General features: G+C 41.0%; 191 protein-coding genes, 2 tRNA genes, 1 other RNA gene and 1 pseudogene (1 of these 195 running past the window's edge). 93 read left to right on the top strand and 102 right to left on the bottom strand.

What is annotated here, in order from left to right; genetic code table 11:
• Positions 1-272, bottom strand: partial view of a methionyl-tRNA formyltransferase gene (gene fmt, locus ATC1_RS07915; protein ID WP_062280048.1) — the 5' end (the start) only. Its footprint begins 655 nt before the window's first position; only the first 272 of its 927 coding nucleotides appear in the window; the start codon lies at positions 270-272; the stop codon falls past the left edge of the window.
• A 363-nt stretch (positions 273-635) separates the two neighbouring features.
• On the opposite strand from fmt, the gene ATC1_RS07910 reads away from it, so the two are divergent.
• Complete coding sequence (locus ATC1_RS07910) at positions 636-1793, top strand: IS256 family transposase (RefSeq protein ID WP_062280044.1); 1158 nt, start codon at positions 636-638, stop codon at positions 1791-1793.
• A gap of 778 nt (positions 1794-2571) precedes the next feature.
• Here ATC1_RS07910 and ATC1_RS07905 read toward each other — a convergent pair.
• The 6 genes from ATC1_RS07905 to ATC1_RS07880 all read right to left on the bottom strand — a co-directional run bounded on the left by ATC1_RS07905 (position 2572) and on the right by ATC1_RS07880 (position 11136).
• A complete protein-coding gene (locus ATC1_RS07905) occupies positions 2572-4620 on the bottom strand; it encodes an SUMF1/EgtB/PvdO family nonheme iron enzyme (RefSeq protein WP_062280041.1) in 2049 nt (682 codons plus the stop codon).
• A gap of 415 nt (positions 4621-5035) precedes the next feature.
• On the bottom strand, positions 5036-5404 hold the full coding sequence (locus ATC1_RS07900; RefSeq protein ID WP_201777260.1) for a DUF1667 domain-containing protein: 369 nt from the start codon (positions 5402-5404) through the stop codon (positions 5036-5038).
• A gap of 11 nt (positions 5405-5415) precedes the next feature.
• On the bottom strand, positions 5416-6696 hold the full coding sequence (locus ATC1_RS07895) for an NAD(P)/FAD-dependent oxidoreductase (RefSeq protein ID WP_062280038.1): 1281 nt from the start codon (positions 6694-6696) through the stop codon (positions 5416-5418).
• Complete coding sequence (locus ATC1_RS07890; protein ID WP_062280035.1) at positions 6693-8180, bottom strand: NAD(P)/FAD-dependent oxidoreductase; 1488 nt, start codon at positions 8178-8180, stop codon at positions 6693-6695. The genes ATC1_RS07895 and ATC1_RS07890 overlap by 4 nt, the downstream gene beginning before the upstream one ends.
• Positions 8181-8607: 427 nt before the next feature.
• The gene (locus ATC1_RS07885) at positions 8608-9981 is read right to left on the bottom strand and encodes a ferredoxin reductase family protein (RefSeq protein WP_062280032.1); all 1374 of its coding nucleotides are present in this window, start codon (positions 9979-9981) and stop codon (positions 8608-8610) included.
• 15 nt (positions 9982-9996) lie between these two features.
• Complete coding sequence (locus ATC1_RS07880) at positions 9997-11136, bottom strand: cytochrome c3 family protein (RefSeq protein ID WP_062280029.1); 1140 nt, start codon at positions 11134-11136, stop codon at positions 9997-9999.
• 1001 nt (positions 11137-12137) lie between these two features.
• On the opposite strand from ATC1_RS07880, the gene ATC1_RS07870 reads away from it, so the two are divergent.
• From ATC1_RS07870 to recF, 6 genes are all read left to right on the top strand, one after another.
• Positions 12138-13799: a GGDEF domain-containing phosphodiesterase gene (locus ATC1_RS07870; protein WP_172667736.1), complete on the top strand. Its 1662-nt coding sequence runs from the start codon at positions 12138-12140 to the stop codon at positions 13797-13799.
• Between the two features lie 805 nt (positions 13800-14604).
• Entirely contained in the window at positions 14605-15315 is a 711-nt protein-coding gene (locus tag ATC1_RS07865) for a CBS domain-containing protein (protein ID WP_062280018.1), read from the top strand.
• A gap of 579 nt (positions 15316-15894) precedes the next feature.
• A complete protein-coding gene (locus ATC1_RS07855) occupies positions 15895-18378 on the top strand; it encodes an ATP-dependent Clp protease ATP-binding subunit (protein ID WP_062284019.1) in 2484 nt (827 codons plus the stop codon).
• 440 nt (positions 18379-18818) lie between these two features.
• Positions 18819-19667, top strand: a complete 849-nt coding sequence (locus ATC1_RS07850) for a YdbT family protein (protein ID WP_152024266.1) — start codon at positions 18819-18821, stop codon at positions 19665-19667.
• A gap of 232 nt (positions 19668-19899) precedes the next feature.
• Complete coding sequence (gene def / locus ATC1_RS07845) at positions 19900-20448, top strand: peptide deformylase (protein WP_236688123.1); 549 nt, start codon at positions 19900-19902, stop codon at positions 20446-20448.
• Between the two features lie 17 nt (positions 20449-20465).
• Positions 20466-21668: a DNA replication/repair protein RecF gene (gene recF, locus ATC1_RS07840; RefSeq protein WP_062280006.1), complete on the top strand. Its 1203-nt coding sequence runs from the start codon at positions 20466-20468 to the stop codon at positions 21666-21668.
• A 121-nt stretch (positions 21669-21789) separates the two neighbouring features.
• Here recF and rsmG read toward each other — a convergent pair whose 3' ends face one another.
• Complete coding sequence (rsmG, locus tag ATC1_RS07835) at positions 21790-22491, bottom strand: 16S rRNA (guanine(527)-N(7))-methyltransferase RsmG (protein WP_172667735.1); 702 nt, start codon at positions 22489-22491, stop codon at positions 21790-21792.
• Positions 22492-22654: 163 nt separating this feature from the next.
• Here rsmG and ATC1_RS07830 point away from each other — a divergent pair, with 163 nt between their 5' ends.
• The 12 genes from ATC1_RS07830 to ATC1_RS07775 all read left to right on the top strand — a co-directional run bounded on the left by ATC1_RS07830 (position 22655) and on the right by ATC1_RS07775 (position 36586).
• Complete coding sequence (locus ATC1_RS07830; protein WP_062279998.1) at positions 22655-24127, top strand: serine hydrolase; 1473 nt, start codon at positions 22655-22657, stop codon at positions 24125-24127.
• A 147-nt stretch (positions 24128-24274) separates the two neighbouring features.
• Positions 24275-24345: transfer RNA gene (locus tag ATC1_RS07825), tRNA-Gly, on the top strand.
• A gap of 127 nt (positions 24346-24472) precedes the next feature.
• Entirely contained in the window at positions 24473-25333 is an 861-nt protein-coding gene (locus ATC1_RS07820) for an AraC family transcriptional regulator (protein WP_062279994.1), read from the top strand.
• A gap of 554 nt (positions 25334-25887) precedes the next feature.
• On the top strand, positions 25888-27654 hold the full coding sequence (gene ade, locus ATC1_RS07815) for an adenine deaminase (RefSeq protein ID WP_062279991.1): 1767 nt from the start codon (positions 25888-25890) through the stop codon (positions 27652-27654).
• Positions 27655-27657: 3 nt separating this feature from the next.
• Positions 27658-29778 (top strand): xanthine dehydrogenase family protein molybdopterin-binding subunit, encoded by a 2121-nt coding sequence (locus ATC1_RS07810; protein WP_152024265.1) that lies wholly within the window; start codon positions 27658-27660, stop codon positions 29776-29778.
• Positions 29779-29796: 18 nt separating this feature from the next.
• A complete protein-coding gene (locus tag ATC1_RS07805) occupies positions 29797-30798 on the top strand; it encodes a BMP family lipoprotein (protein WP_062279988.1) in 1002 nt (333 codons plus the stop codon).
• Positions 30799-30919: 121 nt separating this feature from the next.
• On the top strand, positions 30920-32461 hold the full coding sequence (locus ATC1_RS07800) for an ABC transporter ATP-binding protein (protein ID WP_152024264.1): 1542 nt from the start codon (positions 30920-30922) through the stop codon (positions 32459-32461).
• Positions 32442-33506 (top strand): ABC transporter permease, encoded by a 1065-nt coding sequence (locus ATC1_RS07795; protein ID WP_201777259.1) that lies wholly within the window; start codon positions 32442-32444, stop codon positions 33504-33506. Before ATC1_RS07800 ends, ATC1_RS07795 begins: the two co-directional genes overlap by 20 nt.
• Positions 33499-34440, top strand: coding sequence for an ABC transporter permease (locus ATC1_RS07790; protein ID WP_062279985.1), 942 nt, complete (start codon positions 33499-33501; stop codon positions 34438-34440). Before ATC1_RS07795 ends, ATC1_RS07790 begins: the two co-directional genes overlap by 8 nt.
• The gene (locus ATC1_RS07785) at positions 34437-34934 is read left to right on the top strand and encodes a hypothetical protein (RefSeq protein ID WP_062279982.1); all 498 of its coding nucleotides are present in this window, start codon (positions 34437-34439) and stop codon (positions 34932-34934) included. Before ATC1_RS07790 ends, ATC1_RS07785 begins: the two co-directional genes overlap by 4 nt.
• Positions 34935-35102: 168 nt before the next feature.
• On the top strand, positions 35103-35936 hold the full coding sequence (locus ATC1_RS07780) for an FAD binding domain-containing protein (RefSeq protein ID WP_062279978.1): 834 nt from the start codon (positions 35103-35105) through the stop codon (positions 35934-35936).
• Positions 35937-36064: 128 nt separating this feature from the next.
• Positions 36065-36586, top strand: a complete 522-nt coding sequence (locus ATC1_RS07775; protein WP_082174834.1) for a (2Fe-2S)-binding protein — start codon at positions 36065-36067, stop codon at positions 36584-36586.
• On the opposite strand, the gene ATC1_RS07770 is transcribed toward ATC1_RS07775, so the two are convergent.
• The 6 genes from ATC1_RS07770 to ATC1_RS07745 form a co-directional block, all read right to left on the bottom strand.
• The gene (locus ATC1_RS07770; protein WP_062279974.1) at positions 36516-37031 is read right to left on the bottom strand and encodes a nucleoside deaminase; all 516 of its coding nucleotides are present in this window, start codon (positions 37029-37031) and stop codon (positions 36516-36518) included. The two genes, ATC1_RS07775 and ATC1_RS07770, sit on opposite strands and share 71 nt — an antisense overlap.
• Positions 37032-37222: 191 nt before the next feature.
• Positions 37223-37939: an ABC transporter ATP-binding protein gene (locus ATC1_RS07765; RefSeq protein ID WP_062279971.1), complete on the bottom strand. Its 717-nt coding sequence runs from the start codon at positions 37937-37939 to the stop codon at positions 37223-37225.
• Positions 37932-38774: an ABC transporter ATP-binding protein gene (locus tag ATC1_RS07760; protein WP_062279968.1), complete on the bottom strand. Its 843-nt coding sequence runs from the start codon at positions 38772-38774 to the stop codon at positions 37932-37934. Before ATC1_RS07760 ends, ATC1_RS07765 begins: the two co-directional genes overlap by 8 nt.
• Positions 38764-39864, bottom strand: a complete 1101-nt coding sequence (locus ATC1_RS07755) for a branched-chain amino acid ABC transporter permease (protein ID WP_062279965.1) — start codon at positions 39862-39864, stop codon at positions 38764-38766. Before ATC1_RS07755 ends, ATC1_RS07760 begins: the two co-directional genes overlap by 11 nt.
• A complete protein-coding gene (locus ATC1_RS07750; RefSeq protein ID WP_062279963.1) occupies positions 39861-40742 on the bottom strand; it encodes a branched-chain amino acid ABC transporter permease in 882 nt (293 codons plus the stop codon). The genes ATC1_RS07755 and ATC1_RS07750 overlap by 4 nt, the downstream gene beginning before the upstream one ends.
• Before the next feature lie 328 nt (positions 40743-41070).
• Entirely contained in the window at positions 41071-42183 is a 1113-nt protein-coding gene (locus tag ATC1_RS07745; protein ID WP_407920570.1) for an ABC transporter substrate-binding protein, read from the bottom strand.
• A 951-nt stretch (positions 42184-43134) separates the two neighbouring features.
• Here ATC1_RS07745 and ATC1_RS07735 point away from each other — a divergent pair.
• The 5 genes from ATC1_RS07735 to ATC1_RS07715 all read left to right on the top strand — a co-directional run bounded on the left by ATC1_RS07735 (position 43135) and on the right by ATC1_RS07715 (position 47839).
• Positions 43135-43554 carry an OsmC family protein gene (locus ATC1_RS07735; protein WP_062279954.1) on the top strand — a complete coding sequence of 140 codons (420 nt, stop codon included), beginning with the start codon at positions 43135-43137 and terminating at the stop codon, positions 43552-43554.
• 300 nt (positions 43555-43854) lie between these two features.
• The gene (rsgA, locus tag ATC1_RS07730) at positions 43855-44907 is read left to right on the top strand and encodes a ribosome small subunit-dependent GTPase A (protein WP_062279951.1); all 1053 of its coding nucleotides are present in this window, start codon (positions 43855-43857) and stop codon (positions 44905-44907) included.
• Between the two features lie 15 nt (positions 44908-44922).
• Positions 44923-45648: an SAM-dependent methyltransferase gene (locus ATC1_RS07725; RefSeq protein WP_062284008.1), complete on the top strand. Its 726-nt coding sequence runs from the start codon at positions 44923-44925 to the stop codon at positions 45646-45648.
• A gap of 351 nt (positions 45649-45999) precedes the next feature.
• Positions 46000-46680, top strand: coding sequence for a phosphatase PAP2 family protein (locus ATC1_RS07720; protein ID WP_062279948.1), 681 nt, complete (start codon positions 46000-46002; stop codon positions 46678-46680).
• 268 nt (positions 46681-46948) lie between these two features.
• A complete protein-coding gene (locus tag ATC1_RS07715) occupies positions 46949-47839 on the top strand; it encodes a helix-turn-helix transcriptional regulator (RefSeq protein WP_082174708.1) in 891 nt (296 codons plus the stop codon).
• 292 nt (positions 47840-48131) lie between these two features.
• Here ATC1_RS07715 and ATC1_RS07710 read toward each other — a convergent pair whose 3' ends face one another.
• From ATC1_RS07710 to rpsL, 11 genes are all read right to left on the bottom strand, one after another.
• Positions 48132-49019 carry an AraC family transcriptional regulator gene (locus tag ATC1_RS07710; RefSeq protein ID WP_062279942.1) on the bottom strand — a complete coding sequence of 296 codons (888 nt, stop codon included), beginning with the start codon at positions 49017-49019 and terminating at the stop codon, positions 48132-48134.
• A gap of 187 nt (positions 49020-49206) precedes the next feature.
• Complete coding sequence (locus ATC1_RS07705) at positions 49207-50868, bottom strand: ribulokinase (protein WP_082174833.1); 1662 nt, start codon at positions 50866-50868, stop codon at positions 49207-49209.
• A gap of 95 nt (positions 50869-50963) precedes the next feature.
• Positions 50964-51947, bottom strand: a complete 984-nt coding sequence (locus ATC1_RS07700) for an ABC transporter permease (protein ID WP_062279936.1) — start codon at positions 51945-51947, stop codon at positions 50964-50966.
• Position 51948: 1 nt separating this feature from the next.
• Positions 51949-53463, bottom strand: coding sequence for a sugar ABC transporter ATP-binding protein (locus ATC1_RS07695; protein ID WP_062279933.1), 1515 nt, complete (start codon positions 53461-53463; stop codon positions 51949-51951).
• Between the two features lie 122 nt (positions 53464-53585).
• A complete protein-coding gene (locus tag ATC1_RS07690; RefSeq protein WP_062279931.1) occupies positions 53586-54512 on the bottom strand; it encodes a sugar ABC transporter substrate-binding protein in 927 nt (308 codons plus the stop codon).
• 208 nt (positions 54513-54720) lie between these two features.
• Entirely contained in the window at positions 54721-55506 is a 786-nt protein-coding gene (locus ATC1_RS07685; protein ID WP_062279928.1) for an SDR family NAD(P)-dependent oxidoreductase, read from the bottom strand.
• A gap of 784 nt (positions 55507-56290) precedes the next feature.
• Positions 56291-56599, bottom strand: coding sequence for a 30S ribosomal protein S10 (gene rpsJ, locus ATC1_RS07680; RefSeq protein ID WP_062284005.1), 309 nt, complete (start codon positions 56597-56599; stop codon positions 56291-56293).
• 16 nt (positions 56600-56615) lie between these two features.
• On the bottom strand, positions 56616-57818 hold the full coding sequence (tuf, locus tag ATC1_RS07675) for an elongation factor Tu (RefSeq protein ID WP_062279925.1): 1203 nt from the start codon (positions 57816-57818) through the stop codon (positions 56616-56618).
• Between the two features lie 27 nt (positions 57819-57845).
• Positions 57846-59921 (bottom strand): elongation factor G, encoded by a 2076-nt coding sequence (gene fusA, locus ATC1_RS07670; protein ID WP_062279922.1) that lies wholly within the window; start codon positions 59919-59921, stop codon positions 57846-57848.
• A gap of 23 nt (positions 59922-59944) precedes the next feature.
• Positions 59945-60412: a 30S ribosomal protein S7 gene (rpsG, locus tag ATC1_RS07665; protein WP_062279919.1), complete on the bottom strand. Its 468-nt coding sequence runs from the start codon at positions 60410-60412 to the stop codon at positions 59945-59947.
• A gap of 19 nt (positions 60413-60431) precedes the next feature.
• Positions 60432-60851 carry a 30S ribosomal protein S12 gene (rpsL, locus tag ATC1_RS07660; RefSeq protein WP_062279916.1) on the bottom strand — a complete coding sequence of 140 codons (420 nt, stop codon included), beginning with the start codon at positions 60849-60851 and terminating at the stop codon, positions 60432-60434.
• 762 nt (positions 60852-61613) lie between these two features.
• Between rpsL and ATC1_RS07655 the strand changes: the two genes are divergently transcribed.
• From ATC1_RS07655 to ATC1_RS07600, 12 genes are all read left to right on the top strand, one after another.
• A complete protein-coding gene (locus ATC1_RS07655) occupies positions 61614-62801 on the top strand; it encodes a branched-chain amino acid ABC transporter substrate-binding protein (RefSeq protein WP_062279913.1) in 1188 nt (395 codons plus the stop codon).
• Between the two features lie 263 nt (positions 62802-63064).
• Positions 63065-64261 carry a branched-chain amino acid ABC transporter substrate-binding protein gene (locus ATC1_RS07650; RefSeq protein WP_062279911.1) on the top strand — a complete coding sequence of 399 codons (1197 nt, stop codon included), beginning with the start codon at positions 63065-63067 and terminating at the stop codon, positions 64259-64261.
• A gap of 416 nt (positions 64262-64677) precedes the next feature.
• On the top strand, positions 64678-65781 hold the full coding sequence (locus ATC1_RS07645; RefSeq protein ID WP_062279908.1) for a branched-chain amino acid ABC transporter permease: 1104 nt from the start codon (positions 64678-64680) through the stop codon (positions 65779-65781).
• Entirely contained in the window at positions 65778-67358 is a 1581-nt protein-coding gene (locus ATC1_RS07640; protein ID WP_062279905.1) for a branched-chain amino acid ABC transporter permease, read from the top strand. Before ATC1_RS07645 ends, ATC1_RS07640 begins: the two co-directional genes overlap by 4 nt.
• Positions 67355-68188, top strand: coding sequence for an ABC transporter ATP-binding protein (locus ATC1_RS07635; protein ID WP_062279902.1), 834 nt, complete (start codon positions 67355-67357; stop codon positions 68186-68188). The genes ATC1_RS07640 and ATC1_RS07635 overlap by 4 nt, the downstream gene beginning before the upstream one ends.
• A 2-nt stretch (positions 68189-68190) precedes the next feature.
• On the top strand, positions 68191-68940 hold the full coding sequence (locus tag ATC1_RS07630) for an ABC transporter ATP-binding protein (protein WP_062279899.1): 750 nt from the start codon (positions 68191-68193) through the stop codon (positions 68938-68940).
• 293 nt (positions 68941-69233) lie between these two features.
• The gene (locus ATC1_RS07625; protein WP_062279896.1) at positions 69234-70127 is read left to right on the top strand and encodes a beta/alpha barrel domain-containing protein; all 894 of its coding nucleotides are present in this window, start codon (positions 69234-69236) and stop codon (positions 70125-70127) included.
• Positions 70128-70130: 3 nt separating this feature from the next.
• Entirely contained in the window at positions 70131-70922 is a 792-nt protein-coding gene (locus ATC1_RS07620) for an iron-sulfur cluster-binding protein (protein ID WP_062279894.1), read from the top strand.
• 277 nt (positions 70923-71199) lie between these two features.
• Positions 71200-73050, top strand: a complete 1851-nt coding sequence (locus ATC1_RS07615) for a hypothetical protein (protein WP_062279892.1) — start codon at positions 71200-71202, stop codon at positions 73048-73050.
• Between the two features lie 325 nt (positions 73051-73375).
• Entirely contained in the window at positions 73376-73930 is a 555-nt protein-coding gene (locus tag ATC1_RS07610) for an ECF-type riboflavin transporter substrate-binding protein (protein ID WP_407920569.1), read from the top strand.
• A gap of 113 nt (positions 73931-74043) precedes the next feature.
• Complete coding sequence (locus ATC1_RS07605) at positions 74044-75759, top strand: ABC transporter ATP-binding protein (RefSeq protein WP_062279888.1); 1716 nt, start codon at positions 74044-74046, stop codon at positions 75757-75759.
• Complete coding sequence (locus tag ATC1_RS07600) at positions 75747-76583, top strand: energy-coupling factor transporter transmembrane component T family protein (protein WP_062279886.1); 837 nt, start codon at positions 75747-75749, stop codon at positions 76581-76583. Before ATC1_RS07605 ends, ATC1_RS07600 begins: the two co-directional genes overlap by 13 nt.
• A 146-nt stretch (positions 76584-76729) precedes the next feature.
• On the opposite strand, the gene ATC1_RS07595 is transcribed toward ATC1_RS07600, so the two are convergent.
• From ATC1_RS07595 to ATC1_RS07585, 3 genes are all read right to left on the bottom strand, one after another.
• Positions 76730-77413, bottom strand: coding sequence for a fructose-6-phosphate aldolase (locus ATC1_RS07595; RefSeq protein WP_062279884.1), 684 nt, complete (start codon positions 77411-77413; stop codon positions 76730-76732).
• Between the two features lie 389 nt (positions 77414-77802).
• Complete coding sequence (locus ATC1_RS07590; RefSeq protein ID WP_062279882.1) at positions 77803-78138, bottom strand: hypothetical protein; 336 nt, start codon at positions 78136-78138, stop codon at positions 77803-77805.
• A 128-nt stretch (positions 78139-78266) separates the two neighbouring features.
• Entirely contained in the window at positions 78267-78506 is a 240-nt protein-coding gene (locus ATC1_RS07585) for a NifU family protein (RefSeq protein ID WP_062279880.1), read from the bottom strand.
• Between the two features lie 379 nt (positions 78507-78885).
• On the opposite strand from ATC1_RS07585, the gene ATC1_RS07580 reads away from it, so the two are divergent.
• From ATC1_RS07580 to tyrS, 3 genes are all read left to right on the top strand, one after another.
• Positions 78886-79323: a GNAT family N-acetyltransferase gene (locus tag ATC1_RS07580; RefSeq protein ID WP_062279878.1), complete on the top strand. Its 438-nt coding sequence runs from the start codon at positions 78886-78888 to the stop codon at positions 79321-79323.
• Between the two features lie 186 nt (positions 79324-79509).
• The gene (locus ATC1_RS07575) at positions 79510-80421 is read left to right on the top strand and encodes a PhzF family phenazine biosynthesis protein (protein ID WP_062279876.1); all 912 of its coding nucleotides are present in this window, start codon (positions 79510-79512) and stop codon (positions 80419-80421) included.
• 294 nt (positions 80422-80715) lie between these two features.
• Entirely contained in the window at positions 80716-82005 is a 1290-nt protein-coding gene (gene tyrS / locus ATC1_RS07570; protein WP_062279874.1) for a tyrosine--tRNA ligase, read from the top strand.
• Between the two features lie 66 nt (positions 82006-82071).
• On the opposite strand, the gene ATC1_RS07565 is transcribed toward tyrS, so the two are convergent.
• The 14 genes from ATC1_RS07565 to ATC1_RS07495 form a co-directional block, all read right to left on the bottom strand.
• A complete protein-coding gene (locus ATC1_RS07565) occupies positions 82072-83382 on the bottom strand; it encodes a UDP-glucose dehydrogenase family protein (protein WP_062279872.1) in 1311 nt (436 codons plus the stop codon).
• A gap of 57 nt (positions 83383-83439) precedes the next feature.
• On the bottom strand, positions 83440-84642 hold the full coding sequence (locus ATC1_RS07560; protein WP_062279870.1) for a coiled-coil domain-containing protein: 1203 nt from the start codon (positions 84640-84642) through the stop codon (positions 83440-83442).
• 274 nt (positions 84643-84916) lie between these two features.
• Positions 84917-86320, bottom strand: coding sequence for a proton-conducting transporter transmembrane domain-containing protein (locus ATC1_RS07550; protein ID WP_062279866.1), 1404 nt, complete (start codon positions 86318-86320; stop codon positions 84917-84919).
• Complete coding sequence (locus ATC1_RS07545) at positions 86317-86949, bottom strand: hypothetical protein (protein ID WP_152024263.1); 633 nt, start codon at positions 86947-86949, stop codon at positions 86317-86319. The genes ATC1_RS07550 and ATC1_RS07545 overlap by 4 nt, the downstream gene beginning before the upstream one ends.
• Positions 86946-88550: a hypothetical protein gene (locus ATC1_RS07540; protein ID WP_062279862.1), complete on the bottom strand. Its 1605-nt coding sequence runs from the start codon at positions 88548-88550 to the stop codon at positions 86946-86948. Before ATC1_RS07540 ends, ATC1_RS07545 begins: the two co-directional genes overlap by 4 nt.
• Positions 88551-88554: 4 nt before the next feature.
• On the bottom strand, positions 88555-89973 hold the full coding sequence (gene hydA, locus ATC1_RS07535) for a dihydropyrimidinase (protein ID WP_062279860.1): 1419 nt from the start codon (positions 89971-89973) through the stop codon (positions 88555-88557).
• 211 nt (positions 89974-90184) lie between these two features.
• Positions 90185-90685, bottom strand: a complete 501-nt coding sequence (locus ATC1_RS07530) for a hypothetical protein (protein ID WP_152024262.1) — start codon at positions 90683-90685, stop codon at positions 90185-90187.
• A gap of 188 nt (positions 90686-90873) precedes the next feature.
• Complete coding sequence (locus ATC1_RS07525) at positions 90874-92070, bottom strand: O-antigen ligase family protein (protein ID WP_062279856.1); 1197 nt, start codon at positions 92068-92070, stop codon at positions 90874-90876.
• Positions 92067-94763 (bottom strand): YfhO family protein, encoded by a 2697-nt coding sequence (locus ATC1_RS07520; protein ID WP_152024261.1) that lies wholly within the window; start codon positions 94761-94763, stop codon positions 92067-92069. Before ATC1_RS07520 ends, ATC1_RS07525 begins: the two co-directional genes overlap by 4 nt.
• Before the next feature lie 97 nt (positions 94764-94860).
• The gene (locus tag ATC1_RS07515; protein ID WP_152024260.1) at positions 94861-95331 is read right to left on the bottom strand and encodes a hypothetical protein; all 471 of its coding nucleotides are present in this window, start codon (positions 95329-95331) and stop codon (positions 94861-94863) included.
• A gap of 215 nt (positions 95332-95546) precedes the next feature.
• The gene (locus tag ATC1_RS07510; protein ID WP_062279850.1) at positions 95547-96005 is read right to left on the bottom strand and encodes an Hsp20/alpha crystallin family protein; all 459 of its coding nucleotides are present in this window, start codon (positions 96003-96005) and stop codon (positions 95547-95549) included.
• Between the two features lie 310 nt (positions 96006-96315).
• Positions 96316-97047 carry a response regulator transcription factor gene (locus ATC1_RS07505; RefSeq protein ID WP_062279848.1) on the bottom strand — a complete coding sequence of 244 codons (732 nt, stop codon included), beginning with the start codon at positions 97045-97047 and terminating at the stop codon, positions 96316-96318.
• A 150-nt stretch (positions 97048-97197) separates the two neighbouring features.
• Positions 97198-97980: a PP2C family protein-serine/threonine phosphatase gene (locus ATC1_RS07500; protein WP_062279846.1), complete on the bottom strand. Its 783-nt coding sequence runs from the start codon at positions 97978-97980 to the stop codon at positions 97198-97200.
• A gap of 18 nt (positions 97981-97998) precedes the next feature.
• The gene (locus tag ATC1_RS07495) at positions 97999-98487 is read right to left on the bottom strand and encodes an SH3 domain-containing protein (RefSeq protein ID WP_062279844.1); all 489 of its coding nucleotides are present in this window, start codon (positions 98485-98487) and stop codon (positions 97999-98001) included.
• Between the two features lie 201 nt (positions 98488-98688).
• On the opposite strand from ATC1_RS07495, the gene ATC1_RS07485 reads away from it, so the two are divergent.
• Together ATC1_RS07485 and rpe are read left to right on the top strand one after the other, a co-directional pair.
• Positions 98689-99525: a serine/threonine-protein kinase gene (locus ATC1_RS07485; protein WP_062279841.1), complete on the top strand. Its 837-nt coding sequence runs from the start codon at positions 98689-98691 to the stop codon at positions 99523-99525.
• Positions 99526-99739: 214 nt separating this feature from the next.
• Positions 99740-100414 (top strand): ribulose-phosphate 3-epimerase, encoded by a 675-nt coding sequence (gene rpe, locus ATC1_RS07480; RefSeq protein WP_201777256.1) that lies wholly within the window; start codon positions 99740-99742, stop codon positions 100412-100414.
• A 179-nt stretch (positions 100415-100593) separates the two neighbouring features.
• Here rpe and rpmB read toward each other — a convergent pair whose 3' ends face one another.
• The gene (rpmB, locus tag ATC1_RS07475) at positions 100594-100776 is read right to left on the bottom strand and encodes a 50S ribosomal protein L28 (RefSeq protein WP_062279837.1); all 183 of its coding nucleotides are present in this window, start codon (positions 100774-100776) and stop codon (positions 100594-100596) included.
• A gap of 408 nt (positions 100777-101184) precedes the next feature.
• Here rpmB and ATC1_RS07465 point away from each other — a divergent pair, with 408 nt between their 5' ends.
• Positions 101185-101739 (top strand): PadR family transcriptional regulator, encoded by a 555-nt coding sequence (locus ATC1_RS07465; RefSeq protein ID WP_062279833.1) that lies wholly within the window; start codon positions 101185-101187, stop codon positions 101737-101739.
• A gap of 13 nt (positions 101740-101752) precedes the next feature.
• On the top strand, positions 101753-102817 hold the full coding sequence (locus tag ATC1_RS07460; RefSeq protein ID WP_062279832.1) for an XdhC family aldehyde oxidoreductase maturation factor: 1065 nt from the start codon (positions 101753-101755) through the stop codon (positions 102815-102817).
• Here the strand turns inward: ATC1_RS07460 and yqeB are convergent.
• From yqeB to yedE, 7 genes are all read right to left on the bottom strand, one after another.
• The gene (gene yqeB, locus ATC1_RS07455; RefSeq protein WP_062279830.1) at positions 102753-103568 is read right to left on the bottom strand and encodes a selenium-dependent molybdenum cofactor biosynthesis protein YqeB; all 816 of its coding nucleotides are present in this window, start codon (positions 103566-103568) and stop codon (positions 102753-102755) included. The two genes, ATC1_RS07460 and yqeB, sit on opposite strands and share 65 nt — an antisense overlap.
• Before the next feature lie 157 nt (positions 103569-103725).
• Positions 103726-104502, bottom strand: coding sequence for a selenium cofactor biosynthesis protein YqeC (gene yqeC / locus ATC1_RS07450; protein WP_062279828.1), 777 nt, complete (start codon positions 104500-104502; stop codon positions 103726-103728).
• Between the two features lie 98 nt (positions 104503-104600).
• Positions 104601-105350 (bottom strand): selenium cofactor biosynthesis protein YqeC, encoded by a 750-nt coding sequence (yqeC, locus tag ATC1_RS07445; RefSeq protein ID WP_062279826.1) that lies wholly within the window; start codon positions 105348-105350, stop codon positions 104601-104603.
• Positions 105351-105832: 482 nt separating this feature from the next.
• Positions 105833-106057, bottom strand: coding sequence for a DUF3343 domain-containing protein (locus ATC1_RS07440; RefSeq protein ID WP_062279825.1), 225 nt, complete (start codon positions 106055-106057; stop codon positions 105833-105835).
• Positions 106058-106059: 2 nt separating this feature from the next.
• Entirely contained in the window at positions 106060-107229 is a 1170-nt protein-coding gene (locus ATC1_RS07435; RefSeq protein WP_062279823.1) for an aminotransferase class V-fold PLP-dependent enzyme, read from the bottom strand.
• Between the two features lie 59 nt (positions 107230-107288).
• Complete coding sequence (locus ATC1_RS07430; protein WP_062279821.1) at positions 107289-107501, bottom strand: sulfurtransferase TusA family protein; 213 nt, start codon at positions 107499-107501, stop codon at positions 107289-107291.
• Between the two features lie 8 nt (positions 107502-107509).
• Positions 107510-108634, bottom strand: coding sequence for a YedE family putative selenium transporter (gene yedE, locus ATC1_RS07425; RefSeq protein ID WP_062279819.1), 1125 nt, complete (start codon positions 108632-108634; stop codon positions 107510-107512).
• 301 nt (positions 108635-108935) lie between these two features.
• Between yedE and selD the strand changes: the two genes are divergently transcribed.
• Genes selD through ATC1_RS07405 form a run of 4 tightly spaced genes read left to right on the top strand, consistent with a single transcriptional unit; the run spans position 108936 to position 112623 of the window.
• A complete protein-coding gene (gene selD / locus ATC1_RS07420; protein ID WP_062279818.1) occupies positions 108936-109988 on the top strand; it encodes a selenide, water dikinase SelD in 1053 nt (350 codons plus the stop codon).
• A 29-nt stretch (positions 109989-110017) separates the two neighbouring features.
• Positions 110018-110590, top strand: a complete 573-nt coding sequence (locus tag ATC1_RS07415) for an RNA polymerase sigma factor (protein WP_062279816.1) — start codon at positions 110018-110020, stop codon at positions 110588-110590.
• Between the two features lie 19 nt (positions 110591-110609).
• Entirely contained in the window at positions 110610-111143 is a 534-nt protein-coding gene (locus ATC1_RS07410) for an anti-sigma factor (RefSeq protein WP_062279814.1), read from the top strand.
• Positions 111136-112623: a hypothetical protein gene (locus ATC1_RS07405; RefSeq protein WP_062279812.1), complete on the top strand. Its 1488-nt coding sequence runs from the start codon at positions 111136-111138 to the stop codon at positions 112621-112623. The genes ATC1_RS07410 and ATC1_RS07405 overlap by 8 nt, the downstream gene beginning before the upstream one ends.
• A gap of 156 nt (positions 112624-112779) precedes the next feature.
• Here the strand turns inward: ATC1_RS07405 and nadD are convergent, their stop codons facing one another.
• Positions 112780-113436, bottom strand: a complete 657-nt coding sequence (gene nadD, locus ATC1_RS07400) for a nicotinate-nucleotide adenylyltransferase (protein ID WP_152024258.1) — start codon at positions 113434-113436, stop codon at positions 112780-112782.
• On the bottom strand, positions 113424-114689 hold the full coding sequence (gene obgE / locus ATC1_RS07395; RefSeq protein WP_062284003.1) for a GTPase ObgE: 1266 nt from the start codon (positions 114687-114689) through the stop codon (positions 113424-113426). Before obgE ends, nadD begins: the two co-directional genes overlap by 13 nt.
• 340 nt (positions 114690-115029) lie before the next feature.
• Here obgE and ATC1_RS07390 point away from each other — a divergent pair, with 340 nt between their 5' ends.
• From ATC1_RS07390 to tnpC, 18 genes and pseudogenes are all read left to right on the top strand, one after another.
• Positions 115030-116874, top strand: coding sequence for a glycosyltransferase family 39 protein (locus tag ATC1_RS07390; RefSeq protein WP_062279809.1), 1845 nt, complete (start codon positions 115030-115032; stop codon positions 116872-116874).
• A 656-nt stretch (positions 116875-117530) separates the two neighbouring features.
• A complete protein-coding gene (locus ATC1_RS07385; protein WP_062279807.1) occupies positions 117531-118850 on the top strand; it encodes an ADP-dependent glucokinase/phosphofructokinase in 1320 nt (439 codons plus the stop codon).
• 17 nt (positions 118851-118867) lie between these two features.
• Positions 118868-120385, top strand: coding sequence for a xylulokinase (xylB, locus tag ATC1_RS07380; protein WP_062279805.1), 1518 nt, complete (start codon positions 118868-118870; stop codon positions 120383-120385).
• Between the two features lie 38 nt (positions 120386-120423).
• Positions 120424-121959 (top strand): sugar ABC transporter ATP-binding protein, encoded by a 1536-nt coding sequence (locus ATC1_RS07375; RefSeq protein WP_062284001.1) that lies wholly within the window; start codon positions 120424-120426, stop codon positions 121957-121959.
• A 12-nt stretch (positions 121960-121971) separates the two neighbouring features.
• Positions 121972-122949 (top strand): ABC transporter permease, encoded by a 978-nt coding sequence (locus ATC1_RS07370; protein WP_152024257.1) that lies wholly within the window; start codon positions 121972-121974, stop codon positions 122947-122949.
• 58 nt (positions 122950-123007) lie between these two features.
• A complete protein-coding gene (locus tag ATC1_RS07365; RefSeq protein WP_062279803.1) occupies positions 123008-123298 on the top strand; it encodes a type 1 periplasmic-binding domain-containing protein in 291 nt (96 codons plus the stop codon).
• Positions 123299-123313: 15 nt separating this feature from the next.
• A pseudogene (locus ATC1_RS07360) lies at positions 123314-123946 on the top strand (substrate-binding domain-containing protein); the annotation flags it as partial.
• 2148 nt (positions 123947-126094) lie between these two features.
• A complete protein-coding gene (locus ATC1_RS07345; protein ID WP_062279797.1) occupies positions 126095-126964 on the top strand; it encodes a ketose-bisphosphate aldolase in 870 nt (289 codons plus the stop codon).
• A gap of 211 nt (positions 126965-127175) precedes the next feature.
• Positions 127176-128378, top strand: coding sequence for a cupin domain-containing protein (locus ATC1_RS07335; RefSeq protein ID WP_062279793.1), 1203 nt, complete (start codon positions 127176-127178; stop codon positions 128376-128378).
• Positions 128379-129037: 659 nt separating this feature from the next.
• Positions 129038-130057: a M23 family metallopeptidase gene (locus tag ATC1_RS07330; protein ID WP_062279792.1), complete on the top strand. Its 1020-nt coding sequence runs from the start codon at positions 129038-129040 to the stop codon at positions 130055-130057.
• Between the two features lie 143 nt (positions 130058-130200).
• Complete coding sequence (locus ATC1_RS07325) at positions 130201-131151, top strand: hypothetical protein (RefSeq protein ID WP_062279790.1); 951 nt, start codon at positions 130201-130203, stop codon at positions 131149-131151.
• A 114-nt stretch (positions 131152-131265) separates the two neighbouring features.
• Positions 131266-131478: a hypothetical protein gene (locus tag ATC1_RS14715; RefSeq protein ID WP_152024256.1), complete on the top strand. Its 213-nt coding sequence runs from the start codon at positions 131266-131268 to the stop codon at positions 131476-131478.
• Between the two features lie 143 nt (positions 131479-131621).
• On the top strand, positions 131622-132578 hold the full coding sequence (locus ATC1_RS07320; protein WP_062279788.1) for a hypothetical protein: 957 nt from the start codon (positions 131622-131624) through the stop codon (positions 132576-132578).
• A gap of 200 nt (positions 132579-132778) precedes the next feature.
• Positions 132779-132907 (top strand): hypothetical protein, encoded by a 129-nt coding sequence (locus ATC1_RS15080; RefSeq protein WP_269079294.1) that lies wholly within the window; start codon positions 132779-132781, stop codon positions 132905-132907.
• A 142-nt stretch (positions 132908-133049) separates the two neighbouring features.
• Positions 133050-134039 carry a hypothetical protein gene (locus ATC1_RS07315; protein ID WP_062279786.1) on the top strand — a complete coding sequence of 330 codons (990 nt, stop codon included), beginning with the start codon at positions 133050-133052 and terminating at the stop codon, positions 134037-134039.
• Positions 134040-134740: 701 nt separating this feature from the next.
• On the top strand, positions 134741-135091 hold the full coding sequence (gene tnpA / locus ATC1_RS07310) for an IS66 family insertion sequence element accessory protein TnpA (RefSeq protein ID WP_062279784.1): 351 nt from the start codon (positions 134741-134743) through the stop codon (positions 135089-135091).
• A gap of 14 nt (positions 135092-135105) precedes the next feature.
• A complete protein-coding gene (gene tnpB / locus ATC1_RS07305) occupies positions 135106-135441 on the top strand; it encodes an IS66 family insertion sequence element accessory protein TnpB (protein ID WP_172667732.1) in 336 nt (111 codons plus the stop codon).
• A gap of 82 nt (positions 135442-135523) precedes the next feature.
• Positions 135524-137119, top strand: a complete 1596-nt coding sequence (tnpC, locus tag ATC1_RS07300; protein WP_062279780.1) for an IS66 family transposase — start codon at positions 135524-135526, stop codon at positions 137117-137119.
• A gap of 173 nt (positions 137120-137292) precedes the next feature.
• Here tnpC and ATC1_RS07295 read toward each other — a convergent pair whose 3' ends face one another.
• A complete protein-coding gene (locus tag ATC1_RS07295) occupies positions 137293-138912 on the bottom strand; it encodes a peptidoglycan DD-metalloendopeptidase family protein (RefSeq protein ID WP_062279779.1) in 1620 nt (539 codons plus the stop codon).
• A 547-nt stretch (positions 138913-139459) separates the two neighbouring features.
• On the opposite strand from ATC1_RS07295, the gene ATC1_RS14710 reads away from it, so the two are divergent.
• Positions 139460-139612 carry a hypothetical protein gene (locus ATC1_RS14710; protein ID WP_201777255.1) on the top strand — a complete coding sequence of 51 codons (153 nt, stop codon included), beginning with the start codon at positions 139460-139462 and terminating at the stop codon, positions 139610-139612.
• 115 nt (positions 139613-139727) lie between these two features.
• On the opposite strand, the gene ATC1_RS07290 is transcribed toward ATC1_RS14710, so the two are convergent.
• The 4 genes from ATC1_RS07290 to ATC1_RS07275 are packed head-to-tail and all read right to left on the bottom strand — an operon-like array spanning position 139728 to position 143687.
• Positions 139728-140447: an ABC transporter ATP-binding protein gene (locus tag ATC1_RS07290; protein WP_152024255.1), complete on the bottom strand. Its 720-nt coding sequence runs from the start codon at positions 140445-140447 to the stop codon at positions 139728-139730.
• A 22-nt stretch (positions 140448-140469) separates the two neighbouring features.
• A complete protein-coding gene (locus ATC1_RS07285; RefSeq protein ID WP_062279775.1) occupies positions 140470-141639 on the bottom strand; it encodes an ABC transporter permease in 1170 nt (389 codons plus the stop codon).
• A gap of 5 nt (positions 141640-141644) precedes the next feature.
• Positions 141645-142262, bottom strand: coding sequence for a peroxiredoxin-like family protein (locus tag ATC1_RS07280; RefSeq protein WP_062279773.1), 618 nt, complete (start codon positions 142260-142262; stop codon positions 141645-141647).
• Positions 142263-142271: 9 nt separating this feature from the next.
• Complete coding sequence (locus ATC1_RS07275; RefSeq protein WP_062279771.1) at positions 142272-143687, bottom strand: MerR family transcriptional regulator; 1416 nt, start codon at positions 143685-143687, stop codon at positions 142272-142274.
• Positions 143688-144063: 376 nt separating this feature from the next.
• On the opposite strand from ATC1_RS07275, the gene ATC1_RS07270 reads away from it, so the two are divergent.
• The 4 genes from ATC1_RS07270 to ATC1_RS07255 all read left to right on the top strand — a co-directional run bounded on the left by ATC1_RS07270 (position 144064) and on the right by ATC1_RS07255 (position 152463).
• A complete protein-coding gene (locus ATC1_RS07270) occupies positions 144064-144411 on the top strand; it encodes a hypothetical protein (RefSeq protein WP_062279769.1) in 348 nt (115 codons plus the stop codon).
• 1 nt (position 144412) lies between these two features.
• Positions 144413-145252 carry a DegV family protein gene (locus ATC1_RS07265; RefSeq protein WP_062279767.1) on the top strand — a complete coding sequence of 280 codons (840 nt, stop codon included), beginning with the start codon at positions 144413-144415 and terminating at the stop codon, positions 145250-145252.
• Positions 145253-145260: 8 nt separating this feature from the next.
• A complete protein-coding gene (locus tag ATC1_RS07260) occupies positions 145261-146049 on the top strand; it encodes a DUF1295 domain-containing protein (protein WP_201777254.1) in 789 nt (262 codons plus the stop codon).
• Positions 146050-146418: 369 nt separating this feature from the next.
• On the top strand, positions 146419-152463 hold the full coding sequence (locus ATC1_RS07255; RefSeq protein ID WP_062279765.1) for an Ig-like domain-containing alpha-2-macroglobulin family protein: 6045 nt from the start codon (positions 146419-146421) through the stop codon (positions 152461-152463).
• A 164-nt stretch (positions 152464-152627) separates the two neighbouring features.
• On the opposite strand, the gene ATC1_RS07250 is transcribed toward ATC1_RS07255, so the two are convergent.
• Together ATC1_RS07250 and scpB are read right to left on the bottom strand one after the other, a co-directional pair.
• Positions 152628-153527, bottom strand: a complete 900-nt coding sequence (locus ATC1_RS07250) for a pseudouridine synthase (RefSeq protein ID WP_062279763.1) — start codon at positions 153525-153527, stop codon at positions 152628-152630.
• A gap of 385 nt (positions 153528-153912) precedes the next feature.
• Positions 153913-154479: an SMC-Scp complex subunit ScpB gene (scpB, locus tag ATC1_RS07240; RefSeq protein WP_062279758.1), complete on the bottom strand. Its 567-nt coding sequence runs from the start codon at positions 154477-154479 to the stop codon at positions 153913-153915.
• A gap of 45 nt (positions 154480-154524) precedes the next feature.
• Here scpB and ATC1_RS07235 point away from each other — a divergent pair, with 45 nt between their 5' ends.
• The 5 genes from ATC1_RS07235 to rsmD all read left to right on the top strand — a co-directional run bounded on the left by ATC1_RS07235 (position 154525) and on the right by rsmD (position 158960).
• Positions 154525-155100, top strand: coding sequence for a hypothetical protein (locus ATC1_RS07235; RefSeq protein ID WP_062279756.1), 576 nt, complete (start codon positions 154525-154527; stop codon positions 155098-155100).
• A 9-nt stretch (positions 155101-155109) separates the two neighbouring features.
• The gene (locus ATC1_RS07230) at positions 155110-156753 is read left to right on the top strand and encodes a G5 domain-containing protein (protein ID WP_082174705.1); all 1644 of its coding nucleotides are present in this window, start codon (positions 155110-155112) and stop codon (positions 156751-156753) included.
• Positions 156754-156772: 19 nt separating this feature from the next.
• Positions 156773-157732, top strand: a complete 960-nt coding sequence (locus tag ATC1_RS07225) for a UDP-glucuronic acid decarboxylase family protein (RefSeq protein ID WP_062279752.1) — start codon at positions 156773-156775, stop codon at positions 157730-157732.
• Positions 157725-158186, top strand: a complete 462-nt coding sequence (locus ATC1_RS07220) for a GtrA family protein (protein WP_062279750.1) — start codon at positions 157725-157727, stop codon at positions 158184-158186. The genes ATC1_RS07225 and ATC1_RS07220 overlap by 8 nt, the downstream gene beginning before the upstream one ends.
• A 201-nt stretch (positions 158187-158387) precedes the next feature.
• Positions 158388-158960: a 16S rRNA (guanine(966)-N(2))-methyltransferase RsmD gene (gene rsmD, locus ATC1_RS07215; protein WP_062279748.1), complete on the top strand. Its 573-nt coding sequence runs from the start codon at positions 158388-158390 to the stop codon at positions 158958-158960.
• A gap of 77 nt (positions 158961-159037) precedes the next feature.
• Here rsmD and ATC1_RS07210 read toward each other — a convergent pair whose 3' ends face one another.
• The 17 genes from ATC1_RS07210 to ATC1_RS07130 all read right to left on the bottom strand — a co-directional run bounded on the left by ATC1_RS07210 (position 159038) and on the right by ATC1_RS07130 (position 179118).
• Positions 159038-160249: an AGE family epimerase/isomerase gene (locus tag ATC1_RS07210; RefSeq protein ID WP_062279746.1), complete on the bottom strand. Its 1212-nt coding sequence runs from the start codon at positions 160247-160249 to the stop codon at positions 159038-159040.
• Between the two features lie 10 nt (positions 160250-160259).
• Positions 160260-161246, bottom strand: coding sequence for an ROK family protein (locus tag ATC1_RS07205; RefSeq protein ID WP_062279744.1), 987 nt, complete (start codon positions 161244-161246; stop codon positions 160260-160262).
• 10 nt (positions 161247-161256) lie between these two features.
• Positions 161257-161955, bottom strand: coding sequence for an N-acetylmannosamine-6-phosphate 2-epimerase (locus ATC1_RS07200; protein WP_062279742.1), 699 nt, complete (start codon positions 161953-161955; stop codon positions 161257-161259).
• Between the two features lie 28 nt (positions 161956-161983).
• Positions 161984-162820: a carbohydrate ABC transporter permease gene (locus ATC1_RS07195; RefSeq protein WP_062279740.1), complete on the bottom strand. Its 837-nt coding sequence runs from the start codon at positions 162818-162820 to the stop codon at positions 161984-161986.
• A gap of 2 nt (positions 162821-162822) precedes the next feature.
• The gene (locus ATC1_RS07190) at positions 162823-163698 is read right to left on the bottom strand and encodes a carbohydrate ABC transporter permease (RefSeq protein WP_062279738.1); all 876 of its coding nucleotides are present in this window, start codon (positions 163696-163698) and stop codon (positions 162823-162825) included.
• 346 nt (positions 163699-164044) lie between these two features.
• Complete coding sequence (locus ATC1_RS07185) at positions 164045-165388, bottom strand: ABC transporter substrate-binding protein (protein WP_062279737.1); 1344 nt, start codon at positions 165386-165388, stop codon at positions 164045-164047.
• Positions 165389-165445: 57 nt separating this feature from the next.
• Positions 165446-166171, bottom strand: coding sequence for a GntR family transcriptional regulator (locus ATC1_RS07180; protein ID WP_062279735.1), 726 nt, complete (start codon positions 166169-166171; stop codon positions 165446-165448).
• A gap of 528 nt (positions 166172-166699) precedes the next feature.
• The gene (gene metA / locus ATC1_RS07175) at positions 166700-167617 is read right to left on the bottom strand and encodes a homoserine O-acetyltransferase MetA (RefSeq protein ID WP_062279733.1); all 918 of its coding nucleotides are present in this window, start codon (positions 167615-167617) and stop codon (positions 166700-166702) included.
• Positions 167618-167641: 24 nt separating this feature from the next.
• Entirely contained in the window at positions 167642-168943 is a 1302-nt protein-coding gene (locus tag ATC1_RS07170) for an O-acetylhomoserine aminocarboxypropyltransferase/cysteine synthase family protein (RefSeq protein WP_062279731.1), read from the bottom strand.
• Positions 168944-169405: 462 nt separating this feature from the next.
• Positions 169406-169918, bottom strand: coding sequence for an NUDIX domain-containing protein (locus tag ATC1_RS07165; RefSeq protein WP_062279729.1), 513 nt, complete (start codon positions 169916-169918; stop codon positions 169406-169408).
• Positions 169919-169921: 3 nt separating this feature from the next.
• Positions 169922-170122 carry a hypothetical protein gene (locus tag ATC1_RS07160; protein ID WP_062279727.1) on the bottom strand — a complete coding sequence of 67 codons (201 nt, stop codon included), beginning with the start codon at positions 170120-170122 and terminating at the stop codon, positions 169922-169924.
• A 64-nt stretch (positions 170123-170186) separates the two neighbouring features.
• The gene (locus ATC1_RS07155; protein ID WP_062279725.1) at positions 170187-171263 is read right to left on the bottom strand and encodes a hypothetical protein; all 1077 of its coding nucleotides are present in this window, start codon (positions 171261-171263) and stop codon (positions 170187-170189) included.
• Between the two features lie 505 nt (positions 171264-171768).
• Positions 171769-173304: a hypothetical protein gene (locus ATC1_RS07150; RefSeq protein ID WP_152024254.1), complete on the bottom strand. Its 1536-nt coding sequence runs from the start codon at positions 173302-173304 to the stop codon at positions 171769-171771.
• A 527-nt stretch (positions 173305-173831) separates the two neighbouring features.
• Positions 173832-175298 (bottom strand): ABC transporter substrate-binding protein, encoded by a 1467-nt coding sequence (locus ATC1_RS07145; protein ID WP_062279721.1) that lies wholly within the window; start codon positions 175296-175298, stop codon positions 173832-173834.
• A complete protein-coding gene (locus ATC1_RS07140) occupies positions 175295-175948 on the bottom strand; it encodes an MBL fold metallo-hydrolase (protein ID WP_062279719.1) in 654 nt (217 codons plus the stop codon). Before ATC1_RS07140 ends, ATC1_RS07145 begins: the two co-directional genes overlap by 4 nt.
• Positions 175945-177048 carry a M24 family metallopeptidase gene (locus tag ATC1_RS07135; protein WP_062279717.1) on the bottom strand — a complete coding sequence of 368 codons (1104 nt, stop codon included), beginning with the start codon at positions 177046-177048 and terminating at the stop codon, positions 175945-175947. Before ATC1_RS07135 ends, ATC1_RS07140 begins: the two co-directional genes overlap by 4 nt.
• A gap of 18 nt (positions 177049-177066) precedes the next feature.
• Positions 177067-179118 carry a hypothetical protein gene (locus tag ATC1_RS07130; protein WP_062279715.1) on the bottom strand — a complete coding sequence of 684 codons (2052 nt, stop codon included), beginning with the start codon at positions 179116-179118 and terminating at the stop codon, positions 177067-177069.
• Positions 179119-179777: 659 nt separating this feature from the next.
• Between ATC1_RS07130 and ATC1_RS07120 the strand changes: the two genes are divergently transcribed.
• The 4 genes from ATC1_RS07120 to ATC1_RS07105 all read left to right on the top strand — a co-directional run bounded on the left by ATC1_RS07120 (position 179778) and on the right by ATC1_RS07105 (position 184932).
• Entirely contained in the window at positions 179778-181409 is a 1632-nt protein-coding gene (locus tag ATC1_RS07120) for a glycoside hydrolase family 13 protein (RefSeq protein WP_062279712.1), read from the top strand.
• Position 181410: 1 nt separating this feature from the next.
• A complete protein-coding gene (locus tag ATC1_RS07115) occupies positions 181411-182832 on the top strand; it encodes a hypothetical protein (protein ID WP_062279710.1) in 1422 nt (473 codons plus the stop codon).
• A 356-nt stretch (positions 182833-183188) separates the two neighbouring features.
• Positions 183189-183950 (top strand): triose-phosphate isomerase, encoded by a 762-nt coding sequence (tpiA, locus tag ATC1_RS07110; protein ID WP_062279708.1) that lies wholly within the window; start codon positions 183189-183191, stop codon positions 183948-183950.
• Between the two features lie 157 nt (positions 183951-184107).
• On the top strand, positions 184108-184932 hold the full coding sequence (locus ATC1_RS07105; RefSeq protein ID WP_152024253.1) for a glycoside hydrolase family 25 protein: 825 nt from the start codon (positions 184108-184110) through the stop codon (positions 184930-184932).
• Positions 184933-185055: 123 nt separating this feature from the next.
• On the opposite strand, the gene ATC1_RS07100 is transcribed toward ATC1_RS07105, so the two are convergent.
• From ATC1_RS07100 to ATC1_RS07070, 7 genes are all read right to left on the bottom strand, one after another.
• Positions 185056-185128: transfer RNA gene (locus tag ATC1_RS07100), tRNA-Thr, on the bottom strand.
• Positions 185129-185393: 265 nt separating this feature from the next.
• A complete protein-coding gene (locus ATC1_RS07095; protein WP_062279704.1) occupies positions 185394-187874 on the bottom strand; it encodes a hypothetical protein in 2481 nt (826 codons plus the stop codon).
• A gap of 16 nt (positions 187875-187890) precedes the next feature.
• Positions 187891-188403: a GNAT family N-acetyltransferase gene (locus tag ATC1_RS07090; protein ID WP_062279702.1), complete on the bottom strand. Its 513-nt coding sequence runs from the start codon at positions 188401-188403 to the stop codon at positions 187891-187893.
• A gap of 184 nt (positions 188404-188587) precedes the next feature.
• A complete protein-coding gene (locus ATC1_RS07085; RefSeq protein ID WP_062279700.1) occupies positions 188588-191293 on the bottom strand; it encodes a CBS domain-containing protein in 2706 nt (901 codons plus the stop codon).
• Between the two features lie 12 nt (positions 191294-191305).
• Positions 191306-191800 (bottom strand): metallophosphoesterase family protein, encoded by a 495-nt coding sequence (locus tag ATC1_RS07080; RefSeq protein ID WP_062279698.1) that lies wholly within the window; start codon positions 191798-191800, stop codon positions 191306-191308.
• Between the two features lie 152 nt (positions 191801-191952).
• Positions 191953-192347: RNase P RNA component class A (rnpB, locus tag ATC1_RS07075), an RNA gene on the bottom strand.
• A 317-nt stretch (positions 192348-192664) separates the two neighbouring features.
• A complete protein-coding gene (locus ATC1_RS07070) occupies positions 192665-193156 on the bottom strand; it encodes a GNAT family N-acetyltransferase (protein ID WP_062279696.1) in 492 nt (163 codons plus the stop codon).
• 261 nt (positions 193157-193417) lie between these two features.
• On the opposite strand from ATC1_RS07070, the gene ATC1_RS07065 reads away from it, so the two are divergent.
• The 6 genes from ATC1_RS07065 (at position 193418) to ATC1_RS07040 (ending at position 199574) form a co-directional block, all read left to right on the top strand.
• Positions 193418-193624 carry a helix-turn-helix transcriptional regulator gene (locus ATC1_RS07065; RefSeq protein ID WP_062279694.1) on the top strand — a complete coding sequence of 69 codons (207 nt, stop codon included), beginning with the start codon at positions 193418-193420 and terminating at the stop codon, positions 193622-193624.
• Positions 193621-194025 carry a hypothetical protein gene (locus tag ATC1_RS07060; protein WP_062279692.1) on the top strand — a complete coding sequence of 135 codons (405 nt, stop codon included), beginning with the start codon at positions 193621-193623 and terminating at the stop codon, positions 194023-194025. The genes ATC1_RS07065 and ATC1_RS07060 overlap by 4 nt, the downstream gene beginning before the upstream one ends.
• A gap of 370 nt (positions 194026-194395) precedes the next feature.
• The gene (locus ATC1_RS07055) at positions 194396-195589 is read left to right on the top strand and encodes an acetate/propionate family kinase (protein ID WP_062279690.1); all 1194 of its coding nucleotides are present in this window, start codon (positions 194396-194398) and stop codon (positions 195587-195589) included.
• Positions 195590-195972: 383 nt separating this feature from the next.
• Positions 195973-196998: a recombinase RecA gene (gene recA / locus ATC1_RS07050; protein WP_062283996.1), complete on the top strand. Its 1026-nt coding sequence runs from the start codon at positions 195973-195975 to the stop codon at positions 196996-196998.
• Between the two features lie 287 nt (positions 196999-197285).
• A complete protein-coding gene (locus ATC1_RS07045) occupies positions 197286-197822 on the top strand; it encodes an NBR1-Ig-like domain-containing protein (protein WP_062279688.1) in 537 nt (178 codons plus the stop codon).
• A 258-nt stretch (positions 197823-198080) separates the two neighbouring features.
• Positions 198081-199574 (top strand): C39 family peptidase, encoded by a 1494-nt coding sequence (locus tag ATC1_RS07040; RefSeq protein WP_062279686.1) that lies wholly within the window; start codon positions 198081-198083, stop codon positions 199572-199574.
• Positions 199575-199647: 73 nt separating this feature from the next.
• Here ATC1_RS07040 and ATC1_RS07035 read toward each other — a convergent pair whose 3' ends face one another.
• Positions 199648-200640, bottom strand: coding sequence for a C39 family peptidase (locus ATC1_RS07035; RefSeq protein ID WP_062279684.1), 993 nt, complete (start codon positions 200638-200640; stop codon positions 199648-199650).
• A 281-nt stretch (positions 200641-200921) separates the two neighbouring features.
• Here ATC1_RS07035 and ATC1_RS07030 point away from each other — a divergent pair, with 281 nt between their 5' ends.
• Genes ATC1_RS07030 through ATC1_RS07020 form a run of 3 tightly spaced genes read left to right on the top strand, consistent with a single transcriptional unit; the run spans position 200922 to position 203369 of the window.
• Positions 200922-202163: a class I SAM-dependent RNA methyltransferase gene (locus tag ATC1_RS07030; protein ID WP_062279682.1), complete on the top strand. Its 1242-nt coding sequence runs from the start codon at positions 200922-200924 to the stop codon at positions 202161-202163.
• A gap of 57 nt (positions 202164-202220) precedes the next feature.
• Entirely contained in the window at positions 202221-203024 is an 804-nt protein-coding gene (locus tag ATC1_RS07025; protein ID WP_062279680.1) for a ZIP family metal transporter, read from the top strand.
• Positions 203025-203054: 30 nt separating this feature from the next.
• A complete protein-coding gene (locus ATC1_RS07020; protein WP_062279678.1) occupies positions 203055-203369 on the top strand; it encodes a CC/Se motif family (seleno)protein in 315 nt (104 codons plus the stop codon).
• 42 nt (positions 203370-203411) lie between these two features.
• On the opposite strand, the gene ATC1_RS07015 is transcribed toward ATC1_RS07020, so the two are convergent.
• Positions 203412-205769 carry a cellulase family glycosylhydrolase gene (locus ATC1_RS07015; protein ID WP_062279677.1) on the bottom strand — a complete coding sequence of 786 codons (2358 nt, stop codon included), beginning with the start codon at positions 205767-205769 and terminating at the stop codon, positions 203412-203414.
• A 527-nt stretch (positions 205770-206296) separates the two neighbouring features.
• Between ATC1_RS07015 and ATC1_RS07010 the strand changes: the two genes are divergently transcribed.
• From ATC1_RS07010 to uvrB, 3 genes are all read left to right on the top strand, one after another.
• Complete coding sequence (locus ATC1_RS07010; RefSeq protein ID WP_062279675.1) at positions 206297-206803, top strand: flavin reductase; 507 nt, start codon at positions 206297-206299, stop codon at positions 206801-206803.
• 180 nt (positions 206804-206983) lie between these two features.
• Positions 206984-208177: a DNA polymerase IV gene (gene dinB, locus ATC1_RS07005; protein WP_062279673.1), complete on the top strand. Its 1194-nt coding sequence runs from the start codon at positions 206984-206986 to the stop codon at positions 208175-208177.
• Positions 208178-208599: 422 nt separating this feature from the next.
• The gene (gene uvrB, locus ATC1_RS07000; protein WP_062279671.1) at positions 208600-210660 is read left to right on the top strand and encodes an excinuclease ABC subunit UvrB; all 2061 of its coding nucleotides are present in this window, start codon (positions 208600-208602) and stop codon (positions 210658-210660) included.
• 9 nt (positions 210661-210669) lie between these two features.
• Here the strand turns inward: uvrB and ATC1_RS06995 are convergent, their stop codons facing one another.
• The gene (locus ATC1_RS06995; protein WP_062279669.1) at positions 210670-211932 is read right to left on the bottom strand and encodes a HEAT repeat domain-containing protein; all 1263 of its coding nucleotides are present in this window, start codon (positions 211930-211932) and stop codon (positions 210670-210672) included.
• A 6-nt stretch (positions 211933-211938) separates the two neighbouring features.
• On the bottom strand, positions 211939-213072 hold the full coding sequence (locus tag ATC1_RS06990; protein ID WP_172667731.1) for a M50 family metallopeptidase: 1134 nt from the start codon (positions 213070-213072) through the stop codon (positions 211939-211941).
• Between the two features lie 393 nt (positions 213073-213465).
• Here ATC1_RS06990 and murA point away from each other — a divergent pair, with 393 nt between their 5' ends.
• A complete protein-coding gene (gene murA, locus ATC1_RS06985; protein WP_152024335.1) occupies positions 213466-214746 on the top strand; it encodes a UDP-N-acetylglucosamine 1-carboxyvinyltransferase in 1281 nt (426 codons plus the stop codon).
• 177 nt (positions 214747-214923) lie between these two features.
• Here murA and ATC1_RS06980 read toward each other — a convergent pair whose 3' ends face one another.
• Positions 214924-215739 (bottom strand): RecB family exonuclease, encoded by an 816-nt coding sequence (locus ATC1_RS06980; RefSeq protein WP_062279663.1) that lies wholly within the window; start codon positions 215737-215739, stop codon positions 214924-214926.
• Positions 215740-216172: 433 nt separating this feature from the next.
• Between ATC1_RS06980 and ATC1_RS06975 the strand changes: the two genes are divergently transcribed.
• On the top strand, positions 216173-217333 hold the full coding sequence (locus ATC1_RS06975) for an aldo/keto reductase (RefSeq protein ID WP_062283995.1): 1161 nt from the start codon (positions 216173-216175) through the stop codon (positions 217331-217333).
• 252 nt (positions 217334-217585) lie between these two features.
• Here the strand turns inward: ATC1_RS06975 and ATC1_RS14600 are convergent, their stop codons facing one another.
• The 14 genes from ATC1_RS14600 to ATC1_RS06905 form a co-directional block, all read right to left on the bottom strand.
• Entirely contained in the window at positions 217586-218371 is a 786-nt protein-coding gene (locus ATC1_RS14600) for a GNAT family N-acetyltransferase (protein WP_082174699.1), read from the bottom strand.
• A gap of 67 nt (positions 218372-218438) precedes the next feature.
• Positions 218439-219323 (bottom strand): SPL family radical SAM protein, encoded by an 885-nt coding sequence (locus tag ATC1_RS06965; RefSeq protein ID WP_062279661.1) that lies wholly within the window; start codon positions 219321-219323, stop codon positions 218439-218441.
• A gap of 7 nt (positions 219324-219330) precedes the next feature.
• On the bottom strand, positions 219331-220593 hold the full coding sequence (locus tag ATC1_RS06960) for an MFS transporter (protein ID WP_062279659.1): 1263 nt from the start codon (positions 220591-220593) through the stop codon (positions 219331-219333).
• 201 nt (positions 220594-220794) lie between these two features.
• Positions 220795-221442, bottom strand: a complete 648-nt coding sequence (hisIE, locus tag ATC1_RS06955) for a bifunctional phosphoribosyl-AMP cyclohydrolase/phosphoribosyl-ATP diphosphatase HisIE (protein WP_062279657.1) — start codon at positions 221440-221442, stop codon at positions 220795-220797.
• Positions 221411-222202: an imidazole glycerol phosphate synthase subunit HisF gene (hisF, locus tag ATC1_RS06950; protein WP_062279655.1), complete on the bottom strand. Its 792-nt coding sequence runs from the start codon at positions 222200-222202 to the stop codon at positions 221411-221413. The genes hisIE and hisF overlap by 32 nt, the downstream gene beginning before the upstream one ends.
• Before the next feature lie 4 nt (positions 222203-222206).
• A complete protein-coding gene (gene hisA, locus ATC1_RS06945) occupies positions 222207-222932 on the bottom strand; it encodes a 1-(5-phosphoribosyl)-5-[(5-phosphoribosylamino)methylideneamino]imidazole-4-carboxamide isomerase (protein WP_062279653.1) in 726 nt (241 codons plus the stop codon).
• Positions 222933-222951: 19 nt separating this feature from the next.
• A complete protein-coding gene (gene hisH, locus ATC1_RS06940) occupies positions 222952-223569 on the bottom strand; it encodes an imidazole glycerol phosphate synthase subunit HisH (RefSeq protein WP_062279651.1) in 618 nt (205 codons plus the stop codon).
• A gap of 166 nt (positions 223570-223735) precedes the next feature.
• Entirely contained in the window at positions 223736-224326 is a 591-nt protein-coding gene (gene hisB, locus ATC1_RS06935; protein WP_062279649.1) for an imidazoleglycerol-phosphate dehydratase HisB, read from the bottom strand.
• Positions 224323-225387 carry a histidinol-phosphate transaminase gene (gene hisC / locus ATC1_RS06930; RefSeq protein WP_062279647.1) on the bottom strand — a complete coding sequence of 355 codons (1065 nt, stop codon included), beginning with the start codon at positions 225385-225387 and terminating at the stop codon, positions 224323-224325. The genes hisB and hisC overlap by 4 nt, the downstream gene beginning before the upstream one ends.
• Positions 225384-226007 (bottom strand): ATP phosphoribosyltransferase, encoded by a 624-nt coding sequence (gene hisG / locus ATC1_RS06925; RefSeq protein ID WP_062279645.1) that lies wholly within the window; start codon positions 226005-226007, stop codon positions 225384-225386. Before hisG ends, hisC begins: the two co-directional genes overlap by 4 nt.
• Entirely contained in the window at positions 226004-227128 is a 1125-nt protein-coding gene (locus tag ATC1_RS06920) for an ATP phosphoribosyltransferase regulatory subunit (RefSeq protein ID WP_062279643.1), read from the bottom strand. The genes hisG and ATC1_RS06920 overlap by 4 nt, the downstream gene beginning before the upstream one ends.
• Before the next feature lie 300 nt (positions 227129-227428).
• Positions 227429-228571, bottom strand: coding sequence for an NBR1-Ig-like domain-containing protein (locus tag ATC1_RS06915; RefSeq protein ID WP_062279641.1), 1143 nt, complete (start codon positions 228569-228571; stop codon positions 227429-227431).
• Between the two features lie 451 nt (positions 228572-229022).
• A complete protein-coding gene (gene trxA, locus ATC1_RS06910; RefSeq protein ID WP_269079293.1) occupies positions 229023-229379 on the bottom strand; it encodes a thioredoxin in 357 nt (118 codons plus the stop codon).
• A 197-nt stretch (positions 229380-229576) separates the two neighbouring features.
• On the bottom strand, positions 229577-230173 hold the full coding sequence (locus tag ATC1_RS06905) for a hypothetical protein (protein WP_062279637.1): 597 nt from the start codon (positions 230171-230173) through the stop codon (positions 229577-229579).
• Positions 230174-230686: the final 513 nt, after the last annotated feature.

Genomic DNA, 230686 nt, shown 5'->3' with positions numbered 1-230686 from the left:
TAAGCCATCACCACAATCAGATCCGGATTCCATTCAGTGAGCTGTTCGATTGCCCCGGGTTCACGCAGCTTTTGTGGTTGAAATACAGGAATTCCGAACTCGGCCGCAGCTTCTTTCACAGCCGGAGCTAAAAGCTTCTTTCCCCGTCCTGCCGGACGATCCGGCTGGGTAACGACACCTACTACAGGATATGATTCAGCTAATGCATGAAATGCAGGAACCGCAATTTCGGGCGATCCCATAAAGACAATTCGTGGTAATTCATCTCTCATTTTTCCCTCTGTAACATTTTTTATCATCGCGGAATAATATTCTACCTTACATCCCTGACAATACCCGATTTAAATATAAATGGTTTTTTAAATATGGAAAGAGAAAAAATACTGATCGTGCTGTTTATACGCGGAGTACAAAGATAGCACGATCATAATTCATGTTTCCTATATTTTATATTTCTGCCTAATTCTTCAGCAATTTAAAATATAGATTGACTTTTCGAATATAGAAAAAGAATTTGTTGTTCTTATGGTTTTGCGCGGTTGGTGTAACATATTTTCTGTAAAATAAAGAACCTTAACAAAAGAGGTGAGTCAGAAGTATCCTTATAGTAACCAAACCATAAAAGGAGACTAGAAATGACTCACCCAAATAATTATACCTTTACAGAGGAAATAGCGGAAAAAGGATTGGAAGCAATTCCAGAAATGATGCGAGTGCTGATAAATAACGCCATGCAAGTAGAAAGATCAAGGTACTTACAAGCTGAACAGTACGAACGCACAAAGGATCGCAAGGGACATGCAAATGGTTTCAAACCGAAGACGATACAGACCAGGATAGGAAACATTACCTTTGCAGTTCCACAGGTTAGAGAGGGTGGTTTTTATCCCAGTGCTCTGGAAAAGGGACTGCGAAGTGAAAGAGCCCTTACGATCACACTGGCTGAAATGTATGTACAGGGAGTATCGACTCGGAAGGTAAAAACCATTACGGAACAGCTTTGTGGGATTGAGGTCTCAGCCACACAAGTCAGCCGGGCAACAGCGCAATTGGACGAAGTACTGCAAGAATGGCGTGAAAGGCCATTAGGAGAGATCAGCTATCTCTTTGTGGATGCCCGATATGAGAAGATTCGTGAAGCAGGACAAGTAAGAGATGCAGCGGTTTTGGTGGCCTCTGGCATTACGCCAGAAGGCGAACGGCAAATACTTGGGGTTTCAGTTTCGCTTAGTGAGCATGAAACACATTGGAAAGCATTTTTAAAGAGTCTAAAAGAGCGAGGGTTACACGGAATAAAGCTGATTATCAGTGATGACCATGAAGGTCTAGGGGCAGCCAGAAGAGCAGTTTTTGGCGGTATTCCCTGGCAACGGTGTCAGTTCCATCTGCAACAGAATGCCGGAGCTTATCTGCCCAGACAATCGATGAGATTGGAAGTGGCAGCAGACATCAGAGCCATATTTAATGCTCCTGATCGAAAGACAGCAGAAGAGCTCTTGCAGAGCGCCATCCAGAAGTATGCTATTTCTGCTCCGCGGCTTTCATCTTGGCTCGAAAATAACCTTTTTGAGGGTTTTTTGGTTTTTGATTTTCCATTGGAACATCGAAGAACGATACGAACAACCAATAGTCTGGAGAGGATTAATAAAGAGATTCGCAGACGGACAAGAGTGGTTGGTGTGTTTCCAAATCAAGCTTCTTGTCTCAGGTTGGTCTCGGCATTACTGATGGAGACCTGCGAAGAATGGCAGATCGGAAAACATTTTTGTACTGGCAAGTTTATGAATTCTTAAAGATCTATGGATATTTCAGACTCTAATTTACAGAAAAAGGGTTGCATAATCTTTGCGCGAAGCGTAAAACCATAAGAACAACAAACAATTCTTTTCATATTTCGAATAGCAGATGAAAGAAACTACACATCCGATTATGTAAATTGAATTCAATTTTCATAGGAATTGCTATAAGGAACCTGTCATTGCGAGCCCCGAAGGGGCGTGGCAATCTCCCCGCTACATGTAGGGCAGAGCGCCATCCGGAAAAAGATTGCTTCGTCGGGCTGACGACCTCCTCGCAATGACATATCAATTGATATTTCGAACAGCAGATGAAAGAAACTACACATCCGATAATGAAAATTGAATTCTATTTTCATAGGAATTGCTATAAGGAACCTGTCATTGCGAGCCCCGAAGGGGCGTGGCAATCTCCCCGCTACATGTAGGGCAGAGCGCCATCCGGAAAAAGATTGCTTCGTCGGGCTGACGACCTCCTCGCAATGACATATCAATTGATATTTCGAACAGCAGATGAAAGAAATTACACATCCGATTATGTAAATTGAATTCAATTTTCATAGGAATTGCTATAAGGAACCTGTCATTGCGAGCCCCGAAGGGGCGTGGCAATCTCCCCGCTACATGTAGGGCAGAGCGCCATCCGGAAAAAGATTGCTTCGTCGGGCTGACGACCTCCTCGCAATGACATATCAATTGATATTTCGAACAGCAGATGAAAGAAACTACACATCCGATAATGAAAATTGAATTCTATTTTCATAGGAACTGCTGCTTATTCTTCAGAATCAGGCATTACACAGCGAAATCCAATATAATAACTGCTGGACATGTTGACATAACCCCGATAGGTACTGCGGGTATAGCTGAGATAATTGTTTACTTCTGTCTCGGCTGCTGATCCACCACGGATCACATAGGCTGAACCTGTTTCAGCACCGGTAGGATTGTCCACAACATCCCCTTCTTCTGTATTTTTTTCACTAAGCATTTGGTAATATCCTGCATCGTAATAGGAAGATGTCCACTCCCAAACATTGCCTGCCAGATCTAAAATTCCATAAGGGCTGGCACCGTCGGGGAAACTGCCTGTTTTAAATAAACCGGGAGGAAGATTTTTTTCGCTGTCTGAATAATAAGGAATATTTGCCAGTTTATTTTCTAAAGTTGGTTCTTCTTCACCCCAGGGATAAATTCGTCCATCGCTTCCGCGAGCCGCTTTTTCCCATTCAATTTCAGTTGGAAGTCGTTTTCCTGCCCATTCACAATAGGTTTTTGCATTCTCCCAGCTTACATATGTCACAGGAAAATCAGCATAATCTGAATTGCGTAAGGTCATATAAGGGGATTCCTCACAAGTTCCCGCTTCAACACACATCAGATACTGCCGATTCGTCACTTCGGTCTTATCCATCCAAAATGCGTCCAGATATACTTCAACTTGAGGACCTTCCTCAGATCCTGCAGCATAGACATCATTGGTACCGAGAAGGAAATCGCCTGATTTCACGTACATCATTTCTGACTGATCGATTTCTGACACAATCGGTTTTTTTTCTTCGGGAACAGCTGTCGGAGCGATGACCGTACTGGTAGGTTCAAGAAGAACGGATGCCTCTGTAAAATCCGCTGGGCTTGCTTTGACCGTATCAAAATCAATAAACGCAACTGTAACGATTGCGGTCTCAGTATGGGTCGGAACAGGCGTCATCGTGGGTGTTGCAGAAAGTAATAAAATCTGTTCAGCCTGAGCTGTTTGTTGAATCGCTGCCAAAGTAGATTGCACTGGATCAATCGTATCTGTCGCAGTCGCTCGGGATCCAAATAAGGAACCTCCCAATGAAGAAGAAGAAAACCAAATGATCCCTACTGCAACAAGACAACATAACAACCCTCCAATAATATAAAGCGGAAGTTTGTCTTTTTTCACATTCTTAATTTTTGGAAATTCAATTTTTGATCGGGATTTTTGAGCGATTTCAAAATCCTTCATTTCTCTGTTTAAATCGGTTAGCACAGGAGCACTGCCTTCATTCCGTACAACAGTCTGAATATATTCTTCATCATAAATTTTAATTGCAGCAACAGATGCATCCAGTTTGCTCTCTGCCTTCAAGACAACAGCAAGTAATGCATCCACAATTTCTCGAGGAGAATCAGCCTGAACAGCTTCCAAGATTTCTTTCTTCCCAATGTACGAAGTCAATCCTTTGCTGCAAAGTAATACTACATCGTCCGGTTTAACTTCAATACCGTCATAGACGTCAATCACAATGTCTTTTTCACAACCCAGAGAATGGAGACGTGCTTCTCCTGTCTGCAAGGAGAAAGCATCCTCATTTGAAATTTCTCCTTTTTGGACTTTCTCTTCAATCGTTTCCTGGTCTTCTGTGATCTGAAAAACTTTTCCCTTACGAATAATATAAGCGCGGCTATCACCAAGATTGCCGATAACAACTTTTCCATCGGTCACAGCAGCTGCAATGACAGATGCCCCCATCATCTGTTCTTGCACCTTTGCATAGGCGAAGATTTCATTATTTGCTTCTCGTATTGCTAACGCAAGTTTATTCGCATCAACAAAATCATGACTTTTAAAATAGGAATAGATAATTTTTTTCCCGCAAAATTTTGCTGCTACTTCCGGATGCCAGGTTCCAGATAATCCATCACAGAGGACGTATACATTTGAAGCGCCGACAATTCCTTCCGGTTCTTTTTCATAAAAAGTGACAAATTCGTCGTTGATCTCATGACTTTTTCCTGTGAGAGTTCCCGCATATCCTGCAGAATAGATTTTTTTTGTCTCATGATTTTCATCCATAACATCCTCTTTTTATGATTCGGCAGTCCTCTTCAAAAAGCGAAAAGAATATCAATTCATTTTGTGCAAGATTCATGCCATTTTTTATTCTTTAAAACAGTCCGAATACGATGGAAGGAATTCTTGGGCGTGGTGAGAATCCTGTCATTGCAAGCCCTGGAGGGGCGTGGCAATCTCTCTGCCCTATTGTGGAAAGATTGCCACACAAAAAGAGATTGCTTCTCTATGATCGCATTGACAAATTGTCATGTGTGTACTCCTGAGTATCCCGATTTAGTTCCAGAAACCTCCAAATTTGAGCGTAAAAATGGACTTTTTTTCAAAAGGTAAGTAATTCAGGAAAAGCTTTTTCGATAATCCGTAATTCGAAAAATGGATTGACTATTCAAATCAATAATCGAACTGATTCATCACATTACAATTGATTCATGCTGCGGGACGCAATCACAGCAATCCCTGTGCCAAGAACATCTTCGATCAGAACATCACCCATTTTAACGGGAGCATCAATTTCGATCGATTTCAATAAAGCCATCAAATCCATAATTTTTGCTTTTGGAAAAGGAGCATTGGTGGAAACCGGAAGCATTTTGTGAATTCCTCCGTGAATTCGTACAGTAGAAGCTATCATCCGGCGCGGATCAGTCAGTTCCGCTTTTGCATATGCAGTCCCGCGTAGACAGTGATTGCCCGTGATGATCATTTGATCCTGATCGTCATACGAAACTGTCAGAGAACATCCGCGCGGACAAGTGATACAAATCAGATTTTGCGAATTCATCATTTATCCTCCCGCTATTCTTTTCGCAAGATTTGAAGCCTGATGGCATCGGAAGCCTGGATGAGATCATGGGCTGTCTTTGGAATTTGTATGGACACCATCTCTCCCGGACGAACGTAGGGAAGTGTTTTCCTGAAAATATCCCCTTGATCCGAATAAGCTCGTATTTGAACAGGATATTCCATCGGAAATGAAACCCTCATGAAGAGCTGGATTTCCGCTTCTTGCAGGGTTTCAGGACATATTTTTTGAGGTACAACATAGCGAAGAGAATCCTCTGCAATGACAGGAATCCTTTTCTGGTGTATTTTGCGATGACCCTGAATAAACCTTGCAGCTTGCTCTCCCGCGATTGTTCCGTCATGAGTGACGTAATCTACAAGATCATATACATGAACGACATTACCGGCGACAAAAATTCCCGGGGAACTGGTTTCGAAACAATTATCTGTCATTGCGCCGCCCGTTATCGGATCCATCGCTACACCAATTTTCCGCGTCAATTCATTTTCGGGAATCAGACCAACAGACAACAGTACCGTATCGCAGGGAATGATCTCCGCCGTTTCTGGTTGCACTTTGCGATTTTGATCCACGCGCACAATTTCGACAGCTTCAACACGTTTTTTCCCATAGATGTTGTTGATCGTATGATTTAAAAACAGAGGTATATCATAGTCCTGAAGGCATTGTACATAATTACGAGACAATCCATTCAAATAAGGCATGATTTCAACTACCCGATTGACATGAGCGCCTTCCAGTGTCAATCGGCGAGCCATGATCATACCGATATCTCCGGATCCTAAAATGACAAAATTTTTCCCGGGCATCAATCCTTCGACATTTACCCAACGTTGTGCCGTTCCGGCGGTAAAAACACCTGCAGGTCTAGTTCCCGAGAGGTGAATTTGGGCACGGCTCCGTTCTCTGCAGCCCATCGCCAGAACAATTGCTTTTGCCAGAAATATTTGAATTCCAAATTTTTCATTACTGACGGTTACAGAAAAATCTTTTGTAACATCCAGAACCATCGTATCCATCAAGAAATCGATATGCAGCAATTCGGCATCCTGGATATATCGCTGCGCGTAAGAAGGTCCTGGCAAATCTTCTCCAAAAGTCTCAAGCCCGAATCCGCTATGAACACATTGCAGCAAGATTCCTCCTGGCTCAACATCCCGATCAATAATCAATACAGAATCCACGCCGTTTTTTTTAGCGGAGACAGCCGCTGCAAGCCCGGCAGGACCGCTGCCAACAACGATCAGATCATAATCATGGATCGGTATCATTTCCCGCTCCCTTGATTCTTTGTCTCAGAAACAATAAATTCTGAGCCAACCCCTTTTTTATTAATTTTTTCTAGGGAGAGATTTAATTCTCTTGCCAAAATATCAACAACACGAATTAAATCAAAGCCCCCCTGACAGCGTCCTGTTCCGCACCATGTTCTGCGCTTAATCGAATCATACGTACGGGCAGCAATCGGAGCATGAATTTCCGCGACGATCTCCCCTTCTGTGACCATTTCGCAGCGACAGACAATTCTTCCATATCGTGGATCTTTTGCGATCAGTTGATTGCGTTCTTCATTGGTCAAACGCCGAAAACAAGGCCTCCGTTTCCGGAAAGGATTCCAGACCGGTTTTTCAATCATCACCAGCCCTGAATCTCGTAATAATTGCAAAACCCTTTCAGCAATAGCCGGAGATGCGGTCAATCCCGGAGACTCAATTCCAGCACAATGAATTAGTCCTTTGATCGAATCATCTGCTTCGACAATAAAATCGCCCGTATAATCCACATCACGATTTTTACACACTGCGTTTCCAGAAGCGCGTAAACCGGCAAATGATGCGATGGTCCATCGCAGATCGGCTGCAGGGATGATTTTTTTCATTTGTTCTTCAAGGTATTGTAAACCCTGAATGGATACAGCTTTATCGTCTTTACTGTCAATAAATTCTGAAGTAGGACCAACAATCGTATTGCCATGTGTCGTTTTAAAAAATAAAACCCCTTTCCCTTTTTCCGAAGGAACCGGGAACAGGACTGTGTCCAGCTGAAAACAAGCTGGATCAAAAACACAGTATTCACCTCGTCGTGGATGGATTTGAAATTCCGGATGACTGCCAGCCATATGCATTACTTCATCGGCATACAGACCAGCAGCATTGATTACCCATTTGCAACAAATATCTCCCTGATCTGTCCGAATTCCGAATATTTGATGGTTTTCCATGAGGAAAGATTCAAAACAGGTATTGAATTTGAACACAACCCCATTGGCTTGAGCGTTTTCAGCAGCTGCAATGGTTACGGCAAAAGTATCACAAATCCCGGCTGTCGGAGCATACAACGCTCCGCTGACATCATGATTTATGTTTGGAATTCTTTTCCGGATTTCATCAGGAGATAAGATTTTCAATCCAGGGACACCGTTCTGTTCACCCTGTTTTTTCAAAACAAACAATTTTTGAAATTCCTCATCTCCGATTGCAGCAACATAATCGCCACATCGTTCAAAATCAAAATCCAGTTCACCAGCAAGATCATCCCACATACTGTTCCCACGGACATTCATTGCAGCTTTTAATGTTCCTGGAACCGGATCGTAGCCAGCATGGATCAAAGCCGAGTTCGCAGAGGATGTCCCTGCACCAACATCAGACTCTTTTTCAATAACCAGAATGCGTAATTGATAACGAGATAAAAAACGGGCGGTCAGACAGCCAACGACGCCTGCTCCGATGATAACAACATCATATGAATCCATTCGATTACTCCAAAAATCGCAGCGCCTTACTCAGAATATATGAAGTCTATTCTATTGATTATATCGTTTCCTCATAAGAAACAGCGATTAAAATATAGGATTTTTGTTTCGAGGGGACAATGATAATTTCAAAATAATACATAATCACCCGCTAAACCGGTTGGTATGATTTCCATTTGACTGGAGATTGCTTCACTCATACGGGGCTCGCAATGACAAAGTTCGTTCCTTCGTGACTCGTAATAACAGGATTCAACACTATAGAGCTCACATGGCAATCTGCCATTGAGAGAAGGGCATAAGAGCCTGATGAAGCAATCGAAGCATTAAAGAAAAAAGGAGACACAATAATTTTATCTTGTGCCTCCAAATAAAAATACTACTTAATCATCGGAAAAGACTGACCCAATCGATTCACGATAATGGATCATGCCATATTGTAATATTCTTCCCAAATATTATCTTTCGGTATTCCCATCTCCTTCATCGATTTTTGGACAATTTCCAACATTGGCGCAGGTCCACAGATGAATACATCGTATCGATCTTTATTCTTTGGGAAATGACGTCTGAGCACATCCGTAGTGATATATCCTTTTTCAAATTTTGGATCATCCGTCCGTTCCAGGACATGTACAACCTCCAAATTCATTTTTTTAGAGAGGTCGGTTAATTCCTGATAAAAGCCAATACTATCGACATCACGGCTGCCGTAAAATAAGACGACTTTGCGTTTATCCCCTTTTTCAGCCATTGTCCGGACAATACTCATCGCAGGAGCAATTCCAATTCCACCGGCTATGATGACAAATCCCTCATCACCAAGTTTATCAAGATCAAATGTGCCAAAGCCACCTTCAATATAAACTCTCTCGCCTACTTTCATATCCTTGATCGTGGATGTAAAATCGCCCAATTCACGAATCGCAAATTTGACAATTTTTTGATTCACATCCGATGAAGCAATCGAGAATGGATGCTTCCGGAATGCAAAAGGTGACCGACGAACCGTAATCCAGGCAATCTGTCCTGCGCGATAAGCTACTGGTTTCTGTTTTTCTGAGCCGACAAATTCCAATGTGATTTCCGTGGTTGAATTATTCATCACACGCACATCCACAATTTTGTACGGTTTCTGTAATTCAATCAAGCCGGCATTTAATCGCAGCCAAAATATCGCACAGACTGCCAGAAAAACAAGCAACACATAGTATCCGTAAATCAATGGATTTTTAGTATAGTAATTGATTCCAAGAATGTGGATCATACCGAAAACAACCATGGCAATGGCAATCAACGAGTGTCCAATTTTCCAGAAATCATAGTTTATTTTCAATTCTTTTCGCGAATACGAAAAGTAAACCAGCAATGCTGCTGCAAAAAGCGCCAATGTACCTGCTTTTGAATAGAGAGGCAGACTGCTAAACACATTTAACAAAGATGCAATTGAGAAATTGTTGATCCACAAAATCACCAAATGAGCAGTCGCCAGCCAAAATCCGATAGTCGAAAAAGCATGATGAAATTTATACACAGAATCCATGTTAAATGAATTTGTGACATAGCGTTCGCGGGTAATTGGGATAAACGACAAAATCATTAAGGAGAGACCAAGATACCCGCAACAGGAAGCAAGGTCACGCTGCCATTCACGCCAGGTGTTATTCTGAAGATTCGTAACGAGAATTACAACAACTGGGAACAAAATGACAACAAAAAACAAAATCAACCATAAAGTCTTTTTTAATCGAATTTTTGACAGGTAAGCTCTTCTGGTAGAGCGTATCACAGCAGCATTCATGAATTCCTCTTTTTATTATGGTCGAGCAAATTTATCAAGGGCAATTGCGGAATCTCCGCTTGCAAGGTCGCTGATAGAGTCAATCAGTAATTGAGCTGAGTAAACCGGATTATGAATGTAGCCTGCTGAAGTTGATACGAACTTATAGTTGAAAGCAGCGCGCATCATCCTGGGTGTCCAATCCTTATAGCCCGCTTCCCCTTCATCCTGAGTTCCGTTTTCATTAAGATCAGCAAACCAATAAGGATAATTCGGGGTGTAACCAATTGGAGCTTTTGAAATATCTTTTGAATATTGGACAATCGCCGCTATCAATTTTTCAGTCAACCCATTAATTTCATCGTAAGTCGGTTCGGTTACATCTCCATCACCGTCATAATCCTGTTTGGTACGGCGGATTTTCTGTTGATCCGGCCATGCAGTCACTTCTGCGTGACAGGTTTGACATTTTTTGTATCCGGGGTCAGCCAGATGCAATGAGTGTGGATCATGACATTCAGTGCAGGATTGAACGCCTTCAGCATGTTCGAAATGTCCGGCGTAAGTTTTCCCTTCATACTGATAGCCGCCATTTGCCTCAGAGCCCAAATACATCGAGCCTACCGCAAGATAATGCGGATTCACAAATCCAAGACCTTCTGCCTTTGCGTCCGGCTCTGTTGATCCGATTTTCTTATCCAGATCGCCATTAATTCCTCCTTGCATACCCTGATGGCATGTCCAACAAGGAACAACGTCTGAAGCAGCTGCCATTTCAATTCCGGATGGGAATTTGACCGTCGTAGCTGTTTCGACATAACTGTTATGACAGGCAGAACAATCCACTACATTACCAATCTTTGCCGGATTATCAACAGCCATGACTGCGGTTCCGTCTAACCCGAAATAATCTTTCAGGCCAGATGATGAATGACATTTTGCGCAGGTTGGCGGGACTTTTTTGTCTTCAGTCTCATCCCAGTCACGAAAAGCTAATGACGAGGAATCAGCGTGAGCAGATGAAGCCCACTTATCGGTCATTTCACTGATCGGAAGCTGCGCAGATTCAGCAGCTTCAGGTTTTTCAACCATCTTTGTCGAATACAGATAACCTAAGACTCCGGTAGCGATTGCGAATACGAAAACTAAAATTGACAAAACAGCCGTTTTTTTCATAAGCCGATCCTCTCTAAAAATAAAAGTCAATTAACATGCTTTTTTCAAGGTTAGTTTAATTATAACGACGATAGCCTTCTTTGATAATGTCTAAATCTTATCGAACATTGTGATTATAAACACAAATTAATAAAAGAGCCATTTTTTTAAGAATAGCTATTCGGGTTCAGGGGAGGATTCTTTGTTCTTGTGTTGCGTTTGAACAGAGCGTAAAACAACACAAGAACATAATTTTCTCTAATGTTTTAAAAGGTTCATTGATATTTCGAACTGCTGAATTTCGAAAAGCCACAATCGAAAATTTGGTATTCATACAATTTTTCGAGTTCAATTTCTTACCCTCAATCAGCAAAAAGTAAATGAAATTAATTTCAAACCCCTTTATCCGTTTTAAGAAAAAAAGCTATAGAAAAAAAAAGATAATTGAATTAAAATACATAGGAAGAATTATACAACTAACATTTTTAACATTAAAATTTTCTTTTTAATAACCACGAACAATAGAATAATCGATTGAATGAGATTTCCTTTTTAACTTACCGGGCATTAATTCCATATTATGAAAAGCCTTTTGAGAAAAGAGAGAAAAAATCGTTATTATGTTGTTTTTGTACCAAGCATAAAAAACAATAAGACAATTAATCCTTACCATTCTTCGAATTGTTGCTTGCTGAATGATATGGTTGATCAGAAATCGGCACAGCAATTCGATAAAGGAAAAGAATCTTTGTTGATCTTATGGTTTCAAGCAAAACTCAAAACCATAAGATCAACAAATTTCTTCTTTTTATTCGAAGGGTTAATCCATATTTCGAATTGCTGAATTTGGGAAGGCCATGTTGATACATGGGATAATGATTGAAAATAATTACACACGCGAAATTGTTGATTCAAATCAATCCAGTCCAAATTATTGCACTGCAAATTCGTATAAACAGATTTATAGTGTTCTGATTTATTATGTTTTTTACCTATTCCGCGATATATGGAGAGATAACTACATGAAATTTATAAAAAATAAAGCTCAACGGAAACAAATCTACAGTTTACCCTCAGTGTTTTCCGCTATTTTTTTATCCTCATTTTCATTTTTTCCACAGGTAAATCAGACAGAAGAGAAAACAGTACATACCGCTTATTTTGAAACAATGATTTCTGAAATGAAAAGCATATTTTCCGCGCAGCCAAAAATCGTTTTCATCTTACTGGCTCTTACAATTTGTATCTTTTCATTGTTGCTTATTATTTATTTTATGTTCCTGCGGGAAGAAAAACATCACTTTTTTAAGATCGCTTATATCGATGAGTTGACAGGCATGCATAATCTGCACTGGTTTGAAGAAAATGTGCCCAAAATCATTGCCAGAGAACATGAGAAAAAATTTGCAGTCCTTTCCGCAAATATCAACCGCTTTGATATTATTCGAAATTGTTACGGAGAGGAAACGTCTAATAATATTCTCAATTATTGTGCCAGAATCGTCGGAGAAGAATGTCGTTCACATAACGGGTATGCGGCAAGGGCAAATTCTGATTATTTCCTCTGTTTAATTCCTTATCAGGAAAAAGAATTCCTTAAAAAGGATTTGGAAGGAATTGAAAAAAAATATGAAGGATTTTCGATAAAAAGTCAAACGCTCATTTTAAAATGGACTTTCGGAATTTGTCTTCTGCCGCAAAATTGCGCAATCGACATCAAAAAAGCCATCAATGCCGCTACCGTGGCAAGAAAGGAAGCGGATGTTAATTTTTCTCCAATAGTATTTTTTAATGAGCAGATGCTTGCTCAAATTAACTTACGGGAGTCAATTCGTAATTTTCAGGAACAGGCACTTCAACAGCAGGAATTTGAAGTCTATTTCCAGCCCAAATATCATATGAAAGACCAGTCACTGGTCGGAGCGGAAGCGTTAATACGCTGGAACAGCAAAGAAATCGGATTCTTATCACCGGCTCAATTTATTCCGATTTTCGAGAATAACGGTTTTATTTTAAAACTGGATTTTTTTGTTTTAAAAACTGTACTGTCTTTTCTTGAAAAAAGGGAAAAAGCGGGGAAACGAATTGTCCCAATTTCCGTCAATCAGTCCAGAGTTCATCTGAATGATGAAAAATATGTTGAAGATTTGCGAAAATTATTCTTGAAATTTGATCTGCCCACCGGAATGATCGAACTGGAATTAACAGAAACCGCTTTTTCGGATATTCAAAATGCACAAAAAATCATGAACGAAATTCGTCAATTAGGATTTCTGACTTCGATCGATGATTTCGGCGCAGGTTATTCCTCTTTACTGATGTTGAACGCTGTTCCGATCGATATTTTGAAATTGGATCGCTTCTTTCTGACTGATTCCTGTGATTCGGAACGGACAAGAGAAATCCTGAGCCATATCGTTTCGATGGCAAACGCTCTTAATATTCGTATCATCTGTGAAGGAGTAGAAACGAATAGTCAGGCTGAATTCCTAATGAGTGTCGGATGTAATTTCGCACAAGGATACTTGTATGGGAAACCCATGCCCCAAAAGGATTTCGAACAACTATTGGATCAAACTTCGAATTTGATGGTCAATGATTCGGATTCATTTGCCATCAAAGCAAGCGATATGATCGGAATGACTGCTTCAGAACAAATCGCCATACAAATTATCAATTTGTAATTTGGAGAAAATTCATTGTTCTTGTGAAGATTTTCCGCAATCGATTCTCAATGCAAGTCGATACTTCCAATTGCATCATAGATTTCACGCTGGTTGGTCAATTGGAAGTAGGATAAAAAGAAAGCACGTAATTCTCTCAACAGACGCTGACATTCTCATGTCATCATATCAGACAAATGGAATGAACCTGCCAGCCTTTTCACCTCTTTACTTTTTTGTTGATCTTCGGATGAAATATCCGGCTGCGATACACATGACTGCCATCAACAGACCGAGAAGAATCATTTTTTCCATCTTTTCTGCCTTCCCTCTTTAAAAAATATTCCATCTTTTCGAACAGAAATTTTTATTTACTGTATTTAAATCCATTCCAGTCAGTAACTCAAAATATCAAAAGATTTCTTTTTTGTACGTATGATTTTACGCGAAGTGAAAAATCATACGTACAATTATTAATCCTTTCCAAGCTTCGAATCACCGATAAATAAATATATACTGAAACCAAAAGTTATAATTAGGATCATTACAAAAAAATTATTCGAAATATGGAATTGCTTTTCGATTCAATCGGGGAAAAATGCTGTTGAGATGTTTTTGCACTTTACATAAAAACATCTCAACAACATTAAAAACTACCCATATCTCGAATTACTATCACAAAAGGACTATTCTGACAGGCAGCTTTTTGTAATTATTAACACTCTTCATAACATTCCTTTTCTTTCAAAAGATTCTGCAGCCGAGGATTTGAATCTTCTGGATGTTGTGAACTGATTAATCCATATCTACGATATTAGGAGAAACGATGCAGGCAGATTTATTTCTTGATCTATTCAAAAAACTGGAGCAGCTTGTTAAAGATAAATATACAGGCAATGGAAAAAGATTTGAAAGTCCTGTGGTCAATTTCAGTAATTCCCGTGAAGGGAGAGAATTCAAAGAAGATCTTGATACGATTCGTGAAATCCGTAATCTTCTGGTTCATCTTCCCATGACGAACGGCCAATATCCCATTGAACCGTCCGAAGAAGTCATAAAAACATTGATGGAGATTATCGAAAAAATCGAACATCCGCTAAAAGCGATGGATTTTGCAATAAAAATCGAAAATATCATGAAGGCGAAATTGGACGATTTGGCCTTCTCGATCATGAAAAAAATGGAAGACAATGGATATACCCATGTCCCGATTATCGACGAAGGCAAACTCTATGGAGTTTTCAGCAAGAGCACGATTTTTTCGTATATGATCGCACACAACTGCAAAGGAATCCATTTGGATATGAAAATAGGAGATTTTATTGACATCTTGCCAGTAGAAAAACATCGGAACGAATATTATGAATTTGCGCCAAAAGATGCGCTTTACATCGAAATCAGGGAATTATTTGAAAAAACTTATCAGAGAAATAACAGACGATTGGCAGTAGTCTTTCTCACTTCAGACGGCAAACCTGACGGCTGGCTTCAGGGAATGATAACCCCCTGGGATGTTTTACGGATTGGAGAAAAATAAAGAATGCTTTTCCTGAATTTATAAAGACATTTCGCCTTCGACCTGATCAGATTATCAATTTTTTTCTAATCGAAAAATAGTGTGATTTCTGGTTCTGTATTATTCAGTGAACTTATTGAAATCCAGCAATTTCAAATATAGATAGAATTAATTGTTGTTGTATTGTTTTTACGTTTCAAGCAAAAACGACCCGACAACAATCTTACTCATTAATAAAATGTCCATATTTGAAATCGTTGATCGAAAACTCTAAAATACTGAAATTCTGGTTTAAAACTTGCATTCTATGAGTTGTCTGGTTTTTCCAGAAATTCGAGATGTGGAAAGGAATCATTGTTATTGCATTGTAGCTGCGCTTTGCGCAAACACGATAACAAGATCTTTTTTTTTCAAAATATTTTTCCATGTTTTGAATTGTTGTTAGAATTGCAAATTTTTTCTAATACGGTTCTAATATGAGACCGTTAAAATAAACCTGTCGGTTTTTTTTTGAAATTAGGAAATTAAGCTCTTATGATTGAAAAAGACAAGCGGAACAAAAAAATATTCTGAGAGTTAAAGGATAATGAAAAAATTATGATGCGATTTGACCGCTTTACGGAAAAAGCACAGGACGCTGCGCAACGAGCAGTAGAAATCTTGCAGCGATATGGACAAAACCAAATAGATACAGAGCATTTCTTACTGGCGCTGATTGAACAACCAGAAGGTATCGTTTCACAAATTCTGGATGAAATGAATGTATCAACTGCAACTTTGGCTGATCGATTAGATTTTCTTCTCCGAACTACGACAAAAGCCAATATATATGGCGGAGGATCCGGACAAATTTTTATCACACCGAATGTACGTAGAATCGTAGACCAGGCATACACCGAAGCGAACCGGTTAAAAGATGAATTTACTTCAACTGAACATCTTTTCCTGGCAATTCTCAACGAAAAAGGAACTGCCGTAGCAAAACTGCTCGAGGAGTTGGGAATTACACGCGCCAAAGTTTTTGAAATCATTGTAAAAATGCGCGACGGGAAACACATTACAGAACAAGCCGGTGAAATTAAATATAAAACCCTTCAAAAATATTCGGTTGATCTGACTCAAAGAGCAAGAGAAGGAAAATTGGATCCTGTAATCGGCCGTGAAGCAGAGATTTTACGGGTTATGCAGATTCTTTGCCGCAGAACAAAAAACAATCCGGTTTTAATCGGGGAAGCTGGTGTCGGTAAAACTGCGATTGTGGAAGGATTGGCACAAAAAATCGCCATTAATGACGTCCCCGAATTACTTTCAGGCAAGAAAGTAATTTCACTTGACATGGGAGCAATGGTTGCCGGATCGAAATTTCGTGGTGAATTTGAAGAGCGTATCAAAATTATCATCGAGGAAGTACAAAAATCGAACGGTGAGATTATTCTTTTCATCGATGAGCTGCATACTGTCATCGGAGCCGGCGCCTCTCAAGGATCTATTGATGCATCCAACATGTTGAAGCCAGCCCTTTCCCGCGGTGAACTGCAATGCATCGGTGCGACTACCCTGGATGAATACCACAAATACATTGAGAAAGATACTGCTTTAGAGAGACGTTTTGCTTCTGTTTATGTGGAAGAACCTTCTGAAGCTGTTACATTGAAAATGCTGCAAGGTCTGAAAGGAAAATATGAACAACATCACAAAGTGTTATATAAACCGGAAGCATTGGAAGCAGCCGTACGATTGTCATCACGATTTGTATCCGATCGAAAACGCCCGGATAAAGCCATTGATTTGATCGATGAGGCAGCCGCAAAACTGCGGGTTGCCTTATTCAGTCTTCCGGATGATCTGAAAGCGATGAAAACGGAAATTGACAAACTGGCAGCAGAAGAAGAACAAGCCGGAGTGGAACGAGATTATGAAAAAGCGGCCAAGATCAAAGCAGAACGTCTTCGAATTCAGGATGAATTTTCTAAAAAAAGAGACGCATGGGAACAGGAACATCATCTGGATGAAGAAGTCGATGTAGATGATATCGCTCAAATTGTCGCTCTTTGGACTGGAATACCGGTCAATCAGATGCTGGAAAATGAAACAGATCGTCTGGTTCACATGGAAGAACGTTTGCATGAAAACATTATTGGACAACATGAAGCCATTCATGCTGTAGCAGATGCTATCCGACGCTCACGTTCCGGATTAAAAGATCCTAGTCGCCCAATTGGTTCATTCATATTCATTGGACCTTCCGGCGTCGGGAAAACAGAACTGGCAAAAGCGATTGCGAAATTTCTGTTTGATGATGAAGACGCTCTGGTTCGTATCGACATGAGTGAATATCGGGAACAACACACCGTTTCGCGTTTGTTTGGAGCTCCTCCAGGATATGTCGGATATGAAGAGGGCGGTCAACTGACGGAAGCAATCCGCCGCCGTCCATATCGGGTTATCCTCTTTGATGAAATCGAAAAAGCCCATCCGGAAGTATGGAATTCTCTGCTCCAGATTCTCGATGACGGAAGATTAACAGATGGACAAGGCAGACAGGTTGATTTTCGGAATACCGTACTGGTAATGACCAGCAACCTTGGCACGGAATATATCAACAAAGCCGGTACGCTTGGTTTCATTGGTTCTGAACAGGACAATGAAGATCGAGAATCAAAATTAAAGATTGATAAGGCACTGAAATCAACCTTCAGACCGGAGTTTCTAAACCGTATCGATGAAATTATCATGTTCTCAAAATTATCCATCGAAGACATGGAAAAGATTGTCGATCTTCAGATGAATGAAATACGGCAGCGTGTTAATGAAAATGGATTAGAAATCGAACTCGATCCGGAAGCAAAGAAATGGCTGGCAAAAATCGGATATGATCCTGCATTTGGAGCAAGACCACTACGCCGCGCACTGCAAAAATATATTGAAAGCCCAATCTCCATTCAATGGCTTTCCGGAACACTTAAAAAGGGTGATCATATTAAAATCGTCAAGAAAGAATCTGCGGAAGAACTGGATTTTTTGCGGATGAATGAGAAAAAAGCAGCAAACAATACAGGAATAACGCAACAATTCGAAAAATAGAGCCTTCTTTCATAGAAAGAAATTGGATTTTTATTCAGCCATTCGAAATATGGAAGGGATTCTTTGGTAATAGGATCTTTTACGCTTCGCGTAAATGATTTATATGAGGATTGTTTCATGAATTAATCTGTCATTGCGAGGAGGGCGTCAGCCCGACAAAGCAATCTATTTCGTATGGCTGCCTTTTCTCATTTTCAGGAGAGTGCTTTGCCCCCACAACAGGTTTCATTCATTCCATATGAATTGTTATCAAATCATTAGTTATATAACATCATCAATTAAGATAAAACATTTAATATTTTTAGACATATATGATTCATTTTTCTGAATTCCCATATATCGAATAGCTGTCGGATTGCTGGTTCAGATTCAGATGAGATATACTTAGATTTATAAAGGATACAATATTAATGTCCAAAATGCAGGAGAAAAAAGATTCAATGCAGAATTCTGACCTGAATCATTTACGAATACTGATCATTCAGATGCTGAAAGGAATGATCCTGTTAGCTGCTTGTCTGCTTCTATGCTGGATTCTGTTCTACAAAATCACAGCAGCTCCTGCAATAGCCAGCGCTGCAATCATCGGATTCTTTATCTATGCGATTCGTGTATGGCTGAGATGGAGGAAAGCGCCAACAAACCTGACTTCGGCTGCTGCATCCAATCCGGATCATCAATCTACTCCCCAAGATACGAAAAAAGAATTGCGGGAAGAATTGCCTAAAAAAATAATCTATCGTGCCCATTGGGCTTTTTTTGTCAATCTTGCTTATCGACCTGTTTTGATTTTTCTGGTTTTTTTGTTCTTCCTGATTGCCGGCAAAGAAGAAAACTGGCCGATTATCGCTTATCCTGGCATCGTACCGATCTGTCTCATCGTAATGGTTTGTATGTTCCTGTGGATTGTGTATAGTTTTTTTGACTGGATCAATGATTTGTACATCATCGAACCTGACAGTGTTAAGGACATCAATAAAAAACCTTTCGCGAAAAAAGACATCAACATCGCGATGATGGGAAAAATACAAAGTGTTCGTTTCCGAAAGAAAGGCATCATCCAATTATTGCTCAATTTTGGCACGCTGGTGATCGTTGTCGGAGAATCTGAAGTCGACTTTGATTTTGTTCCAGAACCTGAAAAAGTCCAGCAGCTCATTCTGCAGCGAGTGGAAGAATATGAGAGGCTCCAGAAACAATTGGAAACGGACAAACAACAATTTTTTATTCATGAGCTTGTTACTGCTCTAAAGCAATCATCCAGCCAATCGGAAGTGAAAACTGAGTAGATAGGCGATTCAAACTTTTGAGCAACTGACAGCAGACGACTCCTTCATCAATCGAGCTTTTGCACAGATGACCGACTCCACACCAGCATGAAATTATGATACTTCGATTGATCACATTGATCAGAATCCGGTATGATCGCCATCCTTTGCTAAGGTAAAATAAAAAAAAGACACTTTAATATACTCAATTGGATTTGCATCAAAAACCAATTGTAACAGGAGAAATGAAATAATGATTTTAGATATTGTCCAGCTCGGGGATCCAATTTTACGAAGAAAAGCCCATAAAATTTCGAAAGTTGACAATGAAATTCGAATTTTGGCGAACGATATGCTGGAGACGATGCGCGATAGTTTTGGAGTTGGGCTGGCGGCGCCACAGATCGGTGAATCGATTCGTCTGATTGTGGTTGAAAATTATGAAGATGAAGCGACTGAAGGCGCTGAGAAAAAAGTCTACAAGCTGATCAATCCGGAAATCGTATGGCGTTCAGAAGAAACTGTTATAGCCGAAGAAGGATGCCTTTCAATCAAAGGTCTGGTCGGACAAGTGGAAAGAGCAAAATCCATTCGAATTAAGGCGCTCAGCATCTATGGCCGCCCGATAAACCTTTCAGCCAGCGGCTGGTTGGCAAGGATTTTCCAGCATGAAATTGACCACTTGGACGGAATTTGTTACGTGGATCGTGCCACAGAAGTCCGACAAATCAATCAGGAAGAAACAGAAGACGAGGAAGCTGCTCCATCTGATAAAAACAATGAATCAAAGACTACGGTCTGATTTTTCTCATCGGACGTATGTTTCTGACCAACCTCACCCTCAGCAATTTTCGATCGTATCATCATGTGGAGACAGAAATTCCGCGCGGAATTCTGCTTTTATCTGGCGGTAATGCGCAGGGGAAAACGACGATTCTTGAAGCGCTATTTTATTGCGCCGCATTTTCTTCTCAGCTCGCTGAAAATGACCGCCAATTAATCCGATTTGAGGAATTGAAAGAACCGGTTGCTGTTGCCAGAATCGTTGCACAATTTCAAAAATCAAACACTGAACACAAACTCGAAATCAGAATTATTCAGGAAACAGCTAATTTCAACACACGTGTCCGAAAAGAAATTTTGCTGAATGGCATTAAAACCAGCGCGCAAAAAGCTATCGGCACATTTCCTGCTGTTCTGCTGATTCCGCAAATGACCGCCATCCTGGAAGGCAGCCCACAGGAAAGGCGGCGGTATTTGAATCTGACTCTTTCGCAATCGATCCCCGGTTATGCGCAAGCGTTAACCGAATATAACCAGATCATTTCACAGCGAAATGCATTATTAAAACTGATAAGCGAAAGAAAAGCTGATCCGCAGCAATTAGATTATTGGGATGATCTGATGGCAAAAAGAGCATCGTTCATCATTTATCACAGAATTCATGCACTGCTGAAGTTGGAAGAATTCGCTCAGGAAGCCCATTTGAGACTGACTGCAAACCAGGAAAAATTATGCCTCAATTATCAACCTTCATACGATCCGGCAAAGGACTCAACAGGAAATGAACCTTCCAAATATGTCATGTCGAATTGCCCAGATCGATCGAGTTTTTCCACAGACGAGATTGAAAAAGGATTTCATCATCGTCTGAATTCTATTCGTAACAAGGAAATTGAAAGAGGACTGTCAACCATCGGACCGCATCGCGATGATTTTCGCATCAACGGAAACGAAATTGATTTAGGTACTTACGGATCTCGCGGCCAAATACGTACAGCCCTGATATCCCTAAAATTGGCGGAAATCAATTGGATGCAAACAAAAACCGGTGTGTATCCACTGTTGCTGCTGGATGAGACTCTGGCAGAATTGGATCATCAACGCAGAAATGATTTACAAGAGTGGCTGAATACTTGCAATCAAGGAATACTGACGACATCGGATCTCAGCCATTTTACAGAGTCATTTATTCAAAAACATGTCGTTTGGAATGTCACCGGTGGAACGATCCAAAAATAATCTTTAGGAAAAGCCGAGAGGCGTCCTGCAAAATAGATCATTAAAGGGTAGCAATCCTCAATATGGATTGAAGTCTTTTCGTATTCCAGATTGCTGATTAACGAACCGTCTTGATATTTATTCAAAGAATTGGTTTTTGCGATGGCAGCCCCGTCCTTCGAGGGTAATTAAATGGTGTAGCGGAGGCTTTTTGGATGAGAACCAAGTACCGGCGATCCTCAAAGAATGGCATTGAAACGGAAAGAATGCTCTGATTTTTTCCTCCGAGTATTTGAATGGCTTTCTTGGATTGTGCCAGCTCATCCGCAGCTGTTTCCCCTTTTTGGGCAATCATTACACCTCCAATCTTGACCAAAGGAAGAAGATATTCGCACAGAATCGGCAATCTCGCCACCGCACGCGCCGCAACCACATCATAGCGTTCCCGATGCTCTTTGGATAAACCCATTTCCTCAGCACGGGCTTGAATTGCCCGAGAATTTTTTAATCCTAATGTTTGGATCACATGCTGACAGAAGTTCACTTTTTTCCCTGTCGCATCCGCCAATAACAGATTCATTTCAGGGAAAAGAATTTTAAGAGGGATTCCCGGAAAACCTGCGCCGGTGCCAATATCCGCCAGATTTTTTCCATTCAAATCACCCAACGCCTTTGTGCAGGTCAACGAATCGAGAAAGTGTTTAATTCGAATACCTCCGATATCGCGTACTGCGGTCAGATTAAATTTCTCATTCCATTCCAGCAGCAATTGTTCATAAACGGCAAACTGTTCCTGCTGATACACCGAAAGAGAAATATTGAGATATTCAAGAGCATATTTCACCCAAATTTCCATGAATCAAATTATACTGAAAAACGAGGATTTTTCTATGAATCCACAGTAATTCGAAATTTGGGTAGGATTCTTTATTGTTGTGATGTTTTTCATTCTATCAGATAGTAAATTTTAATTTCGAAATTCGGACACACCGGAGGATTTCACCGAGATGAACGTCTTTTATGCAAACAAATTACGACAAACGATTTTCCATGCAATGCAGATGTTTTCAACTCCAGCCGTTTCTGTCTCCGTTATTCAAAACGGAGAGATTATTTTTTCAGAAGGATTCGGTACCCGTACACTTGGGAAAAACGAATCTGTGGATGATCAGACATCCTATGCAATCGCATCGATGTCGAAATCGACCGTTTCAGCATCACTGGCAATATTACACGAGCAAAAAGCGTTTGATTGGGAAGACCCTGTGAGTAAATATCTTCCTGAATTTCGACTATACGATGATTTTGCATCGAAAGAAATCCGCGTACTTGATCTGCTGATCCATAACTGTGGTTTAAGAAGTGAAAGCGCAGGAACAATCTGGTATGGTTCCGATTATTCAAGAACAGAGATCATCCGAAAGCTGCGATTTCTTCGTCCAGTCAGTAGCTTCCGAAGCAATCAGGCGTATCAGAATGTGTGTTTTCTGGCAGCCGGTCTTATCATTCAGGCAATAACCGGACAAACCTGGGATGATTTTGTAACCCAGAATATTTTTTCTCCTTTACATATGTTGCGAACCTTTCCAAATATTGCCTCTTTGCGATTATCCGGCATCGGAAACATTGCTACACCACATGCGATGATTGATGGCAAATTATCGATCATCCCATATCGGGATCATGACAACGTCGGACCGGCTGCGTCGGTTCACTCCACCTCGCACGATCTTGCGCAATATCTGCTGATGTTCCTCAACCACGGTTCATTTGAAAACCGTAGCATTTTATCTCCGGAATCGATAGACTTTATTCACAAGCCACATATGTTATACACCCAATCTCAGGAAGAAACCATCATTCATCCACGAATGCGGTCAACATTTCCAACGTTTGGATTAGGTTGGCGAGTACAGGATTATTGCGGAATGAAAAGTGTCGGGCATTCCGGAGGCGTGGACGGTATGCGCGGACGCATGGAGATGCTGCCTGAAATAAACAGCGGCGTGGTTGTTCTGACCAACAGTGAAGATCGGAGAACGTATTACAGCACGCTTTACACAGCACTGGATATGCTTGCAGGATTCGAACCAGTTGACTGGGTTGAAGCATGGAAAAAAGATCCGGAATCCAATAAACAACTGTCTGTACCTGAAAAAATTCCGAACACCAATCCATCCCTTGCTCTGAATCAATATACAGGAATCTATCAGGACAGCGCTTATGGAGAGCTCTCTGTAAAGCAAGAAAACAACAACCTGGTGTTGCGCTTTTCACACACGCCTGCTTTTACAGCTGATCTGGAACACTGGCATTACGATACCTTCAGGATCACATGGCGTGATCCATATATTCCAAAAGGATTGGTAACATTTTTAATCGGCAGCAACGGGAAAGTAAATGCCCTGCATCTGGATCAGCCAAGACTTTTGGATGTCGATTTTTCAGAATTGGACGACGCTATTCGTAAAATTAACTGACCAGGAAGTTTTGACCAACTTTTTTGAAGAATTACTTCAATCTATTGCAATAAATTTAAATGTTGTGATAAAATAATAGCCGTTCAACGAAATTGGCCGAAGAAAAAAAGAAAGTTCAAGGTTCGGTCAATTAAGGAACAGCAAATCGCGGGCATTGTTCAGTGGCAGAACGGTAGCCTTCCAAGCTACATACACGAGTTCGAATCTCGTTGCCCGCTCAAAAACAGTCCTGATGGGCTGTTTTTTTTATACTCCTCAAGGAATATCAATCTCGCCGTTTTGTGCAAAAATTGCGAGGATAAAAAGAATTGATCCTGCTAAAATCTTGAAATCAGGAGCGAAACGATGGATTGGCTTGACAGGTTGAATAGTGCAGTCTCATATCTTGAAGAAAACCTGACAGGTGTAATTGATTATCGTCATGCAGCACAGATCGCCTGTTGTTCGGAATTTCATTTTCAACGTATATTCTCCTACATCGCCGGGATTCCGTTATCCGAATATGTGCGCAGAAGGAAAATGACCGAAGCAGCATTTGATCTGCAGCATACAGACATGAAAGTAATCGATACAGCTCTCAAATTTGGATACGAGAGCCCTACTGCATTCAATCGAGCATTTCAGAATGTCCATGGAATTGCACCTTCCAATGCTCGGGCTGAAGGTGTGAATCTGAAAGCATATCCACGTATTCGATTTCAATTATCTGTTACTGGAGGATCAGAAATGAATTATCGTATTGAAAAAAAAGCTGCTTTCAAAATTGCAGGAATCAAAAAACGCCTGCCGGTGAACGTTGAAGAAAATTTTACAGAGATTCCGCAATTTTGGAATCAATTCATGCAATCGGGTCTGTCTGAGAAACTTTGCGCCATCATGAATTCCGAACCCTCAGGGATTTTAGGCGTCTGTGCGATGGAAAATGATGGAAAAGAATTCGATTATTATATTGCCGCAGCTACCGCCAAAGAAATTCCGGATGAATTCTGCTCTTATATGGTTCCTGAGTCCCTATGGGCAATCTTTGAATGTATCGGAGCAATGCCGGATGCGATCCAGGAATTGGAAAAAAGAATTCTGACTGAATGGCTGCCAACATCAGGATATGAATATTCCAATGGACCAGATATCGAAGTTTATCCGGAAGGTGATATCAATTCTCCACTGTATAAAAGTGAAGTATGGCTCCCAATTCAAAAAAAGTAAAAAGGATCCTGACAGCCAACAAAAAAGTTTTACATTCTGAAATGTAAAACTTTTTGTTATTAAGAAACAGTTCCTTTCAATAATCAGTGATTCGAAATATGGAAAGGAATAATTGTTGTTATGTTGTATTTACGCTTTGCGTCTTACATTTTTATGATGAATGATTGATGGATTGATCTGCAATTGCGAGAAGGACATAAACCCGACTAAGCAATCTTTCTTCATGTGGTAAAAGATTGTTTCACCCACTACAGGGTAATAACAATGACAGGTTTCATCCATTCCATTCGACTTGTTTTCAAATCATTTCATGTAGATCATCATTCATTAAGGTAAAAGCCTTCAATAATTTCTGAGAATTTTTATTCGTTTCTCCGATTTTCCAAAAATCGAAATACTGATTTTGAATCGTTATAAAAGATTATTCTTTAGGTAGTGTATAATTTTCTTGAAGAAACTTATCCACGCCGTACTGCTTTATTTTAATAAATTTACTCCTTAATGCCTTTTTTCAAACCAGAACAGGTATCCTAATTTAAAAAAAGAGACCCGCGATGCAATATGATCTATCTGAATTCAAAAGAGAATTAGAGGCGGCAAGCGGAATGCAGGAAGCCGATCTTATTCTTGAAAACATCCGTTTGGTGGATGTCTACACCAATGAAATACGCCCTGCCTCCCTGGCAATTTATCATGGCCGCATAATTGCCATTAACCCTCAGCAGAATCATCCGGCAAAAAAACGTATAGACGGGGAAAATCAATTCGCCATTCCAGGATTTATCGATACACATATCCATATCGAAACGACCTTATTGACTCCGGAAGCGCTTTCGGAAGTCATCGTTCCATGGGGAACCACAACGCTTTTTGTGGATGCAATGGAAATCGCGAACGTTGCCGGAATCGATGGGCTGCTGGCTCTCATTAAAGATTCAGATAAGCTGCCATTTCGGATTTATCTGGAAGTACCATCCCGCGTTCCAACAGCCCCGGGACTTGAAACAGCCGGAGCTGTCCTGGGAGTTGAGGAAGTCAAAACACTGTTGAAATTGGATGAAACGCTCAGTCTGGGTGAATTAGATCCATCAAAAGTGCTCGGAATGCGTGAGGAATATCTTGAAAAAATCCTGGCCACACTGGAATCCCGCCGTATTTGCAACGGACATGCAATCGGATTATCTCCTGCCGAATTAAACATCTATGCAGCAGGTCATCTGGCTGATGATCACGAATGTGTCACTTTTGAAGAATTAAGGGACAGGCTGCGGGTAGGAATTTGCGCCCTGATACGTGAAGGAAGCAGCGAACGGAATACCGAACGATTGATGAGAGGTGTCATTGAAAACGGTTTGCCCACTGAAAATCTGATGTTCTGTACCGATGATAAACATGTCAATGATATTGTTCAGGAAGGTCACATCAGCTATAACATTCAGAAATCCATCGATATAGGGCTGGATCCGGTCGAGGCAATAAAGATGGCAACGATTAACGCGGCAAAACATTTTCATGTTGAGGCGATGTTGGGATCGCTCACACCAGGCCGTTACGCCGACATTGTCTTGCTTGAAGATATTCGATCCATTAAACCGGCACGGGTGTTTAAAGGCGGACAATTGGTTGCAGAAAATGGAATTGCCTTTCCGGCTCCTATAAAACCATACCCTGCCGACTTATTTGATACGGTGAAACTTTCCGCTTCGCTTTCCGCAGAAAACTTTCAAATACCTGCATCCGGGAAACGTGCCCTTTGTCGAATTATTACGCTCATTCCGGATCAGATCATTAATCGGGAAGATCACGAATGGATGCCTATACACAATGAGCAGATCGAAGCTGATCCTGGTCGGGATATTCTAAAACTATCAGTCATTGAACGGTATGGAAAGAATGGACACGTTTCAACCGCATTGGTTAGGGGATTCGGACTAAAAAAGGGCGCCCTTGCCTCATCGGTCTCTCATGATCATCACAACATTGTCATCGTTGGCTGTAACGATCAGGATATGCTGTTTGCTGCAAAAACACTGCGTGACATGAAAGGCGGTTTTGCTGCTGTCTGTGATGGTCAAATTGTCAACGCATTGCCTTTGCCGCTTGCAGGCCTGATGTCTATCCTTCCAGCGCGAGAAGTGATGGAACGCATGAATCAGTTAAATGAAGCAGCTTATCGTTTGGGCATTACGATGGCAGCTCCTTTTATGACACTATCTTTCATTTCTCTGCCGACAGTACCGGAATTGGGTTTAACTGATTTCGGACTGATCAACGTACATGACCATTGCATTACGAATCTGATACTACAAAAAGAGGATTGACTATTGGACGATCCAAATCTGTCAAATTATGTCGGAAAAAGGCTTGGCAGGGTTGACGGTTGGGAAAAAGTAACCGGAAAAGCCAGGTACGCCGGAGATTACTCGATGCCCGGAATGCTGGAATTAGCCGTCATCCGCTCAAGCGAACCGCATGCAATGATTACCGCACTGGATACCAGCAGCGTTTCGGATGACGTTTATGTCTTTACTGCTGCGGATCTTTCCGAAAATATCATTGAGGATATCATTAATGACCAGCCAGTTCTGGCCTCGGATCGAGTGCGTTTCTTTGGTGAACCGATCGCCATTGTCGCCGCTGATTCAAGAGAAGCAGCGCAACAGGCAGCCCGATCAGTTGTAATATCCTACCAAAAATTACCAGTTGTTGACAACCCGCGTGAAGCAATTCTTCCAAATTCAGAAAAATTATTTGATCAAGGGAACCTTTTAAGTGAATTTCATCATACAAAAGGGGATCCGGATGATTCATTTGCTGCATGTGACCTGATTCTCGAGGATGATTTTTCTCTTCCGGTTCAAGATCATGGATATCTGGAACCCGATGCAGCCTTTGCTTATATGGACGGCGATATCTTAAGAATGCTGACATCCAGCCAGAATGTCTTCCACGATCGGCGCATAATTGCCCGTGCGCTTGGCCTCCCGCTTGATAAGATACAGGTCCAAGCGGCAACTGTCGGCGGAGGATTTGGCGGCAAAGATGGACATATTAATCAGGTTTTTGCTGCGCTGGTAACACTGAAGACTGGAAAACCGGCCAAAATTGTTTTTGATCGCACAGAAGTTATTATCGGAACGTATAAACGTCATGCCGCAGATATCCACATCAAGTTCGGATTCACACAAGATGGATTTTTTAAAGCTTTTGAAGGCAAAGCTTGGCTCGATACCGGAGCATATGCGGGTCTTGGTCCGGCTGTAATGGGATTGTTCAGCGAACATTTTGGAGGTCCATATCAGATTCCAAATGTCAAACTGGATGTGTATCTGGCATATACCAACAAACCGCCGGCACATGCCATGCGCGGATTTGGTGCGCCACAGGGAGCGTTCGCAACGGAAACACTGATCAGCCGTGCTGCCCGTCAATTAGGAATCGATCCGCTGGAAATCCGACGAAAAAATGCGCTGACAGAGGGATCCATCGGCACGCTTGGTCAGAAAATGGAACATGTCGTCGGACTGCGCGAAGCATTGACAGCAGTTGAAAATTCACAATTATGGCAGGAACACAAACAGAATCAAGATCCAGCCATCGGATATGGCGTTGCAGCCGGTTACCTAAGCTGCGGCTTGGGAAAAGGAATTCCCGATTCTGCAAAAGTCGAGATTTCTGAAAACGAGAAAGGCCATTATGTGATCCGAATCGGTCTGGTAGATATCGGACAGGGCAGCAAGACCGCACTCACAGCGATCGCAGCCGATGTATTAGATTGTCGAATGGAAAATGTAACAATAATCATGGCAGACACCAATACCACCTATGACTGCGGATCTACTGCCGGATCACGATCAGTTTTTATTGCAGGGAATGCAATCATCGCCGCAGCTAAAGAATTTCGCAGAAAAAAAGAAGAGAAGGCAGACAATCCCAAAGCCATCGGATCTGCGACTTTTCCAGAATCCAGTTTTTCTTTTCCGAATCCTGGTTTTCCGCATGCAATGTATACGTTTATTGCCCAGGCAGTAAAGCTGCAAATCAATCCGGTGAGTGGTCAGATCAGGCTGCTTGACATCTTCGCAGCGACCGAAGCAGGACACATAATTAATCCGCTTTCCATGGATGGGCAGATTCAAGGCGGAATCGTCATGTCACTCGGATATACTTTCGGTGAAGGAATGCAATATCAAGCCGGTATTCCGCAGCATCAAAGTTTTACCAATTATATTATGCCCACTGCAATGGATGTCCCGCCGATCAGGAACATTTCAGTAGACTCATACGAAAAATCGGGCCCAATGGGGGCGAAAGGAGCAGCCGAAGTGGCAACCGTTGTGATTGCACCGGCCATCAATGCAGCAGTCGAATCGATTAGCGGAGCAAAGTTAAACGCTCTGCCGTTAGATAATGAGAGTGTCTTAGCAGCTCTCAAAAACAAATAATTTTTCATGGAGGAACATATGAAGAAAACTGTAAAAGTGTTGTTTGTGCTATTGGTGTTATCGCTCCTTGTTACTGCTTCTGTTTCCGCTGCCGATGAGAAACTGAAAGTCGCTCTGATTCTGCCAGGTCAGGCTGATGACATGAGCTTCAATCAGGCCATGTACGATGCAATGATGCAAGTCGCGGATGAATATGCCGATAAAATCGAAGTGACCGTTGTTGAGAAAGTCTATGAAGTTGCAGATATCGAACCAGCGCTGATGGATTTTGCCAGTCAGGGTTATGACATCATTTTTGGGCATGGTTTTCAATTCCAGGAACCTTTAATTGCAGTTGCCGAAATGTTCCCTGAAACAGCTTTCTGTCTGGGCACTGGTTATTTGACGCTGCCGAATACGGCTGTATATGATGTCGAACTGGACACCGGCGGATATTTGATGGGTGTTCTGGCCGGCCTGATGAGTGAAACCGGGAAAATCGGCGTCGTGGGTGGAGCAGATGTCTCTGAAATCTTCCGCGGACATGAAGGTTATAAATATGGCGCTAAATCAGTCAATCCGGATATTGTGATTGAAGAAGTTTATACCGGTGACTGGAATGATTCTGCAGCCGCAAAAGAAGCTGCAATCAGTATGTATGATGATGGTGTCGATATCATCTGGCATTCCGGCGATGGTATCGGTCTCGGTGTCCTTGAAGCGGCAAAAGAAAAAGGTAAATTTGCACTTGGCAATGTCGCCGATCAGCATACGCTTGCCCCGGACAATGTCTTATCCGGCGTTGTTTATCAATGGGCTCCGATTATCAAAAACATCATCGATGATGTCATCAGCGGTGCATTCTTTAAAACCGATCCGCTTTTCTATTGGATCAATATTCCGAATGGCGGTTTAACCTATGCGCCTTTCTATGAACTTTCCGATAAGGTTCCTGCAGATGTTCAAGCACAGGTTCAACAGACGTATCAGGACTTAAAAGACGGAAAGATTGAACTGCCGGATTTCGAAGCTGCAAAATAATCGAAAACGACAATATTCTATGAAATAAGGCGGAAGTTTGAAAGCGCTGTTTTACGGATAATATTCGTTGATAAAGTCTTTCAAATTTCCGCTTCCGATATAAAGAAAAAGATGAGGCGATTTGGAAAAATTCGCGGTTGAAATGCGGAATATTACGAAAATCTTCGGCCATCTCAAAGCCAATGATGCCGTTGATTTTAAGTTGAGGGAAAACTCAATTCATGGACTTCTCGGAGAAAACGGAGCCGGGAAAACGACGTTAATGAACGTTCTCTACGGGTTATACCGTCAGGAAGAAGGAGAAATCTACATCCATGGACAAAAAACGGATATCGTTTCACCTTTAAAAGCAATCTCGTCCGGAATCGGCATGGTTCATCAGCATTTTATGCTTGCTCGTCCTTTAACGGTGGTCGAAAATATCATGCTCGGACGAAAATCCAGCCGCGGGATATTCCTTGACACCCGAAAAGTAGCCGCGGAAATCAGAGAGCTTTCAGACAGATATCATCTGATGGTAGATCCTTATGCCCGGATCTGGCAGCTTTCTGTCGGACAACAGCAGCGTGTCGAGATTTTAACGACAATTTACCAGGGAGCGAATATCCTGATTCTTGATGAACCAACGGCAGTCTTAACACCCCAGGAAGCGGAAACGCTATTTTCCATCTTGCGGCAAATGCGGGATGATGGAAAATCTATGATCCTGATCACGCATAAACTCGAGGAAATCTTATCCGTAGTGGATGATGTTACCATCCTGCGAGATGGAAAAATGATCAGTTCTTTCAAAGTCACACCCGCTACAACGAAAGAGGAACTTTCCCGTTTAATGGTAGGACGGGATGTTCTGTTTGATTTCAATCCGGCTGCCGTAAAACCAGGTAAAGAACGATTGGGTATGAAAGATCTCAGGGTCAAAAACGACAAAGGACTTCCTGCAGTAAATAACTTTTCACTTTCTGTCTCAGAGGGAGAAATTGTCGGTTTGGCAGGAGTTGACGGAAACGGTCAGAAAGAATTGGCTGAGGCGCTGACTGGACTGCGTCCGGCTGAAGGCGGAAAAATTTTCATCAACGGAATAGAAGCCGAAAATAAACCACCTGCGTTTTTTATCCATCAAGGTGTTGCTCATATTCCGGAAGACCGGCAAAACATGGGCTTAGCGATGGGATTCTGCGTCAGCAAAAACCTGATCATCAAACGATTCTGCCAGCAGCCCTATGCAAAAAATGGATTGATGAATTACAAAAACATAAAAAATCATGCCCAAAAGATGATCCAGGATTTTCAGATCAAGACGAATTCCACGGAAGATATTACCAGAGATCTCTCCGGTGGCAATCAGCAAAAAGTGATATTAGCCCGTGAACTTGCTGATGAGCCTTCCGTTCTGATCGCGAACCAGCCCACGCGTGGTTTGGATGTCGGAGCGACAGAATATGTGCGCTCACGTCTGCTCGAAGCACGCAGCAAAGGGGCAGCAATATTATTGATTTCAGCCGATATTGAAGAAATCATACAATTGTCAGATCGCATCGCTGTTATTTATAACGGCGAGCTAATGGGTATATTGCCAAAAGGATCACAACCGGAAACGATCGGATTGTTAATGATGGGGAAACGACAGGGGGAAAACACCGGTGTCAAAGAAAATCAATAAAATAATTCAGGCAATTTTTCCCGCTTTGTTGATGGTCTCAGGAGCCTTGCTGACTGGCGCAATTTTGATCATCATCTCAGGGAATGATCCAATTGCGGCATACGCTGCATTATTGGAAGGAGCCTTCAGCAACTCATACCGGATATCGGAAACGTTTGTGAAAGCCATCCCGCTGATGCTGATGGCTCTGGGAGTATCGATTGCATTCAAAAATCAGATTTGGAACATCGGTGCCGGCGGCCAGTTCACAATCGGTACAATTCTTTCCGTCATTGTCTGCCTTTATTTTAAATTACCACCGATCCCGACGATAATTCTTTCTTTTATTTTTGCATTTATTGGTGGTGCACTCTGGGGAGGTCTGGCTGGCTGGTTAAAGGCTCGGTTTAACGCGAATGAAGTCATCACAACACTCATGCTGGATTATATTGCCACTTACCTGCTTGCCTATTTGGTCTACGGTCCGATGATGGATCCGAACGGTTTCGGTTATCCGCAATCTGCGGTGATCGAGAAGGTTTTGCGTCTGCCAAAATTGATCGTCGGCGGCAGGCTGCATACCGGCATATTCGTAGCTATCGCAATTCTATTCTTGATGCTCCTGTTTTGGCGATCTACGCTCGGTTTTAAAATTGAATTAGCCGGTCAGGGAAATGACGTATCACGATATGCGGGTATTGATAACAAGAAGATTATCGTCATCACGATGTTGCTTTCAGGAGGACTTTCCGGAATCGCCGGATGGAATGAAATCCATGGAATCCACTTACGATTGATGACCGATTTGGCCGGCAGTTATGGATCGATCGCAATTGTCATTGCCTTGCTTGGAAACCTGAATCCGCTGGGAATCGCAATTTCGGCTTATTTCTTTTCAGTTCTGATTGTCGGCGGTAATACGATGCAGAATCTGACCGGAATTCCTTATTCGCTGGTTGATATTATTCAGGGACTGATTGTTGTTTTTGTGATTACCCGAACTGCATTTAGAACCGAAAGCATCCAAACCTTTTTCAGAAAACGCAGGTATCAACACAATGGATAACATCTTTACCGCTACTTTCTTCGTCAGTATATTTGCCAGTACCATCCGCCTTGCCACACCAATTTTATTGACGGCGCTTGGAGAAATCTACACGCAAAGATCCGGAATCTTGAACCTCGGGCTGGAAGGAACGATGACCATGAGCGCGATGGCCGGTTTTGTCTGTGCCTATTTCTCAAAAAACCTTTTCATTGGATTTCTTGGCGGGATTATCGTCGGGATGATTTGCAGTGCCTTCATGGCATTTCTCAGCATCACAGTCCGGGCAAACCAGGTGATTGCCGGAACAGCGCTGACCATTTTAGGCATCGGTTTTTCCTCATTCATATACCGGATCATTTTCGGAATTCAGAAACTTCCGCCGCAGGTTGAATCACTGACGAAATTCGACATTCCGTTATTGAGCAGTATTCCTTATATTGGAACGATATTTTTTCAGCACAATCTGATCGTATATCTTGCCTATATCCTGGCAGTCTTTTCCTGGATTGTCCTTGAAAAAACCACATTCGGCCTGAATGTGAAAGCTGTCGGCGAACATCCGCGGGCAGCCGATTCCAAGGGAATTAATGTTTCAAAAGTACGATACACAGCGGTAATAATCGGTGGTGCATTTGCCGGATTATCGGGCGCTTTTATGTCGATTGCCTATATGAATTCTTTTTCGGATACAATGATTGCCGGACGTGGTTTCATTGCCGTTGCCGTTGTAGTCTTTGCCCGCTGGAATCCGCTGCGGGCGATGGTAGGTTCCCTGCTGTTTGGAATAGCCAGCGCCTTACAAATTCGCTTTCAGGCAATCGGTGTACCGATCCCGAATCAATTTCTTCTCATGCTTCCGTACCTGGTAACTATTATCGCTTTGATTACCGTCTCTAAAAAGGCTGAATTTCCCAGCGCATATACGAAACCCTATTCGAGAATGGAACGATGAACAAACGGCAGAAAATTGTAAAAAGAATTTTACTGATCGTTGGCGCAGGGATTCTTCTGGGACTTTCCGGATTCCTGTTTCAGCATGGTTTCAATTTTCCATCGAAAAGCGCTGCCGAAAAACGGGCTAGAGCTTTCGCTGAGGAAATCAATCATCATTATTCAAAACCGGAAGGAATCTATTCTTTTCTCACACAAGATTACCGGAAAACGATCACAGAAAAAGAATTTGTTGAAGCATTTCTGAAAGAACGTTCCTATCCATATCTGACGCCATTATGGATCAATTTCAAGCGGATTGAGATGGCTGAGGACAACCTGAGCGGCACGGCATATTACGATCAGGCTGCCCGATTAAAAGGGATGGTTTATGAAGTACCGTTTGTCTACGAAAATTTCAATTACTACATGATTGATTTTGAAGAGTTTCCAGACGGGAGTTACTTAGAAAAATTTGATCATATTCCGAATTATCTGATCAATGGATGGGATTAATTCGAAATTTCGAATAAAGAGAGAAAACTTGTTGTTGCTTTTTTTTCGCAAAGTTGAAAAATAAATACAACAAGAAGTAATCCTCCTCATATTTCGAATCAGAAGAATATTTGTTTTTTAAATTAGAGCTTTTGTTTACAAAAAGAAGAACACATAGGAGAAAATCCGATGGATGTATTGTCAGTCAGCAGTATGGAAGAAGCAGTCAGTTTGTTGCATTCGAAGAGGAACGCAGCCATTATCGCCGGCGGCACCGATTTACTGGTAAAAAGAGCGCGCAACAAACTATCTGCCGATCCATTGATTGATATATGCGGAATATCGATTCTTAAAGGTATTTCTCATGAGGAGAATTGCCTCCGGATTGGCGCATTGACAACATTCGCGATGCTGGAACAAGAATTGGACGCCTATCCTTTTTGTGCTGCTCTGAAACAAGCGGCGTATGAAATGGGCGCGCCGCAGATCCGCAATCGAGCAACTATCGGCGGTAATGTAGTCACCGGTTCTCCTGCCGGAGATGGCATCGTCGCATTGTTGGCTTTGGACGCAAAAGTGGAACTGGTAAGTGAATCAGGGAAACGATGGATTGCACTATGTGATTTCTTTACAGGCCCGGGGAAAACAATCATCAAACCGGACGAAATCCTAACCGCATTGATCATCCCGCAGCAATCAGGAAAATCCTGCTTCTACAAAGTTGGGAAACGAAACGCATTGGCGATCGCGATACTCAGTGTAGCGGTTTATGCGGAAATCCGGGAAAGGAAATTTGAAACGATCCGTATTTCAGTCGGATCAGCCGCACCGATACCCATGCGGGCACTTCGAACCGAACAATTTCTTCTGAATCATGAAATGGAGGAAACCGCAGTCCATGAAGCTATCCGGTTAATCCGGAAAGAAATTTCACCGATTGATGATGTGCGCGCAACTGCAGCGTACCGTCATGAGTTAGCCGGGAACATTCTTCAATTCTTATTACAGCGATTGGGAATGTAGGTCAGGAAATTAGATCCATCGGGAAAAATTGATGGAATAGCGTTTTTCGCAAAAAAAACATCAAGGATTCTCGTTTATATTTCGATTTTATGGCTTGTAAGAATTTCAAGATGAATTCGGGGGAATCAATGGCATTAAGGAAAATTTCATGCCGGGTCAACGGCATCACAGTTCAAAAAGAGATTCGCAGTGAGCTGCGGCTGATCGATTTTCTGCGGGAAAATCTCCAGCTTACCGGTGTAAAAGAAGGATGCGGAGAAGGAGAATGCGGAGCTTGCACCGTCTTGTTGAATGGAAATCCGATAAACTCCTGCCTCGTCCTGGCCGTTCAAGCCGAAGGTGCAGACATCCTCACCATCGAGGGACTGGCTGCAAAAGGAGAGTTAAGTCGACTGCAGCAGGCTTTTATCGATTACGGAGCCGTTCAATGCGGGTTCTGCACACCGGGGATGATCTTGTCTGCGAAAGCGCTGCTGGATAAAAATCCGCATCCGACTGAAGAAGAAATCAGGCGGGCAATTTCCGGGAATCTCTGCCGTTGTACCGGTTATCAGGCAATTGTGGATGCCGTGCAGGCTGTCAGCTCCAATATCCCTCATGCGCAGCCGCAGCCTCTTTCACCAGTTCAGGAAAAGGACCGACTACAATAATCTTTTTTTGGCCATGGGCAAGGATTGATCGGCAATCGCTGTCAAAAGTCGGGTTTTGTTCATGACTTCCAGTCAGACCTAACAATTCCTTTTCGGTCATCGCGTAAACAATCCGGCCAACATTCGCCCAGTAAATTCCACCGGTGCACATTGCGCAAGGTTCACAAGATGTATACAGAGAACAGTTCCACAAGAATTCTTTCGGGTACATCTGAGAAGCTGCTCGTACCAGCCCCAATTCGGCGTGCATCGTGCAATCATGCGTTGTAATTTCCATATTCGGCTGTTCTAAAAGGACATTACCCATTGAATCCACCAGGATGGCGCCAAATGGAGTGTTTCCATCCTTTCTGGATTGAAATGATACAGCAATTGCCCTCCGAAGAAAAGCGATATCACGATCATACGTAAAAAAGTCAAACCGTTCGTTATCATTTGTTTCCATATATTTTTTTGTCCATCCATATAATTCATTAGTAATTAATGAGAATTCCCAAGAGAATTTCAAAAGGCTGGTTTATATTCCAAATAGCAGAACTCGTATAGCCTTCCATACGCAACTGAATAATCAAAAAAGGGTATTGTCTTGCTAAAAGTCGGTCAACAATACCCTTTTAAAATCCGAATTGAAATCCGTCACTTCTTCTTTTTCTTGCCTAAATAGGCGGCTCTGATTTCTTCATTCTCCAATAATTCTTTGCCGGTCCCATGCATCGTAATATGCCCGGTCGCAAGGACATAACCGAAATCAGCAGTCCGCAGCGCCATGTTGGCATTCTGTTCAATCAATAAGATTGTGACGCCATCCTGATTGATTTTCCGAATAATTGAGAAGATCTCTTGAACGACGATCGGTGCCAAACCCAGGGAAGGTTCATCCATCATCATTAATTTCGGACGGCTCATTAACGCCCTGCCAACCGCCAGCATCTGCTGTTCACCGCCGGATAAGGTACCGGCTTGCTGCCAGTGACGTTCTTTGAGTCGGGGAAAAATGGAATAGATCCAATCGATATCTTCCTGAATCTGAGATTTATCGGTTCGCAGATAAGCCCCGATTTTCAAGTTTTCCAAAACAGTCATATCGGGAAACGTACGGCGTCCTTCCGGAACCAGCGCAATCCCCTGTCCGACAATCTTATTGGTTGGCAAGCCGACGATATTGGTATCGTTATAAAGGATTTCTCCGCTGTCAGTTTTGACTAATCCAATGATCGAGCGTAATGTGGTACTCTTGCCGGCTCCATTTGCACCAATCAAAGTAACGATTTTCCCCGCCGGAACTTCAAATGAAATATCATTTAAAGCCTTAATTCCGCCATAAGAGACTTTTAAGTGATTGATCTTAAGCATTTTCTTCCACCCCAAGGTACGCTTGAATGACACGATCATTGTTTTGAATATCGGCAGGCAAACCATGTGCGATCATTTTACCAAAATCGAGCACATAAATCCGGTCAGAAATACCCATCACCAGGTCCATATGATGTTCAATCAGAAAAACTGTCAGATTAAAATCCTCTTTCGTTTTTTTGATAAAAGCTGCCAGCTCATCGGTTTCCTGCGGATTCATCCCGGCAGCCGGTTCATCCAGAAGCAATAATGTCGGATTAGTCGCAAGTGCACGAGCAATTTCCAAATGACGCTGTTGCCCATAGGGTAAGGAAGAAGCAATGTCGTTCCGATATGCAGCAAGATTCTGCATTTCCAATAATTCCATAGCTTCTTTCCGCATTTGAATCTCTTCTCTGTAATTCAAATGCATCGCAGTTTTTAGCAGTCCGGATTTTGCATGCATATGCTTTGCGATCAGAACATTTTCAAAAACGGTTAATGCTTTAAACAAACGAATATTTTGAAACGTCCGTGCAATTCCCAGTTTGGTGATCTGATCTGGAGTTTTTCGAACGATTTTTTCACAAATCTGATCCGGATCGCCTTTATATAGTTTTTTCATTTTTCCAGCCGGATGATTAGCCACCATCAGTTCATCATGGAAAAAGACCTTACCATTTGTTGGCTCATAAACACCTGTTACAAAGTTGAATGCAGTTGTTTTTCCGGCGCCGTTCGGTCCAATTAATGCCACAATTTCGTGTTCGTTGACTTCCATTGAAAAGTTATCGACGGCAACGACACCACCGAACTGCATGGTACAGTGCTCGAGTCTTAAAACATTATTTCCCATTCGAAACACCTCCATTCAATTTTTGTTTGCGCGTGAATAAATTTTTGAAAAATCTCACAAGGCCTTCCCAACTGAATTCTTTGGATCCCATTAATCCTTTCGAATAGAAGAGAACCACAACCATTAATAGAACCGAGAAAACAACCATCCGGAATCCCGTTCGAAACAGAGGAACCTGCCAATTTCCTACTTTAAGCGGTTGATCAAAGAATCGCAACCATTCACGGCCTGCCGTGACCAAAAACGAACCTAAAATACTTCCTGTCACGCTTCCCATTCCACCCAACACAACGATCAGTAATATATCGTAAGTCAGGGTTATCTTAAAGGTACCGGAATCAATCGTTCCCATATAGCTGGCCAGCAAACCGCCTGCGACTCCGGTAAAGAATGAACTGATCATGAACGAGGTCAGTTTGTGTTTAAAAAGATTAATTCCCATTGCTTCGGCTGCAGTTTCATCCTCACGAATCGCTTTGAAAGCGCGTCCATAGGAAGAATTAATCAGCAGAACAATAATAAGAATACACAAACAACATAGAGCTATTGGGACAAATATCGATGAAAAACGGGGTATCTTTTTCAGTCCATACGAACCGTTTGTAATCATATTCAACTGCGGGCTTGCAATAATCGATCGAATAATTTCCGAGAAACCTAACGTAGCAATCGCCAGATAATCGCTTTTTAACCGCAACACCGGGATTCCGATTAACCCAGCCAGGATTGCAGCAAATAATCCTCCCAACAGTAAAGCCGGAATGAATGGCAATTCAATTTTCGACAGGAATTCGTTCATACCTGTGACATAAAAAACGCCAGCTCGTGCTTCGACAGGAATTGTCAAAAGCGCCACAGTATAAGCGCCGATCGCCATAAAACCAGCTTGACCTAAGGAGAATAGCCCGGTAAACCCGTTGGTTAAATTCATGGCAACCGCAGCAACTGCATAGATCATACTTCTTTCAATGATGGAGATATCATAGCTGAATTTGCGTTTATTCATCTCTAAAAAAATCAGAATTGCAAGGATTATTGAAACCGCTATGATATTGAAGAGTGTCTTGGTTGATTTTTTCATAGATACTATACCTTCTCCGTAGCTTTTTCACCAAATAATCCGGTAGGCTTTACTAACAACATGACAATCAGCAATATGAATGTAAACGCATCACTAAATGTCGAGAATCCCAGCGCGACTAAAAACGTTTCACCAATTCCAAGTATAAAACCACCGATCATTGCACCAGGGATGCTTCCGATTCCTCCTAATACTGCGGCGACAAAACATTTAAGACCAGGAAGTGATCCGCTGAATGGATTTACCGACATTCGATCCGTAAAATATAAGATCGATCCGATAGCTGCCAACAAAGATCCTATTGCAAATGTAAAACTGACGACAGAATTAATCTTTATTCCCATGATCTCAGCAGTTTCATAATCTTTTGAAACTGCTCTCATCGCCATACCGATTTTTGTTTTATTGATCATCATCACCATGAGAAAAACGAGTACCATGGTTAAGATCGGTGTGAGAAAAGTTACAAAAGATGCCGAAAGAGTGCCAAATTGGAAAATTCGTTTTAAATAGGGAATTTCAGGATAACCTCTTGGAAGTGCAGTAAACAAATATGTCGCAAGATTCTGCAATAATAACGAAACGCCAATCGCTGAGATCATGATCGACATACGCGGAGCAGATCGCAGCGGTTTATAAGCCAATCGTTCAATCACAATTCCAATAACGACTGTTCCAATTAATACAATCGGTATTGCAATATACCATGGAAAATCGGCCAATGTAAAAATCATCAGATATCCGGCAATCATAAAAAGATCGCCATGAGCAAAGTTTATCAACCTCAAAATCCCGTAGACCATCGTGTAACCAATTGCAATTAAAGCATATGCACCGCCTAAAGAGATTCCGGTCAGACAATGTTGCAAAAAAGTAGCTAAACTCATAGAATCAACTTCTCCTTTTCAGCTAAGACTCGCTTACACTATCATTGATTCGAAATATGAGAAAGCTTATTGGTTGTGGTGTAGTTTTTGCTTTGTAGACAAAACAAGACCGAAACAAACGCTTTCTCTCAATAAAAGATATTTCTAAATCTTAAATTACTGGTTCGCTATGGTAGTCATTGCAGAATCTTTCGCATGGAAGAATATCGTAATCAATACCTAAAAAGGTGCCTGTGGCACCTTTTTATCTCGCTGGATAATTCTGTGTTGCCCAGAAACTTAAAGAAAGCGAGTCCAGGCAACACCATTTTCCCAACATAGTTACAAATTATTCTGCAACCGTCACTGTCTGCAAGAATTTGAATGCGCCGCCTTCGACTGTCTTAATTACTGCCAGTTGTTTTACAGCGTCACCATTCTCATCGAATGAAATTTGACCAGTTACACCGTTAAATTCGGTTGTTACCAATGCATCGCGAATGGCAACTGAATCAACTGAATCGGCATTTTTGATTGCTGTTAAAATCGCCAGATAAGCATCATATCCAAGAGCAGAAACTGCCGGAATCACGTCTGGTTGATTATTCTTGACAAGATATTCTTTAAATCCGGGAACGAATTTCTTCGCTTCATCGGTAGCAGGATCTGCTTCATCAAAGAATGTGGAAAGAACAATACCTTCGGCATCTGCACCAGCATTTTCGATAATGGTCACATTTTCCCATGTATCGCCACCCATAATTTTTGCGGTAATTCCTAATTCACGAGCCTGTTTGATAATCAACGGAGCTGTGGCAATGGATGATGGAGCAAAAATTACATCCGGATTGGCTGCTTTTACGTTGGTAAGGATTGCCTTGAAATCGGTTTGATTGGTCTGGAATTGTTCCTGAGAAACGACAGAACCTTCACCAGCCAATTTTGTAAACGCGTTCACAAAGAAGCTTCCCAAACCTGAGGAATAATCATCGCCGAGTTGTGTAATGACAGCTGCAGTCTTGGCGCCATTCTGAAATGCATAGTTTGCCATAACAGTACCCTGGAAAGGATCCAGGAAAGCAACGCGGAAATAGTAATCATTGCCTAATGTAACCTGAGGATTGGTACAAGATGCGCCCATCGCAGGAATCTGTGCTTCAGCAAAGATTTCACCCGCAGCAATCGAAACACCGGAACCATAGGAACCAACTACTGCCTTAACACCCTGGCTAACGAGGTTTTGAGCAGCGGTTACTGCTTCAGTCTTATCACTCTTGTTGTCAACCTCAAAAAGCTTTATGTTATAGGTCTTTCCACCGACTTCGACTGTTGGATAGACTTCATTTGCATAGCGGATACCAAGGACTTCCTGGAAACCGCCACCGCCGTTTTCGCCAGTTACAGGTTCAAAAACGCCGATGGTAATCTCGTCATCCGCTGCGTATGCAAAGCCAGTCAGCATTGCTGCAAAAACAACTACAAGAACAAATAATGAAGCAAACTTTTTCATATTCCTCCCTTATATTTATGCCAAAACGATGAACCGTCTGGCGTTTAAAACAATATAGCGCATTGATGTGTTTGTACCTGAAAAATTATAGCATGCAAGATCAGGATTGACAATATTTTCATCAATTCGAAATTTGCGTGAACAGAAATAGTAAATGCAACTTGGAATAAAGAAAAAGGGAAACCTGTTTGGGGGTAGCGATCGTTTTTTCACTTTTTTTTTTGCATTAAACACTTACGGTACTTTTTTTCATAGAATCACCCTGTTGTTTGCCATTCCAACATTACATCCGTTGCAGAGGCGAAGCGTCCGACAACCGTCTCGATCTTCACCATGAATCGCTCATGTCGGATGCTTCGCCCTTACGATACGAGACCCTGACGATAGATTAGATAAACAGCTAATTTCCCGCCGCTACGGGATTCAATCTCACGCGGAATATTCAAGGACAATGGGACTATTCACGGCAAAGTTCCCGGATACTTCTCCTCCTTTTATGGGCTTTGAGTGTGCGGATGATTTGTTCTTCTGTATACCGTTCCCGTATGTCGTCGCTCCTCCTAATCTTCTATGCGACTAACATTCGTAACAGTACATTTTTCGGGAAGCAGATCATTTCGAATTGCAATTGCAATTAATTTCGGTTCCAATGATAAACTTATTAAATCAATAGAAAGCAGTCCGCTTCAGCAATTCAAAATATGGATTGCTCTATCGAATAAAGGATGGAAATAGGTTGTTCTTATGCTTTTTTTACTTCACGTAAAAGCATAAGAACAATAAAGAATTAATTCCGTATTACGGATCGCTGCTAATCAATTGAGTACGATTGCCTCTATTGTAATTTTGCTCATATTGAATTGCTTAGTACACTTTTCTAATTATTGAAAGAAGGAGATTATCATGACCGTGAGATCTGCCCATGCCGAATGGAAAGGCACATTAAAAGAAGGTCGGGGAACGATGAAATTAGGAAGCGGAGCTTATGAAGGTTCCTATTCATTTTCTTCCCGATTTGAAGAAGCGCCGGGAACGAATCCGGAAGAATTGATCGGCGCAGCTCATGCAGGCTGTTTTACCATGTTCCTATCTGCATTACTCACAGATGCCGGTTTTCCGCCAAAACAACTGCATACTACTGCAAAGGTGCATTTAAAAGCCGGTCCGATTATCGCAGCGATTGATTTAACGACAGAAGGAATTGTCCCAGGTATTCAGGAATCTGAATTCCTCAAATTAGCTGAATCTGCAAAGAAGGATTGTCCAGTATCCAAGGCGCTTTCTGCAGTAGAAATTAACCTTTCTGCAAAACTAATCGTATAAGGGGAAGCTGTTTTCCAATCTGGATTCTTGTTGTAGATCCAAGGAACTCTTTTTCAAAGCATCGATCAGATTTTATGTATCGTTGCCATAATTCATAAGATACTCAAACGGAAGAAAATCGAAAATCTCGGTTTTCTTCCGTTTCTACGAATCGAACTATTGACCAGCGATTCGACATTTGGGGAAAAAATTGCTTTTGTTTCTATTTTTTACGATTATTTTGAGAAAAAAAATGATGACGATTATTATCATTAACCACATCGAACAAATTTCAGACTCACTCCTAAACGAGGCCATTTTATGAGCACGATCGACCTGGCAAAATATGGTCTGACCGATCGATATGAAACCTTGATGCGCCAATATCCGGAATATTCTGTCGGACGCATCGTGTCACAGGAAAAAGGGTTTTATCGAGTCATTACATCATGCGGTGAACAGATCGCGGAAATCTCAGGCAAGTACCGTTACCAGATTAATACTCCTTCAGAATACCCTGCTGTAGGAGATTTCGTCATGCTCAACAGCATCGAAAACAGCAATCGTGCAGTCATTCATCAAATTTTGCCGAGGAAAAGTGTTTTCATGCGGAAAAATGCCGGAACCAATTTCACGGAACAGGTTGTAGCTGCCAATATTGATACGTTATTTATCTGCATGTCCCTGAACAATGATTTCAATTTGAGACGCCTGGAACGCTTCCTCTCCATCGGATGGAACAGCGGCGCTGTTCCAGTGATTGTACTGACGAAAGCCGACCTTTGTGATGATGTCAAGAGCAAACAATACGAGGTTGAGCTGACAGCAAACGGCGCCGATGTGCTGATTACATCGAGTATGGGAAAAGACGGATATCAAAAAATTCTGCCATATCTCAAAGAAGGAGTAACAACAGCAATGCTTGGATCCTCTGGTGTTGGAAAATCCACTTTGATCAATCTGCTACTTGGTAAAAACCATCAGGATACCCAAGAAATCCGCGGTGACGATAAAGGCCGTCATACAACAACGCGCCGAGAATTGATATTGTTGCCATCAGGCGGAATGATCATAGACACTCCCGGCATCCGTGAACTTGGAATGTGGGATTCAGCGAGTGGTTTGGAAAAGACTTTTACTGATATTGAAGCGATTATAAATGATTGCCGCTACAAAGATTGCACCCATACTTGTGAACCGGGTTGTGCCGTCCTTTCTGCAATCCAAAACGGGAATCTTTCTGCTGAACGATGGAAATCGTATCAGAAATTGCAGTCGGAAAACGCTTTCATGGAAGATGCGAAAGATTACTTCACAAAGAAGGAAAAAAAATATAAAGAAATCGCTAAACTGAATAAATCACTTCGAAAATAAACCGGAGAGAGAATGATCCTATATACAAAAAGCAGAAAATATGAAACATCTGAATTTATGACAAAAATTATGGGACCAAATCCGATAAAAATTTTAGAGGAATTATTACTCAATCATCAAATCCCTGTTGGCAGTCTTGTCTGCGATTTGGGCTGCGGGCAAGGATTAACCAGCTTGTTTCTGGTGAAAGAATACAATTTCAATGTTTGGGCGGCAGATCTCTGGAGTAATCCAGAAGAAAACCGTCATTTTTTTGAAGAGCATGGGCTGTCAGACCAGAAAATACATCCTGTCAAAATGGATGCGCTCCATCTGAATTTCGAAAAAGATTTTTTTGATGCTGTCGTAAGCATTGATTCTTACCATTATTTTGGGCATGATCCAAAATATCTTGATGAAAAGTTATTGCCATTTCTGAAACCTGGCGGATATGTGTACATAGCGATACCTGGGATGAAGAAAGATTGTCATCAGAACTTACCGAAAGCGTTGCTTTTGTCATGGACACCAGAACAATTGGATACCATTCACGATACCATCTATTGGGAAAATATCGTTCACCAAAGCCGCTCTGCAGAAGTCATTTCTGTACATGAAATGGAGAGCAATGAGGAAGTTTGGGCAGATTGGTTAAAACAAAACAATCCGTATGTGATCGAAGATCGAGCATCGATGAACGCTGGCGGTGGAAAATACATGAATTTTGTCGCAATGATCCTTCGAAAACGGGTAAATTCTTAAAACTGGCGATAAATTACTTCTTCAAAGCAATTCAAATAATCGTGAAGATTCGTTGTTATTGGGATGATTTTGCGCAAAGCGAAAATCATCCCAATAACAAATTTACTCCGATGGATTCGAATAGCAATTCGATATTTCGATTTAGTTTCGAAAAATAAACAACCAATCTGATTCCCATCAGTTTTTTTTTACAAATACCAGGTTCTTATTGCCATCACAGCTTTTTCATGAGATGATACGAAACGTATCGTTATCGTGAAAGCCCGTTTCTTGTTTGATTTCACTTTCCAAAAGAGAATACGAATGCAATCCGGAATTGCATAGTATCTAAGAAAGAAGGTTAATCAAACGATGGAATTTACATGGATAGCAACATGGTTGAATACTGCATTCGCCAGCTTTGATTTTGCTATCATGAATGCAATGCATTCACTGGCACAGACAACCGGCGGGATCTTATCTCCGGTGATGAAAGGAATCAGTCTGATTGGAGAAAAAGGGTTGCTGATTTTCCTGACAGCAGCAATTTTGATGTGTTTTTCAACAACTCGGAAAACCGGGATTTGTCTTTTTGGTGCAGTTTGTTGCGGAGCACTGATTTCGAATGTCCTTATAAAAGATGAGGTAGCCCGATTAAGACCGTTTGAATCGGGAACGATATTCAAAAGCTGGTGGCAGTATATTGGCGCACCATTCGAAGAAGATTTTTCATTTCCTTCCGGACATGTTACCGCTGCAATGTCCGGGATGATGGCGCTTTATTTTGCAAGGGGAAAGAAATTTCTCATCCCGGCTGTTGTTTATGTTTTGCTGATGAGTATTTCCCGGATTTATCTGATGGTGCATTACCCTTCCGATGTCATTGCAGCATTGCTGATCGGACTTTTTTCAGCAGGAATCGCGTATACAATCACCCGTAATACGTATAAAATTCTTGTTAAATATCAGAAAATACGTTTCTGTTCCTTTGTATTAAAATTCGATTTGAGACATCTTATTAGCCATTTATTGATGTCCGATTCAATCCAATAAAAAACAATAAATCGGATTGCTGCCGTTTTTTCACCCGATAGTTTTTTTAAACAACAGCAATCCTTTTCAGTTTTTGGTGAAATGAAATCATCAACTGGTTCAGTATCTTTTTCAATAATATCAAAAAGAATTCCGAAATTTAAGAAGGTTTATTTGATCTTAAACACCTGCACACGAAAGGAGCAAATTCAATTTTCGAAAAATAGCAAAGAAAGTCGAGAAGCATTCATTTTCTGGCTTTAGAATGATGATGTTTGGAGATGAAAAGATGCAGGAACAAATTTTGGCTGTACAGAAAATGCAGGATTACATCGACACCCATCTGCAAGATGAGATCACGATGGCTGATCTATCTCGGGTATCGTTCTTTTCGCCATGGTATTCTTATCGCTTATTTCAACAGTATACCGGTCTGACACCGTCTGCATACATCCGCCGTTTACGCCTCTCAAAATCCGCATTGTATTTGAAAAATCATGGTTTACGGATTGCTGATGTCGCATTTGAACTTGGTTTCGGAAGTGTAGATGGGTATCAGAGAGCATTTTTTCGAGAATTTGGCTGTAATCCCAGTGAATACGTCAAAGAATCGATTCCGATCATCCTTTTCAATCCATATGGTGTTAAATTCAGAGAAGTCAGAAAGGAACCTGTTACTATGGAAAACTTACAATGTGTTTTTGTGCAGGCGATCCGAAAACCGGAACGCAAAGTCCTTGTCAAACGTGGTCTTCAGGCAGAAGATTACTTTTCTTACTGCGAGGAGGTAGGTTGCGACGTGTGGAATCTTCTATTGAGTATGAATTCATTAGATGGTGAACCGGTTTCAATGTGGTTGCCGGAATTTTATAAGAAACCGCATACCTCAACCTATGTGCAGGGTGTCGAAGTGACTCCCGATTATCATGGTGTTATACCGGAAGGATTTGACGTTATTATCCTTCCGGAAAAAGAATATCTTATGTTTCAGGGGGAACCATTCGAAGAAGAGAAATATTGCGAAGCCATTCAAGCAGTGCAACAGGCGATGGACCGATACGATCCTTCCATCATTGGTTTTGAATGGGATGATTCAAGTCCACGCATCCAATTGGAACCACGAGGAATCCGCGGTTACATCGAACTTCGTGCTGTTAAAAGAAAAAATGGAATAGCCTGAATGTACTAAAAAGGTTTTAATTACAGAAGATTTCAATAATTATTAAATTGATTTTTAAACAATTTTTTTTCAGGATTATTGATTTGTTTTCTGGAAACGGTATGTGTTTGTTCATGCCGTTTCGATTTTTTTTTAATTTTCCTTTAATATTAAGAATTTCAAATTTCTTGGAAGCAAATATGTTCGAAAGGTCGAATAATATTTTAAGTTAATTAAATAAATCTTGCGTATTCATCCTTATTTCGCAGAAATTGAGATTTTCTTTAATCAGCATTGTTTATAAATGTTATCATTAATGTTTTTTCTGATAACCCGAAGGAGAACAATGAATTACTCTTCGAAACATTTCAGAAAAATAACAAGAATTTCCAAATCCAACCTTTTCGGCTATCTGAGTAATCGTAAAATTTTTTGACAAAATTAGAGGAATACTCTTTTGGATCCGATAATCAATCAGATAACCAACCGGTGATTGCTTCATCACTTTTTTAAACAATCTGCAGCATTCACTTTTGCTAACATTCGCCGATTCAGCGATATCTTCCAAGGTCAATTTTTCAGTGTAATTATCCTGTATAAAGGCAAGCATCCGCTTCATCTGCTGTATATTTTTTGCTTCAAAGAGTTTTCGATTCTGTAAAAAAGGAAATGTTCCGTTATAAAAGATTGACCAGAATTCACATAATTTTCCTTTAATGGTCAAGTCGTAACCAATTTCGTGTTTCTGGTAAATCTGACTGATTTTTTCAAGAATCTCCAAAAGCGAATTCTGCCAATCGACCTCGGGATCAAATAAGAAAGAAGGAAAATCATTCGAATCGGTTAACTCATCGATGTAATGATTCAATTTGCTATTTTCATGGCTCAAAATGAGAATTGGGTTAAAGACGATTGAATAAAAAACGCAATCTCGATCAGGATAAGGGCGCGCTGTATGTAAACTTTTCGAATTTACAAAAACACCCGAACCTGCTTTTAATTCATAAATTTTATCATTTACCTGATATTCCATTTCACCGTTTTGAACAATCGTTAATTCCAATTCTGAATGCCAGTGTGGATCAACAAATCCATGTTCAAATATGGAAAGAATATTATAAAAAATTTCTAATGGAAATGAATAATCTCCAAAAACACGTTCTTCCATCAGGTTTTCATTTCGAATGATAAAATTTGCCATCAATCCTTCAATCTGTTTTCTGAATTAAACTATTAACTTTTTATTCAGTAATTCGAAATTCAGAATGCCTTTTCAAATATGAAGAAGTAATTTATTTTTATTTTTTTCCCTGAAACGGGTGAAATATACAAAAAATATTTCGAATTGCCTGTTATCATTCTCGTTTTTACTACAAAACATTCTTAAATCAAAATTGTTCAATAAAAGATCCAAACTCGCAATACCGATGATATGCCTTATTCAAGGCATCTTTTTTTGAATGGTCTGGATAATATGTTTTCTCAAATCCCTCACAGATTTGTTTCTGAGCTTGTTGAATTGTTGAATATAAACCACCGGCAACTGCAGCATAAATTGCTGCTCCGGTAGCACAAGTCTGGTCCGAAGAAGCAATATTGATTGGATATGAAAGGACGTCTGCCATTAATTGCATTACATATGCGGATTTTTTTGCAATTCCTCCAACTGCAATCATCTGATCGATCCTTAAACCTTCATTTGTCCAGCTTTCTACAATTCTTCTGAGTCCAAAAATTGTCCCCAAGACTAACGATTGAAAAATCAAAGGAGCATCTGAAGACAGGGAGAGTCCGCAAATAGCTCCCTTAACATATTCGTTGGAATAAGGATATCTCCTACCATTAAACCAATCCAACGCTGTCATTGCGCCAGTTATTTCAAGATTACCAGCATTATATGCCAGTTCATCAATGAGTTTTTCATTGAGTTCATTTATCAATAATTGTTTTTGATTTTCCAAAATAACTGATGAACGATTCAATAAATTCGATAAAGGCCACATCAGTAAACTTGTAAACCAAGCATAGATATCACCGAATGCCGCCTGACCTGCTTCGATACCAACAAGTCCTGGCAAAATCGAATCTTCTGCTTGTCCGCTTGCGTAAACTATATTCTTCCCTTTTAATTGTTCCGGATCACTAACCATCATGTCAACGGTGGAGGTTCCAACATTTGTAACGAATATATTTCTGTCAATCCCAGCGCCAACTGCACCAGCATGGGCATCAATAGAACTTCCTCCAATAATCGTATCGATTGACAAACCCAATCGATCAGCCCATTCTGCACAAATGTATCCCACTTTTTGATCAGAAGGTTTCGGTTCCTGTCCATAGTTTTCATGAATCTTTGCTAAATATGGATCAATTTGATTCAGACACTCACGGTCTGGTAATCCATGCCATTCGCTATGCCACAAAGCTTTATGGCCTGCAGCACAGGAACATCGATACATTAATAAAGGATCTGCTTGCCCTGACAAAATTGCAGGAATCCAATCACAATGTTCAACCCACGAAAAAGACGCCTCTTTTACTTTTGGGTCGACTCGATATGTATGCAGAATTTTTGCCCAAAACCATTCCGAACTGTAAGTTCCCTGGTATTTCGTATAATTAATTCCTCGAAAATTTGAAAAAGCTTTATTAATTTCAAGAGATTCTTCAATTGCAGAATGATCTTTCCATAGATGAAACATCGCATTTTCATTTTCAGAAAATTCTTCAAGCATCGCTAGAGGAACACCTTGTCGATTGACTGGGCATGGAGTTGAGCCTGTCGCATCAATTGAAATACTTAAAACTTGTTCTCGAACCGTTGCTCCAGCTTGGTCAAGAGCATTCTTGATGCATATTTCCATGCTTTCAAGATAATCCAAAGGATGTTGCCTGAATATTTTCATCTCAGCGTTCTGATATAATCCGCTTTTCCAGCGTGGGTATCTACATTCACCCGTTCCTAATTTTTCTCCGTTTTTACCATTGATGACAACAGATCTGACTGAATCACTTCCGAAATCAACTCCGATCACAACATTTTTTTCCATAAGGTTCCCGATATTGCAAAGTTTCATAATTATTTTTAAAAATTTATCAGATCTATTCAACAATAAAGATCTCGTAAAATCATAGATAAATTTAATTATTTTGAATTATTTCGATTTTTAAACAGGTCAATTCCGACTGCCATAATAATGACGATACCTTTGATCACCATTTGAACATAAGATGAAATATGAAGCAGGTTCAAACCATTGCTTAAGACTCCGATTACCAATGCACCTATTAATGTTCCACTAATTGTACCTATTCCACCGGTAAAGCTTGTTCCACCCAAAACTGCCGCTGCAATAGCATCGGATTCATATCCTTGTCCGGCAGTTGGTTGACCGGAATACATCCGGGATGCAAGTATAATACCAGCCAATGCTGAAAGCAGTGCAGAAATAATATAGACGCGAACAACTAAACCATTGAGTTTGATACCTGTAAACTTTGCAGCAGTTGCGTTTCCTCCGATTGCATACATACGTCTTCCGAATCTTGTGCGATATAGAATCACAGAAATTACCAGCATTACAACAACAACTATATAAATCGGAACTGGGATCCCAACAAGGTAACTGTTGCCTATCGTCGTGAAAACTTTATTCGTACTGGCAACGGATCTTCCATCTGTAATAATGTAAGCAATTCCACGAACTACACCCTGCATGGACAATGTCACTATAAATGCCGGCATTCCAGTATAAGCAACAATAACTCCATTTATCAAACCGACAAGACCTCCTAAAAATAAGGCCAGTAAAACTGCTAATGCAATTGGAAATCCAGCTTCAATCAACATAACAACTGCTACACCGCTTGCTCCAACAACTGAGCCAACCGTTAAATCAATTCCACCTACGATTAATACAAATGTCATTCCAAATGCCAATAAGACATTAATACAAATTTGTCGTAATACAGTCAGAAGATTTTTACCGGTCATAAAATAATCAGTTGTAAATGTCAAAACAACACATAAGGCTAACAAACCGATTAGAATTCCTAAATTATTCTTAACAAAAGTCGAAACTGGATTCTTCTTTAAATAATTACTATTTACACCAATACTTTTGTTCATGCTATCCATTTCCTCCGGCCGCAAGCCACATGATTCTTTCCTGAGACAACCGATCTATTTCTGAATTTTCAAGTTCTCCAGTAATTTCACCTTCATGCATAACTATCACTCTGTTGCATAAATTGACTATTTCATCCATTTCAGAAGAAATCAGGATAATTGCTATGCCTTTTTGCGCCAACCGATTAATTAAATGATAGATTTCACTTTTAGATCCGATATCAATTCCGCGTGTCGGCTCATCCAAAATCAGAATACTCGGTTCAGTAGTAAGCCATTTTGAAACCAGGACTTTTTGTTGGTTTCCACCTGATAAAAACATAACTTCTTGATCTGCAGAAACCATTTTAATATCAAGAAATTTCGTAAAGTTATCAACGATTGATTTTTCCTTTTTTCTATTTACATGAATAAATTGGATAAATTTTTCCAAAATAGTTATGGAGATATTGTATCGAATTGTATTATTTAGAAATAATCCTTCTGTTTTTCGATTTTCAGGAACATAACCGATACCGCAATTGATCGCATCCATCGGATGTTTTATTTCGATTTTTTTCCCTTTAATAAAGATTTCTCCGGAAGAAATTTTATCTATGCCAAAAATTGCTCTGGCTAATTCAGTCCTGCCTGCTCCGATTAAACCGGCAAATCCCAATATTTCTCCTTTCCGAAGCGAAAATTTGATATTTCTTAATTTCTTATTACTCAAATTTGTTACTGATAGAAATTCCGGTCCCGGTATGATTTGCTTATCGCTACTGTAAATTTCTGAGATTTCGCGGCCTACCATCATCGAGATAATTTGATGTTCGGACAAATCGGAGGTTTTATGAGTTCCAATCAGATTTCCATCGCGTAAGATTGTGATGGAATCAGAAACTCGGAAAATTTCAGGAAGTCGATGAGAAATATAAATAATTGCTATTCCTGCTTGTTTCAATTGGTCAATTTGGTAAAAAAGTTGAACTATTTCATTGCTTGTTAAGGATGAGGTTGGTTCATCCATAACAATCAACCTGGCATTTGTTAACAATGATCTTGAAATTTCCACCATCTGTTGTTTTGCAATACTTAACGATCCGACTTTTTCTGTGACGTCGATATCAACTCCCATCTCGTCCATAATTTTTTGAGATTGGAAGATCATTTCTTTGTCGTTCAAGAAAATGTTGTTTCGGGTCATTAATTCTGCGCCCATAAACAAATTGTCAGCAACCGACATATTATCCGCCAGACTGATTTCCTGATGGATGATACATATACCATATTTTTTGGCTTCCTCAACTGAATTGATTTCTACGGTCTCACCATTAATTTTTATCAAACCATCGTCATTATCCTTCTTATAGATACCGCCTAGTATTTTAATCAGGGTTGATTTCCCGGCTCCATTTTCTCCGACAAGAGCACGTATTTCACCAGGCTTTATCTTCAACGATATATCATTTAGGACCTTTGCTCCCGGAAAAGTTTTATTAATATGGAACATTTCCAAGAAATATTCGCAATCCATTCTCGTCTCCATCGGATAAAATCATCCATATCAAACTCTGCATAGTCTGACAGCCTTAGGATAATCAAAAACCTAAGGCTGTCTACTTTAAGATTTACTGATTCATCGGAATAACAAATTTTTTATTTATTCCAATTATCGATGTTAACTAATTCTACAGGAACTTTCACATCTGCTTCAACTTTTTCTCCACCGATGATCTTATAAGCGGTCTCAATGCTGAGGCTGCCGATTTCAACTGGGTGTTGTGCTGCAGATGCAAGCATTTTACCTTCAGAAATTGCAGTTTTCCCTTCGTCCGAACCATCCACGCCCACAATTTTTATCTGGTCCAGTAAACCAGCACTCTCAACTGCAGCAGCACAACCAATTGCTGATGGATCATTCAGCGCAAAAACACCATTCAAATCCGGATAAGCCTGAAGCATATTTTCCATCACAGGGAGTGCGGTATCAACACCAGGCTGAATTTCCTGAGAATCAACGATTTTGATATCAGGATACTTTGAAACAGCATCAATAAATCCATCAGCGCGATCAAGACAGACTTGAGCAACATTATAGGTCAACATGACTACATTGCCTTTCTTATCCATAGCCTGTGCAAGTGCCTCACCAATCAATTGACCTGCCATAAAGTTGTCAGATGCGACATTAGAAACAACCGATTCTTTATCTTCAACTGGTGAATTATAGGTTATGATCGGAATGTTTGCAGCTTTACAAGCTTCCAATGCAGCTTGAATACCTTTAGAGTCTACTGGATCGATTAACATGACATCGACATCCTGCTGGATCATATCTTCAATATCGGAAATTTGTTTTGCTGGATCAAATGCAGCATCCATCACAACCAATTCATCACCGTCCTTTAATGCGTTTTTCATACCATCTAAAATATCGATATAAAAAACGTTTGACTGATCAGCAACCGATACACCGATTTTCACTTTTGCATCAACCGCGTTCACTGAAGCAAAAGCTCCGGCTAAAGAAGCCATAACTACTAAAATACTGAGTAAAACCATTTTACGACTTATCTTTTTCATTTTTTTCTCCTTCAAAATATATGTTCTATTTGATTCAATTTGAGAATCAAACAAAATTTATAAATTAATCAAAAAAATCAACAATGATTATGAACCAGAAATTTGAAACATAAGCAGGATATTTTGTTTTATTGTCGGTATTCAATAAATCACCTATAACCCGAATTACTGCGTATGCATTTCTGGATCGAATTTTCCGGATTTATTATCACCATGCCGTATAACCACCATCAACTAAAAATGTTGAACCAGTAACAAAACTTGATGCATCTGAAGCCAAATAAACAGCAATTCCTTTCAATTCATCGGCAGTACCAGATCGCCCCATTGGTGTCATAGCAAACCATCGTTCTATCGCAGGATCTTTCTTTTGATAACGATCTTCACTCATTTCAGTCCGCATATAACCAGGACAAATGGCATTTACTCGTACTCCTCTCTGCGCCCATTCTGTTGCCATTGATTTTGTCAGCATAATCAATCCGCCTTTTGATGCATTATATGCACATTGATTTTGAGGAGTATTTACGATCATACCGGACATGGATGCAATATTGATGATGCTTCCTTTTCTCTGCGAAAGCATAACTTTGCCAACTTCGCGAGAAATAATAAAGGGACCTGTCAAATTTATATCTATAACTTCTTTCCAATCTTCAGTAGTTACTTTTTCTGCATCGTCACCGCGCCAGGTACCGGCATTGTTAACCAGAATATCAATCCTTCCGAATTTTTCCATCATAAAATCAACCATATTCTTTACGTCAATTTCATTACGAACGTCCATCTTAACAACACTACAATCGAAATTTTTTGATTCGAGAAATTTTTGGGTTTCATATGCACTCTCTGTCCGCCTTGCAGCAATAACAATCTTCGCGCCAGCTTCAGCAAGTCCGATCGCCATTTGTTTCCCTAGTCCCTGACCACCGCCGGTCACAATCGCGATACGATTCTTTAACGAAAATTGGTCCATGACATTTTCTGTACTCATTTTTTTATTCCTTCTCTCTTATTAAAGAGTTTATATATAGTTCTTTATCCGAAAATCTAATATGATTGTTTATAAAATAATTTCGTACAACTCGATATTATTAAAAAAAACAGGAGTTTCAATAAATGATTCAAATCACATGGTTTTCAAAAAAATAAATCTCCAGCTAAATATGTACCGATTACCCATAATCACAAAATACTAATATTTCAAATAAATTCAATATAGAGTTCCGGACAGAAAAGTACCTTTAAAATTTTTTCTATATGGTACATTTTTATTTTTGAATATTGTTTGTTTAATTTTTTAGTATCTAAACAATCAATAAATCATCAATAAAATAATTTTGTTATAGGAATAATTTATTCTGCTTATGAGAATCCAATAAATAAATTCTTTGTTTCTTTTTGATTATGTTAAAAATATACTAATACAATAGCGAAATTCCTATAACTATATACGCAATTTATATAACAAAATAATCGTCATAATATTTTGCTAAAAAATAAAATATTTATTCATATCGATAATATTGTGGGGAATTTATGGAAAAGAAAACTGAAAATTATTTACAAGAATCTCAACAACACAATCCAAAAAATCTTCTAATAACCGTGATGTTTGGAAATATATTTACAGAATAATTGTTAAAATAAATTCCATAAATGAGATTTAATGATTAATACTTTACTGTAAGAGTTCCAGAATAGGATTCGCCATGTGTTATTAACAAAAAAACGGTATGAAAAGTTACATACCGTTTTTTTGTTATTGTTCTTTATGATTAGATCTTAATTTCAATATCCACGCCTGCAGGCAAGTTGAGCCGCATGAGCATATCAATTGTTTTTGAATCAGGATCCAGGACATCGATCATTCGGTTATGAGTCCGAATTTCAAAATGTTCATGGGAATCCTTATCAATGAAGGAAGACCGCCGAACAGTGAATCTTTCCAGTTTTGTCGGCAGAGGTACCGGTCCGACTACATGAGCACCGCTTCGTTCAGCAGTATCCACAATACGTTTTGCAGATTGATCCAAAATCCGATGATCAAATGCCTTCAATCGGATACGAATTTTTTGTTTTGCCATTTTATGACTGCCTTTATTATCCAAGAATCTCAGTAATCACACCAGCGCCCACAGTCAGACCGCCTTCGCGAATCGCGAATTTCGAACCCTGTTCCAATGCGACCGGTATAATTAATTCGACGCTCATATCAACATTATCGCCCGGCATCACCATTTCGACGCCTTCCGGTAATCCAATGTTTCCTGTTACATCCATTGTCCGGATGTAGAATTGCGGCCGATATCCATTGAAGAATGGTTTATGGCGTCCGCCTTCTTCACGTTTCAACACATACACACGCGCCTTGAATTTGGTATGCGGCTTGATGCTTCCCGGTTTCGCTACTACCATTCCGCGTTCTACGTCTTCACGTTCAATTCCGCGCAACAGAATTCCCAGGTTATCTCCTGCCATACCTTCATCCACGATCTTGTGGAACATTTCGACGCCCGTACATACACTGTTCATGCTCTTTTCGCGCAGTCCAACGATTTCTACCGGATCTGATACTTTGATGTGCCCGCGATCAACTCTTCCTGTCACCACGGTGCCGCGCCCTTTGATTGAGAACACGTCTTCAATCGGCATCATGAACGGTTTTTCAATTTCCCGTACCGGTGTCGGTATATAGCTGTCTACCGCTGCCAGCAATTCTTTGATGCAGGCATATTCCGGCGCATTCGGATCTGTGCTGGTGCTCTCCAGCGCTTTCAATGCTGATCCGCGAATAATCGGTGTTTCGTCTCCCGGGAATCCGTATCCGGTCAACATGTCGCGCAGTTCCATCTCCACCAGTTCCAGCAGTTCCGGATCATCCATCTGGTCTGTCTTATTCAAGAAGATCAGAATGCTCGGTACTTCCACCTGCCGCGCCAGCAATACATGCTCTTTGGTCTGCGGCATCGGCCCGTCCGGCGCTGCCACAACCAGGATCGCTCCATCGACCTGCGCCGCTCCGGTAATCATGTTCTTAATATAGTCACGATGTCCCGGCATATCCACGTGCGCATAATGGCGATTTTCTGTTTCGTATTCGACGTGCGCAATATTGATCGTAATTCCACGAGCTTTTTCTTCCGGCGCATTATCGATCTGATCGTACGCTTTGAAATCTGCTTCACCTAACATCGCGCAATACTTTGTGATTGCAGCGGTTAATGTCGTTTTACCATGATCAATGTGCCCCATGGTTCCCACGTTTACGTGAGGTTTTGATCGGTCAAAATGTTGTTTTGCCATAAAACAAATTCTCCTTAAGAAAACTTATTATACATTTAATATTTTTTGTGCAGTCGCATCGGCAACTGCTGAATAATGGTCAAATTCCATTGAAAAAACACCACGTCCCTGGGTAGCTGACCGTAAGGTCGTTGCATATCCAAACATTTCACCCAATGGTACCATGGCATGGATGACCTGAGTTTTTCCGGTATGAATATCAGTTCCCTGGATTTCTCCTCTGCGAGAGCTGAGCTGACCCAGAACATCTCCTAAGTATTCCTCAGGGATAGTTACTTCGACCTTCATGATCGGCTCCAGCAGAACCGGATCTGCTTGTTCAACACCTTCTTTAAAAGCAAGACTGCCTGCCAGTTTGAAAGCCATTTCACTGGAATCAACTTCGTGAAATGAACCGTCGATCAGGGTAACTTTAACATCTGTCATCGGGAATCCGCCAAGTACGCCTGACTCCGATGCTTCCATGACGCCTTTTTCCACAGCAGGAATGTATTCTTTCGGGATTGCACCGCCAATAATCTTATTTTCAAACAATATTCCCTTGCCGGAATCATTCGGTTCTAAAGTAAACACGACATGGGCATATTGTCCATGGCCGCCTGTTTGTTTTGAATATTTATAATTCAATTTTGGAACCGTTTTTCGAATCGTTTCTTTATATGCGACACGTTCTTTACCGACATTGGCTTTGACTCGGAATTCACGCATCATGCGATCTACAATAATCGAAAGATGCAATTCACCCATCCCAGAAATAATTGTCTGACCCGTATTTTCATCCGATCGAACGCGGAAAGTTGGATCTTCTTCAGATAATTTTTGTAATGCGATTCCGATTTTTTCCTGATCTGCTAGTGTTTTGGGCTCAACAGCCACGGAAATCACCGGCTCCGGAAAACTGATTGATTCCAGCACAAAAGGTTTATGCTGTTCACATAAAGTATCCCCGGTGAAAGTGTCCTTTAATCCAAGTACTGCTGCGATATCGCCAGCGTAGACTTCATTGACATCATCGCGGCGGTCAGCGTACATGCGGATTAAACGGCCGATTCGTTCTTTCTTCCCTTTAACAGGATTCAGCAACATTTGACCTTGTTTGACTGTTCCAGAATAAACACGAAAATATGCTAATCGGCCTACGTATGGATCCGTAACAATTTTAAAAACTAAAGCGCCGACTGGCTCGTTATCATCTGCGTGTAACAAAATCTCTTTCGATTCATCATCGATCTGATGAGCTTTTGTCGCCGAAATATCCAAAGGAGAAGGCAACAAATCAACAACTGCATCGAGTAAAGGTTGTACACCTTTATTTTTAAGAGAAGTTCCCGCATAACACGGATTGCACTTACCGGCAATGACTGCCTTTCGAAGCCCATGAATCAGGTCTTCATTGGACAATTCTTCGCCTTCAAGAAAACGAACTGTCAGCTCATCGTCTAATCCCGCAATTTCTTCTACGAGTAAATCCCGTTGGGATATGGCTTCAGCACGAAGCTCCTCAGGAACTTCTTTTTCGACCATATCGATTCCTAATTCATCTTCCCAATAATAGGCTTTTTGTTTCAAAATGTCGACGACACCTTTGAAATCACTTTCACTACCAATTGGAATCTGCATAGCAATCGGATTCGCTCCCAAGCGATTGCGGATCGATTCGATGGAATTTGTATAGGAAGCACCGGTCCTATCCATCTTATTGATAAAACAAATTCGCGGAACATTATATTTATCGGCCTGTCTCCATACTGTTTCACTTTGAGGTTCAACACCTTGACAAGCATCAAACACAACAACGCCTCCGTCAAGGACACGAAGTGAACGTTGAACTTCTGCCGTGAAGTCAATATGTCCCGGGGTATCGATTAAATTAATACGATAGTCCTTCCATTCAGCGGTAACTGCTGCCGATACAATCGTAATGCCCCGTTCACGTTCCTGCACCATCCAGTCCGTTACAGTTGTACCTTCATCAACAGAACCGATACGATAAGTTTTACCGGTATAAAAAAGAATACGTTCGGTCGTTGTGGTCTTACCCGCATCAATATGCGCAATAATCCCAATATTTCGATATTTCTCTAACGGAAATTCACGAGCCATTGATTAATAAACTTCCCTTCAAATTAAACTCGATAGTGAGAGAATGCACGGTTGGCTTCAGCCATCTTATGGGTCTCTTCACGTTTACGGATAGCGCTGCCGGTATTATTAAAAGCATCCATTAATTCTCCGGCTAAACATTCAGAAAAACTCTTTCCAGTCCGGGAACGGGATGCATCAATAATCCAGCGCATAGCTAATGTCTGGCGGCGATTTACGGGAACTTCCATTGGGACCTGATAAGTCGCACCACCGACACGGCGAGGACGAACTTCCATTACTGGACCAACATTGCGCAATGCAGTTTCGAGAACTTCAAGACCATCTTTTCCAGTCTTTTGGCTAAGATTACCCAGAGCTTCATAAACCATCCGGGTTGCTGTACTGCGTTTTCCGTTACGCATAATACGGTTAATTAAATTTGTTACAACAGCGCTGTTATAACGAACATCGGGGATAATATCCCTTTTTTCAGGTTTGGTACGTCGCATTCATACTCTCCGTAACTGATTATTTCTTGGCGCGTTTGACACCATACTTGGAACGACCCTGGTTGCGTTTCGCAACACCGGTGGTATCAAGAGTTCCACGAACGATATGATAACGAACGCCAGGAAGATCTTTTACACGGCCTCCGCGAACAAGCACAACGCTATGCTCCTGCAAAGAGTGACCTTCTCCAGGAATATATGCTGTCACTTCAATACCGTTGGACAGACGCACACGGGCAATTTTCCGCAATGCCGAATTCGGCTTTTTAGGGGTTGTTGCACGGACGTTTGTACAAACACCACGTTTTTGCGGAGCGCCCTCAGACACATGAGTTCGACGCTGGTTACTGGAATTATACGTATACTGTAACGCTGGCGACTTACTCTTCGTTGATCTGGTCTTTCGGCCTTTTCTGATCAATTGATTAATAGTTGGCACTTCTAATAGCCTCCAAAATAATTTCTTAACGATTTCTCGTATCCGCACAATCAAAACAAAAAATCGGCAACTCTTCAGCGTTTTTTTGTAATGATTACCAACTCACAACACAATACGAACCTGATTCTCGCAGGTTAGCCTGAAAATTATAACACAATCAATCTGATCAGGGCAATACTCGCTCTGAACATGACAAAAAAGCACATTTATGACAGATTAACCTGCCAAGAATTGCATTTGCAATTTTAAATCCAAAATGATTTATTTTTTCAACAGTCCGAAATATGAGGAGGATTTTTTGTTGAAGCAATACTTTTGCGCAGCGTACAAAAGTTATGCTTCAACAAATTTTCTCTTTTTTTCTAAAAGTTTTTATCATATTTCGAATTACTGTTTCTTTATACCAAAGTAAATAAATAACCCCACAATATGTTTTACCCCTCACTTAATTTCTGATTTCAAAATTATTAATATCGTAGTTCGATAATAATAATTCTGATAAAGATCTGGAAGAAAAACGCTTGTCTTTTTGTAACAAGATTCATGACTTCCCCTTGACAGGCTTTTTGACACTCGATAACATTCATAATCAATTCATTCGCCAGACAAAGAAAGTCCGAGAATGAAAATGCCAAAAGCATCCTTATTAGAAAATTGAAACAAGATATATAAACTGCATGATGATCGTTTTTTTCGGACGCTGTATTTTTGGTTCATCCTGAAAATACAACTTTTGTTTACATTAAAATTTAGGAGTAAATCATGAAGAAATCGTTGTTGTTCGTTGTTTTAGCGATGCTGCTTTCAGCTTTTTCAACTGCATTCGCTGCTGACATGACCCGCTGTGATGTTGATGGCGGATGTGCTGTCATTAAACCGGGAGAGACCATTAAAATCGGTATGGCAGGTCCTCTTACCGGAGAGTATGCAATGTACGGCGTCGATATTTCCGACAGCGAGAAAATTTCAATTTCTGAACTCGAACCATTGGAAGGTTTTAATTGGGAACTTCTTGCTGAAGATTCCGTAGGTTCTGCTGAATCCGCCGTCGCAATTGCCAATAAATGGATTACTGATCCAACCTTTGTTGCAGTTGCAGGAAATGTCCTTACCGGAGAATCTGCAGCAGTTATTCCGATTATGGAAAAATCTTTCATCCCGATGCTTTCTCCTTCAGCAACCGGCGCCAATCTGACAGAGGACAATTCAGTTTTCAATCGTATTGTATTCCAGGATGCTACGCAAGGTAAATTTGCGGCGGAATTTATTGTCAATACGCTCGGACTGAAGAAAATTGCCGTTTTACATGATGGTCTGGATTATGGAAAAGGTATTGCCGACACCGTTAAAGCCACTTTAGAAGAAATGGGAATTGAACCGGTTGCTTATGAAGCGCTGACACCAGGCGAAGCCGATTATTCAGCCGTTCTGACTGCAATTGCCTCAAAAGGTCCCGAAATCATCTATTATGGCGGTTATACTGCTGAACTTTCTGTCGTCATCAATCAGATGGGCCAAGTCGGCTTAAAAGGTGTACCGGTCTTCAGTGATGACGGTGCATTCGGCACAGAAATCATCGAAAAATCCGGCGCCAATGCAGAAGGCTGTTATGGTACGACCTCCGTTCCTGCTGATTCACCGGAAAAACTCGCCTTTGATAAAAAATATGAAGAAACCCTTGGCCGTAAAGCTGGTTCAAAGACTCCGTTCCCATGGTTCTCATATGATGTAGTCCAGGCGCTTGCTTCTGTCATCAGAAACGTCGCTTTCCTTGGAGATGATGGCAACCTGTATATTCCACGTGCTGAATTAGTCACTGCAGTCCGCACACTTTCCGGCTATCAAGGTCTGACCGGCGAAATCACCTGTGATGAAGTTGGCGAGTGCAACGCGTCCGGACCTACATTCTACATTGTAAAAAATGGTGCATGGGAGCTTGCTTCCAAATAATAACCTAATTGTATTTCTTTCAGTGAATACCTCTTTCAAGCTATCCTGAAAGAATGTGAAATTGTATCCTCATCTTCGACAACGAAGTCGAAGATGAGGATATTCAAAATAAGATTTTTCGCCTATCACTGCAGTCCCTCTGCCAATTGTTATTCCACCTTAGAAACAATTAAATAATCGTCCACTGACAATCAATTCTTAATGAAGCAATTGATTGTTTTCACAATTTTTCCTTCGTAATTTACTTTTGAAAGGAGTAAATCATGAAAAAACCTTTATCAATTTTAATGGTTCTCTTTATTATTTCCCTGTTATCGGGAATCTGGACGAGTGTTTTTGCAGCAGCACCGATTGAATGCAAAGAACCTGGGAGCTGTGCAATCATCAAGCCTGGTGAAACCATCAAGCTGGGAGTAGCAGGACCGATGACAGGCGAATACGCAATGTATGGCACTGACAATGCCGAAAGTTCAAAAATTGCGGTTGACGCGCTGGAACCTTTTAATGGTTTCTCGTTCGAACTTTTAGCAGAGGATACGCAGGGAGCACCCGAATCAGCAGTTGCTGTTGCCAGTAAGTGGGCAATGGATCCAACCTTTGTGGCTGTAATCGGACACACACTCAGCGGTGAAACCGCAGCAGCAATTCCGATATATGAAAAGGCAAAAATCCCGATGCTATCTCCATCAGCCACAGGGGCACAATTAACCAGTGGAAATTCCGTATTCAATCGTGTGGTTTTCACGGATAAAATTCAGGGACAATCCTCAGCACTTTACATTCTCGATCATCTGAAAATGACCAAAGTAGCAATTCTTCATGATGGTATGGATTATGGGAAAGGAATAGCGGATATTGTTCGTGATACACTGCTCAGTAAGGGCGTTGAACCAGTCTCTTATGAATCGCTGACACCAGGTGAGGCAGATTATTCAGCAGTTTTGACCTCCATTGCATCTAAGAAGCCGGAAATCATCTACTATGGAGGTTATACTGCTGAATTGGCAGTAATTGCCAATCAATTAAGTCAGGTAGGTATGGAAGGTATCCCCATTTTCAGTGATGACGGTGCATTCGGTGTGGAATTTATTGAAAAAGCAGGCAAAAATGCCGAAGGTGTATATGGCACTTCATCCATTCCACCGACTTCAGCAGAGAAAGATGCATTTGACGCAAAATATCTGGAAACTTATGGACGGGCAGCCGGATCCAAAGCTGGATATTGCTGGTTTGCATTTGATTCAGCCAATGTGCTCGCATCGGTCATTCGAAATACAGCCATTCTCGGCGATGACGGAAATCTGTATATTCCACGGGAAGCCATGGTAAAAGGTGTTCGCAGCGTTTCAGGGTACAAAGGCATCACCGGCGAAATCACTTGTGATGAAAATGGCGAGTGCAATGCATCAGGTCCTACCTTCTATATTGTGAAGGACGGTAAATGGACGCTGCCTGAATAAGAAATTTATTTTATATCAGCATTAATATGCCTTTTGTCGGGCTCCATTTTTGACGTATTAATCTAAATAATACGATAAATGCCCCGACAGAGGCTTTTTTTTATTAATTCTTCTCCTTCAGTAATTAAATACCGATCTCATTTTGAGTCATTTAAACTGTGGTTAAAATATGCATTTTCTTTATTGAGATCGTCACAATTCTTATCCTTTTCTGTATGTTTGTAAACTGAGAATGATAGAATTGAATCCTAAAGTTATCACGAAGAGATAAAAACAATACAATTCTTAACCGCAGTCAGTTTCAAATTGAACTGATTGAAATGTTGAAAATAGCACATGCAAGCGTTTATCTATAAAAACATATCTTCATACAAGATATTTCAAATAAATTCTTCAGAAGGAGCGAACATATTTATATGGATGCAGAAAAACCTCACCATCAACCTTCCGCAAAACAAACTGTAAAAAGGATCAACTGGCTCCGTTGGATCGTCGGCGTGATTGCTGGTGCTTATGTTCTTTATCGTATAATTATTCAAATAATTCAGCCTGAATATGGTCCCGTATATTGGCTTGGCTTTTTAAATACAGGATTGATCGTCGGAGGTATGTATTCTCTGATTGCAATTGGCTACACGCTCGTATACGGCGTCATGCTTCTTATCAATTTTGCCCACGGCGATATTATGATGTTAGGCTGTTTCGCGGGTTATTTCACTTTTGAATTTTTTAATTTTCTGAAAGTGGGAGAATCAAATTTTTTAAATGCATACCCTGTTCCAGCAATTATCCTTGCTTTTCTGATAGGCGCTTCCGTTTCTGCAGTCAGTGGTTTTTATCTGGAAAAAATCGCCTATCGTCCGCTGCGAAACTCCCATGTACGCCTGGCTCCATTAATTAGTGCAGTCGGAGCTTCAATTTTTCTCGAGACTGCAGCCCAGATCATGTTTGGAGCTAATAAGAAAACCTATAAGAATCCCCTGTTGTTAGAAAGAGGAACCGGCTGGAATATCAAAATGGGTGATGGCATGATTGTCATTACCAAAACCGGCGTTTTCAGTTTGATAATGGCTGTAGTATTAATGATCGCACTCTATTTCTTTGTCCAAAAAACAAAACTCGGTAAATCGATTCGTGCAGTCTCCCAGGATAAGAATACTGCTCAATTAATGGGAATCAATCTTGACCGAGTGACAAGCCAAACCTTCATCATCAGCGGTATTCTTGCCGGATCTGCCGGAGTAATGTGGGGGCTTCATAACGGCCTTTTCAATCATTTTGTCGGTTTCCTGCCTGGAATCAAAGCTTTTACTGCAGCAGTTCTCGGAGGAATCGGAAATATTCCCGGCGCAATGGCAGGTGGAATGATTCTGGGAATTGTTGAATCAGTCGGCCCGGCTTTTCTCGGAATCGATTTTCAATTGAAGGATGTCATCGCATTTACCATTCTGATCCTGGTTCTGATCTTGAAACCTTCCGGACTCTTTGGAAAATCATCCTCAAGCGTGGAGAAAGTATGATGAAAACGATACTATCTAAATCGAGCAAATTTGGGATTGTCGCAGGTATTATTCTTATTTTTTGTGAGATGATAAATCTTACCTCTACATTGGCAGAAATCCTCGAAAAGTTATTCACCGGAGGAACTGCAGCGAAGAACGCAATTACGCCATTTTATATGGGACTTGTTGTAGGGTTGATTGTATTCTTCACTACGATTAACTTTTTAAGAACCCGAAACTCTCAGAAAAAATATTCATTCGGTCAGGGATTTTTTGCTGCTGTCACAATCAGTATTGTTTCTGGTTTACTCATTTCTCTTTTAAATATCATTCTTGGAAGTTATCTGGTAAACGGTAAAGATGTTCGTGTTTATCTTGAAGCGTTAGCGCCAGATGTTATTCGGGCATTTCTTTTTCAGACTGACATCCAAAAAGCAGTTACATATTATTTCATGTCAACGATTCTTGGCAGTATGGCAGCGCTGATCCTATTTTGGATTTCACAAAAAACAAATCAGCCTGCAAAATCAGTCCGCGCGCTTACTCATTTGAAGGAGAAAATCCAAATCGGACGTGCGTTCGAAAGATATCCTGCTGTAAAAACTGTTTTAATCCTTCTCCTGATAATCGCATTTCTTTTGCTGCCGCTGGTCATCAATGCCTATACCATTTCTGTGCTTGGAATTGTCTTGATTTACGCAATCATGGGATTGGGGTTGAATTTGATCGTCGGTTTATCCGGGCAGTTGGTCTTCGGTTATGTAGCATTTTTCGCTTTGGGAGCTTATACTTTCGGTCTGTTGACTGCTCCCAAACCGTTTGGTATCGAAATGAATTTTTGGCTGGCTTTATTGGTTTCACTGATCGTGGCAGGAATCGGAGGTTTTTTAGTCGGTCTTCCAATTATGAATCTACGAGGAGATTATCTCGCAATTGTCACACTCGGCTTTGCAGAAATTGTCCGGATCTTAATTAATAGCAACCTGATGGCTGATTATACCGGCGGACCGCAAGGAATTAAAAATATCGGGCAGCCAATACAACCATCTATTTTTGAAAAATATTTCGGAGAACCGTTGGAAGACAATGTCTGGTTTTTGTATCTGATTATTTTTGTATTTCTTATCGTCCTCTATGCAGCGTTTAGACTCCAATACTCAAGAACAGGCCGTTCCTGGGAAGCGATGAGAGAAGATGAAACAGTAGCACAAGCCTGTGGTGTAACCACAAGCTCCTACAAAGTATTAGCAATTGTCATCGGAGCCGCCATAGCAGGCGCTGCTGGAGCTTTGTACGCTTCTCGTAACACGTATACTGGCCCAAGTGAATATGCATTTATGGTTTCCGTCAACGCTTTAGCAGTTGTTGTTGTCGGCGGAATGGGTTCCATCCCGGGAACATTGCTGGGGGCGTTCATTATTAAAGGGCTGCCGGAATTGCTGCGCGATCTGGAGAATTATCGTATGGTTGTGTTTGGGGCTTTGTTAATCGTTATGATGATTATCCGTCCAGAAGGAATATGGCCAGTGAAACGGCGGAAACTTTCTGTCGCACCTGAATCAATCGAAATATTAAAGGAGGACTTAAAACCATGACAAAAAAGCCTTCCTACGTATTAGAAGCAGAAAATATTACAATCAATTTCGGCGGTTTGACTGCTGTCAATGATGTCAGTCTTCAGGTCCCGTTTGAATCCATCATCAGCATCATCGGACCCAATGGCGCAGGAAAAACGACTTTCTTTAACTGTATTTCAGGATTCTATGCCTGTGACAATGGAACCGTTTTCTTTCAAGAGCGCCCAATTAATGGAATTCCCACCGATGAAATTGCGAATCTGGGCATTTCACGTACGTACCAGAATATACGGCTATTTACAAATATGTCAGTTATTGAAAATGTGCTGATTGGACAGCAGCCCAGACTTCGCTCAACTTGCATCGATACGCTTTTTCAAACCTTCCGCAATCGCAGAGAAGAGAAACAATCGATTCAAAAAGCCTGTAACCTGCTTGATTTTGTTGGTTTGGGAGCCTATGCAGATGATGTAGCCAATAACCTGCCTTATGGTGCACAACGCAGATTGGAAATTGCACGCGCTCTTGGAAACAATCCGCATTTATTACTGTTGGATGAACCTTGCGCCGGCATGAATCCCCATGAGACTTCTGCCATGATTGAGCTCATTAATACATTGCGCTCACAATTAAAAATCACCATCGTTCTTATTGAACACGATATGAAAGTTGTGATGAATATTTCCGATTCAATCCTTGTTCTGGATCATGGAGAGAAAATTGCCCAGGGAACACCGGATGAGATTCAATCCAACCAAAAAGTAATTGAAGCCTACCTGGGATCAGGTACAGAAAACCTTGTCGAAAAGTATTCCAGGCGCAAAGCTGACAAAGGGAATTTGGACTAATTATGTACTTCGAAATTAAAGATTTACAAGTTTATTATCGTGCGATTCATGCGTTAAAAGGGATCTCTTTAACAGTAAATAAAGGGGAAATTGTCGCCCTCATCGGCGGAAATGGCGCAGGAAAAAGTTCAACCCTGAATTCAATTTCAGGACTGGTTCAAGGCCAATCCGGAGTAATTACTTATAAGGATGAAGTAATTACCGGTTTACCTACAGATATGATTGTCAAAAAAGGTATTATCCAGGTTCCGGAAGGACGACATATCTTCCCGAAATTAACAGTTCAGGAAAATCTGGAGATGGGCGCATTTTTAAATGACAATAAAGCTCAGGTTGAAGAAGATATGGAACATGTTTATCAGCTATTTCCAAGGATGAGAGAACGCAGAACGCAACCTGGAGGGACATTGTCCGGCGGAGAGCAACAAATGCTTGCGATCGGACGTGGCTTGATGGGGCATCCAGATTTAATGCTTCTTGATGAACCCTCTATGGGGCTGGCGCCGATTCTGGTGGAGCAGATCTTTGATATTATTTTTGACATCAATCAGACTGGAACCAGTATCCTTTTGGTTGAGCAGAATGCTCAAATGGCTTTAGCAATCGCTGACCGCGGATATGTCCTTGAAACTGGGGAAATTGTTGTGAGCGGCACAGGACAAGAGCTTCTCAACGATCCAAAAGTCCAGGCAGCTTATCTGGGTGGAGAGTCCGAACAGGAAAAACTGCAAAAAGGCGATTATTACTTCTAAGTAACCAACGAAAAAACCTCGGTAAGAGGTTTTTTTGTTGACAATATAACGTTGCAAGAGAGTATCTCCTGCGGTTCGATAGAATATCAAATCGTTGGAGTTTTTCTTTCAGATATAGCAATTCAAAATATAGAGAGGATTCTTTGTTGTTGTGATGTTTTTGAGTTCTGCATAAAAACATCACAATAACAAGTTTCTATCTCAGTATTCGAATAGCAAGTCTATTTTTCGAATTACTATTTCAGATCTCAGTGTAAAATTACAGAAAGAATTTTCACAAAAGGATGGTTGACATGCCAGATTTTTCCTGCAGATTATCCGATCAAATCCACCTCAAAACACCCATAATTCTTGCATCAGGAATTTCAGGGAACAGCGATTCTTTGTTAGTTCGCGCAGCAAAAAGCGGTGCCGCCGCAGTTACAACAAAAAGCTGTACATTAAAATACCGGCCTGGGACTGATAATCCGGCTTCATCCGATTGGGGCTGTGGCCTCATCACAAATCTTGGACTGACCAATCCGGGAGTTGATTCAATGGTTTATTTAATCAATGCATACCGACAAAAAGCCGCTGAATCGGTGGTACCGGTCATTGCAAATATCTATGCGGATAATCCTGATGAATTTGTTGAATTGACAACAAAAATCAAGCTTGCACAACCCGATATAATCGAGTTCGTTCTACCGGAATATGATCCAGGATTAGTCGCGGAGATTACCGCTGCAGTGCGAGTTAATGCCGGATTGATCCCAATATCAGTGAAATTGTCTGCGATTTGTTCGCATATTGGGAAAGTTGCCCGAAAAGCGCAGGATGCCGGAGCCGATTTTATCACCGCGGTAAATCCGGTTCCAGGAATGGTAATTGACGCCTATGCTGCAAAACCATTTCTAAGCCAGGGCAGCGGATGGATTTCCGGACCATCTTTAAAACCGATCGCTTTGAAGTGTATTTCTGATATTTATAAGGAAGTCAGTATCCCAATTATCGGGATGGGAGGAGTTTCTTCAGGCCTTGACATGGCAGAAATGATACTTGCGGGGGCAAGCGCTGTCGGAATTGGATCCGCATTGTATTATCGAGGATATGAAGCATTTACGAAAATACTCGTTGAGTTTGAAGAATTCATGAATTCAGAAGGATATAATAATCTGTCTGAAATTTGCGGAAAGATTTGGCGGTAAATTATGGAAAAACCATTTTCGATGGAAGAAAAAAAATCGAGAGTCTTTACTGTAGACAAAGTTAGAATTGAAAATGACACAACACACAGCCTGATTATGAAAGAACCCATGGCGAGTGAGCCGGGACAGTTTATTCTTATCTGGATTCCTGGTTTGGGAGAAAAGCCATTTAGTGTTGCTGGAAGCAATCCATTAATGATCACGATTGCTGACGTTGGAAAAGTATCCGGTCAGATCGATCGATATCAACCCGGAGACCGATTATGGATTCGAGGGCCGTTTGGTCAAGGATACCAACCTTATGGGAAAGATGCATTGCTGGTTGGAGGAGGCTATGGTGCATCACCACTCCTTTATTTGGCAGAAACGCTTATCAAAAAAGGTATCAATGTGCATGTATTTCTGGGCGCCAGATCTGCAAATCTGCTTATCCTCGTTGATGAATTCGAAAAAATACCAGTGAAACTACATATCACTACCAATGATGGAACTCGCGGAATTCAGGGATTTGTAACCGTCCCGTTAGAGGAGACAATCCAACAATTATCAGATGTTCAAGATGCGTGTGTGTATGCATGCGGACCTAAAAAAATGCTCTACGGAATTGATGCCCTTTGTGAGCGATACGGCATACCTCGCCAGTTATCCTGGGAAGCAATCATGCGCTGCGGGATGGGTTTGTGTGGCAACTGTAAGATCGAAATGCCGGACACCTGGGAAGAACCTGTCAATAAACCGGGTAGTAAAAAAGCCTGGTTGGTTTGCAAAGACGGTCCGACTTCTTTCACAAAATAAACTGGAAAATAAATTGTGCCAGATCGAACAGTAATTCGCTGCAATTCGAAATATGAAAAGGAATCATTGTTGTTGTGTTGTTGTTCCGCTTCGAGTAATAACAACATAACAACAAAATCCCTCTTTTTTCTCAAAAGGCTTTTCCATATTTTCAAATTTCTGAGTAATTCGAAAACTTTGGCTTGCTTTTCGAATAAATCGAGGTAATTTGGTTTTCTTTTATTAATTTCGAATAAAGGTCATAGATGCAAACCAATTCATCAAAGGAATTCTTTTTATGAGTGCAATTCTTGCCATCCCTGTTCTTCTACTCAATATTGCAGGTTTTCTGATTTTTCCGGCCGTAAAATACCGTATTCAGGTTCAAAAATCTCCCTTAATCGGATTCTCCTCCCTTTTCCTTGTGATGTATTTTTTTGTAATTTTTGGAATTGGCAAAATTGGAATTTATTTTACGATTTTTGTGAACGCAAGTCTTTTAATCTATTCTCTTTTTCTGATCATCAGGAAGAACACGAGACCAAATTTTTTCAACACACTATTACCATTACTAATTATTTTTGTGATCTTTTTCTTAGTGGGAATTTTTGTTAGAAACCGCTTCTATTACGGCTGGGATGAGTTAGCTTTCTGGGATGCTTTTGTTCGTTCGTTATTCGTTACAGGAGAACGATCGACCAAAATCGTACATGCGGATTATCCTCTGGGAATTTCATTAATCCAGTATTACTTTGTAAGCATAACCAAATACAGCCAGGGCATTATTATATTTGGTATTCTCAGCGTTCTTTTTTCAGCCGTTCTCGCTTGCTGCCCCAATCTTACAAAGAAAAATCTATGGACGATTTCCATAATTATCATATTTTCCGTCTTGACACTATATCTATGTAATTTCGAGGCAATAGCGATCCGTGTTGATGGTCTGATGGGAATTTTCTTTGCAGCTTTGGTTTTTCTGATTATCACTGAAGAAAAATTTGACAGGCTTTTTTCTATTCAATTATCCATATTATTATTTTTCTTTATTTCTCTGAAAACACCTTGTCTGATTTTTGTGGCAATTTTAATTTTCTTATTGTTTTCAAGAATGGATCTGTTCTCTGAATTAAGGAAATCTCGCACTTCTGAAAGTCCACTGAAAGGGCTTTTTTCAAGTTCCTCAATCAGAAACCTCCTGATAATCATCGCCGGTCCTGCAATTGCATTCATTTCCTGGGAGGTCCGTAACCAGATTGTTCAACCGATGAAGATATTTTCAACCACGAGATTCACGCTCCAGAATATTCAACTTCTTTTCTCACCGGAAATTGCAGATCGTGAAAGACAAATCTGTTTAGACGGTTTGGAACACATTTTCGAGATAAATTTTTTTAATGCAAAAATTCCGGTGTATTTAATCGCTGCAGGTCTTTTCTTTCTTGCATTGTTCATTGATCTATTGCTAAAAACAACCAATTCCAGAAAATTTCTGATCACAAACGCCATCCTTCTCATTGGATTCATTGGCTATACATTTTTTCAATTCCTTTTTGCCTTATTCATCCAGGAACCGGATTTAGGAGAGGAACTAAACAGTTTTGATCGTTATATCGGGACATATATCGTAGCCTGGCTGCTTTCATTTTTCTCAATCCTGCTATGGATGATTCGGAAATCAACTTCCATTATTTCGAAGCTGATTTTATCCATTATCAGTATGGTTGTTTTCTTCTATGTACTTTCTGTAGCCCCTATGAAACAAATCTTTTCCCCTCCGCTGCAGGAAAAAACTATGTGGGTTCAGCAAAAGAAAGTGTACAAGCAATTTGTAAACACGATTCCCAAAGGAAGCATAGTCCAGACGATTGATTTAGAATCTTCAGGACTATCCTGTCTTATTCTGAATAACCTTTTCGTCGGACACAGTTATTTTATTTGGGATCCTTGCAGTAATCCGAAAGATTTTGAAATCAGCAAAGAAGAATTTGCTGACTATATCGATCAATCTGAAGCTGATTACATCTTGATCGAACATGGCAATGAGCATTTCTGGAATGAATTCAGCGAAATGTTTGACTTTCCATGGCATGGTCAAATTTTCAAAGTGGTTGGGCGGGGAGATTACCGGCGAGTGCTGCCGGATGAATAAAAACATCAATAAATTTTTTGTGTAACTAGAAGTATTTGAAATTTTTGACAAACGAAGTCGATGATAATGGTCTCAAACTATTGAGAACAAATTTTTGAAATCGTTTAAGGATTATTAATACAATTAATTCAGAATTTCGAAAAATTGACCAACCAAACGAATAAAGAGAGAAAAACATGTAGTTGTGATGTTGTTGCGCAAAGCACAACAACATCACAACTACAAAGAATTCTATCTATTTTTCGAATGGTTCAAAAAGAATACAAATCTCCGAATATGATATAATCTTATAGACAAAAATATTCAAAATTGAAATTTTTCGGAGATGCATATGAAACTTTCAACGCGTACAATAGTCGCAATCGGTATTGGTGCCGCGGTTTTCCTTGTTCTAAACCGGTTTGTCTCAATTCCAAGCGGAATTCCTAATACAACGATCAATACTGCCTATGCATTTTTAGCTTTTATGGCAGTAATTTTTGGACCAATCGCAGGAGCTTTGATTGGTTTAATCGGACATGTATTAACGGATGCTACAGCTTATGGATCGGTTTGGTGGAGCTGGGTCATCGTTTCAGTCTTTGTTGGCGCCGTGATCGGACTTTCCTGGAAGAGAATTAATATCGAAAATGGCATTTTTGGGAAGAAGGAAATTATTACCTTCAATCTTTACCAAATTGCGGCAAATCTCGTCGGATGGGGCTTACTTGCTCCTGTTCTCGATATCATCATCTATGCAGAACCTTCGGATAAAGTCTTTATGCAGGGTCTGGTTGCAGGTCTTGCCAACTTAGTGACCATCGCCATACTTGGAACTGCATTTCTCGCTATCTATGCTCGAACCCGTACAAAGACTGGCAGTCTCAATATAGAAAAATAAGGATTTCGCACTCAGGTCTGATATTTCGAAAATGAATATTTGACCTTTTATCTTAAAGATGTTTTGAGATGAATTCCGTATCTCAAAACATCTTTAATCATTAAAATGGAACCATGCAAAACCCGATCATAGATTTTTCAAATTTCAGTTTCCAATATCGAGCACAATCAAATCCAACGTTAATTGACATTAATTTAAAAATCAATTCGGGGGAAAAAATTATCATCGCCGGACCTTCTGGCAGCGGTAAAAGTACGCTTGGTTATTGTATTAACGGTCTAATTCCGCATTTTTACAAAGGAAATATCAGCGGAAACCTTTGGATTGAAGGACAAAATGCAGCAAATTTGAAAATCTTTGATATTTCAAAATTTGTTGGCACAGTATTACAGGATTCTGATGGACAATTCGTTGCTCAAACAGTCGGAGATGATATCGCTTTCGCTCTCGAGAATGATGCCATCGATCAAAAAGAGATGATTTCCAGAGTTGAAAAAACAAGCCGATTGGTAGATATCCACACCCATCTGGGATCAACACCCAAAGAGCTGTCCGGGGGACAAAAGCAAAGAGTCTCATTAGCTGGAGTGTTAATCGATCAGGTCAATATTTTACTGTTTGATGAACCGTTAGCAAATCTGGATCCGGCAACCGGAAGATATGCAATGGAATTAATTGATGACCTGGCAAAAAATACCGGAGCTACTGTGATCATTATCGAGCATCGGCTTGAAGATGTTTTATGGCGTCCGATGGATCGGATCGTTTTAATGGGAGAGGGAAGAATTGTTGCAGACACTACACCAGATAAGATCCTCACATCCGGGTTGCTTGGAAAATTTGGGATTCGTGAACCACTGTATGTGACCGCATTAAAATATGCCGGGATTAAAATAACAGAGGAAATGCATCCAAGCGATGTCAGCCTGATGAATATGGACACTATCACAAAACCGCTTCAGCACTGGTACGAACAGACTGTGGAAAATGAAAGCAATCTCTCATCGAATTCAGTATTATCATTTTCTGACGTTTGTTTTTCATACTCCGCAGAGAGAGTTGTCCTCGATAACATCAGCTTTAAAATTTGCGAAGGTGAAATGACAGCGATTGTCGGGAAAAATGGAGCCGGCAAAAGCACTTTATGCAAACTGATATGCGGATTTGAGAAACCTGACAAAGGTACAATTGCGCTTTTCGGGAAGGATATGTCTCATGTCTCAATCAGAGAGCGCGCTGACTATGTAGGTCTGGTCATGCAAAACCCGAATCAGATGATTTCCCAGGTGATGATTCGCGATGAAGTCGGACTCGGATTAAAACTTCGTGATATTCCACAAAAAGAAATTTCCGAACGTGTTGAGGAGACACTCCGAATCTGTGGATTATATCCATACCGTAACTGGCCAATTTCAGCATTATCCTACGGGCAGAAGAAACGAGTCACAATTGCGTCTATATTAGTCATGGAACCCCAAATCATTCTTCTGGACGAGCCAACAGCAGGCCAAGATTTACGACACTATACAGAAATCATGGAATTCCTGCAAATGTTACAGAAACGCGGAAAAACAATTCTGCTGATAACGCATGATATGCATCTGATCCTGGAGTATACACAGCGGGCAATCGTACTTGCAGATGGAAAATTGATCTGCGACAATCACCCTGCAAAAGTATTGACGGATGATCGTGTCATCAGGTTAGCGAATTTGAAGGAAACCAGTCTTTTTTCACTGGCGAAATATGCCGCCATTTCGGATCCGTTTGAATTTGTTAAGAAGTTTATCAGCTTTGACAGGGAGGCACGTCAGACATGTCAACAGTAAAGATGTTATCATACATCAAAAGGGATTCACCTGTCCATCGTTTGAATGGCGTCACAAAACTGATAACATTTTTAGCCTGGACTGTCGTCTGTATGCTGAGTTATGATACCCGTGTTCTGCTGACAGCGATGGTTTTCAGTTTAATAATTTTCAAATTGGCAAAAATCCATCTTAAAGAAGTCGGTTTTATCCTTGTCTTCATTTGTTTTTTTCTTCTATTAAATGATGCGGCTATTTATTTTTTTTCTCCCGAAGAAGGAGTCAGGATCTATGGTGCCCGCCATTTGATTTTTCAAATTTCAGATCGTTACACCGTCACACAGGAACAGCTTTTTTATCTGTTTAATGTAACGCTCAAATATTTGACAGTTGTCCCGATAGCGCTGTTGTTTCTCCTGACAACGGATCCGAGCGAATTCGCAGCTTCTCTGACAGGCATCCGAGTTCCCTACAAGCTTTCATACGCTGTCTCAATTACATTGCGGTATATCGCTGATATTCAAACTGACTTTCACAACATCTCTCAGGCACAGCAAGCTCGCGGTGTCGACCTTTCGAAGAAAACAAGCCTAAAAAAAAGAATATCCGGCATCGCCATCATCGCGGTTCCATTAATTTTTTCGAGTCTTGACCGAATTGATTTGATCAGCAACGCCATGGATTTACGAGGATTTGGAAAGAAAGAAAAAAGAACGTGGTACAGCGCACGTCCTTTTCAGAAGGCAGATTATTGTGTGATTACTGCCGTTGTGATTTTATCCATCATCGGACTATTGATTACTTTTTTAGATGGACAACGATTTTTCAATCCCTTTATCAGCTAAGGATTGTTTTTTTAATAAATTGAGCTAATCAAGAGTATTCCAAACCGAACGAATTTTTACGAATTAATTTTTCAGATCATTCAAGTACACCCAAAAGAGTTATTTCTCCTGATCAGATAATTCGATCAAATTCATTCAATTGCCTTTTAATGATTTAAATCAGAAATTGAAGCATTTCCATAAATGGATGACCAATCACTGCGGAAGTCATCCACCGCTCTTTGAATATCCGGAAGCGATAAAGCGGCATGAAGCACAGACGGCAGAACTGTCACAGCGTGCGCTCCTGATTCAAATGCTTTAATGACCTGACCAATGTTCTTAAAACTCGCACCCAAAATTTTTGTTGCATAGTTATAAGATTGAATCATTTTCGCAGTTGTGGAAATAACATCGCAAGGATCAATATCCATGTTTTCCATTCTGTTATAGTATAGAGCTACATAGTCTGCTCCTGATTCCAGGGCAGTCAGCGCCTGGACTTTGGTATAAATTGCCGTGCCGGTGACATTTATTTTTTTTTGTTTTAATATACGAATCGCTTTCAACCCTTGTTCAGTGACGGGAATTTTTATGTAAACTTGATCATCAATTTGCTCAAGGATCGTCTCGGCATCTTTTAAAATACCGTCTGTATCTTGGGATACAACTTGAATATGCATCGTTCGTTTCAATCCAATCAGATCACGGATTTCACGAAAGTGAGTGAAAAAATCAATTTTTCCATGTTGAAATATTATCGATGGGTTGCTGGTTATGCCGGTAATCGGATAAATATCCATATATTTCCGGATATCAGAAATATTTACAGTATCAAAAAGATATTCCATAGGTAGGTCTCCGCTACAATTTTACTCCTGTATGATAATAAATAACCATTCGAATCATAGATCAACAATTCGAAATGTGGGGAAAATTCTCTCTTGTCGGGAAGTTTTTGCGTTTCGTAAAAAAACTCCACAACGACAAGTTTATCCGCTTTTTTCGAATAACAAGTCCATATTTCGAATTACTGATCAGTAATTCGAAATATGGAAGAGAATAAGCATGATAGTAATTTTTACGCTTTACACAAAATTACTATTGCCTTCAGAAATATAAAAAGAAAAAGAATACTCTTTATGCTTGCTGTTCCAGTCTGGATTCAAGAATAATGAGAATTCTCTTTCATGCTCTCAATAAGAGAACTATGTTTATCGAAAATAGCCTCCGGTAAGTGTTATTTTGATGTAAACAACACTTTTATTCCATAGATAAAAATGAATGCCGGAAGCAGCATCGTTTTCGTATCAATAATCGATAAGACTGGAATTACCACTCCGATATTTTTCACCAGATCAATTCCGCCCAAGACGATCATCGCTATGCCGATCAACCAATTGACAGAAGGGTTAATGATGAGTTCACATAGACCGATAATCATAAAAACAACCGGGAACCATGCATCCAACGAGAAACCGGCTACGGAGACTGTGATTCCAAAAAACGGCAGAAGTTTGATTGCACTGAACAGTATTAATATCAACCCCAGTAAAATTGCTATTCCTTTGCGCATAATGTGCTCCTTGATGACTCCGTCGATCAACGGCTAAAATATCTTCCTATCAATGAAATGATGCAAGAAATATACCGATTTCATTGAATCAAATCCGTTGATGATTCAATCCGATGAACGAGATCGGCTTATATTTCTTCCACAGATTCAATTTTGGGGAAGAATTGACGTAATGTGCCTTCAACCCATCCATGAACGGTGGAAGAGGACATCGGACAATCCGCACAGGCTCCTCCCAGTCGAATTTTGACAACTTTCCCATCATATGAAACAAAAGATACTGATCCGCCATGATAATGATTAATATAATCATCCAATTCAGCAATCAGTCCCTTAATCTGCTCAATTTCAGAATACTTCTCTACCATAATCACCTCATCAAACTCCAATCGAACCACCAGTCATTGGATTTTCTAAAAAGTCTTTTCCGATTTCAAATCGCTGTCTTACTGTTTGATAGAAATAATATCAATGTAATTTTATTTTAATTGTACTCCGTCTGTATAGACCAAACCATTTTTAAGCATAATAACAGCATCTCGAAATATGGAGGGGTTTTCTTTCCTGTTGTGATGATTATACGCGAGGCGCAAAACCATAACAACAACCTATTTTCGCTATCTATTTAAAAAGTTTGTCCCTATTTCGAATTGTTGGCTTCTCATAGAATCAATGATGTTTTTTTCTGAGCGATTATAATATAGCCATACTTCATTTAAAATAATTATGTATTTTTGAGGCAGCCATATGAAAATTATTGAAATTACTGAGATGTCGCAGCAGGTTTATGATGCATTTTCAGTACTAATTCCCCAATTATCTACTTCCGCTGTTATTCCATCATGGGAAGCATTAGAAGACATGATTCATTCGAAGGCTTCCATCGTTCTTGCAGCCGTGGATTCAGAAAATAACCAGAAAATCCTTGGATCGTTGACACTCGTTGTATTTCGGATTCCAACCGGAATTCGAGCTTGGATTGAAGACGTTATCGTTGATGAAAAAGCAAGAGGTATGGGTATAGGGGAACAATTAGTCAGAGCTGCTTTAGAACGAGCAAAAGCTGAAGGAGCCAAAACAGTTGATTTAACATCCAGGCCCTCACGAGAAGCGGCGAATCGGTTATATCAACGTTGTGGTTTCCAGGCACGCGAGACGAATATATATCGTTATAAAATTGATTAATTTTTACCGGTTTTTTCGATACAAGAATTAACTTGCAGGCATTCTCATTCTTTTGGTATGATGAAACCAGGAGATCATTTCGATTGTCTGTCTTTATAAATATTGGATTGATCAAATAACACATACCAAGCCGGCAAGATAATCCGAAAATACAAATGATAGGATAAGACAGGAAGGAAGAATTCGGTGAAGGAAGAACGATTTCAATTTAAAAAGATTGACGCTTTTGCCACAGAAAAATCCGAAGGTAATCCTGCCGGAATGATTATGCTTCATCCATCCGAAGAAATCACGGATGAAAAGATGCAGCAAATTGCCAAAGAATTAAAAGGATTCGTCAGTGAGACCGGATTTGTTTTTCCAGAATCAGATGAGAAATTTCGGTTGAAATATTATTCCTCCGAAAAAGAAGTTAATTTTTGCGGACATGCGACGATTGCCATCCTGTACGAGCTTTTTTCGAGTATTGATTCATTAAAAACAAAAAAGCAGATCAAAATCCAGACCAATGATGGCGAATTAACGGTTGAAAACAGGATTGATGAAGAAAAATCAGTCTTCATTATGTCACCTTCACCAAAATATCATTCCATTTCCCCGTCAGCCAAAGATATTGCTTTAGCATTAAACATTGAAACTGAAGAAATCAATACTGAGTATCCGATCGAAATCATCGATGCGGGTCTGATTACGCTATTGGTCCCCATCCGATCATTGAAAACGGTTCTTCAAATGAATCCTGATTTTGGTGCGCTTAGAGATTTTTCACAAAAACATCAGATCCATATCATTGAAGTATTTTCGGATGATACCAGTGTTCCGGAAAATGACTTTCGAGTTCGAGTATTTGCTGCAACTTTTGGCTATCTGGAAGATCCTGCAACTGGATCCGGAAATTCAGCATTAGGATACTATCTGCTGCAGCATCAGTTGTGGAAACGGCCTGTCATTCGTATTGAACAAAATCAATATCACGATCGATTTAATATTGTTCAACTTCGAAAAATGACGGATATGAACGGAAATATCAGAGTCTCTTTTGGAGGCGGTGCAATAAAGAAAATTGAAGGAGAATATATCCTTTATAGCAATTCTTAACTTGCTTATTCATCAGAAACAGAACTGTTTTATAGCGAATGGAACTGAAAAAAGAACCAATTCGAAATTCGGAAAAACATATTAAAAAAGAGAAAATATTTTTTATTGTTTTGTTTCAAAAAAGAGCACAAACATAACATAGCTGTATGTTATCCTTTCCAACAACCGATTGTTTGAAGAAAAGGGATACAAGACTCTTTTTTAAGGTTTTATCATGATTATGGTCTCCAAATTGAGATACTTTATAATATTTTTGAGGATCAGATAAGAAAATTTAATTCCTAAGGATTATTTATGAGTGCAAACAGCAATACCAGTATTTTTGAAGAACTGAAATGGCGTGGATTGATCTATGACGTAATGGATGGCGTTGAAGAATTACTGGCAAAACAAAAGATTACACTGTATAACGGTTTTGACCCGACTGCAGACAGTCTGCATGTCGGTCATATGGTTCCAATGATTGCCCTGGCACGTTTCCAGCGGTTCGGTCACCATGTTATCGCACTGGCAGGAGAAGGAACTGGAATGATCGGGGATCCCAGCGGAAGATCTGCAGAAAGAAACTTGCTATCAGCAGAAGAAGCGCATCACAATGTCGAAGAAATTAAGAAACAGCTCGCTCATTTTTTGGATTTTGAAGTCGCAACGAATCCTGCACGAATTGTAAATAACGGCGATTGGCTGCTGAATTATAAGCTGGTCGATTTCTTACGCGATATAGGGAAACACTTTACCATTAATACCATGTTAACCAAAGATTCTGTTAAGAATCGAATGAATCGGGACAGCGGTCTCTCTTATACAGAGTTCAGCTACAGCTTACTGCAATCGTATGATTTTTTGCATCTGTTCGAGACAGAAAATTGTGTCATGCAGACAGGTGGCAGTGATCAATGGGGGAATATTACAGCCGGATGTGAATTGATTCGAAAAAAGACAGGGAATAGCGCTTATGGATTGACCTATCCGCTGGTAAAAAAAAGGGATGGCACGAAATTCGGAAAAACTGCCGGAGGCGCCGTCTGGCTTGATCCAAAGCGAACTTCTCCATATAAATTTTATCAATTCTGGTTAAATACTGATGATGCGGATGTGATTGATTATTTGAAGTTTTTCACATTCTTTGATCAGGATACAATTCTGGAGCTTCAAAATGAGATTCAAGAAAAGCCGGAACTGAGGAACGCCCAAAAGACGCTGGCAAAGGAAATGACACAGATGATGCATGGGCAGACTGCTTTAGAAAAAGCGATTCAAGCCAGCGAAGCGCTATTTGGAGGAGAGATTTCCGGTTTATCTTCCGATGACATCCATGAGATTTTTGCTGAAGTTCCTTCTTTTGCTTTTGATAAAGACCAGTTCTCCGGCACGGGAAAAGATGTGCTCAGCCTGCTTGTTGAAAGCAACTTTTTGAAATCAAAAGGTGAAGCAAAAAGAGCAATTGCTGAAGGAGGTATTTACATCAATAACCACCGTCTGAATGAAAATTCAGGAACGATTACGCTGGATCAATTCATCGAAGGCAAATATCTGGTTCTCCGCAGGGGGAAAAAGAACTATTTCATCATCGAAACTCTTTAAATATTGAAAAAAACTTCTGTTTTGAAATCAAAACAGAAGTTTTTTTCTTTCCATTTTAATCAGTGGTTATTTGTATTGCCCCAAGCCAATACCATAATAGCGAAATCCGAGATCAGTCAAACTTTGAGGATCCCAGAGATTTCTCCCATCTAAGATCACATTTCCATGCATCAATTGATGGATTTTTTCAAAATCGAGTTGTTTAAATTCATTCCACTCTGTCGCTAAAAGAAGCGCATCCGTTCCCTCTACAACCTGATACGGATTTTCGTAAAGCGAAACCTCTTTCGGTAATACTAATTTCGATAATTCCATTGCCGCAGGATCATAGGCAGAAATTATTGCACCTTTTTGAGTCAGATATTTGATAATATCGACGGCAGGACTTTCCCGTATATCATCTGTATCCGGTTTAAACGCCAAACCTAAAATACCGATCCTTTTTCCCTTTATGTCGCCAAATATTTCCTCAAATTTTTGAACAACATGCTTTCGTTGATACTTATTAATTTCAATAACCGCCTGAAGAAGCTGGGGTTGTGTTCCAAATTCTTGAGCAATATGGACCAAAGCTTTGACATCTTTTGGGAAGCAACTGCCTCCCCAGCCAATTCCAGCATTCAAAAATTTTGGACCAATTCTGGAATCAAGACCCATCCCTTTCGCAACATCGACAACGTTGGCTCCAACTCTTTCGCAAATATTTGCTATTTCGTTGATAAATGAGATTTTCGCAGCCAGAAAAGCATTGGAGGCATATTTAATCATTTCTGCTGTACGAATATCAGTGATCAAAATCGGACAACGCAAGGATTCATATAATTCGGCAATTTTCTCGGAAGCAGCTCGATTATTCGATCCAAGCACAATTCGATCCGGCCGCATGAAATCATTGATGGCAGTACCTTCCTTCAGGAATTCAGGATTGGATACAATACTGAACTTAATTTCGGTTTCAGCAAACCGTTCCTGAAGAATCTTGGCAGCCCAATCTCCTGTACCGACAGGCACTGTTGATTTATCTACCAGGATAAAAGAATGATCGATGGTTTCAGCAATCTTTTTTACTGCTTTTTCAACATACTGCATATCTGCTTCGCCATTTTCACCTGAAGGTGTTCCGACAGCGATAAAAACGTACTCCGCCGATTGGAGTGCCGCCGCATAATCGGTTGTAAAATCAATTCTTTTTGCGCGATACGCTCTCTCAACAATTTCCTCTAATCCAGGCTCATATATCGGCATAATGCCTTTGTGAAGCCCGTCGATTCGCTTCTGGTCGATGTCCAGACACATAACCGTATTTCCTAAATCAGCGAAACACGCTCCTGTAACAAGGCCAACGTAGCCTGTACCAATCACAGTGATTTTGCTCATAACACTCCAGATTTTGAAATTAGTAAATTGTTTATATTTATAAACAAAAATGTTGATTTATGTTTTACCCATTTTTTCAAGCCAGCCACGGACCATTGTAAACAAATCCTGAAGCTGAGCGACATATAATTCATCATGCAGGCTTACTTCATCCATTGCAGAAGCCGCGGAGTCTTCAATTGCCTGCATTCTTGCCTGCAACGCTTGGATACTTCTTTGATAATCGGATTGAATTTCATCCTGCCCTAAAGAATAATTTGTCCATCGTTTTTGATCATCATTTTTATACGCAGCCCATTCCTGCCGTAATTTCTCCTCTGTCAGACGCTGCATCTCAATCAGTTCATTCGTTCTGCGATCAAAACGCTGAGTCACTTCGTCCAGTGAATCCTGAGAGCGTTTTACAGATCGATGTGTGTTTTCTAAAGCCTGCATTTGAGTATCCAGATTCGCTGCTTTTAAAATTATTTCATCAAAAGTTGTTTTCCATTCCTGCCAGGTCTTCGAAAATTCCAGATTGATCATATTTTGCTTTTCCTGGAAAGTTGAAATGGTTTGTTTTCGTTCCGCTTCAGACGTTGCCAAATCGTTGATGCGTTGTTCAATTTTATGTAGGCTGTCATTCACAAGGTCAACACGACCGCGCATATCCTCAATCCGTTTCCGATATGCCGACATCTCATTTTGAACATCAGTGACCCGCTTCATATCCTGACGGCGGCTCTCTTCAACGGCCTTTTGAAAACGAATGAAATCTTCACGATCCTGAGAAATGGCATCGATTCTATTGCCAACTTCTTCAATCAATCTTGCCAGCCGAAATTCTTCATCTACACGAGCCTGTATCGTCTTTCGAATATCCTGGATGGGTTCCGTTACCTTTCGAATTTCGGCAATCGCCCGATTCAGTGAATCAACACCGTTCCTTCGCGCTAAATCAATCTCTTTTTCTTTCTCAGAACGGACTTTATCTTTTTCCTCGATCGTCCGAAATGCGTCCACCCTTAATTGAGATAAAGCAGATTCTATCTGGTCAATTCGCGGGAAAATGTTGGAATATCGTGCGATTTCATTCTGAAAATCTTTAATTTGACTCTTTAATTGAATGTTTTCGGATTGAAGCGCAGAAATTTGTTCAGCCAGAATTGTGATTTGGTTTTTATCCTTCCGCCGTTCATTATCCAGCCATTCAAGTCGTTTATTGATTTGTTCCGGATCGAAAAATCCGTCATTTTCTGTTGGTATCCACACCTGCGCCATGTAAAGTCATTCCTTTCAAAACTTATATGCTATTATACCCGTTCCATTCACGCTTTTGGGATTACTCCCAGCAATTCAAATTTTGAAAAAGAAATCGCTGCTGTGTTTTTTTGCGCTTTGCGTAAAAACAGTAAAACAATATTTTTTCTGTCTCGATTTAAAAAATGTTCATATTTCGAATTGCTGCATTTCGAAACATGAGATACTTTATTTTTAAAGACCATCAAAATTCGAATTGTCAACATAACCTACTTTTGAAATATATTTTTTCCATTTACTTAACAAGGAATGCAGGAAACTGAAACTGCAGATTACGGATAAATTGATTAAAAAGCAACGGGAAAAATGTCAAACTGAGCATAATCAGAATTAGAACAATCAAAATTGCAGTTTGCCCGCCTGTTTCTCTCGAAAACACGTCATTCTCAGATAGAGACAACAGCAATACCGTTATCTTAAATCCGGTAATGATAATGAACCAGCATCCGGCTGCCGTCACAGTACCGATCAATGCAGATTGGGAAAAACCAAGAGAAATCATGACAATTTTTAACGGGAATCCGGCGAACAGCGGCAATCCTGCTACTGAAAAAAAACTGGCAAGCAATGCTATGCTGACAACAGGTTTTCTTTTGAATAAACCAGGGATTTGCTGCAGCGTCACATTGCCATTTGTATCGACACTAAGAATTTTTACCGCGAGTGACCATGCTGCCGCAGCGATAACCCGAATAATCAGAAATGATAATAATAAATGAATCGAATTTTCTGTCTTGATACCTAATAATAACAGGGAGAAACCATTTTCTGCAACAATCGAATAAGCTTCCAAACGCTGAAGGCTTTTTTGGAAAAAAGCCCAAATAGAGCCCAGCAAAAGCATTATTGTGCCTACAATTTTCAGCCCTGAAAAAATCGGCGTAAATGAACGCATCCATGCATATGTATTTAAAAAATTCAAAAGGATAAATAAGGTGGAAAACTGGAGAAGACTCATAACGAAGCCGGAAACGTAAGGGCACGTCTCATCCATTAATACTGCAACCCAATCATGAAACGGGAATATAGCCAACCAGAAGATAAAACCTAGGAAGAAAATCACAGCGGCTCTGGTCACAAGAAACTCATCAGAAGGATTAATATCTACAGAAGCAGATAACCAACCGCCAAGAGCAATAAATGCCAGACCAAAAGTTTGAAAAAAAAGAAACCGTAAAATTCCATCACCACGCTTTGTCCGTTGCACCCAAAAAAGCGGCATCGTCAATAAGACAACAAATTCGACGAAGAAAGCGCCGTAAATAAATGGTTTCACTGAAATTACACCGATAATCAGAGCAATATCCATAATTGCAATTGGAACGAAAAGACGATGAACCTGGACAACCAATGCGCCAAAGAACCAGATAGCCGCAAACAGATACAAAAATGCCAAAATTGGTTGAGAAGAACGCTCTAAAGTCAAACTTCTTCCAAGAATTTCTTTTGTAGATGTAAAGATTAGCGAATTATTGCCATAAACAATCATGCTATTAATAGGAATCGTTAAAGCGACAAAAGCCAGAAACAAACAGAGAATGATCGCGAGAATTGTGATCAGCTTTCGTTTCTCTGAGAATAACATGGATAATGATCCAAAAAGGAAAGGAAGAAAAAACCATAAAACAGGAGCACTCATGAATTTTCCTCCGATTCCAGAAATTCTTGCTCTTCCTGCTCAGAATCCGGTTTGAGAAGGATGAAAGCGCCCAATAAAGTAATTAACAGATTTATTGCTGTCAAAAAGCCAAAAACCAACGAAGATTCTTCTAAAAGAATGTAAACCAGTTGAAATCCGAAGAAAAGATTCAATAATCCAAGCATCATTGAAAAATAATCATTGTCGAGACTGACTTTAACAATCCCGATACTGATCATCCATAAAGACACAAACAGAATTGAATCAGGAATTGGAATCCATAGTGCAATTCTTGGTTCGATGGAAAGTATTAAACCCCAAATGAGAATACTCAGTAACACTCGAAATAATGGAAAGCTAATGAAATATTTTTTTTGAATCGGAGCTCGAAAATCAATCTGATCCGTGCCAATAATGGCTGCTCCCATTAACCCGGTAAGGAAGATGATGAACAAAATTTGAAATGAAAAAATTCTAATGAGTAAAAATATTGCACCGATATATTGGAATAAGTATGCCAAAAGACAAAATCGTTTTTCATTTTGATCCTGATTAGCCAATATCAAAGCGGAGCTTAGTGAAATTAATCCCAGACCGATCATTGACGTGAGAGGAAGCTCGTATCTCATACTGACCGCCCTGAAAGGAGAATCCAGATGAACGCTATTAGCAATAGGAACTCCCATAAGATTCCGCCAGGTCCTTCAATCATATCAGAAATAAAAAATACACTCTTTTCGATACCGTACGCGATTTTTCTTAAAATGAAAAAAAACCAGTCTAATTCAAGCACTTTACGGTTAATCAAAAGGAACCATTTTACTAAAATTCGAACCCAATTGATGACGTTCTGATATCGTTTTTGCGAAATCCAATATACACCGCCCCACAGAAAGAAAACAGCAATAACAAAAGATGCAAGAGAAGCCCACCATATACCTGTTTGTCGAATAAAGAACCAATTGAAGGAAGCAATCAATAGATAAGAACCAATTGTAAAAAGAATTCCAATCGGATACACACTCCGCATCCATGGTTCAGTCACAGGTTGATTAAATTCTGTATCAGAAAATATATGAACAAATAACCCTGTCAATAGCACACAATGGACACTCAAAAAAAGAATGTCCATTGCTGAAAATGGATAAACGATAAGGCCTGTCCATCCGGCAGCATTCGGTGTATATGGCAATCCGGAAAATAGGAAACAAATGGTTACCAGCAATGCTTTGAGCGCCCTTGAATTTGAATGCTGCAGAAAAAAAAGCGGGCTCGATAAAAGCATGGATACGCCCCAGATTATGGAAGCTTGTTGTTGTCCTCTCAGAATACAGGCGAAAGCCATACTGGCTGTGGCAGTTATAAAGTAAGATTTTCTTTGATCGGTATCCGTTGTAAATAACCAGCCAAAAGCGCAAAAAAACGCAGCAAAACCCGAAAAGATACTTAAAGCAGTAGCAATATCAGGAGACAGAGAAGTCAGCGGTATGCGGCATAAAATGGGGAGTACTGTAAAAATCGAAGTAAACCGTAGCATGGTGACAAGACCGGTTTTTGTTTGCGAATAACTCAGATGCGGCTGGTAAATCGGAACAATCCCCAATCTCATCGCACATGCAACTAATATGAGAATACCGCCAGATGAAGAAACGACATCTGCCTGATACAGACCTCCGGCATCGTAGATGCTTAACGCCAGCCCGACAGCTGCTACCAGAGTACCCGTCAGACGAATTGAGGTGACTTTCGTAAGAAAGCTTACAAAATTAACTTTCTCTGAAACCGAAAAAACAAAAAACAAATCAATAATGTCAAAAATCATCCAGCATAATAAAACAGGCCATATTCCACCGGAAGCGATTCCCATCATTCCGATGAATGCAATCATTTCAAAACCGATCCATTGTTGAACCGCAGTTTTCGATTCATATCGGGATGAGACTGTAAGAATCGTCATAAGAAAAAGTGAGGAAATAGCCATGAGGTAAGGCCGGGAGAAAGAATCCAGTTGGAATACCAATGGAATTTCCATACCCGGGAATGTACTGCGGCCTATTTGAAATGCTGAATCAGGAACCCAATGCAAATAAATAGTCCAAATCCAAAATAGACCGGCAGTAACAATTGTAATGAGCCAGGATATTCCAACATTTTTCCGAATTTTATCCATCAACCAAATTGAAACCGTTGACAGAAATAAAATACCGGCTGGAACGATCAGAAAAAGCATTCTATTATGCCTTATAACGGCTGCGTTTCAGAAAACGTCCGCCTCCGCGTTCACCATACCACTGATCACCGTCAACAATCAATTTCCCACGAAGAAATACTTTCTCAGGAAAACCTTTCAATTCCATCCCCTCATATAGATTGTAGTCAGTCCGATGTCGAGCAACTGAAACGCCGTATTTAACAATCTTTTCAGGATTCCAAATAACAATATCTGCATCAGATCCTGGATTAAGATTCCCTTTTTGTGGATATAAACCAAAAATCTTAGCAGGGTTTGTGCTCATTACCTCGACAAACCTTGTCGGCGACAATTTCCCTTCCACAACCCCTTTCGTCCAAATTACCGACATACGATCCCCTACACCTGGAACGCCGCCGGGAGTTTTGGAGAAATCATCCCTTCCTAATTCTTTTCCGGGACTCTGATAAGGTTTCCCCTGATACATGATTGGTTTTGTGCCATCATATAAAAACGGACAATGGTCAGTCGAAATCACATCAATCGTTCCATCTGCCAGGGCATTCCACAATCCGTCATTATCCTTCTCTAAACGGACTGGAGGTGAACAAATCCATTTTTTGCCATCTTCTCTTTCCAATTCTTTTTCAGTAAACAACAGATACTGAGGACAGGTTTCTCCAAAAATTGGCAGACCGTGATTTCGCGCATACAAAAGTTGGTCAGCTTCCTCTTTAACATTCATATGAACAATATACAACGGAGCATTACCTGCCGAAAACGAAATTGCACTTGTCCGTAAAACCGACTCAACAGCTCCCCAAGCAGGTCGAGTTCTTGCATGCCAAATCGGTTCAGTATGACCACTCTCCAATGCTTCTTTAACCAACAAATCGATCAAATCGCCATTTTCAGCGTGAATCAGTGAGATAATCCCTTCCTGTTTAGCTATCCGCATTGCCTGAAAAATTTCGTCGTCTCTCAAGCGCATTCGGCCGTTATATGCAGTAAACATCTTGATTGAAGTAACTCCCAATTCAGGCAGCAATGGAATTTCGGCCAATGTTTGTTCATTGAAGGTGGTAAAGTTTTGGTGGATTCCATAATCCACAGCAATATTCGGCAAAGCCTGTGCTTGCCATGTCTTAAAACTATCAATAAGAGAGGGTTGATCATGATTGGCAAAATCAATCACAGTGGTAGTTCCGCCGAACGCTGCTGCCATTGTCCCTGTATAATGATCATCGGAGGAGATAGTTCCAGGCATTGGAAGATTCAGATGAACATGCGCATCGACACCGCCAGGCATAATGAGTTTCTCCGTAGCATCAATAATTTCTGTCCCTTCATATCTCGGTAAATTATCGCCGATTGCGATAATCTTTTCATCCCGGATTAAGAGATCTCCATCAAAAATTCCTGATTCAGTAATAATTCTTCCACCGGCAATAATTTTTTCCATACAGCTCCATTTTTATTGAAAATTTTAAATTTTCTATGATTCAAATACAAAGTATTTTAATGATTTCTACACATCCATGACAATTCCGACATCCAATAACTTGAATCAAATTAATTCAATCATAACAAAATCATGTTTCACTGCATCATATCAGCCAATTAAAATCAGTAATTCGAATAAGAAAAGATAGAAAAATTGTGGTTTTCATATTTCAGCCTGAAAAATCCAAATTGGATAAGGAAAGATTTCCTAACAGAAATAACAAATTCGGATCAACATTTTTCACCTCAACTTGTTCAGGAACGAATCCTTCGCTGCGTTCTCGTAATGAATTCCATAAAACATTCCTTTCAAAACCCGTAACGGACAAATCACGGATCTTTTTCGCTGCAAAAAATTTTTCTCCTGTTGTGTAGAAAAAGAGAAATCGTTTCCAGTTATCGGTTGAAATCGGATTAGACAGGGTTAATAAAGGTCCCAATTGAATTTTATAGTACTCTTCCGATGCTCTTGGATGATCCGGTTCCTCTTTAAATAATTCATTTCTTGTCGTTAATTCTACACCGCGTACCTCTGCATATTTTTCAATACAGCTTTTATGGTTTATCCCAAAATCAGCCGTTTGATAGAATGCAATGAAATCCACGTTGATGATTTTTGGCGCTGTCTTTAATGGAATCCGATACCATCCCAAAACTCTCGCGATTTCCATATCACGAGCCTTAGGCATGATAGCGATAAGAACAAGCGAAGTTTCTGTGAGATTCATAAGAAAAATTATAACGAATTAATTTTTTTGTTTAATAAAGAATAATTCCGTCAGTAATTCGGAATAAAGACTCGCTATTCGAATCAATCAGGAAAATATTGTTTGAGAAAAGATCGTATTAATTGGCATTATCAAGGCTCTTTAACCAGTAACGGCAGCGCAACCAGGCAGACTGTAAAGTAATTAGAAATTGGAGAAAAATAAAATGGCAGCACAGTCGATTCAAAGAATCCATAGAACGATGCGCTCAATACAAAAGGCAGCCAAAAATGACGTCGAATTATCATTGTTCGCTGAAAGATAACGACAAAAACGTACGTGTAGAAGCTGGACAGAAGGATTCCTCCACTATATAAAACCGAGATATACCCGTTGTGTGCACTCGCAAGCTGGTTTAGTTTTATTTCTATTATAGATTCCAATAAATTTGTTAATCCATTCCCGGCGAAAATGTTTGAAGAACGAAATAACTGCCAGCTTAATCGCCATATATATTCTCTGCCGGTTAAACCGTTTTTCAATTCACAGAATTTTCGAATGAAATCAAATTGCCAAAGGATCAAGCCCAAAAGAAAAATATCCAAAATCATGAAGATTGAACGGGAATAGTGATTTTTTCCCATTAATGAAAGAATAAAACCAATCACAAAAAGAAACACCATTATGACAGAACCACGCGATCCTGTTAAGAATAAATAAAACGTTAAGAACAAGGAATTTAGAAGGAAAAAGGTTTTTTTCGAAAGCCAAAACGCAGAAATGGACAGAATGATTGTCAATCCTAAAAAACAGGCAAACCGATTCGGATTAAGGAAAACTGATTGAAAAATTGAATCACGAAAAGTATCCATCGAGATTGTTCGAAATGCTTCATAATTCTGAAAGATATCATAAAAACAGCAAAACAGAAAAAAAAATCCAAACACCATTGCGATCATCACAAAATCTTTTTTATAGAAGCTGATTTTCTCTGATGTAATCAAGAATATATAAAAAAGTAAAAAGAAACGAATAATCGTTAATAAAGCATCGGCATCCTGATGGTTTTGAAAAAACAAAAATATTTGAGGAAACAAGAAGAAAAAAGCCCCAACCAAAGCCGGAATCAGCCATCTTATCAGTAACATTTTTTGCTGAATTCCCAGAAGCGTACCGTACAAGGCTGTTAATAAAATAACAACGTCCTGTAATATGATCAATTTTCTCGAAAGATACCAAAAACGCGTTAATGGGAGAATATACGTAATAAAAATCGGGTAGATGACAATAAAAAGAATAAACAACAACATCCACTTTCGACTGATTCGGATCATCAGTTCTGATTTCATAGGGATCTACTCCTTCGTGGTTTCAGAAACAAAAAAATGATTACTGTAATAAAACTGACGATAAAGCCGGGAATCAATCCGGGAGGAATATAGTACAAATCAATATCATGTTTTCCGCTGGAAAGAGAAATTAGCATAAAAATGTTGAAGACTTTCTTCTGCTGAATTGGTTTGTGATCCACGAAAACTCGCCATCCTTTTTCATGAGGAATCGTCAAAATTAAATCGTTATTATCAGAACCAACGGTGACTTGCCCAACGAGATGTGCGCTGTTAATTTTTTTCATCAACACTGGATTGGCCTCCATAAGATTATGAAGAGTATTTAAAGCAGTTAAATTCTCAGAATAAATGTAAGGTTTATGGATCGAGATACCGGAATCATAAATGAACAATCGGATGGTAATCACATGGTTATCTCCGGTAGTTCCCAACGGAATGACACTTGAATATTCGGCAGTAAGCGCTCGACCCAATAATTTACCGTTTACCTCCAAATCGATCTGCTGGTCGGTAACCGTTGGAAAATATACATAATAATAAACATCTTTTTTCGCCGGAATCTTCCATTGAAGAACTCCTTTTTGACCTATAGAAAATTTTGACAACATAATTTCATTATCCGAGATTTCACAAGTCACATTTTGACAGGAGAATTCCTGACCAATTGCCTCTGAATAAAGCGATTGATTCATTTCTCCGGTTATATACTGATAAATTGAGTTTTGAAAATTGAAAGGATTTGCATCATCTGGAATCGTCTTTTCCAAATGTGAGCGAGCGATAAAACCAAGCGGCAGTGTAAAAGGATTTTGGAAAACATGAATACCGTTCATTGTAAAAAGAGGAGGATAAGGCTTTTGAATTTCTGAATCGATTGAAAGCAAATATTTTATTCCGGAAAGACTGTCCGCAAAAGCAGTGGCTCCATAAGAATAACTGGCGATATTATTGTTCACCGCATATCCAAGCGACTTTGAAAAAGTCAGTATATCAGATCGGTTCATTGAATTGAAATGCGAGATACCCGCATAATCAAATTGCATCGAATCGTTGTAAGAACGATAGAAATTTTTTTCCATGCGATAAAAACCGGGATCGATTTTCTGAATTTCAGAGACAACTGGCAAGATCGTTTTAATGGAGTAGGCATATGAGTCAATCGATTCATGATTGATTGTTTTTATCTTAATAAGTGTCAAAGCATTGAAGGTAAGATTTACGAATGAAAGAAGAAAAACAATGATCAGAAAACTGTTCCCTAAAAAGGAGGAAGCGTAGAAAACATTCTTTCGATCTCTTTGCCACAGGAAAAGAATAAAAAAAAGAATAAGGGATACATCAAGCCATGGACAGCCATGATGGAGCTCGCTTTTAGATTCAAAAGAATATTGATCCTGCAAATTTAGAAATCCTGCAAGCAGCAGCGTGATTATAATCAATGAGAAAAAGCCCAGAAATGAAATGGATTTATTCTTTATTTGTGTGTAATTTCGATATGCTACGGATATTATCAAGAAACTAAATAGAAAAGAGAATCGGTATGGCCAACCATGAGGTAAATGGAATCCATGCCAAAAAAGATTTAATGGGAATAGTAGAAATGACAAAACAAAAAAAAGCGAAAAACATAGAGTCAGGAATCGCTCTTTTTTAGAAATCCGCTGGTTAAAGAAAAACAGAAAGAAATGGACAGATGTAAATACTCCACAAAAAACATTCGGAAGAGTATGATCAGCCATTTTCCCAACTTCATATGTCCCTGTGAAAAACATTGTTAGCAATTGAAATAATGAAATGTCTGAAGAAAAAGTGAGTTGGAAAGGTTTGATTCCTATCTTGTGTTCCAAAATTTGATAACCCACAGGTATCCATAAGAACGCTGATAATAAGGCGGTTAGCAACAAAGATTGGAAAAAGCATACCATTGTTTCTCTCGATAAAGAGCCGTAAGTAGCATAACAATAATAAAGAAAATACAATGTGGAAAAAAATAAAATCATCCAACCGATATAAAAATTAAGCACGATCGCAACAGATAATGAAAGTGTTAAAAGAACCGGTTTTTGATTATCCGCCAAATAATTGATCCCCAATACGACAAAAGGAACCAGAACCACCGCATCCAAAAATTGAAAATTTTCTGCATTCCATAACGAGTATGACATCAACGCATAACTTGTAGAAAACAAGTAAGCCGACTTATCATGGGAAAAAGCATGTCGTAAATAATAGAAACAGCTAAAACCAGACAATCCTGATTTGATCAAAACAATCCAAGACAGAGCCTTTGGCAAATCCTTTTGATGAAACCAGCAAATCACCCAATGCAGTGGATTAACCAGATAATATGCCCAGGTTGAATACATATCTCCTCCATAATTTTTACTGAAGGAGTACAGCAAATTCTCTTCGCCATTGAAAATTCGTTTGAGATAAGCGAAAAAGTCTGCATATTGCCATTTCATGTCGAAAACCAGGAATGTTTTAGAACCGAAAGGATAGAGTCTAATGACTGCAAAAATCAACAATAATATCAGAATCGGAATAAAAAAGGAAACCAGGTAACTTATCACAGAAAATCGAATTTTAGACAAACTTTTCGAAGTGAGGAAAAAAATATGTTGGTGTGGTGTTTTTAAGCGAAGCTTAAAAACACCACACCAAGTAATCCACCTCCTATTTCGAATCATTGAATACAGCCATTCATAAAAAAAAACCGCTTTTTTCAGATGCGGGTTTCCAGTCAAACGATAAGATGATTCAATTTGTTTGCATCCGGCAAAATTTCTAACTATGATCTGCCGGCTTTGGATCCCCGGGAAGAATCACATTCATGGGATCTGATGGCTCAACCAACGAAAAGAACGTTTCGATATCCTTCTGAATTTTTTCAAAGAAGGTATTCAATTGTTCAAAAGTCATTGGTGAATCCACGAATGAAGTGATTCCATTGAAGACATCCCACAAAGTCGTTTGTTCCTGTGTAAATCGATCAGGAAAAATCTTCACTGTTTCCTGAATCAAATCGGAAAGCTCAGCCAAAACCTGATCAGCCATATCTCGGTCCTCTTTTATTAATGCATTTTTTATAAGATCGATTTTTTGCTGGATTCTGGCATTGTAATATTCTTCCAATGATGGAAAATCCTCAGGTTTTATCTCCTGATCCGGATAACTTTCAGCATAACCTGTTGAAAAGCCATAACTCATCAATATTGCCATTACAAGCATGATGACATAGAAATATCTTTTCCTCATATGTTTAACCTTTCTTAAAATAATTTGAACGAAAAATCAATTTTCGAAATGCTGGATTAGCTCTTTGAAAACGATAATATTAATATAACATATTTAATGCTATATTGCAATTATTATATATTGTTAATTTATGTGTAATTTTATATGATTATTGAAGTAAATAGATAAAAAAGAACTGCCCCCTAAAAGGGGGCAGTTCTCGGTTCATCACGAATTTACGAACCCTTTTTGACAGCGTTGATTGAAATCATTTTTGGTTTCACAATCTCTGCCTTGGGAAGTTCCAGTTTCAAAACACCGTTTTCATAATCAGCTTTTGCTTTATCAGCCTCAACCTCTGATGGAAGAGATATTTCTCGATAATAGGAACTCCACGTATGTTCCCGAATCTCATAAGCAGATTTTTCATCTTTTTCGCTCTTTTCTTCCTTTACTTCGGCTTTCACCGTCAGAATGTTTTCAGCGACTGAAATCTGAATGTCATCGGGATTGACACCAGGGATGGTCATTTTTACATAAATATTGTTTTCATCCTGCTTCATGTCAACGCGGGGTGAAATCGTATCAAAAGAGGTTCTTTCATCAGCATCAAAGAAAGTGTTAAGCAAACGATCCATTGAATTTTGCATTGAAACTAATTCTCGCATTGGTTGAATTCGTAATGTTCTGTACATTTTTTCCTCCCTGTATGATTTTTATATCATTGTATTTTTCATTTATTTCGTTCAGGTTTTCCTGAACCTTACTATGCTTAAAATATAAATCGCAAGTATAAGAATCTTGCTTGCGATTTATCAGAATTATCTATAAAGATCGTTAACCAATTATTAATGAAAAGTTTTTAACTGTGTGATGAAAGATCTGTAGCTCGAAAATGTATAAAGCTTTATTAGAAAAAACAATTTTTTTACACTGCTGCAATAATTCAATAAATTGATTAGCTATCCAAATCAATCGGGAAAAACTTATTGTAGTGATGTTTTATCACCCAGTTTGTTCCAGCGGACGTTTATAATCGAAAAATCGGTACCCGACTCCGCGTTCTGTTAATATATATTTTGGATTTGAAGGATCCTTTTCTATTTTTTGCCGTAAATAGTTGATATATAACCTGACATAGTGCGTTTCATCCCGATACTCATAACCCCATACCTTCGCCAGCAGCTGGTCATAAGTCATCACCCATCCAGCATTCTGAACCAAATGATACAGAAGGCGATATTCTGTCGGTCTAAGCTTTACTAATTCTCCATCCAGCCAAACCTCTCTCTTTCCAAAGTCTAAACGCAGATGTTCATCGACTTGAATGCGATCAGTATCCTCAAGAGCAGCAGTACCTTCCGTTCGCCTTAGAACAGCTTTAATTCGACTGACCAATTCACGCGGGCTGAAAGGTTTTGAGACATAATCATCAGCTCCCAGCTCTAAACCATGAATCCGGTCTTCCTCTTCTGTTTTTGCAGTCAGCATGATCACAGGAACCTGACTGGTCTCACGGATCAGAGATAATGTCTCAAATCCATCCATTCCTGGCATCATGACATCCAGAACCACCAGATTGGGAATTTTTTCGCGAACCGCATTGATAGCTTCGACACCTGAATTCGCTTCAATGACAGAGAAACCATCATGTTCCAAATTGAGCCTAATCATCCGCACAATTCGTTCTTCATCATCCACAACTAAAATCAAATATCTTTTATTCACATCATCCATGGCTTCATTCCTCCCCAATCATCATTTTCTCAAATGCCGTTTCTTTTTCTGAGAATATTTCGATCGATTTTTTACCTGCAATTCATATCTTCACTATAACAAGAAAGAAGACTCTGGGTGCTCGGGTTTATGACACCTCGCAATAACTTATCAGGACATTTGAACAAGAATACAACTGATATTATCCGGTCCGCCATGATCATTGGCGGAATTGACAAATTCCCCAACAATTTCCTGTAATCCCGCTTTTTTTTGAAGAATTGTAATCATTTCAGATTCAGGCACTACAGACCACAACCCATCGCAACACAATAACAGAAATTCGCCAGCCTCAAATTCCAATTCGCCTGTATCAATTTCAACATCCAAATTAAAGCCCAAACTGCGCAGCAAAACACTGCGCCGCGGGTGTGTTAGCGCTTCCTCCTGATTGATTTCTCCCAACTCGACCAGCATGGATACGAGTGAATGATCATTGGTCAGACGGCGGCTATGAAATTTTTTATCGAAATGATAAATCCTGGAATCACCGACATGGGCAAAATAGACTTTATGATTCCAAACCTGCGCCACCGTAAATGTAGTTCCACCGCCGGGTACTTCTTTCTTAACTGATTTATTCGCCTGGATGATTCCCTCGGTCAAATATTCAGAAATGCTTTTTTTCAGCTCGTTATCTGCGATCAGCAAAGGATATACAGACTCAAAATAATACGCAACAAACGTATTAATCGCTGCAGCAGAAGCGCGATCGCCACTGATATGCCCTCCCATCCCATCAGCAATAATATATAAGCCAATTGTTGCTTTTTGATTCATTCGGAAAATTTCCGATTCAAAACTAAAAAGTGCATCTTCATTTGTCGGGCGCACTTTGCCAATAGAATGAGCATTTGCTGAGAACAGTGAATAGGTTGGCTTCTTTTTCATCATTTCGTATCGTAATCCATTTCATTCCACTGGGGGAGCCGCCAGTGTCAAATAATTCGCCGCAGCCCATCCTTCCAGTTTTTTATCAGAAAAGCCCGCTAATTTCCACCATACAAAACCGTCTTTTTCATCGGGACCATCGATAATTTTAAACAAATCACCATCCATTCCAATAAACAGTACCTCATCGCCGGTTCCAGGATTTGAACGAATTTTTAAACCTGCGCCCTGCGTATTCATGATCTGAACGAAAGCGCCAATTGAGAATCCCTCCGGTGAAACATAACGGACTGTGATTTGCTGTTTGGTATCAAGCGGAATTGATGTCGGGGTTAAAGTGCAATACGGAATTATCGTCAGCTCTGCAGTCCGATTTTGTTCAATGGAAATCGAGTCTAAACCCGATAGACCGATATAAACAAGAATTCCCCCGCATATGAACAAACCCAAAATCAGCGTCAGCAATAAGTATCTTAACCAAATAATCTTTTGTTTCGGTTTATCTGTCATTATGAATCCAAATGAATGGCAATGTGTTACCTGTTAATGTTTTGGCACCAATTCGAGTTATGTGAAGGATGATCATTTGTTGATTCCAAAGCAGTAATTCGAAATATAAAAAGAGTCCTTGTTGTATTCGAAAGGTTAATCCAGATTCCAAAATGCTAATTCCAAAATGAATCAAACCATACAATTTATAATTATATAACAATGCGTAATCATTCTTATCTTGCAAACCATTTCCATCAAATCCGATATCTTACTGCCGGAGGTCTGGCAGACATTTTCCTGGCGAATGTAAAAAATTCAGATCAGATTGTCGTAATCAAAAAATTAAAAGATATTTTTCGAAATGATGAAAAACGATGGAATAAATTTCGAAACGAAGCTGTGCTCCAATCTTGCGTCAACCATCCAAATGTCGTTCGTATCCTGGATTATTTTGAAATTGACGGACAGCAATATATTATACAGGAATATGTCGAAGGAATAACGCTATGGAATTTACTGCAAACCTCAAAAAAGAATCATCCGGATTTGGTGAAATCAATCGGTCTGCAGATATGCTGCGGAGTTGCCGCAGTACACCGGTCAGAAATTATTCACTGTGATATTAAACCGTTGAATTTTCTCATTACGATTAATCATATTTTAAAGTTGACTGATTTTGGTGAAGCTCGGAAGGCTGTTCCCGCAGACAATAGTATGGATGAAGAGATCGTCTGGGGGTCGCCGCTTTATATGTCTCCCGAATTGTCTGATGGTATTTATCCGAAAAAAACTACGGATGTCTACAGCATCGGTATCATACTATATCAGATCTTTGTCGGAAAACTTCCGTTTTTCAGCAATGATGCTGAGGAAGTTATTCGAATGCATCATGAAATGAATGCCTCCTTACCTTCAGATGTCAATCCGCCGATTCATCCATATCTGGAAAAAATCATCCTGAAATCGATCGAAAAGAATCCATCCAATCGATTTTCTGATGCAGAAGAATTGCTGCATGAATATGAGCGTTGGGCTGAACATCCGGTTTATCCTTGACTCATCAAGGGAAGGAGATATCACCGGTACAAACCGAAATGATCCTGATTTATAAGAATTTCATGCATAATTAAAATATCGTGAATCATAAAAATAATATTATGATGAACAGTAATTCGAAATTTGGAAAAACATTTATAAATAGAGAGAAAATAATTCAATTCAGACACTCATCGCATTAAAAGAAAGAAATTCATTAAACATTATGACCATCATGAAAACAAAAAAAGAGATTATCTCCCCTTCATTGTTGGCTGCAGACTTTATGCAGATCGGAAATGAAATTCGAAATGTCACCGCTGCCGGTGCCGATTGGATTCACGCTGATGTCATGGACGGCGTGTTTGTACCCAATATCACGATAGGCAATCCTGTAGTTGAAGCCATTAAATCAGTCAGTTCTGTACCGATAGACGTCCACCTGATGATTGTTCATCCCGAAAACCATATTCAGAAATTTATCAAAGCCGGAGCGGATATCTTAACAGTCCATTGTGAAAACAATGCCAATATTTTTTACACACTCATGGAAATTCGGCAATCCGGTATCAGCCCGGCTGTCGCGATCAATCCAGGGACACCGGTCACGATGGTTGAACCGCTGTTATCACTGGTCGATATGGTGCTGGTTATGACAGTAAATCCTGGCTTTGGCGGGCAAAAATTTATACCAGACTCACTTCAAAAAATTATGCAGATACGAAAATGGAGCGATGAAAGGAATTTAGACTTAAGAATTCAGGTCGATGGAGGAATTAATGAGAAAACAGCTCGCCAGTGCAGAGAAGCCGGTGCTGATGTCTTTGTCGCAGGCACATCGATATTTAAGTACCCGCAGGGGTATGCAGCCGGTATAAAAGCTATTCGTGGATCTTCGGTTGCTGAGTAATTGGAATCATAACCACCAGCTGCACCTGATTGCACCTGAAGTTACAGACAAACACAATCTCCCTCTTTCATCCGGAAAACCTTCCGAGCTTCTCTTAAATTACAAGGTGTTTTTCTTTAATACATAATAAAAAAAACTTCTCAAAAAAATTTGAGAAGTTTTCTTTTACTTTTCCGATTTTATTTTGCCTTCGCCATTGTGCGAATGCATTTGGCGCACAAAGTTTTTTGAACGGGACGTCCGTCTTCATAAACGGTAATCTTCTGCAGATTCGGATGAAACGCACGATTTGTTGCACGTTGTGAAAAACTTCTGTTATGCCCGAATACTGTTGCTTTTCCGCAGACTTCACATTTTGCCATTTTAGCCAATTCCTTTCATAACAAGTTGAATCTGGTTTTCTTTATTGTATGTGATTCATTTACACTGGTAGATAAATCACAAACAATAAAGAATCCCGCCCTTTCCAAACAGACATTGATTATACCACGAACCAGCGATTCGAAAAATGGGTAAATTGATTTTTCATTTTTTTCAAAACGGTCTTCCAAATTTCGATTTAATGGCCGCAAACCAACGGAAAGATATTCTAACATATTTCTCAGCGATTCGAAAAATGTGGAAAAAAACTTGTTGTGTTTTCCCTTTTCCCCTCAAGGTTTTTCCCAAATCTCAAATTGTTACGAATCCATATTTCGGAGCGCTTTATTTCGAATTACTGAGCTCCAATCATTTCGGTTTTTGATACAATCAAAGAAAAGGAAACAATTATGTCAAGAAAACAAGATCCTTTGTCTGTGGAATATATTTTACTGGGAATTATCAAAAAAAAGCCCATTCATGCATATGATTTATCAAAAATCCTGAGCACGCAGGAAGAACTTCGTATTATCTGGCATTTTAATCAAAGTCAGCTTTATGCTATTCTGGATAAGATCGAAAAAAACGGTTTGATTCAATCAAAAATTATCTCTGGAGATGCCTTCCCCTTTAAAAAAGTATATTCATTAACCGATCGCGGAAATGATATGTTTCAGCAATGGAAATTGGAACCGGTCCAACAGCCTCGGATGCTTCGATCTGATTTCTTGGCAAAACTGTACTTTCTAAAAGACGAACCGCAAAGTCTGTTTTCACCCGTCATTGAAAAACAGATTGCCATCTGTGAAAAATGGCTGCTGGATTACCAAAAACGAAAAGAAATGATCTCTTCAGAAAGTCTGTATCCGAAAATCGTTTTTGATTTTCGAATTAAGAGTCTCGAAGCCATGATCTCGTGGCTTCAAGAATGCATTGACATAAAGCAGCAATCCACCAATTTATAAAAAAGATTTTTGCATGGAAAAAATATTCGAAGCAATCATTCAAAGCATCGGGAAACATGAAGACGTCGTTCTGGCAACCATGATTGAAAGCATAGGCGCTACACCCCGATCTTCCGGGACGAAAATGCTGATCCACAGAGATCATTCGATTGTTGGAACGATCGGCGGAGGAAAATTGGAAGCGAATGCAATTCAATCCGCGGACGAGGTCTTTGAAGCCGGATGCTCAAAATTATTTGAATACTCACTGACAGGGAAAGAAGCTTCTGCATTTGACATGGTCTGCGGAGGTCTTGGAGAAGTTTTACTTTCATTTATATCAGGATCTGATCCATCTCTATCTGAAGTATTCAGAAAAGCAATAGCTGCCATATCAGGTCAAGGAAAAGGATGGCTGATAACGCAGTATTCTAAAGAAAACTTTCCAAGACAATCATCAGATTTTTGCTTTATTACCGAAGAAAAAGCCATCATCGGCAATCTTTTCTTGAAGGAGGAGACGCTTAAGACCATTTTTCAATCTGAGCAGCCAACGATGCTGCTTCGAAATCCGGACAGCTCTGAAATTATTTTTGCGGATAAGGTTCAAAAAAAGAATACTGCCTTTATTTTTGGCGGAGGACATGTAGCCAAGGACACAGCGTTCCTTGCTGACTTTGTCGGTTTTCAGACGGTCGTTCTGGATGATCGAGCTGAATTTTCCAATCAAGAGAGATTTCCAAATTGTCAGGTTCTTACAGTGAAATCCTATACAGACTTGCCAAACCTCCCAATTGACAATCAAAGCTTTATCATTATCGTCACGCGAGGACACCTGGGAGATTATGACGTTCTGAAACAGGTCCTTCGTACTGACGCATTTTATATCGGAATGATCGGCAGTAAAAACAAACGGGATCTGATTTATGAACGATTAAGAAAAGAAGGCATAGATGAGGAGCAAATCAAACGGATCCATTCTCCCATCGGACTCCCGATTCACGGAGAAACACCGGCAGAAATTGCTGTCAGCATCATTGCAGAAATGATTCTCGCACGTTCCAGGAAAGAATCGCTTCCAGAATACCTCCGCCGATAGCGCTAGCTTTATCAGAAACCGAAAAACAGTGTTCCCGTTTTCCCCGAGGATCGATATCCATTATTTTCAATCCCTGTTCAACAAAAATTCCCGGATAAATAACACCCCGTACAATGCCGTCAATTCCTGCTGTCACAGGTTGGTCATTGACAACTGCCATTGTCTCTCCGGCTTTAATAAAATCTCCGATCTGTACCTGCGGATAGAAGAAACCGTCACAGGGTGCTTTGAGAACTCTCTTAACGCTCTGCCCTTTAATTTCTCCTGGCGTTCCTGTATTCGGTTCTGCTTCTCCAATCCAAATGACACGTCCCAAATTGTGCCCGCGATTCGTTTCAATCACTGCATGAACGTTGTCTCCAGCTCTAAAACCCGGGCCCAATCCTATAACCAGGGAAGCATCATTGATATGTGTGTCCGCTTGCCATATTTTTGTAATTCTCGCATCAATGATGATATCCGGTTTTAATGCAAGCGTTTTTTTGAATTCAGGATCGATAATAACCGGAATTTTATTCTCAGCCCAGACAGCTTCCGCCTGAGAACAATCAGAAATCAGAGCGCTTTCTACATCTTCTACACGCATATTTCCATCAAAAACAGTATTTGCAAAAGCAACCGAACGACGAATACATAACGGTCTTGGCAGTTCCGTAAGGATTACCCGGAATCCGCTCCTCCACAACCGGATTGCGGCTCCGGATGCCAGATCACCGGCGCCTTTAAATGCAGCGATTGAATGAATTTTCATTTTTTCTCATTTCCTGAATACGAAACAGTTCTATATATTTAAAGATTAATTTGTTGTTATTGCAATTTTGCGAAATGCAGGAATAAATGCCCACTAAATCCGCGGTATTCATTTGCAAGGTCGATCGATATTTTATATTGTTAATGCGATGATCAATTTACAGCCAAAAATTATAAAGCTGTTTTCCCTGCCAGGTGACTGCCCTGATAAACATTTCCCGAGCTGGATTCATACTGGAAATCCAGACACATTCCAATCCATTTTCCAGAAGGTGCAAAGCGATGGAGTCCCCTTGTGCTTCCAATTTCGGTGTATCTGCCTGGTTTAAAACCGCAATACGTTTGCAATCCACTGGTGCGTTTTTAAAACCACCTAACGGATGAAGTATTAATTTTTCAATAATTGCTTCTGTTATGAAATCTCCTTCTTTTGTGCCAGTAATTTTCAGGAAATCATCGAGCCTGTCAACATTCTCCGCAATAATTTGTTTTCCCAAAACATCCAGACCGGTAATGTGAAAAAGAAAATTGGTATCGAGTGGAATGACAGGTTCGCCAATGGTTGGAGCTTTTATATGCTGTAAATGAGTACCATCCGCTTCTAAAAAAATCGGCAAGGACAACTTTTTTGCACAATCCGCGAACTCATAAAAAAGATCCAAGGGGAAACCGATTATCTGTCCATTTTCAATATCGAGCGAAGGGCTCACCCAAGTCACTTTATGATTGGAAAATGATTCTGATTGATGAAGAAAATCAGAAAAAGTAAAATATGCATCAGCTCCTGATATATGCCGAGCTTCAATTTTTGTCGTAGTCGTTATCAGACAAGGACAGGGACACTTTTTTGCAAGAAAAAACAATAAGGAAGTCTTTCCACCAGCACCTGCAATTGAGACAATCGATTTTTGCGTAAAAGATTTGTCAATGAACATGACTTTTATTTCCCTTTTTACGGCAAACCTGAATTTTGAAAGAAAAATGGATTTCGGCTAATTTGGCTGTTTATACTTTTTTTTCATTTCTGAAAAAATTATTTTGATTTCAATGATTTAATCAATGCATCCTTTCCCGGAAATAAACGTGATATCCACACATCATCAATTCCATTTTCCAATAATACTTTAGAAATCCGATAAGCAGCATCCATCAAATCCGATGTATCAACCTGATTGAGAACTGCGATTTTCTTGCAGAAAGAAGGGCTGTTTTTAAATCCTCCTTCCGGATGAAGCAATAATCTGATGATGCTTTCTTCATTAAGAATATCACCTTCACGCAATTCTGTAACATCCAAAAAAAACGGAAGTCTGTGAACATTTTGATCATCGGCAGGTTTTCCGAGAACATCCATACCCGTGACATGCAGCAGAAAATTTGTTTCTTTTGGAATCACAGGTTCATGTTGAGCAGGCGCTTTAATGTGTCTCATGTGCGCCCCATCCGCTTCAACGATCACTGGCAGCATCCTCTTTTTTGCGACAGCGGCAAATTCAGAAAATTGATCCAGTTCAAAGCCTGAGATCTTTGTATTCGATGTTGACAGTTCAGGACTGACCCAGATCATCCGTTTTGGATAAACGGGAGTGTTACGCATAAGAAATTCCGAATAACAGAACCTTGCATCAGCTTCAAGAATTTGATCACTCCCGACTTTCGTGGTTGTCGTGATCAGACAAGTCCGGGGAACCATTCGGGCTAAATAAAGCATCAGTGATGTCTTTCCGCCAGCTCCTACGATGGCAGTTACAGAATCTTGTGTCAACATAATTTCATCAAGCATAAGGCATCCCTCTCAAGTCAAAAAGTCTCAATATGGAAAGAATTGTTAGTTGCCGTGTTGTTTATAACACTTTGCGTATAAAAATAACACAATAACAAACTTTCATTATTTATTTAAATAGAATATTTGTATTTCTACTCTTGGGTTGCCAAATACCGAATTACAGCTCTCAATTCCAGGAGTACATGAGTGGATTTTCATACACGAACTGAAAAACAAGATCATTCCTGGAGTTTAAAATCTTCACAAAAAAACGTATAAACACAGTATATCAAACGATGGGAAGTATTTTTGTTGACATTTTCCAGCAATTCGAAATATGGAATCACCTTCCGAATAAAAAAAAAGAAAACTTATTGTTCTTATGGTTTTACGTGAAGCACAAAACCATAAGAACAACAAGGATTCTTTTCATATTTCGAATAACTGAAATTTTTCACTCATTATATAAAATCCAAGTATTGATTACAAAAAGCAGCGATTTATGACTCCAATGCAACGATTTCTTGAATGTCGAAAGGTAATGTTTTTACAAGGTCTTCAACAGTCTTTAATCCGATTTCATCAAACCGAACACAAATACCGCAATCCGAACTGAGATTTCGCGGAATTGAAGATAATTTGCAAGGAACCCCAAGGTTTTTGAGTTTTTTCTCAATGCCAATTGCATGACTGGATGTATAAACTAATAAAACAAACTCTTTCATGATCAATGCAATGTTGTCGTATTCTCAGCCAAAATTTTTACTGCTTCAATACAGGCTTCAAAATCCTGAGAGGTCGTAAAAGGTGAAGCAGCAAAACGAATGGTTCCAGCGGGGAAGGAATGAAGGAATCGGTGAGCAAGAGGGGCACAATGTAAACCGACCCTTGAGAGAATACCTTTTTCTTCATCCAGCCATTGCGCTGCAAAACCATTATCAATCCCATCAATAGTCAACGAAAAAACAAATCCTTGATTTTCAATTTTTTCAGCGCAGAAAACGTGAACACGTCTTATCGATCGAATTTCATTGAGAAATTCCCGAAAAAGTTCTCCTTTTTTCAAATATACCAGATTCTGTTGATTCCGATTAATCCAATCGATTCCTGCTTTTAATCCTGCTAGCCCGACTGTATTCAGTGTACCGCTTTCGAACTTATCGGGTAGAAAATCAGGCTGAACATAGCGATCCGAAGCGCTGCCAGTCCCACCTTGCTTGAGCGGAAAGATCTGATTTACATCAACATGGCTTCCCCAGACGATACCTCCGGTTCCAACCGGGCCAAGTAAACTTTTATGACCGGTAAAGGCCAAAAAATCAATTCCTTCACAATCAATCGCAATCGGGATACTACCTGCGGATTGAGAACAATCAGCCAAAACAGGAATTTGATAAGAATGGGCAATTTCACTGATTTCATGCAGCGGCTGAATAACGCCGTTCACGTTGGATTCATGGCAAATAACGAACAAGCGAGTGTTTTGCCGGATCATCGGCTCAATCAAAGCAGGATTGATGCGGCCATCCTTTCCTGCCGGCAACACACTCCACTGGATATTTTGCTGCGATAAAAACTGCAGCGGCCGCATCACTGCATTATGTTCTAACGGACTGACCAATACATGATCGCCTTGTTTCAGGTATCCTTTCAGAATCAGATTAATAGATTCTGTTGCATTGGCAGTAAATGTTACTCGAAAAGGATCATCGGATCCAAAAAAAGCTGCAACTGTCTCGCGTACCTGATACAGGATTTCACCCGCCGCAACAGCAAATCGGTGGCCTCCTCTGCCAGCATTGCCGCCAGCCTCCTCCATCGTTTTAATCATGGCCGCCGATACTTCCGCTGGTTTTGGCCATGAGGTTGCCGCATTATCCATGTAAATGACAGTCATTTTTTACCTGTTCCAATACCGTAAATATTACAATTCGATAATTTATATACAGTAGGAAATCATTCTTTTTGAATTGTAATAATTGATTCGTCGCCTGACTCTGTGATAGAAACCTTCAGTTTCCGCGTCAAAGCAAATCTTCGAATATTTTCACATGCAGTTGCACCATCAACCTTCACGATTATAGGAAAAACGCCTTTCTCAATTTCTTTTGCAACCAACAGAACAGGCTGAGGACAAGACAATCCACGAGCATCAACTGTGATTTCCATTGTATCTCCTATTGAACTTTCTCTCGCATCGTTAAACCAATCAGGACACAAACCAACAATCCAATTCCTACCATAATCATCCCATTGGAAGAAATTCCTCCAATTTTCAATACACCATCCACAACACTGTCCGGTGATCCGGCAAGGCCAAAATTATGTGCAAAAGCTGCTCCAGTTATCATGCCCAACACAAATATACCTGCATCGGTATCCCCTTCACCGCTTAAAAACAACTGACGGCCGGGACATCCTCCTGCCAAACAATATGCCAAACCGGCTAATATCATTCCAAGCAGATTCCAGATCACATTGCTGTGGGCAATTGGCATTCCCTGAAATCCGGGATGAAATTGACCATAAATCAGATTCATGAGAAAAGCCGATATTCCCAACGATAGAATCCCGCTGCCAAGATGAAAATCTTTCAGTAACACAATATCTCGAACAGCGCCGACAGTACAAAACCGAGTTCGCTGGGCAAGAAAACCGATCAGCAGTCCGAAAGCCAAAGAAATCAGCAACGGCGCATGTTTGGATCCCGGTCCGCTTTCACTTGAAAAAATTGGTCCGCTATTTTCAGGACCGAATGTCGGTCTAAAAATTGCCAGGAGGAGCAATGCAGCCATTATCAACGGAAACACATATCCTGCTGCTGCATGTGTTTTATTGCTCCTTCCCAACGAATAGCCTTTTTTCAAAAAAACAATTCCGATTAAAATACCGGTCGTCAAGCCAATCAACCCGATCAATCCATTGATATCTCCGCCTGCCAGGCGGAACCAGGCACGCCATGGACAGCCGAGAAACACTAAAGAACCGATCATCCCGAAAAATCCCAGGATAAAACGAATGATCGGAGCAGATCCGCCGCGTGCCTTGAATTCTCTAAAAAGCAGTGCTGCGATTAAAGAGCCAAGAACAAAACCAAAAATCTCAGGTCTCAGGTATTGAACGGTGGCAGCGCGATGCAATCCGAGAGCGCCAGTAATATCGCGTTCGAAACAAGCCACGCAAATACCCATATTCGGGGGATTGCCAAGCTTCTGAAGGGTGGGTCCGAGAATGCCAATGATAGCTCCGACAGCAATTATGCCGCGGCGGCTACGAAAAAAATCATTAATACTGCGTTGCATAGATTATCCTTTTCAAAAGATTCTCAGGTGATTACTCCTGAGTTGAAAATTTGGATGAAATTTGAAATTTACTGATAATATATATTATATGAATAATTAATAATTGAACAAGGGAAATTGAAACCAATCAGAAATTCGAAATCAGGAAAAGTATAAAAACGAGAGAAAATATGTTGTTGCGCTGTATTTAAGCTTCGCACAAGAACAAAGCCGTAATATATTCTTTCCACGTTTCGAATCTATTTGAGAATCATTTTCCATGAAAAAAATCTTATAATTAATAGATCCGGAGGAATTTTTGATGAATGCAGATTTTAAACACCCGAAATTAACTGAACTTGCATTCTGCGCAGGATGTGCTGCAAAGCTTCGCGCAGAAGTATTGGTTGACATTATCAATCCGTTTGGAAAACTGTTTACACAGGAGAATTACCCGAATTTACTAATCGGACTTGAAGAATCAGATGATGCGGCCATAATGAAATTAAATGACCAGCAAGCGCTTGTTTTCACGACAGATTTTTTCCCGCCATTAGTCGACGATCCATATGATTTCGGTGCCATCGCTGCGACAAACAGCATTTCGGATGTATATGCTATGGGAGGGAAACCACTTATGGCATTAAACATAACTGCCATGCCAACTGACCTTCCTCCTGAAACCATTTCAGAGATATTCCGCGGAGGAGCAGAAAAAGCCAAGGAAGCAGATTGTCCGATTGTTGGAGGCCATACCATCCGTGACAAAGAACCCAAGTATGGTTTGGCCGTTATCGGAATGGTTCATCCGGATAAAATTCTGTATAAAGGAAAACTTGATCCCGGCGATAAAATCGTTCTTACAAAACCATTAGGCTTTGGATTGGTGACTACTTCCAACAAGAGCGGAAAAGCTGATCCGGAAGACTTCAGTAAAGTAGTTGCCTGGATGAAAACGTTGAACAAGAAGGCGAGTGAATTGGCTCAGGAGTTTGGTTTAAAATCCGGTACTGATATCACAGGCTTCAGCCTGATCGGCCATAGCTGTGAAATGATCCGAAAAGGAAATATTGGATTAAGATATGAATGGGACCGGATTCCATTTGTAGACCATTATGAGAAATATATGAATATGGGTTTGTTCCCAGGCGGCGCAGTTGAAAATTTGAAGTTTTATGAAAAGAATGTTCATTTTTCATCAAGAATCAACGAATTGGAACAGATGATGTTATTTGATCCGCAAACCAGCGGTGGATTGCTGCTGGGAGTCAAACCCGAGCTATTGCCCGCATTTCTGAGACGAGCCGAAAGCATTGGTCAAAAAGTCTGGGTCATTGGAGAAGCCATTGAAGGCAGCGGTATCGAGGTTTTGTAATTTGCAACGATGTTATTGATTTTTCGTATATGTCAGTAGAAAAACTGGAGCGAACATTGATCGATATTTCTCCCGAAGTTATTGAACAGGCAAAGAGCGGAGACGCTGATGCTTTTGCTTTAATCGTGGAAGCATACCAGAATCCTGTCTATAACCTGTGTTATCGAATGCTGTATAACGAAGGAGAAGCGGAAGATGCCGCTCAAGAGACTTTTTGGAAAGCCTGGTCGAATTTTATAAAGTATGATTCGAATCGCTCTTTTTCAACCTGGATCCTTTCCATAGCAGCGCACTATTGCATTGATCAACAGCGAAAAAGGCGAGTTCCTGAAACAGAAATTGATGAATCGATGGAAGAAATTATTCCGGAAAAATCGCCGCTTCCCGAAATTGAAGTCTCCAGAAAAGAAGATGAATTGAGGTTGAAAAGATTATTGTCTAATTTGAATGAAATTGACCGGGCTGCTGTAATTTTTCGGTATTGGTATGATTTTTCAGACCATGAAATTGCAGAAAACCTTTCTATCAGTGAAAGCGCAGTAAAAAGCAGATTATTCCGAGCAAGAAAAGAATTAGCGCTTCTTTGGAATGAATGCAAATGAGAATCAGGAGATAAATGCTATGAATACTCATGAAATGGTAGAAAAATGGATATTGGATGAAACAGCTTTATCACCGGAAGAATCGTTGCAGATGAAAGAACATCTTGCAGAATGTCATCGCTGTTACTGCCTGTATCAGAACCTCAAAGGAAGTTTGACTTGTATCAAACAGGCTCCAGAGAAAAAACCTGCCCCCGGATTTTCTGTTCGCTGGCAGCAGCAAATGATCCTGCGCACGAAAGAAAAAGAAAAAACTGACTTAATTCACCGAATTCTGAAAGTCAGTGCATTAATCAGTGTTTTATCGATATCTTCATGTCTTGTATTCTTTTTACCTGGCAATTTAATCAAGACTGCGCTGTATATATCGGATCTTTTAAAATTTATATCGGTTCAGATACATCAATTGGGAACAATCCTTTCAGTTTTCAAAATTCCTTTACTGTTTATCGGTATCGGATCAATTCTCCTTCTGTTCATCTATATAATCGTTGCCACGCTTTCGACATTAACGATTAAACGAATCCGTAAAGGAGCTGACAGTCATGAATAAATCGAATTTACAAAAATTACTACTTTTTTTAATCCTGATTCTCTCGCTATGCAGTTTTGCCAATGCCTCAGCAGAGACAAAATCCGGAAATAAGGTGGTTTTTGGTTCTGATTATGAATTAGAAAAAGGGGATACGCTGGATGGCAACATTGTCATCGTCGGTAGTAAGACCAAACTAAACAAGAATTCAACAGTCAATGGAGATATTGTCCTTTTTGGAGGCGATCTGCAAATAGAAGGGACCGTTAATGGCGATATCGTTGCTTTCGGTGGAGCTGTGGATTTAAAATCCACAGCGCTCATTAACGGTGACTTTTCATCCTTTGGCGCCAATGTCGATCGGCATGAAAATGCTGTCATCACCGGAGATACAATTCGTCAGAATACGGATGAATTTAAGAAATCCGAGGAGAACATTGTTGAACAAAAAGCGGAAAATGCACCCGACTCCTCCGGTAAAAGAGGCTTCTTTGGAATGCTTTTTTTCTTTATAACAAAAACAGTAATTTTCACTGTTGAAATTCTGGTTTGTGCAGCGTTAGCCGTGATTGCCAACCTGCTTTTTGAAAAACATTTGACGGGAACCTGTCAAGCTTTTCTGAAATTCCCGCTGGAATCGCTCGGAATTGGACTTCTGACTGTCATCGCATTACCATTCGTTCAGTTATTCTTCTGCATCACAGTCGTATTAATCCCGCTTGCGATTTTACTGGCTTTTATTTTTGTAATCTTGTGCTTATACGCCTGGATTGCGGCAGGGCATGAAATCGGTAAACGATTAGCACAGGTGATAAAAGTAAATTGGCCTGTTTATTGGACGACTGCATTGGGTACATTTACACTGAGTTTTGTCCTTTTCGGATTCAGTAAGATTCTTCCATGCATAGGATGGATACCAGCCGGTCTGGTGATTGTGACGGGAGTCGGTGCGATCATTATTTATCATGGAAGGTTATTCCAAAATCGAAAGGGCAGTATAACATTTTTACCAAAAAATGAAAATTCGTCAGAAGTTTCCATTCCAAAAGAAACCCGTTTATCCGATACATCTACAAAAGATTCGGTATCCACAAAACAAGGAACTCAAAAATCTGAAACTGATGTGAGGCCGCAGGATTCCATCGAGTCCAACGCATTCGGTTCTATGAAGTCTGAAATGCCGATTCAAAATCAGCCTAAAGTCGTTCCGCCGGATGTCATTGAATTGGGACCATCACTATCAGAACAAAAAAAGGAATCTACAGACATTTCCGATCATCCAGTCGAGAACCTGCAAAAAATGGATGAAAACGAATTCGTTGAAGAAGAGTTTCAATCCGCTTCAAAAGAGCCACAACAACCAGCAACTGAAAAGAAATCTGCGGAGAAACGAAAGACTGATCAGCCATCAGATAAACAAACATCCAAAAAACGGGGAATCGGATCTTCCATTCTTGACTCTATTCATGAGGACATCAGCGAAGATTCCGAACAAAAATAACATCTGTTTTGTAAAAATCCGTTCTTCTTTAAAAAACATCAGAGAGCCGTTCGGCATTCCGAACGGCTCTCTGATGCTATGAGGGAAATTCCCCTCCATATTTCATTTTGTTAGACAATGTGTTGTATTCTGCAGTGCCATTTATTTTCTATCGTTTCAATCAGCGTCAGATTTTAAAGTTTCCAAAAAAGACTGCGTTTTCTGATAATAATGATTTGTCTCAATCATACGAAAAACCTCTTCGTTCAAATAATATCGATAATGGTGATTCGAGGCAATCCGCTCACGAATTTCTGTGGAGGAAATTTCCAGAAGCGGAGCATCAATCAATCGGATTTTTTGCATGATATTCGGAAAAACGGATTCCATATGAATCCAATCGATTTTATCTCCTGGACGATTCATCACACCCATCTCATCAATCCGATCCAAAATTAACTGCGGTTCATGCCAATCATAAAAATCATTCATCGAGTCACTGCCTGTTAAAAGAACGATGGTGCTGTTCGCAAATTTCTCTCGAAGGCAAAGCAGTGTGTCGGAAGTAAAATGCGGTCCGGGCCGCTCATTTTCGATTAACGACAACTCAAATTTCGGTTCATGTTGAATGCAAGCCCGAACCAATTCTGCTCGACAATTGAAAGGCGTTATTCTTTGATGCAGTTTATGCGGCGGTGCGGGTGAAAGCATCCACAGTACGCGATCAAGAGAAAGTTGATCAGCAGCCTCTGCAGCTAAAATCATATGTCCAAGATGAGGAGGATCGAAGGTTCCTCCAAATATACCCAGTCTCTCCACAGCTATTCGACCCACTCCAATTCAAAATGATCACCGATCATTACTGTATCACCTTCTTCGATACCAGCCTTTCGAAGAGCATCTTCAATACCCAGCGTGCGCAATAAAATTTGAAATCTGCGTACAGAACCGCTGTGTTCCCAAAATGTCATTTTCGCAGCACGTTCAATCGAAACACCGCGAACAACCCAGTCACCATCTTCATCGCGAGATATTGAGAATTCACGCGGATCTTCCTGGGGAACATAAAGCGGCAGACTTTCAACCGTCTCGCTTTCCGGCACATTTTGCAGTATCTCATACAGCTTCCATAAGACGGGATTTACATCCTGCCTGGTTGCAGCCGAAATTGCCATGGGTTCGAAACCGCGATCAATTAAAGTTTTGCGAACTTCCACCCAGCGTTTTTCAGCTTCTGGAAGATCCATTTTATTAAACACGACAAGTTGCGGTTTGGTTGCAAGATTCGGATCAAATAATGCCATTTCTTGATTAATTTGGTCAAAATCCGCTATAGGATCATCTGATTCCCCATTTAACAAATGAAGAATCACCTTTGTCCTTTGAATATGACGAAGAAAAGCATCACCTAACCCTATACCAAGATGAGCACCTTCAACCAGCCCAGGAATATCAGACAAAACCAGCGAGTGATCCAAATCTAATTCAGCCACCCCAAGGTTCGGTTCAATGGTTGTAAAGGGATAATCTGCAATTTTTGGTTTCGCATTGGTTACTGCAGCCAAGAAGCTGGATTTTCCTGCATTGGGAACACCGACAATGCCAATATCAGCGACCAGTTTTAGTTCCAGTTTCAGGTATTTTTCTTCCGCTGGAGCCCCTTTTTCGGCTGTAGTGGGAGCTTGATTGGTAGAACTGACGAAATGAGGATTGCCCTTTCCGCCGCGCCCCCCTTTGGCAACGATCAATTCCTGTCCCTGTTCAATTAAATCGCCTAATAACATACCGGTTTTTGCATCCGTAACAATGGTTCCGGCAGGAACGAGAACAATGAGGTTTTGACCTGATCGCCCCGTACGATTGTTCACACCGCCTTTTTGACCATCTTCAGCAATATATTTTGTTTTATGGCGAAAAGATGCCAGCGTATTCATCCTCTTCTCTACTTTCAGAATCAGATCTCCGCCATGACCTCCATCCCCGCCATCCGGACCACCGCGCGCAACATATTTTTCTCTATGAAAATGCATAAAGCCATCTCCGCCCTTGCCGGAACGGATGTAAATTTCCGCTTCATCGATAAACATAACATCCTGCTTTCTTTCAATAAATCTGAATCGGGCAGACGCAGAAAAATAGTTTGCAACCATTTCACGGCTTAATGCCCTGATCCCCATCTAATTTTACGCGATAAATAGTTCATCCATCATGATTCATGCCAGCTATTCGAAATATTGACGTACTATTCGAATAAAGAGGGAAACATTTGTTGTTGTGATGGTTTATGCGCTTTTTGTAAAAACATCACAACAACTAAGACTTCTTTCCATATTTGGAATTGCTGTATACTGCTGTACTCTGATTCTTCAAGTCAAAATTATGATAAGATTACGAAAAATTAACAGATGAACGAAAAAGTGCAATAGAATGAAAAAATCCTCATCGATGCAGAATAAAAAATCAATCTTTTTTTTCCTTTTCTTTTTTTTGCTATTCCTGATCCCCATGTTTTCACCTTATGAGGCTGCACAAAAATTTGGAAATTCGATCGCTCCAGATGGTAACATTGAGCGATTTACTCCGGAAATATTTCAAATTGGACAGATTGGTTGCGCAGCGTTGGGTTTTCTGAGTCTCGGTTTTTCATTGTTTGCCGGATTTTTCCCTCGAAAATACCAATTCTTCATCCAGCAGCAAAAACAATCGCTCCGATCCCTTCCCCGTCGTTTTGTTCAAGATGTTCGATCTTTCCGACAAAGCATCATCGCTTCTTTTAAAATTGAGAAATCTGACCTGATTTTGCTCGTGCTCATCATGGCAGCCGGATTTGCCGTCAGATGGATCATGATTAACCGTCCAATGACTCATGACGAATCCTATTCCGTTTACATCTGGGGCAGCAGCAGTTTACGCCACACAACCAATGATTATCATCTTCCAAACAACCATGTCTTTCATAGCATTCTGGTGAATCTCATTTATCACACAATCGGGAAAATTCCAGCGTTCGTTCGCTTGCCCGCATTCATCAGCGGATGGCTCATCATTCCATTTGCTTACCTGTTGGGGAAAAAAATATACAACCGCCATACAGGTTTGCTGACTGCCGGATTGGCAGCCTTTTCACCTTTTCTCATTGAATATTCGACCCTGGCACGCGGTTATTCCCTATTGTCACTGTTTACCATTTTCATTTTTCTGCTCGGAATATATGTCATCAGACATAAGAATTTATTTGCCTGGTCGATGATGATCCTGATTTCATCCCTCGGATTTTATACACTACCAACCATGCTGTATCCCTTTGGTGCTCTTTGTGTCTGGCTTTTCCTGTTTTTGATTTTTTCTCAATTTTCCAGCAATTACAGAAATCCTGCAAATTTTTTGAAATATTTGGTCCTCAGCGGACTTGCTGTTTCTGGTTTTTCTTTATTGCTGTATTCCCCCATCTTCATCAACTCCGGGACAGATGTCCTGTTTAAAAATGTTTTTGTCCTACCGCTTCCCCAAAATGATTTCTATCCAACATTGCTCTCACGTTTCTCAGATCACTTTCATGCTTTCACAGATAATGTCCCCAAACCGATCTGGATTCTCCTTTTTCTGGGCATACTGATTTCCATTGTCTTTCATCATAGAATCAGTCAGATCCGCATTCCATTACAGGCAGCGTTTCTTCTCTGGCTGCCTCCTGTAATTCTGTACCAACGGCCAAATTTATGGCCCAGAACCCAAATTTACCTTTGGGTACCTGTCATTCTTTGGGGCAGCGCTGGGATGATCGCAGCAATAGATTGGATATGGAACAAAGCAAGATTCCATCAACAATCCCGTCTGACCCAATGGTTCATCATGGTCGTGACCGTTGCCGCTGCGATACCGCAAGGGATTCACGCTTTTCAGGTTTCGAAAGAAATCAGTATTCATGAAATTGCAATTCAAGAAATTCTGACGGATGACCCGGCAAAAATTCTTGTTGCGGTTGCGCCGGAGGACGATGCTGCCTTATGGTATTATGCAGATCGATATGACCTGCCAAAAAACATTTTTAACAAAAACAGACCTTTCTCTACGGTTTATGTTTTTGCCAATCCGCAAAATGAGGGTTTTGAAGAACCGAGAACGATCGATGATGTCTTAAATCGATATGGTCCGGGAGCCGCGTTTGTTCTATCGGACACAAAGCAGGTTTTTATCAATCGCGATAATGCGATATTCAGCAAGTTTCAGGCAAATTCCAGAGTGGTTGAGGAAACGTTTGGAACGAAATGATCATTCCAATTCTTACCAGAACTTGAAAATTTTTACAGCGATGTGAAATATAAGAAGGATGAATAGTTATCGTGTTGTTTTTGCGAGAAGCGCAAAAACAACACGATAACTATTTTTCTCTTTTTTCTCAAAAGACTTTTTCAAATTTCGAATTCCATGAAATTGAATTTTTTTAATGACATACGAGAACGGCAGTAGAACCTTGAATTCTCAAGAAATAGCCATTATTTGGATACAATTTCATTTTTTTGTGGTGAAATCAAATTTCTTGACAACCTCCGCTCAGCCAACTATAATAATCAAAAAAACATCATAAAACTTATCTATACATTGCCAGTCAATAAATCTGTAAACGATCAGCAATTTGAAAATTGGAATAGACAATTGTAAAAAAGAAAGAAAATTTCATAATTCGGATTGCTGGCAGAAGACTGATTCATCCAAATGACCTGATGAGTCTGATGCACCGTAGAAAAAATTATTTCCGCAAAAACAGAATACAAAGCAACCTGACAACTGTATTTTTTTTCACTGAACCTTTTTTATCAATTGAATAATGAATTTACTTTGGCAGAGGGTGTTTTCAATAAAAGAAAAAGCAATCCTTCGAAACGCGTAATGAACGGAACAAAAATTATAAAATCGGAGCAATATTAATGGCATATACGAACGGATACGATCATTTTTTTCAGGAGATTATTGCCGATATTGATCGCTGTAAAACAAGCGGGAAGCGAATTGTATGCGGATATACCAGTAACCTGGATGTTTTAATTGAATGGAATGAAAAAACGTTTAACCATATCATTTCTGCCTTTTTGGAAAATGAACCATCACTCAAAGCGGGAGATACAATTCATTCCCTTGCAGATTTTGCCCGCATCGCTTGCTATTATGCGATGCATGGACTGGGGGGAGAGATTGACATCACGGAACGTTCCGTCTGTGATTATCTGCTAAGTCAGTTCAAAAGCAGTTTTGCTTTAGGTGGAACGGCAGTTCAAGGCGCCACTGCGCTGAGCACACTTGGATTTCCGGTGATTGTCCATCCATCAGATCGTTCGTTGGAAGTCTGTCGGATCATGAATCATCCGGGAGTCGAAGTTGTCGCTGAACAAGGATTGATTCCCATTGAAGAGGCTTGCTCCGGTGAATTGCCGGTCCTGCACATCATCCTCCAATTTCCTAAAGGTGCAAAACTGTACATCAATGATAAGCTATACGAAATACCTGTTTCAAACCGGCTGATTCTTGATTATGATAAAAAACATAAGCAGATTGTCGTCGATCAGTGCTTCCGGGATTACTGTGAATCGAATGCCAAAAATTTATACTGTTACAGCATCTCCGGATTTAATGCAATTACTGACATTCAAAATCTGATGAAAGAAATCGGCACGTTAGAAGCGCACTATAAAAAAATCAAGGATGCAAATCCAAATTGCATTATATATCTGGAAGGTGCCCACTTCTATAATACGGATGTTCAGGATCTCTTGTTTGATCGGCTTTCGCGAATTGTTGACATTCTCGGGATGAATGAAGAAGAGTTGGTCGGACATGCAGAAAGATTTGGCATTGACACAGATGAAAAAAATCTGGAATCGGTGATACGCAGTCTGCAGTTTCTGACTGAAAAATACCCTGTAAAAGGGATTGTGCTCCATACCAAAGACTACTCCATGTATTATGGTAGTGAAATAGACAATGCGAACATCGTCAAAGGACTCACTTTGGGAAATCTTTTATCCGGTACCAGGGCAAGGACCGCGCGATACGGAAATATGGATGACTGCAGAGAAACAATTCCGCTACCATTGAGCGCAACAGGTCTTACATTTGCGGAAGAGCTGGAAAAAATGCAACCGGATCATTATGTCCGGCTGGTACCTTCAAAATACATTGAGGATCCAGCCTGTACGATTGGTTTGGGCGACACATTCATGGCAGGTGTTCTTATTGCGTTTGTGCGGTAATAAGGAGAAACAGCAATATGAAATATTTGATGGGAATTGATTTAGGCACTTCCAGTTTGAAAACCATTTTAATGGATGAAAATGGATCGGTTATTACTGTTGCAAATCGTTCCTATCAATTTGACTCACCACACCCGGGTTACGCAGAACAACACCCTGATGTCTGGTGGGATGCTTGCGTGAAAACAATTCAAGAGATTTTACGAACAAGCAGAATCCAACCTGCTGAAATCGCCGGCATCAGTTTTTCAGGACAAATGCACGGAGCTGTCATGCTGGATAAGAACTACCAGGTAATCCGTCCAGCAATCCTGCATTGTGATGCCCGATCGGACCAACAAATTGAGTATATACGGTCTGTTTTCGGACTTGAAAAAATACGCGAACTGGTTATGAATCCAGTCTATACTGGTTTTCTGCTGCCATCCCTTCTTTGGGTCAGAGACAATGAACCGGAACTATATGAGAAAATCCGCTATGTCTTTTTACCGAAGGATTACCTGAAATTTAAAATGACCGGAGAAGTATCATCGGATTTCTCCGATGCCTCTGCGACACTGGCTTTCGATATTAAGAACAATTGCTGGTCAAAAGAAATACTAAGTTCACTTCAAATTCCGATGGATCTTTTCCCATTTTGCTATGAAACGACAGCAAATAAGGGAAAAATATGCCGTGAAGCATCCGAAATTACTGGACTTTCCTCCAATACGATCGTAGCTGCCGGAGGCGGTGATCAAGTCATGCAAGGAATTGGAAACGGCATGGTGAACGTCAATGATGCTACAGTCAATATCGGAAGCAGCGGACAAGTCTGTTTCCAAATTGATCAACCGGTTCTCAATCCCGCACTGAACACCAATATGTTTTGCGGATACAAAAATGATCGCTGGATTCTGTTTGGCGCCACAATGAGCGCCGGATTGTCGCTGAAATGGTGGAATCAATTAAGCCGCGGAATCGGATATGATGAATTAAACGATCAAGTCGCCCGTATTCAACCAGGCAGCGGAGGTGTAATTTTTCTGCCTTACTTGAATGGAGAAAGAACTCCTCATGTAAACCCGAATTTGAGCGGTGCCTTTTTTGGTGTTAATATTAATACAACTAACATGCACATGAACCGGGCAGTTATGGAAGGTGTGGCTTATTCTCTGATGCAATGTATTGAGATATGTGGCAATCTCGGCTATAAGGCGAAAACATTGGTAGCATCCGGCGGAGGAGCAAGAAGCAAACCGTGGCTTCAATTACAAGCTGATATATACAATATTCCGCTTAAAATTGCCAAATCGGAAGAACAAGCCGGATCTGGCGCTGCAATTGCAGCAGGTGTCGGAGCAGGCGTGTTCGCAGATATCGAAGAAGGATGCAGAAAAGCCGTCCAGTTTCAAGATGAACTGGTTTTACCAATCGAAAAGAATCATAAAAAATATTGTGAGTATTATCAGTTATATAAAGATATTTATACATCTTGCAGGGATGTATTACAGCAAGTTACACTTTTAGGCCGAAATGAAGAAGAATTGAAATAAAACGCTACATACAGTTTGATGAAAATGAGGTGATTCGATTGAACGAACAAGATAATCTTCAACACGATTCTCAAGAATACATACTGGAGTGCCGAGGAATATCGAAATTTTTCGGTGGTACGCATGCACTGGAGGATGTCGATTTTCATGTCAGTAAGGGACAGGTTCATGCGCTTGTTGGTGAGAATGGCGCTGGAAAATCGACCTTGATGAAAATAATCATCGGACTGTACAAACAGGACAAAGGAGAAATTTTCTTTGAAGGAAAACCTTATACCGTAAATGGTCCTGCCGAAGCTATCAAAGCTGGAATTTCCATGATTCATCAGGAACTAAATCCGGAGCCCTATTTGTCGGTTGCGGAAAGTATATTCCTGAAACGCGAAGACACGCTTGGAAAATCATTCTTCCTGAATAAAAAAGAAACCAACCGAAAAGCCGCAGAACTGCTGAAACAATTCAATTTCGACATCAATCCAAAAGTTCTGATGGAGGAGCTGACGCTTGCTCAAAGCCAGATGATTGAAATCATTAAAGCGGTCTCCTGCAATGCAAGGCTTGTCATTATGGATGAACCAACTTCTTCATTGGACAGTGAAGAGACTGAACGCTTATTCCGGACCATTAGAAATTTAAAAGACCATGGCGTCACCATCATCTATATCTCTCATCGCATGGAAGAGATATTTGAAATATGCGATTCCTATTCCGTTTTTCGGGATGGTCGTTTTGTTGGGACTGGCAAAGTCAGTGAAGTAACAACCAATGAGTTGATTTCGATGATGGTCGGCCGAAAGTTCGATAATATTTTCCCGAAAGAAGATGTCAAAATCGGTGATGTAGCATTTCGAGTAGAAGGATTATCCGGAAAAGGATTTCAAAATATCAGCTTTGAAGTTCGCCATGGAGAAATCCTGGGATTATCCGGATTAGTCGGGTCAGGCCGCAGTGAAACCATGCGAGCAATATTTGGAATCGACCCGCTTACAAGCGGAAAAATTTACCTGGATGGGGAAGAAATTAAGATTAAGAATCCGCGCGAGGCTATTTCCAAAGGGATCGCAATGATTAACGAAGACCGAAAGAATTATGGATTATGCCTATTTCGCTCTTTGAGAGAGAATATTTCTCTGCCAAATTTGGAGAGCCGTCAACGCGGTTTATTGATTGACCAGACCAGAGAGAAAAAAGAATGTACAGAGGCAGCCTTAACGCTGCGTGTGAAAGCAGCCAGTATAGAAGCTGACGCATTTTCTCTCAGCGGCGGAAATCAACAAAAAATCGTTCTTTCAAAATGGATTATGTCTGAACCCAAGGTACTAATTATGGATGAGCCAACTCGCGGCATCGACGTCGGTGCAAAAGCGGAAATTCATTCCTTAATGTGCCGTTTCGCATCTGAAGGGATGGCTATCATATTAGTATCTTCAGAATTGCCCGAAGTGATGGGAATGAGCGATCGGATTTTAATTTACCATGAGGGAAAACTGAACGGAGAAATTTCCCGAAAGGAAATCCTCGATGGAACTGCAACTCAGGAAACAATCTTAGCAAAAGAATTTGGTGGAAAATAAGGAGAAGCCTTGATGGAAAAATCACAGGAAAAGAAAATTTTGGGCATGAATCAGCACGATTTCAGCCTGTTCATGAAACGATATGGAATTGTTTTTGTCATGATCGGTATGTTCGTGATTCTGTCTGTATCATCGACCAAGTTTTTGAAAATGAACAACATTTTGAATGTCCTTTCCACCGTCGCTTTGAATGGTATTCTGGCAATGGGGATGGTTTTTGTCATCACAGCCGGTGGAATTGATCTGTCAATTGGTTCGCTGCTGGCTCTGGCAAGCACAACCATCGGGATTGTTCTTCAGGCTACTGGCAGCATTCCGCTTGCCTGTGTCACGGCCGTTGTCATCTGCACCTTCTTTGGCCTTCTGAATGGTTTGTTGGTCGCAAAATTTAATATGTTCCCATTTGTTGTTACGCTGGCAAGCCAGCTCGTGATCCGCGGACTTGGGTATGTCATTTCCGGAGGATATTCTTTTGCACTCGCAAATCCAAAATTTTCACAAATCGGTTTGGGCAAATTGTTCGGAATAATTCCATATCCGATTCTGATCCTGTTAGGAATCGCAGTGATTTCTTATTTACTGCTGCATTGGACAAAATTTGGTCGTTATATCTATGCAGTCGGAGGAAACATCAATGCCGCAACCGCCTCCGGAGTAAACGTATTCTGGACACGCGTCGGCTCTTTTATTATCAGCGGTTTATTCGCAGGCGTTGCCGGTATCATCATGACTGCCAGAATCAACGCTGCACAGCCGAATATCGGTGTCGGTTATGAAACCGATGCCATTGCAGCTTGTGTTATCGGCGGAACGTCTTTCGCTGGCGGTATTTCGACAATACCGGGAACTATGGTTGGTATCATTATTATAGGATTAATCTATAATGGAATGAATCTGATCGGAATCAGTTCTTATTGGCAGACAATCAGTAAAGGGCTCCTTATCATCGGCGCAGTCATGCTGGATTCGTTCATCAATAAGAAACGATAATCGTCATCTTACCCTGATATCAGGGAATAAGAAAATATTTTTATCAGGAGGAATTGAAATGAAGAAATTTGTTGTTTTAGTTTTAGCTTTCTGTATGTTGCTCTCCTTAGTTGCCGTCGCAAGTGCAGAGTCCGATATCGTCGTTGCATATATGGCGAAAAACACAGTCGATGCATTCCATGCTACTCTTAACGGTGCAGCCAAAGAAGCACTCGATGCACTGAAAGAAGATGGAACCATTAAAGATTGGCAGCTTTATGATGGTCTGACCGACCCGATTACTCAGGTCAACCTGATCGAAGATGCGATCAACAACGGCGCCAATTTTGTCGTTTTCCTGCCTGCTTAAGCAGAAGGTAGCGCACCGGTTGTGAAACGCTGTGCGGATGCCGGTATTCCGATTGTTGTTGTCAATTCCAAGACCAATAATACGGATGAACTCGCCAATGCCTATGTCGGTTCCAATGACGTCGAAGCTGGCGAAATCATGGCGAACTATGTCATTGAAAAACTTCCCGATGGCGGAAAATATGCTCATATGATGGGTATTGTCGGCAATTCAGCTCAGATTCAAAGAGGCGAAGGTATTGCCAATGTCATGAGCAAAAATGACAAATGGGAAAGCGTCGGCGATTTCGCTGCTGACTGGTCTGCTGATAAAGCCGTCCAATTTGCTACTGATGTTCTGACTCAATACGGTGATGAACTGAAAGCAATCATTTGCGACAATGATGACATGTCCTCTGCAGTTCAGGCTTATGTCAATTCCGTTGACCGCAAAGATATTGTCTGCATCGGTGTCGATGGCAACGCTGGTCCTTTAGCCATGGTTAAAGAAGGTACCCTGGGCGCGACAGTTCTTCAGGATGGTGCCGCACAGGTTAAAACCGCCATTGCTTTGATCCCCGATATTATCGCCAAAAAGGAAGTTGAGAAAGAAATTATGGTTCCGTTCACCCTTGTCACAAAAGACAACGTTGACGAATACCTGAAATAATTCCTTTCTTAAACGAAGATCTAACTATGCGAAAAGCGGACGGTATCGTCCGCTTTTCCTTTTATAGGGCGGAGTATTCATCGTCCTGTAATTTTTGTGTGATGTGAATAAACAAGCAGAATCTTCTATCGATTTTACGAATTCAGTAATTCAAACTAGTAAAAGATTTTATTATTGATCTCATAATTTTGTATTTCACCCATAAGATTTATATGATGAATCATTCACAGATTAATCTGTCATTGCGAGGAAGGCGTCAGCCTGACGAAGCAATCTATTCTCGCATGGGGCAGGAAGATTGCCACGCCCTTTCGGGTCTCCCAATGACGAATATCACCACTATGGGACTCGTATGGCAATTTGTCATTGCGAGGAAGGCGTCAGCCTGACGAAGCAATCTCTTTTTGTGTGGCACCCGTTACATAATGAATCAGAGAGATTGCCACGCCCCTTCGGGGCTCGCAATGACGAATATCACCACTATAGGACTCGTATGGCAATCTGTCATTGCGAGGAAGGCGTCAGCCTGACGAAGCAATCCATTCTCGCATGGGGTAGGAAGATTGCCACGCCCCTTCGGGGCTCGCAATGACACATATCACCACTATGGGACTCGTATGGCAATCTGTCATTGCGAGGAGGGCGTCAGCCTGACGAAGCAATCCATTCTCGCATGGGGCAGAGAGATTGCCTCGCCCCTTCGGGGCTCGCAATGACGAATATCACCCTATGGGACTCGTATGGCAATCTGTCATTGCGAGGAGGGCACCAGCCCGACGAAGCAATCTATTCTCGCATGGGGCAGGAAGATTGCCACGCCCTTTCGGGGCTCGCAATGACACATATCACCCCTATAGGGCTCGTATGGCAATTTGTCATTGCGAGGAGGGCGTCAGCCTGACGAAGCAATCTATTCTCGCATGGGGCAGGAAGATTGCCACGCCCTTTCGGGGCTCGCAATGACACATATCACCCCTATAGGGCTCGTATGGCAATTTGTCATTGCGAGGAGGGCGTCAGCCTGACGAAGCAATCTATTCTCACATGGGGCAGGAAGATTGCCACGCCCCTTCGGGGCTCGCAATGACGAATATCACCACTATGGGACTCGTATGGCAATCTGTCATTGCGAGGAGGGCGTCAGCCTGACGAAGCAATCTATTCTCGCATGGGGCAGGAAGATTGCCACGCCCCTTCGGGGCTCGCAATGACGAATATCACCCTATGGGACTCGTATGGCAATCTGTCATTGCGAGGAGGGCGTCAGCCTGACGAAGCAATCTATTCTCGCATGGGGCAGGAAGATTGCCACGCCCCTTCGGGGCTCGCAATGACGAATATCACCCTATGGGACTCGTATGGCAATCTGTCATTGCGAGGAGGGCGTCAGCCTGACGAAGCAATCTATTCTCGCATGGGGCAGGAAGATTGCCACGCCCCTTCGGGGCTCGCAATGACGAATATCACCCTATGGGACTCGTATGGCAATCTGTCATTGCGAGGAGGGCACCAGCCAGACGAAGCAATCTATTCTCGCATGGGGCAGGAAGATTGCCACGCCCCTTCGGGGCTCGCAATGACACATATCACCACTATGGGACTCGTATGGCAATCTGTCATTGCGAGGTGGGCGTCAGCCTGACGAAGCAATCTATTCTCGCATGGGGCAGGAAGATTGCCACGCCCCTTCGGGGCTCGCAATGACACATATCACCCTATGGGGCTCGTATGGCAATTTGTCATTGCGAGGAGGGCGTCAGCCTGACGAAGCAATCTATTCTCGCATGGGGCAGGAAGATTGCCACGCCCCTTCGGGGCTCGCAATGACACATATCACCCTATGGGGCTCGTATGGCAATTTGTCATTGCGAGGAGGGCGTCAGCCTGACGAAGCAATCTTTTTTTGTGTGGCACCAGTTACATAATGGGGCAGGAAGATTGCCACGCCCCTTCGGGGCTCGCAATGACGAATATCACCACTATGGGGCTCGCAGTGATAGGTTTCAAATCGCTGATTCCGAATGGATGTTTACCCATGATAAAATAGAATCGTATTGTAAAGAATTCGTCGGCTGAGGAAATCATACATCCCCGGAAACTGACATTACACTCAATCATGAACACCGATTATCGGGAGGAGAAAAAAATATGTTACTCAACATGAAAGATCTGTTAAAAGTTGCAAATGACCACAATTTTGCAGTTCCGGCATTTAATATCGGAACTGGACAAATACTAAAAGCAGTTCTGGAAACTTGTGAAGAATTGCGCGCTCCGGTTATCCTGGCAATTCACCCGTCAGAGCTTGAATTTCAGGGTGATTTTTTCCTGGAAAGTGTTAAATCGGCTGCCAATCATGCTACAATTCCGGTCACGATCCATTTAGACCATGGATCTACCCTGGAACAGGTTTATCGAGCCATCCGCACCGGATTCACTTCAGTGATGATCGATGCTTCCCATTATTGCTTTGAGGATAACGTGGCTATTTCCAAAAAAGTGGCAGAAATCGCTCATCCATTAGGTATTTCTGTGGAAGCAGAACTTGGAACGATCGGCACTTGCGGCAACGACAAAGAAGGCGGTACCGGCGAAATTATTTATACACGCCCGGATGATGCAGTAAAATTCGTCCAGGAAACCGGAATTGATTGCCTGGCAATTGCAATTGGTACAGCGCATGGAATTTATCCGAAAGGTTTCAAACCGGAACTGAAGCTGGATCTTCTCAGTGAAATCAAGGCAAAAGTTAATATTCCATTGGTGCTTCACGGCGGCTCCGCCAATCCGGATGATGAAATCGCGGAAAGCGTCAAACGCGGCATTAATAAAATCAACATCTCCTCTGATATCAAAGATGCCTTCTATCAACAGCTTCGGAAAACACTTTCTGCAGACCCGAAGGTTCGGGAACCATTTGAGCTCTATCAGGACAGTATTAAAGCGATGAAAGAAGTTGTCACCCATAAAATCAAATTATTTGACGATGCAGATAAAGCGAAATTTTATTCCTTATAGCGGTTGATGTATTTTTTAAAACTGTTCCTACATGACGGAAGAAAGCCCAGCAATTCGAAATATGGGGATAATGATTCGTTGTTGTGTTGTTTTTGCGCGTAGCGCAAAAACAACACAACAACGAGTTTTCTCGATTGATTCAAAAGGTTCGTTCAAATTTCGAATTACTGAAGAAAGCCCGATTCTATAACAGTAAAAAGGAGGATTGATCATGATAAAAGAAAAGATACGCGAAACATTTCAAAATGGAAAAGGAGTGTTACATCTCACTCCAACCTGGGTTCCAAGAGGCTTTAATGAACCAGGTCGCAGAATTCGATTACACCCGGATGATTATTTTGCCTTTGGGATGGATCGCGGAGGCATCAGCGAACGCTGGCTTGGATCGGTGACAGTCGCTTTGAATGGTCCGAAAACCGGACCGACAGAAGGAATGAGTTTCGTACTTGCAGATGAATCCGGACATGAAAAAATTCTGTTTGCCGATGTGGTTGAAGAACTTGGCGCAGAAGTGATTGGTAAAGGTCTGTTTGATCGCTATGGTACCTGGCCAACCTTTGCCAAGCTTTATGATTACGACAAACCATTGTTCCATCATCTGCATCTGACAGAAGAAAAAGCAAATAAAATCGGTCGCCATGGAAAACCCGAAGCATATTACTTCCCGGTTCAATACAATGCCTATCTGGGGCGTTTCCCGCTGACCTATTTTGGATTTGATCCGTCCGTGACCAAAGAAGAAGTCATCAACTGCATCCGCAACTACGATAAATTCGATACCCGAATTACCGAGCTGTCACGAGCTTACCGCGTCAAACTGGGAACCGGCTGGTACACACCGGCTGGAGTTATTCATGCGCCGGCTTCTGTGGTTACGTACGAACCGCAATGGAACAGTGATGTCAACACGATTATGGAAAATGTCACCATGGGTGAAATCAATCCGCATAATCTGCTCACAGACTGCCAGCCGGAATCCGAAAAAGACAACATTGAAAGTCTCTTTGCTCAAATCGACTGGGAAGAGAGCACCCGGCCGGATTACAAACAAAAATACTTCCGCCCTCCGAAGTCCCTGCCGGAAAAACAAAAAGGCATGAGCGAAAAATGGGTTGCCTACGCCAATGAGTGGATCGCGGCGAAAGAAGTTACCATACAACCTGGTGCATTGGTTACGCTGCATGACCAGGCGTGTTATTGCGCGCTGGTCGTCCAGGGACATGGTCGATTTGGCGCTTTTGAATGTGAAGCGCCCGGCCTTTTGCGATACGACCAAATTTCCGGCGATGAATTTTTTGTTTCGGAAGATGCTGCAAAGAAAGGCATCGAGATTAAAAATACGGGCAGCTACGAACCACTGGTTATTCTGCAAAATTTTGCCAACAATAACCCGGAAGTGCCGGCTGTAGTTTAGACACAGTCCCATTTTTCGGCTGGAACGTCGAAAAATAGAGATTTCAAAATTCTCATCATGCACAAAAAAGAGTTTGTCTTTATCGAAAGGTCGAAGAAAGACAAACTCTTTTTATTTAATTACGCGCTGATGATATCGTTCGAATATCTGTGCTGTCCGCCGGACATTTAGCGGATATTGTTGCTTAATCGCTCTCCCAAATTTTATAATATCGTTCTTTTTTTTTCAAGTTGAGCTGGGTAAATTGAACGTGGTCCAAATTGGGTCGCTGATGCTTACAATATCATCAATTTTTTTGCAACAATTATCGATTTCATAGTAACAAGTGTGATATTTGATTATTCTTAGTATTTGATAATGTCACATTTCTGCGAATTTTTTATGAAATTTTTATGATTATTATATTCTTTTCAATATGTTTACAATTTGATCCCTCTTATGTTATAACAATAATGGATTAATTGTTACAGAATAAACATAATATAATATTTTCGGATTCGAATAGTATCCAGTGCTAATTATTTCATTATCAAATGAAATTAGATCCTTAATTCTGACCAAATTAATAAATTGCAAAATTACCATGTATCGTACGTAATTAATTGTTTCAAAAAATCGAACATTCTATTCAATTTTTTTGAGAATCAAGAAGGAGATTTATGGAAAGAAGAATGCAATTCATTTTGTTTTTGCTAATTACCATACTTAATACTGGATTTCGCGATGCAAAAATGACAGAAACCGGCTTTTATTGGCCAACAGGCTCTGAACCGAAAATACTAAACAAATACAATTCAAGCGGATGTAAGGGTAAAGAAGAGTATATCTCGACGCAATACCATATCGGTGTCGATATAGATGCTGAGGTAAAGGATCCTGTTTATCCAATAGCAGACGGGAAAGTAATTTCTATAAGCAAAAAAGGTTGGGGAAATGGTAATGTTGCACTTTTAATCCTTCATCAGCTAAGCGATGGAAAAAATTTTATTGCAGTTTATGGCCATATCAAGACCGAATTGAAACAGAACGATGAAGTTAAAGTCACAAAACCCATCGGTACGATCGGAGATTACGATCCGCCTCACCTCCATCTATCCATATTTGATGGGGTTATAATACCAAATCTAAAACAACTTGGAATGATGCCTTGTCCAAAATCTGGAGAATCATATGATATGAATGGAAGTGTTGATCCAATTGTGTGGATCACTACAAAATATCCGGAAAAATCGCAAAACTTGAATCGTATTAAGACTTTCGATGAATTAGCGTCATGGATTGTATATGGTCTATATAACAATGACATTTCAGTTCTTGAAGAAATTATTAAAAATGCAACGGTTGCAATAAACACGATAGGCACTCATAATTTTATCGTTCTCAGTAAAAAAACATTCCTGGATGACATTCAATCCAGATTAACGAACCCACCTGAATGTGTTGCTATTTCGACGACTGCGAACATATTAACGATGTGGTTTAAAAACTGGAGTCCTCCATTTAAATGGTATTGGGGAGTCCACCCGCAAATTATCGATGCATTTAGTTTCATATTTTTAAAAGAGGAAGACGGGTGGACGGTTTCAGGAGCATTGACACCTTCTTACGAAGTGTTAGAAATTGAAAGTGTAAGAAAAGCTTGGGAAATACAACCTTGTCCGGATGGATCGAAACCGTAAACAAGGAACATCTTATTGATCACGGAATCTCGGAAGAATGAAAAATTTTTTATCAAGACTTTAAGAAAAAACGTTTGTCCCAAACAAATAATGAATGTAGAGTATGTTCATTATTTGAAAACCAAACATCGAAGGAGTGAATCATGAAGAATCAAAGCTTGAAAATTATTGTAAGCATCGCTGCTTGTCTTGTATTTTTTCTTTTTTTCGGTTCCGAAACAGGAATGGCCAAAGAGAGAATTGATGGAGAAACATCCTATAACGAAGTAAACTTTGACTTGGGAATTTGGAATTGTGAAAAGGCTGATTTTGACTTTTCTCCTGAAGGTTGGAAAGATTCTTTGTGTTATTTTTGGATAAGAGAAGATCAAAAAGACGACATGCTTATTTCTTACCTATATGACATTACAAATGGTCTTGGTGATGTGGTTGATAACTCATATCTTAAACCTATTGATTCAGAATCAAAAGATAATTTGTTTTATGTAACAACTGATGCTGGTGTAGATTATCCTGCCTTAATTGAATACGAATACTTTAATTTTACCTTCAATATGTATAAAGGAATACCAATACCCTCTCTTTTTGATAAAGATTTTCAACTTGGATATTTTTATTTTACAATTCCAGAGGCGATGAATTTTCAGAGTCTTGTTTTTCCTAAAATTAACAAAGAAATTATGATATCCTATGATATGGAACTGAATACTCCTAATTTCAACAGAGAAATATTGAATGGTTTTCCTGAAAGTATCATTATTGATGACATTCAGATCGACTTTTCCAGCGATTGGGTTGTCATTTCTGAAGGTAGTTGGTATAAGTTAAATTCACTTATAAAAGTAAAAAACTTGGATAGGACCCAACAAAAAGAATTTAATATTAGCCAATATTTTGGAATTTATAACTTAAGAACAAATAGTCAATGCGAAATCAATAAACCTTATTTTTATTTAGCCCCATTACAGGAAGAGGAAAGAGTTCTTGATTTTACCATTAAATTGGGTACGGATTCTGATGATATATTTCTAATCGCAAAATTTGATTCAAATAAATTCTATAAAATTAAATATAGAGTTGATTATTTGCATTAAATTTTTTTTATCAATCAATCCATTTCAATTGTTGAAAAATCATCGATTAAATAGAACGTAAGCGGTCAATCCGTCTATTTATTTGACCGCTTACGCAATTTCTCTAAGAACCGATTGACGATATGGTTTAAGAATTGGAATTCTCCATTTAGCTGGTATTGGGGAGTCCACCCGCAAATTATCGATGCATTTAGTTTCATATTTTTAAAAGAGGAAGATGGGTGGACGGTTTCAGGAGCATTGACACCTTCTTACGAAGTGTTAGAAAATGAAAGTGTAAGAAAAGCTTGCGAAATACAACCTTGTCTGGATGGATCGAAACCGTAAACAAGGAACATCTTATTGATCACGGAATCTCGGAAGAATGCAAAATCCTTTTATCAAGTCTTTAAGAAAAACGTTTGTCCCAAATAAATAATGGACGTGGAATAAGTTCATTATAAGAAAACCAAAAATCGAAGGAGTGAATCATGAAGAATCATAGCTTGAAAATTATTGTAAGCATCACTGCTTGTCTTGTATTTTTTCTTTTTTTAGGTTCCGAAACAGGAATGGCCAAAGAAAGAATTGATATGGTAATACCGTATAACGGAGTAAATATTGATCTGGGAATTATTAATTGTGAAAAGGATGATCTTGACTTTTCTCCTGAAGGTTGGAAAGACATAAAGTGTTATTTTTGGATCAGACCAGATAAAGATTTGACAGTTGATAAAGAAGATATTTTTAGAAGTGTATTTGGTGAAATTGATTATGAGCTTTTTGTTTCATATTTAGAACCCCATGATCCAGCATCGAAAACGTGGATGTTTGTTACGACTGATGCTGGTGTGAATTATACAGTCCGTATCGAAAAAAATGATCTTGATTATTCTGATACAATTAACAAATATGGGGGGATACCAATTCCCGCAATTTATCCAAATGATTATTATTCACAAACCTTATCTTTTTATTTTACAATTCCTGAGGCAATGAATTATCAGAGTCTTGTTTTTCCAGGTATCAACCTACAAATTAGTATTTCTGAAAATATGGAACCGAATATTCCTGAAATCAAAAGAGAAATACTGGATGGTGTTCCTGATAGTATCATTATTGATGACATTCAAATCGAACTTTCCAACGATTGGGTTGTCATTCCTGAAGGTGAAAACTATTATAAGTTCAATTCACTCATAAAAGTAAAAAACTTGGATATGACCCAACAAAAAAAATTTAATATTGGTAAATTATATAGCTTTTATCACCTAAGAGCAAATAGTCAATTCGAAATGAAAGACCCTGATTATAATTTAGCCCCATTACAGGAAGAGGAAAGAGTTCTTGATTTTACCATTGAATTGGTTAGGAAATCTGATGAGATATTTCTAATCGATAAATCTGATTCAAATAAATTCTATAAAATTAAATTTAGAGTTGATTAACATTCAATTTTTCTTATCATTCTATTTCAATTGTTGAAAAATCATCGATTAAATAAAACGTAAGCGGTCAATAAGTCTACTTATTGACCGCTTACGCAATTTCTCTAAAAACTGATTAACGATATGGTTTAAGAATTGGACTCCTCAATTTAAAAAGTTATTTGGGAGTAAACCCGGTAATTATCGATGCATTTAGTTTCATGTTCTTAAAAGAGGAAGACGGGTGGACGGTTTCAGGAGCATTGACACCTTCTTACGAAGTGTTAGAAATTGAAAGTGTAAAAAATGCTTGGGAAATACAACCTTGTCCGGATGGATCGAAACCGTAAACAAGGAACATCTTATTGATCACGGAATCTCGGAAGAATGCAAAATCCTTTTATCAAGACTTAAAATAATCGTTTGTCCCAAATAAATAATGAATGTAGAGTATGTTCATTATACGAAAACCAAACATCGAAGGAGTGAATCATGAAGAATCATAACTTGAAAATTATTGTAAGCATTACTGCTTGTCTTGTATTTTTTCTTTTTTTCAGTTCCGAAACAGGAATGGCCAAAGAGAGAATTGATGGAGTAATATCCTATGACGAAGTAAATATAGATCTGGGAATTATCAATTGTGAACAAACTGATCTTGACTTTTATCTTGACTTTTCTCCTGAAGGATGGAAAGACATTAAGTGTAATTTTTGGATCAGAGCGGATCAGGATATTTATGAACTTGATGATTATCCTAATATTTTCAAGACTATTTTTGATAGAATTAAAATGATTGGAGAATATTTATCTCATGATGATTTATTAGCACCACTTAAACCAGAATCGGAAATTTTGTTATTTGTAACGACTGATGCTGGTGTGGATTATCCAGCTCAATTCGGAGTGGAGCAGGATTTTCACAATGAAAACCTATATGAGGGGATTCCAATTCCCGTTATTGGTTTTAATAATTATCAACCCAATTATTTTTATTTTGCAATTCCTGAGGCAATGAATTATCAGAGTCTTGTTTTTCCAGGAATCAACCTACAAATAAAGATTTCTGAAAATATGGAACCAAATATTCCTGAAATAAAAAGAGAAATACTGGATGATGTTACAAATTCTTTCACTGTTGATGATTATCAGATAGACTTAAGCAATGATTTTCTTGTAGACTCAGATCAAGAAGAAATACAATCAGTGATTAAGGTGAAGAATTTGGATAAGACAAAACAAAGATCTTTTGTTTTTGAGGATTATTTTCAACTTTATGATCTAAAGAACAATGAAGAAAAAGACAGGATCTATTGGAATGAATGGATAGATCTTTCATTGGCTCCATTACAGGAAATTGAAAAAGAAATTAAATTTGTTTATGCGGAAATCGATGAATCCTTACCCGAGGAATTGTATTTAATTCCAAAATTCGATTCGAATGTGTTATACAAAATTCATACTACTGAGGTTGTTGAATAGATCGAAGCTTCGCTTATCAATTCTTTTAGAATTGTTGTAAAAACATAGAATACATAAGAGCTATCTTTTATACTGGCGGATCTTAAGGTTTCGTCCGCTCATATCGATCATAAAATGGAAAGTAGCCGAAAGTCGCAAAAATAAGATTACCGAAAAGAATCGGAAATCATTAGTTTCCGTAGAGGAATGTAATAAATTCCTCTATGGATCATTTTTACAATTTTGTAAAGCTAAAAAGTTATGTGAATTTTGCCGATTAGAATCAGTAATTTGAAATTTCGACCGGTCTTTCGAAATATTGAGCCGCAATTGATTTTTCGACTCACCAGCAATTCCTGAGCCCGCTGTTTTATAAATGAAAAAACAGCGGGTTTGCCATCAAGGATCAATTCATTATTTTGGCGAGAGCATACGAGAAAGATCTTCAAGATTTGGAAAAATTCAGGTCAGATTTTGAGATGACAAACAATCTGAATACCGCTGCATTCCTGAATGAAGCAGAATACCAGAAATTACGAAGGCGCTCCAGAGGAATAGTGGATTTTTGGGTAAGATAGTTCTCACGCTTTACGAACGTAAGCGATCAATAAGAAGACGGATTGAAAACCTCTGATCAATAACGGATAATCCTCTCATCAGTAAAAACATCTAGAAAAACTCGAAAAACTGTAATCCGAGTTTTTCAAGCGAGAGGAAAACGAATGGAGATAAAAGAGGCAAAAAGAACCTACCGAATACAAGAGATGGCCACCGCTGTCAAAAGTTGCCATGAAAGTGGTTTGACAATCAAAGTGTGGTGTGCCCGGCATGAGATAAAAGAGCATGTCTATTATTATTGGTTGAAAAAAGTGCGAAAAGCGGCGCTGGAACTTGCTGTAGCTGAAAACGAAAACCAGGATGAAGCCATCGTCCGAGTTGAACTTCCGAAGAAAAAAGAAAAAAGTGAGCGTGGAATTCAGATCCAATATATGAGTTACATCCTGGACATCCCGGCCGGGGCGGAACCAACGGATATCATATCCGTGCTGAAAGCGATAAAAGAAATATGCTAAAGCTATTGGAGAATATGAATCATTTTTACGTGGCAACCGGCTACACGGACATCCGAAAAGGCATCGATGGTCTTGCCGTGATTGTAAAAAATAAATATGGGCAAGCGTTGGAAGAAGACAGCCTGTTTTTATTCTGTGGCCGGAAATCCGATCGCTTCAAAGGATTATTCTGGGACGGTACAGGATATGTTCTGCTATATAAACGACTGGCAGACAGCCGGTTTCAATGGCCTCGTAACGCGGAAGAGCTGAAACAGATCACGCCGCAAGAGTTCCGTTGGCTGATGGATGGTCTGTCGATTTATCAGGCAAGATCAATTCAAAAGACGAAGCAAAGAGATCTGTTTTAGAAGAATAAAGTTCAAGAGTAATTGAGGCATAAAAAGGACATATATTCCGTGAAAATTACTCGTATTGTGAGATAATTACCTCATGGAAAAGACCACACTGGAAAGGGAAATCCTTAAAAAATATCCGGGAACTTCGCCAGAGGTCATTGATATATTTCTACAGCAACTCAATACGAAAGATCACGAAATTGAACGATTGAATCAGATATTACTCAACTTTCAACGGAATCGATTCGGTCAGCACAGTGAGAAAAGCAAGTACGTCATCGCTGATAACCAGTGTCAGCCATCTCTGTTTAATGAAGCTGAACAAGAGCAAGACGAAAAATCACCAGAACCGACCCCGGAAACATTTGTCACTTTAGTCAAGGGACATGAACGGAAAAAGAAACGAACCCGGGAAGAAATCTGCAAAGATCTGCCTCGGACAGAAGTTGTATATGACGTACCTCTTGAACAGCGAATAGACAAATTCGGGCGACCATACAAATTTGTTGCTAAAAAGCGTATTCGTACTGAGATGATTATCGTTCCAAAAAGTTTTTCATTGGTCGATTTCTATACTAATGTCTATGTAAGTCTTGATGTAGATGAAGCCACAGGGAAAAAACATTTTATAGAGGCAAAAGTAGTTCCGCCTGTTATGAAGAACAGTCTTGCATCGCCATCAAGTGTGGCAGACGTGATGACCAGTAAGTACGTTGAAGGTATGCCGCTCTATCGCCAGGAACAGGAATGGAAGCGTTTAGGTATAAACATTCCACGAAATACGTTGGCAAACTGGGTAATTACTTCGACACAAAATTGGTTGATGCCAATTTATGATGCGATGAAAGAGTCATTGCTGAAAGAAAAAGCTATACACGCTGATGAGACGACGGTTCAAGTCTTAAAAGAGCCTGGGAAGGCAGCGACATCGAAATCTGAGATGTGGGTCTATGCCTCGGCAGTCCGGGGAACTCATCCGATACGGATTTTCGATTATCATGATTCCCGGAAGGGAGATTGTGCAAAAGACTTTCTGGATGGATACCATGGAATATTAATCACTGACGGTTACAGCGGATACAATAAATTGGAAGGTGTAACCAGAGCAGGATGTTGGGCACATCTCCGCCGGTATTGGCATGATGCAATGCCGAATGGAGCTACTGCAAAGAATTCTAAAGCTGTTGTTGGTTTTGAATATTGCAATAAACTGTTTGAATTGGAAAAATGTTTTGTAAATCTTTCGAATGATGACAGACGTAAAGCAAGAAAAAGAGAAAGCAAGCCAATTTTAGATGAATTCTGGTTATGGTTGCAGTCTTTCATTCCAGACAATGGCAGCAAACTTGCTGATGCTGTCAGATATTCTCTGAATCAAAAAGCTTACCTCGAAACTTTTATTGACCATGGCGAAATTGATATCAGTAACAATCAAGTCGAGAATGCTATTCGTCCTTTTGTGATCGGTAGAAAAGGCTGGCTTTTCAGTGATACGCCTAATGGTGCTACAGCCAGTGCTGTGGTGTATTCCATTGTGGAAACTGCTAAGGCAAATAGGCTTAATCCATACAGCTATCTTCTTCGCTTGCTTACAGAACTCCCGATGCTCGAAGAAAATCCATCTCACGAAGACATTGAATCATTAATGCCTTGGAATAATTTCATCCAACAAAATTGCGCCCTAAAGTAGATATCTTCCGTTCTTAGATGACGTTGGATTATTGATCGCTTACTTACGAACCGCAAGCCTGTTATCCAGCGGCTTATGCTTGAAGTTCCCGGAATCGTTAGCAGCAATACGAAATTAGGAAGAACCCTTTTCGAATTGCTGTTTTGTTACATCCTTTGTGAAATGGAATAGAATTATTGATTTGCTGAGTAGTAATCAAACCCACCATCAATTAGTGGGGGTTGAATGACTGAATAGATTTCGTTCGAAATAAGATTAATGGCTGAGATACCCGATCCGCCTAAATCCACTTTTTCAAATAAAATTTCATGTGATGAAGCCCAATGCGGATTATATAAATAATCTGCCCCAAGTATCTCCTTAACTACGCCGCTTTGTAAATCCATTACATAATAGTGTAATTCTCCGTGTGATGTTCCATCCTTTTTACTCGTGTTATATATGATTTGAAGACCATCAGGAGAATATTCAACATCCCGTGAATGGTAATTATCATCCTCGATAAACTTCTCAATTTTTCCATCCTCAATGTTGAGAAGAAAAATTGCACCCATGGCTTTTTGCGGTTCTTCAGGTTTACTAGCAGAAAAAAGAATTTTGCTTCCATCTAATGACCAGGAGAGAGAACCCGGGACTATTGCCTTTGCGATTTTTCTTACTTCTTTTCCCTCGATATCGCTTATCAGTATGGAATCCGGTATAAGAAAAGCGATTCGTTGACCGTCGGGGGACCAGGCAATTGAATAAGAAAAACCACCCCCTTCCAATGGCGATCTTGAATCCACAACATCAAGCTTAACAATCTGCTTGGTGGATTGGTCGGTTTCATCATATATATTAATTTCGCCTAATCCTGAATTTGTTGTGTAATATGCTATTTTGGTACCATCAGGTGAGAAAGTGGGACCAAGGTACTCATTTCCATGAGCAATTTGCCTTCTTTGATTGCTATCAAGGTCTAATATTTCAAGAGAATTGGGCTTGACTGTTTTACTTGCAACAAAAACTATTTTGCCGTGTAATTGGTTTGAAGTTATGGATTGCGCTAGAGCTCCAAAAGATGCAACGCTGTTGGAACTTGCCGTATTCTCCAGGTAATTACCCGGATATTTTGTAGTGATCCACACATAGGGATTCCGCCACTGTTTTTCATCAAGCATGCTCGCTTCGAAGGCATCTCCTAACGCTGGGCAGGGAAGGCGACCATGTTTGGTCGGCATTATGGCGCTTTCATAAATCCCAAAATGCAGGTGAGTGCCGTATTTCCAGGGGCCAATCGTTCCAATAGCCTCTCCTGCTGTGACGGTAGCGTTTTGCATCAAATCAGTGCGGATATGTCCATAAACTGCAAAGAAGGAGGTGCCGTCATTGAGTTTGTGTTTAATAACTAATGCTACGTTTTGATCCACCTGGGGTGTAGCAGTGCTGTAATCATCGTCTGCCCAGCCACCTGTGCTAACCCAATCCACTTGCCCATCTGCAATTGCGCGAACCGATGTATTTTCATCCTGCATGATGTCCCAGCCTATATGATAAGTTCCGGGACCGGCGTCATAAGTGTAGGGAGGCTTACAGGCTTGGCCCATGTATGGTCCCCCTGTTACCCAGTTGTCTGTACCAGTCGGCCAATAAAAACCGGTGGGAGTCAAGCTGTCATTGCTTGGCCTTTGTGTTTCGAGTTTATTTCCTATTGTGGAAGTGCTTTCAACCACTGGTTGAATAGGAGCTTGAGGAGTGCAAGCAGAGAGAAATAAAATATTGGTAATAATGAGTTTGATAAATTTACGAAACATAATCGTCCTCCTGATTGGTTTAATTGGGTCCGTCACTATCAGCAGAAAAAATGCACAAATATTAACGAAGCGCTCATCAAGAAAGGACAATCATAAAAAGAATAAATGTCTTGTGAATTAATGGAACACTTCGGACATTTTTTATGATGAAACTGATTTATCCTTGTCAATGATAATGATTTGGTGTTGACTTTATTTTTGAATAGTTAGAATCTGATTATTAACTTCTGTATATAAAACACGAATTTATTCAATAGTATATAAAATTATATACTTAATGCGAGTATCCAGCAATTCGAAATAAGAACATGCTTTTTGACAGAGAGAGAAAAAGAGAAAATGGGATTCCAAATGATAAAACTGGGAAATAAGCCAATTCTGTTTTCAAAATGATGTTATGTCATAATCACTTCGATTATTGACAATTCTCCGCAGGTTTACGCATTTTTCGATAAGTAGAACATCAAGTTTTTCAAGGCGCATCGACAACACCTGATCAATCTGACACGGTCGATTTGGCGCTTTTGAATGTGAAGCACCCGGCCTTTTGCGATACGACCAAATTTCCGGCGATGAATTTTTTGTTTCGGAAGACGCTGCAAAGAAAGGCATCGAGATTAAAAATACGGGCAGCTACGAACCGTTGGTCATCCTGCAGAATTTTGCCAACAATAACCCGGAAGTCCCGACGGTAGTTTAGACGTTATCGATCATTCAGCTGGAACGTCGAAAAATGGACTTTCGAAATCCGGATCATATATAAGAAAATAGTCTGGCTTTTTTCGAAAATCAGAAAAAAGTCAGACTCTTTTTATTTAATTTCGAGCTGATGATAATTTCCGAATATCAGCTCGATCTTTAAGAATTTTGGTTAATTTTCCATCTTCCATGATCAGAACACGATCAACAAATTCACACATCCTTAAATCATGTGTGACCATAATCCCGGCTCGATTCTGTTCGTGTATCAAACTCGCAAAGGTTTCCACAACCTGATAGGCACGTTCCGTATCCAGACTGGCAGTTGGTTCATCGGCCAACACCAGGCTCGGATTGTGGATCAAAGCTCGGGCAATCGCAACGCGCTGCTGTTGTCCGCCGGACATTTGGCCAGGGTAGTTGTTCAATCGTTCCCCCAAACCAAGACGCGCCAACAATTCTCGTGCCCGCAATTTTCCAGCTTTATCCAATTTGTTATTCAAGCGCAGCATTAATTCGACATTTTCTACGGCACTGAGATAAGGTACCAAATTGTTGGCTTGAAAGGTAAAACCAATTTTCTCTCTGCGCATATTGACCCGCTGAAAATCATCCAGACTGGAGAGATCAACCCCATCGATCAACACTTGCCCGGAAGTTGGTTTCAATAACGCGGCAAGAATGGACAACATGGTGGTTTTTCCGGAACCGCTGGGACCGACGAGAGCGACAAATTCACCAGAAGCCACATTCAGTGACACATCATCCACTGCAGAAATCACACCTGAATCGCTTTGATAAGTTTTAATTACCGATTTTGTTTCTAATGCATTCATTGTTGTCATCCTAAGATCCCTGTTATGAAGATAATCCCAAAGCTTTCAGTGGTTCAATCCGCACTGCATATCGAATGGACACCAATCCGCCCAGAGGTCCAATCAGCAACAGCGCAATGATTGCAATAGCTGTCGTCGTACCATTGAAAACAATCGGTACCTGAGGTGGAAAAAATAATGAGAATAAAAAGGTCAATCCGGCACCAATCGCTACCCCAATCATTGTAATCAGTGTAATCTGAATAATGGAAGCCCATGCTACAACCGAATTTGCTGATCCGATCGCTTTCAAGACACCGATTTGCGAAATTTTTTGCAACACCTGGATTTGGAAGAACCCCCCGATCACCAGGATACCAATGAATAAAGTAAATCCACCCTGTGTGTTTAAAGTGCTTTGCTGTGCGGAATATCCTGGCAGCGCTTGTATCGCTTCTTTCCGGGTTGCAGTTTCAACATTTTCGATTTTTTCTTCGATTCTGTCACGGATTATTTCTACATTTTCCGGTTGATCCACTTTGACAATGAAAACATTTGCGACAGGATCAGAAAAATTGATCTCAGCCTGTGATTTTGGTCGAATACGATCCCAGGTAAAAAATGGAACGAACAGCGATGGCTGCAGCGCATACTGCTGTCCATCCGTTATACCGACTACCTTCAGCGTGAAAACTTGATCCTCAGTACCTTGTGTTACCCGGATGGTGATGGTATCTCCAAGTTGAATATTGCTTCGAAGAATCACATTTCGATCCAAAATAACTTCATCAGCATCAGCAGCACTTAATTGGCTGCCTTCGATTACTTTTGGTTCGCCCACGTGACCCGGTTCAACTCCCAGCAATGCAGTTTTCAGAAAATTATCGTCACCGGATAACAATAATTGACTGTTTGCCGTTCCCAATAATCCGACATCAGATATTCCCTCTACATTTTTGATCTCAGAGAAACGATTCAGATCCAATCGACTGGCAGGAATTAAGAAATCAGATTTCGCCTGGTAAACAATCAGTTCACCGTCAAGCTTGGAAAGATATTCCCGGTTTCCATTACCCAATCCTTCACCCAGTGCAGCGATAAACAAAACCAGAAGTGTAATTAAACCAATCACCAGACTGACCAACAAAAAACGGCCGCGAAATTTCCAAATTTCTTTTACAGCCAGATAGGCAGCAATGGACATTTTTTTCATATTTTCTACTCCTGATCTTTTGAAGCAAACTGGCCAATGGGGCCTTCAAATGGCTGATCCCAGCGTGTAAAAAGAACGCCATGCAGCAACAGATCAATTGCCGGATGATCAGCAATGTGGTCAAAGTAATATGGTAATTCGATTTTTCCTTCTCTGCTGATGATAAATATTCCGGACATTTGCATCGAATCCTGCCCTGCCGGAGGCGGTTCCACCTTAAAACCCTTTTTACGTGATTCTCTTATTGCTCTCCAGACTTTAATGTTAAGAAATGTCTGGAAGATATTTCCGCGCTGCAATCCATAAGCTTTGTATGCTTTTCGCTCCGGATCGGCAAGACACCGGATACCTGGAGCAAATTGAGCAGCAAATTCTGCTGATGCTTCGATGGTTCCTTGTAAAACAATCACAAGATTTAATCCTGCTTGATTGATTCTTTCTTTTTCTGCATAAAATTTTTGCAGCATTTCTTTGCATTGTGTGCATCCAAAATGGCGTGAAAAAACCAATAATAACGGTCGGTTTTTCCAAAAATCCGAGAGAAAAACCGGTTGACCATTGGTATCAAACAACGTTAAATCCGGAGCTTTGGATGAAAACGTAAGTTGCTGATTTCTGTTCATAACCTCTCCTTATTGCAAAGGGTAATAATGTTTTGTGATCAAGAAACTTTTGAGAAAATCGGTAATTATTTTTCCCGAACTGCCCATGTAAACTGCAATAGCATTTGAATATGCAATGACAAATTTCAACACATAATCAGAAGATTGCTTTTCACGAAGGATCTGCTTAGACTCATCCAACATCCAATTATTTAAAACAGTTTCTTCAACAAGAATCGCATTGCCTGGTGTATTTTCCTTTCGAGCATAAGACATCATGCCCAAAAGCCATTCCAAATCTCTTTTTAAGAAATTCATATCTCCAAATTGAAGTGCAGAAGAAATTTGCTGATAAAAACGAAAATTCGCTGATTCAAGAACAGGCATCAACAATGTTTCTTTCTCAAATTGCTGGATCACAGATAGTTCAATTTGTCTCCGAGAACGCTGATAAAGTTCATTCACCTGTCGATAAGCTTCGTCAACTTGAAAAACAGTTGGGATTTGTTGAGGTGCAGTGAAATACATATTAACACGTTTGATGCTTTCCAATAAATCATCTGAAAGATAATAAGCCGGAATCCGAGAACACAATTCCGGTATATCTACGAAAATGCCGCCACCATAAGCCAGTGGCGTGGAATTTTTCAGGAAGATACTGGCTGCGGTCTGAAGCGTCGCGGCCGTATGAAATTGCTGAGCTGATAAAATCACCAGGTTTGGTTGAATTATTTTTACTGCATTCAACAACTCGCTCGTTGGAATACCAGCGCCCAAAAACACGGTTTTATATCCTTCTCTTCGGAGGAATAGATTCAACATCAAGATAGGAATCGAATGGCGCTCACCTTCGGGGCATCCCAGCAAGATTGTTTCAGAACGTGACGATGAGGGAAGAATTGAAATCAGTGTCTCGAGATGACGAATTACCAATGCTGCAATAAAATGTTCCTGCTGAACTGAAATCGTTCCCTGATACCACTGCGTTCCGACAAAATTCAAACCTTTTTGTAAAACATTGGAACATACACTTTCAATCGAACCGAGAGCAAAAGCTTTTTTAAGAACTTCGTCAGCCATTACCTCATCGAATTTTAAGCAATAATCCAACCATTGTGCCCTCAAGTCATCCATTGAATTTTCATGATCAGATGTTGAATTTTCTATAGGAGATTTCGAAATCACGACTGTCAACGGATCGTTGCCATTTTTCACGAATTCTTTCCAAATTTCGGCAGCACGCCCGATTCGAATTCCTTCACGTATTCGATTCTGAAGCCATTTGATTGTCTCGATATCATATTGTGAGTATAGTCGCTGCCCTCCCTTGGAACGTTCAGGAGCAGGCAATTGATACCGTTTCTCCCAAATGCGCAAGACATCGGCTGTCAAACCGGTTTCTTTCAGGACTGCATTGAGATTAAATAGCGGAACACGATTGATCATATTATTTTTTCCTGTCGTTCCTTAGTTTACCTTTTTGTCTATGTTTTGTCAATATATTTTCTGCTTTTTTATCTTTCGTCATCTATAAAACACGGCGCGTGTAATTCATCAAACCAGTAATTCCTCGCATTCGACAGGTAATTTAACGCATTATTACCATGATGAATCTTGTCATATTTTTGTCTATATTTTACAAACATTATATTGACGGTTAATTCCAGATCGATTAACATAAATTATGAAAACATTATGGTTATTGTTTTTGTTAAAGGACTGCCCTTACCAATAAGAAATCGGTAAAAGTGAAAACAGTAATCCAAAATCAGGGAAATTTTTTTATTTGTATAAATTTCAACATAAAAAAAGGAGAATCTCAATGAATCTGCTCATGATATTAAAAGGTATTGCAGCCATCGGCACTGCTGCGACAGGATTGTTTTCACTAATTAAACCAACCGCAATCGATAACTTCACCGGAATAATTGCCAGTGGACCACGTGGTATAACGGAAATTCGATCGATCTTTGGTGCGTTATTCATTGCGTTGGGTGTTGCACCATTCCTGTTTGGAGAAGATGGATATCGCATCCTTGGTTTAGGTTATTTGGCTATAGCAGCAGTTAGAATCGTGTTCATTTTTGTTGATAAATCAGCAGTCTCCTCCAATTGGATCAGTCTGGCAGTAGAAATTGTCTTTGGCCTTATTCTCATCATCAGGAAATAATATGACTGTACGTATCGTAACAGACAGTACTTGTGATCTGCCCGTTGAAATCATAAAAAGCCTGAAAATCTGTGTGGTGCCGCTTTATGTTCGGATCGGAAATCATGATTTTCTGGATGGGATTGACATCAGTCGAGAAGAATTTTATGAAAAAATGCTTTTCTATGAAGACTACCCGACAACAGCAGTGCCGTCACCGACAAAATTCCGATCCCTGTATCAAACATTATATGATGAAGGGGCGTCGGAAGTTTTATCGATTCATATTTCGACTTCATTAAGCGGCGTAATGGATATTGCCCAATCAGCAGCAAAAGATACTTTGGTTGTACCAGTGACTGTCCTGGATTCACAATCCTTAAGTATGGGAACCGGTTTTTTAGTTCAAAAAGCTGCCCAGCTTGCCCAGGAAGGACGAACGGTCAAAGAAATCTTACCCGTATTGGAAGATCAGATCCAACGAACCCATGTATGGGCTGCATTAGATTCCATGAAATATTTGCGGAAGAGCGGGAGAATGAACCGATTTGTCTCAACCATCGGAGATTTACTGCAAATTAAACCGATCCTGAAAATGCATCAGGGAATTTCGGGTATTGAAAAGCAACGCACCAAAAAGAATGCCATTCAACATTTGATTTACAAAATCGAATCGTTGAATCCTTTTGAAAAATTAGCCCTTCTCTATTCCGGCTCAAGAGATCAGCTTCAATTACTTCAAAGCCGAGTTACAGGATTGTTCCCTGAAAAGGAGATCCTGTTTGGAATTGTTAATCCGGTTTTAGGAGCGCACCTGGGATCGGGAGTTTTAGGTTTTGCTTGTGTGCAGAAAGAGACATAGAGACTGAGATGATGACCATTCAAACGATCTTCGGCATTAACCTGGCTGTAATCCTTGTCCTCATGATTATTTTGTGGGTGATCAGTCTTCTTATCAAAAATTCCAGTATCGTCGATATCTTTTGGGGAGCCGGATTTGTACTATCGGTCTGGATTTATTTTTTCCTGACGCCAAATGGTTTTCAGGGAAGGAAACTCCTCATTTCCATCCTTGCTACAATTTGGGGATTGCGTCTCGCAACACATATTTTTATTCGAAATTTCCGCAAACCTGAAGACAGCAGATATCAGAAATTTCGGTCTGACGCAGGAAAGACCTGGTGGTGGCGGAGTCTTTTTCAAGTATTCTTGCTTCAGGGATTGCTTCTCTGCATCATCTCCACTCCGCTTCTGGCTGCACAAATTCATCCTTCACCAAACCATTTCATTTTCTTCGATTTTCTTGGTGTCATTTTCTGGATGATTGGATTTTTCTTTGAAGCTTCCGGCGACTTTCAGCTGGCAAAATTCCGCGCCAATCCGCAAAATAAAGGCAAAATATTGGATACAGGCGTTTGGCGATATACCCGCCATCCAAATTATTTTGGTGACTCCATGCAATGGTGGGGATATTTTTCTATCGCAAGCGCTGCCGGCGGGTGGTGGACAATTTTCAGCCCGATTATCATGACGACATTACTAGTTCGGGTATCCGGGGCAAAACTGCTTGAGAAAACAATGGGACAGAATCCGAAATATCAGGAATATATCAAGAATACACCGTTCTTCATTCCCTGGATTCCCAAGAAGCGAAAATGAAACAATGAACTCATACTGTGGATGTTTCATAAGCATTTCTACTCCATAATGCCATAAATCCATGATTTTATAACCACGAGGACACATCCAGCAATTCCGAAATATGAAGCAAAAAATGGATGTTGTAATGATTTTGCGTAGAGCACAAAATCATTACAACATCCATTTTTTTGCTTTATTTGAAAGGTTCTTCAAATATTTTCGCAACACTTCATCTCTCCCAGAAATCTTCGATATGAAAACAGTAACGGAATATACGAATGATTGAATCGACACAAAAAAATGTACAATGGAGTTATAGGAAAACTCATCAAAATATTTAAAAATTGACAGACTGAAAACGCCTGATTTTTGTTGGAGGATATCAATATGACAGTTAAAAGTACGATCCTTTGGTGTTTAACACTTTTTGTCCTGTGGTTTTTTTCGATCACAATCATAGCACTGGCAGAAGATCAGACTGCAGCTGACAATCCTTTCCATTTGGAAATCGAACTCAGCGAAGGGCAATCACAAGCGCGTGTGACTACCGTGGAACCTCCCGCCACTGGAGTTTATCTGAAGCAAGAAGAGATCGATCAAATTCTAAACAGACTTCCAAAATTAGAGCCTTCCGGATCAGAAATTGTGGAATTTAAACTTCCTGAAGAAAGTCTGCTGCCCCCAACAATCGGAACAACAATCCAGGAACCGTTCCCGCCGCTTACCGTAACGCCTGTTCCTGAAGGGATAGGAAACGAGCCGCTGGAAGTGTTAAGGTATTCACCGGAAGGTGAAATTGAGACAGCTCCTGTTATCAGCATAACATTCAACCAGCCGATGGTTGCAATTTCCACTTTGCAGGATCTGGAATTTGAAGAAGTTCCGGTCAAGATCGAGCCGAATCTTCCCGGAACCTGGCAGTGGCTCGGCACAAAAACGTTAACCTTTCAATACGATTCTGAATCGATCAACAGGCTGCCAAAAGCAACCGAATACCAGGTTACGATTCCCAAAGGCACCAAATCAGTTTCGGGGCAGGAACTCCAAAAGGATGTGACCTGGACATTTACGACACCGCCGCCCGCCATCACAGAAATCTGGCCAAATCCGGAAACGCCGCTGTCTCTTGAGCCCATCTTCTATTTATCTTTTAACCAACAGATCGATCCGGCTTCTGTTTTGAATACCATTACCCTGCAGAGCGCTGCAGGAGAGGGAACTGTTCCAAAAACCTTTTCCCTTACTTTGGTTGATGAAGCCGAAATTACTTCTGATTCGCAGCTTCAGGAACACTTGAAAAATGCCGTAGAAGGTCGATGGCTGGCATTTCGACCCTATGAACCCCTGGAGTCGTCATCAAATTACTCCCTGATAGTCGGTCCCGGGACACCTTCCGCTGAGGGGCCTCTCGTAAACCAGGAAGTACAAAATTATTCCTTCAAAACCTATGAACCGTTGGCGATATCCGATTACTATTGCTACTGGAATAATGAAAGCTGTCCGCCATTCTCTCCGCTGACGATGGAATTCAACAATGAATTAGATCAGGAACTTTTTAAAGAAGAATGGATCCGGTTCGAACCGGAAATTCCGGGATTGACTTTCTCCACCTTCAATAATGTGGTGTATTTGCAAGGGCAGACAAAAGGCAGAACGATTTATACGGCTACCATATCTGCGGATCTGCAAGATATTTACGGGCAAAAATTGGGAAAAGATACACGGGTTACTTTTAAAATCGGCGCTGCAGAAAAAGATATTATCGGTCCCGATCGTAATTTCGTGACGTTAGATCCCCATTCCAGTCAGCCAATTTTTTCTTTCCATGCGATCAATCACGAATGGTTGAATGTTCAAATTTATTCTGTACAACCCTCTGACTGGACAGATTTTCAATTTTATGCACAGAATTGGCAGTATGAAGAATTATCTCCCCAGATGCCGGGAATTCTGCTGGCAGATCGAAAAATGAATCTTAATCTTCCGAAAGATGAGTTGACGCAAATTGATATTAATCTTCAGGAATTCATGTCTAGTTCGAGCGGACACTTTGCCATCATCGTCCAACCGCCAAAATCCTTCTTTGAATCGGATGAGGAGCAATGGAAGCGGTTTTATCAGACCATTATCGTATGGGTTCAAATCAGTCACATAGGTCTGGACGCATTTTTTGATCACAGTAACATGATTGTCAGGGCCACCGATCTACAAACCGGGTCACCGATTCCAAATGTGGAAATCGCCTCGGATAACGGTGAAGTATCGGCTGTGACAGGCGGCGATGGTCTGGCAAAATTTGCAATTCCTTCCGGCGCTTTGTATCTGACAGGTACATCGGGTTCTGAAACCGCGATTCTTCCGCGATCACCCTATTATTGGTACCAGGACGCCTGGCAAGCCTTGCCGCCGCAGGACGAAATCAGGTGGTATGTGTTTGACGACAGAAAACTGTATCGGCCGGGTGAAGAAGTTCATGTCAAGGGTTGGATCCGCCAGATCGGAGGCGGTCAGGATGGGGATGTTCAAGCCCCGGATCGTTCCATAAAATCGGTCAACTATTCCGTATCAGATTCACAGAACAATGTTATCGCCAATGGTCTTGCTGAAATCCACGGCCTGGGGGGATTTGATTTTGCAATTAAAATACCGGAGAATGTAAATCTTGGCAATGCGATCATTGGACTCACAGCAGAAAGCGTTCCCGAAGAAATGCCTGGGAAAAACACTTCGCATTCATTCCAGATTGAAGAGTTTCGAAGGCCGGAATTTGAAGTTACTGTCCAAAATGAATCCGCTGGTCCATTTTATATCAGCTCCGATTCAGAAGTTGCGCGTGCCATCACTTCTGTAAAAGCCGCTTATTATGCCGGAGATCCTTTAACCAATGCGGATGTCACCTGGAAAGTGACGCCCGTAATAACCAACTATGCTCCTCCCAATTGGCCTGATTATACATTTGGAACATGGAAACCCTGGTGGACTTTGGTCTACGATTACGGGGATTATGGATATGAAGATGAATCGAATCAATCGACCTATGAAGGGAAAACAGATGCGAGCGGTATGCACTACCTGGCAATCGATCTGGACAGCAGCGGTGATAAAGCAATCGATCCCAGTCCCTATACAATTTCCGCTGAAGCAACTGTGATGGATGTTAACCGTCAGGCATGGACGGATTCGTCATCTTTTATCGTTCATCCGGCAGAAGTTTATATTGGATTGCGCAGTGATCATTACTTCGTTCCAATGAATCAACCCTTAAAAATTGATTTTATCGTTACCGATGTCGATGGTCTTGTTGTGCCTGATCAATCGGTCGAAATGATTGCCGGACGATTAACCTGGAAAAATAAAAAAGGAAATTGGGTTGAGGAATTGACAGATCCGGTCACTTGTTCCACAATGTCAGGGAAAGAACCGGGTTCCTGCGAGTTTGAAACATCCTCCGGTGGGACCTATCAGATCACAGCGATCGTAACAGATGGCCAGGGAAGAAAAAATCAGACTCGCATCACGCGCTGGGTCTCCGGCGCCGGTTCCCTGTCATCCGGAAAATTAGTAAAGGAAGAAGTGACCTTGATTCCGGATGCAGAAATATATCAACCTGACGATACAGCATCCATTCTGGTACAGGCGCCGTTCAGTCCGGCTGAGGGTCTTGCCATCATTAACCGCAGCGGAATACTTTCCACACAAACGTTTCATATGGATTCGGAATCATATACATTAGAAATTCCAATTCTGGATACATATATTCCCAATATCGATATCGAAGTGGAACTGGTTGGAGTATCCGATCGGGAGCACGATGAGAGTATTACTGCTTCAGACCTTCCTAAACGGGCGGCTTTTGCCGGCGGAACGTTGTCACTGAACATCCCGCCATTGTCGCGATCCTTATCGCTGGATGTTACGCCCGATGTCAATGAGTTGGAGCCAGGGGAAGAGACTACGTTGACCGTATCTGTGAAAAATGCAAAAGGTGAGCCGATCCCGGATGCCGAACTGGCGATTGCGGTTGTGGATGAATCTGTGCTTGCTCTGACTGGATTTCAACTTCCCGATCCGGTTCAGATTTTCTATTCCTATCGGTTTCCTTCTTTTGAAGGAATTTATGGACGTGCCAGCATCATGCTCACCGATCCCTGGACGCTGACCAAACAGAGTCAGCAAAAAAGCATGGATCGGTTGATAGGAGGCCGCGGAGGAGGAGGCGGAGAAATGGCCATGATGCCGATGTTTGCGTCAGGGAAAGAAGAAAAAATGTTCGAAGGAGGAGAGGAAGATAAGACAATTGAGGTTAGAACCGATTTCAATCCGCTGGCAGCATTCGCTCCTTCGGTGCGAACCGGTTTGGATGGTACTGCCAGAATACCGGTACAAGTTCCGGATAATCTGACACGATACCGAATCATGGTCGCGGCAGTAGACCCGGATTGGAAGAAATTTGGAATAGGAGAATCAAGTCTTACAGTTCGTCTGCCATTAATGGTTCGGCCTTCCTTGCCAAGATTCCTCAATTTTGGCGACATATTCAAAATGCCGGTGGTTATCCAAAACCAAACAGCAGCAATAATGGATGTCATCGTCGCTGCCCAAACAGAGAATTTAGCGCTGCTTCATCCTGGAATGCGCGTCAATGTTCCAGCGCATTCAAGAATCGAGGTGCAGCTTGATGCTTCCACAGTATCTCCTGGTAAAGCGCGTATCCAAATTGCTGCTATCTCAGATACTGGAGCTTCCGATGCCGCGCTTGTCGAACTACCTGTCTATACGCCAGCATCATCCGAATCATTTGCCACTTACGGCATATTGGATGAAGGCACTACTGCCCAGGCTATTGACTATCCGGCCGATGTTTTCACACAGTTTGGAGGATTGGAAATTACAACGTCTGCGACAGCGCTGCAATCGCTGACGGACGCCATAATTTATCTGACAAACTACCCGTTTGAATGTTCGGAACAGCTTTCCAGCCGCATTCTGGCGATTACCTCGCTACGAGATATTCTTTCCGCATTCAAAGCGGAAGGGCTGCCGCCGCAAGAAGAATTGGAAGCAGCGGTGAAACGTGATATCAGTCGGTTGGCCGGTATGCAAAATTCTGATGGAGGTTTCCCAACCTGGCAGCGCGGATTTGAATCCAATCCATTTAACTCGGTTCATACGGCTCATGCCTTGTTCAGGGCTGCGGAAAATGGCTATGATGTCCCCGCTGAAATGCAGCAAAGTGTATTGGGTTACATGCAAAATCTGAAGGACCACTTCCCTGCGTGGTATAGCGAACAAACGAAAATTTCAATTACCGCATATGCACTGTATGTACGGGATTTGATGGGTGACCGTGATTCTGTTGCAGCCGAGAATCTGATCCTGTTCTATGGATTGGATGCGATTCCCATCGATGCCATTGGATGGTTATGGCCATTGATCGATTTACCTGATCTGATCAGTAAAATTCAAATTTATGTGATGAATCACACCGTTGAAACAGCGGGTGCAGCAAATTTCGTTACCGCTTATGACGATCAATCTTATCTGTTACTCAGATCGGATCGCAGAACCGATGCGATCTTGCTTAGTGCGTTGATTAAAAACGATCCGAAAAGTGATTTAATTCCAAAGGTTGTCAATGGTCTCCTTGCATCAAGAAATCACGGTCGTTGGAGTGGTACACAGGATAATGTCTTTGTTCTGCTGGCTTTAAATGAATACTTCAGGAAATATGAAGCCATAGAACCTGATTTCGTTGCGCAGATGTGGTTTGGAGATAGCTATGCCGGTAAAAATGAGTTCCACAATCGAACGACAGAACAACATGAAATATTGATTCCGATGGTGTATATCCTTTCAAAAACTGCCGGAGGTCAAGAAGATTTAATTCTAAGTAAAGAAGGTCCAGGCCGTTTGTATTACCGTCTGGGATTGAAATACGTGCCAAATGATTTAAATCTGCCTCCACTGGATGCAGGATTCTACGTTTCAAGGACTTATGAAGCTCTGGATGATCCTTCTGATGTCACACGAGATGCTGATGGAACCTGGCACATCCGTGCAGGCGCACGTGTCCGCATTCGAATATCCATGGCTGCAGACAACCGCAGATACCATGTGGCTCTGGTTGATCCGTTACCGGCTGGTCTGGAAATACTTAATCCAGAACTATCAGTAACCGGATCACTACCGCAGAATCCGGCAGACCGTTCCGGAAATTGCTGCTGGTGGCTGCCCTGGTATGAACATCAAAATATGCGCGATGAACAAATTGAGGCATTTACCTCATTGCTCTGGGAAGGCGCCTACGAGTACAGTTATTTCGCTCGTGCGACCACTCCCGGCTCATTCATCGTACCGCCTGCAAAGGCAGAGGAGATGTATTCACCAGAGGTATTCGGACGCTCTGGCAGTGATCTGGTCATCGTAGAATAAGTTCTTTAATCGAAGCATCCATCATCCTTTCACATTGTTATGAAACGATGATGGATGCAATTACAACAATCATTCAGTATTTCTTTGTTTTTTTCCAATTCACAGTGATTCGAAATTCGAAAAGTCTGTATATATTTCTTCGAATTACTGTTCAATTTACCAATTTATTGCGGTTTACCTGTTCTCTTTTTCCCGCCATCGGTCCGAAAGGGCGGTCTTGACGGAAACGGCTTATCCTTTTTTTCGGAACTTCTTGATCGCTCAGAAGGTATTCTGCTTTTTTTCTCATCTTTTCCGTGAAAAATCTTCTGCGGTGCCCTCCCTTTTTCATTGGAGGACGGTTTTTTCGATACCAGGTCGCGCAGTTCCTTAACTTCTGAATCCTTCAGAAATACCCATTCCTTTGGTTTTAAATTTCCCAGCCGAAGCGTACCTATGCGTACCCTGACCAGTTTGACAATTGGAAGCCCAATCATTTTGCCGATTTCCCGTATTTCACGTTTTCGCCCTTCATGCATCGTAATACTGACCCAAGCACCTTCTCCCTGAAAACGCAGAATGCGGACATCAGCCGGCGCTGTCTTAACACCATCTTCAAGAACTACACCTCTGCGCCATTTCCCAAGCTGGTCCTCGTCCGGTCTTTTTGCAAAAAGAACATGGTATTCTTTTTCTTTTCCATAGCGAGGATGAGATAGTTTATTTGATAAATCGCCGTCATTGGTCAGTAAAACCAGCCCTTCGCTTTCAAAATCAAGTCTGCCGACCACAAACAAATCGTCTGAATTCGGTACCAGGGAAAAAACAGTCTGGCGTGGATCATCGGCTGGCCGATCTGACAGAACAAAACGTGGTTTATAAAGTGCAATATAAACTTTTTCAGGTTCAGTATATTGCAGCGAGGATCCATCTACCTTGATCTGGTCTTTATTCGGGTCTGCTTTTGATCCAATCGTTGCAGTCAGACCGTTAACAGTGACCCGTCCCTGTTGAATGATCACTTCACAATCTCTTCGGGAACCAAATCCGCATCGTGCCAGAATCTTTTGAAGTCGCTCTTCCATTTGTGCCTTCTTTCTTAATAACGAATAAACAATTCATTCAACATCAAACGCTTCTGCAAAAATCCGGCTATTCGAAATTTTAACTTTCTTTTCGAATAAAGAGAGAAAACTGTATGGAAGGTAGTTTTTACACTTTGCACAAAAACAACATTCCATGAAGAAATTTTTTTCTCATTTTTCATACCGCTGGCAAAAATCATTGACATCGTATGTTTTCACCAAATTTTAATCATCATACAACATTTACAAAACAATCTCAACCAACAATCATACCTTTCAGTAATTCGAAGGATGGATTGACTTTTTAAATCCATCCAGAAAATTTGTTGTTCGAATGGTTACTATTCCTATTTCGAATTTTGATATACCTTCTGAAAAAGTCTGATCATTCCTTTAAGATACGTTGATCTTTCGGATCAGACATATTCACATCAAAGGGAGGCAATTCTTTGATGGAAGTCAATCCAAAATATAAAAGAAAATCCTGCGTCGTCGCATACAGTACCGGTCTTCCGGGCGTTTCCGCTCTGCCAGCCTCTTCAATCAAACCACGATTCATCAAACCTCGCAACACACTGTCGCTGTTTACTCCTCGAATCAGGTCGATTGCCGGACGGGAAACAGGCTGCCGATATGCCACAATTGTCAGTGTCTCCTGAGCTGCCCGGCTGAGTTTCTGTGAAGATTCGATTCCTAAAAATCTTTCAATGGCATCGGCCGTCTCCGGAGCAGTCACCAATTTTACTCGATCCTCATGAAACTGAAGGCGAATTCCCCGTTGCTGTGACAGATATTGCTGCGACAATTCTTGTGATAGTCTGCGAACCTCTGCCACATTACATTCCATCACCTCAGCTAATTGTGCATATGGCACTGGACCGGATGCCACAAATAAAACAGCCTCTAAAATCGTCAAGGAATCAATGTTACAATTAGAATTATTCTCTATCATTCAGTAGTATCCACCAGTTCGGAGTAAATTTAAGGAGTAAAGATTATGAACTGTCGCAAAATAATTTTACCAGCTATTGTCTGCGCAAGTTTTCTCTTAGCCGGCTGGCATTCGTGGATGCCGTCGAATAATATGAAAAGCCAGCTTTCCACGCTCGATCAGCTCCAGACAGAAATCTCAAAAATCAGTCTGATGGACTCGGGAACTGAATTTACCCTGACTCTGACCGATACTGACATAACCAACGCTGCGAATGAAGCCCTTAAACAATACCAGACAGAAGTTGAACAAATGATTAAAAATTATGCAGGTATTGGAATAAAAGTGTCAGACCCGAAAATAGTTTTCACAGAAAACAATTTTTCGTTATCAGTGAAAGCCGGAGTCAGCTTTATTAAAGTAAATGCAAGCGCAGCTGGTACAATCAGTGCCCAAAATGGTATACCAGTAGTTACATTCAGCGCAATCGATACACCCATCGGAAGCGTTCCAGTTGAACAGGCAAATTCTTTCGTGCAAACCGAAATCGGGGAATCAACCGGCATCATCACAGCAATTTGTTCCTATTCAGATATTCAGATCCACGAAGGGCAAATTGTAATTACAGGCAAAAAGAAATAAAGCCTGAAAATGACTGGCTGTATGTTAGGAAAAACAGTATTACCGCAATACAACGCTCTCTTACCAAAGAGAGTTTTCCTTTTTATTCTCTTGATTGTCTCCTTTAGCGGAATGGCTGCTTGCCAGCCAATTCAATCGCTTTTAATGGAAAATAGAGAATCAATGTTGTCATTTACGATTGAAAAGAACAGCCAGATCATCCAAGGTAGCTGTCCAAAAGGGTCCACTGTTCAACAAGCCTTAGAACAAGCTGCAATCACTTATTCAGTACAGGATATCATAACGCCATCGCTGGCCGAAACCGTATCAGAAAATATGGTCATTAAAATCATTACCGTTACCTATGAAGAGACTAAAAGTCAAAAGATCATTCCATTTGCCAGTCAGACAATCCGGAATGAAACACTGCCAGAAGGGGAAACCTATATGATTCAAAGCGGGCAAAATGGGATCGAGGAGATCACAACCAGATCTGCGTTTCACGATGGAGTTCAGGTATCACAATCGATTTCAAATCGATCAATCATCAAGGAATCGATCCCTGAAATATTGATGATTGGTGTTCAAGCTGAACATGCGCCAATTCAGATACCCGGAAAAATTATTTATATTTCCAATGGTAGTGCCTGGTTGATGCAGGGAACTACCAGAGACAGAACGCCATTGGTAACCACGGGTGATCTGGATGGACGCGTTCTGGATCTTTCCTCAAACGGCGAATGGCTGCTTTTTTCTCGTATTACCAAAGATGATGAAATAAACTCCTTGTGGATGCTTCATATTACAGATTGGGAAGCAAAACCAATCAGCCTGAGAGTATCGAATGTAATCCATTTTGCAGCCTGGCTGCCAGGTGACACATTGCGATTTCTGTTTTCAACGGTAACGCCGCAGGAAAGCGCTCCAGGATGGAAAGCTGATAATAATCTGGAATTACAGGTGGTCAGTGAAAGTGGAATGATCATGTCAAAAGAGACGCTTGTCGAAAGCAATGAAGAGGGCCTTTATCACTGGTGGGGAACCGATTTTCTATTGTCGGCAGACGGAAGGACTTTGGCATACGCAAATTCAGACAGCATCGGATTAATTGACCGTTTAACCGGGGAAAAGAATCGTCTGATCACAATTCTCCCGTATGAAAAAACGCGCAGTGATTGGGCATGGATCCCTGGATTAAGCTGGTCTACCAATGAAAAATCACTGCTCTTCGCCTTTCACGGGGATATTTCCGGAGTCATCCAAAGTTATAATCCGACGGAATTTCACCTTGGATTATATGATTTAGAAAAATCACAGAGCAAAAAAATCCAAAATGAAACCGGACTTTTTTCCTATCCGGTATCCTCACCAGCATTTGAGGACAGTTCATCTTATGTTGCATTTCTTCAGGCAATCACGCCATCTGAAAGTGAAAACAGCCGATATCGGATAATGATAATGAATGCAGACGGCTTGGATCCCAAGACTGTTTTTCCATTAGAAGGCAGCGGATACATCACTCCGCAAAAAGTTTGCTGGGCGCCAGTTCATCTTAAAAATGACGCCTGGATTTCTTTTATCTATCAAGGTAACCTTTGGCTGGTCAATCCGTTTACAGGGATTTATAATCAGATCACGATTGATCAGTCCATCACGGACTTTATTTGGGAGTAAACCAAAATACGGAGGGATAATGCGCGTATTAATTACAGGTGCGGCAGGTTTTTTGGGGAGTCATTTATGCGATTACTGTCTGAAGCAAGGACATGAAGTAATTGGAATGGACAATTTTATCACAGGGAATCCCAAGAACCTTGCTCACCTGGCAGGTAACCAAAACTTCTCGTTCATTCGTCATGATGTATCCAATTTTATTTTTGTACCAGCCAAAATCGACCTGGTTCTCCATTTTGCATCTCCTGCCAGTCCAAATCCACAGTCTCCATATGGGTATACCAATTTGCCGATACAAACAATGAAAGCCGGCGCAATGGGCACACATAATGCGTTGGGTGTGGCGAAAGCAAATCAAGCGAGATTTCTTCTGGCTTCCACTAGCGAGATTTATGGCGACCCGCTGGAGCATCCGCAAAAAGAATCCTATTATGGACATGTTAATACAATGGGAATTCGCGCTGTCTATGATGAAGCAAAACGGTTCGCAGAATCCTTGACAATGGCTTATCATCGGTTCCATGGCGTGGATACGCGTATCGTAAGAATTTTTAATACATACGGACCACGAATGAGCCTGGATGATGGACGCGTTGTGCCGAATTTTCTTCAACAGGCTCTCCGGAAAGAACCGCTAACAATTTATGGGGATGGATTGCAGACCCGCAGTTTCTGCTATGTCAGCGACCTGATCAGAGGAATCTGGAAATTGGCAATGTCGGAAGAACATATGCCGGTAAACATCGGCAATCCGGTTGAAAATACGATGATTGAATTGGCTGAAGCAATCAATCGACTAACGAACAATCCTGCCGGCGTCGTGTATAAAGCGCATGACCGTGTCGGTGATGATCCGCAACAACGCAGACCGGATATTACACGTGCGCGTACAATTCTGGATTGGGAACCGGAAGTCTCACTCGAAGAAGGATTATTGAATACGATCCCATATTTTAAACAGGCAATGAACCATGATTAGTTTTATTAAAAAACCTGCAGAAAGAATTCGTTTTCTGAAATTTTGTACTGTCGGCGTATTTGGAGCTGTCGTCGATTTCGGTGTTATGAATCTTCTCTTACAATTAACAGAAACCAGTTCGAAAATTGCCAGTACCATATCATTTATTGCAGCGGTGATCAGCAATTTTATTTGGAATCATTTTTGGGCGTATCCGGATTCCCGCCAAAAGCCTCTATTACGGCAGCTAATCCAATTTTCGATTGTCAGTGTAATCGGTTTGGGTATCCGTTTTTTCCTGTTTCTGACGATAGAAAATCCGATAATTCAGCTCAGCCAAAAAATCGTACCGGCAACGTTTGTTCTTTCTCCATTGACTGTGGGTCACAATATCACGTTAGTGATCTCCATTGGCATTGTTCTGATCTGGAACTTTTTTGGCAATCGTTTTTGGACATATAACGACGTAAAATAACAACTTTTCAAAATCTCGACTTTCCTTTCGAATACAGCGAGTCGAAATATGAGGAGAATAAATTGAAGTCGTATTGTTTTTGTGCGAAGCATAAAAACAATATGACTTCAATTTTTCTCAATAGATTCGAAAGATTGATTTAGATTTCGAATCACTGTTGATAAATAAAAAATACTTCGAATCGCTGGTAAAATAATCACTATGGCAAATCCAAGAATTATCAGTGGCACCGTGAAAGGAATGCGGCTGCAGGGCGTGCCGGGCGACAGCACACGTCCGGTTACAGACCGTGTTAAAGAAGCAGTATTCAACATAATCGGAAGAGACATTGAAGGCGCATCCATGTTCGATTTGTTCGGCGGAACAGGCTCGATCGGTATTGAAGCCCTCAGCAGAGGCGCTTCCTACGTCCGGTTTTCAGATGCAAATAAAAATGCCTACAACACGATCCAAAATAATCTGCGTCTTACTCATTTTGAAAAGCAATCGAAAGTCTTTTTTGGCGATGTTTTCAACCTCCTCAAATCAATTCCGGATCGAGAATTTGAATACATCTATGTTGCTCCTCCCCAATATAAGGGAATGTGGCAGAAAACTATGATGATTTTAGATAAAAATGACGGATGGCTCACCGACGATGGTTGGATTATCGTTCAGATACATCCGATTGAAAGAGAAGACCTTACGCTCGAAAGCTATACCTGCTTTGATGAAAGAAAATATGGAAGCACAACGCTTCTTTTTTATGAACGAAAAGTAACTGATCCTGAATAATACAATAAGAATTAAATGAAAAAAAGCATCCATTTTTTAAGAATTGATGGATGCTTTTTTTTTTATTAATTTACAGGTTAACTGTCCCTGAGCGCCAGACGGTCCAGGCAGCGTTCCACCGTGATCAGCATCCGTGGAATGTGGAACGGACCTTTAAAAAGGTTGCCTTTACATGGCGGTAATGTCGGAGTTCCGTCACGATGCAGATAACCATACCATTCTCCAAATTCCGGATCAGCAAAACGGGAAAAAGCGTATTGATCAACTTTCTTAAACCAGTCCAGATACAATTCATTCCCGGTCTGTTCATAGAACAGAAGGCTTGCGATCAGGGCTTCGGTTACCGGCCACCAGAGTTTCATATCATGTTCCAATTGTTCCGGAGGGAATCCCAAAATATCAATAAAGGAGTAAACACCCCCAAATTCTTTATCCCAGCCAAGTTCCAGTGAAGTATTGAAAATTAGCTCCGCTTTTTTTGCCAGATCAGCGTCCTGGGTCATCTGTGCCTGGCGCAGTAAAAACCATGCCGCTTCCATAGAATGTCCGGGATTTACCGTACGGCCGGCGGGAATACTCGGCAGAAATTCGCCATCCTTACCAGTAGTTTCAAAAAGGACTTTGTATTCCGAATTATAACTATAACGCATGATATCGGCAGTCAATTCTTTTGCAGCAGCAGCATACAAATCGATATGATCCGGATCACACTCCTGAAGGATATGCGTAACATTTAACATGATCATTGGAAATGCCAGCGACTTTGTCGGCCGTGTTTCCTGATAATATTTCGGAGTGATCTTATAAGGATCTTTGGCAGGATCATGATAAATATCCATTAAGAATTGGAAATATGTATATGCCTGATCCAGCATTCTTTGATCGCCAAAAGCTTTGCCTGCTTCAGCAGCAGCAATAATATAGAAAGTTTCGCTGAAGTAATACCGGCGTTTCCTCAACGGTTTCCCGTCAGCGGTAACCGTAAAATACATCCGCTTGTCCTTCGGATCAATGCAATGATGGACGATAAAATCTAAGCAACTATATGCAGCATCTTTCCATTCCGGTTGTATACCATATTGATTACAGAGATGAGCAAAAATCCATGCGCTTCGTCCCTGAAACCATACGCTTTTATCAGTTCCATACAGCGTTCCTTTCCGATCCAGACAAGTAAAAATTCCGTTATGAACAGAATCCATACCGTTTTTCAACCAAAATGGAATGCAGTCAGTCAATAAGGCATCAGCGTACTTTTTTTGAATTGTATCAATCCATTCTTTTTGCATAGCAAAGCTCCTATTGATATTCTTTTTCATGTGCAAATAAAAGAGCAGCAGCTCCGATGACGCCCGCAGTTTCTCCTAACTGAGCTTTCTCAACAGGAGTATTTCGGGCTGTCCAGATTACCTGATTTTGAATTACTTTCCGCACTGGATTCAGCAGAAGATCACCCTGTTCCGCAACACCTCCAGCTAAAATGATAATTTCCGGATTGACTGCATGCACCATACTTGCAGCGGCATATCCCAGCGCCGTCCCGCAATCTTCGACAATTTCATTCGCCAGAGGATCTCCGTTTCGTGCTGCTTCGAAAACCATCGGGCAGGTAATCTGATCAACCAATCCACCGGAATACTTTAATAGAACAGCGCCTGATTCCGGATTATTCTTCACACGCTGCTGAGCTATGTCAGTAATACCGGTACCCGATGCAATATCTTCAACGACACCCGGAACGCCTGCTCTGGACATTTTCCCTGGGTAATTGATAATCAGAAAACCAAGATGTCCTGCAAGGCCGATTCCTCCACGACAAATTTTTCCATCGACAATGACGGCGCCACCGATACCGGTTCCCACTGTAAAGCCAACGATATCTTTATAACCTTTTCCAACGCCAAATTTCCCCTCGCCAAAAATCGCCGCTTGAGAATCGTTGATTACTTTTACCTTCATATGGAAACGGTCACTGAGGATACTTTGAATTGGAATCGGTTTGAATCCGAAATCCGGTTCCCGATTGTGTCCAAAAATCTCCCCATTCCGATTAATTTGTCCCGAACATCCAAAACCGATTCCTGCTATCGGATATCTTCTCACTGTTTCTGATTCAAGGAAATCTTGAATCATCTGATCAAGATGACCGATAAACTCATCAAAATCTAATTGGCGGACACCGATATTTTTCTCTTTTCGAAATTGAATTACTTCGCCCTGATCTGAAATAAGCCCAATCCGAATATTTGTACCACCAGAATCTATTCCAACAGCGTATTGACTCATATTACTTTTCTTAAAGCTGTTGATATTTCCGACTGGCGCGAACATAACGCTCCGTAATCAGCCAGGGACGAGTCACTGCGGAACCAATAACAATTGCATGCACACCCATTGCAAACGCACGAGAAACATTTTCTGGATCCCAGAATCTGCCTTCAGCAATCACAGGTTTTGGTTGTTTTTGGATAAGCGCTTCGATGAATGCAAAATCAGGAGTGTACTCATCTGATTCGTCATTCAACGAAAGGGTTGGAGCAACAATATCCGCAGAAGTTCGGATAGCATCCTCAAAAATATGGCAGTCTGCCATTACAGGCGTTTGTAAATCTTCCTGAATTCTTTGGACGATTTCGATAACATTTTCATCATTCTGACGGCGTCTTGCTGTCGTATCCAGCGCAATCAAATCCGCGCCTGCTTCAACCAACTGTCGAGCATCTTCAAAAGTCGGGGTAATCATAATACCGTGTTCATCCAAACCAGGCCGTTTCCAAATTCCGATAATCGGTAAATCCACCCTTTTTTTTATGTAAGCGACATCCTGTGCGCTGTTCACGCGCAATCCACTGGCTCCCCCCATTAATGCGCATTCAGCAAAAACACCCATAAATTCCGTAGAATGCGTCGGATCCCCCGGTTTGGATTGACAGGAAATAATGATTCCCCCGTCGAACTGTTTCAATAATTGTCTTAATTTTTCATCCTTCGACATAATAATTCCTATCTTGTTTCAATTTTTTTTACCCTTTTACTGATCCAGCCGTCATTCCACGAATCAATGACTTTTGAGCGATAAATATAAAAATTACGGTTGGGATCGAGGATATTGTAATCGCTGCTGCCATCGGGCCCCATTCAACCTGATAGGATGTGATAAAAAAGGAAGTTCCTACGGTCGCAGTCACAGAATTTTTAAAACTCAATACGCCGCTGAATAGATATTCATTCCAACTGGTAATAAATCCCAAGATTGCTGTGGAGGCAATTCCCGGCCGGAGGACTGGGATGATGACCTTTGTTAACATCTGAATGATATTCGCTCCATCAATTTCTGCAGCTTCTTCTATTTCTACAGGCAAATCCTGAATATATCCAATAAAAAGGAGCAACGAGGTAGGAATAATAAACAAGGTATGCATGAAAATGATCGCGATACGCGTATCAATCAAATGAAATTTATTAAAAATCAGGAAAACAGGGATTGCTAAAGCTAAAGCTGGCATTAAGCGCAGCAGCATTGTTGCGCCTAATATTTTTTCACCGAATCCATGATAACGGACAATGCTATATGCAGCGGGAATACTGACCAGTGTAGCAAATAACGTCGAGATAATTGCAATGATCACACTATTCTGCAAGTATTTGCCAAAGTTATATCCGCCTTTCGAAAACACATGAATATAGTGATCCAAGACTGGCTTAAAAATCCACTTGGGAGGTGATGAAGAAATATCCGCATTGCTCTTAAAGGATGTCAGAACATTCGTGAATACACCAATGTTGAAAACGACAAGGATCACAAGAACTACAAGCAGAATGAGTATGATCCCGAGTATTCTTTTCTTTTTTGTATTCATGGCTACTTTATTCCTTTCAACATCCGTTTAACAAGGTAAAGTGAAGGGATGAGCAGCATAATTGCCAGGGTGAACGATGCTGCACTCGCCATTCCGTAGTCGCTTCTCTGGAAAGCACGCCGATAAATATAAATACTGATACCCTGTGTAAACGATCCCGGACCTCCTGCAGAAAGTGCAAATACGAGTTCAAAGATAAGGAAAGATGCCAGTAATTTTTCCAGGAATGTAACCCAGAGGATCGAAGAAATCAGAGGAAATGTCACATGCATCAAACGTTGAAAAGCATTGGCGCCGTCCACTTTTGAAGCTTCAATTAATTCCTGAGATACTCCCTGCATCGCAGAATAGACATTAATAAACACAAACGGCGTTCGATTAATGGCATCCGCACCGAGTATGGTTGAATTCACAAAAGCTACTCCGAGCATAGCAGTCGTTCCAGTTATTCCACTGAGCAGATAGGCAATCGGTCCGACAAATTCATTGAATAATAGGCGGAACATCGTTCCCATCAGAAACGGAGAAATCACCATCGGCAACAAAAATAACGTAATGGCAGCACTTTTTCCGGGAAAATTTCGATTAAATAACTGAGCAATCAAAACACCCAGAACCATTTGGATCAGCGTCGCAATCACTGCAAAACGAAGACTCCATAAGAGGGACGCGCCAAAATCCGCACTTTGGAATAATTTTATATAATTCCCAAAACCAATAAAATCCGGATTGTTAATGTTATTGATTCGTGCGTTATAAAAACTTAGCCTCAGCCCATATAACATCGGCGCCAAAGCAAAACAGACCAGCCATATAGTTATCGGTAATAAAAGCAGCCACCCGATGATTTTTTTGTTTTTTATTCTATGGCGCCTCATTTTTCAACTCCTTCTGATTGAAATAATGTTTTTTTTAAAAATTGATTCATGATTTCAAAGAAAATAATCCATTTCGCCAACCTGATACCGTTATTAGCTAACTGTTCAGGATTGTCGATTCTCATCACCGATTCGAAATATGAGAATGATTGATTACAATGTTGTTTTTATACGAAGAGTAATAAAAACGCTGTAATCAATTCTCTTACTTTTCGTAAAGGACTTTCCCGAATTTCGAATTATCAGATTCCCATCTGGAGGCAGACTGATCAAGATTTTGATGTCTGCCGGCAGATGGGAAATCAGTCCATTCAACGCATCAATGGATTATCTGGTAAATCGGAGATTACCAGTTCGCCATTTCATCTTCACAATTAGTCTGAAGACTCTTCAAAGCATCTTCGATCGATACAACACCGCTCCAGGCATTGGAAAGATCCTGACATGCCATGTCTTCGATAATACCGGCGGTCGGAGGCAGGTTCTTGCCATATTTGCCGACAATATCGACCATGTATCCGAAATCAGGACGTTTTTCAGCCATTGCTGACAATACTGTTGTGTGCGGCGGAATACCGCCAGCTTCTGCATACAATTTTGCAGCTTCTTCAGTGTATAACCAGGCAATCCAACGAGCAGCTTCTTCTTTATGGTTACTGAATTTACTGATACCAACACCCAGTGTATGGTTATAAGCAAATCGGCCATTCGGTCCAGCTGGCGGAGCTACGACAGCAATCTTGCCATGAATCGGAGAATCTGCTGCATCCAAAGTGGCGTAAGCTGCATTCCAGTGAACGGAAAGGGCTACCTGTCCGGCTAAAATCGCTTCATTGTCTTCTGCATATTCACCGGTAACTGAACTCGGAGGAGTTAATCCTTTTTCAAAGCTGGTCTTCCAAATTTCCAATGCTTTCACAGCGGCATCATTATTGAAAGAGACTTTTCCATCGGCATCAAACCAGTCACCACCAAAACCCCAGTAGCAGTTTGTCCATAAGAACGCAGTCGGTCCCATAACTTTACCATGTGTAAAGTTACCATACTCTGTAGGAGAATCCGGATTATATTTCTTTGTGAAGAAGAAGGATGTGGCAAGATAGTCTTCCCATGTCCATTCATCAGGATTCTTCGGTGTCATTTCTACACCCATCTGTTCCAGACTGATTTTCTTGTAAGTTTCCTGCCAAGCCGGATCAGTAAGCAGCTGATCCATATAATCAGAGCGATAATAAAGGAAGTGCGCGGACATATCCATCGGAACTCCATACAGCGTTCCATCCATGCCACGGAAACCGTCAACTGCTGCTTGAATTCTGCCGGTAGTATCGGATCCCCAAATATTCACTTCGGGATTATCCAGGTACGGCTGCAATGGTTCCATAAAAGTATAATATTTGCCCAGCCAGCGGGAAGCCGTAAAGAACAGATCGACATCCGAAGAACCGGCAGTCATTAATGCTTCCTGTTTCAGCATAATCTGATCGCGGCCAAACAGTTCCTGTTCTACCTTAAATCCGGCTTTTTCAGCGAGATTTGCATTGAAATAATCAAGAACGACCTGCATCGCATCGGATTCGGGACCCGGCCAATAAACCATGCGGACGGTATATAAATCGTCTGCAGCAGAAACAGTGATGACAGAAGCCAAAAGGACTGTCAAAAGTAGAAATAATACAGTTTTCTTCATTTTTTTCTCCTTATTAATAATCCCGGAGTTTTCGTATTTCACAATTCCGGGTTGTGTCTAATCCTCCCAACGAAATCGCAGCGGAAAGTCCCGTGTGTAAAACGAATGGGTATACTCCACGATTTGTTGCGCTTTTCCCCATACCGAAAAGAAAACCTCCAATAAAGGCGTGCCTTCCTTGATAAAATATCGTTCAGCTTCTTTTTTGGACGAGATATACGGCAAAATGATCGACTGCGTGTAAAGTCGTTTTACATGATATTTATTAAATAGAAACTGATATAGTGACGTCCCGGGGTTATACTCGTCAGAAAGCGCCGGATATAATCCCAGAGGAAGATATGCGGTTTCAAAAGCAACACTTTTTTGTTCAATTTTACGAATTCGTTCTACGATGTAATAACGGTTATCCGGATAATTATCTTTGGAAAAATTGAGTTTATTAATAAAGTAATTCGGCAAGTCGTCAATAATTCCCACTTTAATCACTTCGCTGGATGTTTCCAGTCCCAGTTTTTGACAACGCTCGGTAAACCCGCCAAAGCCGAAAGTATTCATTTGCGGATATGGAGATACAAAGGTTCCGATGCCATGCCTGCGGTAAATGAGGCCCTTCCGTTCTATTTCGCTGAGAGCTCTCCGAATTGTCAACCTGCTGACCTGATATTTTTCCACCAGTTCGTTTTCAGAAGGCAATTTTTCACGAGGCAGGTATTTTCCTGCAACAATGAGCGATTCTAAATCATCTGCAACTTGAAAATAAATCGGTGAATGTTCCGTCATTCTGATTCTCCCCGCCTGACTTGTTAACACATTATAACAAGTCCGATGCCGATTCTCAAGGAAGTATGTCATGTCTGTCAATGACATTTAGCAAATTCAATTATTTTATAAACTTGAACAATCTAATGGTGAATTCTGTCATTGCGAGCCCCACAGGGGCGAAGCAATCTCCTGTCAACTGAGAAAAGATTGCTTCGTCGGGCTTATGCCCTCCTCGCAATGACAGATCGCCAAACGAACCATACCGTGGTAAATCCTGTCATTGCAAACCACCCAAGGGGAAATTCTGTCATTGCGAGCCACACAGGGGTATAGCAATCTCCTCAAACTGAGAATAGTAACGCTACGCCTGATGGCGACTGAGATAGCCAACAACCGCGCCCTTCCTCTGCCTTCCGCTAAAGTTACTTTTCTCCCCCTGCATAGTAGAGGGTTTATTTCTTTAATATCTAAAAAAAGAGCGCCTCTTCCTGAAGATGAATTCAGGAAAAGGCGCTTTCTATCCGGCTGATCTGCAATTCGCAGTACTTAATGGATCGCAGTTATATCATAAGGAGTCTGTTGATAGACATAGTAATTCAGCCAGTTGCTGAAGAGCAAATTGGCATGGCTGCGCCAATACATCATCGGTACTGCTTTTGGACTGTTGCCCGGGTAATAATTTTCCGGAATATCCGGATTGAGCCCAAGTTTTACATCCCGCTCGTATTCTTTTGCAAGAGTCAGACGGTCATATTCCGTATGTCCCTGAATGAAGAATTGTCTTCCGTCTTTACTGGCAGAAATGGCAACTCCGGCGATATCCGAAATCGCCAAAATTTCCAAATCAGGGCAACTTTCAATATCAGACTGGCGGACTTCGGTATACCGTGAATGCGGCATATAAAAGATCTCATCGAATCCACGCATCAACGGGTGATTGTTCACGATTGGACGATGTGTATAAATACCTGATATTTTCGATTGACGGGGATATTTATTAATGCCATAATGATGATACAAAGCAGCCTGAGCGCCCCAGCAAATATGCAGCGTTGAATAAACATTGACACGAGACCAATCCATCAGCATACAGAGTTCATCCCAATAATCAACCGCTTCAAAAGGCATGTTTTCAACCGGCGCTCCTGTAATAATGAATCCATCAAATTTATTGCCGCTAACCTGATCAAAGCTTTTATAAAAAAGGTTCAAGTATTCTGGAGATGTATTTTTCGAAACATGCGTTGCCGCCTGCAAGAACTCGATATCCACCTGAAGCGGTGTATTACTCAATAATCGCAGGAGTTGGACTTCGGTTTCCATTTTTGTTGGCATCAAATTGAGTATCAGAATTTTTAGCGGACGAATATCCTGATGAATTGCCCGCTGACCATTCATCACAAAAATATTTTCATTCTCCAGCCTTTCAGCAGCCGGATGATTATCTGGAATCGTTATCGGCATCGAATTTTCCCTTTCCCTTTCGCGTTAACGAACAGACTCATAAGTTTGAAAAGCCTGTTCCAAATCTGCAATCAGGTCATCGATATGTTCAGTACCAATAGAAAGGCGGATGGTATTCGGTTGAATTCCCTGTTCCATTAATTCGGACTCAGTCAACTGTGAATGGGTAGTGCTTGCAGGATGGATTACAAGGCTTTTCAAATCGGCAACATTTGCCAATAAAGAGAATATCTTCAAATGATCGATGAAAGACATTGCTTCTTTGGCGCCTCCGCGAATATTGAATGTAAAGATGGAGGCTCCACCATTTGGAAAATAGCGCTGATATAGCTTGTGATTGGGATGATTTTGTAAAGACGGATGGTTGACGCTTTCAACTTTGGGATGATTTTTAAGATAATCTACCACTTTCAGCGCATTTTCGACATGTCGCTCTACTCGTAAACTGAGCGTCTCCAAACCCTGCAGAAATATAAAAGCATGGACCGGAGCAATCGCTGCTCCAGTATCGCGAAGAATAATTGCTCTCGCCTTGGTAATATATGCCGATGATCCGGCTGCTTTTGTAAAGCTTAGCCCATGATAGCTGGGATTTGGCTCCGTTAATGAAGGGAATTTGCCGCTTCCCTCCCAGTCAAACTTTCCGCTATCAATAATTACTCCGCCAATGGCAGTGCCATGACCGCCAATAAATTTCGTTGCAGAATGAACAACGATATCAGCACCAAGTTCAATCGGACGCAGCAGATAAGGTGTCGCAAACGTGTTATCAACAATCAATGGAATTCTGTGTGCATGCGCAATTTTTGCCACTTTTTCAATGTCGATCAGCGTTGCATTGGGATTTCCGATTGTTTCGATAAAAATCGCCTTCGTATTTTCCCGTATGGCATTCAGAAAACTTTCTTCCTCATCTGCATTGACAAATGTGGTTGAAATTCCATAATCCGGAAGGGTATTGGCAAGCAGATTGTAGGTTCCGCCATAAATCGTTTTTGATGAAACAAGATGATCGCCTGCTTTGCAAATATTCAGAAAAGCATAATAAACAGCAGCGGCTCCGGATGCGAGCGCTAATGCACCGACACCACCTTCGAGGGCTGCTATCCGTTTTTCAAAAATCTCCTGTGTCGTATTGGTTAATCGTCCATAGATATTACCGGATTCTGAAAGGCTGAATCGTGCGGCAGCTTGCGCAGTATCCTTAAAAACATATGATGTGGTTTGATAGATCGGCACGGCGCGGGCGTCTGATGCGGGATCCGGTTCTTCCTGCCCGATATGCAGTTGTTTTGTTTCAAATTTCCATTCATTTGATGCTGCCATGGTGTTTTCCTCTTTGTGCTGTTATTGTTTATTTCAAGAATCATGATTTGATTGCAGATGGGTAATAAAAAACGGAATCCTTTTTTTGTGGAGGATTCCGTTCGTCGAATAATACCATTATCCCATCTTAACAGGTAATATCAGAATGGAATCCTCCCACGCATATCCATAGGCAGTGATACCATCATCGTCTTTTGGAAATCATTCACAAATAAGTGACTCAAATACATTCCAGAATTACCTTCCGTCTTAACCAATACTGATCTATTCCGTCTTTGATCAATAAGGAGATTATATAAGACAGCTCCATGTTGTCAAGGGCAAAATTGTGGAAACAATGATTCGAAAAAGAATAACTACTATTTTCCTCTTTTTATTCGAATGGTTAATCCATATTTGGAATTGCTGTTGTCCTTTTTGTAGACAACAGAAGACATTTTCTTCTCATCGGCATGTTTATCTTTAAACCGGATAACCAGGGACGATCATATCAGGCTGATGATCGATTCGAACATGTAAGAAGCCATCCTGATCTGATCGGGAACATGCGAAAAAGAGATCATCGCCGGGCATCCAATTACAGATTTTTGAAAAATAACAGGGAATATCCGGCACTACATTCAACGTTCCTACTTGATCCGTTGAAACCCAAAGCAAACTACCTTCATCCGATTCGGTGAGAATTTCCGGTTTCCGATCCAGGAATCCCTTGAATATCGATACTTGAATTCCATAAGCTTCATTTTCATCTGCATGAAGGATACCGCATAGGTACAACGTCTCCATATAAATGCCGCTTTCTTCCTGCAGTTCTCTCCTGGCAGACTCAAGGATCGTTTCACCCCGCTCAACATGGCCGCCTATCCCATTGTAATAGTTCGCAAAGAACTTCTTGTTCGAAGATCCTTTTAATAACAAAACTTGATTTTTGCAGAAAACAAAAATCAAGCTTCTGGGGATGACCTGATAACGCATAGTCTAAAACCAGAATCTTAAGAAATCGGTTTTAAACAGAATCCCGATGACAATGATTACAAAAATGACAACAAATATACACCCGCATCCACAGCCAAAACATCCATTACCATATCCAAATTTCTTTTGAAACCAGTCATAAACCTGTTTCACCAGGAATAACTGAAGCAAACCGCTAAAACATCCCTGTCTGTCATCGTTCATTTTTTTACTCCGAAAAAAAGTTATTTCATAAGAATTGAAAGGAACGATTATATTTCATGTTAGGTTATCGAATATCCACTGTCAGCGAATAGGCTGCCGGATTTGCTTGACTTACGACTTCGACCAAGTAATCTTGCGTAGCCGGCAATGATAAGCTTATCCCTGTCTGATGCGCATTATGATCCAAATAAATCATTCCTGTTCCTACTCCAGATATACGTAAAAACGCCTGGGGTGTTGCACCGCTGTTCAGATTGACGCTCATCGTTTTACCGGCAGCAGCATATACCGAATAACTGACTACGCTGTAACTGCCGATCGATCCATTATAGGTCTGCCAATATGTATTCGCAGGGAATACGATTCTTGCCGGAATAATCACCTGAAAAGTAAAATCAGTACCCTGATCCAGACCTACAATATCGATATAATACGTTCCCGTTTTAGGCAGAACCATATTCCAGTATGTGTATTGATTCACTGCAGATAGATACGAAATTCCATTGCCGTCAGAGATATCCAGAACGGCAGTGTTGTTGGACGAGCGAAGCATCACGATAAAATTCTGGTTCGCCATGGCATACAGGCTATATCGAATCGACTCGTTCGCAGGGACAAAGCCGGAAATTACTGCAGACGTCGTTCCAGGATTGAATTGAATCGTACCTCCATTTTGCTGGTAGTTCGACTGAATCGGCAGCGGCTGAATCCAAGGATTCCATTTTTGTTGAATTGGAGGAATGATCACTTGAAAAGCATAATTCGTTCCGGATGCCCATCCGGACATCGGGCCATAAATATCGATGTAATAATAACCGGTATGAGGAAGGATCATGCTCCAATAGGAACTGCAACTCTGCGGACTCAGATAAACGGTGCCATAATCATCAGTGATCCCAAGGATTGCGCTGCCAGTATCCGATCCCAGTGAGACGATCATATTTTGTGATGCCATTGCATATAACTGATAACGGATATGGGAATCAGTTGATATATAACCTGACTGCCAGGATGATATTTCTCCTGCTTTAAATTGGATCGTCAATGGTGTCGATGTGACTGCGGCCTTTGTTTTTTGAACTTCGCAAAAACAAAAAACGAAAAGAAATACACTGAATAGGATGAGGTTTTTTGATTTCATTGGATTCTCCATCAGATCCTGAAAGTATTGATAAATTCATAACGTTTTTATAATGAAAAATGATCCGATTCCTTTTCGATCATTCGAAACATGGAGCAGTAATCAAAAATTAGGCAGCGATTCGAAATATAGACTTGTTATTCGATTCAATCGCAGCAATTCCTATGAAAATAGAATTCAATTTTCGGTATCAGATGTGTAATTTTTTTCATCTGCTGTTCGAATTATTGATTGATCTGTCATTGCGATCATAGAGAAGCAATCTCATTCCGGATGGTGCTCTGCCCTATATGTGGCGCGGAGATTGCCACGCCCCTTCGGGGCTCGCAATGACAGGTTCCTTATAGCAATTCCTATGAAAATAGAATTCAATTTTCGGTATCAGATGTGTAATTTCTTTCATCATAATTCGAAATACTATATGAAATTTCAAATTGCTGATATCGCATTGTTTTCGCAGTTTAACTCCATCTGATTAAAAATACTGCTGGGAAGGCAGTCATCATCAGTCTTGAAGACTGATGATGACAACGAACTCAACAGGATCATTTTCAGATCGGATTTCGATCAAGTATTCCTGCGCCACAGGAACTTCGGTTTCCCAATCAACGGGGGAAATCAATGCATTCTGATATATTCTTCCGGTTTCTGAACCAGAAATACTCAACAGCGACCTATGATTTTCACGACTCTCGATATGGATCGATAGTTTCTGTCCGTCTTCTGCAGGTATCAGATAACGTTCACTCGAATTTGAGGGAAGTATTCCCGTCACAAACCCCAACTCCGTTTTTTCACCTATCCGCATCGCAGGCGGTATTTTTCTCAAAAATGTCTCGTCATATTCCGACACGGGTTTGAGCGTGATTCTTTGAAAATCCGAAAATCCAGTCCCAATCTCCGTTTCGCTTTCAGAGTTTTGAGGCGTAATCGGAATTGTCTCGATTTCGATCTGAACTATCGTTGTCGCAGTTGGAGAAATAATCGGGATAATTTCTACCGTCGGAATTTCATCCTTGTGTTTTCCTGAAATTCCTGATTCAACTTCAATTTCCGGTGTAAACGGTGAAATTGTGTCAGTCGGAGCAGGGGTATTGGTAACCACAAACGAACTGATCTGATTAGTCTGCGGAATCATCTCAATCTCGACAACCGGAATCGGCGTTTCAGTCATTTCAGATCTAAATGCCGGTTCTGATAATTCCGCTGTCCTGGTCGTGGAAGAGACAATCGTCGCCTCAGCTATCAGCGGAAACTCTATAGATAAAGGAGTTGAATCTGCCACCTCCATAGTTTTCAAAGTTGTTGAAATTGGGGTGAGTTTCACCGTAGGTACAGTTTGTATAGGCAGAGGCGTCTCTGTCATTTCAATCGTCATAGTTTCTGTAAACGTTGCTGTCGGTTCCTCTGGCGCTGATGTTTCTGTGGAAATCATGGTCTCCGTCGGTTCGATGGCAATCGCTTCCGTAAACGTTACTGTCGGTTCCACCGGTGCTGATGTTGCCGTGGGTAGCAGGGTCTTCGTCGGTTCGATGGTCATAGTTTCTGTAAACGTTGCTGTCGGTTCCTCTGGCGCTGATGTTGCCGTGGGTAGCAGGGTCTCCGTCGGTTCAATCGTCATCGTTTCCGTAAACGTTGCTGTCGGTTCCATCGGTGCTGATGTTTCTGTGGAAATCATGGTCTCCGAAGGTTCAATCGTCATCGTTTCCGTAAACGTTGCTGTCGGTTCCACCGGTGCTGATGTTTCTGTGGGAATCATAGTCTCCGTCGGTTCGATGGCAATCGCTTCCGTAAACGTTGCTGTCGGTTCCACCGGCGCTGATGTATTTTCAGGGCTGGAAATCAATTGAAGGCTCACCAGTGAGGAAGTGGCTGTCGGGATATTTTCTCCGGAGATCATCAGAGATGTGCTAGTCATCAAAATTTTCGGTCGGATTTCAGTATCACCTGCCATTGCTGTTATGGTCTTTTCGGCAATTTCGGCAACTTTTGTTGCTTTTGCAGCTGAATTTAACACTGCCTGATCAACAGAATTGATCATGTTTTCCCATCCTGACGACAGGGTCTGTTGGAATTCACCGCCTGAACAAGCTGAAAAAAAGCAAATGAAAATCAATAGACAAAAAAATAACCATCTCTTGATAAATTTTATCCGTTTCATAACCTGCCTCACCAGTAATTCCTACGAAAATATAATTCAATTTGCATTATTAGATGTGTAATATTTTCATTTGTTATTCGAAACATACAAAGAATTCTTTGTTGTTCTTAATTGATTCGAAAAGTCAATCCATATTTTGCATTGATGCAGCCTCACTTGATTGGATTTCGAAATTTAGGTAGGAGTATTTAATATTCTCACTGTATTCGATAGGACAGTCTGCATTTCATAATATTGCCAATTATGCGAAATAAAGAAAAACCTTTTAAGAAAAGAATGAAAATTATTTATGATATCGGTTTACGCAAAGCGTAAAAACGCCTTCGTAACAAGTTTTCTTTCCTTATTCAAAAGACAAGTAACAATTTCCAATAGCAGGCTGTCAACAGACAGCCCCAACATATAATTTACTTTTGATTCTTAATTTCCGCTAAAGTATCCTCGATTTGCGTCCAAATTTCTGGAATTTTTTCGTATAACGTTGAAGCATTAAAGACATTTCCAAAGCCATCCGCCAGTACAAGGCTGTGAATATTCCAATCTGCTGGCAATTGGACAGGACTGATATACTTCCGCAACCCTAATGACTGGTAGATTTTTGAATTGGCATTATCCTGATAGTATTGATCCGCCGCAGCGGATTCCTGAACCGGCCAGCCATCTGCCACCAATGCCAATTCATTAATATTTTCATCCTTCATGAGCCAGGAAAGAAATTGCCAACTGGCAAATTGTTCTCTGGCAGTTGCAGTAAAGATTCCTATAGAGGTTCCGGTCGAATAGATCTGCGGATTACGGATTTTTCCATGATCGGTCGCTCGCGGATAAGGTATTAACTCCCATTCATCATCCCGGTTCATTGCATGATTCTGGAAAGCCATCCTCTGAAGTTGAATATCTGCAAATGATCCGGAATAAAATAAAGCCATGTGATCAGAAAAATAATTATACGGTTCTGATAACCTGCTCTGCCAGAGGCAGCCTTGATTAAAAAGATCGCGCAACCATTGAGATACTGCAATAAATGATTCTGAGTCCGTGTTTTGCGGAAAATTTTCCAGAGTGGAATTTACAGCTCTGCGATTAAGAAGCCAGCTCATCAATGTATTTTCATTAGTAGATAAAATCCAGCCGCCTGTTCCATTATTTTGAGGATCAGAATCATTGTTGAGAGCATCTCGTGCAGCGCAAGATTGTTGTGAAAAATCATCCATCGTGACAGGTGGATTCGAGAAACCCAGTTCCTGAGCCCATGTCTTGTTATAAAATAACCAGAATGGATTATGCCATAAAGGCAATCCGATCAGCAATCCATTGAATCGTTCCTGACTTAACATCGGATCCATGATCGGAGTTATCCCCATTGCATCAAAACCCCATACCGGGTGATTCATATAATCTTCTAAATTGACAAGAGGTATCTTTTCTGATTGCCATTGTCTCAACCAGAAAGAATCAGAAATGATCAGATTCGGCAATGATCCTGAAAAAGCATTTTCCACCACCCGTTGATTCAAATCGATATCCGAAAGTTCGGCAGTCAGAAAAACTTTCAATCCATATTCATTTTCATCATTAAATTTTGCTACCAGGTATTCCAGTTCCTTTTTTACTTTATCGCGCTGTCCATGCCATATTTGAATTTCCATCCCGGTGATTTCTTCGGTGCTCAAGTCAAGATGGGGAGGAAAGGGTGTATTCGTAGGTAGAGGTGTCGGCGTAGGTACCGGCGTATCCGAAGAGACTGCAGACGTTGCAGTTAATACAGGTGTTTGTGTCGGGACAGATTCAACGGTTCGGCAGGCAGAAAACAGAGATAATGGAATAAGGAGCAAAAAAACGATGCCATGAATTCTGGATTTTTTGTTATTCATACTGAATAAAACAGCCTCTCATGCGCAACGGATGTAAAATCATTGTGACCGGGGAATATAACCGTATCATCAGGAAGCGTCAATACTTTTTCATGAATACTGCGAAACAATGCTTCGGTGCTGCTGCCAATCAAATCAGTTCTGCCATAAGATTCATAAAATACAAGATCGCCACTGAACAACCATCCAGCTGACTTGCAGTAAAAGCAACAACTTCCGGCAGAATGCCCTGGCGTATGCAAAACCTCAAATTCGTAACTACCCACACGAAGCGCCATTCCGTCTGATAAATAAATAGAAGGTTTTGGACAATCCACCGAAGTTCCGGGATTGCCGGCTTTGGCTACACCGTGAGCTGCTCTGATCGCCTCATCCCCTGGATGCATCGCGATGGGTACCGGCGGATTCATCTGATTGGCCAAATACGCCAGCATTGTATGATCAAAATGAGCATGGGTCAGCCAAATTGTCGTTAATCTCCATTCTTCAGCCTGAATCTTTTCCAAAGCATCCCGGAAGCCATAGGATGGATCAATCACAATACATTCTCCTGTGCTTCTATCCGCCAGTAAATATGTGTTATTTTCCAGAAAACCGGCAACAAAAGGAAACATTTTCAAGTTTTCAAATTCATACGGTTGAATAATCACAGGATCCTCAGTTCTCGCGGATAATCCGTAATATTTTTGCAGCCATCTTCCGTAATTACAATATCATCTTCAATACGGATACCACCACGTCCCGGTACATAAATTCCGGGCTCATCGGTAAAACACATGCCTGGTTCCAGTATCTGTTGACTTTCCGCAAACATATACGGATCTTCATGCGCTTCCAATCCGAGTCCATGTCCTACTCTATGCGTAAAATATTTGCCATAACCTGCTTCCTGAATCACATCTCTGGCAGCTTTGTCAATACTTCCACAGGTAACTCCCGGTCTGGCAGCCTCTGAAGCAGCTCGATTTGCTTTTTCAACTGTACGATAGATTTCTCGCTGACGTTCTGAAACATCTCCCAGACCAAAAGTCCGGGTAATATCCGAACAATACCCCTCATAACGGGCACCCCAGTCAAAAAGAAGCAGATCACCGCTTTGCAATACACGGTCACTGACAGACGCATGCGGATCAGCAGAGTTCGGTCCGCTGGCAACAATCGGGCTGAATGGGAAATTGGGATCACAACCTGCTTTCAACAACTGAATTACCAGTTCTGAAGCAATTTCTTTTTCTGTGACACCTGCTTTCACGATTTTTAAGGTTTCATCCAATGCTGATTGTGCGATAATTGCAGCTTTTCGCATGCAAGAAATTTCTTCATCAGTTTTATGCAACCGGAGTTGTTTAAAAAGCGATTCACCGGAAACAATTTCACAATCTGGAATCGCCCGTTTAAGGAAATCCGTTTCAAGAAATCGGAAATGATTTGGTTCCACAGCGATTCTTTTTCCTTTTAAGCCCAACGCTTCACCGGCTTGGCGAAATGCTTTTTCCCAGTTCGAAGGATTATCGTCAAAAGGAAACGGTGTAAATGGAATCGCGGATTGCTCCATGGAACCGAGTTCAAAACCTGCAATGACCAATGCCGGTGTTTGATGGGGTGTAATGATGAGTGTAGTCGGTCTCTCCATTAAATGCTTGTCTTTGCCTGTCAGCCAAATAAAACTCGGGCTTGGAATCAAAGCGATTGCGTCAAAATTTTCTTTATTGATCAATTGTTCAATTTTTTGTAATTTTGAATTATTCATCATCTCTTCCTGATTAAATTAATTACAGAATTCATTTACCAGCCATGAAAGGCCCTCTGGATCGACAAGTGATGTTTCTAATAGCCGGGCTGATTTTGAAAAATAATTGCACGCTTGAAAACGCAGGTACTCATTGGTTTTCAGAATTTCACCATAAGGTTTGGCATCTTCCTGTCTTCCAGTCAGAGCATATCCCATCACCAATGGAATCCATTCGACACGATCCTCTGCGGATTCACCTTTAGCCAGCGCTTCATCAGCAATGTCAGCCAAACCATCCCAATCCTGACGTTGCTGAGCAAGAGACATCTTTTCATAATAATAGCACCATCCATGCTCTGGTTCTTCTCCAAAAAATGCTTGCGCAGGAATGTGAGCCTCTGCATCCGGAATAATGCGGTCTATCTTTGAATAGGAACCGATTTCCACAATTTTCGACCATTCATCCGGTGAATAAACCGGATTTGAGCCATCGATCACCTGCAGGCAGGATTTTTCGGTGGGTTTCGTCAGCGCCAACAGATTGTTATAGTCTTTCCAGACATAAATTTCGCGAACAGTCCGATCCGTAACCAATCCCATCTGAGCATTGCGGATGGATCCTGTATTGAGGACTTCACTTCCAACCGCCGTATGATCACGTTCAGGATAGTAAATTAAGTTAATCGGTGAGAAAACTTCATAGTCTTCCTCAGGTGAAAAACCGCCAGGATTGGCGATAACCAATGTATATTCTGAAATATCCGGAGCACGCCAGGATAGCTGCCACCAGAAGTCCTTGGTTAATCGAGTCTGCAGAATGTGATTTTGCTGGTTGATACGCTGCGTCATCACGGCGGTGAGAACCATCAAGGCTATGAGCACGGTTTTCACCCATTCAACAGAAATCAGTCCAATCAATCCGAGAATAAACAGAATGGCACAGAGTGATCCCGGATACGCAAATCTGTCCAGGCTCGAACTGAAAGTAATTTCTCTTTCAGCAAGAATTAATGGCGTGATGGTCATCACAACGGAAAAAAAGCCCGCAAAGAGCCACTGAATCTGCCATGAAATTTTTTTATCTTGCTGTTCTTCCATTCCATGGTTCAATACAGCTTTTTTTTCCTGTCTGATCAGTCCGAAAAATGGAATCAAAAAAAGGAAAACCGCTGCGGAAGCCAGAACAACAGCAGGCCAGAAATCCTTCACATTTGTACCATTCAGGACATTATAGGGAGGAACAGTCCAGGATCCAAAAATAATCTTGGCAGTGTTTTTAATCAGCTTTGCCAGTAATGAGAGTCCGACATACTTCGGGTGCTGGAATAATGGTGTCAGAACACTCTCTACATCCGTGCCATGTCGGGAAGCCTCAAACAGAAAACTGCGCCAATAGAAGAAAATAGCAGCTCCGGCTAACCATGGAAGAAACACAAGCACAGTTTTGCGGATGGTTTGAAAAATCGTTTTTTGCGAATGATTGTAGATGTAAAGACCGATCAGGAAAAAACGCAAAGCTTCAAGTCCAATGTAATATTCCATCAGAAACATCTCGATAAGAGCTAAAAGGACAGAAAAGAAACCAGAAAGGACTTGCAGAGATCGCTTTTTGATCTGAAAGATAAAAATTGAAAGCCAAATCGAAGCGCAGATGCTCAGCATTGCCAATTGATGCGGAAGATAAGCGATTCCGTCGACTTGGCGCAAATATCCAGGAAAAATCAGAAAGAAAGCAGCTGCACAAAATGCAGCGCCTCGTCTTCGAGGCCAGATCAGGATCAATGTTTCAAAAAAACATAATGCACTGAGAAAACGACAGGCAAAATTGTATAACAGATAAGGGAACGGATCCGGTCCAAACAGCGTATAAACCCAGCTCAGCAGATAACCGTCAGCCGGTCTGTCGCTTGCATAATGCCGAATCAGCATTTCAGCGCCTTGCGTGAATGCATTGTAAACATTATTCCAATCATCCCGATAGTAGCCAATTTCTCTCATTCCCGGAAGATAGATCATCCCGGCAACCATCAGCAGAATCAGGTACAACACAAATTTTCTCGTTAGAATTGGACGAATTTTTTCTCGCATCAATTTTTATAAGTCCTTCTTATTTTTTCTATTTCCAGCTGTAATTCGATTTTTGACTTGCTATTCGAATCAATCGGGAAAAACTTGTTGTTTTGAAGTTTTTGCACTGAGCGTAAAAACATCACAACAATAAAGAATCCTAACTATATTTCGACTTCCTGTATTTCCATTATAAAACAGCATGGAATCACTAAGGTGTTTTTCTTCAGCAATTCGAAATATGAATTAACTTTTCAAATAAAAAAAAAGAGTCCTTTTCATTTTTCAGATTACTGGTGTTTTTTGCTTCTAATCAATTTTGCAGCAACGATGGATGAACCAAATCTACCGAAAGTAATCTGCAAACATTCATTCTTACTTTCAGTAGTTCGAAATATTGACTTTGCTATTCGAATCAATCGGAAAAAACTTGATAATTTAATATTTTTACGTTTCACGTAAAAATATTAAATTGACAAAGAATCTTCCCCATAAATCAAATTGCTGGCGCAAAAAAACAGCAAAACCGTTGATGATATAATCCTTGATAAATCCTGGCAGCCGTATTGCCATTATTTTTTCATTTCGAATTTGAGAGAACAATACGCTCTCGCCATTCGAAAAACCAATCTCAATTTTAAATTGTTGTTAATATTCGTGTTTGGAAGGATGTAATCAATATGAGTTATATTCCGGAAATCAATAAAGATTATCTCTGGTGGCGTGACGGAGTTATTTATCAAATTTATCCCCGATCGTTTGCTGATTCGAATGGCGACGGAATCGGAGATTTAAAGGGAATTATCGGGAAATTGGATTATCTTGCAGATCTCGGAGTTGACGGAATCTGGCTTTCGCCGATTTATCCCTCACCAGACTGTGATTTCGGTTATGATATTGCGGATTACAAAGATATCGATGCCAAATACGGCACATTGGATGATTTTAAAAATTTATTAAATGAAACCCACAAACGCGGATTGCACCTAATTATGGATATGGTGCTAAATCATACTTCAACGGAGCATCCATGGTTTCAGGAAGCGAAGAAATCAAAAGACAATCCATACCATGATTATTATCTTTGGCGGAATCCAGTCAAAAACGGGAAAAAACCGAATAATTGGCTGTCGACTTTCAGCAATAAAACAGCCTGGGAATACGTGGAATCATGCGGTCAGTATTACTATCATATGTTTGCAGAAGGTCAGGCGGATGTCAACTGGCGAAATCCGAAAGTTTATGAGGAAATGATGCAAGTGTTCCGTTTCTGGGGAGATCTGGGCGTCGACGGATTTCGGTTGGATGTCTATAATATGTATTTCAAAGACGACCAATATCGAGACAATCCGTTCCAATTCGGTTTGACTGCTTTCGATCGGCAAAAACATGTTTATGATTGTGACCAACCGGAGATGGATAAAGCCGTAAAAGATATAAGAAATATCATCGATACCTACAAAGATTGTTATGTCGTCGGAGAAACATTCTTAAGTTCGAGCGAAAAAATTGCCAGATATTGTGGAAACAACAAACTCATTGCGGCATTTGATTTCGCCTATACGCATTGCAAGTGGGACGCAACTGCATTCAGAAAAATCATTTCCAAATGGGAAGCGATGGAAAATGAGCCGATTTGGCCAACCTATGTATTGAACAACCATGATGTCATCCGATCCGCAACGCGCATTGGCTTGGGTGAATATGACGAGCGATTGAAAGCCGCGGCTGCCATGACGATTCTGCTGCGTGGAACGCCATTCATTTATTATGGGGAAGAAATCGGTATGCGCCAGACATGCTTGAGACATGAGCAAATCATGGATCCAATCGGTTTACACAATTGGCCTTTTAATAAGGGTAGAGACGGATGCCGTGCGCCGATGCAATGGAATAACCAAAGCAACGGCGGGTTCAGCAGCGGGACTCCCTGGAATGCCATTCATCCGGATTATCAAGAAAGAAACGTGAATGCGATGATCCATGATCCAAAATCGCTGCTCACCTTTTATAAAAATCTGATCGCATTGCGAAAACAAAACCGTGCGTTACAGATTGGTAGTCAGGAATGGGTAGATCCTAATAATGAATATGTCCTGTCTTTCATACGCAGAACCAAATCACAGACTGCGCTTATTTGCCTGAATTTCAGTCAACTGCCTGCGAAAGTCAACCTGAAAGCGCTGCCATCGGTCAAAAATTGGAACAAGAAATTTTCTAATAAGCCGGATAAAATCCAGACGATTGAAAACGGAAATCTCAAATTGGTCGGGGAACAAGTTGTTGTTTTCATTGGAAATAGCGGTTCATAATATGAAAAGGAAAGTCATTCACTGGGGAATTCCGGTTCTGTTGACGCTGTTATTTATTGCAGGAAGAATCACTGCCTATGGTCCGATGATTGATTCTGTCGCTGCTCATGACACAGAATCCTATTTCGCTGCAGCCGCTGCTGATTTCCCATCCATCGCATTTTTTGAACAGATGCGATCTGCAACACTGCCTCTTCTCATCAAAATCCTCAATCCGAGTATGGAACACACAATTTTAATTTTATCGGAACCATTTTTCGGAACAGAACCGAAACTGGCGGTACAGCCCGGGACTGAATCAATCATTCTTTTTCAGACCGTTTTTTCCATAATGGCATGGATTTTTTTCATCCTCATCCTTTGCAGCAGGTTGAATCATGCGATCTCAAAAGCGCTGCTTGCAGGGATCCTTTATTTTTTTGCATTCGTTCCTCAAATTGCAGATTGGGATGCGATTTTGTTGTCTGAATCGCTTTCTTTTTCGTTATTCCTGTTTATGATGGGAATTCTTGTGATTTTACAACCAAAAATCATAAGGAAGTCGTCTTTCCATGCGGCGGATTTGCTGCCTGTCCTTTTATTCCTCCTGGTTTCCGCTCTCTGGCTGTTTACCCGGGATACGAATGCGTATTTTATTGCGTTTCTGGCTATCATCTTTTTATTGACGGCTTTCATTTTATGGATTCGGAATAAATCGCTTCCGATCATAGCGATTCTTCTGACTATCCTGCTGAGCGGAATATTTGTTTTTCAGCAACACACTTTTAAAAAGAGCGAACGCTGGCTGTTGCCGTTTCTTAATAATATGTCCGCTAACGTATTCCCATATCCGGGACGGACTGCTTTTTTTGAAAAAAGAGGGATGCCGGTCAGTGAAGAAATCTTATCGCAAAGCGGATCAGCCGAATATAACCAACTCTATGATCAGACGGATTTCATCAAATGGGCAAAAGAAGACGGACTGGCTGCCTATACTGCATTTTTAATCGATATGCCGCTTTGGTCTGTACTGCAAGTCTATTCAAACCTCGACCTCTTTTTTGAAGAAAATCTGCAGCCATTTTTCTTTGGAGATGCCAGCGAGAAACCTCACTGGGCGGATTCTGTTGGTAACCTGTTACATCCGTTATCCGCTGCGACCATCCTGATTGATCTCTTGTTGTTATTGATCCTGATCCGAATCGCACTCGTGAAGAAAGATGCCTTAACCTGGAATTGGGCTGGATTCTGCCTGTTATTATTTGCAGGCGGCATTTTATTAATGTCATTATCCTTCCTGGGGGAAGTTCGTTCTATCTGGAGACATGTTCTCTGTGGAGTCTTTCCACTGCGATTAGTCCTGTGGATTCTGTGCGTTGTATTATTTGATCAGGTTCCCGCCATGAAATTCATGGCAAATTCTGCGCAACAATTCAAACAGTAGATTCGCTTTCCAGATAAAATTTCTGGTATTAATTACTGCACTTCGTGATATATCGCATAATAGAAAAATAATTCACAGACATATTTTTAAAAACACTATTTACTGCAGATATGTGCCAATATTACTTAGCAATTCGAAAAATGGAGAGAATTTTTCGTTGTTCTTGATTTGAAAAGCCAATCCATATTTCGAACAACAGATGAAAAATATTTCACATCCAATAATGAAAAGTGAATTCGATTTTCGCAGGAAATACTGTAGATTTCTCAAATAACGGAATATGACCGCATTTTCTGGTAAAATTTGATCAAAGTTTCTACAAATTCATCCCGATGGGATCGATAGGAGTCAAAAAAATGAGAAAACCAATGGTTGCAGGCAACTGGAAAATGAATAAGACCGTTGCTGATGCTGTGAAATTAATCAACGAATTACTGCCGGAATTACAGGCACAAACCGCAGTTGATCGTGTTGTTTGTCCTCCATTTACTGCATTATATAGTGTTTCAGAACTGCTGAAAAACAGCGGTATCGGATGTGGGGCTCAAGACCTTTTCTGGGAAGCCAAAGGCGCATTCACTGGAGAGATTGCACCCGACATGATCGCAGAACTTGGCGAATATGTCATTATTGGACACAGTGAACGCCGAACCTATTTCGGTGAGACAGATGAAAGCGTCAACAAAAAAGTACTGGCAGCCTTATCGATCGGATTAACCCCGATTGTTTGTGTCGGAGAGACACTGGCCGAGAATCAATCAGGACAGACTGAAACCGTCGTCACACGCCAAATTCACAACGGGCTGAAAGGTCTTTCAACCGCTGATGCAGAGAAAATTATCATCGCGTATGAACCAGTCTGGGCAATCGGTACCGGTCTGGCAGCGACTGGTCCACAGGCTAATCAGGTTATTGCAGATTACATCCGCAAGCCATATGCTGCAATGTACGGAGATGTTGCCGCACAAGCAATCCGCGTCCTTTATGGCGGATCGGTAAAAGGCAGCAACGCTGCTGAGTTCTTTGGTCAACCGGACATCGACGGCGCTCTGGTCGGAGGTGCAAGCCTGAAGAAAACTGATTTTATGGAGATTGTCAACGCTGCGGCAGTTTTATAACAGAAGCAGGAAAATAAAAAAGGGACGGAAAAATCCGTCCCTTTTTTATTTAAGGAAAAAATAAACTGGCATCGCACGCTTGGGTCTCTTCCTGGCACAAAAATTGCTCCATCAACAGAAGATCACATCATCGATCAATTCTTATGGGGGAGCTGATATGGCAAAAAGAAGAGCTCTGGGCGTTGACATCAGTCATTGGCAAGGAGAAGTAAATTTTTCAATGACGAAAAGAGCAGGCGCTTCCTTTGTGATAATTAAAGCATGTCAGAATCTTTGGCCTGATGATCAATTTGCCCGAAGTTGGGAAAATGCAAAAAAAGCCAATTTGCTGCGCGGAGCCTACCATTTTTTTGATATGCGAGATGGCTCAGCTTCCGCTAAAGAACAAGCCAGATATTTTGCCGATCTATTAAAAGACGACATGGGCGAATTGCGTCCTGTTCTTAATTTTGAAAGTCCCGGGATCAATGGATACCCTGAGATTCCAGAACACGAGGAATCTGTTCGTATTGTGACACAATTTATGGAAGCTTTCTACCAAAAGACCAATGTCTACCCTATGTTGTATACCAATCTATCCGGGGTCGAAAGACTTTCGCCTTTGAGTGATTTTTTGTCTTCAAAAGAACTTTGGATTGCCTGGTATTACACCAAATCCAGAACGCCTAAATTTGGCAGTTGGCCTAATTGGCGGATCTGGCAATATAAATCTACCGGCAATGGGCTTGCATTTGGCGTTGAATCCAGCGGATTGGATATGAATGCCTTTAATGGAACCGAGGAAGATCTATATCAGTATGCAAATTCACTGGGTATTTCCAGATCCGTTTTAAAGATGCAGAAAAGCTTCTTTTTTCCAAAGCATCCGTCCTCTGAATCGTCATTTCTCACAGATCCACAGTTAATCATACCGGAGAGGAATTCCGAAAAAGAATCGGCTGTAAAAAAAAATCCAGACTGTACTAGCCCCATATTTTCCTGAAATCGATTATTTCTCCTGTTCAATTTCGAACATGTTTTCCAACATTGCAAGTAAAGCGCCTCCAACCGGGGGCGTTTTACTTATTAGATAATGTTGATGGCAGGAGATTATTTAAAACAAAAGAGCCAACAAGGAGGATCGAACTCCTGACCTGACGTTTACGAAACGCCTGCTCTACCAACTGAGCTATGTTGGCTAACTAAGATACTTCTCTACTTTCAGGCACCAATTATAACAGCTGATTGCTCAAAAATGAAGGAATCTGACATTTAGCAGAAATTTAAATAAAGACTTGTTATTCAAATCAATCAGGAAAAACATCACGCAACAAAGAATCCTCCCCATATTTTGAACTGATGAACATTCAGAATTCAAAACATCGGGAGGATTTTTTCGAAATACGAGTATATCGCTCAAAAGAATGATTTAAGAATCGCAATGTAGAAACATTTTCTTTAAAATCATTTTTCAGCATTTTTTCCAGCCTGTACTATGAATGACAGCAACAAAAATCCAGTGATCACTTCATTTGGCCATAAATATCGATACGTTGGAAATGTCACACCTGCCAGAGATAATAGATTCATCCAAAAAGGAAGCGCAGCCCAAAACAGGCGGCAGCGGCGGTTGGCCACCAGGTAGATGCATGCAACGATTATCAAGCCGATGTCGATACCAATTCTCCATATAAAAATAAAGAACGGATTCCGGATAGAAATCCTGCAGAGGGTATCCCAAACACCTTTCAGCGGGGTTATTATTCTTTCATATCCATAGATATCTGCATCGTTCCAGATTACGCTATCAATAAACCCGCCCGAAGGGATTTGCTTGACAGCCCAGACAAATTCAGTCCTTAACAGGATGGTTCGCAAGAGGTGAACGGGATTGGAGATGAATGTCCTACCATAGGATTTCAGAATGGTTCCCATATCGATATCAGACCAGTTAGCAATCTGATTCCAGGTATTGTCAATCTCGTAATGCGAATAGGGGACTTCGCGATAATTTCCAGTGATTCGGTCTAAAAGCTGCGATGTTGCTGTTGGCAGTGTTCCGCCAATCCGTTCAACGCCGATCATGTCATTGACCATAACGCGATCCAGTGTATTTTTTCCAAAATCTAAATGCACAACTGGCAGAGATCGATAAACAGGTCCCGTGATAATCCAATAAAGTAGACCAGATAGTATGACCGATATCATCAGCCTGCGATTTCTTCTTCTGATCCCTGTGATCAGTAAGTAAACCCCGGCAGCAATTCCGGGCAGCATCCCGTTATAGCGGAATAAACAAACACATAAAAGACAGACAGTTATTTCCGGAATGGTGATTCTTTTTGAATGACAGATCTGCTGGCCTGAGATAATTTCAGACAAGACCAATGTCAGCCACAGAAGAGATATTCCATATGGAATATCCTTCCAAATCGTAATCACGCTGAGGCCGTTATTCGGAACTGCAGAAAATTGGAGGATAAAGATCAACAGCAGGTATTTTGGTATACCTCTCTTATACAGCCAGGTCAGGAAGCTGCTACCGATACCTGCAAAAAGAAGAATCTGTAACATCGCGATAAAAAGCGGTGACGGGATGATACGGATCAGGTACCGCAAGTAGAGCGTATGAAAGGGAGTATGCGCATCATCGATAGGCGTCTCACCAATCGCCTGCCACCATTGTCCCTGCGAGTCCATGGAAGAAATTGCCGGATTATATGCGATCAAATACAGAGTAAAGATCAGGATGAACAATCCAAAAAACTCAAACCAAATCCAAAGAGATTTTTCACGATTTTCGGATTTTTTAGCTTTTTCGGAAAGCAGCTCCATAAAATACAAAAAACAAAAAATTGATGGAAGCAACCAAAGTGCTGCTGAGAAGAAAAACAGGATGTTTGCTGCGGGAAGCAATGTCGAGGTCTGCGTGAGTACGAGCGTTCGATTTCCAAAGAAAAGGAAAGACAACCCAAACGCGGTTATGATCAAAAGAAAATGAATTTTCCGTGTGTGATATTTGCCGTCATCGGTTTTTTCCTTCCATTGTTTCAACAGAACTGAACAAAGAATTGTCCATATGAAAAAAAGGACCTTTTCTGCAATATGATACGAGAATTGCGGGGAAAGCAAGAGTAAACCAGCCAGAATGAGATAAAGCCATTGCCAATTCCGAAAAAGGCCGGTCATTTGTCCGCTGGTGAGCAGCCAGATCAAAATATACATCGATGTTATCACCATGCCAAGAATCAAGGCATGTGTACATAATCTCGAAATCAGGAGCAAGAAAAAAATAAACCGGATCGCACAGGATTGTCCGGCGAACAGCTGCTTGGAAGCGGGCAGAATGAGATGATTTGTATTCGAAAAATCAACTGTTTTGTCATTCCAGCGGATATTGATAATGTACTCTTTGGTTTTCAGTGGAATATCCAAAACTGCGTAACCTCGAAAATTCGTGGATCCTTCAAGTAAAAGCTGACCGTTGATTTCTTTCAGATTCGCAAATCCGGGAATTCCATCTTTTGTCCCGTTAAAAATTTCGGGATCATTCGTTTTGTTAAAGGGAAAAATTGAAAAGGTTGGATGAACGATTGATTCTGAAGGCTGGTACAGGATTCGCAAGGAGTTACGAGGTTGAAGTGCATGTGGAAAGAAACTCAGGTCTGACCAGGTGATCGCTACAGAGAACAGCAATATACAAGGGAACAGAATCCTGAAGAAATTTTTATGGAATCTGCATTTTAAGAATAATGGCGCAGCAATCTTCTGAATAAAGAAAATGGCTGTCAAAAACAGAAACAGACAGGCAAAACCCTGAAGGATTTTTTCAAGCAGCGAATGGTTATTCCAGAAAATCGATGAAAAGAAAACATTAATACTAAAGACAGCGCTGATGAAAAATAGACTGATGAAATAGAATAATTCTCTTTTTTTCCTGAACATGGAGTTGTTAGTTGAATTACACAATGACTTTTTTCATTACCCAGGCAGGTTCAACTTCTTCCCGGATATGACCTTGATGGTCTATATATGTCCACCTACCCGAATCTTCTCGAATAACAGAAAACCCGTTTCTTTCATAAAATTTTTTACAACGGCGGTTCGTTTTGGCACAATTCAGAAAGATGCTATGAACTTTACGGTCCCTTGCCGTGATTTCGCAGATCTTAAGAAGCAGCGTTCCCAGTCCCTGGTTTCGGAAAAGCGGCTTAACACGGAAAGAACTCAGAAACATATAAGGCTGATCAGGACAATATTCCGGATGAGGTCTTTTTTCCGTCAGAAAAATTTGTCCGATAATCCCAATTTGGTTGATTTCTGCAATCCAAGGCGTTGATCTGCCAGCCAGTAAACCGCGATAAATTTCGCGATAGATCTTTCGGTACCGCGTATATTCCCCATCCCATTCGATTAAAGGAAGGTCGGATTCTCTCATTAACCGAATATTCACCGAATCTAACCAGGATCCCATGGTTTCTCCTGCTAACAACAACTCGTATTATCTTACAGCTATTCGAAATATAGACAAATTTCTCAAATTGAGAAAGGAAATATGTTATTGTGGAGTGTTTGCGCTTTGCGCAAACACTCCACAATAACAATTTTTTTACCGATTGATTCGATAACATTTTAATATTTCGAATCACTACTATGGATCAGGAAGTAAAATCCTTCGTTTCATTTTTCGACGATCTTGTCTCCAGACTTTTTACAAAAATCGGCAGAATAAAAGTCAGGGTTTTGTTTTCCTCATCCTGAGAACTGATTTCTTCATCGATCCAGGCTTTTCTCAGCCGTTTCAGAACACCGGAAATCCAATCTCCCGGCGGATATGGCAGGGCTTTTAAATCTTTTCCACTGGTAAACGGTTTGATGAATCGCCATTTGGTTATAAATTTATAGATCATTTCATGCATTTTCGGATTGTCAGTAAGACAATCATAGCAATAAATCGCTTCCACTGGCAATTTTTCTAAAAAGAATGTCAAGTCACTGGGCCAAAATTCTGTTATTTCGGACATTTTTCGGTTCAACAAACCATATGCCTGCAGAATTTTTTCGGATATTTGAGAAAGCTGCAGTCTTTTGCATATTTCCGATATCGTTTCCGGAGAGTAATTACTCCACCAAATTAAATATTTTCCGATGTTTTGGACAAAAACACTGTGATCCGGTATGAGATCCTTCCAATAGACTCCGGGATTGGCTTCCACCAGTTTGCGGTAATCCTTTGCGCATCGCTCATTCCAATGCATTGAAGGATGAATCTGTTGCAGCAATCCCAGTTTTTCGAGCCGGCTGAGGCTGATTTCCGGAATACTTTCGCGAAAACAGAGATCCAATTCATTTAAAATTCTCCGCCCGGAAACCTGTTTCAGCAGTGATTGCGCTTCTTTCAACAACAGCATGGTATGTTTCTCAATCGTAAAACCAAATCGTTGTTCAAATCGGATTGCACGCAACATGCGCGTGGGATCGTCGGTGAATGATAGTGAATGGAGGACGCGAATCAGTCCGCTTTGCAAATCGTGGAAACCGCCCCAAAAATCCAACAAATCGCCAAAATGATCACCATCCAGCCTTAAAGCCAATGTGTTGATCGTGAAATCTCTGCGATGTAAATCCAGCTTGATGCTGCTCCGTTCCACTTTTGGCATCGCGGATGGATAATCATAAAATTCAGTTCGGGCGCTGATCAGATCCAGTGAGTTTGGAAGTTCCATATAGAACTGCGAATTGTCCTGATGCTCTGAACTGGAAATAATTTCCGGATGGATACTGCTGATCATCCACTTGGCTGTACCAAAACGGGCATGCGTTCGGACTGTTCCCCCATACATATTGACCAGGGTGCGAGCTAAATGAATCGCATCTCCTTCAACGACAATATCAAAATCGACTACCGGTTGTTCCAGAATCAGATCGCGTACAAAGCCGCCCACAATGTAAATTGGGTAACGGCAGGAGTACGCAGCCTGTGAAACCATCTGGATCAGTTTCAGAGAAGATGGAGGAAGTACCCGGTGTAAAGTCTGAGCATAATTTCTGTTCCCCGGAATACTGCTGTTGCCGGTTAAAATTTTGATCAGATCCGTTCGCGTGACAATACCGATAATTTCTGAATTCTGTTCGTTGACCACAGGGATTTGTCCCCATCCGGAGAGATTCATCATCTCTTTCAGATAGTCGATCGAATCGTTCGGTTTCACAGTATAGTCGCCAGGATCCATTATCGTTTCAATGGAGGGATCCATGTCAAAAGCGATTGCCCGATCAACTGAGCGACGATTCAATAAACCGATCAGTTTTCCGTTGGTATCTGTAATGGGATATCCTTCATAACCGTAACGGTGAATTAATTCTGCTACACTCCGAATCGGTGTTTCTGAAGAAATCGTTAACGGACGCGTAGACATGATCTGTTCTACAGTAATAGGCGGAGTAATAAAACCAGGAAGTAAATCGAGTAAATCCTTTTTTGTGGAAGAAAAAAGATCCAACAGGTTTTCATCTTTTTTCAAAGGGATCAGTCCGGCTGCCGCTCTTGAATGTCCGCCTCCGTTAAAGCGTTTCATTATCTGACCAACATCAATTCGGTCATTTGTGGCTCTGCCGATTAATCGAATACCTGCTTTGGTAGCTAAGATAACGAAAATTGCATCCGGGGAAAGCATATCGCGCAGATGGTGGGCTACCGTAGAAAACTCATCGCTGATATCCCTGGCATCCGCAGTGGATAGAATAATCTGCTGTCCTAAAATCGAGATGGTTTCACAATTTTGCAGAAGACGGTCGCAAAGTATGTTTTGAGCTTCTGTCAAAGGTGCGTTCAGAAATCTTCGCAGGATATTCAAGTCGGCTCCCTGACTGAGAAGCCAGGCTGCCGCTTCCAGATCGCGCGGGGTTGTACTGCCATAGGTGAGATTCCCGGTATCCTCATAGATGCCCATCAGTAGAAGTGTGCAATGAATCGGATCCGGAAAAATCTTCTTCGACCGGATAGCTCCGACAAACATGCTTGTGCAGGCGCCGGTTCGATCAAAAAAACATTTCCAATTCTCAGGCAGATTCACACGCGGTTGATGATGATCCACAACGGAAATCAGTGTATCCTCATTAATAATCGATGTGTTTCCGATTGATTGTGTATCGACTAACTGTGCTGTGACAAGTTTCTCGTCTGGAAGTTCGTCCCATCCTTTAAAAGGGAAATCACTTTTAAATTCGTTTAGAAACGCGGTAACATTTCGATTCATCCTTTTTGGATGCACCGGAAATCGATTGGGTTCCAGCAGCCAGGCAGCCAGTACAGAAGCGATTGCATCAAAATCAGCCTGTTCATGTGTGATAATAATTTCCATATATGCTAATTGTCAGCCGATCGGGTAATTCGTCAAGTCCCCGGAAACTAAATCTAAAACGCAAAAGCTGCGGGCGCTGCGAAAGGCGCCGCCAATGGCTCCCGGATTAATGATTCGAGTTTTTCCATAAATATCATCTCGGATTCGATGCGTATGTCCGTGAAAAATATAGTCATAGCAACCTTTTTGTGCCAGAGTGTTCAGAAGCGATGTGTTGTGTCCGTGAAGCGCAGCAATATGCTTTCCGTCAATAATATCTGTGAAGACTTCCCCGGTTGAACTGCCAGCTTTGCACTCCTGAATAGCAAATTGGATCGACAAGGTGTCCAGATCACCATTGCCCCAGACATGATGAATGCAAAAATTTTTAAAAAGTTCTGCAGTCTCGCCGCGCGTCATGTCACCGCAATGAATAATATGCTGAATATTCATCACAGTGAGCCTGTCAAGCGCATCTTCGATTCCATAACAATTGTTGTGCGTATCAGATAAAATCGCAATTTTCATAAGCTGAAATTTCCAGGAAAGATTTGAACAACGCAAATTGCAGCTGATTTCTCTACAAAGGAAAATCTTTTATAAAAACAAGATTTTTATATCCAATAATTCGAAATATCAGCAATTTGAAATTATAAAAAGCCTTCTGAAAAAAGATAAAAAAATCAGGTTAATCTATAAGCCGCATTCTGTTCAGAGGAGACCTCGAGATCTCCCGCTTAGATGACCATCTCTCTGGGACGCATGTTACCATACGACTCTAGCAGCCTACCCGAAGCTTCGAGGGGATCGAGCAGATCCCCGCATATGCGCGATATGCTTTGCTTCTGCTTGGCCTTGCTCCAGATGGGGGTTACCCGGCCGCAGTGTTACCACTAACGCCGGTAGTCTCTTACACCACCTTTTCACCCTTACTTCATTTTCATGAGGCGGTCTATTTTCTGTGGCCCTTTTCCGGCAAGTTTCCCCGCCCCGGACGTTATCCGGCATCTTGCTCTAAGGAGTGCGGACTTTCCTCGGTGCGAACACGCCACACCGCGATCATCTGATTAACCTGACTTATTAATCATAATATGCTTTTTCACGTCCGTCCAGTTTTGTGACAGCAATTCCAAATATGGAAAGGAAGAAAGGAATAATTGTTGTTGTGACAGTAATTCCTATGAAAATAGAATTCAATTTTCATTTTCGGATGTGTAATTTCTTTCATCTGCTGTTCGAAATATGAAAAAATTTGTTGTTGTTCTTATGGCTTTGAGCAAAGCTCAAAGCCATAAGAACAACAACAAATTTTCTTGATTGAATCGAAAAGTCAATCCGTATTTCGAATTACTAACTATCCATAACAAGTTTTACCCCCAGAAAAGGGATGATTCATAATTTCCACCAAAGCGTTTCACCTTGTTGATACCGTTTAAAACCGCAGCGAGTCAGCACATTTTGAGAAGCCGTATGATCCAATCCTGTTTCTGCTATTACATGAGCGATTCCATTCTGATGGAGAGCCCATCGGCACATTGCCTGAATCGCTTCCGTCATATATCCCAGATGCAGAAAATTACTTCCAAGGCCATATCCGATTTCCACTTCGCCTTTTTCATCGGGTTTATTTTTAAAATCAGCTGAACCAATCACCGTTCGATCCATTTTTCGAATCAGAAACCAGAAAGTATGAAACAAATAATAAGGTTCATCCGCTTCAGTAATCGGCACTTGCTGTTTTACAATCTCCAAAAATGATCCGGTCATCGGTTCTGCCTGGTAGCTGCAATGCAGTTCGTTTTCCAATGCGGAAATGTTCTCTATCCACAGTCGCAATTGTCGGGCGCTCAATGGAATAATTAAGAGTCTCTCGGTCTCGAGCATTTAATTTCTCCTGTTAATTTGCTTTCTGAATTCTTGAATGCAATATTCAAAGGCAAGAATTTGCAGATTTTTATTGTTAAGGATGATTTCACGGGTTTGTCTGAGATTGGATGATAAAGGGTTGATGCTTAACGGGTATAGTATTCATAACCGATTTTCAGAAAATCGCCCTCAATATGTAAAGCCAGCTTGACATTTTATCCCTTTTGATTATAATAACAAGTAAAGCGCGCTTTACTTTATTGTGAATGGAGTGAGAAAATGGAAAACAAAATTTCTCAACTGCGGCAGGAACATGGCCTTACGCAACAAATGCTTGCGGAAAGATTATCCGTTTCCCGCCAGACAATTATCTCACTGGAGACTGGTCGTTACAATCCTTCAATACGGCTTGCATGGCAGATTTCACACCTGTTCGGAAAGACTATTGAAGACGTATTTATTTTTCAGGAAGATGAAAAAAAATGACAAAAACAAATAATCGTCTTATTATTTATATTCTATTTTTGGTAATAGGAGCAGTCCTGTTTTTTCTTGCAGGAACCGGCAGAGTGGATTCTTTTTGGTCGGGCATGGGTTCTGCATTGTTTGCTATCAGTATCTTGCGATTATTCCAAATAAACCGCTATAAAAAGGACAGCGATTATGCGGAAAAAATGAATATTCAGAACCACGATGAACGGAATCAATGGTTGTCGGAAAAGGCGCGATCTTCCGCATTTACTTATTCAATCGTAGCGCTGAGTATCGGTGTGATTGCTGCAAGAATTATGCACAAACTCGAATGGTCAACGCTGCTGGGAATGGTCGTCTGTTTCCAAGTTTTCCTCTATTGGGTATTGTGGTTTGTGTTGAAGAAAAAATACTAAATTTTTTTCAATATTACGAATTACCGGATAAGTTGTCAGTAATTCGAAAAATGAAAAGGATTCTTTGTCGTTCTTATGATTTTGCGTAAAGCGCAAAGCTATAAGAACGATGTTTTTTTGCGTGAATCGAAAAATCAATCCATATTTTAGACTGCTAATCAATTGTTGAAAAACACATGAATTGAGATTAAGATTATTTGGCAGCAGCAATTCGAAATATAAGATTGCCCTTTTAAATCAATGGAGATAACTTGTCGGTGTGATGTTTATACGCAAAGCATAAAAACATCACACTGATAATCCATCCTCGGCATATTTTGAATTATCAAATTGCAATCTATTATGATTATAATAAGAGGTAATATTATCAATGAATATTCTTGTATTTAATTGCGGAAGCTCATCGCAGGGCTTTAAGGTCTACGAAGTAGATCAAAATCATGCAGAAAAAGTTGTAATTTCTGGAAAGGCAAAAAATGTTGCAGCCAGGACACAGTCACAACCTTACCTTTTTTGGAATATGAATGACAAAACAGAACAGAAATTTTGCGATTTGTCTTCACACAGACTAGCGGCACAGGAGATCATCGGAATTCTTAATGCAAAGGGGATCCAACCGGATGCCATCGGACACCGATTTGTGCATGGAGGAAAGTTGTTTCAACAGACAACCAGGATTGATACTAACACACGAAATCTGCTGATTCAATGCCTCCCATTGGCTCCGATCCATAATCCGAATTCATTCAGCGTGATCGAAGTATGCGAACAACTACTGCCATCGATACCGCAATATGCTGTTTTTGATACGGCATTTCATTCGCAAATGCCGGAATCTTCCGCACGTTATGCTATTCCAGGTTCCATTGCAGAAAAATTTGGCTTTCGCAAATACGGATTCCATGGATTGTCCTATCAGTATGTCTCAACGAAAACTGCGCAACTGATCGGAAAGCCACTGCAAAATTCGAAATTCATCTTATGCCACTTAGGTTCCGGCGGATCGAGTATCACTGCCGTTCGAGATGGAAAATCGATTGATACCTCAATGGGGTATTCTCCGCTTGCCGGGCTGGTCATGTCCTCGCGAAGCGGTGATTTGGATCCGGAAATCATACTGGATTTAGTCCGATCCGGTTATTCTGCCGATGAAGTCAGCCGAATATTGAATCGAGAGTCGGGTTTAATTGGTTTATCCGGGTTTTCTTCAAACCTTGCAGAAATCATTGATGCGGCAGAAAGCGGAAATGTATCTTGTCAGATTGCATTTGACGTTTACGCACAACGGTTAATGGAGTATATGGGCGCCTTTTATTGGCTATTAAATGGGGCAGATGCTATTGTGTTTACCGATGATATCGGAGAAACCAGCTGGAAATTACGCGAAAAATTGTTTGGAGGCAAAGATCTTCTGGGTGTGAAACTGGATCAGGAACTGAACAGACAGGCAACTGGTTCTAAACCCTCCTGCATCAGTCAGGAAGGCTCAAAAACTCAAATCTGGGTTATTCCTACCGATGAAGAGATAGTCATCCTGAACGAAGTGAGAGCGATCATCGGATAACAAAAGCGAGTTTTCAGCATAATCGTATTTCTTGTGATTCGTACCAGACTGATTTTCCCTTTATTAACTTGAAATATGAAAAGAATCCATATATCAAGTTATTGTCTGGGTTCAACCATTTGAAATAAGAGAGGGATTACTTGTTATTGTGCTGTTTTTTCGCCCCGAAAAACAACATAATAACAGATTTTTCCCGATTAATTAAAATCACAAGTCGATATTTCAAATTGCTGTCCTGGTTCTGCACAGCTTGACGTTCATTGAACAAATGTACTATAATTATTCAAAGAGAATTTGATGGAGGACGAATGGCTAAGAAATCTGCTGATCAATTTAATTCAGTTTCCGGATCCGGAGAGATTGACCCTGACGCAAGACGGGCAATGTTAGATAAGGCATTGACCGATATATCCAAACGATATGGTGAAGGATCAATCATGCGTTTGGGAGAAGCAAAACACATGCAGGTGGAAGTGATACCTACCGGCTCATTATCGTTGGATCTGGCGCTGGGTGTCGGCGGCATTCCGCGGGCACGGATCACAGAAATCTATGGACCGGAATCTTCCGGAAAAACGACGCTTTGTCTGCATATTATTGCGGAAGCACAAAAGATGGGAGGGACAGCCGCATTTATCGACATGGAACATGCGCTGGATCCCGTATATGCTGCGAAATTGGGCGTGAATATTAACAACTTATATGTCTCGCAACCGGATACAGGCGAACAAGCGCTTGAAATTTGTGAAACGCTCGTTCGATCTGGCGCTGTGGATGTAGTGGTGATCGATTCAGTCGCCGCGCTGGTTCCACGCTCTGAAATTGAAGGCGATATGGGTGACTCATCGATGGGCATGCAGGCGCGTCTCATGTCTCAGGCGTTGCGAAAATTATCCGGCGCAATCAACCAGACGAAAACAGCCGTGATTTTCACGAATCAATTGCGACAGAAAATCGGCATCATGTTTGGAAATCCTGAAACCACACCAGGGGGTCTGGCAATGAAGTTCTATGCATCCGTCCGCCTGGATATCCGCAGAATAAATTCCATTAAATCTGGAGCTGAGATCGTCGGAGGGCGTGTTCGCGTTCGTGTGGTGAAAAATAAAGTAGCGCCTCCGTTTGCTACTGCTGAATTCGATATCATGTATAACGAAGGCATTTCAAAAGCAGGAGATATCCTGGATTTGGCAGCCCAGTTAGAAATTGTCACAAAACGAGGCGCTTTCTACTCGTATAAAGATATGCGGCTCGGACAGGGACGTGAAAATTCAAAAGATTTTTTGCGGGCTAATCCGGAATTGGCATCGGAAATTGAAACTGAAATTCGAAATGCAGCTAAGGTAGGCGATATACCAATTATGTCGTTTACATCGGATTCAGATTCAGAGGATGATCAAGAATCCTGAATCCGGACTGTAATCAGTCTTCACACAAGCAAAATAGATTCACGAGGATAGCCGCAGCAATTCGAAATATCGAAATGATTACTGGATGTAGAGATGTATTTCGCGGAACGCAATACATCACTTCATCCAGTTTTTCACGATCGCTCGAATAACCAGTCAATGTTTCGAATTACGGCAATAAAACAGATTATGAATCAGATTGATATCATAATCGGAAACGCTGCAGGAATTTTTGTAGAGAAAAAGATGGTATAAAACTTGCATGATCAACGAAAGAAGGCTCTCTGATGATGAAACGACGATTTTCTATCTGCATTCTCATGATCCTTGCTGTATTATTCATTTCATCCTGCATGCGGTCGCAAAGCAAAGACGTCACCAGCAGTGAATTTATTCCCCCGACGCTGGTTGCTACTGCAATTAAAACAGCAACAATCGATCCATTTCGTCCCACCGAAGATCCTCGCGGACCCTGTGAGGATAATCTTGACTTTGTGGAAGATGTCACAGTGCCAGATGGCACAGTGTTCCAGCCGGGGGAGGAAATTGTAAAGAAATGGAAAGTGAAAAATTCAGGTACTTGCGAATGGATTTCCCGCTATTCCATTCGGATGCTGAGCGGCAACAGCATGGGTGCCGAGACAAAACAAAAGTTAAAACTACTTAAACCCGGTGAAGAAGGCGAAATTGAGATTACTTTCATCGCTCCGGATGAACCGGGAAGTTATTACAGCCAATGGCAGGCATACAATGCGCAGGGGAAATCGTTCGGGCAAGATTTCTTTATTGACATTCTTGTTGCCAATGAAAAAACAGATGAGTAAATCGTCAGCCGAAGATTGCGTTTTCCACTGGATGAATCGTTTGGGATCAACCCCCGGCAATTCCAAATATCGATTAACTTTTCGAATAAAAAGAGAAATATATTGTTATGGCAGCATTGCAATTCGCATAAAACGCTATAGCGACAAATTTCTCTCTTGATTCAGAAAGCTGATCTGCATTTTCTATTGCTGCGAGAAGGCCGGTTATACGCATTTCTTATATACCGCTGAATTTTTTTAAAGACAGGAATTTCGGAAATGAAAAAAATTTGCTATGTGTGTGCTTTATTCATTCTGTTTTTATATCCGATTCATGTTGGGGGACAGACACCGGAATCGTACATGATAGACGGATTTGTCAGCCATGCACGGACTTATCAACTGGACAGTGAAGCGCAGACAGCGAGCGACCTGGCGAGTTTCTACGGTTATGCCATCGAACCGATGAGTATCCTCAATGCATTGCCGTTAACAGACGATCCCAACACCGGATTCGTGGGATATTATGATGATGCTCCATCGCTTCCGCCAAATTCTTATGGCGTTTATCAGGAACCGCTGGCTGAAGTATTGCAAGCGCAGGGAATACCGGCAATTGGTCTCGCATCATTAGGCATGGATGGTCTGAAGAATTATCTGCGATCCGGAATTCCAGTGATGTGCTGGGTAATCGGTCAAACCCAGTCCGGAAATGCGATTTCATATACACCCTCCAGTGGAAAGACCACCATAGTGGCTCAATATATGAATACCGTTACGGTTGTCGGATATGACGGTCAGAATATAACCATCTGGGATAATGGACAGAAATACAACCGTCCGATTGCAGAATTTGAATCATCCTGGTCGGTACTGGGTTATCGAAGCCTGGTAATCGACAATTTCACTGAGATTGCATCCGCATCGATTGAACCTGCGGCTCAAAATCGGGACTGGTGGAATGATTCGCTGGATGACTGGTGGCAGGCAGATAAGAACATACCTGATCCACAAGGTTGGAATTCTGAATTGGGAAAGAGTGATTTTGGAATTGTGCCAGAAGTAACGCCGGATTTTTCCTGGTCGGATGAAACATTCGATGAAGACTATTCAAACTGGTTCTGGTATTCGGAAGAGAACGCCGGAGATACTTCGTTTGATAACGCCAGCCAGCCAGTGTCCGACTTTGGTGATTTCTCCTCCTATGAAGGCATGGTTCCAGCAAGCGCTTCAGTCACCGGTTTTGTCGGATATCCGCAGAGCTATACATTAGATTGTGAAACACGATCTGCCGTTGACCTCGCGGCATTTTATGGAATTACGATTGATCCGATGGATTTCCTGAGCCGTCTGCCCAAATCGGATGATCCCAACGAGGGATTTGTCGGCAACTATTGGGATCCGAGGGGAAGAATACCTCCTGCTTCTTATGGCGTCTATCAAGGTCCGGTGGCTGAGTTGCTCCAGCAATATGGATTACCCGCCGTCGGATATAAAAATTACACCTGGGAACAACTGCGGAAAGAAATTGCTTCCGGCAGACCGGTCATGGCATGGGTGGCAGGAAATACAGAAGCAGGTACTCCGGTATCCTATACCCCATCAAACGGCAATACAACGAAAGTAGTCCCCTATCAGCACACTGTTGTGGTAATCGGGTATGACGAAATGAATGTAACCATTCAAGATGGCGGACAAAAATATACCAGAAATATCAATACGTTCCTGCTTTCCTGGCAGACGCTTGAAAACAGGGTAATCATCGTTCGATAAACCAGCAATTCGAAATTTGATGAAGTCTATTGAGAAAAAAAGAGAAAACTTGTTGTAGTGTTCAGGATAACCGTCAGAGATGATCCGTATCAGGGAGAAACAGATCATTTCCCGGACGAATTTCTTTTAGAGGGACAATAAAAAAGAAGGTTCGTGTCAGATAACCATTCTCTTCTTCGGAATAGTTCAAGCTCCAGATGCCGTCAAACGCTTCCCAATCCCAGGTGACAGGCCATTCATACCAGGGATCAAGAAAGGTAACAGTATCGTTCTCGGCATCATATTCTTTCAATACAACCAGATGGTTCGCTCCAAAAGGAGTCCATTCGGTTTTTGTCAGCACTGCAAGCGGCCCGTATCGCACTAAAGCGTCCAGCAAATCTTCCTTCGTGCTGTTCCGTTGAATGCCCAAATAATAATGGTTATTTTTCAGCTCATCTTCTACATTTTCGATGGATAATCCGGTTTTCGCGTGAAACGTTCCCTGCGCCGTGTTCAAGTTGATCAAGGTCTGTGCGCTGATTGTCGGATACTCATTCTGATAGGTATTCCAGAAATCCAGGATCATTTCCACAGATGCTGCTGTGCAGCCGAGCTTTGTCGGGGAGCCCCGAAATTTCAAATCAGATTGTGTGATGAGGGGCAGATCATAAGTATATGAACCGTGAAAATAGGCGGATGAAAGAGTCGGAGTAGCAGTTCTCGGAACGAGCGAAGGTGTCGGCGTATCGGGTATTAATGACGCGGTATTTGTGATCGAAGGAGTATTTGTCGCAACAGGTGACAGAGCAACTGTTGCAGTCATAAACTGCACGGCTGTAACCGTCTGATCGATCGCTTCAATTTGTGTTTCAATCAGACTGCTGATTAAGGTCTGATTTTGTCTTTCCGGCTGCTTTTTTAGACTGTCGGGTTGAACCGAACAGGACAGGATACATGGCCATATCAGTACAAGAAACAGCGCTGCTTTCCAGTATTTCGAAATCAGGGATAGCTTTTTGAAAAAAGGATAATAAATAATCTCTCCTAAATTTCGAATCGCAGCATTCTTTTGGAATCTCATCATAATAACAATTATAATTTTCCTAAATTCCTCTGTAATTATTCTTATGGATAAATTACAGCGGCCATTTTACAGCAGAATACAACGAATTTCGAAACAGCGCTGTCATTCAGCTATTCGAAATATGGGAAAGTTTTTTTGTTGCAGTGATATTTTTTCGCTAAGAACAAAAATATCACTGCAACGAATTATTCCCGATTGATTCGGATAATCAGTCCACATTTCCAATGACTGGTTTCGGATTCAGCGTTGACAAATTTACAGATAATTGGAGAAACACGGTCATGGCAGATTCTATCATGGAAAAAGTACATTTTACAACGCTGTCAAACGGCGGAGCCGCCCTGGGAAGACTGGCAGATGGAAGAGTGATTTTTGTAAAAGGAATTCTCCCTGACGAACTTGCCTTGATCCGTTATTTTAAAACGGACAGCAGATTCGTGACCGGAGAGCTGATCGATATTCTCGAACCATCAACCAGACGCATCGCTCCGTTCTGCCCGTTATTCGGCATGTGTTCCGGATGTCAGCTGCAGTTTTTAGATTACACCGAACAATTAGCAGAAAAAATGAAAATACTATCCGACCAGTTACTGCGGATCGGGAAAATTGAAAATTCAGGGGAATTTCTGCAGCCGATCATTCCTTCTCCCCACTCATCGCATTACCGTAAAAGCATCCGCTTCTTTGTTGGTGAAGACGGGAGTCTGTGTCTGCCGACATTGGATGAAAAAGAATGGCTGTCGATTAGAACCTGTCCGGTCTGCACGGAAAACATCAATCAATTCATCCCGGTCTTATCCTTTGATCGGGAGACCGGAATCGCTGAAGCCGAAATTCGGGAAGGCGATGAGGGGGAAATCCAATTGATTTTACGCGGCGAAATGGAAAAACCGGAAAACGAGGTGGAAGTCGATATTCCAGTCTCGATCGTTTATTCAAGTCCTGCAAATTCCTACGTAATCGCCGGTGACAGCACGCTCCAACAGACGATCGCCGGAATTTCGGTTGCCGCATCGGACGATGCGCCTTTCTGCTCAAATCCTGACATCATGGAACCATTGTGTGCTGCATTGTCCGCCTGGATTCCTGCCAATGATGTATACAATGTATTGAACCTGAACTGTGGAACCGGGTTCTGGAGCAAGTGGTTTGCAAGCCGCTGCCGTAAAGTCATGGCGCAGGATGAAAATGAAGCCAATGCGGAAGATTTTGTCCTCAATCTGGATGCTTTTGACAATGTCGATTTGTATCTCGGGAAACCTGAAGAGATCATTCCAGGATTGAAGGACAAAGTGAAAATTGTCATCTGCGAAACGGGATCTTCCGGTTTAACAAAAGAAGCCATCTCAGAAATTGATCGGTGCAAGGCGGATACGGTTTTCTATATCGGGCATGATCCGGCAATGATCGCAAGAGATCTTGCCCGTTTTCAGCTTTATGGTTATACAATCCAGCAGATCATTCCTTTTGACAATGAACCGAATACTGCAAAGGTATCTGCACTTTGCGTTTTGAAAAAATGACAAGATAAGCGGAAAGTCGTTGCTACGGATAAAAATATCTAATTAAGGAGAATCGGCATGATACACTTTTTTTCACAGTTTTCCCCCGTAATACAGGCATTGATCGCGACAACTTTCACATGGGCTATGACTGCTCTGGGAGCAGCGATCGTATTCACCTCCAAACAGATCTCCAAAAAAACGCTGAACCTGGCGCTTGGGTTTGCCGCCGGTGTGATGATTGCCGCAAGTTTTTTCTCCCTATTGCTGCCTGCGATTGAAGCGACGGAAGGAACCGGTGTACCGACCTGGTTTCCCGCTGTGACGGGTTTCTTGTTGGGCGGTGGTTTCTTATGGGCTGTGGATAAATTCATGCCTCATCTGCACATGAATACAGCAGATGCAGAAGGCTCAAAATCCAATTTGAGCCGCAGTTTGCTGCTGGTTTTGGCAATTACGCTGCATAATATTCCGGAAGGTCTGGCGGTTGGAGTAGCGTTCGGTGCGGCTGCAGTTCACAACGATATTTCATATATCGCCGCCGCTTTCTCCATTGCCATCGGAATCGGTATCCAGAATTTTCCGGAAGGATTGGCGGTCTCCGCACCGCTGCGGGGAGAGGGCTTATCCCGATGGAAAAGTTTCTTCTGGGGACAGTTTTCAGGACTGGTCGAGCCCGTCAGCGCTGTCATTGGTGCCGCCGCTGTCTATTTCATCCAACCGCTGCTACCCTACGCATTGTCTTTTGCAGCCGGTGCGATGATCTTCGTTACTTCGGAAGAATTGATACCGGAAGCCGAATCAGAAGAATCCGATTTGCCCACACTGGCACTGATGGTTGGTTTTGCTTTAATGATGCTGTTGGATATCGCATTCAGCTAAATCCATTTTTTATGTAGAAAGGATAGCTCCATGTTCATTATCTCCCCCGATGCCAAAGATTGGCTGGCAAAAAAAGGTTGTTCCGCAATTGTCCTGGAACGTCAGGTGATTCAGACACATGCCTGCAGTTGCACGAACATGAATTATATGAAGGTACAGACAGGGGAACCCTCCGAAAAAGCGAATTACAGGATAGAAAACGTGGATGGCATTGCGGTCTATTACTCGGATAAGATCAAGTTCCCGCAAAACCGAAATTTCCGCATCGAGCTGAGCTCCGTTCTTGGATTGAAATCACTCAAAATCGAAGGCGTCTTTCAGAGCGAAGAAATCAAGTTGGGATGATCAAACAATTCGCCAACCTCTCTTAGATTCAGATTAGCAGTATTACCAACCAGTTGAATCTATTCCTTGTCCATTATCAACAGTGATTATTTTGCTTTCTGTCAAATCGAGAATTTTTAATGTTGCATGAGGATATAATTCGCCAAGTGAGTCTTTTTCTATATAGGCAAGTTTAGACTGATCTGATGACCACCCGATTACAGAATCAGCATCATCAATAACTATTTTGTCTTGTGAATTTTTTGTTGAAGTAATAATCAGTTCGGATGTGCTCGTTTCCTCAGGAACACTGAAATACCCATCTTCTGAATCGGATGCTTCATTATTAATTTTTTCCATACGGATATATGCGATGTAATTATGGTCTGGGGAAAGGTTCTTGTCCAGAACAATATAATTATCATCTTCCTGAACGGGAAACTGATCATCGTTATATGGATCCACACGAAGATAATCGGTATCTTGAATGACTTTTCCTGATTCGATATTCATATAATATAGTTTGTCAGATAAACCGACAGAACAAGCTCCATTGATCATTGCGAGGTATTTTCCATCAAAACTTATTTTATGTCCAATACTGTATGCATGACTGGCATCATCTAATCTCGCAAGATCTGTTATCGTTTCCGAATCTTCTGTTTGTGGATTAAAACGTATCAGTTCCACATGATCTGGACCAATAATTTTATTGTCCGTTATGATGCAATCGCCGATTGTTCTTGTAAAATACAAGTTATTCTGAAAATCCCAACCCACAAGCGTATCAGCCATGATATCCGGTTTGGAAGTCTTTTCCCACGATTCAAGGACATTTCCTTGAAGGTCAAGGATTATGAATGAACTTCTTGTTTCTACTGCGACAAATTGTGAATCAGTGGAAAGCAAGGGATTATAATACGAGTTTTCCCAGGAAAGATCACCATTATCGGTAAGAGCCTGGATGATATCATTTTCAGGATCATAGGAATAAATATTTCCTTCTTTCGTATAAATTAAAGGTCGGATACCCGTTTCATTGTCTACAACTATTCGAGTGCTGTCATTCATCTTACCAAGTAGAAAAGCAGGAGCATTAAGAATACGAAATTTTATTTCTGCATCTTGGAGAATCGTCCCTTTTGATTCTATTCCCTTTTCGATATCGAAAAGATTTACCGAGTTCGACGAAAGGTGATTTATCGTAGCCTGAACAAAAGGCTCGGTGCTATCATTCGACCAAAAAATGGATATTGTCTGTCCATCATCGCGTAAAAAACGGTAATCATACAATTCTTTTATCTCTCTCCCAAGAGCATCAATTACTGGAAATCTCCCGAGAGGTTTAGTATTGGTTATTGCACTGGATAAATTTTTAAGTACATTGAGACTGGTTTTATTAATTACATAAACGTCTTCATTATCTGGAGAATATGTATACCAAAATACTTTTTCAACTGGTTGTGTTGACAATAGGATTGTATAGGTGCGAATCAGTCCAATTGCCTGAAGCCCATTCTCATCATAATTATCATAGGATTGATTCAGCGAACTTAACTCTTCATTTTTATAGCCAACTTCAGTAATCCAGATTGGATATTCTTTCCGAAAGATTTCTTGGATCGCTTTATTAAAAGACTCGATATAATCAGCCATATTTCCTGTGACAATCTTTTCTTCAATAAAATTCTGTATATCAGTTTCCGGAAAAGCGGATCCCCAATAAGTATGCAACCCAACTGCATCAAATGGCGGTTTGTCCCAATATTTTCTTGCATTGCGTAAAAAACTTGTCGGATCATAACCATTTTCAAAATCTGCGGAAGCAATTAAACCTCCCAAAATGACGGTGTCATTCGGATTGTATTTTTTGATAATTTTATAGGCTCGATTAAGCATCTCGGCATAAATGTTAATTTCAACTGATAGTGTTCCCGGCCGAACTTTTCTCCAAAATTTAATACAATTCATCTCATTGCCAATTTCCCAGTAATCAATTCCGTAACCTAATTCCTTAACGATTTTATCAATTGCATAATCCCATCTTTCAAAAAAATCATTATCATCACTGTAAAAATCAAAACCGTAAGTCAGCAAACCAACAATTGTCAAATTATTTTCTTTTGCTGCTTCGATCATCTTTCTTTGATCACTAAGATCGCTTATTTCTTTAACAGTGATTTCTTCTCGGATGAAGGAAACACCAACTTCATTTAGTGTTTTATAAGCTTCATCCATTTCGTATGAATAACCATTTCGATATGCTGTTGCTGAACCCATTCCAAAACCATTTATAGTATTTTTTGGAGCTGTTGTTGAACCCAGTTCAAAACTATCTTTAGTATTTTTTGCAGAGGCACATGACAACATAGAAAACATCAAAAAGATGGGAAACAATTGAAGGAATTTCATAATTTTCATAATTGACTCCAAATAAAGATATTCTTATGTTCTTTTTTATAACGAATCGAATCCTTCATAATTTTATGCGACAAGAAATAAATAATTTATCACTTGCTTTATTTTATCGATTATACATGTATATTTAGAATTATCTCAATGCACATGTTAATAAAGTTTATCGATTTCTTATAATATTTATTATTGAGTATTTAAAACATACTTTGCAATTTTTTTAATCCATATTATGTCAACTTTTCAAATGGATAATCATTTGGGAAGATAACCAGCAATTCGAATTACTTGATGATGACTTTCAGCAGTTCGAAATATAGGGAGGTTTTGTTGTAGTGATATTTCTCCTCTTCACGCAAAAGCATCACTACAATTATTTTTTCCCGATTGATTCGAATAACAATTCGATATTTCGAATTACTGGATGACTGTATTCTGTCTGACGTTTTTCGATTAAGATTAAGATTAGCTGAACGGAAAAAGAAAATTCTGAAAAATATATTCATCAAAAATAACGAGAGGAGCTGAAAAAAATGGTTCTGCAACCGACAGATATCAAGCATGTGTCTTTGGAGGTTTTTCAAATTTTTTCAAAAGAGACCCCTTTGCTGACTGCGGGCAACCGCAGCGCATACAATACGATGACCATCGGATGGGGCGGATTGGGGTACCTCTGGCGATGGCCGGTTTGTACCGTCTATGTCCGCCCTTCCCGCTATACCAAAGCATTCATGGATCGGCATAATTCATTTTCCGTATCGGTGCTGGGAGATGAATGGAAAGAACAAAAAGCGCTCTGCGGGACAAAAAGCGGCCGGGATATGGATAAACTGCAAGCCTGCGGGCTTTCGGTCAGTTTTGGAGATATGGAAACCCCGTATATTCAGGAAGCCAGGCTCGTCATGATCTGCAGGAAACTCTATTATCAGGATTTCGACAAATCCCTTTTCCTGGACGATAAAATTGCGTTGAGTTATCCCGAAGAAGATTATCATCGCATGTATGTGGGAGAAGTGATGCAGGTTCTCCAGGCGGTCTGAACTATTGCATGATCAGCAATTTAAAATAAAAAAAGGATTCATAGTTGTCCCGTTGTTTTTGTACAGAGCGCAATAATGACGGGACAACAAGTTTTTTTTGAGTGATTTGAATAAAAAGTCTTTATTTCAAATTGCCGGGGAAGCTGTGATAATGTTCTAATTTTTGTTATAATAGAACATATGGGACTTCCGCGAAAAATTTTGCATGTTGATTTGGATGCTTTCTTTTGTGCCGTGGAGGAACAACTGAATCCGGCATTAAAAGGGAAAGCTTTTGCTGTAGGCGGCGAACCAGGCCATCGCAGCGTTGTCTCTTCCTGTTCCTATCCGGCACGAAAATTGGGGATTCATTCTGCCATGCCGATGACCCAGGCAATCCGTATCTGCCCCAGTCTGGTGATTGTTCACAGCGGATTTCACTTCTATCAGGAGAAATCAGAAGCAGTCATGGCTGTTCTGCGCAATTGGACTCCCCTCATGGAACAGGTTTCCGTTGATGAGGCATTTTTAGATGTATCTGACATTCCTGACGAAAGTCGGCTGATCGCGCTGGCGATTCAATCGGAGATCCATGCGAAAACATCGCTGCCCTGCTCCTTTGGCGCTGCTTCGAACAAACTGGTTGCCAAAGTTGCCAACACAGTGGGGAAAAAGCAGGCAAAAAAAGGAACGTATCCGAATTCCATCCATTGCATTGAAAATGGCAAAGAAGCTGAATTTCTGTCACCGTTGCCGGTTGGAGAATTGTGGGGAATCGGAGACAAAACGGAACAATTGCTGCAGAACCGCGGCATTTACCGCATTGGACAATTGGCTGCCTGGCCGGTGGATCAACTGAAAAAAATCTTTGGCAAAAATGCCGTTGAAATCCATGAACGAGCGAATGGAATAGATACCAGCCCGGTGAATCCGGATCCTGCTCCGGCAAAATCGGTCAGTCAGGAGACTACCTTTTTTCATGACATGACGGATGAGGCAGCGCTGCGAAAAAAGATTTTACAGCAATCCGAACAGGTCGGATTCCGGCTGCGCCAAATGAATCTGCGCGGAGATACGGTTCGCTTGAAGGTTCGATGGGAGAATTTTGTGACGATTTCGCGCCAGGTTAAGGTAGGGCAAAAAGTTTGTCAGGATTCAGTGATCAATGAACTGGCTCAAAAATTGTTTTCAGAGATCTGGACTCATGATCCGCGGCCGGTTCGTCTGATCGGTCTGGCAGTATCTGGAATCGAGGACGAAGCAGAACAATTATCTTTTTTTCAGCCTTCCTCTGAAAAAGAGGATCGGTTGCTGCAGGCAATCGATCAGATCCGGAATAAATACGGAAAAAAAAGCCTCAAACGCGGGATTGATCTGGAGAAGGAATCCTTGTAGGGCGAAGCATTCTCCTGCCACATGAGAAAAAGATTGCCACGTCGGGCTGACGCCCTTCTCGCAATGACAGATCGATCCATGTTTCGAATTGCTGAAATTACGCAGTAATTCGAAATATGAAAAGAATTCTTTGTTGTTCTTATGGTTTTGCGCTTCGCGCAAAACCATAAGAACAACATACTCTCTTTCTTTATTCGAAAAGTCAATCCAAATTTTGAATTGCAGAAATTACTCAGCGATTCGAATTATGAGAGGGATTATTTGTTGTTGTGTTGTTTTTGCGCAGAGCGCAAAAACAACACAACAACAAGTCTTCTCTTTTTTATCAAAAGGCTTTTCCAAATTTCGAATCGCTGAAATTTCTGCATAAAAATCGTTGGGAAAATCCTGTGCGTTATAATTGACAGTCCGGGAGATGCAAAATGATATCCAAAAAATTCGAATTAGTTGCACCGTATCATCCGATGGGTGACCAGCCGGAAGCTATTGCTGAACTGGTGGAAGGAGTTCAAAAAGGATTGCGCCATCAGGTTTTGTTAGGTGCAACCGGTACCGGGAAAACTTTCACCATGGCAAACATAATTCAACAACTCCAGATGCCTGCTGTGGTCATGGCACATAATAAAACGCTGGCTGCCCAGCTTTATGCCGAATTCAAAGAATTCTTTCCCAATAATGCTGTGGAGTATTTTGTCTCCTACTATGATTATTATCAACCTGAAGCATACGTTCCGAGACATGATCTCTACATCGAAAAAGAAACCGATACGAATGAAGAAATTGACCGTTTACGGCTGGCAGCAACTGCAGCATTATCCTCTCGTCCGGATGTGATCATTGTCGCTTCCGTTTCTTGCATTTACGGTCTCGGTGACCCGGAAACCTACAGTAAAACGGTCATTAACCTGACACGAGGAACGATCTTTCGCAGAAACGCTCTGCTGCGCAAGCTGATTGAAAGTCAATATCAGCGCAGTGAAATGGACTTTCATTCCGGAACCTTTCGTGTCCGAGGAGACACGCTGGAAATTTTCCCTGCCTATGAGGATCATGTTGCCTATCGGATATCTTTCTGGGATGATGAAATCGAGAAGATCACGGAAATCAATCCGTTGACCGGGGAATTGGTCTCGGTATTGGACGAAGTTGCAATTTTCCCGGCAAAACATTATATTGCGGAAGAAACCCGATTGAAACAGGCAATTCTGGATATCGAATCGGAATTAGAAGAGAGAATTCGGTTCTTTAAAGAGAACGAACGGTTTGTGGAAGCACAGCGGATTGATCAACGCACAAGATTCGACATTGAAATGATCAAAGAGACAGGATATTGTTCCGGAATCGAGAATTATTCCCGCCATATGGATCAACGTCCGGCAGGCAGCCACCCCTGGACATTGATGGATTATCTGCCCTCCAATTATCTCTTGTTTATCGATGAATCGCATATGACCATCCCGCAAATTAGAGGGATGTACCGCGGGGATCAGAGTCGAAAAAGCATTCTTTCCGAATATGGTTTTCGACTGCCGTCGGCTCTGGATAATCGTCCGCTGACCTTTGAAGAGTTTGAGAAAGTGATGGGGTATACCATCTTTACCAGCGCGACACCGGGACCTTATGAATTGGAACATTCGCAGCACACTGCGGAACAGATCATCCGCCCGACCGGTTTACTGGATCCGGAAGTGGAAGTCCGTCCGATACAAGGGCAGATAGACGATCTGATAGCAGAGATTCGCAAACGTGTTGCGGTAAACCAGCGTGTTCTCGTCACGACACTGACCAAACGAATGGCAGAAGATCTTTCGGAATATCTGAAGGATAATGAGATAAAAGTGCACTACCTGCACTCCGAAGTGGATACATTAGAAAGAATCGCTATTCTTCGGGATATGCGAACGGGTGTTTACGATGTAATTGTCGGTATCAACTTGCTGCGAGAAGGGCTCGATCTGCCGGAAGTCTCGCTGGTCGCCATTCTGGATGCAGATAAAGAGGGATTTTTACGTTCAGGTGTGTCACTGATTCAAACCATCGGACGCGCCGCAAGGAATGTCGATGGAAAAGTCATCATGTACGCTGATAAGATGACCGATTCGATGCGCTTTGCAATCGATGAAACAAATCGCAGACGGAAAAAACAGCAGGCGTATAATGAAAAACATCAGATTCAACCGATGAGTATCATCAAAGGAATCTATGATATTTCAGCCCGATTGACGATGTCCAGCGCAATCGCTGAGGACAAAGCCGATTATCAATCGGTACGAAAAAGCCTGCCGAAAAATGAATTGAAACATACGCTTGCGGAAATGGAAAGAGAAATGAAAGAAGCCGCCAAAAATCTCGAATTTGAGAAGGCGGCTCAGTTACGTGATCAGGTTTATGAATTGAGAGGATTGCTGGCGGATTTGTCCAATGCGACCCCCTGGAAGCGAGCAAAACTCCTGGCAGGTGAAATTGAGTTGGAATCAGAATAAACCGAGTTTTCAGAAATCCTGGGATTCCTCATCCGATTCATCATCCTCCCAATCCTCTTCCTCGTCGATCTGTTCGGATTCCTTTGACAAGTCTTCGATAATTCGAAAACGCGACCAATCCAGATCGTGGTCATTTTCATCATGCAGATGTATCTTAGGTGCGAAATCTTCTTCTTCCTCAGAATCCGTGTGAAGCGGCAGGTTTTCAATATGCTGACGGATTAATTGTAAGTAGTCTTCCTCACTTAATTCATCATTTTCCTCAGAATCGGTTTCAATATCTTTGGGTTCCATAAAAGCTTTAAATTCTGGATCTTCGGATTTTTTTTGAATAAAATCATTCAGATCAAGATTGTCTTTAGCCTCATCAAAGAGGTCTGCCATGTCAGTTTCATCCGCAAACACTTCTTCCAGCTCTTCGATGATTTCGCGAACATGCGGGCCGCCGATCAAAGATATTGCTAAGATTGCCGCATCTAACACATCGTTATCAAGTTCGTCAAAATTTGTCAGTAAGTTCAGAATCGGTTTGATCGTTTTACGGGATTGAATTAATCCTGCAGCTTTTATCGCTTCCGCTTGGATATCCGGATCAGGATGGTCAATTAAATCAACGATTCTGTCAGCCCATTTTCTATTAAGGGAATGCTGCACTGCTCTTAAACCTGCAATGACATTCTCCTCTTTTGTGCTTAACAGGGCAGATTTGATCAGATCGGCTACCAGCGGATGATCCATATAAGCTAAAGATTCCATCGCATGCAGGCGGATTTTCTCATCCGGATCCTGATTCAAGGCTTCCAATTCAGCGAGAATATTTTTGCCCTCTTTTCCAGAAATACTCTTCGTCTCTATATCGATGATAAACTGACCCAGAATCTCAATTGCAGATTGTCGGACATCCGTGTCCGGATCATTACGTGCGAGGTCGAGCACCTTCTTTACAAATGACGATCTGCGGCATTCGACCATCAATCCCAATGAATATCGGCGCACAATCGCATCTGTATCATTCAGTCCAAATTCGCCCATCACGGAAAAATCAACCAACATATCCTCATTGTATAAAAGATACAATCCTTCATAGAGAGAATTTTTTGTTTCATTGGATACCCCAGGCCAGATTGCTTTCAGATTGTTCAGATGATCATCACTTAAATCTGAAAAACTGTAGAGGTCTTCCTTTTGAAGCGCTTGAATACCGTTTGGAAGCGCTGCAATAATTTCAGCAACCGGTCTTTCTTTTTTCTTGTTTCGCTGGTTCGTCTTCATTCAGTTTTATCCGTTCGACAACATAAAAATATCTTTAAACATAATCACAGCCATCAGGATCAGCAAACAGATCATCCCGATTGAATTGAAATAGTATTCGAATTTTTCCGGCAGTTTTTTCCGAAAAATCAGCTCCGGGATAAGAAATAGGATCCTTCCTCCGTCCAAAGCAGGAATCGGGAACAAATTGGTTACACCCAGCGCAATGGAAATAATCGCAAAAAAGCTCAAGCGGTTCAACCATGGCGACGCAGCTTCGCTGGCTGTCCGGCGCTGCGATGTCGTTCCTTCTTCCATCCGTTCTGCCTTTCGTTGTTCTTGTTCTACCTCTATTTGTTCATCCATCTTGGCAGCATCCTGGTAAAACGAGAACATTCCCACTGGACCAACAATCGATTCAATGCCCATCTGAACTTTCCCCGTTATCAATTGACCAATACCAGTAATGTACTGACGAATCATCGTCATTGTTTCCGAGGCGGCAATGATAATCCCTTCGCCGATTGTGTAGTCCTCCATCGGATAGGTGATCACAATTCCCATTGGCCCGCGATCCTCTGCATGGCTGCTGTCAGGGGTTAATGAAAGCTCCATCAATACCCCGTTTCGGTTTACTTCGATCGTAATCTCTTTATCCAGATTTCGATCCACATAATCCGTCACAACCGAAAATGCGTCCACCTTCTGGCCACCGATTTTCGTTATTTGATCGCCAATTCTCAAACCGGCGCTTTCAGCCGGAGATGATGGCTCTACACGGTCAATCAAGACAGTGGTTTGATCAGGATATCCAATCTGCAGAAAACAAACAATGTAAATCACAAATGCTGTCAGCAGATTCATCAACGGTCCGGAAACAAAAATTAACAATTGCTGCCAGGGTTTTGCTGATTTAAATCCTCCGCTGGATGCATCATTCTCAAATTCACCTTTCGGTTTTACAAATGCGCCGAATGGTAGCCAATTTAAAGAAAATAAGGTTCCTCCCCAAGTAAAGAGTTTGATCATTCGAGGAGGTAAACCAATCCCAAATTCTTCGATTTCTACTTTAAAAAGTTTCCCCGCCAAAAAATGTCCGAGTTCGTGCAGAAAAACCATCACACCAAAAGCTAAAATAAATTGCGCAATAATAAGTATCAATTCATCCTTCCTAATCTCAGTCACCGAAACCAATGATCCGTCATTCTCCATTCAGAAAACAAACGGCTTTTTCTCTATGATTTCGAAATACTGTCCTGTTCGATCGTCTGTTATAAAAAGCTCTTTCGATAGTAATTAACAGTCTATATCCTGTTTTATTTTACACTGAAATAATAAGAGAAAAATCAGAATCGGGCGATTCGCAGCAATTCACAATATGGATAGATTTTTTGAATAAAAAGGGAAAAAATAGTTATTGGAATATTTTTACACACTGTGTAAAATTTTCTTAATAACTAATAACCTCCCCATATTTCGAATTGCTGATTACTGTCCAATCCGGTATAGACTATAATAAAACGCAATATCAAGAGATGTTGAGGAATAGCTATGCTGGATTCATTTACAATAGAAGGCGGAATTCCGCTTCGTGGAGAAGTCACACCTTCAGGCAACAAAAATGCGGCGCTGCCGCTGATGTGCGCGCCGTTGTTAACCGATGAACCGGTTATCCTGCATAACATGCCGGAAATCCGGGATATCATCGCTATGCGAAAACTGATTGAAAGCCTGGGTGTTACATTTGAAGAACTAACCCCTCACACGTGGAAAATTCATGCCAAAGAAGTCCGTCCGTCAGATTTAGACCCGGATTTATGCCGAAATGTGCGTGCGTCCATCCTCCTGGCAGGGCCGATGTGCAATCGCTGCGGAGGATTACTCCTGCCGCCCCCCGGCGGTGATGTCATCGGACGGCGCCGTGTGGATACACATATTCTCGCACTGCTGAAGCTCGGAGCCAATGCGTATTACGATCGGCAATATCACTTTGAAGTTACAGGCCGTTTGAAGGGCACGGAGATTTTAATGGATGAAGCCAGCGTGACCGCAACCGAAAATGCGATTATGGCTTGTGTCCTTGCGGAAGGAACATCCATCCTGCGTAACGCGGCTTCGGAACCGCATGTGCAGGAACTTTGTCATCTGCTCAATCTGATGGGCGCAAAAATCACCAATATTGGTTCTAACGTATTGACGATTGAAGGTGTTGATAAACTGCATGGGGCTGAATTCACCATTGGACCAGACTATCTGGAAGTAGGTAGTTTTATCGGAGCAGCTGTTGTCACACACGGAGAAATTCTGATCCGCAATGCGGGAATTCAATACCTGGACATGGTAAAACTGGTTTTTAATCGTTTGGGAATCAACTGGAATGTCATCGGCAGCGATATTCTGGTACCGGAAAATCAGCGTCTGGTAATCGATCCGGATATTGGAGGCGCCATTCCAGAGATCAGCGTCATGCCCTGGCCTGCATTCCCTTCGGATTTAATGAGTATTGCCATCGTGATTGCCACACAAGCTCAAGGCAGCGTTCTGTTCCATGACTGGATGTACCCAAGCCGCATGTACTTTACTGACAAACTGGTCGGTATGGGCGCACAAATTGTCCTCTGTGATCCGCACCGCTGCATCGTTCAAGGACCGACACGCCTCTTTCCCGAAAAACTCGAATCACCGGATATCCGGGCTGGTATGGCGCTGCTGTTAGCAACACTGGCTGCTCCGGGGCAATCGATCATCCGTAATATCCGCCAGATCGAACGCGGTTATGAACGGGTTGACGAAAAGCTCCGCGCTCTCGGCGCCCGAATTGAACGATCTGCATGATCTGTAATTCGAAATTTTGAATAACCTTTCAAGAAAGAAAAAAAATATTGCGGAATTGTTTTTGCGTAAAGCTCAAAAACAATTCCGCAATAAGTCATTCTTCCCGGATTTTGAATCACTGAGTAAGGCAAAAATATTAAATATCTTTCATAATAATCAGTCGAAAATGGATCCGTATCAGCAGCACCCATGATATGGGCAGCAAAAACACTTTCCCGCACGAGGCGCCCGATTGTTTTTCCGAATCAGCTCAATTTGCCCATACCCTCGCTGAATCCGTGATAACCCCATGGTCCAATCCTTCGAATTCAGATGCACACATTCCCGCTGAAATGCTGGTTTTCGGATCCGTTCGAGATGATTCACCCAGCGGTAATGATCATAATAAAACTCACAATCCACATTCCCGTATTCCCGGCGAATATATTCGACATAAATCATCATCTGTAGTTCATCCTGTGGAACAAAATTTCTTCCGGTTTTATGATCAACCAGAATGAACTTACTTCCTTGTCGGACAATCAAGTCAATTACCCCGACAATCGGAGGCAATGCGGAATCAATTATCATGGAGAAAGCTTTTTCTACAGCTACGACTTCGCAATCCTGCCAGCAATTTTCAAGATGCATATGGAATGCATTTCGAAGCTGCAGTTGATGATCGCCATCATAAGAATCGGCAATCATCTGCAGTGCTGCTGTTTTTGAACCATTTTTTGGATCGGCTCCCGCTCTATAGAAAGAGGCAAGACATTGGTGAAACAACCTGCCTTTCGTGAAATACTCCGGTACCGGTTCCAGCGGTTGCATGCGGATGTATTGAAGCCAGTATCGATGCTGACAAAACTCAACTGTGGAAATCTGGCTGTAACTTAAGTGTGGAATTGCTTCCTCGCGAAGCACGTCTGCAAATCGATCGCTGTCGTTTCCCAGTCCGTCAATCACTGCCTGAATTTTTTGTTGAATTTCTTCCGAATTCCTGCATCGTGTCATAAAGAATCGCTTTCGGTAACTCCAGTTTCATTTCCGGGATCGCGCCCCAAATATGACAATTCTACTATTGTTATCTGGATTTTCGGATTCAACAAGGAATTGGTAATTCGAATAATAGGAAAAAATAATTATTGTTGTGTTGATGTGATATTTTTACGTTTTGCGTAAAAATAACTCATCAATAAGATTCTCTTTTTTTAAAGGGTTTTACAAATTTCGAATTGCTGTTGATCAACGATTCAAAAAAAATTCGGCTATAATCTTCAGAAACAATTCAATAACAGTAATTCGAAATATCGGCGTGCTATTCGAATCAACCGGGAAAAATTTGAAGTCATGATGTCTTTACGCGAAACACAAAGACATCATGACTTCAAAGGATCTGCCCATATATCGAATTGTAAATACAATAAGAAAAAAAGAGGAACGGCAAATGCTGTATCGAAATGGCTATTCAATACTCGGATTCGGTTGTATGCGGCTCCCAATGGATTATGCCGCCTGTGAAAAATTGATTCTTCGCGGAATTGAAGGAGGAATTAATTATTTTGACACAGCGTATATCTACTTCGGGAAAGAAGCCGTACTGGGAAAAATATTGGCCAATAACCGCTGCAGAGATCGGGTGATGATCGCGACAAAGCTGCCGTCTTATCTGATTCGCAATCATGACAATGTTGTCAATATATTTGATACGGAACTGAAAAGGCTGCAGACTGATTATGTAGATAATTATCTCATGCACATGCTCCCGGATCTGAAAGTCTGGAATCATCTGAGAGAATTGGGCATTGAAGAATGGCTTGCCGAGAAAAAAGCATCCGGGCAGATTCGAAAAGTCGGTTTTTCTTTTCACGGAAGCACCAACGCATTTCTGGAGCTGTTATCCGCTTATCCCTGGGATTTCTGCCAGATTCAGTACAATTACATGGATGAAAACAGCCAAGCCGGACGCGCCGGTTTACTCGCAGCTTATCAAAAGAATATTCCAGTTGTTATCATGGAACCGTTGCGAGGCGGGACGCTGACCAATGGGCTGCCTGTCGAGGCAAAAAATATTTTTGGAAAGACAGGAGAATCTCCTGCAAGTTGGGGATTGCGCTGGCTTTGGGCTCAAAAAGAAGTGACTTGCGTCCTGTCCGGTATGAACGCGATGTCCATGGTGGATGAGAACATAGCTACGGCGTCTGAACAACGCGAGTTCACCCATCATGATCAAGAGATTATCGATCAGGTTAAGGTTGCCATTAATGAAAAAATCAAAGTGATGTGCACCGGATGTTCTTATTGCATGCCCTGCCCGCATGGAGTGGATATTCCAGGATCTTTTCGCTGTTACAATGCAAGCTATTCGGACAGTTATTTTCGTGGTTTGAAAGATTATCTGCTTTCGACGACGTTTAAAATCAAAAGAAGCAATGCTTCGCTTTGCGTTCAATGTGGGCGATGTGAGAAAAAATGTCCGCAGCAAATTCCAATCCGCGCAGAATTGCTGAATGTAAAAAAACGTTTTGAAAATCCAGCCTACAAAGGAGCGGCAGCTGTAATTCGCTTGCTTCTTCGAGAAAAACGCTCACAGAAACAAGAAGAATAGCATCGCTGTTCCGATCAAAAATTTTTCTTTTTAGGAATTATCATAATCAACATGAATTCAATTCGTTGGTAATTTTAATAGCCAAAGGCCAATAATTGAAATATTGACTTGTGGTTTGAATCAACCGGGAAAAACTTGTTATTGTGATGTTTTTGTATTACGCGCAAAAACATCACAATAACAATGAATTTTCTCCATATGATGAATTGCTGACCAAGGGCAATATCGCTCCCTGTTTCGAAAACTCCTCAGTCAGGCATCCCTCAGAATTTTTGCATAGATACAGGAATCAAGCAGTTTGCCATTCTTGAAAACACGCTTCTGGAGAATTCCTTCCAGTGAAAAACCGGCTTTTTCCAGAACTTTCCGTGAAGCCAGATTGGATGCGAATGGTTCTGCCGAAATGCGGACAATATCCAGTGAAGAAAATGCCAGACTGCAAATCTGCTTCACGGCTTCCGTCATGATACCTTGTCCCCAAAATTCTTCACCCAACCAATAACCAAGCTCCGCACTTTTTCGATAGACATCCGATTTCTGAAATACGCCAATACTTCCTGCTGCCCTGTTATTGATCACAATCGCACGGGTTACCTGATGATCAGCTTCTTTTTGAATACAAGCGGCAACATAAAACCTGGCGTTTTCTAAAGTATATGGATAAGGGAAACCATCCCGTAAAAAAGCTGCAATCTTTTGATTATTCGCAAAATGAGCGACATCTTCAATAAATTTTTCATCCCAATATTCAAGAGAAAAAACAGGATTTTTTAAGAGCAGATTTTGATAGGCGCGATCCTTCCAACTCCACCATTTCAATTTTTCCGGATCGTGGGATTTTTCAACCGCAAAATAAACTGCGCACCGAAACACATACAACACGCATGGATCGAGTCTATATCCTTTTTCCTCACAGATTTTTTGATATAGTATTTCCGGATCCTGCCGCCTCAAATCATCCAAACTGTGAATACCCAGAAGTTCAAAATCCTCTACCGTTTTTCTCCCAACTCCAGGAATCGATAATAGTTCATTCATAAGTTCTCATTTCTTCACTGATTGTATCGAATTCTATTCGTTAATACGCAGTTTTGTCGCTTTTTGATCAGAAAAGAGAAAGCTGATCTTCCCAATATCCCTTTTTATACGCATGGATAATATCCGCCATTTCATAGAGTATTCCTCGCTGCTGACATGCTTCCTGAAAGATGCGCCTTAACTTTTTCGCGTTCGGAGACTGACAATAGTAACTATTTCCAAAAGTTTTGATGGTTTTTTCCTTTACCTCAGGAAATAATTCACCGATTTTGTTGAGATACCATTCCCGTTGGTTTTGGCGAAGTGTGACACCGAACGCCGGATAAATAAATCGGGCTCCATAATCTCCCGCCATCACAACGATTTGACGAATATTTTCTTCTGAGTCTTCAAGAAAAGGCAGTATAGGCATTAACAAAATACCAGTGAAAATGCCGGAATTTGATAACATCTGAATTGCGCGAAATCGTTCCGATGAAACGGAAGCATGCGGCTCGATTTTTCGGCACAATTCATCATCGGACGTCGTGATCGTTAATTGTATTAATACGGGAGAATGCCTGGAGATTTTTGATAACAAATCAATATCTCGTAAGATCAGGTCGCTTTTCGTTGCAGCGCTGAAACCAAAGTGAAAACGATCAATCAACGCCATCGCGCTGCGTGTGAGCTGCAAAGTTTTCTCAAAAGGATTATAGGGATCGCTCATTGCTCCGGTTGCCACAATCCCTTTTTTTCTTTTCGACCTGAGTTCACGCTCCAGAATCACTATTGCATTTTCTTTAATCCTGACTTCATCATAATTATCGATACCGTAACAATCGCTGCGGCTGTCGCAATATATACACCCATGGCAACAACCGCGATAGAGATTCATATTGTAGTTTGTCCCGAACCAATCTTCTTTTTCGGAATATGCAGAGAGAATTGTCTTTACCGGTACGGATTTCATTTTCGAACTACCGGAGCTCTTCCACAGATTTCTCTGAATCCAACGTTGTTTGCATATCTGGACGGCCTGCTTCGATCAACTTTGGATTCCGCAGCATCATGATTCCTTGTTGGAACATGAACAATCCAGTGATGATCAGCATCCATTCAATTCGGAACATATCTGCGAGCGGTCCATAAATTAGCATAGCAAACGGCATGACAAAGCTTGAAATCATGCTGAGTACACTAAATACGCGACCTAAAAAGTTTTCAGGGACTCTCTCCTGAAGCATCACAATAAACGGTGTATTGAACATGGGAATCACTAAACCGATGATTCCCATCAGTATGGAATAAACCCAAAAGTTGAATATTACACCAAGCAAAAAACCGCATACTGCCACGACCAGATAGGATAAAACAATGGTATGCAATCTGTTGCGGAATCCACCCCAGGCAGCGATCAGAATACCACCCGCGACTATTCCAAGAGAATATGCGACTTCAATCGTAGTCAGACGCCACACATCATTTCCGTACGTCCGAGCAACTTGCAAGGGAGTCAAAAAAGCCAATGGCGAGACCAGGACAAAATAAATCGCACAGTAAATAAATAATATCCGAATAAATGCATGGTCATGAATATATTGGATACCATCGCGCATATCCTGAAAATAATTGATTTTTTCCCGAACCGAGGCAATGATGCGTTTCGATGTCTTTAGTGACAGCATGATGATCACAGCGATAGCAGCTGTGACGACATCAATAAAAAAAACCAGAACGATGGAGGAGAAGCTGAGCAGTGTTCCGCTTAGGATCGGAGAAATCAGCATTACCAATGACTGCAAACTGCTGCTGATGCCATTCACTCGGGTTAAATGTTCCTCAGGAACCAGTTCCGGGATAAAAGCGCTCACCGCTGGAGATTGAATACCGCCGCCAAACGAGCGAAGAATGGATGCTACAAAGAGCAACCAGATACCATCAATGCCCGTCAAAAAAAGAATTGCAAGAATTAACGTCGACACAGCAATCAACGCATCAGACAGAATGATTAAAAGTTTTCGATCAAACCGGTCAGCCCAGACTCCTGCAAAGGGGGAAATCAACAAAGTGGGCAGGAATCCGCATAAGATTGAGATGGTCATCATCACACCGGATTGGGTTTCCAGCGTGATATACCAGGTTATGGCATATTGCACCAGCATGGATCCAAACAGAGAAAAGGTCTGGCTGGACAAGAATAAAATTGTGTTTTTCTTCCAACTGGCTTGCTGTATCATCATCACTCCCTGTCATATATACAGAGAATTTTATAATATTTTTCAGATTTCGAAAGAAGAACTGAAATCAGCTATTCAATATGTCGATTGACTTTTCAAATAAAAAACAACAAAAATATTCTTTTCCCATTTCAAATTACTGATCTGAAATGCTTTTTCAGCAATTCAAAATCCTAACATAGCTTTCGAATCAATTGAGAAAACTTATTGAGGAATTTCTTGTTTTGTTTTTTTGTCTATGATATGCCGTTTTGACAATTCATTCCGAATTTCTTCCGGCAAAATATTCATTTCACTCAACAATACAAGCAGATGATACGCCAGATCCGCACTCTCGTAAATCGTTTCCTGCCGATTGTTCTTCATCGCGCTGATAATGACTTCAGAACATTCTTCTCCAACTTTTTTCAGTATTTTTTCTCGACCTTTTTCAAAGAGATACGTTGTATAAGAACCTGCCGGCATCGTTTCTTTTCGTTTCTGAATCAAGTGGTACAAATCATCCAGAGAGAACTTTTCCGGAAGGATTCCCTCAAAGAATAAATGATGAAAACAACTTTCCAATCCTTCATGACAAGCTGGACCATCTTTGATTACCTGTATAACCAGAGAATCGAAATCGCAGTCCGTTAGAATGCGAACTATATGCTGTACATTCCCGCTGGATTCACCTTTCCGCCAAAGTGTTTTTCGAGAACGAGAATAAAAGCAAGTGCGTTGTTCCTCAATGCTGATGCGGAGGCTTTCCTCATTCATAAACGCTAATGTCAGCACTTCACCACTAAAATAGTCCTGGACAATAGCAGGAATTAATCCTTGATCATCGAATACAAGCTGATGCAGCAGTTCCATTATCGATCCTCATTTCAATACCTCTATCCCGCAAAAATACTTTTAATAATGGTATATCGACCTCTCTGCGATGAAAAATTGATGCTGCCAGACCAGCATCCACACCCGGAATTTTTTGAAAGAGCTGTGCAAAATGTTCCATATTGCCCGCTCCACCACTAGCAATGACTGGAATATCTACTCGATTGCAAACTTTTGACAGAAGCTCCAGATCAAATCCATTTTTAACTCCATCTGTATCAATACTATTGACCACCAGCTCACCTGCCCCATGCTCAGCGCCATAGGCTGCCCAATCCAATGCATCCAATCCAGTATCTTCCCGTCCCCCTTTTTGGAAGACACGAAAATGGCCATCTACTCTTTTTACATCCATTGATAAAACAACACATTGACTGCCATATTTTCTTGCTGCAGACTCAATGAAATCCGGATTATATATAGCTCCGGTATTAATACTGACTTTGTCCGCTCCGAATTTCAAAACATGATCAAAATCTTCCAGTGTGCGAATATTTCCCCCAACCGTCAGAGGAATAAAAATTTCCTGAGCAGTACGGATCAGAACTTCATAAAATAAAGTGCGTTGCTCAAAGCTGGCAGTGATATCGTAAAACACCAGTTCATCCGCACCGTTTTCATTATAAAAGTGTGCAAGGGATACTGGATCATCAATGATCTGCAGGTTCGAAAAATTAATTCCTTTGACAACACATCCATCGCAAATATCCAGACAAGGAATGATTCGTTTTGAAATCATCGTACTACCTCTCCACTGCAGTGATTGCTATGGCATCCATTAATGAAAGTCGGTTCTCGTAAATCGCTTTTCCTATGATGGCGCCATGGATACCCATATCTCGCAAAGCAATAAGATCTTTTATCGAGCAAATTCCACCAGAGGCAATGATATTCACTTCAGGCAAGCGTTGCCGGAGATCCCGATAAGCATCAAGATTCGTTCCTTGCAATAAACCATCTTTAGAGATATCCGTATAAATAATCGTCTTCACGCCTGCATCCTGAAGTGCCAGACAAAAAGATACTGCCTTTACCTCGGTTGCTTTTGTCCATCCCTGGATAGCGACATAACCGTCTCTGGCATCAACGCCGATTGCGATGCTCGATCCAAAATTTCGGATCATTTCTTTTGTAAAACTTGGATTATTTATCGCGGCAGTTCCCAGAATAATTCTGTCTGCGCCCCATTCCAGATATTTAACAATCTGTTTTTCTTCACGGATTCCACCGCCGATTTCGACAAATAATCCATTAATACTACAAAAAGCATGTATTAAATCTGCACATATAGCAGCTCCTTCTTTTGCGCCATCCAAATCCACTACATGCAGATTCCGCGCACCATGTTTTTGGAAATTCAGTGCAGTTTCCAGAGGATTACTGCTATAGATTTGCTTCTGGTGATAATCACCTTGTTTCAATCGGACAACTTGTCCATAACTGAGATCAATTGCAGGGAAAATTTCCATTTTAAACTGACCTCTCTTCTTATATAGGAAAGCTGCAAAATGCTTGTAAGATTCTCAAACCGACTGTACCGCTTTTTTCCGGATGAAACTGAGTTCCAAAAAGGTTGTCTTTATGTACTACACCCGGAATGAATGTCCCGTAATCGGATCCTGCTGTCATGCTGTCAGCACAATCACGGACATAATAAGAATGTACATAATAGACATAATCCCCCTCTTGTGTGAATTGCAAAAATGGATCATCCTGTCGAATAAATTTCAGACGATTCCAGCCAATGTGAGGGACTTTGAAATGATCTGGTATCGATTCACGAAGCGGAACTACGCTTCCTGTCAGAAAACACAATCCTACATGTTCACCAAATTCAAAACTGCGCTCAAATAACATCTGCATACCAAGACAAATTCCAAGCAGGGGTTTACCCCTCACAACCTGATTCACTAACACACGAATCAAGTCTCGTTCAGAAAGATGCGTCATGGCATCTCCAAAAGCTCCAACTCCCGGTAAAATAATTCGATCAGCCTGATCGATTTCGTCCGGTTGGTCGGTAACTGTATGTAAAACGCCCAAATAATCTAAAGCACTGGAAAGTGAAAATAAATTCCCAACGCCATAATCGATGATTGCGAGCATGTATCGATCCCTTCTCCAATATCATTTTACGTGCTTGATTCGAAAGGTTGACTCCAATTTCGAATTACTGCTGCTCCACGCTATCTCAACGATAGATGTTTTTACCATCATGAAATTCATTTTTTCAGGTTTCTTAAAAACTTTTATTATCACTGGATGTAGTCAATCAGAATAGTACACCTTTGGTAGATGGAATTTCATTGGGAAAAACGCAATCGATCGATACAGCCTGTTTCATCGCCCTTGCCAGACCTTTAAAAATGGCTTCGATTAAGTGGTGTGAATTCGTCCCAGCCAACTGACGGACATGCAGTGTCAATCCCAAACTGCGACAGAAACCCATTAAAAATTCCTGAACCAGCTCTGTATCAAAATCGCCAACTTTTGATGCAGGGATCAAAACATGATAGCCAAGGAAAGCTCTGCCGCAGATATCTAACGCGATCATTATCAGCGTTTCATCCATCGGTAAAAGGAAATTTCCATATCGTGTAATCCCGCAGCAGTCTCCAAGTGCCTGAGAAAAAGCCTTTCCCAGACAAATTCCGATATCTTCTGTTATATGATGGAAATCCACATCAGAATCGCCCTGACAGTTCAGAATAAGATCAAATCCCCCATGCCGGCCAAAAAGTGTGAGCATATGATCCAGAAATCCGCTCCCAGTCGTAATCTCGGTTTTACCAATACCATCGACAACCAGCATTAGCGAAATATTCGTTTCAGTTGTTTTCCGTTCCAGTGTTGCCTTTCTCATCCTGCCTCCTTGAGCAATTGATCGGTTGCATCCAGAAGTATCTGCATTTGGTCGATCGTTCCAACAGTGATGCGAACATAATCCTTTATTCTGTTTTGCTGAAAATGACGAACCAGAATACCCTTTTCTTTTAAACCAAGATAATAAATTTCACCTGGTATAACTGGCTTTGCTAAGATGAAATTAGCCAAAGAGGGCAGAACTTGAAATTCACGTTTTTCTAATTCCGCAGTAATAAACGCACGAGCCTCGATAATTTTTTGAATACAGCCCTGGAAATATTCGTCATCCCGCAATGCTGCCGCGGCTGCTGCCAGAGAGAGTCGATTCAGATTATAAGGATTAAACGAATACTTCATCGTTCTCAGATCCGTAATCAATTCCATATCTGCCAATGCGAACCCGATTCGTGCTCCAGCAAGGTTTCGAGATTTTGACATCGTCTGAATAACCACCAAATTTTTAAACTTGCGGATCAGCATGCTAGCGCTCTCTGCGCCAAAATCAACATAAGCTTCATCGACAACCACCACATGATCCGGATTGGCTTTCAGAATTATTTCTATCTCTTGAAGAGATAATGTCAAACCTGTCGGAGCATTGGGATTCGCAATGAAAATTGTTCCACCTGCCGGACAATAATCAGCTGCATGAATATGAAAGTCCGCATCGAGCGGAAAAATATGTACTGGTACACAAAAAATTCGAGCAAAAACCGGATAAAAGCCATAAGAAATATCCGGGAAACAGGCAGGATGTTCAGCATCACAAAATGCTTGGAAACAAAATGAAAGCAACTCATCAGACCCATTCCCGAGCAGAACATTGTTTGGATCCAAATGAAAATGAGCTGCAACCGATTCGGATACAGCACGTGAATCCGGATCCGGATAAAGATTTAATCGGTGAATTTCCGCTCGACTGATGGATGCAATAACACCAGGAGCAGGCGGAAAAGGGCTTTCGTTGGTATTTAATTTAAGATAATTTCGATTATGCGGCTGTTCCCCGGGAACATATGGCTCCAGCCCCCAAAATCTATGGGATAAATATCTGCTCATTGTTGCATCATTTCTATGATGGATTCCGTCATATTATGGATTTCGGATTGGTTAAACTGGAAACTTTTCATGTTAGCGATCAGCCTTGCACTGCTGGTAGCGATGTGTTCACAAATCTTAAGATGATTTTCCCGCAGAGTCGATCCAGTCTCTACAATATCGACGATCACATCGGATAGTCCAAGGATTGGAGCCAGTTCAATCGATCCATTTAATCGGATAATTTCAATCTCCCGATTTTGGTCTTGATAATATTGTCTTGTAATGTTGGGATATTTTGTAGCCACCCGTAAAACAGATTCAAAATCATCCTGATAGTCATTCAGCGCAGAGACAGTAAGCTCACAACAACCGAATCCAAGATCCAACAGCTCATAAACTTTCGGTTTCGTTTCCATTAGTACATCTTTTCCAATGACACCGACATCAGCCACACCCCGTTCAACATATATTCCTACATCAAACGGCTTGATCAAGAAATACCGCACACCGCACGATGGATCTTCAAAAACGAGTTTTCGGCTGTCACTGCTCATAGAACTGCAGCGATATCCAATGGAAGAGAATAATTTATAGACCTGATCACCCAGACGTCCTTTTGGCATAGCAATATTGATCATATCTGAATCTCCACTCTCCGATTTCTTTCCATCTTGCAATACACAGTACCTATGATTTTTTGCGGTATGGTTTCTCCTACATAAACCCGCTTGCCATTGCAGATTAAGTCTTCAACCTCCTCGTAAAGCACACTGAGATCAGAGTTATCATCATAAAGAATGACCATATCGTAGCTGTTATTTTCTGGCTGTTTAAGAACACGTTCCATTTCATCAAAATAAATCGCAAAACCAATTGCCTGCAAATCAGGTTTATGCATTCGGATCAGCAGGTTATCATATTGCCCTCCGGAAAGTATCGCTTTCGGAACACTCATCACATACCCTCGGAATACAAGGCCGTTATAATACTTTTCATCAGTTGTCAAAGAAAAATCCATGCGCATCGACCTTGAAAGCTGATTTCGTTTTAAAACATCGTAAAGTGACTGCAAGTCTTCATACGCAATTTGCATTTTTTCATTCAAAATCAGACCGTTGATTTTTTGAAGCTCTGTTTCCATTGATCCGCCGATACCGGCGAGTACTTTTAATTGTTTTCCCAGTTGATCATCCAAATGATATTGACCAATCAGACGATTCAACTCGTGCAAATTCTTGCTTTCCAGGCAATCAAGCAGTGTTCTTTTCTCTGTCTGATCCACCGGGATGGCATCAAAAAAGCCGGATAAAAATCCCATGTGGGAAACACCCAGAACATAGTTCTCATCAATACAGGCAAGGCACTTGAGGGCGAGATTGATTACTTCAACTTGAGTATAAGCAGATACCTTTCCTATATATTCCAATCCAATTTGAAAAATTTCTTTAAACTCTCGAACTTCCCTTGACAAGCGATAGACACTTTCCATATAGTAAAGCTTTTCCGGACATTTTCCAGTCGCGCGAGTATTCTTCACAATGCTCATCGTCACATCAGGTTTTAATGCCATCAGCTTTCCGGAAAAATCAGTAAATGTCAGAATTGGACTATCCGCCAGAAAATCCTTATAATGCGTATAAAAATCGTATGCTTCAAACTTAGCCATCCGGAATTTTTGATACCCGTAATGTTCAAAAATCGAGCGAAACTGGTAAGCAATTTGTTCACTTTTACGGAGAGTCTCTAATATTTTTTCCAAGGTCAGCCAAATCCTCTTATGAGAAATATTCACTATGATACATTACTTTGCTAATTTAGTCAAGTAAAGTGATAAATCGTTATCATTCCAAATATGAAAAGAATTTATTTTTCGAATTACTGATAAATCGATTAAATTCTATTGATATCCACTTAGGGAACAGTGATTGACATTAACCAATACAGGATATTATTCCAATTTTTATTAAACAATAAAAGGATCCGCCAGCCGTCATCTTGATAAAAATGAATGAACGGATCCTTTTGTCAGATCATAAGATCAATATTCCATAAACAGTGTCTACCAGGCTACATCCACCATGACATCCATACTGCAGACAATCATGTTGTTTTCAACAACTCCAAACGTCATAGTATATCTCCCTGGTGAGGAAGGAACAATTGCATCCACAGTCAGTGAAAACGAACTGCCCGGATAGATATCATAGGGAAGATCGTATCGAGTCGTTTCTTTCCGTTTGAGCATATTCGTCCCGCGAATAAAAGCTATATCAAAACTGTCAGTGGTCCAAGCCTCTCCGGAATCGTTGCGAACAGCCCAAGTGAAATCAGTCTCCTGATTTGGAAAAAATTTCGCTGGATATGAAGGAACGCTGTATAAAAGTGAACAGTTGCCAGAAACCTGCGGCACTGCTGTCGGAGTGTTAGTCGGTTTCCACGGGTTATAAGGAGGATTCCACGGATTATATGGCGGAGTCCAAGGATTGACATAGGGTTGCTCCTCATCCGGGGTCATCCACCAGGAGGTTCCATTGCTTTCCGGAGCGTAACCGAAAACGCCGTTATCAGTCCTGACTCTCCAAACCAGCCAACCCCAACTGCAAAATGGACCGTCAATAATCTGCATGCCGCTGCCGACCGGAGCGCGATAAATGATATTATCACTTGGATGCAGATCCGGATCACTTCGGACGCTGATCGATCCGCGATCTGATACAGTGATATGATCACCTACTTTCAGGTACGAGCAAGCACAATCTTTTATAGGACAGTATTTCGGTGAAGGCGTTTCAATCGATACTGGTCCGCTCGTAATATTCGAACAATTGACAGGATCAGTTAAAAGCATCCAGCGCTGATATTTGCTGCCTTCCGCAGCATATCCGACTGTACCATGTTCTGTTTTAACCTGCCAAAAGCGATATCCGGAAGTACAAACAGGACCTCCGACAATGACCATCCTGCTGCCTTCCTCGGCATTCTCGATGATGTTTTCATTTGAGGAAATGTCAGGAGAATTACGCACACGTAATTTTCCATTCTCATAGGATTTGTAAACACAATCGCCAATCTTCAAATATGAATCCATACAATTCTCTTGCGTGATCTGGTTCTTTGGCAAATTTGAAGCCGAAACCTGATCATAGGAAGCAAATATTATGATATTGAAAATCAATAAAATTACTCCAAATATTTTCTTCATGATTCCCTCTTTTCGTTTGTCTGGATGAGAAATTAATGCTGCTTTACATTCTATCGAATGAAGTCGTCATTTTGTTTTTTTTTGTAAAAGAACCAGAAATAAACCCTCTTCAACATTAAGAACATTGTGATCCACTGACTCTTTTATGCCTTTTTCCAATTGAATAAAAAATGAAAAAAATCCTTCTTTGTTTTATTCTATAACATTAACGAACATCAAAGAACAAAAGCTCCAAACAGTAATTCGAAATATGGAAAAGAATATTTGTTGTTTTTTTTATTGCGCATAAAAGATTATCAAAACATCAAATATGCTTCTTTTTCTTAAGAGGATTTTCTAAATTTCAAAAGACCGGCAAATCGAGAGACTGCCTGATGAAAAACAAGAGATCTGAAACCAAATTCAGTTTCAGATCTCTTTTCGGAAAAAACGTCTGAAGAGGTTAGCACCATCAAATTGCCAGGAAACTATCAACCATTTCACGCAATGCAGCATAAGAAAGCGAACCTGAATGTCGTTTCAGAATTTCTCCATTTTTAATAAAAAGTAATGTGGGGATAGTCTGCACATTATAAGAGACTGCACGTTCCGAATTTTCATCGGTATTCACTTTAGCAACGACCAATTTTCCTGCGTAATCCTTTGCTATGTCATCCAGCAATGGTCCAACCATCTTACAGGGTCCACACCAGGGTGCCCAAAAATCAACAATCACCGGCAGGGTTGATTGAAGTACTGCTTTTTCATAGGTTTCATCAGATACATGCATCGGTTCGGTAATCATGTTTGTTCTCTCCTTTTTTTCCAAACGGAATCCTGATATTTTCCTTTTTTACATAAATTTTACCGTGTATTTTCCGATATACTCAGAAATCAGCGATAGCAATTCCTACGAAAATAGAATTCAATCTCATCATAATCACCTGCTATGCTAACCATTTTTTGTAATACTTAAAAAGAAAGAGCTCCTCAAGGGGAGCTCATAAACTGCGGGATGATCGTATATCAGTAATTGACACACTTGCAGGCTCCGGCATAAAAATGGCCGGTATTTCGATAAGTATCCGTCGCAACATCATAACAGGGACACAGAATATGCTCTTCTTCATAATTAACAAATTGCGCTGCGGTATGAAATGTCTGAATCGCCTCATTTGCCATCTGAGATGCCTTATCGCCGGTTCCGCACGTTTGATCGGTTTGGATCTGATGATAGATATCCCAAAGACTAAAAGTATAAGGTAATTTCACCTGTGTCAAAATCGTATTAGCCTCAGAGATCAAATCAGCCAGTTGGATCAATTCCTTGTCAGATTCTGTCATGTTTCCCTGACAAATGGAATCATTAATTTCATTCGTTTTACTATAAATAGCTTCCAGTAAAACCGATAAATCGTTCATCGATACAGCAAATTCCTGATCGGACAACGGGGCAACTGTCGTGGGTAAAGCCGTCGGTTCCGGAGTCAGCGTCAATAAAAGGTCTGACATACTAATGGAAGGATTCCTGGGATTTTTTGATTCTGCCATCACAGCACCTGCAACCCCAAGGAAGACATAAACGATGATCATCATGAATAGAATGATGTATTTCTTTTTCATTTTTTTGTTCCTTTTTTCCCAAAATTATTACACAATCCTCACAAAAAATAACTTTTCGAATCAATCGAGAAAACCTATGGTTGTTTTGTCTTTGCGTCTCGCGCAAAGACAACACAACCATAATTAAAACTCTCCAAATTTCGAATCGCTGGATTGCGCATGGAAATCTCGCATTCCTATCATTTTTCAAATTAATCTTAACTGCTTTTTTTTGTGTTAAGAATTCTTTAATGCCAGTAATTCAGAATATGGATTATTCTTCCGAATTAAAAGAGAATATTTGTTATTCTTATGGTTTTACGCAAAGCTCAAAGCCATAAGAATAACAAATACTTTTTCCATATTTCAAATTACTGATTACATGCAGCGACTCGAATTTTTAGCTTGGGGTTGTTCCTAAAGGAAATATTTGTTAAGGATGGCATAAAACTACGAGTAAAATTGGATAAAAAAGGATCTTTCTGATACAATTAGTGCACGGAAAAAAGCAAAAAGAACCAAAAAACCTTGCAT

This window comes from Flexilinea flocculi, from assembly GCF_001192795.1.
Lineage (GTDB): Bacteria > Chloroflexota > Anaerolineae > Anaerolineales > Anaerolineaceae > Flexilinea > Flexilinea flocculi.
This window is presented reverse-complemented; position numbering and strand designations above follow the sequence as displayed.

What these genes read in the sequence shown, in the direction of transcription:
- rpe (WP_201777256.1), top strand. Translation starts at nt 99,740, where the DNA reads ATGAAAACAAAAAAAGAGATTATCTCCCCTTCATTGTTGGCTGCAGAC.
- ATC1_RS07715 (WP_082174708.1), top strand. Translation starts at nt 46,949, where the DNA reads ATGCAGGAACAAATTTTGGCTGTACAGAAAATGCAGGATTACATCGAC.
- ATC1_RS07365 (WP_062279803.1), top strand. Translation starts at nt 123,008, where the DNA reads ATGAAGAAATTTGTTGTTTTAGTTTTAGCTTTCTGTATGTTGCTCTCC.
- ATC1_RS07275 (WP_062279771.1), bottom strand. Translation starts at nt 143,687, where the DNA reads ATGATCAATCGTGTTCCGCTATTTAATCTCAATGCAGTCCTGAAAGAA.
- ATC1_RS07745 (WP_407920570.1), bottom strand. Translation starts at nt 42,183, where the DNA reads ATGCTGACTGGCTTTGCATACGCAGCGGATGACGAGATTACCATCGGC.
- ATC1_RS07690 (WP_062279931.1), bottom strand. Translation starts at nt 54,512, where the DNA reads ATGAAAAAGATAAGTCGTAAAATGGTTTTACTCAGTATTTTAGTAGTT.
- ATC1_RS07255 (WP_062279765.1), top strand. Translation starts at nt 146,419, where the DNA reads ATGACAGTTAAAAGTACGATCCTTTGGTGTTTAACACTTTTTGTCCTG.
- rsgA (WP_062279951.1), top strand. Translation starts at nt 43,855, where the DNA reads ATGAGCACGATCGACCTGGCAAAATATGGTCTGACCGATCGATATGAA.
- ATC1_RS07210 (WP_062279746.1), bottom strand. Translation starts at nt 160,249, where the DNA reads ATGCAAAAAGAATGGATTGATACAATTCAAAAAAAGTACGCTGATGCC.
- ATC1_RS07910 (WP_062280044.1), top strand. Translation starts at nt 636, where the DNA reads ATGACTCACCCAAATAATTATACCTTTACAGAGGAAATAGCGGAAAAA.
- ATC1_RS07020 (WP_062279678.1), top strand. Translation starts at nt 203,055, where the DNA reads ATGTTCATTATCTCCCCCGATGCCAAAGATTGGCTGGCAAAAAAAGGT.
- ATC1_RS07320 (WP_062279788.1), top strand. Translation starts at nt 131,622, where the DNA reads ATGAAGAATCATAGCTTGAAAATTATTGTAAGCATCACTGCTTGTCTT.
- ATC1_RS07655 (WP_062279913.1), top strand. Translation starts at nt 61,614, where the DNA reads ATGAAGAAATCGTTGTTGTTCGTTGTTTTAGCGATGCTGCTTTCAGCT.
- ATC1_RS07370 (WP_152024257.1), top strand. Translation starts at nt 121,972, where the DNA reads ATGGAAAAATCACAGGAAAAGAAAATTTTGGGCATGAATCAGCACGAT.
- ATC1_RS06995 (WP_062279669.1), bottom strand. Translation starts at nt 211,932, where the DNA reads ATGAAGACGAACCAGCGAAACAAGAAAAAAGAAAGACCGGTTGCTGAA.
- hisG (WP_062279645.1), bottom strand. Translation starts at nt 226,007, where the DNA reads ATGATCAATATTGCTATGCCAAAAGGACGTCTGGGTGATCAGGTCTAT.
- ATC1_RS07905 (WP_062280041.1), bottom strand. Translation starts at nt 4,620, where the DNA reads ATGGATGAAAATCATGAGACAAAAAAAATCTATTCTGCAGGATATGCG.
- yqeC (WP_062279826.1), bottom strand. Translation starts at nt 105,350, where the DNA reads ATGCTTGATGAAATTATGTTGACACAAGATTCTGTAACTGCCATCGTA.
- ATC1_RS07325 (WP_062279790.1), top strand. Translation starts at nt 130,201, where the DNA reads ATGAAGAATCAAAGCTTGAAAATTATTGTAAGCATCGCTGCTTGTCTT.
- ATC1_RS07635 (WP_062279902.1), top strand. Translation starts at nt 67,355, where the DNA reads ATGACAAAAAAGCCTTCCTACGTATTAGAAGCAGAAAATATTACAATC.
- ATC1_RS07185 (WP_062279737.1), bottom strand. Translation starts at nt 165,388, where the DNA reads ATGAAGAAAACTGTATTATTTCTACTTTTGACAGTCCTTTTGGCTTCT.
- ATC1_RS07230 (WP_082174705.1), top strand. Translation starts at nt 155,110, where the DNA reads ATGACTGGCTGTATGTTAGGAAAAACAGTATTACCGCAATACAACGCT.
- ATC1_RS07465 (WP_062279833.1), top strand. Translation starts at nt 101,185, where the DNA reads ATGTCAAGAAAACAAGATCCTTTGTCTGTGGAATATATTTTACTGGGA.
- obgE (WP_062284003.1), bottom strand. Translation starts at nt 114,689, where the DNA reads ATGTTTATCGATGAAGCGGAAATTTACATCCGTTCCGGCAAGGGCGGA.
- rpsJ (WP_062284005.1), bottom strand. Translation starts at nt 56,599, where the DNA reads ATGGCAAAACAAAAAATTCGTATCCGATTGAAGGCATTTGATCATCGG.
- ATC1_RS06975 (WP_062283995.1), top strand. Translation starts at nt 216,173, where the DNA reads ATGCTGTATCGAAATGGCTATTCAATACTCGGATTCGGTTGTATGCGG.
- ATC1_RS07520 (WP_152024261.1), bottom strand. Translation starts at nt 94,763, where the DNA reads ATGATTCGAAATAGGAGGTGGATTACTTGGTGTGGTGTTTTTAAGCTT.
- ATC1_RS14600 (WP_082174699.1), bottom strand. Translation starts at nt 218,371, where the DNA reads ATGAATGAACTATTATCGATTCCTGGAGTTGGGAGAAAAACGGTAGAG.
- ATC1_RS07505 (WP_062279848.1), bottom strand. Translation starts at nt 97,047, where the DNA reads ATGGATGATGTGAATAAAAGATATTTGATTTTAGTTGTGGATGATGAA.
- ATC1_RS07900 (WP_201777260.1), bottom strand. Translation starts at nt 5,404, where the DNA reads ATGATGAATTCGCAAAATCTGATTTGTATCACTTGTCCGCGCGGATGT.
- rpsG (WP_062279919.1), bottom strand. Translation starts at nt 60,412, where the DNA reads ATGCGACGTACCAAACCTGAAAAAAGGGATATTATCCCCGATGTTCGT.
- ATC1_RS07880 (WP_062280029.1), bottom strand. Translation starts at nt 11,136, where the DNA reads ATGAAAAAAACGGCTGTTTTGTCAATTTTAGTTTTCGTATTCGCAATC.
- ATC1_RS07010 (WP_062279675.1), top strand. Translation starts at nt 206,297, where the DNA reads ATGGTTCTGCAACCGACAGATATCAAGCATGTGTCTTTGGAGGTTTTT.
- ATC1_RS07390 (WP_062279809.1), top strand. Translation starts at nt 115,030, where the DNA reads ATGAAAAAATCCTCATCGATGCAGAATAAAAAATCAATCTTTTTTTTC.
- fusA (WP_062279922.1), bottom strand. Translation starts at nt 59,921, where the DNA reads ATGGCTCGTGAATTTCCGTTAGAGAAATATCGAAATATTGGGATTATT.
- ATC1_RS07120 (WP_062279712.1), top strand. Translation starts at nt 179,778, where the DNA reads ATGAGTTATATTCCGGAAATCAATAAAGATTATCTCTGGTGGCGTGAC.
- ATC1_RS07585 (WP_062279880.1), bottom strand. Translation starts at nt 78,506, where the DNA reads ATGGTAGAGAAGTATTCTGAAATTGAGCAGATTAAGGGACTGATTGCT.
- ATC1_RS07720 (WP_062279948.1), top strand. Translation starts at nt 46,000, where the DNA reads ATGGAATTTACATGGATAGCAACATGGTTGAATACTGCATTCGCCAGC.
- ATC1_RS07190 (WP_062279738.1), bottom strand. Translation starts at nt 163,698, where the DNA reads ATGAGGCGCCATAGAATAAAAAACAAAAAAATCATCGGGTGGCTGCTT.
- ATC1_RS07695 (WP_062279933.1), bottom strand. Translation starts at nt 53,463, where the DNA reads ATGGATTGCGAATATTTCTTGGAAATGTTCCATATTAATAAAACTTTT.
- metA (WP_062279733.1), bottom strand. Translation starts at nt 167,617, where the DNA reads ATGCCGATAACGATTCCAGATAATCATCCGGCTGCTGAAAGGCTGGAG.
- tnpA (WP_062279784.1), top strand. Translation starts at nt 134,741, where the DNA reads ATGGAGATAAAAGAGGCAAAAAGAACCTACCGAATACAAGAGATGGCC.
- recF (WP_062280006.1), top strand. Translation starts at nt 20,466, where the DNA reads ATGTTTCTGACCAACCTCACCCTCAGCAATTTTCGATCGTATCATCAT.
- ATC1_RS07595 (WP_062279884.1), bottom strand. Translation starts at nt 77,413, where the DNA reads ATGGAATATCTTTTTGATACTGTAAATATTTCTGATATCCGGAAATAT.
- recA (WP_062283996.1), top strand. Translation starts at nt 195,973, where the DNA reads ATGTTAGATAAGGCATTGACCGATATATCCAAACGATATGGTGAAGGA.
- ATC1_RS07705 (WP_082174833.1), bottom strand. Translation starts at nt 50,868, where the DNA reads ATGGAAAAAAATGTTGTGATCGGAGTTGATTTCGGAAGTGATTCAGTC.
- ATC1_RS07890 (WP_062280035.1), bottom strand. Translation starts at nt 8,180, where the DNA reads ATGGATTCATATGATGTTGTTATCATCGGAGCAGGCGTCGTTGGCTGT.
- ATC1_RS07765 (WP_062279971.1), bottom strand. Translation starts at nt 37,939, where the DNA reads ATGCTTAAGATCAATCACTTAAAAGTCTCTTATGGCGGAATTAAGGCT.
- def (WP_236688123.1), top strand. Translation starts at nt 19,900, where the DNA reads ATGATTTTAGATATTGTCCAGCTCGGGGATCCAATTTTACGAAGAAAA.
- yqeB (WP_062279830.1), bottom strand. Translation starts at nt 103,568, where the DNA reads ATGAAAATTCATTCAATCGCTGCATTTAAAGGCGCCGGTGATCTGGCA.
- ATC1_RS07410 (WP_062279814.1), top strand. Translation starts at nt 110,610, where the DNA reads ATGAATACTCATGAAATGGTAGAAAAATGGATATTGGATGAAACAGCT.
- ATC1_RS07105 (WP_152024253.1), top strand. Translation starts at nt 184,108, where the DNA reads ATGGCAAAAAGAAGAGCTCTGGGCGTTGACATCAGTCATTGGCAAGGA.
- ATC1_RS07735 (WP_062279954.1), top strand. Translation starts at nt 43,135, where the DNA reads ATGACCGTGAGATCTGCCCATGCCGAATGGAAAGGCACATTAAAAGAA.
- ATC1_RS07430 (WP_062279821.1), bottom strand. Translation starts at nt 107,501, where the DNA reads ATGGAAATCACAGTTGATGCTCGTGGATTGTCTTGTCCTCAGCCTGTT.
- ATC1_RS07290 (WP_152024255.1), bottom strand. Translation starts at nt 140,447, where the DNA reads ATGAATGCATTAGAAACAAAATCGGTAATTAAAACTTATCAAAGCGAT.
- ATC1_RS07630 (WP_062279899.1), top strand. Translation starts at nt 68,191, where the DNA reads ATGTACTTCGAAATTAAAGATTTACAAGTTTATTATCGTGCGATTCAT.
- ATC1_RS07580 (WP_062279878.1), top strand. Translation starts at nt 78,886, where the DNA reads ATGAAAATTATTGAAATTACTGAGATGTCGCAGCAGGTTTATGATGCA.
- ATC1_RS07045 (WP_062279688.1), top strand. Translation starts at nt 197,286, where the DNA reads ATGATGAAACGACGATTTTCTATCTGCATTCTCATGATCCTTGCTGTA.
- ATC1_RS07870 (WP_172667736.1), top strand. Translation starts at nt 12,138, where the DNA reads ATGAAATTTATAAAAAATAAAGCTCAACGGAAACAAATCTACAGTTTA.
- hisB (WP_062279649.1), bottom strand. Translation starts at nt 224,326, where the DNA reads ATGAGAAAGGCAACACTGGAACGGAAAACAACTGAAACGAATATTTCG.
- tnpC (WP_062279780.1), top strand. Translation starts at nt 135,524, where the DNA reads ATGGAAAAGACCACACTGGAAAGGGAAATCCTTAAAAAATATCCGGGA.
- hisH (WP_062279651.1), bottom strand. Translation starts at nt 223,569, where the DNA reads ATGCTCGCAATCATCGATTATGGCGTTGGGAATTTATTTTCACTTTCC.
- ATC1_RS07065 (WP_062279694.1), top strand. Translation starts at nt 193,418, where the DNA reads ATGGAAAACAAAATTTCTCAACTGCGGCAGGAACATGGCCTTACGCAA.
- ATC1_RS07760 (WP_062279968.1), bottom strand. Translation starts at nt 38,774, where the DNA reads ATGGGAAATAATGTTTTAAGACTCGAGCACTGTACCATGCAGTTCGGT.
- ATC1_RS07785 (WP_062279982.1), top strand. Translation starts at nt 34,437, where the DNA reads ATGAACAAACGGCAGAAAATTGTAAAAAGAATTTTACTGATCGTTGGC.
- ATC1_RS07150 (WP_152024254.1), bottom strand. Translation starts at nt 173,304, where the DNA reads ATGATCAATTCTGTTGATCAGGCAGTGTTAAATTCAGCTGCAAAAGCA.
- ATC1_RS07550 (WP_062279866.1), bottom strand. Translation starts at nt 86,320, where the DNA reads ATGAGTGCTCCTGTTTTATGGTTTTTTCTTCCTTTCCTTTTTGGATCA.
- hisA (WP_062279653.1), bottom strand. Translation starts at nt 222,932, where the DNA reads ATGGAAATTTTCCCTGCAATTGATCTCAGTTATGGACAAGTTGTCCGA.
- ATC1_RS07090 (WP_062279702.1), bottom strand. Translation starts at nt 188,403, where the DNA reads ATGGGATCCTGGTTAGATTCGGTGAATATTCGGTTAATGAGAGAATCC.
- tyrS (WP_062279874.1), top strand. Translation starts at nt 80,716, where the DNA reads ATGAGTGCAAACAGCAATACCAGTATTTTTGAAGAACTGAAATGGCGT.
- uvrB (WP_062279671.1), top strand. Translation starts at nt 208,600, where the DNA reads ATGATATCCAAAAAATTCGAATTAGTTGCACCGTATCATCCGATGGGT.
- ATC1_RS07460 (WP_062279832.1), top strand. Translation starts at nt 101,753, where the DNA reads ATGGAAAAAATATTCGAAGCAATCATTCAAAGCATCGGGAAACATGAA.
- ATC1_RS07415 (WP_062279816.1), top strand. Translation starts at nt 110,018, where the DNA reads ATGTCAGTAGAAAAACTGGAGCGAACATTGATCGATATTTCTCCCGAA.
- ATC1_RS07205 (WP_062279744.1), bottom strand. Translation starts at nt 161,246, where the DNA reads ATGAGTCAATACGCTGTTGGAATAGATTCTGGTGGTACAAATATTCGG.
- tuf (WP_062279925.1), bottom strand. Translation starts at nt 57,818, where the DNA reads ATGGCAAAACAACATTTTGACCGATCAAAACCTCACGTAAACGTGGGA.
- ATC1_RS07830 (WP_062279998.1), top strand. Translation starts at nt 22,655, where the DNA reads ATGAACGTCTTTTATGCAAACAAATTACGACAAACGATTTTCCATGCA.
- ATC1_RS07560 (WP_062279870.1), bottom strand. Translation starts at nt 84,642, where the DNA reads ATGGCGCAGGTGTGGATACCAACAGAAAATGACGGATTTTTCGATCCG.
- scpB (WP_062279758.1), bottom strand. Translation starts at nt 154,479, where the DNA reads ATGATAGAGAATAATTCTAATTGTAACATTGATTCCTTGACGATTTTA.
- ATC1_RS07615 (WP_062279892.1), top strand. Translation starts at nt 71,200, where the DNA reads ATGAGTGCAATTCTTGCCATCCCTGTTCTTCTACTCAATATTGCAGGT.
- ATC1_RS07055 (WP_062279690.1), top strand. Translation starts at nt 194,396, where the DNA reads ATGAATATTCTTGTATTTAATTGCGGAAGCTCATCGCAGGGCTTTAAG.
- ATC1_RS07510 (WP_062279850.1), bottom strand. Translation starts at nt 96,005, where the DNA reads ATGTACAGAACATTACGAATTCAACCAATGCGAGAATTAGTTTCAATG.
- ATC1_RS07775 (WP_082174834.1), top strand. Translation starts at nt 36,065, where the DNA reads ATGGCATTAAGGAAAATTTCATGCCGGGTCAACGGCATCACAGTTCAA.
- ATC1_RS07145 (WP_062279721.1), bottom strand. Translation starts at nt 175,298, where the DNA reads ATGAATAACAAAAAATCCAGAATTCATGGCATCGTTTTTTTGCTCCTT.
- ATC1_RS15080 (WP_269079294.1), top strand. Translation starts at nt 132,779, where the DNA reads ATGTTCTTAAAAGAGGAAGACGGGTGGACGGTTTCAGGAGCATTGACA.
- ATC1_RS07540 (WP_062279862.1), bottom strand. Translation starts at nt 88,550, where the DNA reads ATGCTTTTTCTGATCGTTCCAGCCGGTATTTTATTTCTGTCAACGGTT.
- ATC1_RS07750 (WP_062279963.1), bottom strand. Translation starts at nt 40,742, where the DNA reads ATGAGTTTAGCTACTTTTTTGCAACATTGTCTGACCGGAATCTCTTTA.
- ATC1_RS07260 (WP_201777254.1), top strand. Translation starts at nt 145,261, where the DNA reads ATGATGACCATTCAAACGATCTTCGGCATTAACCTGGCTGTAATCCTT.
- ATC1_RS07170 (WP_062279731.1), bottom strand. Translation starts at nt 168,943, where the DNA reads ATGGCAGCATCAAATGAATGGAAATTTGAAACAAAACAACTGCATATC.
- ATC1_RS07530 (WP_152024262.1), bottom strand. Translation starts at nt 90,685, where the DNA reads ATGGAAATCGCGAGAGTTTTGGGATGGTATCGGATTCCATTAAAGACA.
- ATC1_RS06965 (WP_062279661.1), bottom strand. Translation starts at nt 219,323, where the DNA reads ATGAAATCCGTACCGGTAAAGACAATTCTCTCTGCATATTCCGAAAAA.
- ATC1_RS07195 (WP_062279740.1), bottom strand. Translation starts at nt 162,820, where the DNA reads ATGAATACAAAAAAGAAAAGAATACTCGGGATCATACTCATTCTGCTT.
- ATC1_RS07115 (WP_062279710.1), top strand. Translation starts at nt 181,411, where the DNA reads ATGAAAAGGAAAGTCATTCACTGGGGAATTCCGGTTCTGTTGACGCTG.
- ATC1_RS07225 (WP_062279752.1), top strand. Translation starts at nt 156,773, where the DNA reads ATGCGCGTATTAATTACAGGTGCGGCAGGTTTTTTGGGGAGTCATTTA.
- ATC1_RS07285 (WP_062279775.1), bottom strand. Translation starts at nt 141,639, where the DNA reads ATGAAAAAAATGTCCATTGCTGCCTATCTGGCTGTAAAAGAAATTTGG.
- ATC1_RS07330 (WP_062279792.1), top strand. Translation starts at nt 129,038, where the DNA reads ATGGAAAGAAGAATGCAATTCATTTTGTTTTTGCTAATTACCATACTT.
- ATC1_RS07315 (WP_062279786.1), top strand. Translation starts at nt 133,050, where the DNA reads ATGAAGAATCATAACTTGAAAATTATTGTAAGCATTACTGCTTGTCTT.
- ATC1_RS07865 (WP_062280018.1), top strand. Translation starts at nt 14,605, where the DNA reads ATGCAGGCAGATTTATTTCTTGATCTATTCAAAAAACTGGAGCAGCTT.
- ATC1_RS07850 (WP_152024266.1), top strand. Translation starts at nt 18,819, where the DNA reads ATGCAGAATTCTGACCTGAATCATTTACGAATACTGATCATTCAGATG.
- ATC1_RS07345 (WP_062279797.1), top strand. Translation starts at nt 126,095, where the DNA reads ATGTTACTCAACATGAAAGATCTGTTAAAAGTTGCAAATGACCACAAT.
- ATC1_RS07220 (WP_062279750.1), top strand. Translation starts at nt 157,725, where the DNA reads ATGATTAGTTTTATTAAAAAACCTGCAGAAAGAATTCGTTTTCTGAAA.
- tnpB (WP_172667732.1), top strand. Translation starts at nt 135,106, where the DNA reads ATGAATCATTTTTACGTGGCAACCGGCTACACGGACATCCGAAAAGGC.
- ATC1_RS06960 (WP_062279659.1), bottom strand. Translation starts at nt 220,593, where the DNA reads ATGATGATACAGCAAGCCAGTTGGAAGAAAAACACAATTTTATTCTTG.
- ATC1_RS07620 (WP_062279894.1), top strand. Translation starts at nt 70,131, where the DNA reads ATGGAAAAACCATTTTCGATGGAAGAAAAAAAATCGAGAGTCTTTACT.
- ATC1_RS07235 (WP_062279756.1), top strand. Translation starts at nt 154,525, where the DNA reads ATGAACTGTCGCAAAATAATTTTACCAGCTATTGTCTGCGCAAGTTTT.
- ATC1_RS07250 (WP_062279763.1), bottom strand. Translation starts at nt 153,527, where the DNA reads ATGGAAGAGCGACTTCAAAAGATTCTGGCACGATGCGGATTTGGTTCC.
- ATC1_RS06905 (WP_062279637.1), bottom strand. Translation starts at nt 230,173, where the DNA reads ATGAAAAAGAAATACATCATTCTATTCATGATGATCATCGTTTATGTC.
- ATC1_RS07515 (WP_152024260.1), bottom strand. Translation starts at nt 95,331, where the DNA reads ATGAGGAAAAGATATTTCTATGTCATCATGCTTGTAATGGCAATATTG.
- ATC1_RS07805 (WP_062279988.1), top strand. Translation starts at nt 29,797, where the DNA reads ATGAAGAAAACTGTAAAAGTGTTGTTTGTGCTATTGGTGTTATCGCTC.
- ATC1_RS07610 (WP_407920569.1), top strand. Translation starts at nt 73,376, where the DNA reads ATGCATATGAAACTTTCAACGCGTACAATAGTCGCAATCGGTATTGGT.
- ATC1_RS07485 (WP_062279841.1), top strand. Translation starts at nt 98,689, where the DNA reads ATGCGTAATCATTCTTATCTTGCAAACCATTTCCATCAAATCCGATAT.
- xylB (WP_062279805.1), top strand. Translation starts at nt 118,868, where the DNA reads ATGAAATATTTGATGGGAATTGATTTAGGCACTTCCAGTTTGAAAACC.
- ATC1_RS07525 (WP_062279856.1), bottom strand. Translation starts at nt 92,070, where the DNA reads ATGAAATCAGAACTGATGATCCGAATCAGTCGAAAGTGGATGTTGTTG.
- hydA (WP_062279860.1), bottom strand. Translation starts at nt 89,973, where the DNA reads ATGGAAAAAATTATTGCCGGTGGAAGAATTATTACTGAATCAGGAATT.
- ATC1_RS07685 (WP_062279928.1), bottom strand. Translation starts at nt 55,506, where the DNA reads ATGAGTACAGAAAATGTCATGGACCAATTTTCGTTAAAGAATCGTATC.
- rpmB (WP_062279837.1), bottom strand. Translation starts at nt 100,776, where the DNA reads ATGGCAAAATGTGAAGTCTGCGGAAAAGCAACAGTATTCGGGCATAAC.
- ATC1_RS07855 (WP_062284019.1), top strand. Translation starts at nt 15,895, where the DNA reads ATGCGATTTGACCGCTTTACGGAAAAAGCACAGGACGCTGCGCAACGA.
- ATC1_RS07180 (WP_062279735.1), bottom strand. Translation starts at nt 166,171, where the DNA reads ATGACGGAACATTCACCGATTTATTTTCAAGTTGCAGATGATTTAGAA.
- tpiA (WP_062279708.1), top strand. Translation starts at nt 183,189, where the DNA reads ATGAGAAAACCAATGGTTGCAGGCAACTGGAAAATGAATAAGACCGTT.
- ATC1_RS07645 (WP_062279908.1), top strand. Translation starts at nt 64,678, where the DNA reads ATGGATGCAGAAAAACCTCACCATCAACCTTCCGCAAAACAAACTGTA.
- ATC1_RS07135 (WP_062279717.1), bottom strand. Translation starts at nt 177,048, where the DNA reads ATGAATAATTCAAAATTACAAAAAATTGAACAATTGATCAATAAAGAA.
- hisIE (WP_062279657.1), bottom strand. Translation starts at nt 221,442, where the DNA reads ATGGAACTGCTGCATCAGCTTGTATTCGATGATCAAGGATTAATTCCT.
- ATC1_RS07095 (WP_062279704.1), bottom strand. Translation starts at nt 187,874, where the DNA reads ATGTTCAGGAAAAAAAGAGAATTATTCTATTTCATCAGTCTATTTTTC.
- ATC1_RS07015 (WP_062279677.1), bottom strand. Translation starts at nt 205,769, where the DNA reads ATGAAAATTATGAAATTCCTTCAATTGTTTCCCATCTTTTTGATGTTT.
- ATC1_RS07780 (WP_062279978.1), top strand. Translation starts at nt 35,103, where the DNA reads ATGGATGTATTGTCAGTCAGCAGTATGGAAGAAGCAGTCAGTTTGTTG.
- ATC1_RS07080 (WP_062279698.1), bottom strand. Translation starts at nt 191,800, where the DNA reads ATGAAAATTGCGATTTTATCTGATACGCACAACAATTGTTATGGAATC.
- ade (WP_062279991.1), top strand. Translation starts at nt 25,888, where the DNA reads ATGCAATATGATCTATCTGAATTCAAAAGAGAATTAGAGGCGGCAAGC.
- ATC1_RS07200 (WP_062279742.1), bottom strand. Translation starts at nt 161,955, where the DNA reads ATGTCGAAGGATGAAAAATTAAGACAATTATTGAAACAGTTCGACGGG.
- ATC1_RS07060 (WP_062279692.1), top strand. Translation starts at nt 193,621, where the DNA reads ATGACAAAAACAAATAATCGTCTTATTATTTATATTCTATTTTTGGTA.
- ATC1_RS07625 (WP_062279896.1), top strand. Translation starts at nt 69,234, where the DNA reads ATGCCAGATTTTTCCTGCAGATTATCCGATCAAATCCACCTCAAAACA.
- ATC1_RS07600 (WP_062279886.1), top strand. Translation starts at nt 75,747, where the DNA reads ATGTCAACAGTAAAGATGTTATCATACATCAAAAGGGATTCACCTGTC.
- ATC1_RS07130 (WP_062279715.1), bottom strand. Translation starts at nt 179,118, where the DNA reads ATGCGAGAAAAAATTCGTCCAATTCTAACGAGAAAATTTGTGTTGTAC.
- ATC1_RS07500 (WP_062279846.1), bottom strand. Translation starts at nt 97,980, where the DNA reads ATGATGAAAAAGAAGCCAACCTATTCACTGTTCTCAGCAAATGCTCAT.
- ATC1_RS07385 (WP_062279807.1), top strand. Translation starts at nt 117,531, where the DNA reads ATGGCATATACGAACGGATACGATCATTTTTTTCAGGAGATTATTGCC.
- ATC1_RS07700 (WP_062279936.1), bottom strand. Translation starts at nt 51,947, where the DNA reads ATGAACAAAAGTATTGGTGTAAATAGTAATTATTTAAAGAAGAATCCA.
- ATC1_RS07895 (WP_062280038.1), bottom strand. Translation starts at nt 6,696, where the DNA reads ATGATACCGATCCATGATTATGATCTGATCGTTGTTGGCAGCGGTCCT.
- ATC1_RS07270 (WP_062279769.1), top strand. Translation starts at nt 144,064, where the DNA reads ATGAATCTGCTCATGATATTAAAAGGTATTGCAGCCATCGGCACTGCT.
- ATC1_RS07770 (WP_062279974.1), bottom strand. Translation starts at nt 37,031, where the DNA reads ATGGAAACAAATGATAACGAACGGTTTGACTTTTTTACGTATGATCGT.
- ATC1_RS07435 (WP_062279823.1), bottom strand. Translation starts at nt 107,229, where the DNA reads ATGACTGTCATTTACATGGATAATGCGGCAACCTCATGGCCAAAACCA.
- dinB (WP_062279673.1), top strand. Translation starts at nt 206,984, where the DNA reads ATGGGACTTCCGCGAAAAATTTTGCATGTTGATTTGGATGCTTTCTTT.
- selD (WP_062279818.1), top strand. Translation starts at nt 108,936, where the DNA reads ATGAATGCAGATTTTAAACACCCGAAATTAACTGAACTTGCATTCTGC.
- ATC1_RS07565 (WP_062279872.1), bottom strand. Translation starts at nt 83,382, where the DNA reads ATGAGCAAAATCACTGTGATTGGTACAGGCTACGTTGGCCTTGTTACA.
- ATC1_RS07085 (WP_062279700.1), bottom strand. Translation starts at nt 191,293, where the DNA reads ATGGAAATTATTATCACACATGAACAGGCTGATTTTGATGCAATCGCT.
- ATC1_RS07820 (WP_062279994.1), top strand. Translation starts at nt 24,473, where the DNA reads ATGGATTGGCTTGACAGGTTGAATAGTGCAGTCTCATATCTTGAAGAA.
- ATC1_RS07545 (WP_152024263.1), bottom strand. Translation starts at nt 86,949, where the DNA reads ATGAGATACGAGCTTCCTCTCACGTCAATGATCGGTCTGGGATTAATT.
- ATC1_RS07790 (WP_062279985.1), top strand. Translation starts at nt 33,499, where the DNA reads ATGGATAACATCTTTACCGCTACTTTCTTCGTCAGTATATTTGCCAGT.
- ATC1_RS06915 (WP_062279641.1), bottom strand. Translation starts at nt 228,571, where the DNA reads ATGAAGAAAATATTTGGAGTAATTTTATTGATTTTCAATATCATAATA.
- ATC1_RS07640 (WP_062279905.1), top strand. Translation starts at nt 65,778, where the DNA reads ATGATGAAAACGATACTATCTAAATCGAGCAAATTTGGGATTGTCGCA.
- ATC1_RS07030 (WP_062279682.1), top strand. Translation starts at nt 200,922, where the DNA reads ATGGCAGATTCTATCATGGAAAAAGTACATTTTACAACGCTGTCAAAC.
- ATC1_RS07440 (WP_062279825.1), bottom strand. Translation starts at nt 106,057, where the DNA reads ATGAAAGAGTTTGTTTTATTAGTTTATACATCCAGTCATGCAATTGGC.
- ATC1_RS07295 (WP_062279779.1), bottom strand. Translation starts at nt 138,912, where the DNA reads ATGTTTCGTAAATTTATCAAACTCATTATTACCAATATTTTATTTCTC.
- hisF (WP_062279655.1), bottom strand. Translation starts at nt 222,202, where the DNA reads ATGATTTCAAAACGAATCATTCCTTGTCTGGATATTTGCGATGGATGT.
- ATC1_RS07885 (WP_062280032.1), bottom strand. Translation starts at nt 9,981, where the DNA reads ATGAATGCTGCTGTGATACGCTCTACCAGAAGAGCTTACCTGTCAAAA.
- ATC1_RS07495 (WP_062279844.1), bottom strand. Translation starts at nt 98,487, where the DNA reads ATGACAGATAAACCGAAACAAAAGATTATTTGGTTAAGATACTTATTG.
- ATC1_RS06980 (WP_062279663.1), bottom strand. Translation starts at nt 215,739, where the DNA reads ATGACACGATGCAGGAATTCGGAAGAAATTCAACAAAAAATTCAGGCA.
- ATC1_RS07710 (WP_062279942.1), bottom strand. Translation starts at nt 49,019, where the DNA reads ATGGCAAATTTTATCATTCGAAATGAAAACCTGATGGAAGAACGTGTT.
- ATC1_RS07605 (WP_062279888.1), top strand. Translation starts at nt 74,044, where the DNA reads ATGCAAAACCCGATCATAGATTTTTCAAATTTCAGTTTCCAATATCGA.
- ATC1_RS07650 (WP_062279911.1), top strand. Translation starts at nt 63,065, where the DNA reads ATGAAAAAACCTTTATCAATTTTAATGGTTCTCTTTATTATTTCCCTG.
- ATC1_RS07165 (WP_062279729.1), bottom strand. Translation starts at nt 169,918, where the DNA reads ATGCGTTATCAGGTCATCCCCAGAAGCTTGATTTTTGTTTTCTGCAAA.
- ATC1_RS07280 (WP_062279773.1), bottom strand. Translation starts at nt 142,262, where the DNA reads ATGAACAGAAATCAGCAACTTACGTTTTCATCCAAAGCTCCGGATTTA.
- hisC (WP_062279647.1), bottom strand. Translation starts at nt 225,387, where the DNA reads ATGAGCAGATATTTATCCCATAGATTTTGGGGGCTGGAGCCATATGTT.
- ATC1_RS07155 (WP_062279725.1), bottom strand. Translation starts at nt 171,263, where the DNA reads ATGAAATCAAAAAACCTCATCCTATTCAGTGTATTTCTTTTCGTTTTT.
- ATC1_RS07335 (WP_062279793.1), top strand. Translation starts at nt 127,176, where the DNA reads ATGATAAAAGAAAAGATACGCGAAACATTTCAAAATGGAAAAGGAGTG.
- ATC1_RS07025 (WP_062279680.1), top strand. Translation starts at nt 202,221, where the DNA reads ATGATACACTTTTTTTCACAGTTTTCCCCCGTAATACAGGCATTGATC.
- yedE (WP_062279819.1), bottom strand. Translation starts at nt 108,634, where the DNA reads ATGCAACGCAGTATTAATGATTTTTTTCGTAGCCGCCGCGGCATAATT.
- yqeC (WP_062279828.1), bottom strand. Translation starts at nt 104,502, where the DNA reads ATGTTCATTGACAAATCTTTTACGCAAAAATCGATTGTCTCAATTGCA.
- rsmD (WP_062279748.1), top strand. Translation starts at nt 158,388, where the DNA reads ATGGCAAATCCAAGAATTATCAGTGGCACCGTGAAAGGAATGCGGCTG.
- ATC1_RS07070 (WP_062279696.1), bottom strand. Translation starts at nt 193,156, where the DNA reads ATGCTCGAGACCGAGAGACTCTTAATTATTCCATTGAGCGCCCGACAA.
- ATC1_RS07590 (WP_062279882.1), bottom strand. Translation starts at nt 78,138, where the DNA reads ATGCGCAAAGGAATAGCAATTTTACTGGGGTTGATATTAATACTGTTC.
- ATC1_RS07265 (WP_062279767.1), top strand. Translation starts at nt 144,413, where the DNA reads ATGACTGTACGTATCGTAACAGACAGTACTTGTGATCTGCCCGTTGAA.
- ATC1_RS07160 (WP_062279727.1), bottom strand. Translation starts at nt 170,122, where the DNA reads ATGAACGATGACAGACAGGGATGTTTTAGCGGTTTGCTTCAGTTATTC.
- ATC1_RS07035 (WP_062279684.1), bottom strand. Translation starts at nt 200,640, where the DNA reads ATGATGAGATTCCAAAAGAATGCTGCGATTCGAAATTTAGGAGAGATT.
- ATC1_RS07040 (WP_062279686.1), top strand. Translation starts at nt 198,081, where the DNA reads ATGAAAAAAATTTGCTATGTGTGTGCTTTATTCATTCTGTTTTTATAT.
- ATC1_RS07405 (WP_062279812.1), top strand. Translation starts at nt 111,136, where the DNA reads ATGAATAAATCGAATTTACAAAAATTACTACTTTTTTTAATCCTGATT.